This window comes from Streptomyces shenzhenensis (assembly GCF_003688995.1).
In the GTDB taxonomy this organism is placed as follows: domain Bacteria; phylum Actinomycetota; class Actinomycetes; order Streptomycetales; family Streptomycetaceae; genus Streptomyces; species Streptomyces shenzhenensis_A.
Window position 1 is genome coordinate 113,765 of the sequence record NZ_PENI01000006.1, and the last position, 226,516, is coordinate 340,280.

Annotated in this window: 224 protein-coding genes, 5 tRNA genes and 1 pseudogene (2 of these 230 cut by a window edge); 133 read left to right on the forward strand and 97 right to left on the reverse strand. The window is 70.9% G+C overall.

What is annotated here, in order from left to right; translation table 11 throughout:
- Positions 1-220 carry the beginning of a pyruvate dehydrogenase (acetyl-transferring) E1 component subunit alpha gene (pdhA, locus tag CTZ28_RS12175; protein ID WP_121889350.1) on the reverse strand. The gene continues 995 nt to the left of window position 1, outside the view, so 220 of the gene's 1,215 nt are visible here — the first part of the coding sequence; its start codon is at positions 218-220; the stop codon falls past the left edge of the window.
- Positions 221-543: 323 nt separating this feature from the next.
- On the opposite strand from pdhA (CTZ28_RS12175), the gene CTZ28_RS12180 reads away from it, so the two are divergent.
- Both CTZ28_RS12180 and CTZ28_RS12185 read left to right on the forward strand, forming a co-directional pair.
- Positions 544-1,203, forward strand: coding sequence for a response regulator (locus CTZ28_RS12180; protein WP_121889351.1), 660 nt, complete (start codon positions 544-546; stop codon positions 1,201-1,203).
- A gap of 321 nt (positions 1,204-1,524) precedes the next feature.
- Positions 1,525-2,022 (forward strand): hypothetical protein, encoded by a 498-nt coding sequence (locus tag CTZ28_RS12185; protein WP_121889352.1) that lies wholly within the window; start codon positions 1,525-1,527, stop codon positions 2,020-2,022.
- Positions 2,023-2,147: 125 nt separating this feature from the next.
- Here the strand turns inward: CTZ28_RS12185 and CTZ28_RS12190 are convergent, their stop codons facing one another.
- Positions 2,148-3,719, reverse strand: a complete 1,572-nt coding sequence (locus tag CTZ28_RS12190; protein ID WP_121889353.1) for a protein kinase domain-containing protein — start codon at positions 3,717-3,719, stop codon at positions 2,148-2,150.
- Between the two features lie 328 nt (positions 3,720-4,047).
- Between CTZ28_RS12190 and CTZ28_RS12195 the strand changes: the two genes are divergently transcribed.
- On the forward strand, positions 4,048-5,691 hold the full coding sequence (locus tag CTZ28_RS12195) for a Stk1 family PASTA domain-containing Ser/Thr kinase (protein ID WP_121889354.1): 1,644 nt from the start codon (positions 4,048-4,050) through the stop codon (positions 5,689-5,691).
- Positions 5,692-5,753: 62 nt separating this feature from the next.
- Here the strand turns inward: CTZ28_RS12195 and CTZ28_RS12200 are convergent, their stop codons facing one another.
- Positions 5,754-6,293 (reverse strand): bacterial proteasome activator family protein, encoded by a 540-nt coding sequence (locus tag CTZ28_RS12200; RefSeq protein ID WP_121889355.1) that lies wholly within the window; start codon positions 6,291-6,293, stop codon positions 5,754-5,756.
- Positions 6,294-6,457: 164 nt separating this feature from the next.
- Between CTZ28_RS12200 and CTZ28_RS12205 the strand changes: the two genes are divergently transcribed.
- The gene (locus tag CTZ28_RS12205) at positions 6,458-6,991 is read left to right on the forward strand and encodes a hypothetical protein (RefSeq protein WP_147481140.1); all 534 of its coding nucleotides are present in this window, start codon (positions 6,458-6,460) and stop codon (positions 6,989-6,991) included.
- A gap of 95 nt (positions 6,992-7,086) precedes the next feature.
- Here the strand turns inward: CTZ28_RS12205 and CTZ28_RS12210 are convergent, their stop codons facing one another.
- Positions 7,087-8,070 carry an NAD(P)H-quinone oxidoreductase gene (locus CTZ28_RS12210; protein WP_121889357.1) on the reverse strand — a complete coding sequence of 328 codons (984 nt, stop codon included), beginning with the start codon at positions 8,068-8,070 and terminating at the stop codon, positions 7,087-7,089.
- Positions 8,071-8,223: 153 nt separating this feature from the next.
- Here CTZ28_RS12210 and CTZ28_RS12215 point away from each other — a divergent pair, with 153 nt between their 5' ends.
- Together CTZ28_RS12215 and CTZ28_RS12220 are read left to right on the forward strand one after the other, a co-directional pair.
- Complete coding sequence (locus CTZ28_RS12215) at positions 8,224-9,240, forward strand: ATP-binding cassette domain-containing protein (RefSeq protein WP_121889358.1); 1,017 nt, start codon at positions 8,224-8,226, stop codon at positions 9,238-9,240.
- Positions 9,237-10,085 (forward strand): ABC transporter permease, encoded by an 849-nt coding sequence (locus CTZ28_RS12220; protein WP_121889359.1) that lies wholly within the window; start codon positions 9,237-9,239, stop codon positions 10,083-10,085. The genes CTZ28_RS12215 and CTZ28_RS12220 overlap by 4 nt, the downstream gene beginning before the upstream one ends.
- A 21-nt stretch (positions 10,086-10,106) precedes the next feature.
- Here CTZ28_RS12220 and CTZ28_RS12225 read toward each other — a convergent pair whose 3' ends face one another.
- The 6 genes from CTZ28_RS12225 to pdhA (CTZ28_RS12250) all read right to left on the reverse strand — a co-directional run bounded on the left by CTZ28_RS12225 (position 10,107) and on the right by pdhA (CTZ28_RS12250) (position 17,194).
- The gene (locus CTZ28_RS12225; RefSeq protein WP_121889360.1) at positions 10,107-11,213 is read right to left on the reverse strand and encodes a potassium channel family protein; all 1,107 of its coding nucleotides are present in this window, start codon (positions 11,211-11,213) and stop codon (positions 10,107-10,109) included.
- Positions 11,201-12,598, reverse strand: a complete 1,398-nt coding sequence (locus CTZ28_RS12230; protein ID WP_121889361.1) for a molybdopterin molybdotransferase MoeA — start codon at positions 12,596-12,598, stop codon at positions 11,201-11,203. Before CTZ28_RS12230 ends, CTZ28_RS12225 begins: the two co-directional genes overlap by 13 nt.
- Positions 12,595-13,515, reverse strand: coding sequence for an NTP transferase domain-containing protein (locus CTZ28_RS12235; protein WP_121889362.1), 921 nt, complete (start codon positions 13,513-13,515; stop codon positions 12,595-12,597). The genes CTZ28_RS12230 and CTZ28_RS12235 overlap by 4 nt, the downstream gene beginning before the upstream one ends.
- Before the next feature lie 129 nt (positions 13,516-13,644).
- Positions 13,645-15,057: a dihydrolipoamide acetyltransferase family protein gene (locus CTZ28_RS12240; protein ID WP_121889363.1), complete on the reverse strand. Its 1,413-nt coding sequence runs from the start codon at positions 15,055-15,057 to the stop codon at positions 13,645-13,647.
- Complete coding sequence (locus tag CTZ28_RS12245) at positions 15,057-16,061, reverse strand: alpha-ketoacid dehydrogenase subunit beta (RefSeq protein ID WP_121889364.1); 1,005 nt, start codon at positions 16,059-16,061, stop codon at positions 15,057-15,059. Before CTZ28_RS12245 ends, CTZ28_RS12240 begins: the two co-directional genes overlap by 1 nt.
- Positions 16,058-17,194, reverse strand: coding sequence for a pyruvate dehydrogenase (acetyl-transferring) E1 component subunit alpha (gene pdhA / locus CTZ28_RS12250; RefSeq protein ID WP_121889365.1), 1,137 nt, complete (start codon positions 17,192-17,194; stop codon positions 16,058-16,060). The genes CTZ28_RS12245 and pdhA (CTZ28_RS12250) overlap by 4 nt, the downstream gene beginning before the upstream one ends.
- Before the next feature lie 175 nt (positions 17,195-17,369).
- Between pdhA (CTZ28_RS12250) and CTZ28_RS12255 the strand changes: the two genes are divergently transcribed.
- Positions 17,370-17,870: an Lrp/AsnC family transcriptional regulator gene (locus tag CTZ28_RS12255; RefSeq protein WP_398655792.1), complete on the forward strand. Its 501-nt coding sequence runs from the start codon at positions 17,370-17,372 to the stop codon at positions 17,868-17,870.
- 2 nt (positions 17,871-17,872) lie between these two features.
- On the opposite strand, the gene CTZ28_RS12260 is transcribed toward CTZ28_RS12255, so the two are convergent.
- Together CTZ28_RS12260 and CTZ28_RS12265 are read right to left on the reverse strand one after the other, a co-directional pair.
- Positions 17,873-18,460, reverse strand: a complete 588-nt coding sequence (locus CTZ28_RS12260) for a TetR/AcrR family transcriptional regulator (protein WP_121889367.1) — start codon at positions 18,458-18,460, stop codon at positions 17,873-17,875.
- On the reverse strand, positions 18,457-19,974 hold the full coding sequence (locus CTZ28_RS12265) for a 3-hydroxyacyl-CoA dehydrogenase (RefSeq protein WP_121889368.1): 1,518 nt from the start codon (positions 19,972-19,974) through the stop codon (positions 18,457-18,459). Before CTZ28_RS12265 ends, CTZ28_RS12260 begins: the two co-directional genes overlap by 4 nt.
- 160 nt (positions 19,975-20,134) lie before the next feature.
- Here CTZ28_RS12265 and paaN point away from each other — a divergent pair, with 160 nt between their 5' ends.
- Positions 20,135-21,826 carry a phenylacetic acid degradation protein PaaN gene (paaN, locus tag CTZ28_RS12270; RefSeq protein ID WP_121889369.1) on the forward strand — a complete coding sequence of 564 codons (1,692 nt, stop codon included), beginning with the start codon at positions 20,135-20,137 and terminating at the stop codon, positions 21,824-21,826.
- Between the two features lie 6 nt (positions 21,827-21,832).
- Here paaN and CTZ28_RS12275 read toward each other — a convergent pair whose 3' ends face one another.
- The 3 genes from CTZ28_RS12275 to CTZ28_RS12285 form a co-directional block, all read right to left on the reverse strand.
- A complete protein-coding gene (locus CTZ28_RS12275) occupies positions 21,833-22,588 on the reverse strand; it encodes a TrmH family RNA methyltransferase (RefSeq protein ID WP_121889370.1) in 756 nt (251 codons plus the stop codon).
- 69 nt (positions 22,589-22,657) lie between these two features.
- Positions 22,658-23,875, reverse strand: coding sequence for an HTTM domain-containing protein (locus CTZ28_RS12280; RefSeq protein WP_121889371.1), 1,218 nt, complete (start codon positions 23,873-23,875; stop codon positions 22,658-22,660).
- Positions 23,872-24,891, reverse strand: coding sequence for a DUF5819 family protein (locus tag CTZ28_RS12285; RefSeq protein WP_121889372.1), 1,020 nt, complete (start codon positions 24,889-24,891; stop codon positions 23,872-23,874). Before CTZ28_RS12285 ends, CTZ28_RS12280 begins: the two co-directional genes overlap by 4 nt.
- 342 nt (positions 24,892-25,233) lie before the next feature.
- On the opposite strand from CTZ28_RS12285, the gene paaA reads away from it, so the two are divergent.
- From paaA to CTZ28_RS12315, 6 genes are all read left to right on the forward strand, one after another.
- Positions 25,234-26,241, forward strand: coding sequence for a 1,2-phenylacetyl-CoA epoxidase subunit PaaA (gene paaA, locus CTZ28_RS12290; RefSeq protein ID WP_121889373.1), 1,008 nt, complete (start codon positions 25,234-25,236; stop codon positions 26,239-26,241).
- Positions 26,238-26,525 (forward strand): 1,2-phenylacetyl-CoA epoxidase subunit PaaB, encoded by a 288-nt coding sequence (gene paaB / locus CTZ28_RS12295; protein WP_121889374.1) that lies wholly within the window; start codon positions 26,238-26,240, stop codon positions 26,523-26,525. Before paaA ends, paaB begins: the two co-directional genes overlap by 4 nt.
- Positions 26,522-27,241 carry a 1,2-phenylacetyl-CoA epoxidase subunit PaaC gene (gene paaC, locus CTZ28_RS12300; protein ID WP_121889375.1) on the forward strand — a complete coding sequence of 240 codons (720 nt, stop codon included), beginning with the start codon at positions 26,522-26,524 and terminating at the stop codon, positions 27,239-27,241. Before paaB ends, paaC begins: the two co-directional genes overlap by 4 nt.
- Positions 27,235-27,804: a 1,2-phenylacetyl-CoA epoxidase subunit PaaD gene (gene paaD, locus CTZ28_RS12305; protein ID WP_121889376.1), complete on the forward strand. Its 570-nt coding sequence runs from the start codon at positions 27,235-27,237 to the stop codon at positions 27,802-27,804. Before paaC ends, paaD begins: the two co-directional genes overlap by 7 nt.
- Positions 27,804-28,868, forward strand: a complete 1,065-nt coding sequence (locus CTZ28_RS12310) for a 2Fe-2S iron-sulfur cluster-binding protein (protein ID WP_121889377.1) — start codon at positions 27,804-27,806, stop codon at positions 28,866-28,868. The genes paaD and CTZ28_RS12310 overlap by 1 nt, the downstream gene beginning before the upstream one ends.
- Positions 28,869-28,957: 89 nt before the next feature.
- Positions 28,958-30,091, forward strand: coding sequence for an acyl-CoA dehydrogenase family protein (locus CTZ28_RS12315; RefSeq protein WP_121889378.1), 1,134 nt, complete (start codon positions 28,958-28,960; stop codon positions 30,089-30,091).
- Between the two features lie 32 nt (positions 30,092-30,123).
- Here the strand turns inward: CTZ28_RS12315 and CTZ28_RS12320 are convergent, their stop codons facing one another.
- From CTZ28_RS12320 to CTZ28_RS12335, 4 genes are all read right to left on the reverse strand, one after another.
- On the reverse strand, positions 30,124-30,453 hold the full coding sequence (locus tag CTZ28_RS12320; protein WP_121889379.1) for a rhodanese-like domain-containing protein: 330 nt from the start codon (positions 30,451-30,453) through the stop codon (positions 30,124-30,126).
- 118 nt (positions 30,454-30,571) lie between these two features.
- On the reverse strand, positions 30,572-31,384 hold the full coding sequence (locus tag CTZ28_RS12325; RefSeq protein ID WP_121889380.1) for a hypothetical protein: 813 nt from the start codon (positions 31,382-31,384) through the stop codon (positions 30,572-30,574).
- A 360-nt stretch (positions 31,385-31,744) separates the two neighbouring features.
- The gene (locus CTZ28_RS12330) at positions 31,745-33,175 is read right to left on the reverse strand and encodes a DUF2252 domain-containing protein (RefSeq protein ID WP_259471568.1); all 1,431 of its coding nucleotides are present in this window, start codon (positions 33,173-33,175) and stop codon (positions 31,745-31,747) included.
- A 250-nt stretch (positions 33,176-33,425) separates the two neighbouring features.
- A tRNA-Leu gene (locus CTZ28_RS12335) sits at positions 33,426-33,509 on the reverse strand.
- 395 nt (positions 33,510-33,904) lie between these two features.
- Between CTZ28_RS12335 and CTZ28_RS12340 the strand changes: the two genes are divergently transcribed.
- The 6 genes from CTZ28_RS12340 to pknB all read left to right on the forward strand — a co-directional run bounded on the left by CTZ28_RS12340 (position 33,905) and on the right by pknB (position 42,116).
- Positions 33,905-34,768: an FhaA domain-containing protein gene (locus CTZ28_RS12340; protein ID WP_121889382.1), complete on the forward strand. Its 864-nt coding sequence runs from the start codon at positions 33,905-33,907 to the stop codon at positions 34,766-34,768.
- A 10-nt stretch (positions 34,769-34,778) separates the two neighbouring features.
- Positions 34,779-35,294 carry an FHA domain-containing protein FhaB/FipA gene (locus CTZ28_RS12345; protein WP_121889383.1) on the forward strand — a complete coding sequence of 172 codons (516 nt, stop codon included), beginning with the start codon at positions 34,779-34,781 and terminating at the stop codon, positions 35,292-35,294.
- A 143-nt stretch (positions 35,295-35,437) separates the two neighbouring features.
- Positions 35,438-36,988, forward strand: a complete 1,551-nt coding sequence (locus CTZ28_RS12350) for a Stp1/IreP family PP2C-type Ser/Thr phosphatase (RefSeq protein ID WP_183154379.1) — start codon at positions 35,438-35,440, stop codon at positions 36,986-36,988.
- Positions 36,989-37,015: 27 nt separating this feature from the next.
- Positions 37,016-38,455, forward strand: coding sequence for an FtsW/RodA/SpoVE family cell cycle protein (locus tag CTZ28_RS12355; protein WP_121889384.1), 1,440 nt, complete (start codon positions 37,016-37,018; stop codon positions 38,453-38,455).
- Entirely contained in the window at positions 38,452-39,942 is a 1,491-nt protein-coding gene (locus tag CTZ28_RS12360; protein ID WP_121889385.1) for a peptidoglycan D,D-transpeptidase FtsI family protein, read from the forward strand. The genes CTZ28_RS12355 and CTZ28_RS12360 overlap by 4 nt, the downstream gene beginning before the upstream one ends.
- A gap of 170 nt (positions 39,943-40,112) precedes the next feature.
- Complete coding sequence (pknB, locus tag CTZ28_RS12365) at positions 40,113-42,116, forward strand: Stk1 family PASTA domain-containing Ser/Thr kinase (RefSeq protein WP_121889386.1); 2,004 nt, start codon at positions 40,113-40,115, stop codon at positions 42,114-42,116.
- Positions 42,117-42,203: 87 nt separating this feature from the next.
- On the opposite strand, the gene CTZ28_RS12370 is transcribed toward pknB, so the two are convergent.
- From CTZ28_RS12370 to CTZ28_RS12395, 6 genes are read right to left on the reverse strand one after another with little or no spacing between them, the layout of a single operon-like run.
- Entirely contained in the window at positions 42,204-42,944 is a 741-nt protein-coding gene (locus CTZ28_RS12370; protein ID WP_121889387.1) for a class E sortase, read from the reverse strand.
- A gap of 13 nt (positions 42,945-42,957) precedes the next feature.
- A complete protein-coding gene (locus tag CTZ28_RS12375; protein WP_121889388.1) occupies positions 42,958-44,028 on the reverse strand; it encodes a class E sortase in 1,071 nt (356 codons plus the stop codon).
- Complete coding sequence (locus tag CTZ28_RS12380) at positions 44,025-44,663, reverse strand: aminodeoxychorismate/anthranilate synthase component II (RefSeq protein ID WP_121889389.1); 639 nt, start codon at positions 44,661-44,663, stop codon at positions 44,025-44,027. Before CTZ28_RS12380 ends, CTZ28_RS12375 begins: the two co-directional genes overlap by 4 nt.
- Positions 44,660-44,857, reverse strand: coding sequence for a hypothetical protein (locus tag CTZ28_RS12385; protein ID WP_183154384.1), 198 nt, complete (start codon positions 44,855-44,857; stop codon positions 44,660-44,662). The genes CTZ28_RS12380 and CTZ28_RS12385 overlap by 4 nt, the downstream gene beginning before the upstream one ends.
- Positions 44,858-44,873: 16 nt before the next feature.
- Positions 44,874-45,560 (reverse strand): class E sortase, encoded by a 687-nt coding sequence (locus CTZ28_RS12390; RefSeq protein ID WP_121889391.1) that lies wholly within the window; start codon positions 45,558-45,560, stop codon positions 44,874-44,876.
- A gap of 30 nt (positions 45,561-45,590) precedes the next feature.
- On the reverse strand, positions 45,591-46,376 hold the full coding sequence (locus CTZ28_RS12395; RefSeq protein WP_121889392.1) for a DUF881 domain-containing protein: 786 nt from the start codon (positions 46,374-46,376) through the stop codon (positions 45,591-45,593).
- 141 nt (positions 46,377-46,517) lie between these two features.
- On the opposite strand from CTZ28_RS12395, the gene crgA reads away from it, so the two are divergent.
- Positions 46,518-46,772, forward strand: coding sequence for a cell division protein CrgA (gene crgA, locus CTZ28_RS12400; RefSeq protein WP_121889393.1), 255 nt, complete (start codon positions 46,518-46,520; stop codon positions 46,770-46,772).
- Positions 46,773-47,087: 315 nt separating this feature from the next.
- Here the strand turns inward: crgA and CTZ28_RS12405 are convergent, their stop codons facing one another.
- Both CTZ28_RS12405 and CTZ28_RS12410 read right to left on the reverse strand, forming a co-directional pair.
- The gene (locus tag CTZ28_RS12405; RefSeq protein WP_121889394.1) at positions 47,088-47,978 is read right to left on the reverse strand and encodes a rhomboid family intramembrane serine protease; all 891 of its coding nucleotides are present in this window, start codon (positions 47,976-47,978) and stop codon (positions 47,088-47,090) included.
- 112 nt (positions 47,979-48,090) lie between these two features.
- Positions 48,091-48,624 carry a peptidylprolyl isomerase gene (locus CTZ28_RS12410; RefSeq protein WP_121889395.1) on the reverse strand — a complete coding sequence of 178 codons (534 nt, stop codon included), beginning with the start codon at positions 48,622-48,624 and terminating at the stop codon, positions 48,091-48,093.
- Positions 48,625-48,966: 342 nt separating this feature from the next.
- Here CTZ28_RS12410 and CTZ28_RS12415 point away from each other — a divergent pair, with 342 nt between their 5' ends.
- The gene (locus CTZ28_RS12415; RefSeq protein ID WP_121889396.1) at positions 48,967-49,671 is read left to right on the forward strand and encodes a DUF5324 family protein; all 705 of its coding nucleotides are present in this window, start codon (positions 48,967-48,969) and stop codon (positions 49,669-49,671) included.
- A gap of 97 nt (positions 49,672-49,768) precedes the next feature.
- Here CTZ28_RS12415 and CTZ28_RS12420 read toward each other — a convergent pair whose 3' ends face one another.
- Together CTZ28_RS12420 and CTZ28_RS12425 are read right to left on the reverse strand one after the other, a co-directional pair.
- Positions 49,769-50,428, reverse strand: coding sequence for a response regulator transcription factor (locus tag CTZ28_RS12420; protein ID WP_121889397.1), 660 nt, complete (start codon positions 50,426-50,428; stop codon positions 49,769-49,771).
- Positions 50,429-50,508: 80 nt separating this feature from the next.
- Positions 50,509-51,816, reverse strand: a complete 1,308-nt coding sequence (locus tag CTZ28_RS12425) for a sensor histidine kinase (RefSeq protein ID WP_121889398.1) — start codon at positions 51,814-51,816, stop codon at positions 50,509-50,511.
- A 186-nt stretch (positions 51,817-52,002) separates the two neighbouring features.
- Between CTZ28_RS12425 and CTZ28_RS12430 the strand changes: the two genes are divergently transcribed.
- The 3 genes from CTZ28_RS12430 to CTZ28_RS12440 are packed head-to-tail and all read left to right on the forward strand — an operon-like array spanning position 52,003 to position 55,516.
- Positions 52,003-52,239, forward strand: coding sequence for a hypothetical protein (locus CTZ28_RS12430; protein ID WP_121889399.1), 237 nt, complete (start codon positions 52,003-52,005; stop codon positions 52,237-52,239).
- Positions 52,236-52,994, forward strand: a complete 759-nt coding sequence (locus CTZ28_RS12435) for an ABC transporter ATP-binding protein (protein ID WP_121889400.1) — start codon at positions 52,236-52,238, stop codon at positions 52,992-52,994. The genes CTZ28_RS12430 and CTZ28_RS12435 overlap by 4 nt, the downstream gene beginning before the upstream one ends.
- Before the next feature lie 2 nt (positions 52,995-52,996).
- Positions 52,997-55,516 (forward strand): FtsX-like permease family protein, encoded by a 2,520-nt coding sequence (locus CTZ28_RS12440; protein ID WP_121889401.1) that lies wholly within the window; start codon positions 52,997-52,999, stop codon positions 55,514-55,516.
- Positions 55,517-55,574: 58 nt separating this feature from the next.
- Here the strand turns inward: CTZ28_RS12440 and CTZ28_RS12445 are convergent, their stop codons facing one another.
- Complete coding sequence (locus CTZ28_RS12445; protein ID WP_183154364.1) at positions 55,575-56,138, reverse strand: hypothetical protein; 564 nt, start codon at positions 56,136-56,138, stop codon at positions 55,575-55,577.
- A gap of 67 nt (positions 56,139-56,205) precedes the next feature.
- Here CTZ28_RS12445 and CTZ28_RS12450 point away from each other — a divergent pair, with 67 nt between their 5' ends.
- Positions 56,206-56,616, forward strand: coding sequence for an ArsR/SmtB family transcription factor (locus CTZ28_RS12450; RefSeq protein WP_121889402.1), 411 nt, complete (start codon positions 56,206-56,208; stop codon positions 56,614-56,616).
- 338 nt (positions 56,617-56,954) lie between these two features.
- On the opposite strand, the gene CTZ28_RS12455 is transcribed toward CTZ28_RS12450, so the two are convergent.
- Positions 56,955-57,965 (reverse strand): PP2C family protein-serine/threonine phosphatase, encoded by a 1,011-nt coding sequence (locus CTZ28_RS12455; RefSeq protein ID WP_121889592.1) that lies wholly within the window; start codon positions 57,963-57,965, stop codon positions 56,955-56,957.
- 133 nt (positions 57,966-58,098) lie between these two features.
- On the reverse strand, positions 58,099-59,421 hold the full coding sequence (locus CTZ28_RS49505) for a hypothetical protein (RefSeq protein ID WP_398655806.1): 1,323 nt from the start codon (positions 59,419-59,421) through the stop codon (positions 58,099-58,101).
- Between the two features lie 299 nt (positions 59,422-59,720).
- On the opposite strand from CTZ28_RS49505, the gene CTZ28_RS12465 reads away from it, so the two are divergent.
- The gene (locus CTZ28_RS12465; RefSeq protein WP_121889403.1) at positions 59,721-61,229 is read left to right on the forward strand and encodes a serine/threonine-protein kinase; all 1,509 of its coding nucleotides are present in this window, start codon (positions 59,721-59,723) and stop codon (positions 61,227-61,229) included.
- A 506-nt stretch (positions 61,230-61,735) separates the two neighbouring features.
- Here the strand turns inward: CTZ28_RS12465 and CTZ28_RS46955 are convergent.
- From CTZ28_RS46955 to CTZ28_RS12490, 5 genes are all read right to left on the reverse strand, one after another.
- Positions 61,736-61,825, reverse strand: a tRNA-OTHER gene (locus CTZ28_RS46955).
- Between the two features lie 109 nt (positions 61,826-61,934).
- The gene (locus tag CTZ28_RS12475) at positions 61,935-63,230 is read right to left on the reverse strand and encodes a tyrosine-type recombinase/integrase (protein ID WP_259471570.1); all 1,296 of its coding nucleotides are present in this window, start codon (positions 63,228-63,230) and stop codon (positions 61,935-61,937) included.
- A complete protein-coding gene (locus CTZ28_RS12480; RefSeq protein ID WP_121889406.1) occupies positions 63,220-63,447 on the reverse strand; it encodes a hypothetical protein in 228 nt (75 codons plus the stop codon). The genes CTZ28_RS12475 and CTZ28_RS12480 overlap by 11 nt, the downstream gene beginning before the upstream one ends.
- Complete coding sequence (locus tag CTZ28_RS12485) at positions 63,437-63,691, reverse strand: hypothetical protein (protein WP_121889407.1); 255 nt, start codon at positions 63,689-63,691, stop codon at positions 63,437-63,439. Before CTZ28_RS12485 ends, CTZ28_RS12480 begins: the two co-directional genes overlap by 11 nt.
- A 224-nt stretch (positions 63,692-63,915) precedes the next feature.
- Positions 63,916-64,296, reverse strand: a complete 381-nt coding sequence (locus tag CTZ28_RS12490; protein ID WP_121889408.1) for an XRE family transcriptional regulator — start codon at positions 64,294-64,296, stop codon at positions 63,916-63,918.
- A 274-nt stretch (positions 64,297-64,570) separates the two neighbouring features.
- On the opposite strand from CTZ28_RS12490, the gene CTZ28_RS12495 reads away from it, so the two are divergent.
- The 24 genes from CTZ28_RS12495 (at position 64,571) to CTZ28_RS46965 (ending at position 75,970) form a co-directional block, all read left to right on the forward strand.
- A complete protein-coding gene (locus CTZ28_RS12495; RefSeq protein WP_121889409.1) occupies positions 64,571-64,885 on the forward strand; it encodes an XRE family transcriptional regulator in 315 nt (104 codons plus the stop codon).
- The gene (locus tag CTZ28_RS12500) at positions 64,869-65,111 is read left to right on the forward strand and encodes a MerR family transcriptional regulator (protein WP_121889410.1); all 243 of its coding nucleotides are present in this window, start codon (positions 64,869-64,871) and stop codon (positions 65,109-65,111) included. The genes CTZ28_RS12495 and CTZ28_RS12500 overlap by 17 nt, the downstream gene beginning before the upstream one ends.
- A 93-nt stretch (positions 65,112-65,204) precedes the next feature.
- A complete protein-coding gene (locus CTZ28_RS12505) occupies positions 65,205-65,543 on the forward strand; it encodes a hypothetical protein (protein ID WP_121889411.1) in 339 nt (112 codons plus the stop codon).
- Positions 65,540-66,157: a hypothetical protein gene (locus CTZ28_RS12510; RefSeq protein WP_121889412.1), complete on the forward strand. Its 618-nt coding sequence runs from the start codon at positions 65,540-65,542 to the stop codon at positions 66,155-66,157. The genes CTZ28_RS12505 and CTZ28_RS12510 overlap by 4 nt, the downstream gene beginning before the upstream one ends.
- A gap of 106 nt (positions 66,158-66,263) precedes the next feature.
- Entirely contained in the window at positions 66,264-66,713 is a 450-nt protein-coding gene (locus CTZ28_RS12515) for a hypothetical protein (protein ID WP_121889413.1), read from the forward strand.
- On the forward strand, positions 66,710-67,177 hold the full coding sequence (locus CTZ28_RS46960; protein WP_183154365.1) for a hypothetical protein: 468 nt from the start codon (positions 66,710-66,712) through the stop codon (positions 67,175-67,177). Before CTZ28_RS12515 ends, CTZ28_RS46960 begins: the two co-directional genes overlap by 4 nt.
- Positions 67,174-67,422 (forward strand): hypothetical protein, encoded by a 249-nt coding sequence (locus CTZ28_RS12525; RefSeq protein ID WP_121889414.1) that lies wholly within the window; start codon positions 67,174-67,176, stop codon positions 67,420-67,422. The genes CTZ28_RS46960 and CTZ28_RS12525 overlap by 4 nt, the downstream gene beginning before the upstream one ends.
- The gene (locus CTZ28_RS12530) at positions 67,422-68,312 is read left to right on the forward strand and encodes a PD-(D/E)XK nuclease-like domain-containing protein (protein WP_121889415.1); all 891 of its coding nucleotides are present in this window, start codon (positions 67,422-67,424) and stop codon (positions 68,310-68,312) included. The genes CTZ28_RS12525 and CTZ28_RS12530 overlap by 1 nt, the downstream gene beginning before the upstream one ends.
- The gene (locus CTZ28_RS12535) at positions 68,309-69,238 is read left to right on the forward strand and encodes a hypothetical protein (protein WP_121889416.1); all 930 of its coding nucleotides are present in this window, start codon (positions 68,309-68,311) and stop codon (positions 69,236-69,238) included. The genes CTZ28_RS12530 and CTZ28_RS12535 overlap by 4 nt, the downstream gene beginning before the upstream one ends.
- The gene (locus tag CTZ28_RS12540) at positions 69,235-69,603 is read left to right on the forward strand and encodes a hypothetical protein (protein ID WP_147481141.1); all 369 of its coding nucleotides are present in this window, start codon (positions 69,235-69,237) and stop codon (positions 69,601-69,603) included. Before CTZ28_RS12535 ends, CTZ28_RS12540 begins: the two co-directional genes overlap by 4 nt.
- Positions 69,600-69,875, forward strand: a complete 276-nt coding sequence (locus tag CTZ28_RS12545) for a hypothetical protein (RefSeq protein WP_121889418.1) — start codon at positions 69,600-69,602, stop codon at positions 69,873-69,875. The genes CTZ28_RS12540 and CTZ28_RS12545 overlap by 4 nt, the downstream gene beginning before the upstream one ends.
- Positions 69,872-70,420, forward strand: coding sequence for a RusA family crossover junction endodeoxyribonuclease (locus CTZ28_RS12550; protein WP_121889419.1), 549 nt, complete (start codon positions 69,872-69,874; stop codon positions 70,418-70,420). The genes CTZ28_RS12545 and CTZ28_RS12550 overlap by 4 nt, the downstream gene beginning before the upstream one ends.
- Positions 70,417-70,818, forward strand: coding sequence for a helix-turn-helix domain-containing protein (locus CTZ28_RS12555; protein ID WP_121889420.1), 402 nt, complete (start codon positions 70,417-70,419; stop codon positions 70,816-70,818). The genes CTZ28_RS12550 and CTZ28_RS12555 overlap by 4 nt, the downstream gene beginning before the upstream one ends.
- A gap of 176 nt (positions 70,819-70,994) precedes the next feature.
- Positions 70,995-71,231 carry a hypothetical protein gene (locus CTZ28_RS46595; protein WP_147481142.1) on the forward strand — a complete coding sequence of 79 codons (237 nt, stop codon included), beginning with the start codon at positions 70,995-70,997 and terminating at the stop codon, positions 71,229-71,231.
- Positions 71,231-71,680 carry a hypothetical protein gene (locus tag CTZ28_RS12565; RefSeq protein WP_121889422.1) on the forward strand — a complete coding sequence of 150 codons (450 nt, stop codon included), beginning with the start codon at positions 71,231-71,233 and terminating at the stop codon, positions 71,678-71,680. The genes CTZ28_RS46595 and CTZ28_RS12565 overlap by 1 nt, the downstream gene beginning before the upstream one ends.
- Positions 71,677-71,931 carry a hypothetical protein gene (locus CTZ28_RS12570; RefSeq protein ID WP_121889423.1) on the forward strand — a complete coding sequence of 85 codons (255 nt, stop codon included), beginning with the start codon at positions 71,677-71,679 and terminating at the stop codon, positions 71,929-71,931. Before CTZ28_RS12565 ends, CTZ28_RS12570 begins: the two co-directional genes overlap by 4 nt.
- Positions 71,932-72,051: 120 nt before the next feature.
- Positions 72,052-72,489: a hypothetical protein gene (locus tag CTZ28_RS12575; RefSeq protein ID WP_121889424.1), complete on the forward strand. Its 438-nt coding sequence runs from the start codon at positions 72,052-72,054 to the stop codon at positions 72,487-72,489.
- A gap of 93 nt (positions 72,490-72,582) precedes the next feature.
- Entirely contained in the window at positions 72,583-73,419 is an 837-nt protein-coding gene (locus tag CTZ28_RS12580; RefSeq protein ID WP_121889425.1) for a hypothetical protein, read from the forward strand.
- The gene (locus CTZ28_RS12585) at positions 73,416-73,622 is read left to right on the forward strand and encodes a hypothetical protein (RefSeq protein ID WP_121889426.1); all 207 of its coding nucleotides are present in this window, start codon (positions 73,416-73,418) and stop codon (positions 73,620-73,622) included. The genes CTZ28_RS12580 and CTZ28_RS12585 overlap by 4 nt, the downstream gene beginning before the upstream one ends.
- A gap of 47 nt (positions 73,623-73,669) precedes the next feature.
- Entirely contained in the window at positions 73,670-74,281 is a 612-nt protein-coding gene (locus CTZ28_RS12590) for a WhiB family transcriptional regulator (RefSeq protein ID WP_121889427.1), read from the forward strand.
- Between the two features lie 97 nt (positions 74,282-74,378).
- Entirely contained in the window at positions 74,379-74,726 is a 348-nt protein-coding gene (locus CTZ28_RS12595) for a hypothetical protein (protein WP_121889428.1), read from the forward strand.
- Complete coding sequence (locus tag CTZ28_RS12600) at positions 74,723-74,941, forward strand: hypothetical protein (RefSeq protein WP_121889429.1); 219 nt, start codon at positions 74,723-74,725, stop codon at positions 74,939-74,941. Before CTZ28_RS12595 ends, CTZ28_RS12600 begins: the two co-directional genes overlap by 4 nt.
- The gene (locus tag CTZ28_RS12605) at positions 74,938-75,507 is read left to right on the forward strand and encodes a hypothetical protein (RefSeq protein WP_121889430.1); all 570 of its coding nucleotides are present in this window, start codon (positions 74,938-74,940) and stop codon (positions 75,505-75,507) included. Before CTZ28_RS12600 ends, CTZ28_RS12605 begins: the two co-directional genes overlap by 4 nt.
- Before the next feature lie 289 nt (positions 75,508-75,796).
- Positions 75,797-75,970, forward strand: a complete 174-nt coding sequence (locus tag CTZ28_RS46965; RefSeq protein ID WP_183154366.1) for a hypothetical protein — start codon at positions 75,797-75,799, stop codon at positions 75,968-75,970.
- Positions 75,971-76,038: 68 nt separating this feature from the next.
- Here CTZ28_RS46965 and CTZ28_RS12610 read toward each other — a convergent pair whose 3' ends face one another.
- Positions 76,039-76,320: a hypothetical protein gene (locus CTZ28_RS12610; RefSeq protein WP_121889431.1), complete on the reverse strand. Its 282-nt coding sequence runs from the start codon at positions 76,318-76,320 to the stop codon at positions 76,039-76,041.
- Between the two features lie 159 nt (positions 76,321-76,479).
- On the opposite strand from CTZ28_RS12610, the gene CTZ28_RS12615 reads away from it, so the two are divergent.
- The 33 genes from CTZ28_RS12615 (at position 76,480) to CTZ28_RS12780 (ending at position 101,746) form a co-directional block, all read left to right on the forward strand.
- Complete coding sequence (locus CTZ28_RS12615) at positions 76,480-76,968, forward strand: hypothetical protein (RefSeq protein WP_121889432.1); 489 nt, start codon at positions 76,480-76,482, stop codon at positions 76,966-76,968.
- Positions 76,968-77,123 (forward strand): hypothetical protein, encoded by a 156-nt coding sequence (locus CTZ28_RS46970; protein ID WP_183154367.1) that lies wholly within the window; start codon positions 76,968-76,970, stop codon positions 77,121-77,123. The genes CTZ28_RS12615 and CTZ28_RS46970 overlap by 1 nt, the downstream gene beginning before the upstream one ends.
- A 9-nt stretch (positions 77,124-77,132) precedes the next feature.
- A complete protein-coding gene (locus tag CTZ28_RS12620) occupies positions 77,133-77,657 on the forward strand; it encodes a hypothetical protein (protein WP_121889433.1) in 525 nt (174 codons plus the stop codon).
- Positions 77,658-78,286: 629 nt separating this feature from the next.
- Positions 78,287-78,727 carry a hypothetical protein gene (locus CTZ28_RS12630; RefSeq protein WP_121889435.1) on the forward strand — a complete coding sequence of 147 codons (441 nt, stop codon included), beginning with the start codon at positions 78,287-78,289 and terminating at the stop codon, positions 78,725-78,727.
- 97 nt (positions 78,728-78,824) lie between these two features.
- Complete coding sequence (locus tag CTZ28_RS12635; RefSeq protein WP_121889436.1) at positions 78,825-79,010, forward strand: hypothetical protein; 186 nt, start codon at positions 78,825-78,827, stop codon at positions 79,008-79,010.
- A gap of 140 nt (positions 79,011-79,150) precedes the next feature.
- On the forward strand, positions 79,151-79,576 hold the full coding sequence (locus CTZ28_RS12640; RefSeq protein WP_121889437.1) for a hypothetical protein: 426 nt from the start codon (positions 79,151-79,153) through the stop codon (positions 79,574-79,576).
- On the forward strand, positions 79,573-79,746 hold the full coding sequence (locus CTZ28_RS46975; protein ID WP_183154368.1) for a hypothetical protein: 174 nt from the start codon (positions 79,573-79,575) through the stop codon (positions 79,744-79,746). The genes CTZ28_RS12640 and CTZ28_RS46975 overlap by 4 nt, the downstream gene beginning before the upstream one ends.
- Positions 79,747-79,753: 7 nt before the next feature.
- A complete protein-coding gene (locus CTZ28_RS12645; protein WP_259471571.1) occupies positions 79,754-81,100 on the forward strand; it encodes a phage terminase large subunit family protein in 1,347 nt (448 codons plus the stop codon).
- An 86-nt stretch (positions 81,101-81,186) separates the two neighbouring features.
- Complete coding sequence (locus tag CTZ28_RS12650; protein ID WP_121889438.1) at positions 81,187-83,436, forward strand: phage portal protein; 2,250 nt, start codon at positions 81,187-81,189, stop codon at positions 83,434-83,436.
- 2 nt (positions 83,437-83,438) lie between these two features.
- Positions 83,439-83,780 (forward strand): hypothetical protein, encoded by a 342-nt coding sequence (locus tag CTZ28_RS12655; RefSeq protein ID WP_121889439.1) that lies wholly within the window; start codon positions 83,439-83,441, stop codon positions 83,778-83,780.
- Positions 83,781-83,964: 184 nt separating this feature from the next.
- Complete coding sequence (locus CTZ28_RS12665; RefSeq protein WP_121889441.1) at positions 83,965-84,624, forward strand: HK97 family phage prohead protease; 660 nt, start codon at positions 83,965-83,967, stop codon at positions 84,622-84,624.
- A 313-nt stretch (positions 84,625-84,937) separates the two neighbouring features.
- On the forward strand, positions 84,938-86,236 hold the full coding sequence (locus tag CTZ28_RS12670) for a phage major capsid protein (RefSeq protein ID WP_220795325.1): 1,299 nt from the start codon (positions 84,938-84,940) through the stop codon (positions 86,234-86,236).
- A gap of 77 nt (positions 86,237-86,313) precedes the next feature.
- Entirely contained in the window at positions 86,314-86,595 is a 282-nt protein-coding gene (locus CTZ28_RS12675) for a hypothetical protein (RefSeq protein ID WP_121889442.1), read from the forward strand.
- Positions 86,596-86,598: 3 nt separating this feature from the next.
- Positions 86,599-87,285, forward strand: coding sequence for a hypothetical protein (locus CTZ28_RS12680; RefSeq protein ID WP_121889443.1), 687 nt, complete (start codon positions 86,599-86,601; stop codon positions 87,283-87,285).
- A gap of 5 nt (positions 87,286-87,290) precedes the next feature.
- Positions 87,291-87,755 carry an HK97 gp10 family phage protein gene (locus CTZ28_RS12685; RefSeq protein ID WP_183154369.1) on the forward strand — a complete coding sequence of 155 codons (465 nt, stop codon included), beginning with the start codon at positions 87,291-87,293 and terminating at the stop codon, positions 87,753-87,755.
- Positions 87,755-88,207, forward strand: a complete 453-nt coding sequence (locus CTZ28_RS12690; protein ID WP_121889444.1) for a hypothetical protein — start codon at positions 87,755-87,757, stop codon at positions 88,205-88,207. The genes CTZ28_RS12685 and CTZ28_RS12690 overlap by 1 nt, the downstream gene beginning before the upstream one ends.
- The gene (locus CTZ28_RS12695) at positions 88,204-88,485 is read left to right on the forward strand and encodes a hypothetical protein (protein ID WP_121889445.1); all 282 of its coding nucleotides are present in this window, start codon (positions 88,204-88,206) and stop codon (positions 88,483-88,485) included. The genes CTZ28_RS12690 and CTZ28_RS12695 overlap by 4 nt, the downstream gene beginning before the upstream one ends.
- Positions 88,486-88,517: 32 nt before the next feature.
- Positions 88,518-89,096 carry a phage tail protein gene (locus tag CTZ28_RS12700; protein ID WP_121889446.1) on the forward strand — a complete coding sequence of 193 codons (579 nt, stop codon included), beginning with the start codon at positions 88,518-88,520 and terminating at the stop codon, positions 89,094-89,096.
- Positions 89,097-89,188: 92 nt separating this feature from the next.
- Positions 89,189-89,713: a hypothetical protein gene (locus CTZ28_RS12705; protein ID WP_183154370.1), complete on the forward strand. Its 525-nt coding sequence runs from the start codon at positions 89,189-89,191 to the stop codon at positions 89,711-89,713.
- Positions 89,686-89,838, forward strand: a complete 153-nt coding sequence (locus tag CTZ28_RS49510; RefSeq protein ID WP_398655867.1) for a hypothetical protein — start codon at positions 89,686-89,688, stop codon at positions 89,836-89,838. Before CTZ28_RS12705 ends, CTZ28_RS49510 begins: the two co-directional genes overlap by 28 nt.
- A 14-nt stretch (positions 89,839-89,852) precedes the next feature.
- On the forward strand, positions 89,853-93,398 hold the full coding sequence (locus CTZ28_RS12715; protein ID WP_121889447.1) for a hypothetical protein: 3,546 nt from the start codon (positions 89,853-89,855) through the stop codon (positions 93,396-93,398).
- A 2-nt stretch (positions 93,399-93,400) separates the two neighbouring features.
- Positions 93,401-94,720 carry a phage tail domain-containing protein gene (locus CTZ28_RS12720; protein WP_121889448.1) on the forward strand — a complete coding sequence of 440 codons (1,320 nt, stop codon included), beginning with the start codon at positions 93,401-93,403 and terminating at the stop codon, positions 94,718-94,720.
- A gap of 15 nt (positions 94,721-94,735) precedes the next feature.
- Entirely contained in the window at positions 94,736-95,821 is a 1,086-nt protein-coding gene (locus CTZ28_RS12725; RefSeq protein WP_121889449.1) for a hypothetical protein, read from the forward strand.
- The gene (locus CTZ28_RS12730; protein ID WP_220795326.1) at positions 95,818-97,026 is read left to right on the forward strand and encodes a hypothetical protein; all 1,209 of its coding nucleotides are present in this window, start codon (positions 95,818-95,820) and stop codon (positions 97,024-97,026) included. Before CTZ28_RS12725 ends, CTZ28_RS12730 begins: the two co-directional genes overlap by 4 nt.
- Before the next feature lies 1 nt (position 97,027).
- The gene (locus CTZ28_RS12735; RefSeq protein WP_121889450.1) at positions 97,028-97,510 is read left to right on the forward strand and encodes a hypothetical protein; all 483 of its coding nucleotides are present in this window, start codon (positions 97,028-97,030) and stop codon (positions 97,508-97,510) included.
- A 14-nt stretch (positions 97,511-97,524) separates the two neighbouring features.
- On the forward strand, positions 97,525-98,433 hold the full coding sequence (locus tag CTZ28_RS12740; protein WP_121889451.1) for a peptidoglycan-binding protein: 909 nt from the start codon (positions 97,525-97,527) through the stop codon (positions 98,431-98,433).
- An 11-nt stretch (positions 98,434-98,444) separates the two neighbouring features.
- Complete coding sequence (locus CTZ28_RS12745; RefSeq protein ID WP_121889452.1) at positions 98,445-98,669, forward strand: hypothetical protein; 225 nt, start codon at positions 98,445-98,447, stop codon at positions 98,667-98,669.
- Between the two features lie 53 nt (positions 98,670-98,722).
- Positions 98,723-98,920 carry a hypothetical protein gene (locus tag CTZ28_RS12750; RefSeq protein ID WP_259471582.1) on the forward strand — a complete coding sequence of 66 codons (198 nt, stop codon included), beginning with the start codon at positions 98,723-98,725 and terminating at the stop codon, positions 98,918-98,920.
- Positions 98,921-99,100: 180 nt separating this feature from the next.
- Positions 99,101-99,325 (forward strand): hypothetical protein, encoded by a 225-nt coding sequence (locus tag CTZ28_RS12755; RefSeq protein ID WP_121889454.1) that lies wholly within the window; start codon positions 99,101-99,103, stop codon positions 99,323-99,325.
- Entirely contained in the window at positions 99,303-99,827 is a 525-nt protein-coding gene (locus CTZ28_RS12760; protein ID WP_121889455.1) for a DUF6879 family protein, read from the forward strand. The genes CTZ28_RS12755 and CTZ28_RS12760 overlap by 23 nt, the downstream gene beginning before the upstream one ends.
- 16 nt (positions 99,828-99,843) lie before the next feature.
- The gene (locus tag CTZ28_RS12765; RefSeq protein ID WP_121889456.1) at positions 99,844-100,692 is read left to right on the forward strand and encodes a helix-turn-helix domain-containing protein; all 849 of its coding nucleotides are present in this window, start codon (positions 99,844-99,846) and stop codon (positions 100,690-100,692) included.
- Positions 100,693-101,315: 623 nt separating this feature from the next.
- Positions 101,316-101,555 carry a hypothetical protein gene (locus tag CTZ28_RS12775; RefSeq protein WP_121889458.1) on the forward strand — a complete coding sequence of 80 codons (240 nt, stop codon included), beginning with the start codon at positions 101,316-101,318 and terminating at the stop codon, positions 101,553-101,555.
- Positions 101,552-101,746 carry a hypothetical protein gene (locus CTZ28_RS12780; protein WP_121889459.1) on the forward strand — a complete coding sequence of 65 codons (195 nt, stop codon included), beginning with the start codon at positions 101,552-101,554 and terminating at the stop codon, positions 101,744-101,746. The genes CTZ28_RS12775 and CTZ28_RS12780 overlap by 4 nt, the downstream gene beginning before the upstream one ends.
- A gap of 499 nt (positions 101,747-102,245) precedes the next feature.
- On the opposite strand, the gene CTZ28_RS12785 is transcribed toward CTZ28_RS12780, so the two are convergent.
- A tRNA-Ala gene (locus CTZ28_RS12785) sits at positions 102,246-102,318 on the reverse strand.
- Between the two features lie 182 nt (positions 102,319-102,500).
- Between CTZ28_RS12785 and CTZ28_RS12790 the strand changes: the two genes are divergently transcribed.
- The gene (locus tag CTZ28_RS12790) at positions 102,501-103,049 is read left to right on the forward strand and encodes a helix-turn-helix domain-containing protein (protein ID WP_121889460.1); all 549 of its coding nucleotides are present in this window, start codon (positions 102,501-102,503) and stop codon (positions 103,047-103,049) included.
- 156 nt (positions 103,050-103,205) lie between these two features.
- Positions 103,206-104,828 carry a serine/threonine-protein kinase gene (locus CTZ28_RS12795; RefSeq protein WP_121889461.1) on the forward strand — a complete coding sequence of 541 codons (1,623 nt, stop codon included), beginning with the start codon at positions 103,206-103,208 and terminating at the stop codon, positions 104,826-104,828.
- Here the strand turns inward: CTZ28_RS12795 and CTZ28_RS12800 are convergent.
- Together CTZ28_RS12800 and CTZ28_RS47680 are read right to left on the reverse strand one after the other, a co-directional pair.
- A complete protein-coding gene (locus CTZ28_RS12800; RefSeq protein ID WP_259471573.1) occupies positions 104,792-106,231 on the reverse strand; it encodes a hypothetical protein in 1,440 nt (479 codons plus the stop codon). The two genes, CTZ28_RS12795 and CTZ28_RS12800, sit on opposite strands and share 37 nt — an antisense overlap.
- Positions 106,232-106,619: 388 nt before the next feature.
- The gene (locus CTZ28_RS47680) at positions 106,620-106,748 is read right to left on the reverse strand and encodes a DLW-39 family protein (protein ID WP_003999697.1); all 129 of its coding nucleotides are present in this window, start codon (positions 106,746-106,748) and stop codon (positions 106,620-106,622) included.
- 348 nt (positions 106,749-107,096) lie between these two features.
- Between CTZ28_RS47680 and CTZ28_RS12810 the strand changes: the two genes are divergently transcribed.
- The 3 genes from CTZ28_RS12810 to CTZ28_RS12820 all read left to right on the forward strand — a co-directional run bounded on the left by CTZ28_RS12810 (position 107,097) and on the right by CTZ28_RS12820 (position 109,299).
- Positions 107,097-107,435: a DUF6344 domain-containing protein gene (locus tag CTZ28_RS12810; RefSeq protein WP_121889463.1), complete on the forward strand. Its 339-nt coding sequence runs from the start codon at positions 107,097-107,099 to the stop codon at positions 107,433-107,435.
- A 305-nt stretch (positions 107,436-107,740) separates the two neighbouring features.
- Entirely contained in the window at positions 107,741-108,529 is a 789-nt protein-coding gene (locus CTZ28_RS12815; RefSeq protein WP_121889464.1) for a GntR family transcriptional regulator, read from the forward strand.
- 8 nt (positions 108,530-108,537) lie between these two features.
- Entirely contained in the window at positions 108,538-109,299 is a 762-nt protein-coding gene (locus CTZ28_RS12820; RefSeq protein ID WP_121889598.1) for a glycosyltransferase family 2 protein, read from the forward strand.
- Between the two features lie 19 nt (positions 109,300-109,318).
- Here the strand turns inward: CTZ28_RS12820 and CTZ28_RS12825 are convergent, their stop codons facing one another.
- From CTZ28_RS12825 to CTZ28_RS12835, 3 genes are all read right to left on the reverse strand, one after another.
- Positions 109,319-110,251, reverse strand: a complete 933-nt coding sequence (locus CTZ28_RS12825; RefSeq protein WP_183154371.1) for an FkbM family methyltransferase — start codon at positions 110,249-110,251, stop codon at positions 109,319-109,321.
- The gene (locus CTZ28_RS12830; RefSeq protein WP_121889465.1) at positions 110,248-110,436 is read right to left on the reverse strand and encodes a ferredoxin; all 189 of its coding nucleotides are present in this window, start codon (positions 110,434-110,436) and stop codon (positions 110,248-110,250) included. The genes CTZ28_RS12825 and CTZ28_RS12830 overlap by 4 nt, the downstream gene beginning before the upstream one ends.
- Positions 110,437-110,632: 196 nt before the next feature.
- Positions 110,633-111,124 carry a hypothetical protein gene (locus tag CTZ28_RS12835; RefSeq protein WP_259471574.1) on the reverse strand — a complete coding sequence of 164 codons (492 nt, stop codon included), beginning with the start codon at positions 111,122-111,124 and terminating at the stop codon, positions 110,633-110,635.
- 623 nt (positions 111,125-111,747) lie between these two features.
- Between CTZ28_RS12835 and CTZ28_RS12840 the strand changes: the two genes are divergently transcribed.
- Positions 111,748-115,983: an nSTAND1 domain-containing NTPase gene (locus CTZ28_RS12840; RefSeq protein WP_259471575.1), complete on the forward strand. Its 4,236-nt coding sequence runs from the start codon at positions 111,748-111,750 to the stop codon at positions 115,981-115,983.
- Positions 115,984-116,195: 212 nt separating this feature from the next.
- Here the strand turns inward: CTZ28_RS12840 and CTZ28_RS12845 are convergent.
- The 9 genes from CTZ28_RS12845 to dnaA all read right to left on the reverse strand — a co-directional run bounded on the left by CTZ28_RS12845 (position 116,196) and on the right by dnaA (position 129,165).
- Positions 116,196-116,272 (reverse strand) — tRNA-Ile (locus tag CTZ28_RS12845).
- Between the two features lie 133 nt (positions 116,273-116,405).
- Positions 116,406-117,215 carry a DUF3566 domain-containing protein gene (locus CTZ28_RS12850; protein WP_121889467.1) on the reverse strand — a complete coding sequence of 270 codons (810 nt, stop codon included), beginning with the start codon at positions 117,213-117,215 and terminating at the stop codon, positions 116,406-116,408.
- Positions 117,216-117,233: 18 nt separating this feature from the next.
- Positions 117,234-119,828, reverse strand: coding sequence for a DNA gyrase subunit A (gyrA, locus tag CTZ28_RS12855; RefSeq protein WP_121889468.1), 2,595 nt, complete (start codon positions 119,826-119,828; stop codon positions 117,234-117,236).
- Positions 119,829-119,870: 42 nt separating this feature from the next.
- Positions 119,871-121,934, reverse strand: coding sequence for a DNA topoisomerase (ATP-hydrolyzing) subunit B (gene gyrB / locus CTZ28_RS12860; protein WP_121889469.1), 2,064 nt, complete (start codon positions 121,932-121,934; stop codon positions 119,871-119,873).
- Positions 121,935-122,394: 460 nt separating this feature from the next.
- Entirely contained in the window at positions 122,395-122,937 is a 543-nt protein-coding gene (locus CTZ28_RS12865; RefSeq protein WP_121889470.1) for a DciA family protein, read from the reverse strand.
- Positions 122,934-124,055 (reverse strand): DNA replication/repair protein RecF, encoded by a 1,122-nt coding sequence (gene recF / locus CTZ28_RS12870; RefSeq protein WP_121889471.1) that lies wholly within the window; start codon positions 124,053-124,055, stop codon positions 122,934-122,936. Before recF ends, CTZ28_RS12865 begins: the two co-directional genes overlap by 4 nt.
- A 52-nt stretch (positions 124,056-124,107) precedes the next feature.
- On the reverse strand, positions 124,108-124,983 hold the full coding sequence (gene gnd / locus CTZ28_RS12875) for a phosphogluconate dehydrogenase (NAD(+)-dependent, decarboxylating) (protein WP_121889472.1): 876 nt from the start codon (positions 124,981-124,983) through the stop codon (positions 124,108-124,110).
- A 143-nt stretch (positions 124,984-125,126) separates the two neighbouring features.
- Positions 125,127-126,257 carry a DNA polymerase III subunit beta gene (gene dnaN / locus CTZ28_RS12880; RefSeq protein WP_121889473.1) on the reverse strand — a complete coding sequence of 377 codons (1,131 nt, stop codon included), beginning with the start codon at positions 126,255-126,257 and terminating at the stop codon, positions 125,127-125,129.
- A 961-nt stretch (positions 126,258-127,218) separates the two neighbouring features.
- Positions 127,219-129,165 (reverse strand): chromosomal replication initiator protein DnaA, encoded by a 1,947-nt coding sequence (gene dnaA, locus CTZ28_RS12890; RefSeq protein ID WP_121889474.1) that lies wholly within the window; start codon positions 129,163-129,165, stop codon positions 127,219-127,221.
- Positions 129,166-129,539: 374 nt separating this feature from the next.
- Between dnaA and rpmH the strand changes: the two genes are divergently transcribed.
- The 9 genes from rpmH to CTZ28_RS12935 all read left to right on the forward strand — a co-directional run bounded on the left by rpmH (position 129,540) and on the right by CTZ28_RS12935 (position 136,515).
- The gene (gene rpmH / locus CTZ28_RS12895) at positions 129,540-129,677 is read left to right on the forward strand and encodes a 50S ribosomal protein L34 (RefSeq protein WP_003956500.1); all 138 of its coding nucleotides are present in this window, start codon (positions 129,540-129,542) and stop codon (positions 129,675-129,677) included.
- A 21-nt stretch (positions 129,678-129,698) separates the two neighbouring features.
- Positions 129,699-130,070 carry a ribonuclease P protein component gene (gene rnpA / locus CTZ28_RS12900; RefSeq protein WP_121889475.1) on the forward strand — a complete coding sequence of 124 codons (372 nt, stop codon included), beginning with the start codon at positions 129,699-129,701 and terminating at the stop codon, positions 130,068-130,070.
- Positions 130,067-130,432 (forward strand): membrane protein insertion efficiency factor YidD, encoded by a 366-nt coding sequence (gene yidD / locus CTZ28_RS12905; RefSeq protein ID WP_121889476.1) that lies wholly within the window; start codon positions 130,067-130,069, stop codon positions 130,430-130,432. The genes rnpA and yidD overlap by 4 nt, the downstream gene beginning before the upstream one ends.
- Positions 130,433-130,435: 3 nt before the next feature.
- Positions 130,436-131,698: a membrane protein insertase YidC gene (gene yidC, locus CTZ28_RS12910; protein WP_121889477.1), complete on the forward strand. Its 1,263-nt coding sequence runs from the start codon at positions 130,436-130,438 to the stop codon at positions 131,696-131,698.
- A 15-nt stretch (positions 131,699-131,713) separates the two neighbouring features.
- On the forward strand, positions 131,714-132,226 hold the full coding sequence (locus tag CTZ28_RS12915; RefSeq protein WP_121889478.1) for a Jag family protein: 513 nt from the start codon (positions 131,714-131,716) through the stop codon (positions 132,224-132,226).
- A gap of 112 nt (positions 132,227-132,338) precedes the next feature.
- Positions 132,339-133,055, forward strand: coding sequence for a 16S rRNA (guanine(527)-N(7))-methyltransferase RsmG (rsmG, locus tag CTZ28_RS12920; RefSeq protein WP_121889479.1), 717 nt, complete (start codon positions 132,339-132,341; stop codon positions 133,053-133,055).
- A gap of 330 nt (positions 133,056-133,385) precedes the next feature.
- Entirely contained in the window at positions 133,386-134,459 is a 1,074-nt protein-coding gene (locus tag CTZ28_RS12925) for a ParA family protein (RefSeq protein WP_121889480.1), read from the forward strand.
- On the forward strand, positions 134,456-135,556 hold the full coding sequence (locus CTZ28_RS12930; protein WP_121889481.1) for a ParB/RepB/Spo0J family partition protein: 1,101 nt from the start codon (positions 134,456-134,458) through the stop codon (positions 135,554-135,556). Before CTZ28_RS12925 ends, CTZ28_RS12930 begins: the two co-directional genes overlap by 4 nt.
- Before the next feature lie 341 nt (positions 135,557-135,897).
- Positions 135,898-136,515, forward strand: a complete 618-nt coding sequence (locus tag CTZ28_RS12935) for a GNAT family N-acetyltransferase (RefSeq protein WP_121889482.1) — start codon at positions 135,898-135,900, stop codon at positions 136,513-136,515.
- A 122-nt stretch (positions 136,516-136,637) separates the two neighbouring features.
- Here the strand turns inward: CTZ28_RS12935 and trxA are convergent, their stop codons facing one another.
- From trxA to CTZ28_RS12970, 7 genes are all read right to left on the reverse strand, one after another.
- Complete coding sequence (gene trxA, locus CTZ28_RS12940) at positions 136,638-136,970, reverse strand: thioredoxin (protein WP_121889483.1); 333 nt, start codon at positions 136,968-136,970, stop codon at positions 136,638-136,640.
- A 42-nt stretch (positions 136,971-137,012) separates the two neighbouring features.
- The gene (gene trxB, locus CTZ28_RS12945) at positions 137,013-137,984 is read right to left on the reverse strand and encodes a thioredoxin-disulfide reductase (protein WP_121889484.1); all 972 of its coding nucleotides are present in this window, start codon (positions 137,982-137,984) and stop codon (positions 137,013-137,015) included.
- Between the two features lie 191 nt (positions 137,985-138,175).
- A complete protein-coding gene (locus CTZ28_RS12950) occupies positions 138,176-139,114 on the reverse strand; it encodes an anti-sigma factor (protein ID WP_121889485.1) in 939 nt (312 codons plus the stop codon).
- Positions 139,111-139,836, reverse strand: coding sequence for an RNA polymerase sigma factor SigM (gene sigM, locus CTZ28_RS12955; protein ID WP_121889486.1), 726 nt, complete (start codon positions 139,834-139,836; stop codon positions 139,111-139,113). Before sigM ends, CTZ28_RS12950 begins: the two co-directional genes overlap by 4 nt.
- A 26-nt stretch (positions 139,837-139,862) precedes the next feature.
- The gene (locus tag CTZ28_RS12960; protein ID WP_121889487.1) at positions 139,863-141,584 is read right to left on the reverse strand and encodes a protein kinase family protein; all 1,722 of its coding nucleotides are present in this window, start codon (positions 141,582-141,584) and stop codon (positions 139,863-139,865) included.
- Between the two features lie 119 nt (positions 141,585-141,703).
- A complete protein-coding gene (gene murJ / locus CTZ28_RS12965; RefSeq protein ID WP_121889488.1) occupies positions 141,704-144,061 on the reverse strand; it encodes a murein biosynthesis integral membrane protein MurJ in 2,358 nt (785 codons plus the stop codon).
- Between the two features lie 45 nt (positions 144,062-144,106).
- On the reverse strand, positions 144,107-146,470 hold the full coding sequence (locus tag CTZ28_RS12970) for a DUF6049 family protein (RefSeq protein WP_121889489.1): 2,364 nt from the start codon (positions 146,468-146,470) through the stop codon (positions 144,107-144,109).
- A 256-nt stretch (positions 146,471-146,726) separates the two neighbouring features.
- On the opposite strand from CTZ28_RS12970, the gene CTZ28_RS12975 reads away from it, so the two are divergent.
- Complete coding sequence (locus tag CTZ28_RS12975) at positions 146,727-148,169, forward strand: CCA tRNA nucleotidyltransferase (protein ID WP_121889490.1); 1,443 nt, start codon at positions 146,727-146,729, stop codon at positions 148,167-148,169.
- A gap of 111 nt (positions 148,170-148,280) precedes the next feature.
- On the opposite strand, the gene CTZ28_RS12980 is transcribed toward CTZ28_RS12975, so the two are convergent.
- The 4 genes from CTZ28_RS12980 to CTZ28_RS12995 form a co-directional block, all read right to left on the reverse strand.
- Entirely contained in the window at positions 148,281-148,769 is a 489-nt protein-coding gene (locus CTZ28_RS12980) for an LppU/SCO3897 family protein (protein WP_183154373.1), read from the reverse strand.
- 99 nt (positions 148,770-148,868) lie between these two features.
- Positions 148,869-150,146, reverse strand: a complete 1,278-nt coding sequence (locus CTZ28_RS12985; RefSeq protein ID WP_121889492.1) for an MFS transporter — start codon at positions 150,144-150,146, stop codon at positions 148,869-148,871.
- Positions 150,147-150,233: 87 nt separating this feature from the next.
- Positions 150,234-151,316, reverse strand: coding sequence for an inositol-3-phosphate synthase (locus tag CTZ28_RS12990; RefSeq protein WP_121889493.1), 1,083 nt, complete (start codon positions 151,314-151,316; stop codon positions 150,234-150,236).
- 43 nt (positions 151,317-151,359) lie between these two features.
- The gene (locus CTZ28_RS12995) at positions 151,360-152,043 is read right to left on the reverse strand and encodes a PadR family transcriptional regulator (RefSeq protein ID WP_121889494.1); all 684 of its coding nucleotides are present in this window, start codon (positions 152,041-152,043) and stop codon (positions 151,360-151,362) included.
- Positions 152,044-152,797: 754 nt separating this feature from the next.
- On the opposite strand from CTZ28_RS12995, the gene CTZ28_RS13000 reads away from it, so the two are divergent.
- Together CTZ28_RS13000 and CTZ28_RS13005 are read left to right on the forward strand one after the other, a co-directional pair.
- Positions 152,798-155,074 carry a transglycosylase domain-containing protein gene (locus CTZ28_RS13000; RefSeq protein WP_121889495.1) on the forward strand — a complete coding sequence of 759 codons (2,277 nt, stop codon included), beginning with the start codon at positions 152,798-152,800 and terminating at the stop codon, positions 155,072-155,074.
- A 129-nt stretch (positions 155,075-155,203) separates the two neighbouring features.
- On the forward strand, positions 155,204-156,712 hold the full coding sequence (locus CTZ28_RS13005; protein ID WP_183154374.1) for a glycosyltransferase family 87 protein: 1,509 nt from the start codon (positions 155,204-155,206) through the stop codon (positions 156,710-156,712).
- Positions 156,713-156,825: 113 nt separating this feature from the next.
- On the opposite strand, the gene CTZ28_RS13010 is transcribed toward CTZ28_RS13005, so the two are convergent.
- The 3 genes from CTZ28_RS13010 to CTZ28_RS13020 form a co-directional block, all read right to left on the reverse strand.
- The gene (locus CTZ28_RS13010) at positions 156,826-157,857 is read right to left on the reverse strand and encodes an alanine racemase (RefSeq protein WP_121889496.1); all 1,032 of its coding nucleotides are present in this window, start codon (positions 157,855-157,857) and stop codon (positions 156,826-156,828) included.
- Positions 157,858-157,940: 83 nt separating this feature from the next.
- Positions 157,941-159,062: a peptidoglycan bridge formation glycyltransferase FemX gene (gene femX, locus CTZ28_RS13015; protein WP_121889497.1), complete on the reverse strand. Its 1,122-nt coding sequence runs from the start codon at positions 159,060-159,062 to the stop codon at positions 157,941-157,943.
- A gap of 179 nt (positions 159,063-159,241) precedes the next feature.
- Positions 159,242-159,553 (reverse strand): hypothetical protein, encoded by a 312-nt coding sequence (locus tag CTZ28_RS13020; protein WP_121889498.1) that lies wholly within the window; start codon positions 159,551-159,553, stop codon positions 159,242-159,244.
- Positions 159,554-159,818: 265 nt separating this feature from the next.
- On the opposite strand from CTZ28_RS13020, the gene rpsF reads away from it, so the two are divergent.
- The 4 genes from rpsF (at position 159,819) to rplI (ending at position 161,540) form a co-directional block, all read left to right on the forward strand.
- Entirely contained in the window at positions 159,819-160,109 is a 291-nt protein-coding gene (rpsF, locus tag CTZ28_RS13025) for a 30S ribosomal protein S6 (protein WP_004985983.1), read from the forward strand.
- Positions 160,110-160,181: 72 nt separating this feature from the next.
- Positions 160,182-160,781 (forward strand): single-stranded DNA-binding protein, encoded by a 600-nt coding sequence (locus tag CTZ28_RS13030; RefSeq protein WP_121889499.1) that lies wholly within the window; start codon positions 160,182-160,184, stop codon positions 160,779-160,781.
- A 57-nt stretch (positions 160,782-160,838) separates the two neighbouring features.
- Positions 160,839-161,075: a 30S ribosomal protein S18 gene (rpsR, locus tag CTZ28_RS13035; RefSeq protein WP_003949403.1), complete on the forward strand. Its 237-nt coding sequence runs from the start codon at positions 160,839-160,841 to the stop codon at positions 161,073-161,075.
- Positions 161,076-161,093: 18 nt separating this feature from the next.
- A complete protein-coding gene (rplI, locus tag CTZ28_RS13040; RefSeq protein WP_121889500.1) occupies positions 161,094-161,540 on the forward strand; it encodes a 50S ribosomal protein L9 in 447 nt (148 codons plus the stop codon).
- Between the two features lie 147 nt (positions 161,541-161,687).
- Here rplI and CTZ28_RS13045 read toward each other — a convergent pair whose 3' ends face one another.
- A complete protein-coding gene (locus CTZ28_RS13045; RefSeq protein ID WP_121889501.1) occupies positions 161,688-163,025 on the reverse strand; it encodes an MATE family efflux transporter in 1,338 nt (445 codons plus the stop codon).
- A gap of 462 nt (positions 163,026-163,487) precedes the next feature.
- Here CTZ28_RS13045 and dnaB point away from each other — a divergent pair, with 462 nt between their 5' ends.
- Entirely contained in the window at positions 163,488-165,899 is a 2,412-nt protein-coding gene (gene dnaB / locus CTZ28_RS13050) for a replicative DNA helicase (RefSeq protein WP_310887605.1), read from the forward strand.
- Positions 165,900-165,923: 24 nt separating this feature from the next.
- On the opposite strand, the gene CTZ28_RS13055 is transcribed toward dnaB, so the two are convergent.
- Positions 165,924-166,469: a MarR family winged helix-turn-helix transcriptional regulator gene (locus CTZ28_RS13055; protein ID WP_220795327.1), complete on the reverse strand. Its 546-nt coding sequence runs from the start codon at positions 166,467-166,469 to the stop codon at positions 165,924-165,926.
- 148 nt (positions 166,470-166,617) lie between these two features.
- On the opposite strand from CTZ28_RS13055, the gene CTZ28_RS13060 reads away from it, so the two are divergent.
- Positions 166,618-167,814: an FAD-dependent monooxygenase gene (locus CTZ28_RS13060; RefSeq protein WP_121889503.1), complete on the forward strand. Its 1,197-nt coding sequence runs from the start codon at positions 166,618-166,620 to the stop codon at positions 167,812-167,814.
- A gap of 138 nt (positions 167,815-167,952) precedes the next feature.
- Positions 167,953-169,338, forward strand: a complete 1,386-nt coding sequence (locus CTZ28_RS13065; RefSeq protein ID WP_121889504.1) for a serine hydrolase domain-containing protein — start codon at positions 167,953-167,955, stop codon at positions 169,336-169,338.
- A gap of 52 nt (positions 169,339-169,390) precedes the next feature.
- Here CTZ28_RS13065 and CTZ28_RS13070 read toward each other — a convergent pair whose 3' ends face one another.
- Together CTZ28_RS13070 and CTZ28_RS13075 are read right to left on the reverse strand one after the other, a co-directional pair.
- Positions 169,391-169,843: a GNAT family N-acetyltransferase gene (locus CTZ28_RS13070; protein ID WP_121889505.1), complete on the reverse strand. Its 453-nt coding sequence runs from the start codon at positions 169,841-169,843 to the stop codon at positions 169,391-169,393.
- A 9-nt stretch (positions 169,844-169,852) separates the two neighbouring features.
- A complete protein-coding gene (locus CTZ28_RS13075) occupies positions 169,853-170,311 on the reverse strand; it encodes a MarR family winged helix-turn-helix transcriptional regulator (RefSeq protein ID WP_121889506.1) in 459 nt (152 codons plus the stop codon).
- 141 nt (positions 170,312-170,452) lie between these two features.
- Between CTZ28_RS13075 and CTZ28_RS13080 the strand changes: the two genes are divergently transcribed.
- Together CTZ28_RS13080 and CTZ28_RS13085 are read left to right on the forward strand one after the other, a co-directional pair.
- Positions 170,453-171,670, forward strand: coding sequence for an MFS transporter (locus CTZ28_RS13080; RefSeq protein ID WP_121889507.1), 1,218 nt, complete (start codon positions 170,453-170,455; stop codon positions 171,668-171,670).
- Positions 171,671-171,728: 58 nt separating this feature from the next.
- Positions 171,729-172,151: a GlcG/HbpS family heme-binding protein gene (locus CTZ28_RS13085; RefSeq protein ID WP_121889508.1), complete on the forward strand. Its 423-nt coding sequence runs from the start codon at positions 171,729-171,731 to the stop codon at positions 172,149-172,151.
- Positions 172,152-172,226: 75 nt separating this feature from the next.
- Here CTZ28_RS13085 and CTZ28_RS13090 read toward each other — a convergent pair whose 3' ends face one another.
- Positions 172,227-173,093: a GNAT family N-acetyltransferase gene (locus CTZ28_RS13090; RefSeq protein WP_121889509.1), complete on the reverse strand. Its 867-nt coding sequence runs from the start codon at positions 173,091-173,093 to the stop codon at positions 172,227-172,229.
- 444 nt (positions 173,094-173,537) lie between these two features.
- Here CTZ28_RS13090 and CTZ28_RS13095 point away from each other — a divergent pair, with 444 nt between their 5' ends.
- On the forward strand, positions 173,538-175,097 hold the full coding sequence (locus tag CTZ28_RS13095) for a globin domain-containing protein (protein ID WP_121889510.1): 1,560 nt from the start codon (positions 173,538-173,540) through the stop codon (positions 175,095-175,097).
- A 4-nt stretch (positions 175,098-175,101) separates the two neighbouring features.
- On the opposite strand, the gene CTZ28_RS13100 is transcribed toward CTZ28_RS13095, so the two are convergent.
- From CTZ28_RS13100 to CTZ28_RS13120, 5 genes are all read right to left on the reverse strand, one after another.
- On the reverse strand, positions 175,102-175,584 hold the full coding sequence (locus tag CTZ28_RS13100) for an NUDIX domain-containing protein (protein WP_121889511.1): 483 nt from the start codon (positions 175,582-175,584) through the stop codon (positions 175,102-175,104).
- An 86-nt stretch (positions 175,585-175,670) separates the two neighbouring features.
- The gene (locus CTZ28_RS13105) at positions 175,671-176,576 is read right to left on the reverse strand and encodes a LysR family transcriptional regulator (RefSeq protein ID WP_121889512.1); all 906 of its coding nucleotides are present in this window, start codon (positions 176,574-176,576) and stop codon (positions 175,671-175,673) included.
- 200 nt (positions 176,577-176,776) lie between these two features.
- Positions 176,777-177,925 carry a cystathionine gamma-lyase gene (locus tag CTZ28_RS13110; protein WP_121889513.1) on the reverse strand — a complete coding sequence of 383 codons (1,149 nt, stop codon included), beginning with the start codon at positions 177,923-177,925 and terminating at the stop codon, positions 176,777-176,779.
- Complete coding sequence (locus CTZ28_RS13115; protein ID WP_121889514.1) at positions 177,922-178,413, reverse strand: low molecular weight protein-tyrosine-phosphatase; 492 nt, start codon at positions 178,411-178,413, stop codon at positions 177,922-177,924. The genes CTZ28_RS13110 and CTZ28_RS13115 overlap by 4 nt, the downstream gene beginning before the upstream one ends.
- A gap of 7 nt (positions 178,414-178,420) precedes the next feature.
- Complete coding sequence (locus CTZ28_RS13120) at positions 178,421-178,801, reverse strand: phage holin family protein (RefSeq protein WP_121889515.1); 381 nt, start codon at positions 178,799-178,801, stop codon at positions 178,421-178,423.
- A gap of 59 nt (positions 178,802-178,860) precedes the next feature.
- Between CTZ28_RS13120 and CTZ28_RS13125 the strand changes: the two genes are divergently transcribed.
- The 4 genes from CTZ28_RS13125 (at position 178,861) to CTZ28_RS13140 (ending at position 181,181) form a co-directional block, all read left to right on the forward strand.
- Positions 178,861-179,178 carry a cupin domain-containing protein gene (locus tag CTZ28_RS13125; protein ID WP_121889516.1) on the forward strand — a complete coding sequence of 106 codons (318 nt, stop codon included), beginning with the start codon at positions 178,861-178,863 and terminating at the stop codon, positions 179,176-179,178.
- 195 nt (positions 179,179-179,373) lie between these two features.
- Entirely contained in the window at positions 179,374-179,586 is a 213-nt protein-coding gene (locus CTZ28_RS13130) for a DUF5326 family protein (protein WP_121889517.1), read from the forward strand.
- Between the two features lie 197 nt (positions 179,587-179,783).
- Positions 179,784-180,644 (forward strand): IclR family transcriptional regulator, encoded by an 861-nt coding sequence (locus CTZ28_RS13135; protein WP_398655842.1) that lies wholly within the window; start codon positions 179,784-179,786, stop codon positions 180,642-180,644.
- Positions 180,645-180,743: 99 nt separating this feature from the next.
- Positions 180,744-181,181, forward strand: a complete 438-nt coding sequence (locus tag CTZ28_RS13140) for an SsgA family sporulation/cell division regulator (protein WP_121889518.1) — start codon at positions 180,744-180,746, stop codon at positions 181,179-181,181.
- Between the two features lie 113 nt (positions 181,182-181,294).
- On the opposite strand, the gene CTZ28_RS13145 is transcribed toward CTZ28_RS13140, so the two are convergent.
- Positions 181,295-182,866, reverse strand: a complete 1,572-nt coding sequence (locus CTZ28_RS13145; protein WP_121889519.1) for a YibE/F family protein — start codon at positions 182,864-182,866, stop codon at positions 181,295-181,297.
- Positions 182,867-183,107: 241 nt separating this feature from the next.
- Here CTZ28_RS13145 and thiC point away from each other — a divergent pair, with 241 nt between their 5' ends.
- Positions 183,108-184,943 carry a phosphomethylpyrimidine synthase ThiC gene (thiC, locus tag CTZ28_RS13150; protein WP_121889520.1) on the forward strand — a complete coding sequence of 612 codons (1,836 nt, stop codon included), beginning with the start codon at positions 183,108-183,110 and terminating at the stop codon, positions 184,941-184,943.
- 265 nt (positions 184,944-185,208) lie between these two features.
- Here thiC and CTZ28_RS13155 read toward each other — a convergent pair whose 3' ends face one another.
- The 3 genes from CTZ28_RS13155 to CTZ28_RS13165 form a co-directional block, all read right to left on the reverse strand.
- Positions 185,209-186,078 carry a hypothetical protein gene (locus tag CTZ28_RS13155; protein ID WP_121889521.1) on the reverse strand — a complete coding sequence of 290 codons (870 nt, stop codon included), beginning with the start codon at positions 186,076-186,078 and terminating at the stop codon, positions 185,209-185,211.
- Positions 186,079-186,259: 181 nt separating this feature from the next.
- Positions 186,260-187,336 (reverse strand): metallophosphoesterase, encoded by a 1,077-nt coding sequence (locus CTZ28_RS13160; RefSeq protein ID WP_121889522.1) that lies wholly within the window; start codon positions 187,334-187,336, stop codon positions 186,260-186,262.
- Between the two features lie 220 nt (positions 187,337-187,556).
- The gene (locus CTZ28_RS13165; RefSeq protein ID WP_121889523.1) at positions 187,557-188,669 is read right to left on the reverse strand and encodes a LacI family DNA-binding transcriptional regulator; all 1,113 of its coding nucleotides are present in this window, start codon (positions 188,667-188,669) and stop codon (positions 187,557-187,559) included.
- Positions 188,670-189,108: 439 nt separating this feature from the next.
- Here CTZ28_RS13165 and hisC point away from each other — a divergent pair, with 439 nt between their 5' ends.
- The 6 genes from hisC to CTZ28_RS13195 all read left to right on the forward strand — a co-directional run bounded on the left by hisC (position 189,109) and on the right by CTZ28_RS13195 (position 199,714).
- Positions 189,109-190,188, forward strand: a complete 1,080-nt coding sequence (gene hisC / locus CTZ28_RS13170; protein ID WP_121889524.1) for a histidinol-phosphate transaminase — start codon at positions 189,109-189,111, stop codon at positions 190,186-190,188.
- Between the two features lie 326 nt (positions 190,189-190,514).
- Positions 190,515-192,023, forward strand: coding sequence for a cytochrome ubiquinol oxidase subunit I (locus CTZ28_RS13175; RefSeq protein WP_121889525.1), 1,509 nt, complete (start codon positions 190,515-190,517; stop codon positions 192,021-192,023).
- 18 nt (positions 192,024-192,041) lie between these two features.
- Complete coding sequence (gene cydB, locus CTZ28_RS13180; protein ID WP_121889526.1) at positions 192,042-193,049, forward strand: cytochrome d ubiquinol oxidase subunit II; 1,008 nt, start codon at positions 192,042-192,044, stop codon at positions 193,047-193,049.
- Between the two features lie 61 nt (positions 193,050-193,110).
- Positions 193,111-196,725: a thiol reductant ABC exporter subunit CydD gene (gene cydD / locus CTZ28_RS13185; protein WP_259471578.1), complete on the forward strand. Its 3,615-nt coding sequence runs from the start codon at positions 193,111-193,113 to the stop codon at positions 196,723-196,725.
- Between the two features lie 116 nt (positions 196,726-196,841).
- Complete coding sequence (locus tag CTZ28_RS13190) at positions 196,842-198,461, forward strand: sensor histidine kinase (RefSeq protein WP_259471584.1); 1,620 nt, start codon at positions 196,842-196,844, stop codon at positions 198,459-198,461.
- A gap of 173 nt (positions 198,462-198,634) precedes the next feature.
- Positions 198,635-199,714: a M23 family metallopeptidase gene (locus tag CTZ28_RS13195; RefSeq protein ID WP_121889528.1), complete on the forward strand. Its 1,080-nt coding sequence runs from the start codon at positions 198,635-198,637 to the stop codon at positions 199,712-199,714.
- On the opposite strand, the gene CTZ28_RS13200 is transcribed toward CTZ28_RS13195, so the two are convergent.
- The gene (locus CTZ28_RS13200; protein WP_183154375.1) at positions 199,715-200,602 is read right to left on the reverse strand and encodes an HAD hydrolase family protein; all 888 of its coding nucleotides are present in this window, start codon (positions 200,600-200,602) and stop codon (positions 199,715-199,717) included.
- Between the two features lie 217 nt (positions 200,603-200,819).
- On the opposite strand from CTZ28_RS13200, the gene CTZ28_RS13205 reads away from it, so the two are divergent.
- Complete coding sequence (locus CTZ28_RS13205) at positions 200,820-201,722, forward strand: LLM class flavin-dependent oxidoreductase (RefSeq protein WP_121889530.1); 903 nt, start codon at positions 200,820-200,822, stop codon at positions 201,720-201,722.
- Between the two features lie 47 nt (positions 201,723-201,769).
- Here CTZ28_RS13205 and CTZ28_RS13210 read toward each other — a convergent pair whose 3' ends face one another.
- The 4 genes and pseudogenes from CTZ28_RS13210 to CTZ28_RS13225 form a co-directional block, all read right to left on the reverse strand.
- Positions 201,770-202,342: an RNA 2'-phosphotransferase gene (locus CTZ28_RS13210; protein WP_121889531.1), complete on the reverse strand. Its 573-nt coding sequence runs from the start codon at positions 202,340-202,342 to the stop codon at positions 201,770-201,772.
- Between the two features lie 122 nt (positions 202,343-202,464).
- A pseudogene (locus tag CTZ28_RS48195) lies at positions 202,465-202,982 on the reverse strand (MerR family transcriptional regulator); the annotation flags it as partial.
- A gap of 89 nt (positions 202,983-203,071) precedes the next feature.
- Positions 203,072-204,832, reverse strand: a complete 1,761-nt coding sequence (locus CTZ28_RS13220; RefSeq protein WP_121889532.1) for an SDR family oxidoreductase — start codon at positions 204,830-204,832, stop codon at positions 203,072-203,074.
- Positions 204,829-205,707: a M24 family metallopeptidase gene (locus CTZ28_RS13225; RefSeq protein ID WP_259471579.1), complete on the reverse strand. Its 879-nt coding sequence runs from the start codon at positions 205,705-205,707 to the stop codon at positions 204,829-204,831. Before CTZ28_RS13225 ends, CTZ28_RS13220 begins: the two co-directional genes overlap by 4 nt.
- A 274-nt stretch (positions 205,708-205,981) precedes the next feature.
- Here CTZ28_RS13225 and CTZ28_RS13230 point away from each other — a divergent pair, with 274 nt between their 5' ends.
- From CTZ28_RS13230 to CTZ28_RS13255, 6 genes are all read left to right on the forward strand, one after another.
- The gene (locus CTZ28_RS13230; protein ID WP_121889605.1) at positions 205,982-206,947 is read left to right on the forward strand and encodes an ABC transporter ATP-binding protein; all 966 of its coding nucleotides are present in this window, start codon (positions 205,982-205,984) and stop codon (positions 206,945-206,947) included.
- Positions 206,937-207,845, forward strand: coding sequence for an ABC transporter permease (locus CTZ28_RS13235; protein WP_121889533.1), 909 nt, complete (start codon positions 206,937-206,939; stop codon positions 207,843-207,845). The genes CTZ28_RS13230 and CTZ28_RS13235 overlap by 11 nt, the downstream gene beginning before the upstream one ends.
- The gene (locus tag CTZ28_RS13240) at positions 207,842-208,753 is read left to right on the forward strand and encodes an ABC transporter ATP-binding protein (RefSeq protein ID WP_121889534.1); all 912 of its coding nucleotides are present in this window, start codon (positions 207,842-207,844) and stop codon (positions 208,751-208,753) included. Before CTZ28_RS13235 ends, CTZ28_RS13240 begins: the two co-directional genes overlap by 4 nt.
- 10 nt (positions 208,754-208,763) lie before the next feature.
- Positions 208,764-209,483, forward strand: coding sequence for an ABC transporter permease subunit (locus tag CTZ28_RS13245; RefSeq protein WP_121889535.1), 720 nt, complete (start codon positions 208,764-208,766; stop codon positions 209,481-209,483).
- Between the two features lie 79 nt (positions 209,484-209,562).
- Positions 209,563-209,805, forward strand: a complete 243-nt coding sequence (locus CTZ28_RS13250) for an SGM_3592 family protein (RefSeq protein ID WP_121889536.1) — start codon at positions 209,563-209,565, stop codon at positions 209,803-209,805.
- Between the two features lie 318 nt (positions 209,806-210,123).
- A tRNA-Ser gene (locus CTZ28_RS13255) sits at positions 210,124-210,211 on the forward strand.
- Between the two features lie 298 nt (positions 210,212-210,509).
- On the opposite strand, the gene CTZ28_RS13260 is transcribed toward CTZ28_RS13255, so the two are convergent.
- The 9 genes from CTZ28_RS13260 to CTZ28_RS13300 all read right to left on the reverse strand — a co-directional run bounded on the left by CTZ28_RS13260 (position 210,510) and on the right by CTZ28_RS13300 (position 220,422).
- Complete coding sequence (locus tag CTZ28_RS13260) at positions 210,510-211,313, reverse strand: HAD family hydrolase (RefSeq protein WP_121889537.1); 804 nt, start codon at positions 211,311-211,313, stop codon at positions 210,510-210,512.
- A complete protein-coding gene (serS, locus tag CTZ28_RS13265; protein WP_121889538.1) occupies positions 211,310-212,587 on the reverse strand; it encodes a serine--tRNA ligase in 1,278 nt (425 codons plus the stop codon). The genes CTZ28_RS13260 and serS overlap by 4 nt, the downstream gene beginning before the upstream one ends.
- A gap of 531 nt (positions 212,588-213,118) precedes the next feature.
- Entirely contained in the window at positions 213,119-214,051 is a 933-nt protein-coding gene (gene pheA / locus CTZ28_RS13270; protein WP_121889539.1) for a prephenate dehydratase, read from the reverse strand.
- 86 nt (positions 214,052-214,137) lie between these two features.
- The gene (gene efeB / locus CTZ28_RS13275; protein WP_121889540.1) at positions 214,138-215,421 is read right to left on the reverse strand and encodes an iron uptake transporter deferrochelatase/peroxidase subunit; all 1,284 of its coding nucleotides are present in this window, start codon (positions 215,419-215,421) and stop codon (positions 214,138-214,140) included.
- A gap of 8 nt (positions 215,422-215,429) precedes the next feature.
- Complete coding sequence (locus tag CTZ28_RS13280) at positions 215,430-217,415, reverse strand: copper resistance CopC/CopD family protein (protein WP_121889541.1); 1,986 nt, start codon at positions 217,413-217,415, stop codon at positions 215,430-215,432.
- Between the two features lie 12 nt (positions 217,416-217,427).
- Complete coding sequence (locus CTZ28_RS13285; protein ID WP_121889542.1) at positions 217,428-217,904, reverse strand: copper chaperone PCu(A)C; 477 nt, start codon at positions 217,902-217,904, stop codon at positions 217,428-217,430.
- Positions 217,901-218,554: an SCO family protein gene (locus tag CTZ28_RS13290; RefSeq protein ID WP_121889543.1), complete on the reverse strand. Its 654-nt coding sequence runs from the start codon at positions 218,552-218,554 to the stop codon at positions 217,901-217,903. Before CTZ28_RS13290 ends, CTZ28_RS13285 begins: the two co-directional genes overlap by 4 nt.
- A 92-nt stretch (positions 218,555-218,646) precedes the next feature.
- Positions 218,647-219,399, reverse strand: a complete 753-nt coding sequence (locus tag CTZ28_RS13295; RefSeq protein ID WP_121889544.1) for a YcnI family copper-binding membrane protein — start codon at positions 219,397-219,399, stop codon at positions 218,647-218,649.
- A gap of 138 nt (positions 219,400-219,537) precedes the next feature.
- Entirely contained in the window at positions 219,538-220,422 is an 885-nt protein-coding gene (locus CTZ28_RS13300) for a hypothetical protein (protein WP_121889545.1), read from the reverse strand.
- Between the two features lie 182 nt (positions 220,423-220,604).
- Here CTZ28_RS13300 and CTZ28_RS13305 point away from each other — a divergent pair, with 182 nt between their 5' ends.
- Entirely contained in the window at positions 220,605-221,048 is a 444-nt protein-coding gene (locus CTZ28_RS13305; protein ID WP_121889546.1) for an ATP-binding protein, read from the forward strand.
- 99 nt (positions 221,049-221,147) lie between these two features.
- A complete protein-coding gene (locus CTZ28_RS13310) occupies positions 221,148-221,987 on the forward strand; it encodes a triphosphoribosyl-dephospho-CoA synthase (protein ID WP_121889547.1) in 840 nt (279 codons plus the stop codon).
- 131 nt (positions 221,988-222,118) lie between these two features.
- Here CTZ28_RS13310 and CTZ28_RS13315 read toward each other — a convergent pair whose 3' ends face one another.
- Together CTZ28_RS13315 and CTZ28_RS13320 are read right to left on the reverse strand one after the other, a co-directional pair.
- On the reverse strand, positions 222,119-223,585 hold the full coding sequence (locus CTZ28_RS13315; RefSeq protein ID WP_121889548.1) for an aminopeptidase P family protein: 1,467 nt from the start codon (positions 223,583-223,585) through the stop codon (positions 222,119-222,121).
- Between the two features lie 294 nt (positions 223,586-223,879).
- The gene (locus CTZ28_RS13320) at positions 223,880-225,298 is read right to left on the reverse strand and encodes a PP2C family protein-serine/threonine phosphatase (RefSeq protein ID WP_121889549.1); all 1,419 of its coding nucleotides are present in this window, start codon (positions 225,296-225,298) and stop codon (positions 223,880-223,882) included.
- 612 nt (positions 225,299-225,910) lie between these two features.
- Between CTZ28_RS13320 and CTZ28_RS13325 the strand changes: the two genes are divergently transcribed.
- Positions 225,911-226,516: the 5' portion of a bifunctional DNA primase/polymerase gene (locus CTZ28_RS13325; RefSeq protein ID WP_121889550.1), read on the forward strand. The gene runs 60 nt beyond the window's last position; 606 of the gene's 666 nt are visible here — the first part of the coding sequence; its start codon is at positions 225,911-225,913; the stop codon falls past the right edge of the window.

The following is a 226,516-nucleotide window of genomic DNA, read 5'->3' on the forward strand; positions in this document are numbered from 1 at the left end:
GGGTGATGTCGGCTACGTACCGGGCATACTCTGCGTTCTTCGCGTTCCTCGCGTTCTTCGCGATCCTGACGCGCTTGCCCTCCGGGGTGAGCAGCTGAACCAGCTCGGGTTCGGTGCTCTTCTTCGCGGCGGTACGGGTGGTGCTGGGGGTGCCGGTGGTGCCGGCCTTGCCTGCGGCGCTGCGTCGCGGCTTGCGCGCGGCACTGCTGTCCACGGTCACGTGTGCTCCTCCGTCGGTCCGGCCCCCGGGGTTGCCGGGTAACCAGTGCGGCTCACCGATTCCAGACCACCGGGCACGGGGTGGGTGCCGCTCGGCCGGGAACTGGCGGGACAGGTGCCCCGGCGAGCGCCCTGCAACAGTCACGTTACCCAGTGCGCCACATTTCTGTGAAACCCCCCCTGACCTGCGTTTTTGCTTGGATTTCCAAGTAAATCGACGCGGACCGGAAGGTTGCTGGTCACAGCCTTGCAGGAGGCCGGAGCAACGGCACGGTATCCCGGCCGACCAGCCCACGGGAAGACTCCGTATGTGACACTGACTCCGTGCGCGAAGACGGAAAAATCAGGGTATTTCTCCTGGACGACCATGAAGTCGTCCGCCGCGGGGTGCACGAGCTGCTCTCGGTCGAGGACGACATCGAGGTGGTCGGGGAGGCCGGCACGGCGGCCGATGCGCTGGCGCGGATTCCGGCCACCCGGCCCGACGTCGCGGTGCTCGACGTGCGGCTCCCGGACGGCAGCGGCGTGGAGGTGTGCCGCGAGATCCGGTCCCGGGACGAGTCCGTCAGCTGTCTGATGCTGACCTCGTACGCCGACGACGAGGCCCTGTTCGACGCGATCATGGCGGGCGCCTCCGGGTACGTCCTGAAGGCGATCCGCGGCAACGAGCTGCTGACCGCCGTACGGGACGTCGCCGCGGGAAGGTCCCTGCTCGACCCCGTGGCCACCTCCCGGGTCCTGGAGCGGCTGCGCGACGGCGGCACCGCCCGCGCCGACGACAGGCTGACCCGCCTCACCGACCAGGAGCGCCGGATCCTCGACCTGATCGGTGAGGGGCTCACCAACCGTCAGATCGGCGAGCGGCTGCACCTCGCCGAGAAGACGATCAAGAACTATGTGTCGAGCCTGCTCTCCAAACTCGGCATGCGCCGGCGCTCCCAGGCGGCCGCGTACGTGGCCCGGATGCAGGCCGAGAACCGCTGAGCGCCGCTTAGCGCACATACTGTGACAAGCCGCAGCTCATCGACCCTTTCCGTGCCCTAGGTCCTGTCGTCAAACTCCCGTCGTTCACCCGGAGGGCGGGCCCTGCGGCGTCGTGGGGGTCCCCCCTGGTCGAGCGGAGCCGAGAGCTTGGGGGAGCGTGCTCTCGTACTGGACGTACTCGGGCCTGTGTCCGGTGCGGCGAGTGGGGGTGCCCCCTGCTCGGAGAGCTCGGGGGAGCCTGCATGGCGTCGCGGGGCTGGGGGCACCTCCCGGCCGGAGGCTGGGGGAGGGAGTTTGACGACAGGGCCTAGCATCTGGCGCGTGCCGCGCTCTTGTGTACCGCCACCCGTACCCCACGCGCCCCCGCTGGGCGCCCTGCTGCGCGGCCGCCACTTCCTCAAGCACCACTTCGGCGGCGGCCACGCCTACGCCCTGCGCCCCTGGATCGACGGCCGGCACCGGCACGGCGGCCGGCTGACCCGGTGTCGGTGCGGCCGGCTCGGGGCGCTGCTCGGGGCCGTGCACGCCTGCCTGGAGCGGCGCGCGCTCCTCGAACAGCACGCCGACCGGCGTCCTCCGCCCTACTTCCACCCGTTCGACGTGCTCCACAAGGGGGACGCGCCCGCCGCGATCGTCGGGCCGAAGGTGCGGGCCCACGCGCGCGCGTACCGGCGCGCTGCCGGGGCCACGCCCACACAGCTCGCCGCGGCCGTGCGCCGCGTGTGGTGGGAGCGGCTCGACGAGCGCGGCGACACCCGCGCGGACCCCCGGTTCCCGGCCGCCTCGGCGCTCGCGGTGTGCGACGCCTTCGTGGCATGAACCGCACGCGACGTCACCCGGGCGTGGCCGACACCGCGGCCCCCGCGCGCCCAGAGAGCGTCACGCGCGCGTGGCGTGTCATTCCGCTCTCACGCGCGCGGGGCAGCCGTTTCGGACGGCGTCCTTCAAAGGCCCTCGCCCGTGTCACCGGTGGTGCCCTGGTCCGTGCCGCCCGTGTCGGGCGGCGAGTCCGACGGCTCCGGCTGCGACGAGGTCCCCGGGTTCGACGGCTGCTGGCTGGGCTGCGGGTTCGAGGGCGACTGGACCGGATCGCTGCTCTCGCTCACGGACGGGCTGAACGAGGGCGTGGGCGGCGGGACGTAGTTCGAGCGGCCGCCCGAGCCGGAGGAGCTGTCCTGGGGCGTCTCGGTCGCCTGGTCGGTGGCCTCGTCGGTCGGGCTCTCGCTGGCCGTCTCGTCCTTGGTGCTCTGCGAGGTGGTCGGCGACGGGGAGGTGTCCGAACCGCCGTCGCCGTTGCCGGTGTTGTTCAGCGCCAGCGCCACACCCGCCGCGATCGCGATCACCGCGAGCACGGCCAGGATCCACAGCTTGCCCCGGCCGCTGCCCCGGTTGCCGTGCCCCTCGAAACCGCCGTCGTCGCCGCCTCCGTACCCGGAGGGCAGGATCGGCTGCGGGATCTGCGCGGTGCCGGCGCCGTACTCGCCGGGGTGCTGCATCGCGGTCGTGCCCGCGAAGCCGCCCGCCGGGGTGTGCCGGCCCTCGTGCAGCTCCACCGGGCCGGTGTTCCAGGTGCCCGTGTGGCCGCCCTGCTCGTACAGCATCTGCAGGCCGTACTGCACCAGACCGCGCATCTCCTCGGCCGTCTGGAAGCGGTCGTCCGGGTCCTTGGCCAGCGAACGCATCACGAGGCCGTCCAGTTCCGGCGGCGAGCCGTCGGACGCCTCGGACGGCGGCGTCGGGATGTCCTGGACGTGCTGGTAGACCACGGAGAGCGGGGTCTCGCCGACGAACGGGGGCCGCAGCGCGAGGAGTTCGTACAGCAGGCAGCCGGTGGCGTACAGGTCGGAGCGGTGGTCGACCGCCTTGCCGAGCGCCTGTTCCGGCGACAGGTACTGCGGGGTGCCCATGACCATGCCGGTCTGCGTCATCGTCGTCGACGCGCCGTGCAGGGCGCGGGCGATGCCGAAGTCCATCACCTTGACGGCGCCGTTGTGGGTGATGATGACGTTGGCCGGCTTGATGTCGCGGTGCACGATGCCGTGCTGGTGCGAGTAGGCCAGCGCCTCCAGGACCCCGGAGACGATGATCAGTGCCTGCTCGGGGCCCGGTGCCTCGGCGTTGATCAGCAGATCGCGGATGGTGCGGCCCTCGACCAGCTCCATGACGATGTACGGCACGGACTGGCCGCCCACGACGTCCTCGCCGGAGTCGTACACGGCGACGATGGCGTGGTGGTTGAGGCCGGCCACCGACTGGGCCTCGCGGGTGAAGCGGGCCTTGGACACCGGGTCCTCGGCCAGGTCGGAGCGGAGCAGCTTGACCGCGACGGTGCGCCCGAGGCGCACGTCCTCGGCGGCGAAGACCTCCGCCATGCCGCCCCGGCCGAGTCTGTGGGTCAGCCGGTACCGGCCATCGCCGACGAGCCCTCCGTTGCCCCACATCTCCGGCGTGTCTGACATGCCGCCGCCAGTCGCCTCGGGGTCGGACGGGCCCTGGGCGCTGTGCGTCTGTGCCATCGGTCCTCGCCGTCGTTTCTGCCCGCGGTGCGCGCGGTGTTGTCACGGTCTCCGTCGGCCACGCTACAGCCTCCGCGCAAGCCCTCGGCCCGGTACCGGTGCCGTGACCGGCCCGAGACGGACCGGTCATCAAACCCGCTACCGGCGCTGTCGTGCAAATTCTGTGCACCGGTCGTACAACGGCTGTAACGCTTCCGCGACGCTTCTTTCGCGTACGGTCACGGAACGGGCACCGAGCTTGACGTGTCAGTGGCCTCGGGCAGACTTGGCCGGGAATGACACATTCGATCAACGGGGCGCCTGACGGCCTACTGGGGGACGCGGAAAGATGAGCCAGGACGGCGCACAGGGCCGGTACGGGGGACGGGCTCTCGCGGGCGGCCGCTACCAGCTGCGCGACTTGCTCGGCGAGGGCGGCATGGCCTCGGTGCACCTGGCGTACGACGCCGTACTGGACCGCCAGGTCGCGGTGAAGACACTGCACACCGAGCTGGGCCGGGAGCAGGCCTTCCGCGAGCGTTTCCGCCGCGAGGCGCAGGCCGTGGCGAAGCTCACGCACACCAACATCGTCTCGGTCTTCGACACCGGCGAGGACGACCTGGACGGCATGACCATGCCGTACATCGTCATGGAGTACATCGAGGGCCGCCCGCTGGGCTCGGTGCTGGAGGAGGACATCCGCCACCAGGGCGCGATGCCCGCCGACAAGGCCCTGAAGGTCACCGCCGATGTGCTGGCGGCGCTGGAGATCAGCCACGAGATGGGCCTGGTGCACCGCGACATCAAGCCGGGCAACGTGATGGTGACCAAGCGCGGCGTCGTCAAGGTGATGGACTTCGGCATCGCCCGCGCCATGCAGTCGGGTGTCACGTCCATGACACAGACCGGCATGGTGGTCGGCACCCCGCAGTACCTCTCGCCCGAGCAGGCGCTGGGCCGGGGCGTGGACGCCCGCTCGGACCTGTACTCGGTCGGCATCATGCTGTTCCAACTGGTCACCGGGCGACTGCCGTTCGACGCGGACTCGCCGCTGGCGATCGCGTACGCGCATGTGCAGGAGGAGCCGCCGGTCCCCTCCGCGATCAACCGCGCGCTGCCGCCCGCGGTGGACGCGCTCGTCTCCCGCGCGCTGAAGAAGAACCCGAACGAGCGTTTCCCGACCGCCGAGTCGATGCGCGACGAGTGCCTGCGGGTCGCCGCGTCCTTCCAGGCGGCCGCGCCGAGCATCGTCCCGGGCGCCCCGGTGCAGAGCGGCGCGGGCGTCGGCTCCGCGGTCTTCCCGCCGGTCGACCGGACGACCCCGGCACCCACCGGCCCGGTGCACACGCCGTACCAGCCGGCCCCGGGCCCGAACCCGTACGGCACACCGACGCCCTCCCCGGCGTACGGCTACCCGCACCAGGGCGGCTACCAGACGCCGGCCCCGGCCGGGTACGCCCAGCAGGCCCCGTCGACCCCGCCGCCGTACAACCTGACGCCGCCGACCCCGGCCCAGTCGTCGGGAGCGGGCGGCGGCAAGGGGAACAGACCGGTGATCATCGGCTCGATCGCGGTGTCCCTCGTCGCGGTCGTCGCCCTGGTCGTCGCGCTGACCCTGAACAACGGCGGCGGAAACGACGACGACATCAAGCAAGGCGCCGCCGACGCCTCGGCCGCCGCGTCCCGCGCGGCGGGCTACCGCGGCCCGGACCCGTCGAAGACGATCGAGACGACCGAGTGCACGGAGCCGCGCGAGTCGTACGACGATCCGGACAAGATCCGGGTGCCCAGCTTCAAGTTCAAGTACATCAAGTCGGTCAAGGCCTGCTTCCAGGCCGCGGGCTGGGAGATAGAGCAGGTCAAGGTCGACGAGAACACCTACGGCGACGGCACGATCATGGACCAGTTCCCCAAAGCCGGCACGGACGTCGACCCGAAGGACATGCCCACCATCCAGCTCAAGGTCTCCACGGGCACCCCGGCGACCGGCTGACCCGCACCACGCACAGCTCAAGGGCCCGGCGACACCCGCCGGGCCCTTCGTGGTGAGGTGGTCTACAGGTACGGCCCGCCCGAGCGGGCGCCCGGGTGCTGTTCGTCGGAGCCTTCATGACCCACGCCCGGCGGCAGCGCACGGCGCATCTGCTCCAGCTGGGCGCGGGCGGCCATCTGCTGGGCGAACAGCGTCGTCTGGATCCCGTGGAAGAGACCCTCGAGCCAGCCCACCAGCTGGGCCTGCGCGATGCGCAGCTCCGCGTCACTGGGCGTCGCTCCGTCGGTGAAGGGCAGGGAGAGCCGCTCCAGCTCCTCCACGAGCTCCGGAGCGAGACCGTCCTCCAGCTCCTTCACCGAGCTGCGGTGGATCTCCTTGAGCCGGGCGCGGCTCGCCTCGTCCAGGGGAGCGGCGCGCACCTCCTCCAGCAGCTGCTTGATCATGCTTCCGATCCGCATGACCTTGGCGGGCTGCTCCACCTGCTCCGTCACCGGGATCTCGCGGGAGTCGTCGTCTCCTCCGCCGCCGAGCGCCATCCCGTCCTGGCCCACGACCAGGATCTGGGGGTTCTCGGGCGACCTTTCGTTCCTCGGCATCTCCATGCCGCCATTCTCTCGCACGCCTGCACCTCACCACGGTGGCGCCCCCCGGTGTGCCTGATCCACCGTTTCCATCTGTCGGCGCAGTCCGGAATGCCGGGAATGTAAGTACATGTGAGGCTGGATTGCGTCGATCTTCGGCGCCTGTGCCCCGGGAGGTCACCGACGTGACTTCATGGCTGCGTTCCACACTCCGTCTCATACGGCTGCTGCTCGTGCTGGCGGCGGTCCTCATACCCTGCGGCACGGCCAGCGCGTACTGTCCCGAGGCCGCACCCCCGGGCCTCACGGGCCCCTCGGCCTCCGCCGAGCCGTCCCGGGCCGGCAGCCGCCCGGCCGAGGGCCGGCCACGGCCGGGGCGGCCGGACGGGCCCGCGGCACACACCGAGGGCGTGGACGACCCTGCCGACCCTGACGACCCTGACGACGCAGAGAGCGAGGACGGCGTCGCCGATGCCTCGCCGAGCACCACCGCCCCGTGGGGACACCACGGGGACGACTACGACGCCGCGACCCCCACCGCCTCCGAGTCCACCCAGCAGGCCGGCCTCGCCCCCTCCGCGCTCCCGCCGACCGAGGCCGCCGCCCAGGGCCGGGCGAGCGGCTCCGATCCCTCGCTGCGGCTCCTGCCGCTGGGCAGCGGCATGGTACTCATCGGCCTGGGCCTCGCCCTCGTCGGACTGCGGGTACGCCACGACTGACTCCCACGGACCCACGAACACGCCCCAGCCGACCGTGCCATCGGCCGCGAGCCGCAACCACTCGACCGCCCGCGCCGACCGCAACGCACCGCAGGTCACGGAGCGACCAGGAGGACCTTTCCGATGTGGCCGCTCGCCTCCACCACCCGGTGTGCCTCGGCCGCCTCCGGCATCGGCAGCTCGCGGTCGACCACCGGACGGACCTGGCCCGAGGCGAACAGCGGCCACACGTGCTCGCGTACGGCCGCCACGATGGCCGCCTTCTCGGCGAGCGGCCGGGCGCGCAGCGAGGTCGCGCTCACCGCGGCCCGCTTGCCCAGCAGCGCGCCGAGGTTCAGCTCGCCCTTGGCGCCGCCCTGCAGCCCGATCACCGCGAGCCGCCCGTTGACGGCGAGCGCCCGGACGTTGCGGTCCAGGTACTTGGCGCCCATGTTGTCGAGGATGACGTCCGCGCCCGCGCCGCCCGTGGCCCGGTCGAGCTCGGCGACGAAGTCCTGCTCCCGGTAGTTGATCAGGATGTCGGCGCCCAGTTCGGCGCAGCGCTCCAGCTTCTCCTTGCTGCCCGCGGTGACGGCGACCTTCGCGCCGACCGCCTTGGCCAGCTGGATCGCCATCGTGCCGATGCCGCTGGACCCGCCGTGCACGAGCAGCGTCTCGCCCGGACGCAGGTGAGAGATCATGAAGACGTTGGACCAGACCGTGCACACCACCTCGGGCAGCGCGGCGGCCTGCTTGAGGTCGACGCCCTCGGGAACCGGCAGCAGCTGCCCCGCAGGGACGACGACCCGCTCCGCGTAGCCGCCGCCGACCAGCAGCGCGCACACCTCGTCGCCGACGGCCCAGCCGGAGACGCCGGGCCCGACGGCGGCGATCCGGCCGGAGCACTCGAGGCCGGGGTAGGGGGAGGCGCCCGGCGGCGGGTTGTAGAAGCCCTGCCGCTGCAGGATGTCGGCGCGGTTGACGGCACCGGCCACCACCTCGACCAGCACTTCACCCGCGCCGGGCGGCGCCGGATCCGGCACCTCGTGCCACACCAGCGCCTCGGGCCCACCAGGTTCGGTAATCGTGATCGCATGCATGTCCCGGACGCTACTCCTCGGCCCGGGGCGCGGTCCCGGACGCGGGGTGCACGGGATCCACGAAAAATTCGCCGGGTCCGGCGATGAGTTCTCGCCGAGGTAAAGGTCTTCCCATGCGTACCCCAAGACCGCAGCAGCGGAAGGACCCGACGGATGAGAACGCAGACGTCCGGCCTCGCGATCGAGACGGCCGGCCTGGTGAAGAGGTTCGGCGAGACGCGCGCCGTCGACGGAGTCGACCTCGCCGTGCCGGCCGGCACGGTCTACGGCGTCCTCGGCCCGAACGGCGCGGGCAAGACGACCACCGTGAAGATGCTCGCCACGCTGCTGCGCCCCGACGGCGGCGAGGCGCACGTCTTCGGCCGTGACGTGGTGCGCGAGGCCGACGAGGTGCGGGCCAGGGTAAGCCTCACCGGGCAGTACGCCTCCGTGGACGAGGACCTCACCGGCACCGAGAACCTGATCCTGCTCGGCCGTCTCCTCGGCCACGGCAAGAAGTCCGCGCGCGAGCGCGCCGAGCGGCTGCTGGCCGCCTTCGGCCTGACGGACGCGGCCGGGAAGCAGGTCAAGCACTACTCGGGCGGCATGCGGCGCCGTATCGACATCGCCGCCTCCATCCTCAACACCCCCGACCTGCTCTTCCTCGACGAGCCCACGACCGGTCTCGACCCGCGCAGCCGCAACCAGGTGTGGGAGATCGTGCGAGCCGTGGTCGCGCAGGGCACGACCGTGCTGCTGACCACGCAGTACCTGGACGAGGCCGACCAGTTGGCGTCCCGGATCGCCGTCATCGACCGCGGCCGGGTGATCGCCGAGGGCACGAAGGGCGAGCTGAAGGCGTCCGTCGGGTCCGGCTCCGTCCATCTGCGGCTGCGCGATCCGGGACAGCGGCCGGAGGCCGCGGAGGTGCTGCGGCACACCCTCGACGCCCGGGTGCAGCCGGAGCCCGACCCGGTGGCGCTGACCGCCCGGCTGAACACCGCGACGAGCGGCACGGCGGCCGAGCAGGCCGCGCGGGCCCTGGGCGAACTCGCCCGCACCGGCATCACCGTCGACACCTTCGCGCTGGGACAGCCCAGCCTGGACGAGGTGTTCCTCGCCCTGACCGGACACGACACGCACGAGCCGGCCGAGGACCACGGGCCGAGGAAGGACGAGGTGACGGCATGAGCACCGCGACGACCACGGAGAGCACGGAACTCGCCCCGGTCAGCGCCGAGTCGCTGGCCGCACTGCTGGTCACCGAGCGCCGCCCGCCGCGGCCCAGCGCCCTGTCGGCATCGCTGACCTTCGGCTGGCGCGCGGTACTCAAGATCAAACATGTACCGGAGCAGCTCTTCGACGTGACCGCCTTCCCGATCATGAACCTGCTGATGTTCACCTACCTCTTCGGTGGTGCGCTGGCCGGTTCGACCCGGGAGTACGTGCAGTTCCTGCTGCCGGGCATCATGGTGATGTCGGTCGTGATGATCACGATGTACACCGGTGTCTCGGTGAACACGGACATCGAGAAGGGCGTGTTCGACCGGTTCCGCACCCTGCCGGTGTGGCGGCCCGCGACGATGGTCGGCTATCTGCTCGGCGACGCCCTGCGCTACACGATCGCCTCACTGGTGATGCTCAGCGTCGGCCTGATCCTCGGCTACCGCCCGGACGGCGGCGCGCCGGGCGTCATCGCCGGGATCGCGCTGCTGCTGGTCTTCTCGTTCGCGTTCTCGTGGATCTGGACGATGTTCGGGCTGATGCTGCGCACCGAGAAGTCGGTGATGGGCGTCAGCATGATGGTGATCTTCCCGCTCACCTTCCTGTCCAACGTCTTCGTCGACCCGAAGACCATGCCGGGCTGGCTCCAGGCCTTCGTCAACAACAGCCCGGTCACCCATCTGTCGTCCGGGGTGCGGAAGTTGATGGCCGGTGACTGGCCGGCCGCCGAGATCGCCTGGACGCTGGGCTGGTCGGGCCTGTTCCTGCTGGTCTTCGGCCCGATCACGATGCGGCTGTACAACCGGCGGTGATCCGCCCGACCGGCCCCGGGCTCAGGCCCGGGGCATCGGACGGATGTCGGGGGCGACGTGCGCTCCCGGCGTCGCCCGTACGATCGTGATCAGGCGATCGGTCAGCTGGAGGGTTCCGATGGACGGATCGTCGTAGCCGAGCACCCGGTGCCCGCGGACGACGCTCACCACCAGATCGTCCGTCTGCCGTGGACGCTTGCCGACCTCGGCCTTGACCACCGGGCGTTCGACGAGGTCGAGCCCGCTGCCCTGCTGGATCAGATCCTCCATGACCATGCCCGCGGCGGGGCTGAGCACGGACAGACCGAGCAGCCGGCCGGCCGCGCTGGCGCTGGTGATGACGGCGTCGGCGCCGGACTGCTTGAGCAGCGGCGCGTTCTCCTCCTCACGCACCGCGGCCACGATCTTCGCGCCGCGGTTGAGCTGCCGGGCGGTCAGCGTGACGAGCACGGACGTGTCGTCGCGCTGCGGGGCGATGATGATCTGCCGCGCCTTGTGCACCTCGGCCCGCTTGAGCACATCGCTGCGCGTGGCGTCGCCGACGATCCCCGCGTAGCCCTCGGCGGTCGCCGCCTCGACCGCCTTGGTACTGGGGTCGACCACGACGACCTGCTCCTTCTTCAGACCGGTCGCACAGACGGTCTGGATCGCCGACCGCCCCTTCGTGCCGAAGCCGATGACGACGGTGTGGTCACGCAAGGTGTCCCTCCAGCGGTTCAGACGCCATTCCTCCCTGGTGCGTTCGGTGAGGACCTCGAGCGTGGTGCCGACCAGGATGATCAGGAACAGGACGCGCAGCGGCGTGATGGCGAAGATATTGGTCAGCCGGGCGCCGTCGCTCACCGGGGTGATGTCACCGTAACCGGTGGTGGAGAGGGTGACCGTGGCGTAGTAGAAGGCGTCGAGGAGGTCGACGGGACCGTCCGAGTTGTCGATGTAGCCGTCACGGTCGACGTAGACGATCAGCGCGGTCACGACCAGCACCAGCAGGGCCATCACCAGCCGCTTGACGACCTGGCGGGTCGGGCGCTCGACCACCTTCCTCGGGAGTTTCACCCGATGGGTGACCAGGTGCTCGTCCGCCTGGCGGGCTATGGCGTCGTGGCCGGGAAGTTTCACGTGAAACACACCCCGATCCCGGCGGACGCCCAGGGCAGATCGAGCAGCTCCGTCTCCTGGCCCTGCCGCGCCCCGCCCGGTGGCACGACCGCCAGCGCGTCGGCGGCGGCGATCCCCCGGAGCATCGCCGGACCGTTGAAGTGCAGCGGCACGGCACGGTCGCCGCGTACGGCGACGGGGACCAGCCGGGTGTCGTGCGGATGCCCCTGCACCGTCTCCCACAGGGGCAGCGCATACGGCTCGGGAGCGGGGTGGACGGCCAGCGTGCGCAACAGGGGCTCGGCGAGCGTGAGCAGGCCGGAGACCGCCGCGAGGGGGTTTCCGGGCAGCCCGACGAGGTGCTGGTTCTCCTTGGTGCGGGCCAGCAGCATGGGGTGGCCCGGGCGCACCGTGACCCCGTCGACGAGAAGCTCGGCGCCGATGCCGTCCAGGATGGGGTGGACATGGTCGACCGGGCCGGCCGCGGTGCCGCCGGTGGTGACGACGAGGTCCGCGTCGGACAGGGTGATGGCCTTGCGGAGGGCCTCGGCGTCGTCCCCGAGCCGCCGCAGGGCGATGACCTCGCCGCCGAGCGCGCGCAGCCAGGGCGGCAGCATCGGGCCGAGCGCGTCCCGGATCAGGCCGTCGTACGGCAGCCCCTGGGTGAGCAACTCGTCGCCGAGGACGAACACTTCGACGCGGGGGCGGGGGACGACGGTGACCGTGTCGTATCCGGCGGCGGCCGCCAGACCCAGGACCGCGGGGGTGACCAGGGTGCCGACGGGCAGCAGCTGGTCGCCGGTGCGGCACTCCTGGCCGCGCGGGCGGATGTCCTGGCCGTGGCCGACCTCGTGCCCGGCGTGCAGCCGCCCCTTGGGGTCCGTACGGCCGTGCTCGGAGCGCAGGACCGCGGTCGTGTCGGCCGGGATGCGGGCGCCGGTCGCGATGCGCACGGCCTCGCCGTCCGTCAGCGGCTCGGACGGTGCCTGGCCGGCCAGCATGCCCTCGTCCCGGACGGACCAGGGGCCGGGCCCGGCGACCGCCCAGCCGTCCATCGCGGAGGTGTCGAAGGAGGGGAGGTCGGTGAGCGCGTCGAGGGGGGCGGCGAGGACCAGGCCGAGGGCGTCGGCGAGCGGCACGGCGACCGGGACGCGGCGGGCACCGGAACGGGCAGCGCGGGCGGCGATCTCCCGGGCCCGCGGCCAGGGGGTGGCCCGGTGCTCGTCCGTCGAAGCGGGCGCGGGCACCTGGCCCGCGGGAGTGGAGCCGCGGCCGTCGCCTGGCTCTCTGAGTGGCCTGTGCTCCCTCACGAGCGCGAGCGCCTCCTCGACGTCGAGGTCGTCCCTATCCCCGGTGGACCCGGCGGACCCGGCGGACCCGGCAGACCCGGCGGCCCGGGTGCCGCGGGCGGTCATTGGGCGTCCGGACCCGGATCGGTCCGGTCGGCGGGGCCCGGGGCACCACTCCCGGTGGCCTCATTCTCTTCCTCCCAGCGCAGCGCCAGCGCGGCGGCCTTGCGGGCGGCCTCGGCGACCGCCTCGGGCCCGCCCTTGCCCTGTGCTGCGGCATAGCCGACGAGGAAGGTGGTCAGCGGGGCGGCGGGGCGAGCCACCCCGTGCGCGGCGTCACGGGCGAGATCGAGCAGGACGCCGGTGTCGACGTCCAGGTCGATGCCCAGCTCGTCCTTGACTGCGGAGATCCATTCATCCAACACGTGCCCATGCTCCCTGATCCGTGCTCTGGCCGTCGCGATGTCGTCCCAGGTGTCGCAGTCGAAGGACGCGAGCGGATCCGGGACGCGGGTGAGGTCGAGTGCGCCGGTGAGCCGGCGCAGCGGCAGCCCGGCGAGACCGCCGTGGGTGTCGCCGAGCGCCGTCAGTTCGCGGCGCAGCGCGGCCGTGCGGTACGCGGCCACGAGCGGCTGGTCGCGGCCGTCCGCGTCGGTGAGCAGCGCGCCCTCGGTGCCGGTGCCGCGGAGCGCCGTCAACAGCCCGCGCACCGTGGCCGCTTCCAGGAACGGCAGGTCGGCGGAGAGGACGACCGCGTACTCCGCGTCGGTGTGCCGCAGCCCGGCGTCGAGCGCGGCGACCGGTCCGGCGCCGGGGGGCTCCTCGCGCGCCCAGCGCACGGGGCGCGCGGTGGGCCGGGGGTCGGCCACGACGACGGTGGTACGGGCCGTGGCGCAGGCGGTGAGCACCCGGTCGAGCAGCGGGCGCCCGCCGACCCGCAGGCCGGGTTTGTCGGCCCCGCCGAGCCGCCGGGCGGCGCCGCCGGCCAGGACGACGGCGTCGTACGGCTCGGTCGTCACGGCGGCGAGAGCGTTCTCGGTCACCCCCCGAGTATGCGTGCCGTGCTGATCACGGGGAACCGAGGGGGGACCTGAGCCACGGGGAGCGCCCGCGCGGAGCGCTCTCGGTGGCCGTCCGCCCACGCGGAGCGCCCGCGGTGGCCGTCCGCCCGTTCACAGCGTCCGCAGCAGCACCGCCGGCTGTTCGACGCAGTCCGCCACATGGCGCAGGAAGCCGCCCGCGATGCCGCCGTCGCAGACCCGGTGGTCGAAGGTGAGCGAGAGCTGGACGACCTGCCGGACGGCCAGCTCGCCCTGGTGCACCCAGGGTCTGGCGGCGATGCGGCCGACGCCGAGCATGGCGGCCTCGGGGTGGTTGATGATCGGGGTGGAGCCGTCGACGCCGAACACTCCGTAGTTGTTCAACGTGAAGGTGCCGCCGGTGAGTTCCGCGGGGGTCAGCGTGCCGGCCCTGGCGGCCTCGGTCAGCCGGGCGAACTCCGCGGTCAGTCCCTCGGCGTCCCGCTCGTGCGCGTCGCGTACGACGGGCACGACCAGTCCGCGCTCGGTCTGTGCGGCGAACCCGAGGTGGACGCGGTCGAGCCGGACGATCTCCCGGGCCTCGGTGTCGACGGTGGAGTTCAGCTCGGGGTATCGGGCCAGGGCGGCGGTGCAGATCCGGGCGAGGAGTGCGAGGAGGGAGATCTTCGGCCCGCCCGCCGTGTTCATCGCCGTCCGCGCGGCCAGGAGTCCGGTCGCGTCGGCGTCCACCCAGCAGGTCGCGTCCGGGATCTCCCGGCGGCTGCGGGAGAGCTTGTCGGCGACGGCGCCGCGGACGCCCTTGAGGGGGATTCGCGTGGTCGTGGTGGTGGCCTGTGCGGGGGCCGGCCGGGCCGCCGAGGCGGGCGGGGCGGCGGCCGGTGCGGCGGCCCGGAGCGCCTGCTCGACGTCCGCGCGCAGGATCAGCCCGTCGGGGCCGGAGCCGGTCAGCTGCCGCAGATCCACGCCGTTGTCCCGGGCGAGCCGGCGGACCAGGGGTGAGATCACGGGCACGGGACCCTCGGCGGGCCGCGCGGTCCCGCGCGCGGGCGCACCGGCCGGGCCGTCGGCCCCTTGAGGCGCGCCGGGCGCCACCGGGGCAGGTGCCGCGGCGCCGTTCGCCACGGCGAGACCTGGCTGGGTGCCCGCCGGTCCGCTCGCCGCGTCCTCGTGCGTCGCCACGCCGTGCGCCGCGGTCCCGCCGGGCGTCGGCCGTACCCGGCGGCGGCGCGCCGACGGTGCCCCCGTGCCGTAGCCGACCAGCACATTGCCCGAGCCCTCGGGCTCGCCGTCGGAGGGGTCCGGTCCCACCGCGACCGTCAGCAGCGGTGCCCCCACGGGCAGTTCGGTGCCCTCCTCGCCGAAGCGGGCGGTGACCACACCGCCGTAGGGGCACGGCACCTCGACCATCGCCTTGGCCGTCTCGACCTCGACGACCGGCTGGTCGACGGCGACCACGTCGCCGACCTCGACCAGCCAGTGGACGATCTCCGCCTCGGTCAGCCCCTCCCCGAGGTCGGGCAGCCTGAACTCCAGCACCTGTGCCATCAGCCCTCGGCCTCCCACTGCAGCCGCGCCACCGCGTCCAGGATCCGGTCGACGCCGGGCAGGTGGTGCCGCTCCAGCATCGGCGGCGGGTAGGGGATGTCGAACCCGGCCACGCGCAGCACCGGCGCCTCCAGATGGTGGAAGCACCGCTCGGTGACACGCGCCGCGATCTCCCCGCCCGGTCCGCCGTACCCGCCCGACTCGTGCACGACGACCGCGCGCCCGGTCCGGCGGACCGACGCGCAGACCGTCTCGTCGTCGAACGGCACCAGGGAGCGCAGGTCGACGACTTCGAGGTCCCAGCCTTCCGCCTGTGCCGCCTCGGCAGCCTCCAGGCAGACCGGCACGGACGGCCCGTAGGTGATGAGGGAGGCACTCCGGCCCGAGCGCCGCACCACCGCGCGGCCGATCGGTTCGACGGCCGTCGGGTGCTCGGCGTTCCAGGTGTCCTTCGCCCAGTACAGCCGCTTGGGTTCGAGGAAGACGACCGGGTCGTCGGAGGCGATGGCGGCGCGCAGCAGACCGTAGGCGTCGGCGACGGTCGCCGGCGTGACGACATGGAGCCCCGGAGTCGCCATGTAGTACGCCTCGGAGGAGTCGCTGTGGTGCTCGACGCCCCCGATGCCGCCGCCGTAGGGGATGCGCACGGTGAGCGGCAGGGGCATCGCGCCCCGGGTGCGGTTGCGCATCCGGGCCACGTGGCTGACGAGCTGCTCGAACGCCGGGTAGGCGAAGGCGTCGAACTGCATCTCCACGACCGGGCGCAGCCCGTACATGGCCATGCCGACGGCCGTGCCGAGGATGCCTGCCTCGGCCAGCGGAGTGTCCGTGCAGCGGTCCTCGCCGAACTCCCGGGCGAGCCCGTCGGTGACCCGGAAGACGCCGCCGAGCGTGCCGACGTCCTCGCCCATGACGTGCACCGACGGGTCGGCGGCCAGCGCGTCGCGCAACGCGCGCGTGAGGGCCTGCGCCATGGTGGCGGGCTTGACCGCGACGGTGGTCATCGGTCACCGCCTTCCCGCTCGGCGGCCAGCTCGGCGCGCAACAGGGCACGCTGCTCGCGCAGTTGCGGGGTGGGTTCGGCGTAGACGTGGGCGAACAGGTCCATCGGGTCGGTTTCGGCGTCCCGGTTCATGCGGTCGCGCAGCTCCGCCGCCATCGTCTCGGCGTCCTCGCGGGCGGCCGTGACCGCGTCCTCGTCGAGCAGTCCGCGGCCGGTCAGCTCCCGCTCCAGCAGCAGCACGGGGTCGTGGTCGCGCCAGGCCGCCACGTCGGCGTCGGTGCGGTAGCGGGTCGCGTCATCGGCGTTGGTGTGGGCGTCCATGCGGTAGGTGACCGCCTCGACGAGCGTCGGACCGCCGCCCTCGCGCGCGTGCCGTACGACGTCGGCGAGAACCTCGTGCAGGGCGGCGGCGTCGTTGCCGTCGACCAGCCGGCCCGGCATGCCGTAGCCGACGGCCTTGTGGGCGAGGGAGGGGGCGGCGGTCTGCTTGGCGAGCGGGACGGAGATCGCGAAGCCGTTGTTCTGGACCAGGAAGACGACCGGTGCCCGCCAGACGGCGGCGAAGTTCAGGGCCTCGTGGAAGTCGCCCTCGCTGGTGCCGCCGTCGCCGACCATGGCGAGCGCGACCACGTCGTCGCCCTTGAGGCGGGCGGCGTGGGCGAGCCCGACGGCGTGCGGGAGCTGGGTGGCGAGCGGGGTGCTCAGCGGGGCCACGCGGTGCGCGTACGGGTCGTAGCCGGTGTGCCAGTCGCCGCGCAGCAGGGTGAGTGCCTCGACGGGGTCGACGCCGCGGGCGACGACGGCGAGGGTGTCGCGGTAGCTGGGGAAGAGCCAGTCACGGTCCTGGAGGACCAGCGCGGCGGCGATCTCGCAGGCCTCCTGGCCGGTGCTGGAGGGGTAGACGGCGAGCCGGCCCTGCTTGGTGAGGGCGGTGGCCTGCGTGTTGTAGCGGCGGCCGCGCACCAACTGGGCGTACAGCCGCAGGAGCAGTTCGGGGTCGGCCTTCGTGGCCGCCTCGGTTCCGAGGACGCGATAGGGCTCGGCGTCGGGCAGCAGCGGTGCGGGGTCCGTACGGGGCTGCCAGGCGGGCGGCGGCGCCGGCCGGTACGCGCCCCGCTGCTCCATGACCGTCATGACGGCACCTCCTGGTGGAAGCGGCTACGGGAGGCGCGTCGCCTGTGACCCGCCTCACCTACCGATTGTTCGGTCGTCGGCACATTTTGGCTACAGGCACCTCCAGGCTGTGGACAAACGGTTCTCCACAACTTGAAATGAACGCAGTACGTCCATGGCAGGAAGGCAGGAGGACATGACACCTGAACAAATGGCCGAAGGCCCGGAGGCCGGTGCCGTGCCGCCGCCCCCGCGCCCGCTGGACGCCATTGATCAGGACATCCTGCAGATCCTCCAGGCGGACGGCCGTGCGTCCATACGATCCGTCGCCGAGCGGGTCCATGTCTCCCGCGCCAACGCCTACGCCCGCATCAACCGTCTCGTCGAGGACGGCGTCATCCGCGGCTTCGGGGCCCGCGTCGACCACGAACGCGCGGGTCACAGCACTTCCGCGTACGTCACTCTGAAGATCGTGCAGAACTCCTGGCGCACCGTGCGCGAGCAGCTGCGGGAGCTGCCCGGCGCCTCGCACATCGCACTGGTGGGCGGCGACTTCGACGTGCTGCTCCTGGTGCACACGCCGGACAACAGGGCGCTGCGCGAGCTGGTGCTCACCCGGCTCCAGGCGATCCCGGAGGTGCTCAGCACGCGCACGCTGCTGGTGTTCGAGGAGGAGGACCTGGAGCCGAACGGCTGACGTCAGTCGCGGCGCAGCCCGGAGAACACCAGGCGCACCACCGCGTCGGTCACCTCGCGCTCGGTGGCGCCGCGCCCGTCGGGCCGGTACCACTCCACGATCGAGTTGATCATCCCGAAGACCAGCCGGGTCGCGAGCCGCACCTCCACGTCCTCGCGCACGTCACCGTCGGCGGCGGCGTCCTTCAGCAGCCCGGCCACCCGGTGGTCGAAGTCGCGGCGCCGCTCCAGGGCCCAGCGCTCGGTGGCGGTGTTGCCGCGCACGCGCAGCAGCAGCGTCACATAGGGCAGCTCGGCTATGAGGACCTCGACCATGCGCCGCACCACGTACTCCAGGCGGTCAGCGGCCCGCCCCCCGCGCGCGTGCTCCTCGTCGAGGATGCCGAAGAGCCCGTCCAGCGCCCGGCTGACCGCGCGGCGCAGCAGCTCCTCCTTGCCAGCGACATGGTGGTAGATCGACGACTTGGAGATGCCGGCCGCCTTGGACAGGTGCTCCATCGACGTGCCGTCGTAGCCGCGCTCGTTGAACACCTGGACGGCCACCGAGAGCAGCGTCTCGGGGGTGTACGTGTCGCGCCTGGCGATGGTCATGAGGTGCTGCCCTCCCGCTTGTCGGTGGCGTACGCGTGGCGGTAGAGCGCGAGGGACGGCGCGTAACGGCCGGAGGGGTCGCGCAGGTGCAGGTCGTCCAGGAGGTCGTAGGCCCAGCTGCGGCCGAGCCTGCGGCTCCATTCGAAGGGGCCGAGGGGGTAGTTGACGCCCAGGCACATCGCGGTGTCGATGTCCTCCTCGGTGGCGACGCCCTTGGCCACGGCGTCGTGGGCCAGGTCGATGATCCGCGCCACCGCGCGGGCGACGATCATGCCCGGCACGTCACCGATGACGCTCACGTCCTTGCCGAGCGCCTGGAAGAGGCCGATGGCCTCGGCGAGGGTCTGCTGGGAGGTGTCCTGGGAGGCGGACAGGGCGATGCGGGTGGCCCTGCGGTAGTCGAGCGCGAGGTCGAAGTAGACGACGTCCCGGAACTCCACCGAGGTCTGCCCGTCGGTGAGGGCCAGCTGGCCGCCGCCGGGCAGCACCAGGCGGCTGCCGTGGTCCTCTTCCTCCTGACGGACCTGGATGCCCGCCTCGCGGATCAGCGTGAGCAGATCGGCCGCCGGCCCCAGGTCGCCCTCGGCGACGACGTACGCGGGCGCCTGCCGCAGTTCGGCGGTGTGCGGCTCGGCACGCTCGGCGTCCTCGGCGTAGTCGTACCAGCCGTGCCCCGACTTGCGGCCGAGCCGGCCGGACTCGACGAGCCGGCGCTGGGCCAGCGAGGGCGTGAAGCGCACGTCCTGGAAGAACGACTGCCACACGGAGTGCGTGACCGACTCGTTGACGTCCTGGCCGATGAGGTCGGTCAGTTCGAAGGCGCCCATCCGGAAGCCGCCGCACTCGCGCAGGACGGCGTCGATGGTGGCGGGATCGGCGGCCTGCGCCTCGTAGACCGCGAAGGCCTCGGCGTAGAAGGGCCGGGCTATCCGGTTCACGATGAAACCCGGGGTGTCCGCGCAGGCCACGGGCGTCTTGCCCCAGGCGCGGGCGATCTCGTACACGCGCGTGGCGGAGGTGAAGTCGGTGGCGAACCCGGAGACGACCTCGACCAGCGGCAGCAGCGGGGCCGGGTTGAAGAAGTGCAGGCCCACCAGGCGTCCCGGGCTGCGCAGGGCACCGGCGACGGCCGTCACCGACAGGGACGAGGTGTTGGTGGCGAGCAGGCAGTCGTCGCAGACGATGTCCTCCAGCTCGCGGAACAGGTCCTGCTTGACGTCCAGCCGCTCCTGCACGGCCTCCACGACCAGCTCGCAGTCGGCGAGTTCGGCGAGGTCCTCGGCGGGCAGGAGGCGGGCGCGGGCCGCGTCCCGGTCGGCCCCGGTGAGCCGGTCCTTCGCGACCAGCCGGTCGAGCCGGACGCCGATCGCCTCGGCCGCTTCCCGGGCCCGCCCGGGGACGGCGTCGTACAGCCGCACGGGGTGGCCCGCGACCAGCGCGACCTGGGCGATGCCCTGGCCCATGGTGCCGGTACCGACGACGGCCACGGGGCTGCTGAGGGCGAGTGCTGTCATGTGCGTGATCCTCCCGCACGACGTTTTCCACAGATGCGGCGGTCCCCCTTGTACCGACCGATCGTTCGGTTACTCTAACTCTGACCGAGCGTCGCTGCCCACGTTTCTGCACAGGTCACGAGCTCGCCGACGAGCTCTTGAGACGAGGAGTTGGTCCCGCATGGCCGCCCAACCGACCGAGCACGCACTGATCGCCAAGCACCGGCCCACCCTCGACCAGGCGCTGGAGGCGATCCGCACGCGCGCGTACTGGTCCCCGCACCCCGAGCACCCCAAGGCGTACGGCGAACACGGCAGCCTGGACGCCGCCGCGGGCAAGGCCGCCTTCGACGCCGTCCGCGGCACCCGCCTCGACCTCGGCCAGCCCGGCACCGACGACTGGGTCGGCGGCGAAGTCTCGCCGTACGGCATCGAGTTGGGCGTGACCTACCCGCACCCCGACCTCGACACGCTGCTGCCCGCGATGCGGGCCGGCCGGCGCGCCTGGCGGGACGCGGGCCCGGAGACCAGGGCCGTGGTCTGTCTGGAGATCCTCAAGCGCATCAGCGATCGGACGCACGAGTTCGCGCACGCGGTGATGCACACCAGCGGCCAGGCGTTCATGATGGCGTTCCAGGCGGGCGGCCCGCACGCCCAGGACCGCGGCCTGGAGGCGGTGGCGTACGCGTACGCGGAGCAGGTCCGCACGCCCGGCACGGCGGAGTGGACCAAGCCCCAGGGCAAGCGCGACCCGCTGGCGCTGACCAAGCAGTTCACGCCGGTCCCGCGCGGAATCGCGCTGGTCATCGGCTGCAACACCTTCCCCACCTGGAACGGCTACCCGGGCCTGTTCGCCTCCCTCGCCACCGGCAACGCGGTCCTGGTGAAGCCGCACCCGCGCGCGGTGCTGCCGCTCGCGCTCACCGTGCGGATCGCCCGCGAGGCGCTGGCCGAGGCGGGCTTCGACCCGAACCTGGTGGCGCTGGCCGCCGAGCGGCCCGGCGAGGGCATCGCGAAGACCCTGGCCACCCGCCCCGAGATCAGGATCATCGACTACACGGGCTCGACCTCCTTCGGTGACTGGCTGGAGGCCAACGCCCGCCAGGCGCAGGTCTACACGGAGAAGGCGGGCGTCAACACGGTCATCGTGGAGTCGACCGACGCCTACAAGGGGATGCTGTCCAACCTGGCCTTCTCGCTGTCCCTGTACAGCGGCCAGATGTGCACCACCCCGCAGAACCTGCTCATCCCCCGGGACGGCATCCGCACCGACGAGGGACCCAAGACCTTCGACGAGGTGGTCGCCGGCCTCGCCCGCGCGGTCGACGGCCTGCTCGGCGACGACGCCCGCGCGAACGCCCTGCTCGGCGCCATCGTCAACCCGGACGTCAAGGCCCGTCTGGAGGCCGCCGCCGGGCTCGGCGAGGTCGCCCTCGCCTCGCGCGAGATCGCCCACCCGGACTTCCCGGACGCGGTCGTCCGCACGCCCGTGATCGTCAAGCTGGACGGCGCCAAGCCGGACGCCGAGGCCGCCTACATGAGCGAGTGCTTCGGACCCGTCTCCTTCGCCGTCGCGGTCGACTCGGCGGCCGACGCGGCCGAGCTGCTGCGCCGCACGATCCGCGAGAAGGGCGCGATGACCGTCGGCGCGTACACGACCGACTCGCAGGTCGAGGAGGCCGTCCAGGAGGTCTGTCTGGAGGAGGCCGCCCAGCTGTCCCTCAACCTCACCGGCGGGGTGTACGTCAACCAGACCGCCGCCTTCTCCGACTTCCACGGCTCGGGCGGCAACCCGGCGGCCAACGCGGCGCTGTGCGACGGCGCGTTCGTCGCGAACCGCTTCCGGGTGGTGGAGGTGCGCCGGGAGGCCTGAGACCGGCTAGACGGAGCGGGGTGCGCCCGCGGTGGCACTCCAGTGGTACAGCGTCATCGCCACGCTGGTGGCGAGGTTGTAGCTGGAGACCTGGGGGCGCATCGGCAGGGCCAGCAGATGGTCGGCACGCGCGCGCAGCTCGGCGGACAGCCCGCTGCGCTCCGACCCGAAAGCCAGCACGGCGTCGTCCGGCAGCTTCGTGCCGCGGATGTCCTCGCCCTCGGGATCGAGGGCGAACAGCGGTCCGGGCGGCAGCTCCTCGACCGTCAGCCGCTCCACCACGGTCGCGAAGTGCAGGCCCGCACCGCCGCGCACGACCGTGGGATGCCAGGGGTCGAGCGTGCCGGTGGTGACGACCCCGGTGGCCCCGAAACCGGCGGCGAGCCGGATCACGGCCCCCGCGTTGCCCAGGTTGCGCGGGTTGTCGAGCACCACGACGGGCGCGTGCCGGGGCACGCGGGCGAGCACCCGCAGCCCGGCCTCCCGGGACGGCCGTACGGCCAGGGCGGCGACGGCGGTCGGATGCGGCCGCGCCACCAGGGACGCGTACGTGCGCTCCGGCACCTCGGCCAGCAGGCCGTCCAGGGCGTCCCGCAGGTCCGGGGCCAGCTCCTCGGCCAGCGCCAGCGCCGCCCGCCGGTCCGCGGTGACGGCCACCGGGACCTCGGCCCCGAAGCGCAGGGCGTGCTTGAGGGCGTGGAAGCCGTCGAGCAGCACGGCGTCATCCGCGTGCGCGCGCCACAGGGTCACGGGGTCGGTCATGCCGGGAAGCCTACGCGGGACGGCCGGGCGCACCGCGGGACGCGGAATCCAGCGCCCCGGCGCCGAGGCTCACGGCTGCCGGACCCCCACGGCCGGCTCCGGCTCCCGTTCCGGCTCCGGCCCGATCGCCCGCGCGGTGCCGCCGCCGCTGCCCCGCGGGCGGACCAGCGGCGCGCGTGCCACCCGGCCGCCGAGCCGGCGCAGGAACGACGTCGGCAGGAAGACCGCGTCCGCCGCGATCATCGCCAGCGAGAAGAACGGCAGCCCCAGAACCACCGCGATCGCCGCGTGCTCCGTCATCATCGCGGCCAGCAGGACGTTCTTGACCCGCCGGTTGAACAGCGTGAACGGGAACGCGACCTGCATGATGACCGTCCCGTACGTCACCAGCATCACCACGGTGCCGTTGGCGGACAGCAGGTCGGCGAGCGCGGGCCAGGGCGAGAAGGAGTCGAGGTGCAGCGGGTAGTAGACGGCGGTGCCGTCCTGCCAGCGCGAGCCCTGGATCTTGTACCAGCCGGCCGTGGCGTAGATCAGACACGCCTCCGCCATGATCACGAACAGGGCGCCGTTGTGCACGATGTTGGCGATCACGTCCAGCAGGATCCGGAACTCGCCGGCCGCCGCGAACCGCCCGGCCAGCCACCACAGTCCCAGCGCCGCCCACACCGTCCACAGGAGCGCGGGCACCAGCCAGCCGCCGCCGAACCGGCCGGCCAGGGTCACCGCGCCGAGCACCAGGCCGAACCCCGTCCACAGGACCGGTCCCACCCGGTCGTGGACCCACTCCCCACGCGCGCGTGCCGTCTCGCCGCGTGCCGCCCGCCGCGCGTCGAGCGACCACACCCGGCCGCAGCGCGTGAACACCAAGTAGATGGACATCAGGTGCAGCACGTTGTCGCCGCCGTCGCCCATGAAGACGCTGCGGTTCTGCATCGAGAGCACGCCGACCATGAACAGCAGCGACGACGTGCGCGAGCGCCAGCCCAGCAGCAGCAGGACGCCGGAGACGACGGCGAGCAGATAGCAGACCTCGAACCAGAACTGCCCGTCCGACCACAGCAGCGCCGTGAACGCCTCGTTCTCCGAGGTCAGTTGCCGGGCGAGAGCCCAGCTCCAGGGGCCGTCGGGCCCGTACAGCTCCTGGCGGTGCGGGAACTCGCGCAGCAGGAACAGCACCCAGGTCGCGGAGAAGCCGATGCGGATGACGGCGGACTGATAGGGGCCGAGCGGGGATTCGGTGACCCGGGCGATGCCGCGCGAGACCGACAGAGCGAGACGATTCACCGCACTCCTCCCGCGGCCTCGTCCGCCGTGACCGTCCACCACGGCAGTACGCGGTGGACCGGCTTGTCGGAGACCTGCTCACGGCTCCATTCGGGCGGCGGCACATTGGTGGTCCGCGAGCGGACCTGGACCCGCTGGACGGCGCCCGCCGGCCCGGTCGCGTCCTCCCGGTACAGCCGCATCACCGCGATCCGCCGCACGTACTGCTCGGAGAGCGCGCCGCGCAGGCCCACGGGACGGTTGTCGCCGTCGTGCGTGGCGACGAAGAAGTCCCAGGCCCGGCGCAGTTCGTTCTGCTCGGTGTGGCTGGGCAGCAGGCTGCCGTCGATGGCCTCGCCGTCCCGCGCGGACAGGTCGTACCAGCCGGTCGTGTCGATGTCGCCGTCGGCCGTGCGGATCTGCGCGCGGACCTGGACGGCGATGTTCTGCTGCAACGGGTTCGGCGCGAACAGCTTCCAGTTCTGCTCGAACTCCGGGTAGATCCACTCCTCGATCGCCTTGCCGTGCTGCTTCGTCACCGTGTTGGCGGGCGCGACGCTCAGGAACACCATCCCGAGGTGCACACAGGTGACGACCGCGACGACCGCGAGCGCCAGGGCGGCGCCGATCTGGTACCGCGGGGACAGCGCGGCGACACCGGCACGGCGCGCGGCCGGCGGCGCCGTGCTGTCTCCGGCGGGGCCAGGGCCGGCCGGCTCGCCGCCCGGCGGACCGTCCTGGTCCGGCCGCGGCCGGACCACCGCCGCCCGTCGGTCACGCTCAGTCCCGTCCCCGAACCCGGCCTCGGATCCGTCCCCGGCCGTCACGGCCGACGGGTGCCGCTCCGGCTCGGCGGAAAGAGGCGCGGGTGAGGGCTGCACGGACGCAGGCACCGCTGGCAGCGAGGCTGAGGGCGGCGCCGCTCCCGGACCGCGTGGCGCGGGCACGCCAGAATCGCGCGGCCGCTCCGGCGGAGGCGCCTCGCCCGACCCGACCGGCCCCTGCGGGGCGTGCGAGTCTCCGTCGTACGCGTCCATTCCGCCCCGTCCCGTCCCGCTCCGTCGTCCGGCCGCCCGCCGCGGGCCGCGCATGGCCCGCGAACCCTAGTACTCGGCGCTCGCACGGAACGGTACTCAGCCCTGCCCACCGGGCGCAGCCCCGAGGCCCGGTTCACGGGCGTGGCCGTCGCCACTCCCACGCCCGCAAGGGACCCGAACGACCCCGCGCCCGCCCGGGCTCCCCGGGTTGTCCACAGGCCGCCGCCGGGGTTGTCCACAGCGGTTGACACCCCACGGCGGCTCACCCACCATGGAATCGCACGAACCGAACGATCGGTCGGTAGCAGATTTTCCGGAAGATCCCGAGGTCAGGGGGACCGCATGGCCACAGCAGCCGCGCACCGCACGGCCGCCGCGGCGGCGCACGACGCCCAGGACACCGCCGCCACGACGGCGTACGAGCGCGCCTTCGACGCCGCCGTGGCCGCGGACGACCGCATCGAGCCCCGCGACTGGATGCCCGACGCCTACCGCGCGACGCTGGTCCGGCAGATCGCCCAGCACGCCCACTCCGAGATCATCGGCATGCAGCCCGAGGCCAACTGGATCACCCGCGCCCCCTCGCTGCGCCGCAAGGCGATCCTGATGGCCAAGGTCCAGGACGAGGCGGGCCACGGCCTGTACCTGTACAGCGCGGCGGAAACGCTCGGCACCGGCCGCGACGAGCTGCTCGACAAGCTGCACAGCGGCCGCCAGAAGTACTCGTCGATCTTCAACTACCCCACGCTGACCTGGGCCGACGTCGGCGCGATCGGCTGGCTGGTGGACGGCGCGGCGATCACCAACCAGGTCCCCCTGTGCCGCTGCTCCTACGGTCCCTACGCGCGCGCGATGGTCCGCATCTGCAAGGAGGAGTCCTTCCACCAGCGCCAGGGGTACGAACTGCTGCTCGCCCTCAGCAACGGCACCCCGGAGCAGCATGCGATGGCCCAGGACGCGGTGGACCGCTGGTGGTGGCCGTCCCTGATGATGTTCGGCCCGCCCGACGACGCGTCCCAGCACTCGGCCCAGTCGATGGCCTGGAAGATCAAGCGCCACTCGAACGACGAGCTGCGCCGGCGCTTCGTCGACATCTGCGTCCCCCAGGCCGAGTCCCTCGGCCTCGCCCTCCCCGACCCGGACCTGCGGTGGAACGAGGAGCGGGGGCACCACGACTTCGGCGCGATCGACTGGACGGAGTTCTGGGAGGTCCTCAAGGGCAACGGCCCGTGCAACGAGCAGCGGATCACCCAGCGCCGACGGGCACACGACGAGGGCGCGTGGGTACGGGAAGCGGCCGCGGCCCACGCGGCCAAGCACAACGGCGGAACACAAGGAGCGCGGGCATGACCGACACCGACTGGCCCCTGTGGGAGGTCTTCGTGCGCTCCCGCCGCGGCCTCTCCCACACCCACGCCGGCAGCCTGCACGCCCCGGACGCGGAACTGGCCCTGCGCAACGCACGCGACCTGTACACCCGGCGCGGCGAGGGCGTCTCGATCTGGGTCGTCCCGGCGGCCGCGATCACCGCGTCCTCACCCGACGAGAAGGACCCCTTCTTCGCACCCGCCGCGGACAAGCCCTACCGGCACCCGACCTTCTACGAGATCCCGGAAGGGGTGAAGCACCTGTGACCGCCACCGTGCCCACGACCGCCGCGCTCGCGCTGGGCGACGACGCCCTGGTGCTCTCGCACCGCCTGGGGGAGTGGGCGGGCCACGCGCCCGTCCTGGAGGAGGAGGTCGCGCTCGCCAACATCGCGCTGGACCTGCTCGGCCAGGCCCGCGCGCTGCTGTCGATGGCCGGCGACGAGGACGAACTGGCGTACCTGCGCGAGGAGCGCGCCTTCCGCAACCTCCAGCTGGTCGAGCAGCCGAACGGCGACTTCGCCCACACCATCGTCCGCCAGCTGTACTTCTCCGTCCATCAGCACCTGCTGTACACCGAACTGGCCGCCGGCGACGGCCCGTTCGCGCCGCTCGCCGCCAAGGCCGTCAAGGAGGTCGCCTACCACCGGGACCACGCCGAGCAGTGGACACTGCGGCTCGGCGACGGCACGGAGGTCAGCCATGACCGGATGACGCGCGCCTGTGACGCCCTGTGGCGGTTCACCGGGGAGATGTTCCAGCCGGTGGCGGGCCTGGACACCGACGGGGCGGCCATGGAGGCGGCCTGGCTGGAGTCCGTCGGCGACGTGCTGCGCCGGGCCACCCTGACGGTCCCCGAGGGGCCACGCGGCGGAGCCTGGTCGGCGGGCGCCGGCCGGCAGGGCCTGCACACCGAGCCGTTCGGGCGGATGCTCGCCGAGATGCAGCATCTGCACCGCAGCCATCCGGGGGCGTCATGGTGACGACGACGGCCACACCGCTGGAGGCGGAACTCCTCTCTCTCGCGGGCTCGGTGCCCGACCCCGAACTGCCCGTGCTCACCCTCCGGGAGCTGGGTGTGGTGCGCGCGGTGCACCTGCGGGGCACGGACGCCGTCGAGGTGGACCTGACCCCCACCTACACCGGCTGCCCGGCGATCGAGGCGATGTCCGTCGACATCGAGCGGGTGCTGCGCGGCCACGGCATGCGCCGGGTCACGGTGCGCACGGTGCTCGCGCCCGCCTGGTCGACCGACGACATCACGGACGAAGGGCGCCGCAAGCTGCGGGAGTTCGGCATCGCTCCCCCGCGCGTGCGGCGCGACCCGGGTCCGGTTCCGCTCGCCCTCGGCCCGAGCCGGACCCGCGCCACCGCGTCCGAGGCGTCAGAGATGTCCGAGATATCCGGCGCGCCCGAACCCGTCCGCTGCCCGCACTGCGGATCGGCCGACACCGAGCTGCTGAGCCGGTTCTCCTCGACCGCGTGCAAGGCGCTGCGGCGCTGCCTGGTCTGCCGTGAACCGTTCGACCACTTCAAGGAGTTGTGATGGCCCGCTTCCATCCGCTCCCGGTGGTCGCGGTCGACCGCCCCACCGACGACTCCGTGGCCCTCACCCTCGCCGTCCCGCCCGGGCTGCGCGAGGAGTACCGGCACGCGCCCGGCCAGCACCTCGCCCTGCGCCGCCGGGCCGACGGGCTGGACATCCGGCGGACCTACTCGATCTGCTCCCCCGCGCCCGCACCCGGCGATGAGGGTCCGGCCACCGTGCGGATCGGGGTACGGCTCGTGGAGGGCGGCGCCTTCTCAACGTACGCGCTGAAGGAGATCGGCGTCGGCGACGAGCTGGAGGTGATGACCCCGGCCGGGCGCTTCACGCTGGAGCCGGCCCCGGGGATGTACGCGGCGATCGTCGGCGGCAGCGGCATCACCCCGGTGCTGTCGATCGTCTCGACGCTCCTGGCGCGCGTGCCGGAAGCCCGGTTCTGTCTGATCCGCAGCGACCGCACGGCCGCCTCGACGATGTTCCTGGAGGAAGTCGCCGACCTGAAGGACCGCTATCCGCAGCGGCTGCATCTGGTGACGGTGCTCTCCCGGGAGGAGCAGCAGGCGGGCCTGCCCTCGGGGCGGCTGGACCGGGAGCGGCTGACGGGGCTGCTGCCCGCGCTGCTGCCGGTGGACGCGGTGGCCGGATGGTTCCTGTGCGGGCCGTTCGGGCTGGTGCAGGGCGCCGAGCGGGCGCTGCGGGATCTCGGGGTGGACCGGGCGCGGATTCACGAGGAGATCTTCCATGTGGACGCGGGTGCGGCGCCCGCGGTGCCCGTCACCGCCCCCGCGCACAGCACGGTCACGGCCCGGCTCGACGGCCGCGGCGGGACCTGGCCCGTCCGGGACGGGGAGTCACTGCTGGAGACGGTGCTGCGCAACCGGCCCGACGCGCCCTACGCCTGCAAGGGCGGGGTGTGCGGGACGTGCCGGGCCTTCCTGGTCTCGGGCAAGGTCCGCATGGACCGCAACTTCGCCCTGGAGTCGGACGAGACGGCGGCCGGCTATGTACTGGCCTGCCAGTCGCATCCGGTGACGGAGGAGGTGGAACTGGACTTCGACCGCTGACCGCGGGCCACCGCACCGTTCCCTTCTTCTAGAACCTGTTCTATCTTGACGGTCCGTCAGACGAGCGGAGCCGCCGGGAGGACAGGACCGTGGACTTCACCTTCACCGAGGAGCAGCTGGCGGCGGCCGAGGCGGCCCAGGGGGTGTTCGCCGGGGTGGTACCGGACGCGGTGCCGAGCCCCGCGCTCACCCCCGGCGCCGTCGCCGAGGACTTCGACCGGCCGCTGTGGACCAGGCTGGCCGAGGCGGACCTGCTGAGCCTGCTGCTCGACACCGAGTACGGCGGGGCGGGCCTGGACGCCATCGCCCTGTGCCTGGTGCTGCGGGAGTCCGCCAAGGTGCTCGCACGAGTGCCCCTGCTGGAGCACAGCGCCGCCGCCGCGGCCGTACAGACCTATGGCGGAAAGGAGTTGGCGGCCGAGCTGCTGCCGCGCGCGGGACGGGGCACCCTCGTGCTCACCGTCGCCGCGAGCGGGCGCAGCGGCCACGACCCGGCCGAACTGGCCGTCACCGCACGGCCGGACGGCGACGCCTGGGTGCTGGACGGGGTGCAGACGGCGGTGCCCTGGGCGTACGGCGCCGACCTCGTGGCGGTGCCCGCGCGCACCGAGACCGACCGGACCGTCCTCGCCCTGGTCCCCCGCGGCCACGAGGGCGTCGCCCTCGCCGAGCAGATCTCCACCAGCGGCGAGCGGCTGGGCGAGCTGCGCCTGGAGTCCGCGCGGATCCCGGCGCGCCGGGTCATCGACGCCGACGGGGCGTGGGAGTGGCTGCGCGGGCTGCTGACCACGGGGACGTGCGCGCTCGCGCTCGGGCTGGGCGAGCGGGTCCTCGGGATGACGAGCGCCTACGCCGGCAAGCGGGAGCAGTTCGGGCACCCGATCGCGAGCTTCCAGGCCGTCGCCGTCCAGGCCGCCGACCGCTATATCGATCTGCGCGCCATGGAGGCCACGCTGTGGCAGGCCGCCTGGCGGATCAGCTCGGGGGCACCGGGGCCGCTGCCGGTCTCCGGGGACATCGCCGTGGCGAAGATCTGGGCCTCGGAGGGCGTCCGCCGGGTGGTGCAGACTGCGCAGCACCTGCACGGCGGCTTCGGTGCCGACACCGACTACGCCCTGCACCGCTACCACGCCTGGGCCAAGCACCTGGAACTCTCGCTCGGCCCGGCCGCGGCCCACGAGGAGGCGCTGGGCGACCTGCTCGCCGCGCACCCCCTGGGCTGAGCCGCACCGGCCGCCGGCCGGCGCGGCGCCGGCTACAGGACGTGACCGGGGTTGCCCTCGTCGGTGACGACCGGGCGGCCGGCGGCCTGCCAGACCTGCATACCGCCGTCGACGTTCACGGCGTCGACGCCCTGCTGGACCAGATACATCGTGACCTGGGCCGAGCGGCCGCCGGAGCGGCAGATCACATGGACCCGGCCGTCCTGCGGGGCGGCCTCGGTCAGTTCCCCGTACCGGGCCACGAACTCGCTGATGGGGATGTGCAGCGCCCCCTCCGCGTGGCCCGCCTGCCACTCGTCGTCCTCGCGGACGTCCAGCAGGAAGACGCCGTCCCCGACGTCCGCGACCCCGACCGTGGGCACACCAGCTCCAAAACTCATGGCCACGACGCTACCCGAAGGACGCCGGAGCCCGGACGTGGACGCCGAGGCGGACCGGGCCACCCCGGTGCCAGGAGACTGTCTCCCGGTGCCAGGGGTGCTATCCCTGCGCCAGGAGTTCCGCCAGCTCCGCCTCCCGCCGGGCCACATCGCCCCGGAGCTGCTCGGCGATCTCGTCCAGCAGGCTGTCGGGGTCGTCGGGGGCCAGGCGGAGCATGGACGCGATCGCGCTGTCCTCCAGCTCGCGGGCGACCAGCGTGAGCAGCTCCTTGCGCTGGGCCAGCCACTCCAGGCGGACGTAGAGCTCCTCGCTGCGGCTCGGGGGCCGTTCGGCGGGAGCCGGGCCCGCGGCCCACTCCTCGGCCAGCTCGCGCAGCAGCGCCTCGTCGCCACGGGCGTAGGCGGCGTTGACGCGGGTGATGAACTCCTCGCGCCGCGCCCGCTCGTCCTCCTCCTGCGCCAGATCGGGGTGGGCCTTGCGGGCCAGCTCGCGGTAGAGCTTGCGGGCCTCCTCGCTGGGGCGCACCCGCTGCGGGGGCCGGACCGCCTGGTCGCTGAGCATCGCGGCAGCCTCCGGGAACAGCCCCTGCCCGTCCATCCAGCCGTGCAGCAGCTCCTCCACGCCGGGGATGGGCGTGACCCGGGCGCGCGCCTCCTGCGCCGCGCGGAGGTCCTCGGGGTCGCCGGTGCGGGCGGCCCTGGCCTCGGCGATCTGGGCCTCCAGCTCCTCCAGCCGGGCATACACCGGGCCCAGCTTCTGCTCGTGCAGCCGGGAGAAATTCTCGACCTCGACGCGGAAGGTCTCCACCGCGATCTCGAACTCGATCAGCGCTTGTTCGGCGGCCCGCACGGCCCGCTCCAGCCGTTCCTCGGGCCGGGGCGCCTGGGACTGCTCAGCTTCCGGGGTCGTCACCGGACCAGCCTAGGCCCTGTCGTCACATTCCCTCCCCCAGCCTCCGGCCGGGAGGTGCCCCCAGCCCCGCGACGCCATGCACGCTCCCCCGAGCTCTCCGAGCAGGGGGCACCCCCACTCGCCGCACCGGACACAGGCCCAAGTACGTCCAGTACGAGGACCCGCGCCCGGCACACCGAGAGCACGCTCCCCCAAGCTCTCGACTCCGCTCGACCAGGGGGGACCCCCACGACGCCGCAGGACCCGCCCTCCGGGCGAACGACGGGAATGTGACGACAGGACCTTGGCCACGCCCGAAACCCCCACCGGCCCCGACCGCCGCCCGGTCGTACCCCGCTCTGCGTCACACCCCGCTCTCCGTCACACCCCGCTCTCCGCCGCGATCCGGCCCGACCGCACCGCCGCCACCAGGTCCGCGTGGTCCGCCTCGGTGCGGTCGGCGTAGGCGACCGCGAACTCGGCCATCGCCTCGTCCAGTTCCTCGCTCTTGCCGCAATAGCCGGCGATCAGGCGCGGGTCCGCGCTGTGCGCGTGGGCACGGGCCAGCAGCGCGCCGGTCATCCGGCCGTAGTCGTCGACCTGGTCGGCGGCGAGCGCGGCCGGGTCGACGCTGCCCTTGCGGTTGCGGAACTGACGGACCTGGAAGGGACGGCCGTCCACCGTCGTCCAGCCCAGCAGGATGTCGCTGACCACCTGCATGCGCTTCTGGCCGAGCACCACCCGGCGGCCCTCGTGCTCGACGGGCGGCGTCTCGAAGCCGACCGTGGCCAGATGCGGGACCAGCGCCGAGGGGCGGGCCTCCTTCACCTGGAGGACCAACGGCTCACCGCGGTGGTCCAGGAGCAGGACGACATAGGAGCGGGTGCCCACACTGCCCGTGCCGACCACCCGGAACGCCACGTCGTGCACCGCGTGCCGGGCCAGCAGCGGCAGCCGGTCCTCCGAGACCGTGGTCACATACGTCTCCAGGGACGCCGCCACCGCCGCCGCCTCGGCGTCCGGTATCCGCCGCAGCACCGGCGGCGCGTCGACGAACCGGCGACCGCCCTCGTCGACGGCCTCGGTCGACCGCGCAGCGAACCGGCCGCTGGTGTTGGCGCGGGCCTTCTCCGAGACCCGCTCCAGCGTGCCCAGCAGATCGTGGGCGTCAGTGTGCGAGACGAGTTCCTCGTCCGCGATGGCGTTCCACGCGTCCAGGACCGGCAGCTTGGCCAGCAGCCGCATGGTGCGCCGGTAGGCGCCCACCGTGTCGCGCGCCGCCGCGCGGCAGGTGTCCTCGTCGGCGCCCGCCTCCCGGCCGGCCAGCACCAGCGAGGTCGCGAGCCGCTTGAGGTCCCACTCCCAGGGGCCGTGCACGGTCTCGTCGAAGTCGTTCAGGTCGATGACGAGGCCGCCGCGGGCGTCGCCGTACAGACCGAAATTGGCCGCGTGCGCGTCACCGCACAGCTGGGCGGCGATCCCGGTCATCGGCGTGCGTGCCAGGTCGTAGGCCATGAGGCCCGCCGAACCGCGCAGGAAGGCGAAGGGCGTGGCCACCATCCTGCCCACCCGCAGTGGTATGAGGCCGGGGATGCGGCCCCGGTTGGACTCCTCGACCGCGCCCACCGCGTCCGGGCGGCCGCCGTCCAGGTCGAGGGCGCTGTGCGTGCGGCGCGGCACGCTCGCCCGCAGCGCCTTGCCCTCGGCCCTCGGCGACCCCTGCGACGGCCACCCGGCGAAGCCGCGCACCCGCGGAAGCCTGTGTCCGGCACCGGCCGCCGTACCCGTCACGTCCAGCCCTGCCTCGGTCACCGCGACCGCCCTCCCCCACAGCACGCACGAACATCAACTCGTGCGACCGTACCGCCGGTGACCGCGACGCGTCAGACCCTGTGGACAACCCCACGGTTGTGGACAACGCACCCCCGCGGCCCGCTGAGAGACTCGTCACACCGCGAAGCCCCCGACGGGGCACGACAGAAGCCCCCGGCAGGGCACGACAGGAGACGCATCGGCATATGACAAAGGGCCCATCGTGATCACGATGGGCCCTTCGCCGCTGTGCGCGAGGGGGGAGTTGAACCCCCACGCCCTTGCGGGCACTGGAACCTGAATCCAGCGCGTCTGCCTATTCCGCCACCCGCGCATTGGGTGTGTCTTCCGGCTGGTCCCCTCGGGGCCCGGCGCCTTCCGACATGCAGAAGATTAGCACGCCGGACAGGGGCGGTTCACATCGCTTGTTCCCGCCCTCCCATGGCCCGACCCGCGTATCGAGGTGCTTCTTGAGGTGCGCCGGTTCGCGTATCAACCTCGTACCGGTCCAGGCCATCTCCCCAGGAGGTGGGCCGGGTCCACAGCCGGGTGCGGGACACTTGTCTTCGCCCGCCTCTACGATCCTTGACAGAAGGAGTTCGAAGGGCGGCCGCTCAGGGAACCGGCTCATTGCCGGGGGCGTGGATACGATCAGTAAGCAGTACCAGGCAGAGCAGTGCGCGCAAGCAGTACGGCAGGGCAGTACGGCAACGAAGGAGGAGGTGCCCCATGGGAGTCCTGAAGAAGTTCGAGCAGCGTCTCGAAGGTCTGGTCAACGGCACCTTCGCCAAGGTGTTCAAGTCCGAGGTCCAGCCCGTGGAGATCGCCGGAGCGCTCCAGCGGGAGTGCGACAACAACGCCACCATCTGGAACCGCGACCGGACCGTCGTCCCCAACGACTTCATCGTGGAGCTGAGCGCCCCGGACTACGAGCGCCTCAGCCCCTACTCGGGCCAGCTCGGGGACGAGCTGGCCGGCATGGTGCGCGACTACGCCAAGCAGCAGCGTTACACGTTCATGGGACCGATCAAGGTCAACCTGGAGAAGGCGGACGACCTGGACACCGGTCTGTACCGGGTCCGCAGCCGTACGCTCGCCTCCTCCAGCAGCCAGCAGGCCGCCGCGCCCGCCGCCCCGCCCGGGCGGCCCGGCCCCGGCTCCGCCCCCGGCGGCTACGGGTACCCGCAGTCCGCCCCGCCCGCCGGCGCGCCCCCCATGCCGCCCGCGCCGCCGCCCGGCGCCAGGCCCGGCGGCTACGGCTACCCCCAGCCCGCCGCCCAGCGGCCTTCGGCCGCGCCGGCGAGCGGCGGACGCACCCGCTACTGGATCGAGATCAACGGCACCCGCCATCAGATCTCCCGCCCGACGCTGGTGCTGGGCCGCAGCACCGAAGCCGACGTGCGGATCGACGACCCCGGCGTCTCCCGCCGGCACTGTGAGATCCGGACCGGAACGCCCTCGACGATCCAGGATCTCGGCTCCACCAACGGCATCGTGGTGGACGGGCAGCACACCACCCGCGCTACGCTCCGCGACGGCTCGCGGATCGTCGTGGGCAGCACCACCATCATTTACCGGCAAGCCGAAGGGTGAAGCGGGGGCAATGTCAGAGCTGACCCTCACGGTCATGCGGCTGGGTTTCCTGGCCGTACTGTGGCTGTTCGTGATCGTGGCCGTGCAGGTCATCCGCAGCGACCTGTTCGGTACGCGCGTCACCCAGCGTGGATCGCGTAGGGACGCCGGGCGCCCGCAGCAGACCGCCCGGCAGCAGGCCGCGCCCCCGCAGCAGCGCGGCCAGCAGAGCGGCGGCCGACAGCGTCGCAACGCCCCGACCAAGCTGGTCGTGACCGAGGGCACGCTGACCGGGACCACCGTCGCGCTGCAGGGCCAGACGATCACCCTGGGCCGCGCGCACGACTCCACGATCGTGCTGGACGACGACTACGCCTCCAGCCGCCATGCCAGGATCTACCCCGACCGCGACGGCCAGTGGATCGTCGAGGATCTCGGATCCACCAATGGCACCTACCTGGACCGGTCCCGGCTGACGACCCCCACACCGATCCCGCTGGGCGGGCCGATCCGCATCGGCAAGACCGTCATCGAGCTGCGGAAGTAGTGCTACATCATGAGTGAGCGCGAGCGGAGCGAGCACGTAACGGCGGACCGCAGGGCGGTCCGCGGCGCGCTCCCGACCGGAGGGTGGGCAGTGTGGCTCGACACGACCGGCTGTACCCGGAGCAGCCGACGGGCGAGGTGCGCATGAGTCTGTCACTGCGCTTCGCCGCCGGATCGCACAAAGGCATGATCCGGGAGGGCAACGAGGACTCCGGTTACGCCGGTCCCCGGCTGCTCGCCATCGCCGACGGCATGGGCGGCCAGGCGGCCGGCGAAGTCGCCTCCTCCGAGGTGATCTCCACGCTGGTCACGCTCGACGACGACGTGCCCGGCTCCGACATCCTCACCTCCCTCGGCGTCGCCGTGCAGCGCGCCAACGACCAGCTCCGCGCCCTGGTCGAGGAGGACCCGCAGCTGGAGGGCATGGGCACGACGCTCACCGCCCTGCTGTGGACCGGCCAGCGCCTCGGCCTCGTGCACGTCGGCGACTCCCGCGCCTATCTGCTGCGCGACGGCGTCCTCACCCAGATCACACAGGACCACACCTGGGTGCAGCGGCTCGTCGACGAGGGCCGGATCACCGAGGAGGAGGCGACCACCCACCCGCAGCGCTCGCTGCTCATGCGGGCGCTCGGCAGCGGCGACCACGTCGAACCCGACCTGTCCATCCGCGAGGTCCGGGCCGGCGACCGCTATCTGATCTGCTCCGACGGCCTGTCCGGCGTCGTCTCCCACCAGACGATGGAGGAGACCCTCGCCAGCTACCAGGGCCCGCAGGAGACCGTGCAGGAGCTGATCCAGCTCGCGCTGCGCGGCGGCGGCCCCGACAACATCACCGTCATCGTCGCCGACGTCCTCGACCTGGACACCGGCGACACCCTGGCCGGCCGGCTGTCCGACACCCCCGTGGTGGTCGGCGCGGTCGCCGAGAACCAGCACCACCTGCACGACAACGGCATCATGCAGACCCCGGCCGGCCGCGCCTCGCACCTCGGCCGCCAGGTGCCAGGACAGGGCGGCGGCGAGTTCGGCCCGCCCGGCAGCGGCGACACCACCGGCTACATCCCGGCCGACGGCTTCGGCGACTACGGCGACGACGACTTCATCAAGCCGCGCAAGGGCCGCAGATGGCTCAAGCGCTCCCTGTACGGCGGTCTCGCCCTGGCCGTCATCGGCGGCGGCCTGTACGGCGGTTACCGCTGGACGCAGACCCAGTACTACGTCGGCGTCAAGGGCGAGCACGTCGCGCTGTACCAGGGCATCAGCCAGGACCTGGCCTGGGTGTCGCTGTCCAAGGTGGAGCAGGACCACCCCGAGATCGAACTCAAGTACCTGCCGCCCTACCAGCAGAAGCAGGTCAAGGCCACGATCGCCGAAGGCGGCCTGAAGGACGCCCAGTCGAAGGTCCAGGAGCTGGCCGTGCAGGCCTCCGCCTGCGAGAAGGAGGCGCAGCGGCAGGCCGCCGACAGCGCGGCCGACGCCCAGACGGGCCAGGGCGAGGCCGGGGGCACCACGGGAACCACCCCCGCCTCCCTCACGTCCAAGGCCTCGCAGACACCCGACCCGTCGGCTTCCCCGGGGGCGTCGGAGTCTCCCCCGAAGTCCCCGTCCACGACCCCGTCCGCGACCCCCAGCCCCGGCCCCACCCTCTCGGAGGATGAGCAGAAGGTCGTCTCGCTGTGCGGTAAGCAGTAGGCAAGCCGTGAGAGGCCCCGTCACACGATGAGCAGTACTTCCAACACGTCGACGCACCACACGTCCACGATCGGCTCCATCGGCGCGCCGAGCCGCCGCAACACCGAGCTCGCGCTGCTGGTGTTCGCCGTCGCCATCCCGGTGTTCGCCTACGCCAACGTGGGCCTGGCCATCAACGACCAGGTGCCGCCGGGCCTGCTCAGTTACGGCTGCGGGCTCGGCCTGCTCGCGGGCGTCGGCCACCTGGCGGTGCGGAAGTTCGCCCCGTACGCCGACCCGCTGCTGCTGCCCCTGGCCACGCTCCTCAACGGCCTCGGGCTCGTCGCCATCTGGCGGCTCGACCAGTCGAAGCTGCTCCAGTCGCTGCCCAACTACGTGACGGCCGCGCCGCGCCAGCTGCTGTACACCGCGATGGGCATCGGCCTGTTCATCGTCGTGCTGATCTTCCTCAAGGACCACCGCGTCCTGCAGCGCTACACGTATATCTCCATGTTCTGCGCGCTGATCCTGCTCCTGCTGCCGCTGGTGCCCGGACTCGGGGCCAACATCTACGGCGCCAAGATCTGGATCAGGGTGCCCGGCCTCGGCTCCCTCCAGCCGGGTGAGTTCGCGAAGATCATCCTCGCAGTCTTCTTCGCCGGCTATCTGATGGTGAAGCGTGACGCCCTGGCCCTCGCCAGCCGGCGCTTCATGGGGCTGTACCTGCCGCGCGGCCGCGACCTCGGACCCATCCTGGTCGTCTGGGGGATCTCCATCCTCATCCTGGTCTTCGAGACCGACCTCGGCACCTCGCTGCTGTTCTTCGGAATGTTCGTCATCATGCTGTACGTCGCCACCGAGCGGACCAGCTGGATCGTCTTCGGTCTGCTGATGTCCGCGGCCGGCGCCGTCGGCGTGGCGAGCTTCGAACCGCACGTCCAGCAGCGTGTCCAGGCCTGGCTCGACCCGATGCGGGAGTACACGCTCAGCCAGCAGGGCGTGTTCGGCCACTCCGAGCAGTCGATGCAGGCGCTGTGGGCCTTCGGTTCCGGCGGCACCCTCGGCAGCGGCCTCGGCCAGGGCCACTCGGAGCTCATCCGGTTCGCCGCCAACTCCGACTTCATCCTCGCCACCTTCGGCGAGGAGCTGGGCCTGGCCGGCATCATGGCGATCCTGCTGCTCTACGGGCTGATCGTGGAGCGCGGTGTGCGCACCGCCCTCGCCGCCCGCGACCCGTTCGGCAAGCTGCTCGCCGTCGGCCTGTCCGGCGCCTTCGCCCTCCAGGTCTTCGTCGTCGCGGGCGGCGTCATGGGCCTGATCCCGCTGACCGGTATGACGATGCCGTTCCTGGCGTACGGCGGCTCCTCCGTCATCGCCAACTGGGCCCTCATCGGCATCCTGATCCGCATCAGCGACACCGCGCGCCGCCCGGCCCCGTCCCCCGCGAGCAACCCCGACGCCGAGATGACCCAGGTGGTCCGCCCGTGAACAAGCCCCTGCGCCGGATCGCGATCTTCTGCGGCCTGCTGGTCCTCACGCTGCTCATCCGGGACAACTGGCTCCAGTACGTCCAGGCCGACACCCTCAAGGACGACCCGAAGAACCGCCGCGTCACCATCGCCCGCTACTCCACCCCGCGCGGCGACATCATCGTCGACGGCAATCCCATCACCGGGTCCACCGAGACCAGCACGAGCGGCCTGAACGACCTGAAGTACAAGCGCACCTACAAGGACGGCCCGATGTGGTCGCCGGTCACCGGGTACGCCTCCCAGGCCTTCGGCGCCAACCAGCTGGAGTCCATCGAGGACGGCATCCTCACCGGCAACGACGACCGGCTCTTCTTCCGCAACACCCTCGACATGATCACGGGGAAGCCGAAGCAGGGCGGCAACGTCGTCACCACGCTCAGCGGGGCCGCGCAGAAGGCCGCCTACAGCGGGCTCAAGTCCCAGGGCGGCAAGGGCGCGGTGGTCGCCCTGGAGCCGACCACCGGCAAGATCCTGGCGCTGGCGTCCTACCCGTCGTACGACCCCTCGTCGTTCGCCGGGAACTCCACGAGCACCGACTCCGAGGCGTGGAAGAAGCTGCAGAAGAAGTACAACCCCGCCGACCCGATGCTGAACCGGGCGCTGCGCGAGACCTACCCGCCGGGCTCCACCTTCAAGGTGGTCACCGCGGCGGCGGCGCTGGAGAACGGGCTGTACACCTCGGCCGAAGACAAGACCAGGTCGCCCCTGCCGTGGACGATGCCCGGCACCACCCAGCAGCTGAAGAACGAGGGCAACCTCCCCTGCAAGGACGCCACCATGCGCGAGGCGCTGCGGGTGTCCTGCAACACCGTCTTCGGCAAGATCGGCGCCGATCTCGGCAACGACAAGATGCTGGCGGAGGCGAAGAAGTTCGGCTTCGACGCCGAGCAGTTCACTCCGGTCCGCTCCAGCGCCTCCGTGTTCTCCGAGAACATGGACCAGTCGCAGACCGCGCTGTCCTCGATCGGCCAGTTCAACACGGCGGCCACCCCGCTCCAGATGGCCATGGTCGCCTCGGCGGTCGCCAACGACGGCAAGCTGATGAAGCCGTACATGGTCGACAAGCTCCAGTCCTCGAACCTGGACACCATCGCGCAGACCGACCCGGAGCAGCTGAGCCAGCCGCTGTCCTCCGACAACGCGCAGATCCTGCAGTCGATGATGGAGACGGTCGTCAAGGACGGCACCGGCCAGAACGCGCAGATCGGCGGCGGGGTCACCGTGGGCGGCAAGACCGGTACCGCCCAGCACGGTGTGGCGAACAGCAAGAACCCCTATGCCTGGTTCATCTCGTATGCCAAGCTCAGCGACGGCAGCTCGCCGGTCGCGGTCGCCGTGGTCATCGAGGACGAGAACGCCAATCGCGACGACATCTCCGGCGGCGGCCTCGCGGCGCCGATCGCGAAGAGCGTGATGGAGGCGGTCATCAACGCCAAGCAGTGACTCCGCTCACGTCCCCTTCACATCGGTGCACGTTGCGATACCGGTCCTGTATCGGGTCACGGGCTTGGCCAGGTCACACCATGCGAGCCGGGTACGGTAGGCCCGGACGGCAGCCTCCGGCCGCACATACCGTGCCGGCCGGGACCGACGGAGAGGGCTGGTAGGTAGCTATGGAAGAGCCGCGTCGCCTCGGCGGCCGGTACGAGCTGGGCCAGGTGCTCGGCCGTGGTGGCATGGCGGAGGTCTACCTCGCCCATGACACCCGCCTCGGCCGCACCGTAGCAGTGAAGACGCTGCGCGCGGACCTCGCGCGCGATCCGTCCTTCCAGGCCCGGTTCCGCCGGGAGGCCCAGTCGGCCGCCTCGCTCAACCATCCCGCGATCGTCGCGGTCTACGACACGGGCGAGGACTACATCGACGGGGTCTCGATCCCGTACATCGTCATGGAGTACGTCGACGGTTCCACGCTCCGTGAGCTGCTGCACAGCGGTCGCAAGCTGCTGCCGGAGCGGACGCTGGAGATGACCATCGGCATCCTCCAGGCACTCGAGTACTCGCACCGGGCCGGCATCGTCCACCGCGACATCAAGCCGGCCAACGTGATGCTGACCCGCAACGGTCAGGTCAAGGTCATGGACTTCGGCATCGCCCGTGCGATGGGCGACTCCGGTATGACGATGACACAGACCGCGGCGGTCATCGGCACCGCGCAGTACCTCTCGCCCGAGCAGGCCAAGGGCGAGCAGGTGGACGCCCGGTCCGACCTGTACTCGACGGGCTGTCTGCTGTACGAACTGCTGACGGTACGGCCGCCCTTCGTCGGGGACTCCCCGGTGGCCGTGGCCTACCAGCACGTCCGGGAGGAACCGCAGGCGCCGAGCGTCTTCGACCCCGAGATCACGCCCGAGATGGACGCGATCGTGCTGAAGGCGCTGGTCAAGGACCCGAACTACCGCTATCAGTCCGCGGACGAGATGCGCGCCGACATCGAGGCCTGCCTCGACGGCCAGCCCGTCGGGGCGACGGCGGCGATGGGTGTGGCCGGCTACGGCGGCTACCCGGACGACCAGCCGACGACGGCGCTGCGCGCGGACGCCCCGGCGGGCGCCACGACGATGCTGCCGCCGATGAACCCGGACGACGGCGGCTACGGCTACGACGAGCGTCCCGACCGGCGCCGCCAGCAGCAGAAGAAGAACAACACCTCGACCATCCTGCTCGTGGTCGCGGGCGTCCTGGTCCTGATCGGCGCGATCCTGATCGGGAAATGGGCGGTCAGCGGGAGCAACACGGGCGACGGCAAGGTGACCGCGCCGAACTTCGTCGGACAGACCCAGCAGACCGCGGAGAAGATGGCGGAGAACGTCGGTCTGACGGTGACCACGTCGAAGAAGGAATGCGAGAACCAGCCCAAGGGCAAGATCTGCTCCCAGGATCCGGAGCCCGATACGCGCGTCGACAAGGGCACCTCGGTCAGCCTGGTCGTCTCCACGGGCGCCCCGAAGGTCGCGGTGCCCGATGTGCAGGGTCTGACCTTCGACAAGGCGGAGGCCCAGCTCACGGCCAAGGGCTTCGAGGTCGACAAGAAGACCAAGGAGTCCGACCAGACTCCGGACGTCGTCATCGGCCAGGATCCCGCGGGCGACACCGAGCTGGAGAAGGGCTCGACGATCACCCTGACCGTTGCCAAGGCGCCGGAGAAGTCGACGGTCCCGGACGTCATCGGCAGGACCTGCGACGAGGCCAAGGCCCAGATGACGGGCAGCAACCTGGTCGGCAACTGCGTGGAGACGCCCACGACGGACGCCTCCCAGGACGGCAAGGTCATCTCGACCAACCCGCAGGCCGGCCAGCAGATGGACAAGAACTCGCAGGTGACGATCACCGTCGGCAAACTGCAGCAGCAGAAGACGACGGTCCCGGACGTCCGCGGGCGGACCGTGGCCGAGGCCCGGCAGTTGCTGAACGCCTCCGGGTTCACCAACATCCAGTTCACGGGCGGCAGCGACCAGAGCGACAACGCGAGGGTCGTCGCACAGAGCCCGGCCCAGAACGATCAGGTCGACGACCCGGCCGGCACGCAGATCACGCTGACCACCCTGGGCGGGGGCGGCAACAACGGCGGCGGCAACAACGGCGGCGGTGGCGGATTCTTCGGCGGTGACAACGGCTGATCCGCCCGGGCCGCACGGCGCAGGCACAAGAGACAGGGCCCCTGCCGGGATCTTCCCGGCAGGGGCCCTGTCGGGTCCGGCTCGGCCTCAGCGGAGTTCCTTCGGTGGGGTCCGCTCGCTGTCGACCTTGTCCACGCGGACCAGTTCGCCCCAGACCACATAGCGGTAGCGGCTCGTGTAGACCGGGGTGCAGGTCGTCAGCGTGATGTAGTGGCCCGGCTTCTTCCTGCCGGATTCCTTGGGGAGCTGGTCGAGGACCTCGACGTTGTACTTCGAGGTCTCCGGGAGGACGGCGTAGGCCTTGTAGACGTACCACTTGTCCTTCGTCTCGAAGACGATCGGGTCGCCCTGCTTGACCTTGTGGATGTTGTGGAACTTGGCACCGTGGCCGTCGCGGTGGGCGGCGAGGCTGAAGTTGCCCTCCTTGCCCGACGTGGGGAGCGTGGCCTTGACGGGATCGGTGTAGTAACCGGCCACACCGTCGTTCAGGACCGCCTCCGAGGTGCCCTTCTCGACCAGCACCTCGCCGTTCCCCATCGCGGGCACATGCAGGAAGCCGATGCCTTCCCTGGTGTCCAGCGCGCCGGGCCCGGTGTCCTGGGCCCAGTTGTCACGGACCTTGTCGGACTGCTCGTGGGCCGCCCGGTCGGCGACGACGTTCGTCCACCACAGCGAGTAGACGACGAACAGGCCGAGCACCAGGCCCGCCGTGATGAGGAGTTCACCGAGGACGCTGATCGCGGTGGCGAACGGGCTCGACCTCTGATGCTCCGGCGCCGGGCTGGGCACGGACGTCTGCTCTTCGATGTCGTCTGCGGTCGCTGACACAGTTCATCTGTCCTTACTGGACGAGTGCATCCGGCTTGCCCTTGCTGCGCTGCCGTTCCTCGACCATTTTGCCCCAGACGATCAAGCGATACTTGCTGGTGAACTCCGGTGTACAGGTGGTCAGCGTGATGTAGCGGCCCGGCGCGGTGAAACCCGCGTCCTTCGGGACGGCGTCCAGCACGCTCGTGTTCGACGGTGGTGTCACCGGCAGCATCGATGCCACCTTGTACACGAAGTACTCCTCCTGGGTCTCGACCACGACCGCGTCGCCGGACTTGAGCTTGTTGATGTACCTGAATGGCTCCCCGTGCGTGTTGCGGTGGCCGGCCAGTCCGAAGTTGCCCGATTTGTCGGACGGCATCGCGGTCTTCAACGGCTCCTCGGCGTAGTGCCCGATCATGCCCTTGTCGAGGACCTTCTTGTTGCTGATGCCCTCGGCGATCGGCACGACCACGTCCAGCTTGGGGATGTGCAGCAGGGCGAAGCCCTGGCCCGGCTCGAACTGGCCCGGGGCACGCTTGCCCTTCGCCCAGTCCTGTTGCAGGTCGCTGGCCTCCTTGCCGGCCTGCGCATGCGCCCGGACGTTCGTCCACCACAGCTGGTAGGTGACGAACAGCAGCATCAGCACGCCGGTGGTGATGAACACCTCACCTATCGCCCGGCTCGCGACGACGGCCGGGCCGGGCCTGCGCAGCCGCGCCTGCCGCCGGGCCTCGACCCGGGACAGCGGCGCACCGGACGCACTCTCGTCGACCGTCGGCTCACTCGCCCTGCCGCCGCCACCGCCATGACGCCCGCCACGCCGCCTGGCGGCCTTTCTGCGGGCCGCACGGCCGCCCGGGGCGGGTCCGGTGACGGACGAGGCGGAAGAGGCGTGAGAGGCCGATCCAGCGGCGGTCGTGGATCCGTCGGCGGCCGGCGGCGGATCCGGGATCCGCAGGGCGACCGTCTCCTCGTCGATGGGAGGCAGGTACCGCGTCTCGGACGCCCCCTGATCGTGCCGGTCCCCGAGCGCACCGGCAGCCCCGTACGGCTGATCCTCGTACGAGGCACCGCTCTCGCGCTCCGGGCGCAGCGCGGTCACGCCGTGGCCCTGCCCACCACCGGGGCGAGCCCCGTCGACCTCGCCACCGCACCCTGGTCCCCGCACTCCACCAGCCAGTTGGCCAGCATCCGGTGGCCGTGCTCGGTCAGCACCGACTCGGGGTGGAACTGCACGCCCTCGACGGGAAGTTCCCGGTGGCGCAGGCCCATGATGATGCCGTCGTGCGTGCGGGCCGTGACCTCCAGCTCCGGCGGGACGGTGGCCGGCTCGGCGGCCAGCGAGTGGTAGCGGGTCGCCGTGAAGGGCGAGGGCAGCCCGGCGAAGACGCCCTTGCCCTCGTGCTCGACCGGCGAGGTCTTGCCGTGCAGCAGCTCAGGGGCCCGGTCCACGACGCCGCCGTACGCCACCTGCATCGACTGCATGCCGAGGCAGACGCCGAAGACCGGGACGCCGGTGGCGGCGCAGTGGCGCACCATCTCGACGCAGACCCCGGCCTGTTCGGGGGTGCCGGGGCCCGGTGACAGCAGCACGCCGTCGAAACCGTCCTGGGCATGAGCCGTCGACACCTCGTCGTTGCGCAGCACCTCGCACTCGGCGCCCAGCTGGTACAGGTACTGGACGAGGTTGAAGACAAAGCTGTCGTAGTTGTCGACGACGAGAATCCGCGCACTCACTGGTTGTCCACCGTCACATCGTTGAAGGGCAGCAGCGGTTCGGCCCACGGAAAGACGTACTGGAACAGGACGTAGACCAGGGCCAGGACCAGCACGAGTGCGATCAGCGCCCTCACCCACGCGTTGCCCGGCAGATGCCGCCAGATCCAGCCGTACATGCCGTTCCTTCCGTAGCGCCACGGCACCTGACTCACGCCGTACGGCACCAGACTAACGGCGCAGTGCCTCCGGTTTGCCTGCCTCCACAGGCTCGGTGGAATCAAGGTGCGCCCAGACGATCAGCCGATGGCTGTGCCCCCATTCCGGTTCGCACGTGGTCAGCGTCAGATAGCGACCCGGACGGGTGTACCCGGACATACGTGGCACAGGGTCGATCACCTCAACGTCCGTCGGAACGGTTCTGTAGGGCCCTTTGTCGATCCGATAGGTGAACCAGGTGGTCCCGTCCGTCAGCACCACCGCGTCACCCGGTCGCAGTTCGGGGAAGTCCTTGAACGGATCGCCGTAGGTGCGCCGATGGCCCGCGACCGAGAAGTTGCCCCGCCCGCCCAGCTGGGCGGTGCGCGCGTAGTGGCCGAGCCCCTTCTTGAGGACGTCCGTGCCGGTGCCCTCCAGCACCGGCTTGTTCCACGTGAAACCGAACCGCGGGATGTACATGATCGCGAAGGCCTTGCCGGAGCGGTACGGCGCGGGCGCGGCGGGGCCGGCGGCGGCTCCGGGGCCGGCCGGCTCGTGCACGCCGCCCTGCGACCACTGCTGCTGGAGCCGGTCGATCTGGTCGCTCATGAGGCCGTCGGCCTTCACCCCGGTCCAGAACAGCACATAGGCGACGAAGAGCACGATCAGGGCGCCGACGGTGATGCACAGCTCACTGACGGTCCTCACGATCGCGCGCACCGGCAGCTCCTGTACGGGCGCCCACAGGTATCAGTCGACGGGTTTCGCGTAGTGCAGGTCCACTGTGCCCGAGTAACCCGGAAGAGTCACCGCGCCGTCGTCGGTGACTTTCCAGCCGAGTCCGTAGACGTTCACGTACACCATGTAGTTCTGGATGGCCGGCGAGTCCGCGAGCGCCTTCTGGAGCTTCTTCGGGTCGCCGACCGCGGTGATCGTGTACGGCGGCGAGTAGACGCGGCCCTGGAGGATCAGCGTGTTGCCCACGCAGCGCACGGCGCTGGTGGAGATCAGCCGCTGGTCCATGACCTTGATGCCCTCGGCCCCGCCCTGCCACAGGGCGTTCACCACGGCCTGGAGGTCCTGCTGGTGGATGACCAGATAGTCGGGCTGCGGCTCGGGATAGCCGGGAAGCTTGGCGGTGGCGTTGGGCGGGGCGTCGTTGAGCGTCACCGTGACCGCCTTGCCGGTGAGCTTCTCGGTGCCCGTGCTCTTCTCAAGGCCGGACAGCTTCCCGTCCCGTGCCGTACTGCTGCCGTCGCGCTGGGCCAGCGCCTCGATCTCGTCGCGCACGCCCGCGTTGGTCTCGTCCAGCTCCTTGTTCTTGCGGCTGCGCTCCTGGATGAGGTCCGACAGCCGCAGCAAGGAGGCGTCCGTACGGATGTCGGTGCCCTTGGCCGTGTTGAAGCTGGTGAAGAAGATGAGCCCGGCGAGCGCGAAGACGCCCACCGTCAGGATCCGCACCGGCCGGAAGCGCGGCGTGCGGAGTTGCGGGGACCCCGTTGATCCCGTACCGGGGGAGTCGGCAGAATTGCTCAACGTACCCTTATCTCCTTCGGCGCCGCGGAAGCACTACGCTAACGGACGCCCGGGGGAGCGCTCAGTGTCCCCTTGTACGCTGCCCGGAGCCCGATCCAGATACCTGCGCGGCCACGCAGCGCATCGACAGGAGAGACCCTCGTGCCGAAGTCACGTATCCGCAAGAAGGCCGACTACACGCCGCCGCCGGCGAAGCAGGCGACCGCCATCAAGCTGAACAGCCGCGGGTGGGTCGCCCCCGTGATGCTGGCCATGTTCCTGATCGGTCTGGCCTGGATCGTCGTCTTCTACGTGACCGACGGCTCACTGCCCGTCGACTCACTGGACAACTGGAACATCGTGGTCGGTTTCGGCTTCATCGCGGCCGGGTTCGGCGTCTCCACCCAGTGGAAGTAACCGCCGCTCTCCGGTGAACACAGCTCTGCCCAGGGCTATCCGCTGAGTTATCCACAGGCCTGGGGTCGTTTCCACATCCCCCTGGGGAAAAGACGACGATCTGTGGATAACTCATCGAGTGTTGACGCCGGTGTGACTGACCTACCGGTCACCGCAAGTCTGTTCGCCCCCTGTCCGACCTGGGAAAACACACCTGGGTGACAGGGGGCACAGCTGTTCCCCCACGCTGTGCACAAGATCCGGCACACGCTGTGGACAACGGTTTGGTATCGGCTGGGCGGAGGGGTCCAGGTCAGCTCGGCCGGGACGTTCCGATCACGCCAGCTGAGTCGTTCTGATCACGGTCATGGCCACGACCACCACCAGCACCAGGGCGCAGGTGCCGTACTGGATCAGCGCCCGGTTCTTCCGGGGGGCGTGCACCATGGCGTAACCGGTGACGACGCCGGCCACCAGGCCGCCGATGTGTGCCTGCCAGGCGATGTTGAAGCCCGGGTTGAAGGTGATGATCAGGTTGATCACCAGCAGGGCGAGGACCGGGCGCATGTCGTAGTTGAGCCGGCGCAGCAGGACGGCCGTGGCGCCGAACAGTCCGAAGATCGCTCCGGAGGCGCCCAGCGAGGGCTGGTTGGGCGCGGCGAGGAGATAGCTGAGCGCGCTGCCGGCCAGCCCGGAGACGAAGTAGAGCGCCAGATAGCGGGCCCGGCCGAGGGCCGCCTCCAGCGGACCGCCGATCCACCACAGGCTGAGCATGTTGAACAGGATGTGGATGAAGCTGCCGTGCAGGAACATCGCGGTCAGCAGGCGGTAGTACTGGCCCTCCGCGACGCCCTCGATCGGGCCGAGAAGGTGGTAGGAGGCCTGGCCGACCAGCTCGAACTGGTTGGTGAACCGCTCGCCGACGGCCTGCTGGACCAGGAAGAAGGCCAGGTTGAGACCGATCAGGACCTTGGTGACCAGCCGGGGATCGGCCGTCATGGTGCCGCCCGCGAGGGTACGGGGCTGGGCGGCGGCCGGGGAGTGTCCGGTGCCGGAGCCGCCCCGGACGCAGTCGGGGCACTGGAAGCCCACAGACGCACTGACCATGCACTCCGGGCAGATCGGGCGCTCACAGCGGGTGCAGCGGATGCCGGTCTCACGTTCCGGGTGCCGGTAGCACACGGGCAGGCTCTGGGCGTCCTGCGCGCGGCCTGTGGCCTGGTCCATGGGGTCCCCTCGATCGGTCCTGGGCAATACACCGCCCCGCTCATCCTTACGGACGAGCGGGGCGTTTGGTTCCCTGCGGGGGAACCGGAGCGCTGCCGGGAAGCGGGGCGGCTCAGCCCTCGCGCTTCTCGATGACGACCGACTCGAGGACGACGTCGTTGACCGGCCGGTCGTTCGGCCGGCTGGTCGGGACACCGGCGATGGCGTCCACGACCTTCTGGCTGGCCGGGTCGGTGACCTCGCCGAAGATGGTGTGCTTGCGGTTCAGCCAGGTGGTCGGGCCGACCGTGATGAAGAACTGCGAGCCGTTGGTGTTCGGACCGGCGTTGGCCATGGCGAGCAGGTACGGCTTGTTGAAGGACAGGTCCGGGTGGAACTCGTCCTCGAACTCGTATCCGGGGCCGCCGATGCCGGTGCCCAGCGGGTCCCCGCCCTGGATCATGAAGCCGCTGATGATCCGGTGGAAGATCGTTCCGTCATAGAGCCTGTCCTGGCTCGTCGCGCCGGTCTCCGGGTGCTTCCACGCCCGCTCGCCCTGTGCGAGTTCGACGAAGTTCTTGACCGTCTTCGGCGTGTGGTTCGGAAACAGCCGGACCTCGATGTCGCCGTGGTTGGTCTTCAGGGTGGCGTAAAGCTGCTCGGCCACGATCTGCCTTCCGTTGTCTGCGTGTGACTCCTCCGATCCTCGCACGGCACGGCCCCTGCGTCGCCCGACGCTCATGGACGCGCCTGCATCTGCACGAATCGCTCGCGAAAAACCTTCCGGTCCCCTCGGGTCCTCTCGGGCCGGAAGCGCAGGGCGGCGATCCGTGGCATTGTCGACGACAAGCTCCCGTTGACCAGAATTCGTGATTCGCCCGTTCTTGCTCTTGATCGGGTGGATCGGCACCCGTATGCGCGTCCCGCATGCCCCGCGGCGCGCGGGCAGGCATGATCGTGAAAAGGGTGGAAAGTCGAAATACCGTACGCCACCGAGGAGGAGGATCCCGTGACCCGCATCGACAGCGTGCGCGCCGCGACCGGCTCGGCGAAAGACAGCGTGCTGCACGCCGCGGAAGTGGTGGCGCCCTACGCCGACACGGCCAAGGAGCGTGCCGCGTACTACGCGCAGGAGGCACGCGTACGGCTCGCGCCCGTGATGTCGCAGGCAGCCGAACAGGCCCGCGTCCACTACGACGCCCGGCTTGCTCCGCGTCTGGAACAGGCGCGCTCCCACGTGCCACCGAAGATGGACCAGGCGGCGCACGACGCGGCCGTCCGTACCCGTAGGGCGGCCCGGCAGGCCGCCGAGTACTCGCGGCCGAGGATCGAGCAGGCCGTCGCCGCGGCGGGACCGGTCCGCGACGAGGCCGCCGCCCGCAGTGCCGCCGCGCTGGCCGCGCTGCGCGGCCAGGTCTCACCCAAGGAGATCCAGAAGCTGGTCCGCAAGCATGAGCGGCGGGCGAAGGCCGGCCGTGTGGCGAAGGTGGTGGCTCTGGTCGGCGTGCTGGCCGGTGGCGCCTTCGCCGCCTGGAAGTGGTGGGACAAGCAGGCCAACCCCGACTGGCTGGTCGAGCCGCCCGCCGCGACCGATGCCCCCGAGTCGAACCGGCTGAGTTCGGTGGACGGCAGCCCCGACGCCTCGGTCCTCGACCCCGAGGTCCAGGCCAAGGAGGCCGAGGACCGGTTCACCAGGGACGACGACGAGGGCTGACGTCCGGCATCCGTGGGGCGGGAGACATCCGGGTCTTCCGCCCCACGCCCGCGTTTCACGTGAAACATCTGCATGGGGCGGTCAGGACGGGGGCGGGTCAGGCCCGTCGGCGGCTGTCCTCCAGATAGTGCAGAACGGCGGCCACCCGCCGGTCGACCCGGTCGGTGGGGGCGAGGTCGAGCTTCGCGAAGATGCTGCGGATGTGCTTGTGGACCGCGCCCTCGGTGACGACGAGCCGCTCGGCGATGGCCCCGTTGCCCAGCCCCTCGGCCATCAGCGCCAGCACCTCGTGCTCACGGGGACTGAGCCGCTCCAGCCGGGTGTCCTGCCGGGAGCGGGTGAAGAGCTGGGCGACCACCTCGGGGTCGATGGCGGTGCCGCCGTCGGCCACTCGGCCGAGCGCGGCCAGGAACTCCTCGACCCGTCCCACCCGCTCCTTCAGGAGATAGCCGAGGCCGCCCACCCCGCCGGTGAGCAGTTCGGTGGCGAAGGACTGCTCGACGTAGGCGGACAGCACGAGGACGGCCAGGTCGGGCCGTCTGCGGCGGGCCTCGACGGCCGCGCGGATGCCCTCGTCGGTGTGCGTGGGCGGCATCCGTACGTCGAGGATGGCCACGTCGGGCTTGTGCTGGTCGATGGCGTCCAGGACGCCGTCGGGGGTACCCGTGGTGGCCACCACGTCGAGGGACTCCGCGCGCAGCAGCAGGGCTAGGCCCTCGCGCAGCAACGGGTCATCCTCGGCTATCACGATCCGCATGTCACGATCCGCCTGTCACGATCCACAGGTCACTGTCAGGCCGGCCCGGCCAACGGCTCACTGTCCACGGCTGAAGGTGGTCAGGATCCGGCGGGCAGGTCCACTTCGAGGACGGTGGGTCCGCCCGGCGGGCTGGCCACGGTGAGCGTACCGTCGTGCGCGGCGACGCGGCGCCGGATGCCGGTGAGTCCGGAGCCCTCGTCCTCGTCCGCGCCGCCCCGGCCGTCGTCCTCGATCCGCAGGAACAGCCGTCCGCCCCGGGCGCGTACCGTCACGGCCGCCGACGCGGCTCCGCTGTGCTTGGCGATATTGGTCAGTGCCTCGGCCACGACGAAGTAGGCGGTGGCCTCCACGGACGCGGCGCAGCGCTGTGGCGCCTCGACGTCGGTGCGGCACGGCACGGCGCAGTTCGCGGCGAGGCCGGACAGGGCGCCGGCGAGCCCCCGGTCGGCGAGCACCGGCGGCAGGATGCTCCGGGAGACGGTGCGCAGCTCCGCCAGCGCCTGCTCGGCGGCGGACTGCGCGCGTTCCAGGAGTTCCTCGGCGCCGGACGGGTCCCGGGCGACCATGCGGCGGGCGGCCCCGAGCAGCACGGTCACGGTGACGATCCGGTTCTGGGTGCCGTCGTGCAACGAACGCTCGATGCGGCGCAGTTCGGTGGCGTGGGCGTCGAGCGCGGCGGCGCGGGTCGCGGTCAGCTCGGCGACGCGCAGGGAGAGGTCGGTGTCCGGGCCGACGGCGAGCAGGCTCCGGCCGGGCCGGGCCTGCAGCCCGGCCATGCCGGGTGTCAGGCCCAGGATGACGGCGGCCCAGGCCACGCCGAGGAGGGACACGGAGGCTGCCGCCGTCCAGGAGTGCGCGACCCCGAACCCCAGGGACGTACTCGTCGCGTCGCTCGGGAGGAGCCGCCACCACAGCGGGAAGGTCACGTCCCGCACGGCGGAGATGGGCAGCAGGAGCCCGGCCAGGCCCAGCAGCAGACCGAGGGTGCCGTGCCGGGCGAGCCAGCGCAGCTCGCGGCGCGTGGTGGGGTCGGAGAGCGCGGCGCGCAGCCCGGCCGGGGGCGGGTCGGGGGCCACGACCTCAGGTCCCCAGCGGCCCAGCCGCTCGCGTTCCCGGCGGGCCAGGCGGTGCAGCGCGCGCAGTGCGCCGATGGCGAGGAGCAGTCCCACGCCGATCGGCACGGTGACCGCGCTGAGCACGAGCCACAGCAGCACACCCAGCGCGAGCACCGCCGTGCCGAGGCCCCCGACGAGCTGTTCGAGCGCGACGAACGCGGCCAGGGCGGTCCGTACGGCGATGTCTTTGGGCCCGGTCCCGGTGGTGTTCCCGGGGACCGTGTCGCCGCCCGCCGCGGCGTCCGGTGTGGTGGTGCTGTCTGTTCTCATCCCTGCCTCCCCGCTCGCCGCCGACCCTACGACGGCGACGGGACGGACGGCGGGTCCGCGGGCGGAAAGTACAGCCTGCTGTACCTCCGACCGGGCGGCTCACGGGATCGGCCCGGAGGGGCTCCGCTCCGTAGCGTCCTGGAGTGACGGAAGCCGACGAGCGAGTCCCCCCCGGAGGAGCCCAGAATGCCGGACAACGACCCCTATCGCCTCACCCGAGGCCCCGCCCATGAGGGCGGCCCGCGGCCCGAGTCGCCCCGGGTCGGCCGCGCCCTGCTGTGGCTGCTCCTGGTGCTGAGCGCCACCGCCAACACGGTGACCTCACTGGCCGGTGCCGCCACCGCCGTGAGCCTGGCCTGCGGCCTGGTCACCGCGGCCTGCGTGACCGGCCTCGTCATGCTGCGGCTGCGGGGCCGGCGATGACCACCACCACCGATCCGGCCGCCCGCGCCGCGCTGGGCACCCCCGCCATCGCACTGGAGCAGGTGACCAAGACGTACGACGGTGGCGTCCGCGCCCTCGACAACGTCTCGCTCACCGTCGGCCACGGCACCTTCCTCGCCGTGATGGGGCCGTCCGGCTCCGGCAAGAGCACCCTGATGCACTGTGCCGCCGGGCTGGACACCCCGACCACGGGCAGCGTCCGCATCGACGGCCGTGAGATTGCCGGGCTGAACGAGACCCGCCGCACCGAACTGCGCCGGGAACGCGTCGGCTTCGTCTTCCAGGCCTACAACCTGATCCCCTCGCTGAGCGTCGAGGACAACATCACGCTGCCGCTGCGGCTGGCCGGCCGGCGCCCCGACCGGGACTGGCTGCGGATCCTGGTGGAGCGGGTCGGGCTGGCCGACCGGCTCGGCCACCGCCCGGCCGAGCTGTCCGGCGGCCAGCAGCAGCGGGCCGCCGTGGTGCGGGCGCTCGCGGCCCGGCCCGCCGTCGTCTTCGCCGACGAGCCGACCGGCGCACTGGACCTGCGCAGCGCCCACCAGGTGCTGGACCTGCTGCGCGACCTGGTCGACGAGCTGGGCCAGACCGTCGTGATGGTCACCCACGACCCGGCCGCCGCGGCCCGCGCCCACCGGGCGCTGGTGATGGCCGACGGCAGCGTCGTCGACTCCCTGGACGCCCCCACCGCACCCGAACTGGCCGACCGCCTCGTCACGTTGGGAGAGCGCTAGCCATGCTGCACCTCGCTGTCCGTATGGCCGCCCATCGCATCGCCGCCCTGCTGGCCGTGGCGTGCGCCGTGCTGGGCGGCGGGGCACTGGTCACCGCCACGGGTGTGCTGGCCGAGACCGGTCTGCGCTCGCATCTGTCCCCGGGCCGGCTCGCCGGCGCGGACCTGGTGGTCGGCGCCGACCAGGAGTTCCACCCGCCGGGGGACCTGCCGGTCGCCCTGCCCGAGCGGGCCAGGATCCCGGCTGAGCTGGTGGACCGGCTCGCCGGGCTGCCGGGGGTCACCAAGGCGGTCGGGGACGTCGGTTTCCCCGTCTCGCTCGTCGACGCCCACGGCAGGGTCGTACCGGCCGCGGACCCCGGACCCGCCGGACACGGCTGGTCCTCGACCCGGCTGCTCGCGCATGCGCGGGTCGAGGGCCGGGCACCGACCGGCTCCGCCGAGGCCGCCGTCTCCGCCGAACTGGCCGCCGCGGCCGGGGTCGGCGTCGGTGACCGGGTGCGGATCCTCGCGGGCGACCGGCTCGCCACCGCCTACCGCGTCTCGGCGGTGGTGACCGCGCCGGGCGCCGGGGTGTATGTCGCCGACGCCACGGCCACAGCCCTGTCGGGCCGTACGGGGAGCGTGGACCTGGTCGGGCTGACCACCGAACCGGACGCGCGCGACCGGGTCGCCGACGCGGTGCGCGAGCAGGTCGCGGACAGCGGGCTGAAGGTCCGTACCGGAGCGGACGTGGGCGTGGCCGTGTCGCCGGGCGCGGACGCCTCGCGCTCGCTGCTGATCCTGCTCGCCGGCTCGCTCTCCGGGATCGTGCTGCTGGTCACCGGGTTCGTCACGGCGGGCGCGCTGGGTGTGTGCATCGCCGGGCAGCGCCGTGACCTGGCGCTGATGCGGGCGGTGGGGGCCACCCCGAAGCAGATCCGCCGGCTGGCCGGCGCCCAGTCGACGGTGGTCGCGGCCGCGGCCCTGGTGCCCGGAGTGGGCCTCGGCCACCTGCTGGCCGGGCAGTTCCGGCAGCTGCTGGCGGACCGTGGCGTGCTGTCCCCGGACCTCCCGCTCAGCGTCAGTCCGTTGCCCGCTCTCGCCGCGGTGCTGCTGATGCTCGCGGTGGTCCAGCTCTCCGCCCGGACCGCGGCCTGGCGGACCTCGCGGATGGCGGCCACGGAGGCGGTCGCCGAGTCGCGCAGCGAGCCGCGCCGCCCCTCGCGGGCGCGGACCCGCGCCGGTCTGCTGCTGATCGCCGCCGCGTGCGTGCTGTCGGTGGGGCCGCTGCTGTCGCGGACCGTGCTCGGAGCCACCACCACCTCCCTCGCCGGCATCATCTCGGCGATCGGCCTGGCGCTGGCCGGGCCGGCCCTGGTCGCCCGTGCCGGATCGGCGGCGGTGCGGCGGCTGCGGCCCGATACCGCCGCGCCGACCTGGCTGGCGCTGGCCAACATCCGCGCCTACGCCCTGCGGATCGCCGGCGTGGTCAGCCCGCTCGCCATGGCGGTCGTGTTCGTGCTGACCTACACCCTGACGCAGACCACCGTGCTCGCCGCCACCGACGCCGACACCCGCGCCGGGACCCTCGGCCAGTACCGGCTGAGCGTGCCGGGCCAGGGCACCGTGGCGGACGGGACGCTCGACGCCGTACGAGGGCTGCCGGGCGTGCGGGCGGCGGCACCGCTCGGCACGACCACGGTGGTGTGGCAGTACGAGGAGTTCGGCGAGCCGGCGGCCGAAGCCGCCTCGGCGCTGGTGCTGGCCCCGGACGCGGCCGGCGTGCTGGACCTGGACGTGACCGAGGGCGATCTGTCCGCGCTCACCGGCCGTACCGTCGCCGTCAGCTCCGACGCGGCCCGCTTCCGCGGCGTAGCGCGGGGCGACCGGGTGCGGCTGGTTCTCGGCGACGGCACACCGGTCGACGCCCGGGTGGCCGCCGTGTACGAGCGCGGGCTCGGCTTCGGCTCGGTGGTCCTCTCCCGTGATCTGGCCGCCGGGCACACCACGACGGGGCCGCAGCAGAGCATCCTGGTCCGTACGGACGGCTCGGCGGCGGCCGATCGCACGCTCGCGGCGTTCACCGCGTCCCGGCCCGGTCTCGTCCTCGGCGGGTCCGGCTCGGCGGACGGCGGCGACGACGCCCCGCCGGAGGTGTGGATCAACCTGGCGACCATCGTGGTCCTGCTCGGCTATCTGCTGCTCAGCATCGCCAACAAGCTCGTCGCCGCCACCGCCCAGCGGCGCACCGAGATCGCCGCGCTGCGCCTGGTCGGTACGACGCCCCGGCAGATCCGGTCGATGATGCGCCGCGAGGCCGCGGTGATCGCCGCGGCGGCGCTCGCCTCCGGTGTGCTGCTGTCCGCCCTTCCGCTCGCCCTGCTGGGCCAGGGCTTCCTCGGCCGTCCCTGGCCGGCGGGTCCGCTGTGGCTGCTGCCCGCCGCCGCGATCACGGTCGTGGTGACGGCCTTCGCCACGGTGGAACTCCCCACCCGGCGCACCCTGCGCCACGCGCCCGCCGAGACGCTCCGCGCCGCCTGACGGACGGCGGGCGGAGGCGGGAACGGCGAGGCGGACGGGGAGAACGGGAGGGGACCGCTCAGGTACGTCGTCCGGTGCCGAGGTGCGGGCCCGCACCGTCCTCCCGGCCCGCCTCGCCCGCCCCGTCCGCCTCGCCGACGGGGACCGCCTCACCGCCCGCCTCACCGTCCTCGGACGGCGGGGCGGGGCTGCTGGTGGCCGAGGGCAGTTCCTCCGGGAGGTCGACCGACTGCTCCACCGTCGTCCCCGGATCACCCGCCGGGCCGCCCGTGGTGCCGGGACGGACCGCCACCAGGATCAGGGCGGTCACCGCGACCGCGCCGAGCACCCGGCCCAGGCGGCGGGCCTTGGCCCGTCCGTCCAGTTCCTGCCAGGCCGGGCCGGTGCGCGGCTCCTCCCGCTGCCAGAGTTCACCGACCGCCGGCCCCGGTGCCCGTGCCGGTGCTCGTGCCGGTGTCTGCGGGGTCATCCGTTCCCTGGCGGACGGCTCCCTGGGGGCGCCCGAGACATGGATCGCGCCCTCGCTGTCCCGGAGGAACTTCTCCCACACGTCGTCCGGAACGGACGGCGGGCCGGCGGGATCCTCGGACGCTCCGTCGCCGCCCTGCTGCTCACTGGTCACGTATCGGCTCCGATGTGCGGGGACCTCTCCAACGCCGCCGATGCGCGGCAGCGGTTAGCATACTTGCATGAGAGCGCAAGTAGCGTCGTGGGACGAGGAACGGGCCGAGCGGTCGGTGTCCGTTCTCAAAGCGGTCGCCGACCCGTCGCGCTACCGGCTGCTGTGGGCGCTGAGCGAGCGGGAACTGCCGGTCAGCCGGCTCGCCGAGCTGATCGGGGCCCATGTCGCGGCCACCTCCCAGCACCTGGCGAAGCTGCGCGCGCTGGGCCTGGTGCTCTCCCGGCGCGAGGGCACCCGCATCTACTACCGGGCCGCGGGGCCACGGGTGCGGGCGCTCCTGGAGAGCGCGGTCCTGGCCGCCGACGAGGCCGCCCTGGCGGACACCGCCGCGTCCCCGGAGCCCGTCCGCCGACCGGAGCCCGCCCTCCAGGAAGCCCGCACCCCGGCCCGCACCCCGCGCCCCGCCCCAGGACACTGACCCGAGGTCCCGGCGCCCCGACGTCCCGGCGCCCCGACGTCCCGGCGTCCCGGCGTCCCGGCGTCCCGGCGCCCGCCGCGGCGCAGCACCGTCTCCGCGAGGCCCGACAGACCGTCCGCACTCGCGGGCTGCAACGGGGTGTTGACCGGGGTGCGCTTCTCCGGTCGGACCGGCTGGTGCCGGCCGGGGACACCCGGCCCGGATCGCCGTCCGCGACCGCGCCCGGCGCAAGGGGCCGCGCCCCGGGACCCCCCGTGGACGTCAGCTCGTACGCAGGAGGCAGTGCGGGCGGGGAGGGGCTGCCGCTCGGCGCCCGCCGCGTCCGGCCGGCGGCCACGTCACCGGTAGCGCAGCAGCAGCATGGCGGCGTCGTCCTGGAGGGGGCCGCAGACATGCTGCAGCAGGTCCTGGCGCAGGGTCTCCAGAGCGGCCTCCGCATCCCGCTCCTTGAGCAGGTGGGCACGGTCCGGCAGCGGATAGAAGCGCCCGTCGGCGTCCCGCGCCTCGGTCACCCCGTCCGTGTACAGCAGCAGTTGGTCCCCCACGAGGAAGTCGGCCTGGAAGGGCTCCGGCGGCTCCGTTCCGTGCGCGCCCAGCCCCAGCGGCAGCGCGTACGCCGGCGGCTCGGGAAGGTCCACCGTGCCCTCGGCGCGGATCAGCATGGGAGCGGGGTGCCCGAAGTTGAGGAACGTGACCCGCTCGTCGCTCACCTCGGCCAGGATCGCGGTGACGAACTTCTCACCGTCCAACTGCCGGTCGACGGCCCGCTCCAGCCGCCGCCCCACCTGCACCAGGTCCGCCTCGTCGGGCGCGGCCTCACGGAACGCGCCGAGGACCACGGCCGCGGTCTCCACCGCCTCAAGTCCCTTGCCCTGCACGTCCCCCACGATCACCCGCACCCCGCCGGGGAAGGCGACCACCTCGTACAGATCGCCCCCGATCCGGGCCTCGGCGACCGCGGACATGTAGGAGACCGCCACCCGCAGATCCCCGGCCAGCCGCGGCACCGGCTTGAGCAGCACCCGCTGGGCCGCCTCCGCGATCGACCGGAAGCTGTCCAGCTCCGCCTCCCGCCGCTGCCGCATCGACACGGCGACCAGCCCGGCCACCGTGACCCCGATGACGGAGGCGATGGCCATATAGCCGCGCCGGGCGTCGACCAGGTCGTTGCACCAGCCCAGCCCGGCGGAGAGGAGCAGGGCTATCACGCCGATGCAGGCGGTGCGCCGCCAGCCGCCCACGAGCGGCGCGAACGCGGGCCCGACCGAGATCAGCGGCAGAAAACCCAGTGACGGACTGGTGACGAGATCGGCGACGGCGACCGCGGCCATCGTCACGAACGGCAGCATGGCGAGCACCGTCGGACGGCGGCGCCGCGCAGTCTCGTCCTTCTCCGGCACCGGACCCTCCCTCCCCCTCCACGCTCGACGCCGAGCAGGATCATCGTGACAGACCTGTGCATCGGCCTCCAGGGTGCAGAACTCAATTCAGGATCGGACCACACCGCCCGTCGCTCACGGAGTCGGGAGATCCGGGTGGTTCCGCTGACGCGGCCGGGGCTCCTGGGGACGCGGGGGACGACGGTGAGTGTGTGGGGGACACCGCAGGGGGAGCATCGGGGTGCGACAAGGGCGCGGAACAAGCGGGTGGATTCGAGTCGGGAGCCGCCGGAGGCATGGCGGAGGCATCGACGGTGCGCGGGCGCGCACCGCGGCTACCGGCGGACATAGGCGCATCCGCGGGGGCGGTCTCGCCCTTGGCGCACACGTCCCCGGCGCACAGGTCCCCGTCCGCCACGAAGGCCCCTGCCCCCGTACGCGGGCCCGCCAGGCCGGCCCCGGCCTCACCGGAGGCGCCCGCCTTGAGGGCCGCGAGCCCGGCCGGCTCGGCCGCGGCCCCGGCAGGATCGCCCCCGGCTCCCACGGGCCCAGCCCCAGACCCGGCAGGCTCGCCCCCGGCCCCCACGGACCCAGCCCCAGACCCGGCAGGCTCGCCCCCGGCCCCCACGGACCCAGCCCCAGACCCGGCGGGCCCGTCCGGTTCCGTCGCGGGCGTCCCGGCCCGGGCAGATGCGCGCCGGAGGCGGAAGCGGAAGCGGGTGCCGGGCCACTGCGGCCGGTGTCCGTGCAGGAGGCCGAGGACGATCGCGGCGGCGACCGCGATCAGGTGCTCGCGGCCCGCCAGGTTGGGTACGGCGATCGACTCCCACACCATCGACCCGCCGGTCAGGACGAACACCACCGGGGCCCGCCGGACGACGGAGATATAGGTGAACAGGCCCACCACCGCGGCGGACGGCCCGGTGTCGAGCACCTGCCCGGCCTCGGGCGGCAGCCCCAGCCCCCACCGCCCCGGCCCGAGCGCGATCATCACCCGTACCGTCAGGGTGCCGGCCAGCGTCGTCGCGTACGCCACCGCCAGCGTGCGGGCCCGGCCCAGCGCGAGTTCGGCCAGCGCGAACGCGAGGAACAGCTGGGTGATGCCCGCCCACACCGGCAGGTCGAGGGCGGGTACGTACAGGGACACCGGCGTACGCAGCAGGGCCAGCCACAGCGGCAGGTCGGCCGTGACACCACCCAGCCGCCACACCACCAGCGCACCCGTCGGCCGCTGCGCGAGGTCGTGGAAGAAGATGACACCGAACGCGGCCAGGAACGCCAGCGAGAGCGCGAACGGCCCGCGCCGCCGAAGCTGCCGCAGCGGATCGACGACGATGCCCTGCCACTCGCCGCGCAGCGTACGGCCCACGAACGCCGCCGCGCGCAGCGGCAGGACCCGCGGTCGCCCGTGTCCGCCCGCGCTCACGAAGGCCCGTGGTCCGTCATGCTCGGCTCGCCCTCACCCGTAATGACCCCCCCGTCACCCATTCCCGACGCCATCGTATAGATCGTCCGAGCCCGGCGGCCGGGTCGGCTCCGGAGCGGTCCCCATGAACGGTCCCGGGGCGGCCCGCCGGGGGCCGTCCGCGGCGGAGCCGGGACCGGACCGCCGGCACCGGCAAGTAGGCTGAGGAGGCTGCGGCTCCCCCACCAACACCGCCCCACGCACAGGGTGTTGGCCTGCGGCGACCAGGAGTTGGCCAACGGCGTGAGGATGAAGCACAGGTGCTGATAGCGGGTCGGTATCGGCCGCACACCGCCCTGGGGCGGGGAGCGATGGGCGAGGTCTGGCGAGCGCGGGACGAGGTGCTCGGCACGGACGTGGCGATCAAGTTCCTGCTGTCCCAGAGCTCCGACGCCACCGCCACCGCCCGTTTCCGGCTGGAGGCGCAGACCGCGGGCCGGCTCGACCACCCCCATGTGGTGGGGGTGCTGGACTTCGGCGCGCACGAGGACCGGCTGTTCCTGGTGATGGAACTGGTCGAGGGCGACAGCCTCGCCCGTGTGCTGTCCACCGCGGGGTCGCTGCCCCCCGAGCGGGTGGCCCGCATCGCCGCCGAGGCCGCGGCCGGCCTTGCCGCCGCCCATGAACAGGGCATCGTGCACCGGGACATCAAGCCCGGCAACCTTCTGCTCGCCGCCGACGGCAGCCTGAAGATCGGCGACTTCGGCATCGCCCGTTTCATGGACGACCCGGCGGCCGGGCTCACCGCGACCGGACAGATCGTCGGCACCAGCCTGTATCTGGCCCCGGAACGCGCCCTCGGCCGGCCCGCCGGACCGCCGTCGGACGTGTACTCCCTGGGCTGTGTGCTCTACCAACTCCTCATCGGAAGGCCGCCGTTCGAGGCCGACACGGCGGTCGCGATCCTCCACCACCACCTCGACACCGCGCCCACTCCGCCCCGGCAGTTCGGCGTCGACATGCCGCCCGCGCTGGAGAACTATCTGCTCGGCATGCTCGCCAAGCAGCCCGAGGCACGGCCGACCGCGCCCCAGGTCGCCGAGTGGTTCGCCGTGGACTCCTGGCGCGGGCACCGCGAACCGCTGCCGCCCGCCACCCCCCGGGAGACCGGTGGCCACGCGTCCCGCCGGGGCAGGGCGGCACCCGGGTCCGGTTCCGGTCCCACCGCGACGGCCGGGCCGCGATCGCGGCCCGCGGCGGCGGCCGGACGGACAGCGCCCGGCCCGGCCGGCCGGAAGAGCAGCGGAGCGGCCGGCCGGAAGGGCGCCGGTGCGGTGGGGCGGGCGGGCGCCGGGGGTGCGGCCCAGGCGCGGCACCTGTCCGGCGAGCCGGGCCCCGCGACCACCTACGCGCTGCCCTCCGGCACCCACGCCTCCTCGCCCCACCGGGGACGTGGCCGCCGCCGGCCCGCACTGCGCCATCTCGCCGCGCGCAGCCCGAAACTGGTGGGCACCATCGCAGCGGCGGTGCTCTTCGTGGCCGCCCTGCTGATCGGCATGGCCCTGTTCTCGCCGGACTCCGGCGCGGCGGAGACCTCCGGCCCCGACACACCGCGCAGTTCGGCCCCCGCCCCGTTGTCCGGCACCGATACCGCACCCGCCGACCCGGGCTTCTCCGCCGATTCCGTCTCCGCCGGCTCCGCGGACGGCGACGGCACTCCTGACGGACAGCCGGAGAAGAAGCCGGAACACAAGGACGGGAAGAAGAAGCACGACGACCACGACGACAAGGACGATAAGAGCGACAAGGACGACAAGGACGAGGACTGACCCGGAGGCCCACCCCGCCATATCGTCACGCTTGACCCCATCGGCACACGAGATGCACATCTCCACCATTCCGCGGGCACGCGGCGGCTAGGATCCCCCACGGGGTGAGCCCGGACGTCCGGTCGGCACGCTGCCGCCATGCCTTCGGAGTGCCCGTATGAACACCACGATCGGCTGCGCCCTGCTCGGGGTCTGCACCGTGCTCGTATGGCCGCCCGCGCTGGCGACGCTGCTGGGCTGGGAGCCGCCCCTGCCGCACCGCGGTGACGGCTCGGTCCGCCTGCTGGCCCTGGCCGCCGCGACCGGGCACGCCGCCCTGCTGGCCGCTGTCGCACCCCGCCTGACCGCGGCACCCGGCGCCCTGGCCACGGCCTGCTCATACGCCGCGGCCCTCCTGGCGCTCACCGCGGCGGCCCTGTGCGTCGCCTACGACCGACCCCCCGCGCAGAAACCCGAAAAGCGCCCCCCAACCCTGCGTTTCCGCAGGTCGGAGGGCGCTTGCGAGGTGGAGCCTAGGGGAGTCGAACCCCTGACATCTGCCATGCAAAGTCACGTAGAGTGACTAGCAGGCTGGCCGAGTCGTTCCAAGTGGCCCCGAGTGCAGGTCGGCGGGGGTGAGACCCATCCAACACGGTGACTCCGGGTGATTCAGAGTCGTTCCGAGTGGGTGATGTGGATCCGATGTGGATTCATCCCCGAGCGGAGTCACGAGACGGCGCGCAGGTGACGGCCCTCGCTCAGTGCCGCACGTGCGTTGTCGAGAGCCTGATCCCCGCGGTGGGTATACATCCATGTGACCTTCCCCCCGCGCTCGTGCCCGAGGATGTACTGCACGTCGACTTCCGACATGCCGGCCTCGTGCAGGCGGGAGGCGAACCGGTCGCGGTAGTCGGAGACGCGCGGCCACCACTCCTTTCGCCCGGTCTCCGGGTTGGTCACCTTTCGTGCGATCCCTGCCGCCTCGATGGCGGGGATCCAGTATCGGCGGAAGTTGTTCCTGCTCAGGGCGCCTTCCACAGTCACCAGCTTCCCGCCCACGCGCCGCCGCTCTCCGCCGAGCGGGGACCGGAACAGCAGTTCCTCAGCGTGCATGCCGTCCTCGACGGCGGTCACCGTGGCCGCCGGGTCCAGACGGGCAATCATCGTGTCCACCGCGGTACGGGCCCTCGCGGTCAAGGGCACGGTGCGGAAGCCGGCCGCCGTCTTCGGGATGCCCTGCCGCCGCAGGGTGCCGCGGTCGTCGATGACCACTTCCCTCACCTTGACCGTGTCGGCCTCCAGGTCGAGGAAGACCCGGCGGGTGCCGGCCATCTCCCCCCAACGCAGCCCGGTGTCTTCGAGGAAGTCGGCGACAGGGCGCCACCACGCGGGCAGGTGCGCACGCACGAGGGCGTAGTGCTCGGTGGTGGGCGGAGTGAGGTCGTCGGGGTGCTTCACCGGGGGCGACGCCGTCTTGGTCACGTCGGCCGCGGGGTTGAAGGGTATGCGCTGGTCGCGGACGGCGTCCCGGAGCAGCATCTTCAGCAGTTCCAGCACCTTCGTCTGCGTGGCGTGCCCCTTCAGCTCCTGCGCCACCCAGGTCTGAAGCTCTAGGTAGGTGAGGGAGTTGAGCTTGCGCTTTCCCCACTTGGGCCGGATGTGCACCGTCCAAGCGGACAGCTTCCGGTTCCGGGTCGTCGGCCGCTTGGGCTCGTTGGCCGGCCACCACTCCTCCCACCACTTCTCCAGGGCGATGTTGCCGCGCTTGGGGTCCAGGTAGGTGCCCTGCCGGACGGCACCGCGGACCGCGTCCAGGAAGGCGTCAGCCTCCTTCTTCTTCGGAAAGTTCTTCGCTTTCTGGTCGCCGTTGGCGTCGCGGTAGCGTGCCTGCCAGCTGCCGGTGCAGTCGCGCCGCTTCCTGCGGTCGCCGTGCTGCTCGGGCGGGTATGCCTCCATGCACAGCTGGCAGCCGCAGGACTTCGAGCGGAGTTGGCGGGGGTTGTTGGTCGCTCTACGCGGCACTGCGCCTCCTCACGTCCGCGAGGAAGCCGCGTGCGTCAGCGAGCGTGGGAAGGTTCTTCAGCCGCTGCCTCCTGTCGGCGTCACGCCAGCGGACCTGCCACATGCCGTGGCATACGCCCTGGGGCGGCCGGTCGCCGTAGAGGTGCGGCGGGTAGTCGATGATGCAGTCCGGGCAGCCGCACGTGCGGCTGGGAATCTGCTCGGGTTCAAGCGCCAAGGTGGATCACCTCGTCACTCCTTCGCTGCTGTGGGATCGCGGGGAACAGCTCGATCTCATCCCCGCACCAGCAGCGTGCACCGAACGGCTCCTGATCGATGCCGAGTTGACGAAGTACGGCGCGGACGGCGCGCAGCGTGTAGAGGGTTGTGGCGCTCAGCTCGTCAGGAATGGCGATGATCTGCTGTTCGGCGTCCCAGGGCTCAAGCTGGTCGCGCGGAGCGAAGCGGACGCGGATGCACATGGATATCTCCCCCGGGATGCACGAGGTACACGGGTGGTCAGTGCTCGCCAACGGGGGAGAACGTCAGCAGCGTGCTCGACCGTACCCCCTGTTGGGTGAATACGCGACCACTCTGTGCGAGTTCTGTGCGTGTTAGCTAACAGGGAGTGATTGGATCCGTTTAACGGAGACTTGCGGACCCTACGTAAGGTTGCATACGAGCTTCTGACGATGCGCCAGCGACGCTACTCGTTGCTGTCCGCCACAGCCCTGGCCTGGATCAACAGCATCCGCTGTTGCTCCTCGGTCATCCGGTCCATGACCCTGAGGGTCTCTTCCCGCACGTCAGCCGAAAGCGGGGCGGGCGCCCTTCTTCCGGCCGCCTCCAGGAGCCGCTTTGCCGTGAACTTCGGGAAGAGTTCGGCGAGCGCCCGGATGGTGGCGGCCCGAGGGATGCGCTTGCCGTGCACCCAGGTGTTAACCGCGGCGACGGACACCTGCACTCCGTGCGCTGACAGACGACGCGCGACCTCGCTGTCGCTGACGCCGTACTCGCCCTTGAGGGCGGTCAGCGCCTGCGCGAAGGTCTCGGTCGCCTCACCGGCGGGGTGTTCAGGGTTCTCCACAGGGCAAGACTGCCCGCCACCTTCTACTTTCCGCAAGTAAAAGTAGAAGGTGCGGCGTGAACTTGGCGGCGCGCAGTCTCCCCACTACACGCCGTTGCAGAGGTCATATGCCACCAGGATAGAACGCATGTTCGAAGATCGCATCCGACCTCCGAATCTCGGCGAGTCTCGGAACGACTCGGCATGACCCTTGACTCCACTTCTACTTCAACTGTAGAAATGTCGTAACGCCCCACCTGAGGCAAACCAGCCACAACGGCACGAGGTCCCACGCATGCCCAAGCTGCACCGCAAGCTCGACGGAAAACCGCTCAGAGACGCCATGGCCCGCGCCGGCCTCTCCATCCCCCAACTCGCCGAGGCGACGCGGCAAGTGGATCCGGTCGGGAAGGGCGTGAGCGCGGCGACCGTGGGCCGAGTCGCGGGGCGCGGCAAGACGGCACGCACCCCGTGCGAGCTGCGCACGGCCTGGCTCATCACCGAAGCGCTGCACCAGGAGGTCGTGACACCCCTCCAGGACCTCTTCGCCATGCCCTCAGCTTCAACTTCGACAGTAGAAAGGTCAAGGTCCGATGCCGAAGAAGAGTGACCGGCGCGTCGAGGCCCTCCCCGCCGGCCTTCGCCCGCTCCTGACCCAACGCCAGCTGGAGACGTACTACGGCGTCTCTGACTGGACCGTCCTCCAGTGGATCAAGGGCGGCATGCCGGTCAAGCGCCTGAAGACGACCGGCCAGCAGCAGAAGGAAGTCCGCCGCTTCGACCTGTCTGCGGTCGAGGCGTGGATGGCTGAGCACGACCAGCTCGTCACCGCCTGATCCACCCCTTAAACGCGCCGAAGGGCCGCCCGACTGCCAGGCCCGGCGACCCCACGACTCGGCGCCTCCACCACAGAGAAAGCAGAGGTCACCGTGACCACCGAGACTATCGAACCGATCATCAGCCCCAAGGGAACGAAGTTCGGCGGCCAGCTCGTCGCGTTCCGTGCGGTCACCCAGCTCGCCCAGCACTTCCCGCAGTTCGAGGGCGCGTACGTCACCTTCAGTCGGCACTACCCGAACGAGGTCAGCATCCAGGCGTGCTCGTTCGCCGAGCTGGAGGCGTGGCGTGAGGCCCTGGGCGCGGGCTCGTCGCTCGTCCACTCCCGCAGCATCGGCGCGGACGTCGAGCTGTACTTCGAAGCGCCGGCCTTCGGCGCGTCGATCCGTGTGTACGCCATGGACCTGCTCGCTTCGGCGGTGGCGGCATGACGATCTCGTCCCTCGCTCTCGCGGCGAAGAAGGTCATCGATGCGGCGTGGCTGCACGGGGATGCGTACGACCTCGCCTCGCAGGCCGCGTTCGCGTTGGAGTCGGCGCAGTTGCTGATGTCGCCGGAGACGGCGCAGGAGTTGGAGCGCCTACGGTCGAAGCTCGCCGAGCTGGCGAAGCAGGTTGAGGCCGCGCGTGCCGTGCACGCGAAGTTCCCGGACTCGGAGCACTGCCAGCACGACGCCGAGCCGTGGCCGTGCCCGACAGTGGCTGCGCTGGTTCCGGTGGATGGGATCACGCGGCGGATCGCGCCGACGCAAGCCCATGTCACGGACGACGCCGAGGCGCCCACGCTCACGGTGTTCCGGGCGCAGCACGACTTGATCGTGATGGGCCACTACACCACGGACGCCGAGGCCCGGAAGCACTGCGAGGCCGAGGAGCGGCGCTCGTGGCTGACGGGGACCAACCTCGCCTTCGACTGGATCGAGGACGAAGAGGACGGCGTCGCTGAGCTGACGATCGTCGCCGGTCAGAACGAGGAGTCCACCACCGGCTACGTGGTGACGTCGCTGGAGATCGCCTCCGAGTACGACGAGGGGGCCGACGAATGAGCTTCCTGGAAGGGCTTCTCTGGGCCGCGGTCGTCTGGGCTGTCTTCCTGGTGTACTGCGCGGCCGACGCCCCGTCGCTGCTGGCTCGCTGGAAGCGGGGCCGCCGATGAGCGCCCGCGCCGACGCCTTCCGTGAGGCTGCCGACTTGATCGAGCAGGCGCAGGCGAGCGAAGAGGCCGAGGAGAAGGAACGCCACGGCTTCCTTGACCACGAGACCGGGCTGCAAGGCGCGGCGGTCCGGGACAAGGCCGCCTATCTGCGTCGCCTCGCGGACGAGGTCGAGGGGAAGAGCAGCCGAACCGCGGCCGACGCCACCCCCGACAAGCTCACCGCCCGCGAACACCGCCTCGCGCAGCTGCTCGACACCATCCGCACCCACGGCGGCAAGTGGTCCTCGTCCAGCGTCCAGCAGATCCGGCGCGCGACCGGCGGCCCCGTCCAGCGGGGCACCGCTGACCGCGACCTGATCGAGCTGACCCGGCGGGGGCACCTTGCGCAGCACGGCGCCGCCGACGGCCGCTACTACACGCTCAAGCGGAAGGGCGGACCCCGATGACGCAGGCGACCACCCGCCGCACGTACCTGCTCGCCGTTCTCCGGAACTTCGGCGGACCGGTCACCACCAAACGAGCCCTGAACATCTACGCCAAGTCAGGCGAGTGGTCCACGACCGGTAGGAACACCGCGCGCCGCGACCTGCGGGATCTGGCCCGGCGCGCATACCTCGTACCGGACGAGCACTGCGGGCGCCGCTTCTACCGGCTCGGCAGCGACCCCAGCCCTGCCCACCCACGGCGCGGCACCCGGAAGTCCCTGCTGGAGGCGATCCAGACGGAGGGCGGCGAGTGGACGACCAGCCGCATCAGGTGCACGTGGCGCCGACTCCTCGGCACGCATGTCCTCCGCATGGCCGCCCGCCGCTACCTGGCCGATCTGCACCGTGACGGCTACCTCGACATCCACGGCGACGGCACCCCGCGCCGTTTCTACACGCTCCACAGGAAGGACGGCCGCGTATGACCGGCCCCGAGCACTACACCCGCGCAGAGCAGCTGCTCCGCGAGGTCCGCGACGGCCACCAGGAAGGCACGGACGTGGCCGCCATCCTCGCCGCGGCGCAGGCCCACTCCACCCTCGCCCTCGCCGCAGCCACCGCGCTCAACGACCACTCCGCCGACGAGGGCGGCATGCCGCTCCTGGACCACCGCGCGTGGGCCGAGGCTGCCGGCGTGTGGAAGCCGAAGTCGAAGGGAGCGACCGCCTGATGACGACCGTCGTGCAGGCCGGGGCACTCGCCCCGGCCGCCGGCCCGGCCCCCATCACCGAGCCCGGCATCTACGACATGGACAACGAGACGTACCACTCCCACCGGTACGCCCTCTCCTCCAGCGGCGCCCGTAAGCTCCTCGCCCCGTCCAGCCCGGCGCACTTCCGGTACGAGCAGGACCACCCGCAGCCGCCGAAGAAGGTCTTCGACCTCGGCAACGCCGCGCACAAGCTCGTGCTCGGCCAGGGCCCGGCCCTCGTGCGGGTGGACGCTGAGGAGTGGCGGACCAACGCGGTCAAGGCTGAGGTCGCAGGGATCCGTGCGGGCGGGAACATCCCGCTCAAGCCGTCCGAGTGGGACCAGGTGCACGCGATGGCCGACGCCCTGCGCCGCCACCCCGTCGCCTCTCTCCTCTTCGACCCCGAGCACGGCACCCCCGAGCAGTCCCTGTTCTGGCGCGACGACAAGACGAGCGTCACGCGGCGAGCCCGCCTCGACTGGCTGCCCAACCCTCGCTCGGGGCGGCTGATCATCCCGGACTACAAGACGTGCCGCTCGGCGAACCCCGAAAAGCTCCAGAAGGACATCGACGAGTACGGCTACCACCAGCAAGACGACTGGTACCGGTCCGCCTGCCACGCGCTTGGGATCGCCGACGCCGACGCCGCGTTCGTGTTCGTCTGCCAGGAGAAGACCGCACCGTACGTGATCACGGTCGTCGAGGTGAACGCGGCCTCCCGCCGCATCGGGGCCGCCCGCAACCGCCGTGCGCTCGAAGTCTTCGCCGAGTGCTCCCGCACGGGCTACTGGCCCGGCTACAGCGACGACATCGAGCACCTCTCCCTGCCTCCGTGGGCTGAGATCCGCGACACCCAGGAGTACCTGTGAACTACCCCGTTGCAGAGCAGCAGTTCGCCGCCCCGGCTGCGCCCGCTCCGACGTTCGTCGGGCAGGGCACCGCGGTTGAGCAGTCTCGCGCGGTCGCCGAGGTCCAGGCCGCCGTCATCGTCGCCCGCCAGTTCCCCCGCGTCGAGGCCCTCGCCATCATGAAGATGCAGACGGCATTCGCACAGCACAACCTCGCCGTCCGCTCGTTCTTCCGTTTCAACCGCGGTACGTCGCGGGTGTCAGGCGAGACGATCCAGTTCGCCAAGGAACTCGCCCGCTGCTGGACGAACATCCACTACGGCGTGCACGAGCTGCGCCGCGATGACGCCGCGGGTGAATCCGAGATGCAGGCGTGGGCGTGGGACCTGGAGACCAACGAGCGCGCCTCGACGACATTCATCGTGCCGCACTCCCGGTGGACCAAGACCGACGGGAGCACGCGGCTGGAGGACCCGCGGGACGTCTACGAGAACAACTCGAACAACGGCGCCCGCCGCCTGCGGGAGATGATCTTCTCGGTGCTCCCCGACTGGTTCCGGGAGCAGGCGAAGTCGATCGCGCAGCACACCGTTGACAACGGGCAGGGAGACACACCGGTCGCGCAGCGCGCGGCCGAGGCCATCGCCGCCTTCGAGGGCATCGGCGTCACCGTCGAACAGCTCGAAGAGAACCGGGCCGGGCGTCCGTCGGGGAAGTGGACGAACCTCGACCTCGGCCAGCTCCACATCATCTTCGAGTCGATCCGCCGCGGTGAGGCCACGATCGAAGAGGAGTTCCCGCAGCAGCGCGTGACCTTCGGCGAGATCCGGCAGCAGCACGAGGAGCAGGCCGGCCAGCAGCAGGCCCCGCGCGAGGAGCAGGCGCCCGCCGAGGGCGCCCGGCCGTGGTCGTCGACCCGGCATCCCGGATCGGGGGCGAGCGCATGATCCCCATGACCCGCGAGGAACTCGCCGGACTCCGCTCCGTACTCGGCGCCGCCACCCCGGCCGCCCCGGAACTGGTCGCCGACACCGTGAAGGCGGCGCGCATCGCGAACCGCGTCGCCGACCGGAACGCGCGGCACGTGCTACTGGCCGTCCCACCGATCGTCGCGCGGCTCCTGAACGCGGAGACCGACCGCGTCGCGCTGCGCTCCACCGTCGGCCGGCTGGTTGTCGCCAACCAGCGCGGCGACGACTACTCCCTCTCCGATCTCGCCTTCGAGTTGGAGCGCGCCGGGATCGACCTCAAGGAGGACTACGCCGAGGCAGACGACCTTGCCCGCGCGGAAGAACAGGAGGCGCTCCTGTGAACCCGCTCACCCGCCTCCGTCAGGTCGTACAACCCGGCACCGGCCACCGCCGCGCCACCCGCCGCCCGCGTCGTGCCGAGGAGACCGTGCCTCTGGTCGTCCTCATGCGGCCCACCGAGGCGATGGTCAACGACCTCGCGTACTGCCCGGCCGAGGAGCGGACCACGCTGCACGCCTTCCTGCGTACCGGGGGCCGCGTCTGCTGGACGTGCCGCACGCGCACCCTGCACGACCCGCTCACCAGCACCCCAACCACGGGCGGCGCCGAGTGACCGCGCCGACTCTGTTCGCCCCGGAGGTTCCGGCCGCCACCACGGCGGCCGGGCCCCGGCCCGCCCCCGCACCCGGGATCTCCTTCACCGTCTACGGCCTGCCCGCCCCACAGGGCTCGAAGCGGCACGTCGGCAACGGCGTCATGATCGAGTCCTCGAAGAAGGTCAAGCCCTGGCGGCAGGACGTCAAACAGGCCGCCCTCGACGCCGTGGCCGGCCTCGCCGACTGGACGCCGCTCGACGGCCCGTTGGTCGCCTCGATGGTGTTCACGTTCGCCCGCCCGAAGGGCCACTACCGGACCGGCCGGAACGCTCACCTGCTGCGCGACTCGGCACCTGCCCGGCCGCACGGAATGCCGGACCTGTCGAAGATCCTCCGGTCCACCGAGGACGCCCTGAAGGGGATCGTGTGGGCGGACGACGCCCGCGTGGTCGGCTACGCCCGGCTCGGCAAGTTCTACGCGGGCACAGACGTGCCGGACGTGCTGTCCATGCCGGGCTGTGCGATCCGCGTGTGGCCGTTCGATGAGGCGGTGAGCGGATGATCGAGATCACTGTCTCCCTCGCCAGCATCGACACGGCGCGCCGCTTCGCCAGGATGCTGCACACCGCAGCGGATGCCGAGCCCCATCGCGGCCAGGCCCGCAGCTGGCGACGCGCCGCGGCCCGCCTGGAACGTTTCGCCAACCCGGCCCGCTCGTACCGGCCGCGCGTTCGCCGTCCCCGCCACAGCGAGATCGACGAGGAAGCCGTGCAGCGCGTCGTTCACGGCCTCCGTCCCTACCCCGTGCTGAGCCGCGCGGAAGCCCGGCTCGCCTGCTACCGCATGACGGTCGCCGGCCACAGCACACGGGAGATCGCAGGCAGGGTCGGGATCGCGCGGCGCACCGTCAGCCGGTGGCGCGCCGAAGACCCGCTCATCTACGAGGCGGTGGACCGGTGACACCCGAACAGGCCACCTGGGTTCGCGAGCACGTGTGGCCGCCGTCATGGCTGCGCCACTACCAATTTCTCCCCGGCCCCTTCACTGACTGCGCCTGCCAGAGGCCGCCGTCCGTGGAGTGCCAGAGGAGCCAGCACGGAGCGTGCCAGCACGACGGGCACCCGGTCCGAGAAACCGTGATCCAGACCTACACCGGTCGTGCCGCGCTGTTCCGTGAGCCGTACGAGCACCGCGCCCCGGCGGGACGCAACGGGCGGCGGGACATGTACGGGACGAACAACCTCGCCTGGGTGTGGCTCGCCGGGGCGCCTTGCCGCGAGATCTGCACGTGCTTCTGCCACCGGCCGGGCACCGTGTCGGTTCCAACCGTGACCGCCCCCGTGCAGCTGGGTCTCTTCGCGGGGGTGGCCTGATGAATGTACGCGCCGACGTCGCCGAGCTGCTCCGAGCCGGGCTCTCCGACCGGGCCATTGCCCGCCAGCTCAACGTCGACCCGAAGAAGACCGTCGCACCGGCCCGTGCTCAACTCGGCCTGCCCAAGGCCAAGCCCGGCCGGAAACCCGCGGCAAGCGCCGAAGACCTGTTCTGGAAGCGCGTCAAGCCCACCGCCGACGGCCACATGGAGTGGACCGGCTACCGGACGGAGGAGGGCACTCCTGGCCTGAAGCACGGAGGGCGCTTCCACACCGCGTACCGGATCGCGTTCCGTATCGCGCACGGTCAGGACCCGTGGGGATATGCCCTGCCGTCCTGTGGGCGCGACCACTGCGTGAAGCCGGGGCACCACGCGGACCGGGATGACCGAGCGCGCGAGAAGCAGCTGGACTCCCTGTACTTCGCCATCTTCGGGCAGTCGGCGTGACCGGCCGCCGACGGCGGCGTGCCCCGCCGGAGAAGGACGAGACCGAGTACGTCCCGGGGACCCTCCTCGACTGGAGTGACCGAGACCTGCACTGGTCCAGCCGCGAACTCCCGTGCCGCTACTGCGGGTTCCCGACCCACCTGCGCGACTCGAAGCGGAAGCCAGCGCACAAGGTCTGCGCCGAAGACGCGCTCGCGATCCAGGCCGCCGAAGCAGCCGCGGCCTATCGAGCCCGCGGGCACCTCCACTGACCACCACCCCGACGGCCGCGCTCCGGGTGCCCCGACGCCCGCGGCCGTCCCCCGGTCCCGCCGGCCCCCACGGCGGGACCGGACCCCAGCCCAGCACCACACACGAGAGAGGCGCAGCACATGCCCAAGCTCAGCCCCGCCGACGTCCCTGAGGTCAAGTTGGACTCGGCTGCCGCCGCCATCGAAGCCACGATGACCCGCGAGCAGCGCCGCGGGCTCTTCGAGAAGCCCGGCAGCGTCCTGTACGCCATCGTCGAACTCACCTCGAAGAGCTACACCGGCCACGCCGAAGGCGAGGACAAGGACCCGCAGGTGAAGGTCCGGGTCACCGGCTGCGAGGTCGCACGCACCGACGAGGACGCCAAGTCCCTCATCGAGGCCCGCCACGCCATGTACCGCGGCCGGCAGATCGACGGCACGTTCGACGAGGTCGGCAAGGACCCGATCCACCCGGATGGCCAGCTTGCCGGGCTGGTCGCGAGCAAGCCGACCGAGGACGAGCTGAAGGAGCACAAGCGGCGCCGTGAGCAGGCCCGCCGGGACGAGTTCGTTCGCTAGCCGCTCGCCGTCCGGGGCGGCTGTACAGCGGGCGCCCCGGGCCGACCGGATCTTGCCGGATCGGTTCCGCAACATCACGAGAGAAGCAGTGAGTTGAGCACAGACGAGCAGGACGCCCGCACCCCGGGCAGCGTGCCGAACGCCTTCGGCAACGCGCTCGCGTGGCGATGGGCCCGCAGCATGCCGCGGGCTCTGAAACCCGGCCTGCTCACGCTGCTCTACGCCCTGCGTGCCATGTCCAACGCCGCCGGTGAACTCCGCTTCAGCGACGGCAAGCCCATCCGGATCCAGGACATTGCGAAGGCGGCCGGCGCCGACGAGAAAGACGCTCGCGACCGGCTGGAAGCCGCTGTACGGGCCGGTGTTGTCGTCGTCCGGGGTGAACGCCGCCGGGGCCGTACCGCGCTGTACGCCATCGTCCTCGCCCCCGTCCCGAACTGGCCCGCCGCAGTGGCCTACCTCGAAGGCGTCAAGGCGTCCCGTGAGGAGGCTCGGCAGAAGCGGGAGGCCGAGCGGAAGGCGGCTCCGTGGGCCGAGGAGAACGGGGGGCGGTCCCCCGAACTCGAAGGATCAGAGAACGGGGGACCGACCCCCGAACTTACCGACGGTACGGCCGAGGAAGAACGGGGGACCGCCCCCCGAATGAGTTCGGGGGACCGCCCCCTGAACGGTTCGGGGGACCGCCCCCCGAACACCCCAGGGGGTTACCCATGGGGTTCCCAAGACGGGGCTGAGGTCTCTTTCAAACCTCAGGTGGTTGGGCGCTCCGGTGATCAGGACGAGTCCCACGAACCCAACCCCGACGACCACACCACGTGGCGCATCTGCCCCGGCTGCAACCGCCGGATCATGCCCGACCCTCAGCGACCCGACCGCACCATGCACGCCCGCTGTGAGCCAGCCACCCACCACGAAAGGCACAGCGCATGACCACGCCCGACCCCACGAACCGCGACGCCCGAGCCCGAGCCATCACCCTCCTCCTCGCCGCCGCCGAGACCGGCAGCGAGATCAACGCCCTCATCCGAGTCGCCCTCCGCGCCGGGTTCATGTGGCGCTGCCCCACCTGCCGCGAGAACCACTACGCCGACCGCGAGACCTGCTGCGGCAAGCCGCGACCCGACGACGCCTGACCAGCACCGCAGACCAACCGCCCCACGACCAACCCCCGGGGGTACCCATGACCAGCACCCTGCACGACCTGATGATCCGCACCCCCGGCCTGCCCTGCCGCCTCGACCACGAGCCGTTCTTCAGCGACCAGGCCCGCGAACGCGCCGCCGCCGTACGCCAGTGCCAGACCTGCCCCCTGCGGACCCCCTGCGCCGCGTACGCCATCGAGACCCGGCAGGCGCACGGCGTGTGGGGCGGCACCACGGCCGCGGACCGGCGCAGCTTCCGTGACGGTCGGCCGTGGCGGTTCGACGAGCACGGCCAGCTGCGGCTCGTGTGCGGCTCGGAGGCCGCGTATCGGGCGCACTTCGGGTACCGGGAGCAGCCGTGTGACGAGTGCACCGCGGCGCACGACGCGCACGTTGAAGCCGAGCGTCGGGCGCGGTTGGCCGTCGAGCACGAGGCCGGCGGTTCCTCGCGTGGCTACCACCTGCACCGCGTGCTGGGGGAGCCCGCCTGCGACGAGTGCAAGGGGGCGCAGGCGAAGCGGTCGGCGGCGGACCGTGCGCGCGGCCGGAAGAGCCCACAGCGGGCGCGTGGCGGCCGAGGCGTCCGGAAGTCCACCGATACGGCGCCGGGCGCTCCAGCGGACGCACAGACGTTCCAACGGGCCGCGTGAGCCCCGCCGTGATCGCCATCGTCGCCTACGTGCTGCTCGTCGTCACCACCGCCGGCCTGCCCCTCGCCCACTGGTCCCACATGCCCTGGAGGAAGCCTTGAAGCACTTCACCGCAGCCCTCTGCGTCCTGTACACCGTGGCTTCCATCGCGCTCCTGCGCTGCGCCGTCGCCAGCCAGCAGCACGGCCAGGCTGGATACACCGCCCTGTTCACCACGTGCACGGTGCTGTTCGCGCTCGGCGTCGTCCACCACGCCTACCACCGCGACGAGCTGCGCGCCGCGCTGCTGCGCCTCGAACGCGCCGCACGCCCACCCGACACCCGGCCGGCCATCGATGACGCCGTGGCCATCGCCCTCGCTACCGCCTGCTGCGAGACCTGGTGGGCAACCACCGGCGCGCAGCACGACCCCGAGCACTGCACCAGGAAGGACACCACCGCATGACCACCCCCAACCCGGCCGAGCTGGACAAGCGCCGGCACGAGCTGACGAACGGACTCCTCGCCATGCGCGAGCAGTTGGCTCCCGTCTTCGACACCGCCGACGGCATGCGCGCCGACATGGAGAAGCGCGGATGGTCGCCGACCGCGGCCGAGCAAGTGGCGCTCGCGTGGCTGCTCGGCGCGATGAACATCGCGATGGGCGGTGTGAAGCGGTGAGCCAGCCCAGCACCGACGCGCGGGCCGTCGTCCGCGCCGCCGAGCAGTTGACGACGCAGGTCCGACGCATCGCCGACGCCCTGTCCCCGGCCGCCGTCACCCCGTCGCCGGGCGTCGCCGTCGTCCATGGACGCCCCGTCGTCGCCACCGACGACGCGACGACGCCCGCGACGACGTGCAGCGCGGCCTACCGCGGGCCCAACTACCCACCGGGCGAATGCATCCGCGCCGCCGGGCACCTCACCGTCACCGACCACACCGACGACCTCGGCCACAGCTGGCCCGACGCCGTGGCGGTGTACCCGAGGTTCGACGAACCGCTGCGCGCGGCCCCGGCCGCCGACGAGGACGCGCAGCGCACCGCCCGCCGAGACAGTCTGCGCGTGCTCTTCTCCCGCGTGCAGCGCGGCCTCGCGCTCGCCCCGGACGAGTCGCGGCTGCTCGTGGACCAGGCTGAGACCGAGATGCGGGATGCCGACACCGCGCGGGTGCGGACGGGGAAGGCCAAGCACGCCGCCGACGATGGACGCCAATTGGGCCGAACGGGTCTACGTCCAACGGCGTAGGAGGACCTGCGGCGTCGTTGAAACATTCGAGATGAAAGACCTTGTGGCGGCAGAAGCACCTGAGACATGACACGAACGGGTCAATGGTGAGCAACACCACAAACGCTCGGTTCCATTGGGATTTTGTCGGTGTGGCTCGCCAGAATTCAGCTACTCGACAGAGGCCCACCGGGCTTCCTACGGCAACCGGCGAACCCCTGTCGAGTCGTGTGAGTCCAATACGCAGAGACAGGACCCTTTGGTGCAAGGTACACAGCCGCCAGGCGGCTCGGGGCAGCTTTCACGAGCGATGCACGTCACCCTGCTGACCCTCATTGCCGCGCTTGTCGGTTTTGCGGTGGGCGTTTACGCCAGTCATGTGGGCGACCTCACGTTCTATGAGGCGTCCGGCGTGGGAACCGTCGGCGCCGTAACGGTGTTCACGGCAGGGATGATGATCCTCGACTACATCCGCGAGCAATAGCACGCCGACTTGGCGGGCGAGCCGCCCAGACACCCCGTCGTCGACCCGGACGACGGGGTGTCGCTGCGTCAGCTCATACCCTTCCAGATCCGCCACGCCCGCGACCGATCCGTACCGATCGCCTCACCGATCTCCGGGAAGTCCATCCCGCCCTCGTGCAGGGTGTCGACCGCCTGCTGACGGATCTCCTTCGGCAGCGTCTTCTCGCCCGCCCACTCCCGCAGCACCAGACCGGCCGCCCGCGCCCGCACCACAGCATCCGGGATCGCCTCCAGCCCGCGAAGCGCAGCACGAACCGCCGCGAGCACCCGATCCGCCTCGGCGCGCGCCTCGTCTCTCTCCTCGGCCATACCCGGTCACCTCCCCGCCGGAGCGTAGGTCTGCACACCCGACCACGTGTCGGCTACCCTCAACGCCATCAGGTGTCGGCTACCCGACACGATGATGCCTCACAAACGAAGACGCCCCCGGCGGCAACCGGGGGCTGACCACAGGAGACGTGACCTCCCATGGCTGACGCGCAGCCTACCCCGCACACCGACCTTGAACAGCGGCGCGCCACCGTGCGCCAACTGCACGACGCCGGCCACTCCAACCGCGCCATCGGACGCCAGTTGGGCATCAGCAAGGACGCCGTGGCGCGCGACCTCCGAGCCACCGAGCCGCCCACCGTCGAGCCGGACGCGCTGTCCACCGGGCCGGACGCGCCGCGCACCGAGACACCGGCGCGCGCCGCCACCGAGCCGGACCGCCCTGAGCGCGCGCCACTCACCCTGAGCAGCGGAAACAAGGTGCGGCCGTGGCTCGTCCACGAACTGGACTCTCAACTGATCCAGGACCTGAACGTCCTCATCGACCGGCGCACCGGCCGCCTGCCCGCGCCACTGGAGCGCGCCATCCGCATCGCCGCCGCCGCGCGCCGCGCCGCATGGATCAGCCGCATGCCGACCGACGCGCGCCACGACCGCGCCACCACGGCGAGCCACGGAGACGCGTGATGACCGCCGTCGCTGCCCTCGCGTTCTTCGCTCTGGCCATGGCCGGCGGACTCGTCCTGCTCGCCCTGGTCGACCTCCGCACCGTCCCCCCGATCACCGGGACGGCCGCCTTCGTGCTCACCTGCGCCGCGCTCGCCGTGGCGGTACTCCGCTGAGGACCCGTAATGCCACCGCTGCACATCCCCGTCTACGGCATCGTCACCCTCGGCGGCGTCGTGGTCGGGCTCGGCCTGTTCCTGTGGGACGCATCCCGCTGGTGGGCCGACCACCCCAAGAAGCGATTCCACCTCAAGGCCCTCAAGAAGCTCGCTCCCATCCTGGCGTGCGACGCCTACGGAGCCCTGCTCATCCTCTGCGCCGGAGGCATCATCGGTGCCGCCGCCGACTGGTCCCTGTGGGGCTCCAACACAGTGGGCGAAGTCGTCCTCGTGTACGGCGTCGGCGGCACCTCCCCAGACGTCACCCGCGCATCCCAGCTCGCCCTCACCCCTGGCGGCCACGCGGTCGTCATCCTCGCCACGATCGTGCTCATCGCCGTGGCGTCCCGCCGGGGCTTCCGGTGGGACTTCGTCCGCCAGACCCTGGCCGGGATCAGCCTCGGGCTCGCAAAGAGCGTGGCCGGCCTCGTGGGTCTCGTCGTCGCCCCCACGGTCTCGATGGCCGGCGACTGGTTCATGGGGCTGTGGTGAGGGCGCGCGCGGCCGTTGTGGGCCGCCGACTGTGCCTCGGGACGTGGCGGCAACTGGAGGCGTGGGCGCGCTGGTTGTCCGGGAAGACGCACGCCGACCGTCCCGGGATCGTCCGACTCGGCGTGATCCTGCGCCGCTTCGTCGCATCCGTGCTTGCCGCCGTCTTCTACAGCCTGCTGCTCCAGCGGGTACCCGGCGGGATCTACCTGCTGCCGGTGGTGTGGGCGATCGGCGCATGGCAGATGTCCGATACATCCGCCACTCCCCCACCGAGAGAGGTTGCCCCCGAATCTGCTGAAGCCGCTGGTCGTAGGCGTGCGAAGGCGAGAGGGGTCACCGACCCGAACGGGGTTATGTGCATCGTGCACCCAGTGCGGGAGGAGGTGACCGACCGGTGATCCTCCAACTCCTCACCCGCCTGTACGAGTACTGTGCCGAGTGCGGCTGGTGGACCAAGCCCCACTGCGGGCACTGACCACCGTCAGCCCCACCCCCTACAGTCGTCCACATCTATCCGCGTCTCTGGCTGTGACGCTGAACGGGCCCCGTCGAAATTCCCAGCGGCGGGGCCCGCTCCATGCCCGCTGTGTCACGATGCCCCCACCGACCGCACTGTCCAGGGGGGACACATGCGCACTCGCGCCACCATCACGCTTGCCACCGCCGCCGCGCTCCTCGCGCTCACCGCCTGCTCGTCGAGCGACGACAAGGCCAGTAGCCCGACCGATCCCGCGCCAGCCAAGACCACCACGCCCACCCCGGCCGAGACAGGGGCACTGGAACTGACCGTGCGGGACTACACCGAGGCTTACTTCAAGGGCGACGCCAAGACGGCGTACGGCGTGCTGTCGAAGCGCTGCGCGGGGAAGGTGACCGAGGAACTGTTCGCCGCCACCGTGAGGCAGGCGCACACCGACTACGGCGCCGGACACCCTGCGACGGATGTGCAGGCGGACGTGTCCGGCGATCTCGCCCGCGTCACGTACAAGGTGGAGGGGCTGCCCAAGTTCGACCAGGAGTCGCAGCCGTGGGCGCGGGAGGGCGGCACCTGGAAGTACGACGCCTGCTGAACCGGGCTCCCACGACAGCAACCAGCGACTCCTCGCCTCTAGGACAACCCGCTTGAATCACTTCCACTGGCAGAAGGCCGCGAGTGATGATGTCGGCATGACTGACCTCATCAGCACCCTGATCTCGGCCTTCGGTGTCCTGGCCAGCACCATGGTGCTCACCATGTTCATCAGCTCCGGAGCGTCGGTTGCCGTGATCGGAATTTGCAGTGCGGCCTTCCTCATCGCCCTCTACGCACTCGTGCGTGACGTAAGGCGCCTTCGCGCACGACGGACCATCTGACAGAAGATCCTGCACCAGAGGCGCGCGGCCAAGCCCCCACCGACTGAAGCGGTGGGGGCCTCGTCATGCCTGGCGAATTGCAGCCCCCAAGATCCGGCCGCGCCCGAAATCCGTACCGTCCCCGTCAGGGAGGTGACGGAGTGGCGACCAAGAAGAACGCGGACATCGCGCGGCAGCGCGAGGACGAGGTGATGCTGCTCCGCACCCGCGAGCGGCTGGAGTTCCGCGAGATCGCCGAGCGGATCGGCGCCGACGTCAAGAACACGTACGAGGCGTGGAAACGCGGCCGGACCCGACTCCACCAGGAAGCCGCCGACAGCTTCGGCGCGTACGTCGGCGAGCAGCTGGCGACATGCAAGCAGGTGATCGACGGTCTGATGCCGCAGGTGTTCGCCGGGGGCATGAACGCCTCCAAGGCCGCCGAGGCGATCGTCAAGGCCATGGACCACGAGGCGAAGCTGCTCGGGCTCTATGCCCCCGTGAAGGCCAACGTCACCGTCACCGACGAGATGACCACCCGTATCAAAGCCCTCGCTGACGAGATCGCGCAGCTGGAGGAGACATGACCGAGCCCATCCCCGAAGAGTCGGCGCCCGCCGATCCGATCGATACGTGCCCGTCTGCGTTTCCCCGGAACCCGTCCATCACGTGCCAGCTGGTCAAGGACCACAACGCCCGCATGATCCACCGCCGAGAGACCGGCGGCCCCGACAGCCCGTACTTCGAATGGGAGTAGCCCCGCAGTGCACGCCGCCGCCCTCGACGCAGCGATGGTCGGGATGTCCCCGGCCGAACTTGAGCTGCTCGAACAGGAGCTGGCGGCGCGCCTGTGGGCGAAGCGGTGGGGCCGCTGGAAGCCGTACCCGTGGCAGGTTCCGCCCCCGGCGATCGAGACGCTCGGCTGGTGGCTCCAGCTTGGTGGCCGTGGCACGGGCAAGACGGACGGCTGCGCCCGCTACATGGTCGCGCACGTCAACGGGCCACCCTGTGACCCGCGGTTGAAGGGCGGGCACCGCATGGCAATCATCGCGCCGACGCAGGGAGACGCCGTCGAGGCGTGCGTGAACGGGCCGTCCGGGCTGAAGGCGCACGACCCGCGCGTGGTGCTCAGGACGACGGCTGGCGGCACCTTCGCGAGGTGGCCGAGCGGGGCCGAGGCGAAACTGTTCGGCGCGCACACCCCGGACGACGTGGAACGGCTCCGGGCCGGCGGTAACCGGTGCCTCGTGTGGATGGAAGAGGTCGCCGCGCAGCGCCGGTTGAAGGACGCCATCACGCACAGCGAGATGGGCCTGCGCATCGGATCCAACCCGCACTACATCGGCAGCACCACGCCGAAGCCGCGAACCGAGATCATCGAACTCACCGAGCGGTCCGACGTCATCGTGACCAAGGGCCGCACCCGGGACGCGATCCACCTGCCACAGGAGCAGCGCGACAAACTGATCCGCCGCCACGCTGGCACTGCTACCGAGGCTCAGGAGCTGGACGGCGAGCTGCTGAAGGACATCGAGGGCGCCCTGTGGAAGCGCCTGGTCCTGGACCGGACGCGTGTCGGCGCGGCCCCGCCACTCGTGCGCATCGTCGTCGCCATCGACCCGGCCGCGACCGACGGCGACGAGTCCGACGAGATGGGCATCATCGTGGCCGGCCTCGGCCAGGCATACATCCCCGACCGCAACGGGTTCGTCCGGCAGCACGCCTACGTGCTCGACGACCTGTCCGGGCGCATGTCGCCCGAGGAGTGCATGCGGAAGGCAGCCGAGGCGTACCACGCCTGGAAGGCCGATGTGGTGATCGCCGAGACGAACAACGGCGGCGACTGGATCGGCACGACGCTGCGGCAGATCGACCGCACGGTGAACTACGACACCGTGACCGCCACCCGCGGCAAGGCCACCCGCGCCGAACCGGTGGCGGCCGTGTTCTCGCAGAACGCCGCGCACATCGTCACCAGCCTGCCCGAACTGGAGACCCAGTTGGTCACGTGGGTCCCGGGGCAGGACAGCCCGGACCGGCTTGACGCCATGGTGTGGGCCCTCACTGCTCTCATGCTCGCGCCCGCGGGCAACTCGGCCGCGGTCGCATAGGAGGACCCTTGAGCCAGTACCGGAACCGAGCGCTACGCCGAGCCGCCGAGACACGCGCCCTCAGCCTTGACAGCCTCCGCGACCGCATGCCGATCACCGTGGCCTCGATCGGCGGGCAGCAGTCCCTCACCATGGCGCTGGACGCCGAGGCGAGGGGGTTCGCCAACTCGGCCGTGGCGTACCGGTGCGTGGACGCAATCGCCTCCAACGGCTCGTCGGTCCCGCTGGCCGTGGCCCGGCCGGACGGCTCGTTCATCGACGGGCACGAGGTCGCCCACCTGTTCAACAAGAAGCCCAACACGTTCTTGTCGGCCCGCGCCTTCAAGTACCTGCTTCTCATGCAGGCCGAGTTGGCCGGCCAGTCCTTCGTGCACCTGGACCGGGGCGAAACAGGACTCGGGCCGATTGCCGAGGCGAACCTAGTGTTCGATCCGGTGGACATCGTGGTCGACAAGCCGTTGTCACAGCGCCCCACGATCGTGAACATCGTCGGGTTCGTCATCCGGCGCGGCGACGGTGTGCAGGTGCCGGTGCTGCCGGAAGAGATGCTGTGGCTGCGCTACCCGCACCCGTTCGATCCGCTGGGCTGCATCGCCCCGTGGAAGGCTGCGCGGCACGCCGTCGACATGGACGCGTTCGCCCGCGAGTGGCAGCGCTCCAGCTACGCGAACGGCGCTCGTCCCACCGGCGTCGTCTACCTCGGCGACATGGAAGAGCGCGAGTTCACGGCAGTCAAGGCCGCGTGGCGCGCGTCGATGCAGGGCCCGGAGAACGCCGGCAAGACGCTGCTCGTACGGTCCGCGCCGGGCGGCGGGCAGAACGGCGCCAAGGGCATCGGCTTCGAGAGGCTGACGTTCACCCCAGAGGAGATGGAGTACCTCGAAAGCCGCATGGCCAACTCGGCTGAGGTCATGTTGGCGTTCGGGGTGCCGCACGACTACTTGGCCGCGGGCACGACGTACGAGAACCGGGCGGCGGCAAAGGCGACGCTGTGGTCCGACACCATCAAGCCGAAGCTCGAAATGATCGCCTCGGAGATCGACCTCCGCCTGCTGCCGTCCGACGCCGAAGACGCGGTGTTCGACCTCTCGGGCGTCGAGGCCCTCCAGGAGACACAGGACTCGAAGGCGAACCGCACCCGGGCCAGCGTCTACAGCGACACCCTGATGATCGATGAGGCCCGCGCCGAACTCGGCAAAGATCCGCTACCGGGCGGCATCGGCCAGCACACCCTGACCCCGTACCGGGCACAGTTCGCCCCCGTACAGGGCGTGCCGGCCGGAGATGAGGCGCGGTCGTGGAATGCGGACTTCTCTCGTCTGCTGCCGTCGTCGCCGGACGTCGGAGCCGTTGTCGAGCGGGCCGTAGAGGCTGCCCTTGCCCGGCTGCTTGGGCAGGCCCCGCCGCAGGTCGACGCTCCTCCGACGCCCCGTCGGCCGGAGCTGACCCGCGCGGACGACGGGCCGTCGTCGCCGTCCGTCAGCGAGATCAACGCCGCCTATGACGAGCTGGAGCCCGCCGGCCGCCGCGCCGTGCAGGCCCTCGCCCGCGAACAGCGCGACCGGGTGCTGAGGGACTTCGACCGGCTCATGGCCAAGCCGCAGCGGTCCACGGCGTGGCTGGAGGAGACCCGCGCGCACGCCTGCGCTCTCGCCCGCGACGACCAGGTACGCCTCGCCCCGCCCGACCCCGATCAGTTGCCCGCGGCCCGCATGACCGACATGGACGTCGCCACCGGCCCGGAGGGGTGGGACGAGCGCATCCAGGTGCGGGAGATCTTCGACGCGCGGTACTGGCGGCGGAAGACGGCCGAGACGCTGCGGCCGTTCATCGAGCGAGTGTGGCGCCGCGGCGGGGCCACGATCACGGGTTCGTTCGACCTGGACGAGCCGGACGTGTCCGCCGCCCTGGGCGACCGGATCGAGGAGTTGGCCGGGCAGGTCACGGCGACCACGGAGCAGGTGCTCCGATCGCAACTCCTCGCGCACGGCGTTGCCGAGGGCGAGAGCGTGCCCGAGCTGCGGGCGCGGATCCAGCGGGTGTTCGCCAACCTGAGCGACTACCGGGCGACGATGATCGCCCGCACAGAGACCGTCGGCGGCTACAGCCAGGCGTCGTTCCTCGCCGCGCTCGACGCCGGCGCCACAACGAAGACGTGGCTCGCCACGAAAGACCAGCGCACGCGCGAGACGCACCGGCAGGAGAACGGGAACACGGCCGCGATGAACAAGCGGTTCACCCTCACCAAGTCCCGGTGGCCGGCGGATCCGACCGCCCCGGCCGCGCAGTCCATCCAGTGCCGTTGCGCACTCACGTACTCGTTCGAGGAGTCCTGATCATGGCGACGCTGCTGCGCGGCGAGATCCCCGTCATCCTCCAGCCCGCTGGGCATGCGCAGTACCGGGGCGCGTACTGCCCGCCCGGCGTGCCCTTCAAGGAAGTCCGCCGTGGACCGTTCGACGGAAAGCAGGATCTCGCCGTCCGCCCGGACATCAACGGCGAGGTGCCCAAGCTCGTCACGTTCGCCAACGGGCAGGTCGTGTACGAGTACGACGGCCGCGACAAGAAGAACCGCGCCGTATACCGGTACGCCCCAAAGCTGTCCTCGTCGCACCGCGACGTCATGAACGGCGTGGCCGAGGTCTACGCCGAGCACGCGCTGAAGAAGGGAACCCAGTGAGCTTCAACGTCCTCATGATCGAGTGCCCGTACTGCCACGTTCAGCAGCCGGCCCGCGTTACGGCGGTCGCTGACGTAGACCTCGCCCGCGACGACTTGCCCGACGTCGTACCGGTGACCCACACGGCGGACCTGACGGCCGCGAAGACGCACGCACAGACGTGCAGGAGCAGGAGGACCCGGTAATGGAGATCGAGTTCCGCGTCTTCGAGACGCACGAGTTCCGCGTAGGCGAGGACCAGGACGGCACCTTCGAAGGCGTGGCCTGCCAGTACGGCAAGAAGGACTCGTACGGCACCACCTTCCACCCCGGCGTCTTCAAGCGCGGCATCGACAAGGGCTCGTACGCCTACCTGTTCATGCACAGCCCGTACGACCCGATCGGCACCTTCCGAGCCGACGAGCAGCCCAACCACCTGCACATCGCGGGCGCGTACGACGACACGCAGTCCGGCCGCGACAAACGCGCGATGGCCCGGTCCGGCAGCGCGCGGGAACTGTCCGTCGGGTTCGTGCGGACGGACCTGCCGGAATGGAAGAAGCTCGCCGAGATGGGCGACGAGGACCGCGCCGACGTGCTGGAAAACATCCGGTCCGCGCGGCTCATCGAGGTCTCGCAGATCACCGCGCGCATGGCGGCCGTGCCCGGCTCCAAGCTGAAGACCGTCCGCAGCGCGCTCGGCGCCCTGTACACGGACACCGTGGGCGAGCCGACCCTCGCCGAGCGGCTGGCCGAGTACGACCGCGAGCACGGCCGGGACTCGGCGATCGCCCACCAGCAGGAGATGATCCGGCGACAACGGCGGGCGGCGCTGCTGCGGCTGACGGCCGTGGGCGGCGCGTGATGACCGACGACGAACTGAGCCTCGCAGGACAGGCGATGGGCGTCACCGCGCCTTCCTCGCCCTGTTCCTGACGCTGTGGTGGGACAAACGACGTAAGCGACGACGCCGGTAGATGCCCGTCGTCAGGGGCGAATTGCGGCCCCCACCCGCACGCACCCCCGCAGTCGATCTACCCTCCCCCCATCCGGGCCGCTCGCACCGGACGTGAAAGCCGCGAGCATGCCGGGCGCGATCCACCGGCCGTGACAGACGGACCGCAGACACCCAGACATCTGGGCGGCTGCGTGCCGTCCACGGACCGAGAGGACTCGCGGTGAGCAACTTCGCGAAGATCCGCCCCATCGGTCGCCGCCGTGACGGTCGACTGATCTACCCCATCAAGGGCGGTGCCCCGACCCTGACCGAGCAGCGCGACGAGGTCGTGCGCCTGCTCCAGGACCCGAACTTCGACGGCGACGTTGACGAGCTGCTCCAGCGCGCCGACGACATCGCCGCGAAGATCGACCAGGCCGCTCGGCGCGACGCCCGCCTCCGCGCGCTCAAGGCAGCTTCGCTGCCCGCTGGCGACCCGGACCCGGACACCCGCCGCGAGGAGCCGGGCATGCAGCCCGACGACCGAGGCAACCCGCACCCGCTCACCGTCGCCGAGGCCTTCGTCCGCAGCAAGGCCCTGGAGAACTTCCGAGCGAACGGCAAGCGCGGCCAGTTCAGCGTGGAGGGAGCCGACTTCCGCGCGGCCCCGGCCGGCACGGTCACCACGACGACCCAGCCGCAGCAGAACACCCGGGTGCCGGGGATCATCCCGCAGAACCCGGACTTCCCCCTGCTGGTCGCAAGCCTGTTGGACCGGCAGACGTCGGACGGCACCACGCTGGAGTACATGCGGGACGTGTCCGGCCCGCAGGCGACCTGGAACAAGGCCGCAGTCGTCGCCGAGGGCGCCGACAAGCCTAAGTCCGGCCCGTTCCTGTTCGACCTGATCAGTACGAACCTGAAGACCGTCGCGCACTGGGTGCCCATCACCCGGCAGGCCGCGGACGACAACGGCCAGCTCATGGGCTACATCAACGGCCGACTGACGTACGGCCTTGAGTACAAGATGGATCGCGAGATCCTCACCGGCAACGGCACCACCGAGATGCAGGGCATCCTCACGACGGCCGGCATCGGCGCGTACCAGCCGGGCGTGGGGTCGACGGACGTCAAGCTCATCACGGTCCGGAAGGCGAAGACGCAGGGCGAGTTGGCGTTGTACCCGCCGACTGCCGTCGTGCTCAACCCGATGGACTGGCAGGACATCGAGCTGGACGAGGACGACAACGGTCAGTTCCGCGTCATCGCGAACGTCACCGACCCGGGCGCGCCGATGCGGCTGTGGGGCCTGACGGTCGTCACCACCGTGGCGATGGCTGCGGGGACGGCGCTCCTCGGCGGGTTCCGCACCGGGGCGACGCTGTGGGAGCGGCAGGGGATCACCATCCTCATGACCGACTCGCACGCGGAGTACTTCACCGCGAACACGCTGGTCATCCTCGCCGAGCGCCGCGCGAACGTCGCGGTCCACACTCCGCAGGCGTTCGTGAAGATCACGTTCGCTGCGGCGACTTCCTGACTTCCCCGTGGGCGCGGTCCGCCCCGGCTCGACCGCGCCCGCCCCGAACCTCTCCGCATCTTCTGAGGAGCCACCGCATGGCCACCACACGCAAGAGCACCCCCGACGAGAGCACCGAGCAGCCGAACGCCGCCGTCGTCCGCACGCAGGAGTATGCGGCGGGCGAGGGCTGGGCGGTAGGGCAACATGCCCCCGAGGATGCGTTCCGCGCCCTCGACGCCGCCGGCACCGGTGAGCCCACCGGCCCGGTCGTTCCCACACACCCGGGTGGCTATGCCCGGCAGATCGTCGCCAAGGGCGGGCTAATCACGGAGGGCGTCAAGCGCGAGCTGGACGCCGCTGAGGGCGAGCAGGGCTGACCCATGGCGTACTGCTCCGAAGAGGCCGCGCGGACCGCGGGTGTCACCGGCTCGGATGCCGAGGTCGCCGCGTGGATCGCTGTTGCCCGGGAGCGGATCGACGCCTACACCCAGCAGTGTTTCGAACCAACTGACCTGGTGGTGGTGGCGGATGTCGGCGCGGGGGGACTGGTCATCCTCCCGCGCCGCGTCCGGATCATCACCAGCGTCATGCCCGTGCTGGCCGCCGACGACGGCCCGTCGATCCCGTCGTCTGCCTACCGGGTCACCTCGTCGAAGGTGTTCGGACAGGTCGACGCCGTACACCTCGCATGGGGTGGCTACGACGATCTCGTGGTGGGGGCCGAGTCGTATAACGGGGGCTGGCTCGGTCTGTGGGAGCGGTGGGGGGCCGAGCAGGTCAAGGTGGCCGGCTCGTTCGGCTACGACGAGCCGTCGTTGCTCGTGGGGCAGGCGTGCGCCCTGCTTGCCGCGCACCTCCAGGCCGAGGCTGCCCCGTCGGATGCGGACGCCGAGCAGGATCCGTCGCTTCAGGTGGACGACGAGGGCAACAACGTGGCCATCGAGGACAGCGACGATGAGCCGTCGGAAGGCGTCGTCACGGCGTCGGCGTCGACCGGATCATCACAGGTCGACGCCCTATTGGCGGGCTACCTGAACCGCGGTCACTCGCTGATCGGGGGTGTGTGATGCGCATGCGTAGTTCGTCACCGTTGCGCCTCGGCGCGTCCGAGTCCGTGCGGATCAACACCCGCCAGTACGAGCGTGGTCTACGCCGTGCATTCGGCGGCATGTCGGACGACGTGAAGCGGGCCGTCGACCGGACCCGGGTGGACGTGCAGAACGAGGCACGCCGCCGGGCCGCAGTGGACACCGGCCGCCTGCGCTCCTCGATCGTCTCGCGCGCCGAGAACAGGGGCCGCAGCGTGGGCTACGTCGTCGGCACGAACGTCTCCTACGCCGCGGATGTTGAGGGCGGGACGGAGCCGCATGACATCTTTCCGAAGAACAAGCAGGCGCTGTACTGGCCGGGCGCTGCTCACCCCGTCGCAAAGGTGCATCACCCTGGCACGCCCGCACAGCCGTTCATGCGGCCCGCGATCGAGCTGACGGAGATCTTCTTCCGGGCGAACCTCTCGCAGATCCGGGGAGGCCGGTGATGGCCGCAAGCACCTCGGGCGCCATCAAGGCCCGCCTGGAAGCCCTTCAGTTCGGCGTGCCCGTCTTCCGTGACGGCCCCCGCGAGGGGCAGGCCGAGCCGTTCATCGTCGTGCAGGAGGGCATGCCGGCCGGGCTCGACACCACGGCCAACGGGGACTTCGGTGATCCGGCGGCTGAGATCAACATCATCGAGACCGTCACCGTGGATCTCGTGCAGCGGGCCCGTGTGAAGACCGGCGCGCGTACGACGAAGGTCACCGAGCGGTACGGGCTGGCCGAGGCCATCGCGCACGCCCTGCACGGCTGCCAACTGCCGGCGCACCCGGCGAAGGTCACCGCAGTCCGGGTCGACGACATCGACCGCATCCCCATCGCCGACAACCGGGTCCGGCACTCGATCACGGTGCACGTGCACCGGGAGCTGCTGCGTGAAGAGGTGACTCCGCAGTGAAGATCACGCACACGCCGATGGCCCGTGCCGAGGTGATCGCCGTCCTCGGCCCGCACTGGCCTCCTCTGCCCGGCGCCACCGTGGCGCGGATCAGCGCGCTCGTTGCCGTCGATCACGGGGCGGTCGCCGTCCATGACGCCGACGGCCGGCCCGGCACCACGTGGTGGGTCATCGACGGGCTGATCGTCCCGCAGGACGCCGGGCCACCTCCGCAGCTTCCCGGCATCGCCCCGGAGACCATCCCCGTCCCCGAGCCCGCTGCACCACCCCTCACGTAAGGGCCGGACCCCGGCACCAGGAAGGAACCGAGATGCCCATCTCCCGAGTGACCAAGCTCTACGCGGTCGAAGACGCGAAGATCTTCCCCCTGCTCTCCGACCCGGAAGGCGGCACGCCGTCCTACGGGGCCGGTATCGACGTACCCGGCATCAAGAGCATGGAGATCTCCGGGGACGTCGAGGTAAAGGAGCTGCGGGGCGATAACGGCCTGCTCGACTCCGATGCGTCGATCTCCAACATCACCGTGAGCTACCCGCACGCGAAGCTCAGCCTCGACGTGCTCGCGGCACTGCTCGCCTCCACCGTGACGGACTCGGGCACCACGCCGGCGCAGAAGACCAAGTGGTCCCTGAAGAAGGGCGCCAAGCCGCTGCCGTACAAGCTGGTCGGGAAGACCCCGACGTCCGGCGGTGACCTCGTCGGCGGGGACGTCCACTTCTCCCTGATGAAGTGCGTGATGAGCAGCTTCCCCGGCCTCGGTCTGGCCGAGGAGGACTACCGCACGATCGACAACCAGGCGCGCTGTGTGCCGCTGATCTCGACCGGCGAGTGGATCGACATCGACATCAACGAGACCGCCGTAGCGATCCCGACCGCCGCCACCTCCTGATCTCCGGCTGGGCGCGTCCTCGCTCAGCGCGCCCGGCCGGCCCCTCTTCCCCGTCCGCAGGCCGGAACTCGGCACTCACCCAGGGACCCACCATGACCACAGGACTTGACCTGCTCGCCGAGGGCGGCGCTGTCACCCTCACCGACGGCACCGAAGTGCCGCTCCGCTACAGCTTCCGCGCGCTCGCGCTGTTGGAGGCCCGTTTCGGCTCCGTGGGGGCCGTTCAGAAGGCGATCGACTCCACGGGCGCCGGCGCCGCGTTCGGGCCGCTCGCGCAGATCATCGGCGCGGGGACCGTCGGCCCCGGCGGGTTCGAGCCGCACATCCGTGAGTACCAGGATGCCAAGGGCACCCGCCACATCCAGGACATCGTCTATCGGCGGCGCACGGACGGCGCGATGCTCGATGACCTGCTGGACCCGGGCCGCCTCGACGAGTACACCCGCGCGTTCACGGCCGCGCTCGGCCGCGCGCTGGAGAGCCGGAGCCAGGGAAACGGCGCCGCCCCGGTGCAGACGGTCACGCCGGGGCTGGAGACGGCAGCTTCCCCTGGGGCGAGTACCTCTATCTCGCCGTCGGTGCCCTCCACATTTCTCCCGGCGAGTTCTGGGGCCTGACCCCGCATCTGCTGCTCACGCTCGCCGAGCAGCACCAGGCCGCCCACCAGACCGGCGGCCGACGAGAACCCGAACCCGCTGACGGCACGAGCCTTCTGGGCCTCGCCGCGATGCGCCGTAGCTGACGAGGAGGTGACCTGTGGCCGACGACATCAACCTGCCGAACCTGGTGTCGCACCTCGCGGTCAACCTCGACGGGGTGTCCGGGGCCATCACCGACGCCTCGCGGCAGGGCTCGGCGATGGGATCCGCGCTCGGCCACGGCATCCACCGCGAGCTCGACAGCCTGCTGTCTCACCTGCCTCAGGTGGTGATCGACGGCGACTCGGATCCGCTGGACCGCGACCTTGCCCGGATCCACCGCGAGTTGGCGCAGCTCGACGCGCAGCGCATCGGCGTGGACATCTCCGTGCCGGACGCCCTGCGCGAGCTGGACCGGCTGGAGACGCACCTGCAGCGGATCGGGGACGAGCACCCGAACGTCAACGTGGGCGCGACCACGAGGCAGGCCGCGGCACAGCTGAACGCGATTCTCGCCGCGGCCCGGCACGTGGACGATACGGACGTCGATATTGACGTGCACGTGGACGAGGACCACGTGAACCGGCTCCGGGGGGTCCTCGGTCGGCTCGCCGGGATGGCGGGATCGATCGGCGGGGTAGCCGCTCCGTTCGGCAAGGTGGCCGCCGCGATCGGGACCGTCATACCGGTGGCGGCCGGTGCGACGGCAACGATCGCGGACATCCTCCCGGCGTCCGGCGTGGCGGTCACGGGCCTGATGTCCATCGTGCTGGCCGGCGGCGCGGTGAAGCTGGCCATGGCCGGGGTGGGGGACGCGATCGGCGCGGCCCTGGACCCGGAGAAGGCCGACGACTTCGCCAAGGCGCTGGAGAAGCTGTCGCCCGAGGCGCGGGCGTTCGCCCTCGCCGTGCACGATGCCGCGCCCGCGTTGCGGCAGCTGCAACAGGACGTGCAGAACAAGTTCTTCCGGGGGCTCGCCAACGAGCTGGAGCGCACCGGCCGCAGCGTGCTCCCGGTGCTGCGAACGAACCTGCTCAGCACGGCGACCGCGCTGCACGACATGGCGGCCGGTGTGCTTGGCGCAGCGCGGGAACTGGCGGACTCGGGCACGCTGGGGAAGGCGCTCGGGTCGGCGAGCAAGGGCCTGCGGAACCTGTCCGGGGTCCCGGGTGTGGTCGTCACGGCGCTGGGGCAGATCGGCGCGGCGGCCGGCCCGTCGTTCGAGCGGCTGACGGCCGCGGCCGGGCGTAGCACGGACCGGATCGGCGAGCGGCTGACCGATGCGTTCGAGTCGGGCCGGATGCAGGACGCCATCAAGCACGCGATTGACCTGCTCGGCGACCTGTTCGATGTGGCCGGGAACGTCGTTGAGATCATCGGGAACATCTTCAGCGCGGTCCCGTCCGGCGGCGGCGGGATGCTCAGTGTTCTCCAGAGCGTCACGGCGGAACTCGCGAAGATCACAGCAGGCGACGACGTGCAGGCGGCGCTGCGGGCCCTGTTCGAGACGATGGCCGTCATCGGCCGCGTGGCCGCGCCCCTGCTCGGGCTCGCCTTGCAGGCGCTCGCCCCCGCAATCACCGTGCTCGGGCCGCCCGTGCAGAGGCTCGTGGGCGCGCTCGGGGACGCACTTCGGCCCGTGATCAAGGGGCTCAGGCCCGTGCTGGAGTCGGCGGCCGGCGCGTTCGGTGGGCTGCTCGATGCCGTCGGACCGCTCCTGCCCGTGCTCGGGACACTGGTTGCCGCACTGCTGCCCGTCCTCATACCGCTGTTCGATGCCCTTCAGCGGATCTTCGCCGCGGCGGCGCCCTCCGTGCGGATCCTCGCGGACATCCTGAGCCAGACCCTTGCCCCCATCTTCGACGCCCTACCAGCGCTGATCACGCCGCTCCTCGACGCGTTCGCCGAGATGGCCGAGCAGCAAGGTCCGCTGCTCGCACAGCTCTTGGTGCAGCTTCAGCCCAGCCTCGTGCAGCTCGGAGTCGCCTTTGGACAAGTCCTGGAGCAGGTCGGCCCGCTGCTGCCGCAGCTGCTCATGCTCGGTGCCACGCTCTTTCAGCAGATCGCCCCGTACCTGCCGCCGCTGATCGCCGCGTTCACGCAGCTCGCGGCCGTCTTCACTGAGCAACTCGTGTGGGTTCTCGAACACCTGGTAGTGCCCGCGCTCAGACTCGTCAACAGCCTGCTGACCGGCGACACCCCGAAGGCCGCGGCGACGGCCGGCAAGGCGATGAGCGGCCTTCAGCAGGTCATCTCTACGGTGTGGGCCGGGATCGTCAGCTACGTACAGCAGAAGGTCGCCGAGGTCGTGGTCTGGATCGCTGGCCTCCCGGGGCGCGCGGGCACCGCGCTGGGTGGTCTCGCCGGGAGCCTCAGCACTCAGGCCAACAGGGCGGGCACGCAGCTCGTTGCCGCGGTCCGCGCCAAGCTCGACGAGGCGGTGGGCTGGATTCGGGGGCTGCCCGGCCGTGCCGCCTCGGTCCTCGGCGGCGGGCTCGGCGGTGTTCTGTTCGGCGCGGGTGCGTCGCTGATCAGTGGGTTCATCGCGGGCATCGTCAGCAAGATCCCGTCGGTGCAGTCCGTGTTGAACGGGATCACGTCGAGGCTGCCGGACTGGAAGGGCCCGAAGCAGAAGGACGCGAAGATCCTCACCCCGGCCGGCCGGGCGCTGATCGAGGGGTTCATCAAGGGCATCGACGGCACGACCTCGCAGCTCAAGTCGAAGCTGGCGCAAATCACGAAGGCACTGCCCGACAACGTGAAGAGCGGCTACGGGAAGGCACTCGCGAAGGCGACTGCCGAACTGGAAAAGCAGATCGCGAAGCGGGACGCGGTGCTGAAGAAGCTCACCGCGGCACAGAAGAAGCTCGATGACCTGGTCAAGGCCCGGAACAAGGCAGCCTCGGACATCCGGTCGGGGATCCTCGACGAGGCCAACATCACGACCGGGCACGCCGACGTCAACTCGGTGGCCGCGATCACGGTCGGGCTTCAGCAGTCCCTCAAGGCGGCGAAGGAGTTCCAGGCCAACATCGCCAAGCTGGAGAAGGCCGGGCTCCGGTCGGACCTGTTGCAGCAGATCGGGGACGCCGGTGTGGAGGCGGGCGGGGCGACGGCCGCAGCGCTGGCCAATGCGACCCCGGAAGAGCTGAAGAAGATCAACGACCTTCAGGCGCAGCTCGCCAAGTCCGCGACGGCGACCGGTAACACCGTGGGCGACGCCCTGTACGGGGCGGGCATCCGAGCGGCACAGGGCCTGGTGGACGGGCTCAAGTCGCAGGAGAAGGCGATCGAGAAGCAGATGAAGAAGATCGCCGAGGGCATGCTGTCCACGGTCAAGAAGGCCCACCAGACCCACAGCCCGAGCCGTAAGTTCCGGTGGCTCGGCGAGATGGACGGCGAGGGCCTGCGCGAGGGGCTCCTTGCTTCGACGAAGCGTGTGCGGGAAGCGGCCCGGTCCATGGCCGGCGCGGCGCTCGACGTCGCGTCGGGCGTGGGTCAGGTGCTGGTCGGCACACCGTCCGCGGGGCAGCTGGCCGCCGTGTACGGGGGCACGGGCGGCGACGGGGGCCAGCACAACACCTTCCACTTGTACGGCTCCGAGGCGAGCCCGGACGGCATCCTGCGCGCCCTGTCGTGGCGCGGCATGGTCGGGAGGCGGTGAGCATGGCTCAGCAGCGGTTCGGCCGTATCCAGTGGGGTGACCTCGTGTTCGGCCCCGGCAGCCCGTACAGCGTGACCGCGCTCGAGGGCCTCGACGACATGCCCGAGGTGCGCGCCGAGGACGTCGACCGGCCGGGCCAGCACGGTGACTACACCGGCCCGGACTACACCGGCCCCCGCGTCATCCCGATCAAGCTGGGGTTGCGGGCGGACAGCCCCGACGGGCTGCGGGACCTGAGCCTTGCCCTGCGCAATGCGACACAGCCGCAGCGTCAGCCGCTGCCGCTCCGGTTCCTGGATCAGAACATTCTCGTGTGGGCCAAGGTCCGCAAGCGGTCCATCCCGTACGACGCCGAGTACCTGTGGCGGATCGGGGACGCCGCGCTGGAGTTCTACTGCGCCGACCCGTACCTGTACGGCCTCGCCGAGAAGAGCGCTTCGACGACCGCGTACAGCCCGTCGGCCGGCCGCACGTACCCGCTCGTCTACGGGCTGACCGCCAGCATCCTCAACTCCAACCCGGACTTCGAGACGACGCTGGCCCCGTGGACCGCCATCGGGGGCGCGACCTTGACCCGCGTCGACACGATCGCCCAGACCGGGAATTGGTCCGCGCAGATCACACCCGATGGCGTTGGGCCCAACCCTCGGATGGAGTCGGAGCGGATCCCCGTCACCCCCGGGGTGACCTACCGGGCGCTGGGGTACATGCGCTGCGCCATCGCACGGCAGATCGCCCTCAACATCAACTGGTATTCGGCGGCGGGAACCTACCTGTCCACCAGCAGCAACACCATGTCGGTGGCAGCGAACACGTGGACGCTGCTGAGCAGCGGGTTCACCGCACCCGGCGACGCCGCGTTCGCCCAGCTCGCCCCGACGGTCCCGAACACGCCGCCGGCCACGGCTGTGACGAACGTGGACGAGGCTCGGTTGGAGCGGGACATCTCCTCGGGGTTCCGTAGCTATGGCAGCGCGGGCACCTCGGGACGGCTGACTGCCGTGAACGCCGGCGCCAGCCCGGCCTACCCGGTGCTGCGCCTCGACGGCCCGGTGGCGAACCCGGCCATCGAGCAGATCGGCGGCGGGATCCTGAGCCTCGACGCCACCTTGCAGGCAGGCGAGTACCTGATCATCGACACCCGGTCGCGGGCCGTGCTCCTCATGGGCTCCAGCCCGCGCCGTACCTGGGTCCGCGGCGGCTCGGCGTGGCCGCTGCTCCAGCCCGGCTCCACCGAACTCGCCTACCGCGGCAGCGCCCTGCCCGGCGCGGCCGGCCAACAGTCCCTGCTGACCGTCACCTGGCGCGACACCAGCCTGTGAGAGAGGAGGCCAGCGATGGCCGTCATCAACCCGCCCACCTGGATGCAGGCAGGCAGCTACCCGGCCGGGAATGACCGGCTCGCGCTCACTGCTCTGCTCGCCTACCCGGGGTTCCAGGTCGACGAGTCCACGCCGATGCGGATCCGGCAGGGCGTCAAGCCGTCGTACACCAACCAGCAGCTGAAGGTGCGCGCGGCACCGACCCCGAACATGACCGTGATCGTGTCGGCGGGGTTCGCGTTCGTCGACCAGCACGACGCCGGCGGCGTGGGTGCGTACGTGTGCGTCAACGACGGCGACGTGACGTTGAACGTGCAGCCCGCGGGCGGCGCCGGCCAGTACCGCCGGGACACGGTGGTCGCGAGCGTCTACGACGCCGAGTACGCGGGTTCGGCCTCGGAGTGGCGGCTGGAGATCATCCAGGGCCCGTATGCGACGTCGGCCGGCGCCACGGTGCGGGGCACGCTGCCGTCGAACGCGCAGATCCTCGCGGACATCACTGTGGGCCCCTCGCAGACGAGCGTGGCGGCGGCGAACATCACCGACATCCGGCAGTTCTCCGTGGCCCTGGGCGGCGTCATGCCGGTGTTCTCGAACATGTCGCCACCGCGCCCGCACCCCGGCCAGCTGCTGTACCTGATGGACACGGACGTGTTCGAAGTGGGGCAGCAGGCGGGCACGAAGCGGCAGGTCCGCGAGTACATTCGGCCCTCGCCGTCACTTCAGCAGTCCGCGCCGCCGTTCAACCAGACCGCGACCTATGTGGACTTCACGGCAGCGGCGTGGGCACCGGTCACCGTGACCGTGCCGCCGTCGGGCATGGTCCGCGTCAGCATCGGCGCGAACATCGAGAACACCAACACGGCCTCGTCCACCTGCCACGCCACGTGGCGGGCATCCGGTGCCCTCACGGTCACCGCGTCCACGTACAACTCGCTGACGGTCGCGGGCGGCCGTCTCGCGGGGGCGCGGTCCCGGCTCCTCACGGGCGCCACACCGGGGCAGGCGCTCACCATCACCCCGCAGTGGAACATCTCGTCCGGCTCTTCCAGCACGGCGACGATCTCCGGCGGCACGCTGGAGGTGACCCCGATCCCATGACCGTTGACCTGATGGCCATGTCGGCGGAACTGCTCGCCGCGGGCATGTCCGAGCCAGAGCACACGTACACATACCTGTTCTGCGACCTGCGCACGGACACGCTGCTCGCGGAACTGCCACTCGCGTCGGTCTCCTACTCGTTCGAGCTGAACGGCATCGGCCGCCTGTCCGGGACGATCCCGTACAACGATGAGACGCTGCCGCTCGACCCGGAGACGGCGAGCGAGCCCGGCCGCACGGCGGTCTACGTGGACCGAGACGGCATCCTGGTGTGGGGCGGCATCGTCTGGACCCGGACGACCGCCAAGGGTGGGAAGACGATCCAGGCGGCCGAGTTCCTCAGCTACTACCAGCGCCGATACGTCAAGAAGACCCTGTCCACGGACACGTCCCTGCTGCTCAACCCGGCGTATGTGGATGCCGGCGGGCAGCGGCTGTACGCCGATCAGAAGTACATCGTCTGGTCGCTGCTCAGGTACGCCAACGATCAGCCGGGCGGGGACATCCACGTCGACATCAACCCGCTGACGGCGCCGGCGCACGGCATCACCCGGGTGGCGACGTACTTCGGGTACGAGCGGCCGGAGATCTACAAGGCGATCAGTGAACTCGCCGCGGCTGACGATGGGTTCGACTTCACGATCGAGGTCGCGTGGACGCCGTCCGCGAACAACGAGGCGCCGCAGCGTGTCCGGCGCGCCCGGGCGTGGTTCCCGCGCCGTGGCCGCAGCGCGGCTGACTCCGGGCTGGTGTTCTCCAAGGGGGGCGGGTACGGGTCGATCCTGTCGTACGACTGGCCGGAGGACGGCACATCGCTGGTTACCGAGATGTCCGGGCTCGGCGCGGGCACGGGCGAAGCGAAGATCGTGAAGACGGCATCGGCCCAGGATCTGATCGACTCGGGATGGCCGCTGCTGGAGGGCGTGGCGACTTATGACGGGGTGGTCGACGAGGCGCAGGTGCAGGGCCTGACGAACGCCGACCTGGAGGCCCGGTCGCAGTCCACGGTGCAGCCCACGTTCGAGGTGTCCGCGGACACCGATCCCGCATTCGGGAGCTACAGCGTGGGCGACGAGGCCCTGTTCGTGATCGATCCCGAGCCGCAGTCACCGAACGGCCGCGAAGGTGTGCTCCGCATCGTGTCCATCGAGAACACCGCGGTGAACGGCCCGGAACGTGTCCGCCTGACCTGCGCGGCGGTGTGACGTGCCCAAGGTGCAGAAGCCGTCCGACTTCCTTCAGCGACTCGCCGTCGTCGAGGAGCAGCTGGCGGCGCTCCAGCGCTCCGGGTGGGAGCGGGACGAACTGCCCTTCTACCCAACGTCCCTGAACGGGATGGTCTACGAGGACGACACCACTTTCATCACGCTGTGGGAGACGGTCCTCACCCCCCGCTCGGCGTCCCTCGCGCTCGGCCTGGTGCTCCTCGGGGACCAGGTGGACAACACCACGAACACGGGCGGGGAATGGCAGGTGCTGTTCGACTCCACCGTGGTGGCGAGTGGAAGCGTCCCGGCGACGTTCAGCTACGTCTTCCCCGCGCTCACCCTCGACCTCACCCCGTACCGCGCCGCCACCCAGCTCAAGGTCGCGGTTCAGGTCCGCCGTACGTCGGGTGCGACGGCCGGCGGCAAGTACGGCGGTGGCGGCTGCATCGGCGGCTCTCCCCGCTACGCCCGACTCCTCTGAAAGGACACCCCCCTATGGCCACACCCATGAGCCCCGCGCAGTTCGCTGCCGCACTGCGCGCCGAGGGCGTCACCGTCGTCGAAGTCGACGACTGGAAGACGCACAACCGCAACCACAAGGGCGCGTGGGGCCCAGTGCACGGCGTGATGATCCACCACACCGTGACCTCCGGCACCGCCCGCACAGTGGCGATATGCCGCGACGGGTACAGCAGCCTGCCCGGCCCTCTGTGCCACGGCGTGATCGCCAAGGACGGGCGGGTGCACCTGGTCGGCTACGGCCGCGCCAACCACGCCGGCCTCGGCGACAGCGACGTGCTGCGGGCCGTCGTCAACGAGACGAAGCTGCCGCCCGACAACGAGGCCGACACCGACGGCAACCGCCACTTCTACGGGTTCGAGTGCGAGAACCTCGGCGACGGCAAAGACCCCTGGCCCGAGGCGCAGCTGCTCGCGCTCGAGCGCGTGGCCGCGGCGATCTGCCGCGTGCACGGCTGGAACGAGCGCAGCGTCATCGGGCACCTGGAGTGGCAGCCCGGCAAGGTCGACCCCCGCGGCTTCACCATGGACGCGATGCGCGCCCGGATCGCGAAGCGGCTCAAGGCCGGCGCCCCGGCCCCCGCCAAGCCCTCGACGCCGTCCGCTCCGGCCAAGCCGAAGCTGGAGCCGTTCCCCGGCACCGCCTTCTTCATGACGAACGGGAAGCCCGCGCTCGGGAAGAACTCGAAGATCTTCACCGCGATGGGGAAGCGGCTCGTCGCGGTCGGCTGCGGCCGGTACAAGGTCGGCCCTGGCCCGACCCTCGGGCAGGCCGACGTCGACTCCTACGAGGCGTGGCAGCGCAAGTGCGGCTACACCGGCACGGCCGCGAAGTGGCCGCCCGGCCCGACCACCTGGAACAAGCTCCAGGTCCCCAACGTCTGAAGGGAACCACGATGAAGGACACGTCCAAGCGCACGGCGCGCACGATCGTGCAGACCACGGTGGGTGTCGCCGTGGCGTTGCCGGGGATCGTCGACGCCTCCGGTATCCCGGCCTCGCTGCCGTGGGTGGCCGGGGCGCTCGCGATCGCCGGCGGTCTCGCCCGTGTGATGGCGCTGCCCACCGTGCAGCTGCTGCTGCCGTCCTGGCTGCGCACCGACGACGGGGGACGCGAGTGACCCCGCCGGAGTCCACCACGGTCGCTCTGGAGCTGGCCGAGCTGCGGCGCACGATGGAGGTCGGGTTCACCGAGCAGCGGGGCCAGTTGGCGCTCCTGGTGCAGCGCGGGGACCAGACGGACAAGACGCTGGGCGACCACGAGAAGCGGCTGGCCGCGTTGGAGCGGAGTCGTTGGCCGCTGCCGGCCGTTGCCGCGGTGACGAGCGTGGGCGCGCTCGCGGTGACGGTGTGGCAGGCCATCGGCCGGTGACGGAACGAATGCACTTCCCTCCCGCCTTCGGGTGGAAGGGGAGTGCATTTTGCGTTTGGGTGCTCCTCTGAATGGCGACAACTGCACTACGGTGCGTGCAAGTTCGTGCACACTGCTGGAGGCAGCAACGCCTCACGCGCAAGTCTGGGCAGACACGTCCACCTCGGTGAAGGAGCCACCATGGCACTGCACATGCTGGGCAAGGACCCCAACAGTCCGGACGGTAAGTCCCCCACCGTGTACTACGACGACGCGACCGACAACTACGTCCTCCAGGGCTGGAAGGTCAAAGACCCCGAGCGACTCGCCCAGATGGACATCCCCGAGCATGAGACTGTGATCGAATTCCCGCGCCGCATGATGCAGTTCTTCCCGGAGGTCAATGGTGGCCGAACCGACGCTTGAGGACCGGCTGCGCGCCTGCCGACATTCCGCACTGCACCTGGAGATGCGCGACGGCTACATGCGTTCCGACGCCCGGTTCATCGCCTGGCAGGCCGGGCAGCGCGACGATCCAGCGGACAACGATCCAACTCTGCGACCGTGGCTCGCCCTCATGTCGGAGACCGCCGGCCGGGGCGTCGAAGTCCGCCGGGCCCGTATCGTCTCCGAACCGGTCAGCGACTACATCCGGTTCGAGCACCACGTCACCGCGCCCAACGTGGCCGCCGGCGAACAGGTCCGCTGGCTGCCCCGCCGCAGGGCATCGGACCTCGCGCTGCCCGGTAACGACTTCTGGCTCATCGACGACCAGCTGGTGGTGTTCCTCCACTTCGCCGGCGACGGCGAGCTTGCACCGGACGACGAGGAAGTCACCACCGATCCGGCTGTGGTGAAGCTGTGCGTGGACGCCTTCGACGCCGTGTGGAAGCGTGCCGTGCCGCACGCGGAGTACCGGCCGTCCTGAGGGATTCCGAGCCGCATTGTCCTCGCCGTCCTCCAGCGTTCAACAGGCCAGGCACGCCCTTGGCCAGCGTCTGCGTGAGATCCGCCTGGACGCTGGCCTTACGGCGCGAGAGCTGGCCAGGCGGGCTGGCTGGCACGAGTCGAAATGTTCGCGCCTGGAGCACGGCAGAACACCTCCGTCGGACGCCGACATCCGCGAGTGGACGCTGCACTGCCGCGCGCAGGACCAGACAGAGGACCTGATCGCGACCGCTCGCGGCATCGACGGCATGTACGTCGAGTGGCGTCGCATGGAGCGGGCCGGCCTGAAGCGGGCGCAGGAGTCCGTACGACCGCTGTTCGAGCGGACCCGCCGCTTCCGGATCTACCAGTCGTGGGTCATCCCCGGCCTGTTGCAGACCCCCGCCTACACCGCTGCCGTCCTTCGTACCGTCGCCACGCTGCGCGACGCCCCGGACGACGTTGCCGACGCGGTCGCGGAGCGCATGCAGCGGCAGCACATCTTGCACACTGGCATCCACCGCTTCGCCGTGCTGGTCGAAGAGTGGGTGCTGCGGACGGTGATCGGCGACACTGAGGTGATGGCCGGCCAGTTGGGCCACCTGATTGCTGTGGGCACGCTGCCCTCCGTCAGTCTCGGCATCATCCCCATGGGCGTGCCGCGGGGCGTTGGCTGGCCGGTCGAATCGTTCACGGTGTACGACGACGCGCAGGTCAACGTCGAGCTCGTCTCGGCGCATCTGACGGTGACCCAGCCGAGGGAGATCGACGAGTACGCGCAGTCGTTCGCCTACCTGTCACAGCTCGCGGTGTACGGGGCCGAGGCGCGGGCATTGATCACGGCCGCCATCAACGCTCTCGGGTGAGTCCGTGCAAGTTCGTGCACACTCCTGGAGCCACACATCACCCCGTCCGTACGGTCCGTAACAAGGCCCCGGCGAGGCTGTGAACCTCCCGGGGTATGGCCGACTGGATGGAATCGACATGCCGCACGCTGCAACGTCGGCGCCCGTGGGGGCAGTCCACCTCTTACCGCTCCCCCCGATCCGCGACCTGACCGAAGACCAGGTCTGCGGACGCACATGCGTCTGGTGCAGGACGCGCCTGACCGCTGGCACCGTGATGAGCCTCGGTCCGCGGCGGCGGCCCGGCACTGAGAGCGGTGCCTGCTGGTACCCGCGGGGCTGCACGACGTGCGTGCGCGCCGAGGCACGCCGGGTCGCCGCCCTCCACGCCCGCACCTGCTCCACCTGCCGCAGCCGCGACTGCTCGACCCGCAGAGAGCTGCTCCACCTCGCCAACGGGGGCCGGCGATGACCGCGCAGGCGACTACCGGCAGGCGTGGCCTGTGCTCGTGGTGCGGGCGGTTCGCCACAGGCATCGAGCTGATCCAGGCAGAGGACGCAGGATCGGGCCCGGCCATGCGTGGCCTGTACGCCTGCGGCCCGTGCCGTGAAGTCCACCGCCTGGTCCCGCTCGCCGACCGGCCATGAGCCCGCCTCCCGAGCCGCCGCCCGCCGCATCGCTGACCTATGCCCAGTACTCGGGGTGGGCGTGCTGCTGGTGCGCCAAGAGCCTGCTCGACGTGGCCGGTGCCGTGTCGGCCGGCATCGCCCGCGGCCGGGAGGGCGTGCACGTCCTCGACATCGAGGTCTACGCCTGCCCCGACTGCGCGGGCCGTAGCTCGCGGCGACCCCCGGTACGCAACCGCCGAGGAGGAAAACCGTGAAGACCGACACGGCCGGGCGGATGACCCGCGCGCAGCAGTCGGCCGGCCGGGCTGCGGGCTACTGCTGGCTGGAACACCCCAAGGGCCGCCGGTTCTGCACCCGGCGCCCGCATGCCGACCAGCAGCACATCGACCACTACCGCGGCCGGAGAGCGAGCACAGACGCTCAGGGCACCGCATGGGTGGAGTAGAGCCTCCGGCGTCGGCGAGGGCGAACCGCCGGCGCTGGAGATGAGCGGGCCGCCCCTGTCCCCCGCGGGGGCGGCTCCGCTGTGCTGAGCGCCGTGAGCTGTGCTCGGCCCGTGTGCGGATGACGGCTGGCGTACCTGTGTCCGTCGGCGGTCATCCTCCGCTCTGACTCGGTCAGAGCGAGCCGCCCCACCCCCTGTCCGGGGTGGGGCGGTCTACGTTTGTCCGGACGACCCCCGTCGACGCATGCGGCGGGGGTCGCCACCTGCGGGTCGGGTCTCCCCACCCGAGGTCCGCAGGAAGTGACGATCCTGTGTCTGGCGTGCGAGGGGAGTCACACCGCTCTCGTCTCGCTTGCGCCCTAGGACGATGAGCGCATGGATCACGTCCCCCGGACAGGTGACGACCAAACCATGATCGTCCGGGGTTGTGGACTCTATGCGGACTTTGATCATGGAAATGCCCTCCGAGGACTGACCTCGGAGGGCATTTGACCTGCGGTGGAGCCTAGGGGAGTCGAACCCCTGACATCTGCCATGCAAAGACAGCGCTCTACCAACTGAGCTAAGGCCCCTTGCGAGCGGCGGCCGCCGTGAGCATCGCACTCGGGTGGGCGCCGCAGACCAGAGTACCGGGTCACCCCGGGGATCTCGCAAAAAAGATGGGGGTCCCTCGAAACGACCACGCTCCGTAAGATGCTCGGCGTGGTTCGCGACAGCGAACCACCTTCTTGGGGAAGCGATGGGGAGACGCAAAATGGACGCCGCACAGCAGGAAGCCACCGCCAGAGCGCGGGAGCTGCAGCGGAACTGGTACGGGGAGCCGTTGGGGGCGCTCTTCCGTAAGCTCATAGATGATCTCGGACTCAACCAGGCCCGTCTCGCCGCGGTACTGGGCCTGTCCGCGCCCATGTTGTCGCAGCTGATGAGCGGCCAGCGCGCGAAGATCGGCAATCCCGCGGTGGTCCAGCGGGTGCAGTTGCTGCAGGATCTGGCGGCGCAGGTCGCGGACGGCAGCGTCAGCGCGGCCGAGGCGACCGACCGCATGGACGAGATCAAGAAGTCGCAGGGGGGTTCCGTGCTCAGCAACACCACGCAGACGACGACCAGTTCGGGCGCGCCGACGGTCAAGCGGGTGGTCCGCGAGATCCAGTCGCTGCTGCGCTCGGTGGCCGCCGCGGGGGACATCATCGAGGCCGCCGACACCCTCGCCCCGACCCACCCGGAACTGGCGGAGTTCCTCCGGGTGTACGGCGCGGGCCGCACCTCCGACGCCGTCGCGCACTACCAGTCCCACCAGAGCTGACTCCCGGGCCCGTCCGACGGAGGGGGTCCGGCGGACGGGTCGACGCTGAGGGGAGTGCCCGGGGACACGACAAGGGGTCGTCTCACTCATCTCGGGGGAAACAAGGGGGAGAAGCGGGACAAGGGGCAGGCGTAGGGGGAGGAGCGACGGACAGTCATGGGTGAGGTCTTCGCCGGCCGGTACGAACTGGCCGACCCGATCGGACGCGGCGGCGTCGGCGCCGTCTGGCGCGCCTGGGACCACCGCCGCCGCCGTTATGTCGCCGCCAAGGTGCTGCAACAGCGCGACGCCCACTCACTCCTGCGGTTCGTACGGGAACAGGCCCTGCGGATCGATCACCCTCATGTGCTCGCGCCGGCCAGTTGGGCCGCGGACGACGACAAGGTCCTGTTCACCATGGACCTCGTCGCCGGCGGCTCGCTGGTCCATCTGGTCGGCGACTACGGCCCCTTGCCGCCCTTGTTCGTCTGCACTCTGCTCGACCAGCTCCTGTCCGGGCTCGCCGCGGTGCACGAGGAAGGAGTCGTGCACCGTGACATCAAGCCCGCCAACATCCTGCTGGAGGCCACCGGCACCGGCCGCCCACGGCTGCGGCTGTCCGACTTCGGCATCGCGATGCGGCTCGGCGAACCGCGTCTGACCGAGACCAACCTCGTGGTGGGAACGCCCGGTTATCTCGCGCCCGAGCAGATGCTGGGCGCCGAACCCGGCTTCTCCGCCGACCTGTTCGCCGTGGGGCTGGTCGCCCTGTATCTGCTGGAGGGCGCCAAGCCCGACGCGAAGGCCCTCGTCCAGTACTTCGCCGAGCACGGCACGCCGGGCGCGCCCAAGGGCGTCCCCGAGCCGCTCTGGCAGGTCGTGTCCACGCTGCTGCAACCGGATCCGGAGGCCCGTTTCCGCACGGCCACGGGGGCCCGCAAGGCACTCGCCTCGGCGACGCAGCTCCTGCCGGAACCCGGCCTCGACGACGAGTTGATCGAGATCTTCGACCAACTCGGCCCTCTCCCCCCGGGATTCGGCCCCGACGGCCCCTTCAAGCCGGCCTCGGGCGTGGCCGCCCAGGTGGATACGGGAGCGCAACCCGGCCCACCGGGGCCTGACGGCGGTTCCGGCGCGCAGCACGTCTCTTCGCCGGCGACCGGCTTCCCCGCGCAGAGTCCATCCCCTGCCCCCGCTCGGCCCGCACCCGGCGGCACGGGTTCCGTCCCCGGCACACCGGCCGCCTCAGCCAACCCCCTTCCCGCAGGGGCGACAGGACCGGAGCCGCCTCCGGAAGGCGCCGCACCCGTAGCTCCCCACGAGGGCACCGGTCCGCAGCCGTCCACGATGTCGGACACCGGGAGCTTCCATCTGCCGCCTCCGCAGCCGTACGGCACGGAGACGTCCCGGACGCCGAACTCCCAGGCCGAGCAGCCCCGGCCCACCCCGCAGCAGCCACCGCACGCCCCCCAGCCCCACCACCCCGGACACCCCCCCACCGCGACCGAGCCCACCCATACCCTGTCCTCCCCACAGGCCCCCTGGAACCCTGCCGGCGCGCCGCCCCCGATGCAGCCGCAGCGCGTTGACGCTCCCACCGCTTCGTACACCGCTCGGAACCCGCAGGTTCCCCCTCCCGCACAGCAAACTCCGCCGTCGGTCCCGCGTTCACCACGCCGTGCCGCGCGTCGCGCCCACCGCAGCCGCCGCCCCGGCCCCCCGGCGAAGGCCGCGATACCGATCCTGATCCTCGCGCTGGCCTGCTACGCCGTGGGTTTCTGGGCGCTGACCCGCGGCTGAGCGGCGGCCCGCCGCCGGGCGGCCACCGTCCACACCCCGAGCGCCAGCAGCAGCGCGCTCCCCGTGCCGATGCCGCCCACCGCCAGCGCCCTCATCGCGGTGTCGCCGTCCCCGCCGTCCCCGCCGCCGCTCCGCCCGGTCACGGACGCCGCCCGGTCCTGGGCCGTGACCTCGAACAGGTCCCGCGGCTCGGACGGCCCGGCGTATCCGGGGGCGGCGTGCGGGGTGCCGGTGACGCGCACCCGCAGCGTCACCCCGAAGGGCCCCTGGCCGAACGTGCCGGCCATCCCCTCGCTGAGGTGCACGACGAGGTAGTACGAGCCGGCGAAGCGCATGGTGCGCACCCCGTCGGGCACGGCGTACCGGTTGCGGTACTCGACGGGCGGCAGGGGGGCGAGGGCGGCCGCCTTCTGACTGCCGTTGTAGCTGAGGGCCGCGTCGGCGACGTAGCCGCGGACGGGATTGTGCAGCGCCAGGTCGAGGGCGCCGCTGACATAGCCGCCGGCCCCGCTCGAACTGCCCAGCTCGGCGGTGGCGTGGACCTGCTGCCCCCAGTCGACCGGCACCTTGTAGAAGAGGGTCTGCCCGGGCTTCATGTCCGTCTGCCAGACCCCCGGCCCCAGCGCCCGTGCCGCGGCGAAGCCCGCTCCGCCCACGCGGCGCCGCGGATCACCGGTGACGGCCTCGGGCGAGGCGGAGTCCCAGACCTCGGGCGCGCTCGTGGCCCCGGCCCGCTCCAGGCGCGGCTCGGCGGCCGGTGCCAGCTCCAGGTCCCAGGCACCCGACGCGGACGCACCGTCCGCGCCGTCCGCGCCGTCCGCGCCGGACGTTTCGAGGCGCTCGACCAGCACGTAGAACGTGCCCGTTCCCTGGCACAGCGAATTGCCCACCTCGCGCAGCCCCAGTGCCGTGACCGGCCGCGGGCTCAGTCCGGCTCCGAACCGCGCGGACGCGTAGGAGCAGGAGCCGCCGTTGGCGTCCTGCACCGACACCCTGATGCCGTCGCTGGCGGAGACGGTGGCACCGGCGGGGGGTACGGCGGTCACGGGGACGTACGCGGTCGTCGGCGCCCGGAGTTCCAGGCGGTAGTAGAGCTGGCCGTTCCGCGGGAGTGAACTCCGGTACGTCGCGCCCGGCCTGAGTCCCGCGGCGTCCGCGGTGCCCGCCGCTCCGACGACGGTCCGCGCGCCCTCCGCGAAGGCGTACCCGTACCCACCGGAAGCGCCGGCCACCGAGCCCACGGCCCCGGTCGCCGAGCCCACGGCCACCGCCGCCGGGGCCGACAGCGCCACCGTGCCGCACAGCACCGCCGCCGTCCCCGCCCGCGCGACCACGTGCACGACGGGCAGCCGACGGTCCCGCCGGGCCGCCCCGGACCACCACCACGCCGTAGGCCACCGCATACGCCACCCCGTGCGCCGCCCCATCACGTGCCACCCCTCCTCGTCCCACGGCGGTGCGGCGGACACGCCCACGGAGAGGGCCGGCCGCCGAAGGCCGACCACCGCCCCGTACAGCCTGAGGCCGCGTTCCGCTCGTCGACGCCTGCCGGCTGCCGCCCGCATCACAGAGGGTGGCCGCGACCACCCGTGGCCGTACACCGCCTGTCGTCGCGCGGTAACCGGACCGTGGCCCATCCTGCCCCGCGCGTGCCCAGGTCATCCCGGCAATCCGTGCGGCCGTCCGAAACGCCTCGCCCGGACGCGCCCCTGTCCCGTCCTCGGCGCCCGGGCAACACAAAACCCCGACCGCTGGAGCGGCCGGGGTCTGATCGGTTTCCGTTGTCTGTACTCACGAACCCGTGGGCACGGAGTCAGTCGCCTCCGTCCACAGATCCTGCTCGGCGCGATCCGCCTGGATCTGGCGGTACACGAGGAGACCGCCGATGGCGGCCAGTGCGACCAGGAGCAGCTTCTTCACCGCGCGACCTCGTCTTTCCTTGACGTAGGGGACCTCTGGCGCCCGACTATACACACCGACCGATATCGGTCGGTGACCTGCGCCGGGCCCCAACTCCCGCCCTCAAAAGCCCATTAGAGGCGGGATACGGCGCCCCGGCCGAAGGGTGATCGCACCTCCACACACGGTGACTTTGCTCCCCCTTCACCACCCGAGGTCCATATATGGGCGAATTACTTCTACTTTGCGCCCATCCGAGTGGCGTTCATCTGAACATCGACGCGCCACGTGCGAAGGTCCACCACTTCGCGACGTCCATACACATCATGAGGAAAGTACGCAAATCGCCCAACCCGAAAGTGAGGGGTCATGGCCCGGAACAACAAGGTCATGAATCTGTGGACCGTTATCGTCACCGCCTTCCTGGCGCTGTTCGCGGCGCTCGGACTCGCCTCGTCGACGACCGCTGCGGCCGCCCCGCAGACCGAGGCCCCGCAGCGGAGCACCGCACCCGCTCCGCTGCCGGCGACGCCCCACTGGTCCTGGTCGTGGTCCTGGTCCGAAGCCAGGGCCCTGCCCCCCACGATGAAACAGCGGATCGGGGCCGAGGCCCACGGCAAGACCCCCAGTTGCCGCCACAGCCCCCTCGACGACACCGCGGCGACCATCCTGTCGGGCCTCACCGCCCCGGCACCGCTCACCTGCTGAGTCCGGCCCCTCCACCGCTGACGACGGACCTGACGGAACGCTGCCGGACCCGACCGGAACCCGGCACCCAGCGGTACAGCGGCAGCACGGACGGCGCGCGGCACCGAAGACGCGCACACGAGACGTGCGGCCCCGAAGACGCAGTGATGCAGCAGCACCTGATGGCGAACTTGCGTACAGCTCTCACATCAGCCGAATCCCCCGGCCTCCCCCGGCCGGGGGCCTTCGTGTGCCCGCTCTCCCCGCCCGGCCCCCAGTCGTAAGGACCTCTTGAGGAGTCGTAGCCTGGTGCGGAGGTGACCCCTGTGCCCAAGGCGTACGAAGTGATCGCGGACGACATCCGCAGATCCATCCGCGACGGCGGACGCGAGCCGGGCGAACGCCTGCCGTCGGAGACGGATCTGGCGCGGCACTACCGGCGCAGTGTGCCGACGGTCCAGAACGCGCTCCGGGTGCTGAACGAGGAAGGCCTGATCGACAAGCGGCACGGCAGCGGCACCTTCGTCCGCTGTCCACGCACGCGTGCGGTCCGCGACAACGGCCGCCACCGGTGGGAGAAGCGCCGGGCCCGCGAGCCCGAGGCCGAGCGCGCACAGACCGGGGCGACCGAGCACGACACCGGTCTTGAACTGCGGGATCTCGTCTTCTACGCCGCGTACCGGGAGATCGAGGCACCCCAGGACCTCGCGGACGCGTTCGGCGTCCCCGCGGGGACCGCCCTGCTCGAACGCACCTACCGGACGCGCCACACCGCCGAGACCGCCCCGTTCAGCCTGGTCACCTCCTATCTCGTCCGCGACTTGATCGCCGCGAACCCCGCGCTCCTGGACGACGGCAACGAGCCGTGGCCGGGCGGCACGCAGAACCAGCTGTACACCGTGGGCATCGAGGTGGACCGGGTGGAGGAGCGCTTCACCGCCCGCCCGCCGACGCCGGAGGAGGCCGAGGAGCTGGAACTGCCGCCGGGCACCTCGGTGATCCTGCTGCGGAAGACGTCGTACGACACAGCAGGCCGCGTCGTGGACATCACCCACGTCACGCTCCCCGGCGACCGCACGGAACTGCTCTTCACCACGTCTCTGGAAAGGTGGTGAGGGCCGCCGTGCGCCGGCGCGTCATCATCGTCGTCACTGCCGTTCACACGCCGTCGGCCCCGTTCCTGGAAGAGGCCTACACGTCGCTGCGCGCCCAGGAACTGCCCGACGGCTGGGCCTGGCACTGGGTGATCCAGGAGGACGGGGAGACGGACGACGTCCGTCCGTACGTCCCCGACGACGCGCGGGTGACCTTCCGGCAGGGGCGGCCGGGCGGCCCCGGCGTGGCCCGCACGATGGCACTCGCGCACGCCGACGGCGCGTACGTCAAGGTCCTGGACGCCGACGACCGGCTCACCCCGGGCGTTCTCGCCCGCGACCTGGCCGTCCTCGAAGGGGACCCCGGCATCGGCTGGGTGACCTCACGGGTGCTGGACCTCATGCCGGACGGCTCCACGGTCGGCTTCCCCGGAGACCCCGACGACGGGCCGATCGAGCGCGGCGTCGTGACGGAGTACTGGGAGCGGAACGGCTTCCGCGCCCCGGTCCACCCGGCGACGCTCTGCGTACGGCAGGACCTCCTGGTCGCGCTCGGCGGCTGGATGGCGCTGCCCGCCTCCGAGGACACCGGGCTGCTCCTGGCCCTGAACTCCGTGAGCCGCGGCTGGTTCTCCCGGGAGGTGGGGCTCCTCTACCGCAAGTGGGAGGGCCAGGTGACAGGCCAGGCCCCGCACCTCGACCCGGCCGAGCGGGACGCGCGGATGGCGGTCGTCGCGGCCAGGGCGCGGGCGCTGGAGCGGTTCGGATGGCACGCTCCGGTGACCGGCTGACCGGCTGGCCGCCTGGGGGTCAGGGCAGGGTCTCCGCGTCCACCCGGGAGAAGATCAGATCGCTCTCGGCCTCGACGGGCCCGCGCCAGCGAACGGGCACGCCCGAAGGACCGCTCAGTGCCGCCGGATAGCTCCCGGGCGCGTAGTCGTTGGCCAGCCGATAGACGTGAAAGCCCGCGTCGGTCATCGTCCTGAGCAGGTCGTCGGCCGAGTCCCCGAGCCGGGCCATGCGCTCGGGGGTCACCTCGACGCTGATCTCCGCGTCGGGCCGCAGCCTGTCCAGCAGGGGCGCGAGCCCCCGGACGACGCCCCCTTCCGCGCCCTCCACATCGATCTTGATCACCCGGGCGCTCGCGATCTCCGCCGGTTCGAGCAGGTCGGGCAGCGGGCGGGCCTCGATCTCGAAGGTGGACTCCGCGGGGCCGTCGTACGGAACGATGCTGTTCGCCCCCATGTTGCGGGAACTGGCGAGTACGAAGGTCAGGGTCCTGTGGCCGTCGGAGACCGCCGCGTTGACGGCCCGGATGTTCCGGCAGTCGTTGAGCGCGCGCTGCTGCAGCAGGCGGCGGTGGAACACGGGCGAGGCCTCGATCGCCACGACCCTCCCCCGGTCACCGACGAGCCCCGACGCCAGGACGCTGAAGACCCCCACGTTCGCGCCGACGTCGACGAAGCCGTCCCCCGGCTTCAGCCGGCGCCGCAGCCAGCTCGTCATGTGCGGTTCCCACACCCCGAACAGGTACACGTACCGCTGGATGAGGTCCTGCGTGTCCACCGCGAACCGCGCGCCGGAACGGGTCGTGACGACGCGTCGGCGGGGGTGGTCCCGCAGATACGGGTTCAGCCAGCGGGTGACGAGGGGCGCCTTGCCGAACGAGCCCGGGGCGGCGCGCACATACCGGCGGCCGAGCGTGGCCAGAACCGCTGCCAGGGCACTGTCGCCGCCGCTCATTCGGTGACGGTGATCGCCTGGGAGGGGCACAGCTCGGCCGCCTCCCGCACGAGGCCCTCGTCCCCGCGGCTCTCGCGAACGGGCCGCACGACGCCGTATCCGTCCTCGAAGGCGAAGACGGACGGAACCCGGTGGGCGCACTCGCCGGAGCCGTAACAGAGGTCGGGGTCGATGGAGACCGTCACATGCACTCCAGTCGCAGGGGGACACCGACCTCGAACGCGTTCGAGGGGCCGGTGCGGAGCAGGTGGCTCACACGACGTCACTGCCCTGCGAACGGCCCGGCGAACCGGCCCCCGCGAGGACCCGGCGGATCGCCCCGGGCGGACCCCGGCGAATCGGCTCCCGGGCAGACGGCCCCGGAGGAACCCGACGGCGCCGCTACTCCTCGGCACCCCCGGTCGCGAGCCAGTGGGCGACCCTGCGCAGGGTGGTCTCGTCGAGTCGCTCGACGAGGGTCTGTACGGCGGTCAGGTCGTCCGGCGTGAGGTCGTAGCGGCCCGCCCTGCCCAGCCCCGCCATGAGTACCTGGTGCCGCCGGTCGTCCATGCGCTCGGCCAGCATGCTCGGCTCCGCGGCCCCGGCCGGCCGTTCCCCGGCGGCGTCGGCGGGCGGCACCTCCCCGGTGCCGGAGGCCGGGGGCGTGGAGCGTTCGAAGCGGTGCCATGCGCCGTCCCGCGGCCCCCACAGGGCGACGGCCGGCTCGCCCCCGCGCGCCCGCACGGTCTGGGTCATCTCGCCCACCGCGTGCAGCACGGGGGAGCGGTGCGGCGACTCGGCGCCGATCCGCCATGAGGCCGAGTCCGGCTCGTAGAACATCGCGACCCAGCGTGGAGCGCCCGGCGGCTCCGGGCTCTGCAGACGTGTTTCCACCGCGCTCACCCCTTCGGAAGCAACCCGAGGGCGACCATAACTGACGTACCATCAGATTGACAGGCTCGTATCGCGGTCGCACGGAGGCATTCCCGCCGCCCGGCACAGGACCCGCTGCTCCGCACAGCACCCGCTGCTCCGCGCGGGAACCGCCGTCCCGCACGGGACCCGTCGTCCGGCACTGGTCCCTCCCCACGTGGGGACCAGTGCCGGACGCCGCGGGCGGTGTCGATCCGCACCGCATCGGCGTATCGGTGCGGATCGAGGGAATGGCGGCCCCGAGGCCACCGCGAGGGTGCCGGAAGGGGTGCGCGATGTGCGGCTGGCGGGCTGTCGGGTCCGGGCGTCCGGCTCACGCGTCCGGACGTTCGTCGCTGTTTTCTGATTCCGGCGGAAGCTGACCGAGAACATGCGGCGCCATGAGCCGACTCTCCGCGGCTCTGGGGTGCTGACCTGTCCGGACGGCGTGCGAACGCCGGGTAACCGGTCCGCTACTGCATCGCGATCCTGCCATCTGCGGCGCACAGCCACGAGGTTCCGGGGCCCGTCCGACGGAATCGCCGCAGGTCAGCCATATAGGGTGAGTTTTCCGGTCCGGACGTCCAGCGGCGGGGAGTTAAGGGGTGGAGACCTTGAGTTCCGACTCAGGGGCGCGCACAGCCTTCGCGGAACGTCTCGCGCTGTTGTACAAGGAAGCGGGCAACCCTCCCCTCAAGCGCGTGGCCGAGGCGGTCGTCCGGTTGCAGCGGGTCGACGAGCGCGGGCGGCCCGTCCGGGTGTCCGCCCAGCGCATCAGCGACTGGCGGCGGGCCAAGAACGTACCCGCCCAGTTCGGTGCCCTCGCCGCGGTGCTGCACGTGCTGGTCCCCGAGGCCCGGCGGGCACGGCCGGCTCCGGTCTACCCGGGCCTGTACGACCTGGCCGAATGGCAGCGGCTGTGGGAGCGCGCGCTGGCCGACCCGGTCGGCGACCGCCCGGCGGCGTCCCCGGACGAGGAGGAGGGCGCGTCGGGCGAGGCCCCGGCCGTGCCCGGAGTGTGCCCGTACCGCGGGCTCGCCGCCTATCGCCGGGAGGACGCCCGCTGGTTCTTCGGCCGGGAGCGGAGCACGGAGGCCCTTGTCGATCTGCTCCGCGCGGCGGAGCGCACCGGCGGCCTGGTCATGCTCGTGGGCGCCTCGGGGGCGGGGAAGTCCTCCCTCCTCAACGCGGGCCTGGTGCCGGCACTGCGCGACGGCACCGAGTCCGGCGGCGGCACCGCGGGCGACGGTGACGCGCGGCCACGCGGGGAGGGCCGGCCGCGCGGGGACGCACCGCCCCCGCGCGTGGTGCTCCAGCTCGTCCCGGGAAACGATCCCCTCGCGGAACTGACCGGCCGGATCCCGGAGCTGGCCCCGCTCGTCCCGGCCGCCGCGGAGCCGACGACCACCGGGCGGGGGGCGCCGGGCGACCCCCGGTCCACCCGGCCGACGGCCGAGGAACCCGGCGCCCGCCGCCCTGCACAGACACCGGGCGCGGATCCGGGTGACCCGCGGTTCCCCCGGGCGGCGGGCGCGGAACCCGGCGACCCCCGGTTCGCCCAGGCGGCAGGCACGGGGCCAGGCGATCCCCGGTTCCCCCGGGCGGTCGGCGCGGCCGTCGCCGCCTGGGCGGAGCGCGAGGCGCCCGGCGCCGCCCGCCCCGTGGTCGTCGTGGACCAGTTCGAGGAGGCGTTCACCCTCTGCGCCGACGAGGCGGACCGGCGCGCGTTCATCCGGATCCTGCACGCCGCCTGCACGCCCGCCGGACCGGACGCCCCGGCCCCCGTACAGGTCGTCCTGGGCATCCGGGCCGACTTCTACGAGCAGTGCCTCAGCCATCCCGAACTGGCCGACGCGCTCCAGCACCGGCACATGGTGCTCGGCCCGCTCACCGCCGCCGAGCTGCGCGAGGCCGTGACCGGACCGGCCAAGGCGGTGGGCCTGGAACTCGAACCGGGCCTGGCCGAGCTGATCCTCCGCGAGGTCAGCGCGGACGGCCCCCGCGGCGCGCACGACGCGGGCGTGCTCCCGCTGTTCTCCCACGCGCTGCTCGCCACCTGGCTGCGGCGCAAGGGGGGCAGGCTCACGCTGGCCGGCTACCGCGCGGCGGGCGGCATCCAGGGAGCGGTCGCGGCGACCGCCGAGCGCGCCTGGTCCGGCCTCGACCCGGAGGCGCGCACGGCGGCGCGGCTGCTGCTGCTCAGGCTGGTCCGGCTGGGCGAGGACACCCAGGCCACCCGCAGACGGGGCACCCGGCGGCAGCTGGCGGCGGAGTCGACGGACCCGGACGGTACGGAGGAGTCGCTCGAAGCCCTCGTCCGCGCCCGGCTGGTGACGCTCGACGCGGACACCGTCGAGATCACCCATGAGGCGCTGCTCCACGCCTGGCCCCGGCTGCGCGACTGGATCGACGAGGACCGGCAGGGCAACCTGCTGCGGCAGCGCCTGGAGGAGGACGGCCGGGCCTGGGAGGGCTCGAACCGCGACGCGTCACTGCTCTACCGGGGGTCCCGGCTGGAGCAGGCCCGCGCCTGGGCGACGTCCGCCGGTGACACCTCCCTGACCCGGAGCGCCGCGGAGTTCCTGGCCGCCTCGGTCAGGCTGCGCAAGCGCACGGTCCGGATCAGCCGGGGCGCGGTGGCGGCGCTCGTGGTCCTCGCGATCCTGGCCGCCGGCTCGGCGGTGATCGCCTGGAAGCAGCGCAACGACGCGGTGTTCGAGCAGGTGGTCGCCGAGGCCGATCGGGTCCAGTACACGGATCCGTCGCTGTCCGCGCAGCTCGACCTCGTGGCGCACCGCCTGCGGCCGGACGACGAGGGCGCCAACAACCGGCTGATCTCGATCGTGAACGCCCCGCTGGCCACACCGCTCCTCGGCCACACCGGCGCCGTCTACCTCACCTCGTTCAGCCCGGACGGCAAGGTCCTGGCCACTGCCGGCTACGACCGGACCGTACGGCTGTGGGACGTGACGGACCGGACGCGCCCCAGGCCACTCGGCAAGCCCCTCACCGGCCACTCCAGCTGGGTGAGCAGCGCCGTCTTCAGCCCCGACGGCCGCACCCTCGCCAGCGCCTCGGACGACGGCACCGTCCGCCTGTGGAACGTCACCTCCCCGGGCCGTCCCCAGGCGCTCGGCACGCCGTTGAACGGCCACGACGGCACCATCTACCTGCTCGCCTTCAGCCCGGACGGGCACACGCTGGCCGCGGCCACGGACCAGCACGTGGTACGGCTGTGGGACGTACGCGATCCGGGCCGGCCGAAACCGCTCGGCGCCCTGACCGGACACACCGACGCCGTCCGTTCCCTGGCCTTCGGCCCCGGCGGACGGACGCTGGCGGCGGGCGCTGACGACGGCTCGATCAGGCTGTGGGACATGACCGATCCGCGCCGGCCGGCCGAACTCGGCACGCCGCTGACCGGGCACACCACGACGGTGCACTCCGTGGCGTTCAGCCCGGACGGGCGCACCCTCGCCAGCGGCAGCACGGACAACACCGTACGGCTCTGGAACGTGGCCGACCCGGGCCGCGCGGCACCGCTCGGCACCCCGCTGACCGGCCACACCGGTCCCGTCTGGTCGGTGGCCTTCAGCCCGGACGGCAATCTGCTCGCCGCGGCCAGCGCGGACAGCACCGCGTCCCTGTGGAACGTCAGCGACCCGGCCTATCCGTCCCAGGTCGGCGAGCCCCTGTCCGGCGGCAGCGGCGAGATGTACGCGCTGGGTTTCAGCCCCGACGGCCGGACCCTCGCCACCGGCAGCGGCGACAGCAAGGTCCGGCTGTGGACGATCCCGGTCACGGACATGATCGGCCGCATCGGCGCGTTCCGGCCGGACGGGCACGTGCTCGCCGCCGCCGCACGCGACGGAAAGGTCCGGCTGTGGAACATCGCCGACCCCGACCGGCCCACCCTGCTGTCCGAGCCCTTCATGCCGGGCGACGGCGACGTGCGGACGCTGGCGTTCTCCTCCGACGGCCGTGTCCTCGCGGTGCGGATGGGCAGCCGTTCACTGCAGCTGTGGAACGTCTCCGCCCCGTACCGGCCCGTTCCCTACGGCGCGCCGCTCACCCTGCGGACGCGGTTCGCGGGCCCCAACGCCCTGGCCTTCGCGCCGGACGGGCGCACCCTGGCCACCGCCTACGACGACCGCACCGTCCGGCTGTGGGACGTCAGCGACCCGGCCGACCCGGTGCCGCTCGGCCGGCCCCTCACCGGCCACAAGGGATACGTCAACGCCCTCGTGTTCGGTCCCGACGGGCGCACCCTGGCCAGCGGCAGCGCGGACGGCACCGTCCGGCTGTGGAACGTGGCCGACCCGCGCCGCGCCACCCCCGTCGGCAGCCCCCTCGCGGGACACCTCGGCCCCGTCAACACCCTCGCCTACAGCCCGGACGGCCGGACGCTGGCCAGCGGCAGCGACGACGACACGGTACGGCTGTGGGACATCGGCGACCCGGCCTCGGCCGGCGAGCTGGACGCGCCCCTCACCGGCCACACCGAGGCGGTCGTCTCGCTGACGTTCAGCCGGGACGGCCGCACCCTGGCCAGCGGCGGCAACGACAACACCGTACGGCTGTGGGACGTCACCCACCCGTCCAAGGCGTCCCCGATCGGCCAGTCGCTGAGCCCCAACGCCAAGACCGGCAACTTCCTGGCGTTCAGCCCCCACAGCCACCTGCTCGGGGTGTCGAGCGGCGCGGACACCGTACGGCTGTGGAACCTGGACGTCGACCAGGCCGTCCGCCACATCTGCGCGACCACCCGGGGCGTGCTGACACCGCAGAAGTGGGACGAGTACCTGCCCCGGCTCTCGTACGACCCCCCGTGCGAACGCTAGCGACCGAGCACCCGTGATCCGGCTCACAACTCCCGCCCGACGTCGGACAGTTGCCGCCCCCGCTTGACCACCCTTGTACCCTTGGCCATAGCTCGACCGTTGGTGCATCCCCCGTCTCCAGCGGTCGAGCCTTTTCACACCCTCCACGCGCCCCCGCCGATCGACGCCGACGCCAAGAGACCCCCGGACCGATGATCCGGAGGTCTTCTCACTGGTGGGGCTAACAGGATTTGAACCTGTGGCCTCATCCTTATCAGGGATGCGCTCTAACCAACTGAGCTATAGCCCCGCCGCGCTCTGCGGTGCGTGGCCCGCGCGCTGACTCCTGAAGATTAGCGCACGACCGGGGCAGTCCCAAAATCGGTTGTCGCAGGCCGCACGGCAGAGGTTCGGCACCGCCGCGACGCGGTACGCCGCACGTCCTACTCGTCCTCCGCCAGCGTCAGCTCCACGCCCCCGACGAAGCCCGCGGAGAGGTTGTAGATGAACGCGCCGAGCGTGGCCAGCGCCGTCGCGAGGACGACGTCGATGACCGCGATGATCGCCGTGAACATCAGCACATGCGGAAGCGACAGGAAGGCTTGCAGGTCAAAGCCGTTCGCCTCGTTCGATCCTGTCGCCTCCGAGATGGTGCCGCCGACGGTCGAGAAGACGCCCATCGCGTCCAGGACCATCCACAGCACCGCGGACGCGACGATCGTGCAGATGCCGAGCGCGATGGAGAGCAGGAAGCTGACCTTCATCACCGACCACGGGTCGGCCTTGGCCACACGCAGCCGCGCCTTGCGGGTGCGGGGCGTGGTGCGCGCGCCGGTGCGCGGCCGGCGCACCGTGCCGGGCCCGGCCGCGGCCGCGGCCTGTGCCGGGTAGGCCTGCGGCGGGTGGTAGGGCCCGGCGGGCTGCTGCTGCCGCCGCTCACCCGGCAGCGGGGAGGCGCCGTGCGCCTCCCCGGCCGGGGGCTGGGCCGGCTGCTGGGCGCCGGAAGCGGCCGGGCCCGCCCCAGCGCCGTAATGCTGGGTCTGCGGGCCTCGGGTGTCCGTCACAGTTCCCCCCTGGGATCCATGAGTGTCGGGCGAGTGCGGGTCGGTCGCGGACGACTTGACCGGCTTCAGATTGGTCGTGTGCGGATCCGTCGCATGCGCGGCGGAGCCACGGCCGCCGCTGCCCGTTCCCCTACCGGAATCGTTGCCGGCCGGGGAACCGACCGAACCGGCGCCCGTGGCTCCGCTCACGATGACACACTCCTCGTGCTACTCGGCCGAGGGCGCCTCACCCTCGTCCGTACCGGCGGACGCGGCACCCTCGGCGACCTCGTCCACGGCCACGTCACCGTCGACTTCCTCCGCCTCGCGCCCCGCCTCGGCGTTACGTGCGATACCGACGACGGCATCGCGCTTGCCCAGGTTGATCAGTTGGACGCCCATGGTGTCACGGCCCGTCTCCCTGACCTCGCTGACTCGCGTACGAATCACACCGCCGGACAGCGTGATGGCGAGGATCTCGTCGCTCTCCTCGACGATCAGCGCGCCGACGAGCGAGCCGCGGTCCTCCACGATCTTGGCGGCCTTGATGCCGAGGCCGCCGCGCCCCTGGACGCGGTACTCGTCGACGGCGGTCCGCTTCGCGTACCCGCCGTCCGTGGCAGTGAACACGAACGTACCGGTTCGAACAACATTCATCGAGAGAAGCTCGTCGCCCTCGCGGAAGCTCATGCCCTTGACGCCCGAGGTCGCCCGGCCCATCGGCCGCAGCGTGTCGTCCGAGGCGGTGAACCTGATCGACTGTGCCTTCTTGCTGATCAGAAGCAGATCGTCGTCCGACGACACCAGTTCGGCCCCGATCAGTTCATCGTCGGACCCGTCCTCCCGCTCCCGCAGGTTGATCGCGATGACACCGCCGGAACGGGGCGAATCGTAATCCTTCAGAGGCGTCTTCTTGACCAGACCCGCCTTGGTGGCGAGGACCAGGTACGGCGCCGCCTCGTAGTCGCGGATCGCGAGGATCTCGGCGATCGACTCGTCCGGCTGGAAGGCCAGCAGGTTCGCCACGTGCTGCCCGCGCGCGTCCCGTCCGGCGTCCGGCAGCTCGTACGCCTTCGCCCGGTAGACCCGGCCCTTGTTGGTGAAGAACAGCAGCCAGTGGTGCGTGGTGGAGACGAAGAAGTGGTCGACGATGTCGTCCTCCTTCAGCTTCGTGCCCCGCACCCCCTTGCCGCCGCGCTTCTGCGCCCGGTAGTCGTCCGTCTTCGTCCGCTTCACATAGCCGCCGCGGGAGACGGTGACGACGATGTCCTCCTCGGCGATCAGGTCCTCGATGGACATGTCGCCGTCGTAGGGCACCAGCATGGTCTTGCGGTCGTCGCCGTACTTCTCGACGATCGCGGCCAGTTCCTCGCTGACGATGCCGCGCTGGCGGACCGGCGAGGCGAGGATCTGGTTGTACTCGGTGATCTTCGCCTGGAGTTCGTCGTGCTCCTGGACGATCTTCTGGCGCTCCAGGGCGGCCAGTCGGCGCAGCTGCATCTCGAGGATGGCGTTCGCCTGGATCTCGTCGATCTCCAGGAGCCCCATCAGGCCGGTGCGCGCCACGTCGACGGTCGCGCTGCGCCGGATCAGCGCGATGACCTCGTCGATGGCGTCCAGGGCCTTCAGCAGGCCGCGCAGGATATGCGCCCGCTCCTCGGCCTTGCGCAGCCGGAAGCGCGTACGACGGACGACGACCTCGATCTGGTGCGTCACCCAGTGCCGGATGAACGCGTCCAGGGAGAGGGTCCGCGGCACCCCGTCGACCAGCGCCAGCATGTTGGCGCCGAAGTTCGTCTGCAGGTCGGTGTGCTTGTAGAGGTTGTTCAGGACGACCTTGGCAACCGCGTCCCGCTTGAGGACGATCACCAGCCGCTGGCCCGTGCGCGAGGACGTCTCGTCGCGGACGTCCGCGATGCCGCCGATCCTGCCGTCCTTCACCAGATCGGCGATCTTCTGCGCCAGGTTGTCCGGGTTGACCTGGTACGGCAGCTCCGTGACCACCAGGCACTGGCGGTTCTGGATCTCCTCGACCTCGACGACCGCGCGCATGGTGATCGAGCCGCGCCCGGTGCGGTAGGCCTCCTCGATGCCCTTGCGGCCCACCACCAGGGCGCCGGTCGGGAAGTCCGGGCCCTTGATGCGCTCGATGAGGGCGTCGAGCAGCTCCTCGTGCGAGGCGTCCGGGTGCTCCAGGCACCACTGGGCGCCGGCCGCGACCTCGCGCAGATTGTGCGACGGGATGTTGGTCGCCATGCCGACCGCGATGCCGGCCGAGCCGTTGATCAGCAGGTTCGGGAAGCGGGAGGGCAGGACGGTCGGCTCCTGGGAGCGGCCGTCGTAGTTGTCCGTGAAGTCGACGGTCTCCTCGTCGATGTCGCGGACCATCTCCATCGACAGCGGCGCCATCTTGCACTCGGTGTAGCGCATGGCGGCCGCAGGGTCGTTGCCCGGGGAGCCGAAGTTGCCGTTGGAGTCGACGAGCGGCATGCGCATCGCCCACGGCTGGGCCAGGCGGACCAGCGCGTCGTAGATCGAACTGTCGCCGTGCGGGTGGTAGTTGCCCATGACGTCGCCGACCACGCGGGCGCACTTGTAGAAGCCGCGCTCGGGCCGGTAGCCGCCGTCGTACATGGCGTACAGGACACGGCGGTGGACGGGCTTGAGACCGTCACGGACGTCGGGCAGCGCACGGGACACGATGACGGACATCGCGTAGTCCAGGTACGAGCGCTGCATCTCCGTCTCGAGCCCGACGGGCTCGATGCGCATGGTGTCGCCGCCCTCGGCCTCGGGCGTGACTGGGGTGTTCTCGTCGGCCATTGCTGGTGAAGATCCTTCCCGGTACGGTCAGCTGAGACCGACTCAGATGTCGAGGAAGCGAACGTCCTTGGCGTTGCGCTGGATGAACTGGCGGCGGGCCTCGACGTCCTCGCCCATCAGGACCGAGAACAGGTCGTCGGCCTGGGCGGCGTCGTCGAGGGTGACCTTGCCGAGGACCCGGTGGTCGATGTCCATCGTCGTCACGCGCAGCTCCTCGGCGTTCATCTCGCCGAGGCCCTTGAAGCGCTGGATCGAGTCCTCCCTGATGCGCTTGCCGCGCTGGCGGCCCAGCTCGATGAGGGCGTCGCGCTCGCGGTCCGAGTAGGCGTACTCGACGTCCTCCCGGCCCCACTTGATCTTGTAGAGCGGGGGACGGGAGAGGTACACATGGCCCCGCTCCACCAGGTCCCGCATGAAGCGGAAGAGGAAGGTCAGCAGCAGGGTGTTGATGTGCTGGCCGTCGACGTCGGCGTCCGCCATCAGGATGATCTTGTGATAGCGGAGCTTCTCGATGTCGAAGTCCTCGTGCACACCCGTGCCGAAGGCGGAGATCAGCGCCTGGATCTCCTGGTTCTGCAGGATCTTGTCGATCCTGGCCTTCTCGACGTTGAGGATCTTGCCGCGGATCGGGAGGATCGCCTGGTACTGCGGGTTGCGGCCGGACTTGGCCGAACCGCCGGCGGAGTCACCCTCGACGATGAAGATCTCGCACTTGGCCGGGTCGTTGGACTGGCAGTCCGCCAGCTTGCCCGGCAGGGACGCGGTCTCCAGGAGGCCCTTGCGACGGGTCAGATCGCGGGCCTTGCGGGCCGCCACGCGCGCGGTGGCCGCCTGGATGCCCTTGCGGATGATGTCCGAGGCCTCGTTCGGGTTGCGGTCCAGCCAGTCGTTGAGGTGCTCGTAGACGGCCTTCTGGACGAAGGTCTTGGCCTCCGTGTTGCCCAGCTTGGTCTTCGTCTGGCCCTCGAACTGCGGCTCGCTCAGCTTGACCGAGATGATCGCGGTCAGGCCCTCGCGGATGTCGTCGCCCGTGAGGTTGTCGTCCTTCTCGCGCAGCAGCTTCTTGTCGCGCGCGTACTTGTTGATCAGCGAGGTCAGGGCCGCCCGGAAGCCCTCCTCGTGCGTGCCGCCCTCGTGGGTGTGGATGATGTTGGCGAAGGAGTACACGCCCTCGCTGTAGCCGCTGTTCCACTGCATCGCGACCTCGAGGGACAGGCTCTTGTCCCTGTCCTCGGCCTCCAGGTCGATGACGGTGGGGTGCACCACGTCTCCCTTGCGGGAGTTGAGGTACTTCACGAAGTCGACGATGCCGCCCTCGTAGTGGTACGTGACCGCCTTGACCTCGTCCTTCTCGTCGGCGCCCGCCTCGTCCGCCCCCGCGGTGGCCTTCGCCGACTCGCGCTCGTCGGTGAGCCGGAGGGTCAGGCCCTTGTTGAGGAACGCCATCTCCTGGAAGCGCCGCGAGAGCGTCTCGAAGGAGTAGTCGGTGGTCTCGAAGATGTCCGGGTCGGCCCAGAAGGTGACCGTGGTGCCGGTCTCGTCGGTCTCCTCGTGCTCGGCGAGCGGGGCCGTCGGCACGCCCATCTTGTAGTCCTGCGTCCAGCGCCGGCCGTCGGTCCTGACCTCGACCGACACCTTGCTCGACAGGGCGTTGACGACGGAGACGCCGACGCCGTGCAGACCGCCGGAGACCGCGTAGCCGCCGCCGCCGAACTTTCCGCCCGCGTGCAGCACGGTCAGCACGACCTCGACGGCCGGCTTGCCCTCGGAGGGGACGATGCCGACCGGGATGCCACGGCCGTTGTCGATGACACGGATGCCGCCGTCGGCCAGGATCGTCACGTCGATCGTGTCCGCGTGGCCGGCCAGCGCCTCGTCGACCGAGTTGTCGACGACCTCGTACACGAGGTGGTGCAGACCGCGCTCGCCGGTCGAGCCGATGTACATGCCGGGTCGCTTGCGAACCGCGTCCAGGCCCTCGAGCACGGTGATCGCGCTGGCGTCGTACGAGGCGGTGACCTCGCCGTTCACGTCGGCGTCAATGGACGGGATGTTCTCGTTGGGGTTGCCGGAATCGGCCACGAAGCGCCCTTTCTGGCACAGCACGAGCCAGGCTCCTGGGGATGCCCCCTCTGGAGGAGGGTTGCCGGAGCGGCTGCGGCATGTTGCGTTGGTAAGCCCTGATCAGCGTTGCTCAGCTTTTCCCGGACGGTCCCCACGGTCGGGGCGGGATCGGCTCCAGTCTACCGGTAGCGCCGACAGTGATGGGGGTTTGCCGGTACCTGAGTCCCCATGTGCCGCCCTCAACCGGTCTCGGCCGGGTCCCGATATACGGAAGGGGGCTCCAAGAGGCTCACAGCGCCACTCAGCGCTTCTGGCTGTCAACCCTTGGCTACTCCAGGGTCAGGTCGCGCCGTGCGACCGCGCGCGCTGTCCCGGCGCACCGGCCCGCGGCAACCCGCACGGGCCGTCCGACCAGCGACGATGTGAGGTCGGTCACCTGATCGACCGGTCACTCTGAACACCCCTCGACAACCCCGTGCGTGCCCCTTCGGTGACGCGCCGGTCACCCATAGGTGTCACCGGGGCCCGTGCTGCCCGGGGCGCGCAGGGGGCCGTAGCGACGGGTGGGGCCACCGGGACCGTGCACCTTGATCAGCTTCACCGTGCCATGCCCGAGGTCCTCGTTGAGGCGGGCGACCAGCGCCGGGGCGAGCAGCCGCAGCTGGGTCGCCCACGCCGTGGAGTCGCACTGCACGGACAGGACGCGCTCGTCCTCGTCGTACCGCTGCGGCACACAGTGCTTGGCGAGGTCGTCGCCGACGATCTGCGGCCAGCGGCCCATCACCCCGCCCACCGCGGCCGGCGCCTCCCAGCCGCGCTCGGTGATCAGCCGGTTGATGGCGGCGCCCAGCGCCATCGGATCGCGGCCGTCGGCACGCGCACCGGAGCGCAGCCCCCCGCGCCGCGCCTGCTTCTTCTGCCGCGCCGCGTCCCCACGCGCGCGTGCCGCCTCCTTCGCCGCGCGCAACGCCACGCGCGCGAGGTCGACGCCCGAGGGCTCGGGGGACCGCGAGGGCTGCGCCGGGGTGGGCTCGTCGGTGCTCATGCGCGCTCCACCGTCCCGTCGGACACCGCGTACCGGGCCCCGGCCAGGATGTCCGGTACGTCGTCGTCGACGGCGGCGGTCACCAGGACCTGCTCGCCCGGCGCGACCAGTTCGGCGAGCCGCTCCCGCCGCCGGGCGTCCAGCTCGGCGAACACGTCGTCCAGGACGAGCACCGGTTCATTGCCCTCCGAGCGGAGCAGCTCGTACGAGGCCAGGCGCAGCGCCAGCGCACAGGACCAGGACTCGCCGTGGGAGGCGTACCCCTTAGCGGGCAGCCGGCCGAGTCTGAGGATCACGTCGTCCCGGTGCGGGCCGACCAGGGTGACGCCCCGCTCGATCTCCTGCTTGCGCGCCTCGGCGAGCGCGGCCGTCAGCTGGCCGTACAGCTCCTCGCGCGTGTGGGCCTCGCCGGGCGCTGACGGCTTGTACTCCAGGGCGACGGGACCGCCCCCGGGGGCCAGCTGCTCGTACGCCTTGTCGGCGAGCGGCTCGACGGCGGCGAGCAGGTCCAGGCGCTGGGCGAGCAGGTCGGCGCCCGCGCGCGCGAGGTGCTGGTCCCAGACGTCGAGCGTGGACAGATCCATGGTCCGGCCGCCGTGCCTGCGGGCCAGCGCGGCCGACTTCAGGAGGGTGTTGCGCTGCTTGAGGACCCGCTCGTAGTCGGAGCGCACGCCCGCCATCCGCGGCGCGCGGGCGGTGATCAGCTCGTCGAGGAAGCGGCGCCGCTCGCCGGGATCGCCCTTGACCAGCGCCAGGTCCTCGGGCGCGAACAGCACGGTCCGTACGATGCCCAGCACGTCCCGGGGCCGGACCTGGGCAGACCGGTTGATCCGGGCGCGGTTGGCCTTGCCCGGGTTCAGCTCCAGCTCGACCAGTTGCTGCCGCTCGCCCTGTCTGACCTGCGCCCGGATGATCGCGCGCTCGGCCCCCATGCGGACCAGGGGCGCGTCCGAGGCGACGCGGTGGCTGCCGAGGGTGGCGAGATAGCCGACCGCCTCGACGAGGTTCGTCTTGCCCTGCCCGTTGGGGCCGACGAAGGCGGTGACGCCCGGGTCGAGCGGGACCTCGACCCGGGCGTACGAGCGGAAGTCGGCCAGCGAGAGATGCGTGACGTGCATGGTCGTTCGCCGACCTCCCCCAGACATGTGGACCGACGGGCGGTCCTGTGGATTACTTCTGCGCGACCGCGTGGCCGCCGAACTGGTTCCGCAGCGCCGCGATCATCTTCATCTGCGGCGAGTCGTCCTGCCGCGAGGCGAACCGCGCGAACAGCGACGCGGTGATCGCGGGCAGCGGCACCGCGTTGTCTATGGCGGCCTCCACCGTCCACCGGCCCTCGCCGGAGTCCTGTGCATAGCCCTTGAGCCCGGCCAGGTGCTCGTCCTCGTCGAGGGCGTTCACCGCGAGGTCCAGGAGCCAGGAACGGATGACCGTCCCCTCCTGCCAGGAGCGGAAGACCTCGCGCACGTCCGTGACGGAGTCGACCTTCTCGAGCAGCTCCCAGCCCTCGGCGTAGGCCTGCATCATCGCGTACTCGATGCCGTTGTGGACCATCTTCGCGAAGTGGCCCGCGCCGACCTTGCCGGCGTGCACCGCACCGAAGTCGCCCGCCGGCTTGAGCGCGTCGAAGAACGGCTGCACCGCGGCGACGTGCTCCGCGTCGCCGCCGTACATCAGCGCGTAGCCGTTCTCCAGGCCCCAGACCCCGCCGGAGACACCGCAGTCGACGAAGCCTATGCCCTTGGCGGCCAGCTCCTCGGCGTGCTTCTCGTCGTCCGTCCAGCGGGAGTTGCCGCCGTCCACGACGACATCGCCGGGCTCCAGCAGCCGGGCCAGCTCGTCGATCGTGGACTGGGTGGGCTCGCCGGCCGGGACCATCACCCAGACCACGCGCGGGCCGGAGAGCTTGCCCACAAGCTCCTCCAGGCTGTGCGCATCGGCGAGGTCCGCGTTGCGGTCGTATCCGATGACGGTGTGGCCCGCGCGGCGGATCCGCTCGCGCATGTTGCCGCCCATCTTGCCGAGGCCGACGAGACCGAGCTCCATCAGTTGGTGTCCTTCGGTTGCTGTGTGACGTGTGGGGCACGTTCGTACCCGCGTCCGAGCCTAAACCCGGACTGCCACGCACAGCTGTGGGCATACGCGCTCAAACGTACGCCCTCACCTGGGGCTTTGCCGGACCGGACGGGTCAGCCGCTGAGGCGGACCGGCATGATCAGGTACTTGTAGGCCTCGTCCGCCTCGGCGTCCACCGCGGGCCTGCCGCTGAGCAGCGCGGGCTTCGTCGACGTCGTGAACGACAGCTGCGCCACCGGCGAGTCGATGGCGCTCAGCCCGTCGAGCAGGAACGTCGGGTTGAAGGCGATGGAGATGTCGTCGCCCTCGAGCTGCGCGTCGACCCTTTCCACAGCCTGTGCGTCGTCGCTGGAGCCGGCCTCCAGGATGAGCACGCCCTGCTCGAAGCTGAGCCGCACCGGGGTGTTGCGCTCGGCGACCAGGGCGACACGCTTGACGGCCTCCACGAAGGGGGCGGTCTCGATCACGGCGACCGAGTTGAACTCGGTCGGGAACAGCGTGCGGTACTTCGGGAGATCGCCTTCCAGCAGACGCGTGGTCGTCCGCCGGCCCGCGCCCTCGAAACCGATCAGGCCCTCACCGGCACCGGAGCCGGACAGGGCGAGGGTCACGCTGTCGCCGCTGGTCAGCGCCTTGGCGGTGTCCAGGAGCGTCTTGGCGGGCACCAGGGCCACCGCGGAGGCTTCCGGGTTCTCCGGCTTCCACAGGAACTCGCGGACCGCGAAGCGGTAGCGGTCGGTGGAGGCCAGCGTGACGGTGTCGCCCTCGATCTCGATGCGCACACCGGTGAGGACGGGCAGCGTGTCGTCGCGGCCGGCCGCGATGGCGACCTGCGCGGCGGCGGAGGCGAAGACCTCGCCGGGGACCGTGCCCGTCGCGTTCGGCATCTGCGGCAGGGCCGGGTACTCCTCCACAGGCAGGGTGTGGAGGGTGAACCGCGAGGAGCCGCAGACGACCGTCGCCCGTACACCGTCGGTGGAAATCTCCACCGGGCGGTTGGGGAGGGCGCGGCAGATGTCGGCGAGGAGGCGGCCGGAGACGAGGACGGTGCCCTCCTCCTCGACCTCTGTCTCGACGCTCACGCGCGCGGAGACCTCGTAGTCGAAGCTGGACAGGCTCAGCTGGCCGTCCTCGGCCTTCAGGAGGAGGCCGGCGAGGACAGGCGCCGGCGGACGGGCCGGAAGGCTGCGTGCCGCCCAGGCCACTGCCTCCGCGAGTACGTCGCGTTCCACCCGGATCTTCACCGTAAGCCGCCTCCTGCTGTTGCTACTGAGTCCTTCGACCCGGTGTCACTGTCCCCAGGGTGGGGAAGAACACCGGGGACCAGTCTGACGCACCGCACTGACAGTAGGTGCCCGTCGGGGTCAAGTCGTGCCGGGGGGCGGTCGGGCACGAGAGGGCGAGTTGTGCACAGGCCCCGCTTCGAAACGGATTCCGCTCTCTCTCTAGCTGGGAGTAGTAGTAGGGCCTGTGGATACCGTGGATAACCACGTTTGCCCTGCTCAGCGCGGAAATTTTGTCCACGGGCCCTGTGGGCGACGGCGGTGGACAACCAGGGGTCTCTGTGGAGAACAAGAAGTTCTGCACACCCCACCCACAGCCTGAGGCCACTTCTCCCCAGCTGCGTCCCCAGGTTTACCCACGTTTCCCACACCCCAATCCGGCACCTTGGTGTGACGCCTTTCACTCGACGCGGTGATCGGGTGCGTCGTGTTGCCGAACAGTGGACAGGGATGTGGAGAAGCCGGTGATCGCTGGGGACAACCGGCCCCAGCCTGTGGGTTGCCGGTGGACAACTTCATGCACAGCCTGTGGATCTCTGCTTTGTCCACAGGCTGTGGAGATCTTTCGTCCACCAATCCACAACCGGATGACCTGCCTTGATGTTCTTTCACCAGACTGGGCTGTGGACACGTTCTGGACAACTCCACGGTCCCCAGGATGTGGACGGAAAAAACTCACTGAATCTGTGGAGGGCGGCCGTAACCCGGCGGGTAATCGAACAGGGGGTGACCGGCGGACATCGGGCGACCGCCTCCGCGCGGTGCCCGGCCGGGGCTGTGCAGGGACGCGATCGGCGTCCGACGGCACCCCGGCCGCGCCACGGCCGGGGTGCCGGAAGCACAGAAACCGGGGTGCCGGAAGCACAGAAAGGCGCCCCTGGGATCTCTCCCGGGAGCGCCTCGTGCCGCGCGGCGGCCGGCGTCAGCCGTTCTTGATGCGGTTGGTCAGCTCGGTGACCTGGTTGTAGATGGAGCGGCGCTCCGCCATCAGCGCGCGGATCTTGCGGTCGGCGTGCATCACCGTCGTGTGGTCGCGCCCGCCGAACTGCGCGCCGATCTTCGGCAGCGACAGATCGGTCAGCTCCCGGCACAGATACATGGCGATCTGGCGGGCGGTGACCAGGGCACGGCCGCGCGAGGTGCCGCACAGGTCCTCGACCGTGAGACCGAAGTAGTCGGCGGTCGCCGCCATGATGGCCGGCGCGGTGATCTCCGGCGCGGTGTCCTCGCCGCCGGGGATCAGATCCTTGAGGACGATCTCCGTCAGGCCCAGGTCCACCGGCTGCCGGTTGAGCGAGGCGAACGCCGTCACCCGGATCAGCGCGCCCTCCAGCTCACGGATGTTGCGTGAGATCCGGGAGGCGATGAACTCCAGCACCTCGGGCGGGGCGTTCAGCTGCTCCTGCACCGCCTTCTTGCGCAGGATCGCGATGCGGGTCTCCAGCTCGGGCGGCTGGACGTCGGTGATCAGCCCCCACTCGAAGCGGTTGCGCAGCCGGTCCTCCAGGGTGACCAGCTGCTTGGGCGGCCGGTCGCTGGAGAGCACGATCTGCTTGTTCGCGTTGTGGAGCGTGTTGAAGGTGTGGAAGAACTCCTCCTGCGTCGACTCCTTGTCCGCGAGGAACTGGATGTCGTCGACAAGAAGGATGTCCATCTCGCGGTAGCGCTTGCGGAAGCTGTCGCCCTTGCCGTCGCGGATGGAGTTGATGAACTCGTTGGTGAACTCCTCCGAGCTCACGTACCGCACGCGCGTGCCCGGGTAGAGGCTGCGCGCGTAGTGCCCGATCGCGTGCAGCAGATGCGTCTTGCCGAGCCCCGACTCCCCGTAGATGAAGAGGGGGTTGTAGGCCTTCGCCGGTGCCTCGGCGACGGCGACCGCGGCGGCGTGCGCGAAGCGGTTGGACGCGCCGATGACGAACGTGTCGAAGAGGTACTTCGGATTCAGCCGTGCCGTCGGCTCGCCCGGACCGGTCGCCGGCGCGGGCTGCGCGGCCAGCGGGCCGGGGGCACCCGTGGCCGGCCGGTTCGGCCCCATCGGACCGCCGCGGTGCCCATGGCCGGAGCCGGCCGGCGGCTCGGGCAGCTCGCGCCGGGTCGGGTCCCGCTGGTCGTAGTCGGGACGTCCGCCTTCGTACGCGGAGCGCTGCTGCTCGTACGACGAGCGCTCCCTGCCCTGCGGGCGGTAGTCCTGCGCGGCGCCGTACGTGTCCTGCCGGGAGGCGTAGGGGTCCGGTGACGCATAGGCGTCGCGCGCCGGCGAACCGTAGGAGTCCTGCGACGGCGACGCGTAGGGGTCGCGCTCCGGGAAGCCGAGCCGCGGCTGCTGCCAGCCGTACTCGTCCTGGCCGGGCCGCGGCCAGGCGCCGGGCTCGGGCCGCTGGTACTCGGACGGATAGGCGGGGCGGGGGGCGGGCACCTGGCTCGCCTGGGGGGAGGTCTCGGTGCCCGGCAACTGCTCGGCGCGGTGCCGGCCGTACCCCTCGTACGGGGCCGGCGACAGCTCGGGCTCCTCGTAGCGGGACTTCGGCACCGTCGGCACGGTCTCGTCGGCCGGGGCCGCGTGCCGGGGCGCGGGCGGCGCCGGAGGCTCGCCCGCGGACTCGTCGACGGTGATCGCGATGCGGATCGGCCGGCCGCACTCCCGGCTCAGGGTCTCGCTGACGATCGGCGCCAGCCGGCCCTCCAGTACGCCCTTCGCGAATTCGTTCGGCACGGCGAGCAGCGCGGTGTCCGCGACCAGGGCGAGCGGCTGGCACCGCCTGATCCAGTGCTCGTCCTTCGCCTCCACACCCTGACCACGGCCTTCTCCGAGGAGCTGCTCCAGTACGCGTGGCCACACTGCGGCAAGATCGGCAGGTACATCAGCCACAGGGCACGCTCTCTCACAGGTCCCACGAACGTGTGGTTTGCGGGACGGGTCGGGATCTAAATCGGGTGGTGCGGGGGACAAGGGAACGAATCGGAGTCCAGTCACGGTAGTCAGCGCGGCGGGTACGGTTCAAGTTGTTGTCCCCAGGCTGTGGATAGTGTCTCTCCGTGACCCTTGGTTTGACCGGATGGCCTAGCCGCGCGTACCGTAACCAGGTCGAGTTGTCGATGGCTGCTGCCGCCTGCCTCCGATGGGCACAGGTCACGTCAGGTGATCGGTAAGCGGTGCACTCGGGCGTCACTGCGAGCTACTCGTGGGCGCACGGTGACAGCCAGGACGGCACCCCGCCACTACTGATTTTCTGGAGCCCCCGAGTGAGCAAGCGCACCTTCCAGCCGAACAACCGTCGTCGCGCGAAGACCCACGGCTTCCGGCTGCGTATGCGCACCCGTGCCGGCCGCGCGATTCTCGCGTCCCGCCGTAGCAAGGGTCGCGCCCGTCTGTCCGCCTGATCCCGATCAGGTCATGACGTCGTGCTGCCTACCGAGAACCGGCTGAGGCGGCGCGAGGACTTCGCGACCGCGGTACGACGGGGTCGTCGGGCCGGACGCCCGCTCCTCGTCGTCCACTTTCGTAGCGGTGCCACGGACCCGCACGCGCCTGGGGACAGCGCTCCCCCGACGCGTGCGGGTTTCGTCGTCAGCAAAGCCGTGGGCGGCGCCGTCGTACGCAACAAAGTGAAGCGCAGACTTCGTCATCTGATGCGTGATCGAGTCGCCCTGTTCCCCCCCGGTAGCCTGGTAGTCGTACGAGCGCTGCCCGGATCGGGTGACGCAGACCATGCACAGCTGGCCCGAGACCTGGATGCCGCCGTGGGGCGGCTGCTGGGAGGGGGCGCGCGATGAAGTACCCGCTACTGGCTCTGATCAAGCTGTACCAGTGGACGATCAGTCCGCTGCTCGGGCCGGTGTGCAAGTACTACCCGTCGTGTTCTCACTACGGCTACACGGCCATCGACCGGCACGGTGCGATCAAGGGCACGGCACTGACCGCCTGGCGCATCCTCCGGTGCAATCCGTGGTCGCTCGGCGGTGTGGACCATGTTCCGCCGCGCAAGCGCCCGCGGTGGCACGAAATGCTGCGCAGCGCCTGGCGCGCACGCAAGGGCGGGCCCTCCGCCGCCGAACCGGCCACCGAGCCGAAGCTCCCTTCCGAGCTTCCCTCGAGCCCGGCCGCAGAGACCTCGTCCCATGCCCAAGGAGCATGATTAGTGGACACGATTGCCAGTCTTTTCAGCTTCATCACGACACCCGTCTCCTGGGTCATTGTCCAGTTCCACACGGTGTACGGAGCCATCTTCGGCCCTGACACCGGATGGGCCTGGGGCCTGTCCATCGTGTCTCTGGTGATCCTGATCCGCATCTGCCTGATCCCGCTCTTCGTGAAGCAGATCAAGGCCACCCGGGCCATGCAGACGCTCCAGCCCGAGATGAAGAAGATCCAGGAGCGCTACAAGAACGACAAGCAGCGCCAGTCCGAAGAGATGATGAAGCTGTACAAGGAGTCGGGCACCAACCCGCTCTCCTCGTGTCTTCCCATCCTGGCGCAGTCCCCGTTCTTCTTCGCCCTGTACCACGTGCTCAACGGCATCGCGTCGGGCAAGACCATCGGCGTCATCAACGACCAGCTGCTCGCCAGCGCCCAGAAGGCGCACATCGTCGGCGCCCCGCTGGCGGCGAAGTTCACCGACGGCTCGGACAAGGTCGCCGCGCTCGGCGCCTCGCTGACCGATGTCCGCGTCGTCACCGCGATCATGATCGTCCTGATGTCGGCGTCGCAGTTCTACACGCAGCGCCAGCTGATGACGAAGAACGTCGACACCACGGTGAAGACGCCGTTCATGCAGCAGCAGAAGATGCTGATGTACATCTTCCCGGTCATGTTCGCCGTCTTCGGCATCAACTTCCCGGTCGGTGTCCTCGTCTACTGGCTGACCACCAACGTGTGGACCATGGGCCAGCAGATGTACGTCATCCGCAACAACCCGACCCCGGGTTCCAAGGCCCAGGCCGCCTACCTGGAGCGTCTGACCAAGCACGTCACGCACCACGGCAAGGTCCGCCGGCGCAGCGAGAAGGCCATCGTCAAGGCGATCGTCGCCAAGGGCCGCGACCGCAACGAGCACGAGCGCAAGTTCATCAACGGCCTGAGCAAGGCGGGCCTCGCCGCCCAGACCGACGGTTCCGTCAGCCAGGGCGAGAGCCAGGCCGCGACCGAGGCCGAGGGCGGCGTGATCACCACCGCTCCCAAGCGCCAGCAGCCCAAGCGCCAGAGCAAGGCCCAGCGCCAGTCCGGCGGACCCAAGCAGGCCGATGACGCCGGGCCGACCACGTCGCTGGACAAGCCGGAAGAGCCGCAGGACGCCACGCCCGCAGCCAGGCAGGCCCCGAAGCAGGGCGGCGGTACCCGCAGCAAGGCCCAGTCCGGTCAGCGCAAAGGTCCACAGCGGCCCAAGTCCCCGTCCAAGAAGTAAGAAGGAGTCCATCCCGTGACGGAAGGCACCACCTCCGCCGCTGCCGAGGGTGCAGACACCCTGACCCGCCTGGAGCAGGAGGGTGAGATCGCGGCGGACTATCTTGAGGGTCTGCTCGACATCGCCGACCTCGACGGCGACATCGACATGGACGTCGAGGCGGACCGCGCCTCCGTGTCGATCATCAGCGACACGGCCGGCCGCGATCTGCAGAAGCTGGTCGGCCGTGACGGCGAGGTGCTGGAAGCCCTGCAGGAGCTGACCCGCCTGGCCGTGCACCGGGAGACCGGGGACCGCAGCCGGCTGATGCTGGACATCGCCGGCTACCGCGCCAAGAAGCGCGCCGAGCTCTCCGAGCTGGGCGCCAAGGCCGCCGCCGACGTCAAGAACACCGGCGAGCCCGTCAAGCTCAAGCCGATGACCCCGTTCGAGCGCAAGGTCGTGCACGACGCGGTCAAGTCCGCGGGGCTGCGCAGCGAGTCCGAGGGCGAGGAACCACAGCGGTTCGTCGTCGTGCTGCCCGCCTGATCGGCCCCCACGTTCCACCGGCCCCGTCTGTCGCCCAGGCGGGGCCGAACTTTGTCAGCCTGGTTTCTGTGGTCGGCGTACAGCGCCGGCGCTGTACGGAAGGACGGTCCCCGTGACGGAGGCAGCGGATCTCCCCCCTGTGCCCGAACAGGCGCGGGAAGTGTTTGGCGATCGCTTCGCCGATGCGGTCCGCTACGCGGAGCTGCTGGCCGAGGCCGGCGTGCAGCGTGGTCTGATCGGTCCGCGGGAAGTGCCCCGGCTGTGGGAGCGACATCTGCTCAACTGTGCGGTGCTCTCCGAGGTCGTTCCCGAAGGGGTCACGGTGTGCGACGTGGGCTCGGGTGCCGGCCTGCCGGGCATTCCCCTCGCGCTCGTCCGGGAGGATCTGAAGATCACCCTGCTGGAGCCGTTGCTCCGGCGTACGAACTTCCTCTCCGAGGTCGTCGAGCTGCTGGGGCTGGACCATGTCACCGTCGTCCGTGGCCGCGCCGAGGAGGTCATGGGAAAGCTGCCGCCGGTCCATGTGGTGACGGCCCGGGCCGTGGCCCCGCTGGACCGGCTCGCCGCATGGGGGATCCCCCTGCTGCGTCCGTACGGCGAGATGCTCGCGCTGAAGGGTGACACGGCCGAGGAGGAGCTGAAGGCCGCGGGTGCCGCGCTGAGCAAGCTGGGGGCGGTGTCGACCTCCATCCTGCGGGTGGGTGAGGGCGTCGTGGACCCGCTGTCGACCGTTGTACGGGTCGAGGTCGGGGAGAGTCCCGGCGGTGTGCGCTTCGCGGCCAAGCGAGCGAAGGCGGCCCGTACCGGACGGACACGCAGACGTCGTTGAGGATATGGGAACGGATGAGCGGCGCTCATCCGTCCTGACGACGACACGTACTCCACACAAGCCTCCAAACCTACGTAACCCGGAGTGTCGCGAAGATAACGGTCGCAGCCGCTGTGCATCGTGTTTCACGTGAAACGTCGCTCACTTCTGCACGGCATCATCAGCCGCGGCCGGGCCGCGGCCGAACCTCGCGACCGGAAGCCTCTCGGGTCTCTCGGAGGAAGGCCCCCTTCAGATGACGTTCCGTCCCCTTCTGGGGGCACGGAGTTGTCCACAGAGGTGGATTTCTCCACAGAACACCAGGCCTCACTGGTTCACGACCCCGAAGGCATGGGAGGCTCTGTTCATCGCGAGCCTGAAGTCGAGGAGAGTGAATCCTTGCGGTCCGACGCCAACATCGCGGGACCGATGACCGATCCGGTCCCCGGTCCCCGTACCGAGTCGATGGGGGTGGATGTTTCACGTGAAACACCGCCTCCGATGGACGACACTCCCATCGGTCGTGCTGCCCAACTGGCGGTGGAGGCTCTGGGTCGTGCCGGCGAAGGGCTGCCACGGCCCGAGCAGACCCGAGTCATCGTGGTCGCCAACCAGAAGGGCGGCGTCGGCAAGACGACGACGACGGTGAACCTTGCCGCTTCACTCGCTCTGCACGGCGCCCGTGTCCTGGTGGTCGACCTCGACCCACAGGGCAATGCCTCCACCGCACTGGGCATCGACCATCACGCCGAAGTTCCTTCCATCTACGATGTGTTGGTCGAGAGCAAGCCGCTGGCGGAGGTGGTCCAGCCGGTCCCCGATGTCGAGGGCCTCTTCTGCGCCCCCGCCACGATCGACCTCGCCGGTGCGGAGATCGAGCTGGTGTCGCTGGTGGCACGGGAGAGCCGGCTCGAGCGGGCCATCCAGGCGTACGAGCAGCCGCTGGACTACATCCTCATCGACTGCCCGCCGTCCCTCGGCCTGTTGACCGTCAATGCCTTGGTGGCCGGGGCCGAGGTCCTCATCCCCATCCAGTGCGAGTACTACGCGCTGGAGGGTCTGGGGCAACTGCTGCGCAACGTCGACCTGGTGCGGGGTCACCTCAACCCCACGCTGCATGTGTCGACCATCCTGCTCACCATGTACGACGGCCGGACGCGTCTTGCCTCCCAGGTCGCGGAAGAGGTGCGCAGCCACTTCGGTGACGAGGTGCTGCGGACGAGCATTCCCCGCTCGGTCCGTATCTCCGAGGCGCCGAGCTATGGGCAGACGGTGCTGACCTACGATCCCGGATCGAGCGGTGCCCTCTCCTATCTTGAGGCGGCACGAGAGATCGCGCTGAAGGGCGTCGGTGTCACCTACGATCCGACGCAGGCCCACCTCGGGCCGCAGAACAACTCGAACATGGTGGAGGGGATCCAGTGAGCGAGCGACGGAGGGGGCTGGGCCGCGGGCTGGGCGCATTGATCCCTGCCGCCCCGACCGAGAAGAACCCGGCCTCGGCCGCGGTGGGGGGAGCGGCAGCCTCGTCTCCCGCTGCGATCCCGGTGCTGCCGCCGGACCGGGGGGTGGCCGCGGCGAAGGTGACCACGCTGCCGCCTGTTTCACATGAGACCGAGGAGCCGTCGGTCTTCGGCGTCATGGAGACGCCGGCACCGCCGATGGGTGCGCACTTCGCCGAGATCCCTCTCGACTCCATCACCCCGAACCCGCGCCAGCCGCGTGAGGTCTTCGACGAGGACGCGCTGCAGGAGCTCGTCACCTCCATCCAGGAGGTCGGCCTTCTCCAGCCCGTCGTCGTACGGCAGCTGGGCCCCGCCCGCTACGAACTCATCATGGGTGAGCGGCGTTGGCGCGCCTGCCGTGAGGCCGGCCTTGAGGCGATCCCCGCGATCGTGCGGGCGACGGACGACGAGAAGCTCCTCCTGGACGCCCTGCTGGAGAACCTGCACCGCGCCCAGCTGAATCCGCTGGAAGAGGCCGCCGCCTACGACCAGTTGCTCAAGGACTTCAACTGCACGCACGACCAACTGGCGGACCGCATCGGGCGTTCCCGACCCCAGGTCTCCAACACCCTGCGTCTGCTGAAGCTGTCCCCGGCCGTCCAGCGACGGGTCGCCGCCGGTGTGCTCTCCGCCGGACACGCCCGGGCGCTGCTGTCGGTGGAGGACTCCGAGGAGCAGGACCGGCTGGCCCATCGGATCGTGGCCGAGGGGCTCTCGGTGCGCGCCGTCGAGGAGATCGTGACCCTGATGGGCTCGCGTCCCCAGACCGCCCAGCGGTCCAAGGGACCCCGGGCCGGAGCCAGGGTCTCCCCGGCGCTGAACGAGCTTGCCACCCGTCTCTCGGACCGTTTCGAGACACGAGTGAAGGTCGACCTCGGTCAGAAGAAGGGCAAGATCACCGTCGAGTTCGCCTCCATGGACGACCTTGAGCGGATCCTGGGCACGCTCGCTCCGGGTGAGGGGCCGGTCTTCCAGCAGGGTCTCCAGGACGGGGACTCCGAGGTCTCGGAGGACTGACGGCACGGGCGGCCTTGCCCCGTCGGGCGACGCCTTGCCCTGTCGGACGACGGAGCGGATCGTGTCCGGTGTGTACCGGAACACGGTCCGCTCTTTGCTTTCTGCCGGTATCGATGCAATCGCATCGTGGATACGATGCGTTCGGGTATGGCGCAGCCACCTGGCAGCAGCACCTCTCGATGGGAGGCGGAGGCCATGAGAACGGTGAGCCGTACCGGACTGGTGAGCGCGGGCCTGGGACTGGGTGTACTCGGCGGCTTCGTCGGCGGTCTGCTCAGGGAACGGAGCGCTTTGACAGCCGCTCGCGATGCCGCGGGCGAAGGAAGCGAGGAACAGCCTTCATGGGGCGTCGGCTCGTACCGCTCACGCTGGACAACCTTCAGGATCTTCCCAAGCGCTGCCGCTCGTGTGTCTTCTGGGAACTCGACCCGGTCAGTGGTGAGGCCGCGGTAAAGGCGGGCACGGCCATGGCGGAGAAGGAGGGCTGGATCTCCGCGGTCCTCCTGGACTGGGGATCGTGCGGCCGGGTGGTCTATGTCGACGAGGTTCCGGTCGGCTTTGTGGTCTACGCGCCCCCGGCCTATGTCCCCCGCTCCACGGCGTTTCCGACGAGCCCCGTCTCCCCCGACGCGGTGCAGTTGATGACCGCGTTCATCATGCCCGGCTATCAGGGGCAGGGACTGGGCCGGGTGATGGTGCAGACGGTCGCCAAGGATCTGCTGCGCCGAGGGTTCAAGGCGATCGAGGCCTTCGGGGACGCCCGCTGGAAGGAACCCGCCTGCGTCCTGCCCGCTGATCATCTGCTGGCGGTGGGCTTCAAGACGGTACGGCCTCACCCGACGTACCCGCGGATGCGTCTGGAGCTCCGTACGACGCTGTCGTGGAAGGAAGACGTGGAGATGGCCATCGACCGGCTCCTGGGGGCCGTACAGAAGGAACCAGCGCTTCGGCCGCTCTAGGAAATGCCGTCGCTGATCCTGTCGCTGATCCCGTCGCTCTCAAGCGAATGGGCCAGCCCTTCCGGGCTGGCCCATTCGTGTTTCACGTGAAACATGCCGCGTCGGTTCGACGGCGCAGCCGACTACTCGGCGATGAAGTCCTCGAGGTCGCGGACGATCGCGGCCTTCGGCTTGGCGCCGACGATGGTCTTGGCGACCTCGCCGCCCTGGTAGACGTTCAGGGTCGGGATCGACATGACGCCGTACTTGGCGGCCGTAGCCGGGTTCTCGTCGATGTTGAGCTTGACGACCTCGATCTTGTCGCCGTACTCGGCGGCAATGGCCTCAAGGGACGGGGCGATCTGGCGGCACGGACCGCACCAGGCGGCCCAGAAGTCCACCAGGACGGGCTTGTCGCTCTTGAGGACATCCTCGTCGAAGGAGGAGTCGGTCACATTCTTCAGGGTGCCGGCCACGGCGGGCTCCTTAACTTGATCGTGCGGTGGGGCGGAAGGGGGTCAGACGGAGGTCTTCTCGGGCTCGGCGGCCTTCTCCTCGTCCGCGAGGGCGGCGAGGAAACGCTCGGCGTCGAGAGCGGCGGAGCAGCCGGTGCCGGCCGCGGTGATCGCCTGCCGGTACGTGTGGTCGACCACGTCGCCGGCGCCGAAGACACCGGTCAGGTTGGTCCGGGTGGAGGGGGCGTCGACCTTCAGATAGCCCTCCCCGTCCAGGTCGAGCTGGCCCTTGAACAGCTCGGTGCGCGGGTCGTGCCCGATCGCGATGAACAGACCCGTCACCGGGAGGTCGGAGAGCTCACCCGTCTTGAGGTTGCGCAGCTTCAGACCGGAGAGCTTCGGGTCGCCCTGGATCTCGGCGACCTCGCTGTCCCAGACGAACTTGATCTTCGGGTCGGCGAAGGCACGCTCCTGCATCGCCTTGGAGGCGCGCAGGGTGTCCCGGCGGTGGACGATCGTCACCGACTTGGCGAACCGGGAGAGGAAGGTGGCTTCCTCCATCGCGGTGTCGCCGCCGCCGATCACGGCGATGTCCTGGTCCTTGAAGAAGAACCCGTCACAGGTGGCGCACCAGGAGACACCACGGCCGGAGAGGGTGTCCTCGTTCGGCAGGCCCAGCTTGCGGTGCTGGGAGCCGGTGGTGACGATGACGGCCTTGGCCCGGTGCACGGTGCCCGCGGTGTCCGTGACGGTCTTGATCTCACCCGTGAGGTCGACGGAGACGACATCGTCCGGCACCAGCTCGGCGCCGAAGCGCTCCGCCTGGGCCCGCATGTTGTCCATCAGCTCGGGGCCCATGATCCCGTCGCGGAAACCCGGGAAGTTCTCCACGTCGGTGGTGTTCATCAGCGCACCACCGGCGGTGACGGCGCCCTCGAACACCAGGGGCTTCAGCGACGCGCGTGCGGTGTAAAGCGCCGCCGTGTAACCGGCGGGCCCGGAGCCGATGATGATCACGTTACGGACGTCGCTCACGGCTTCATTCCTCGTCTCTGGTCTACGTCAATTCGACCGGTGGGAGCCCCTGTCAGAACTCTCACCCCACCCAACGGATCCTACGGGGCCCGCATTCCCGTTGTGTCCGGGCACACGGGGATGCGGGCAGGAGCGTTGCCGCTGTGGACCGAGGGGAACCGCAGCCGATCAGGAAGACGAACCGCGGGCGCTCACGAACGGGTGAAGGACTGCTTCCACAGGACGGTGCCCGGCGACACCGGCTCCCGGCCGACACAGGCCGCGTCGACGACATACGCGGTGACCCGTGTGGTGTCGCCGGCATCGGGCAGCACGACGAGATAGGCAGCCTTCCCGTCGTACGTCCCCTGCTTGGCGCCGAGGATGTCGGCATTGCTGTTGATGCCGTCCCGGATGCAGGCCGGGACCGGGGCCGAGGTCTGGAGCAGGGTGTCCGCACTCTCACCGGCACCCGGGGTGCCGGACTCCACTCCGACGCCCAGCCGTGGCCTCCGGGTGTCGGAGCCGTACGGAGAGCCCTGCTGCGTGGTGAGGAGGTCGGTCACCTGGCTCTGAAGGCTCTTCTCGGAGAAGGTACCGGCTGCGGCGGTCTGCCCCTGGCCGGTCGTAGCGGTCTTGTCGGCGCCGAGGTTCTGGAGCAGCAACGATCCGGCGCCCAGGACGGCAGCCGTGAGGACGGCGCCCATGACGACGGTCCTGCGGCGTCCGCGCCGGCGATCCTTGCGTCCCGGACCGGTCGCGCCCTGGGGACGCCCGGCGGGCCGGTCCGGCGGAGCCGATGTTTCACGTGAAACATGCGTCCCGGCGTTCCCGTCGGAGCTCTCGGGGGAGCCGCTGACCGAGTCCGGGGCGGCCAGGGGATCGTGGGTCGCCCTGGCGTCGAGCAGTGCCTCCGCGGCGAGGGCGGCGTCGATCCGGCCGGCCACATCGGCGGGCATCCGTGGCGGGCCCGGCACAGTGCCCAGCAGCCCGCGGATCTCCTCCAGCGAGCGATGGACGTCCGCGCACAGGTCGCAGGAGTCGAGGTGCCGCCGTACATCCGTGGTGCGGGACGGCGGGAGCAGACCTTCGGTGAAGTCGGAGATCTCGGCGACGTCCGGGTGCCCGGTCGTATCCGTCAAGGAAGTCACGCTCGCCCACCTCCACCCTTCACTGCGGCTGAATCACTGGACCCCGATTGCTGTGGGCCGCTGTCCCCAGGACCCGCTGCCGGTGGGACGGATGTCCCCTCCGACCGGTTCCGTGCCGGATCCGGCTCTCTGTTGTCCCCGGCCTCTTCCGCCCGTAGATGGGCGACCAGGGGAAGGAGTCTGGCTCTGCCACGAGCGCAGCGGCTCTTCACGGTCCCGGTGGGCACATCGAGGATGCGAGCGGCCTCGGCGACCGGGTAGCCCTGCATGTCCACCAGGACGAGGGCGGCACGCTGGTCGTGCGGCAGCGTTGCCAGGGCCTCCAGGAGCTGCCGGTGCAGATCGTTGCGCTCGGCGGGCGCCGAGGCCGATTCATGCGGCTCCAGCAGCTGCTCCAGCCGCTCGGTGTCGTCGACCGGTGCGGTCCTCCTGGAGGCCACCTTGCGGGCGCGGTCCAGGCAGGCGTTCACGGTGATCCGGTGCAGCCAGGTCGTGACGGCCGAGTGGCCGCGGAAGGTGTGGGCGGCCCGATAGGCGGAGACCAGGGCGTCCTGGACGGCGTCAGCGGCCTCCTCGCGGTCCCCCAGCGTCCGCAGGGCGACCGCCCAGAGCCGGTCCCGATGGCGGCGGACCAGCTCACCGAAGGCATCGGGATGACCTTTGACGTGCCGGGCGAGCAGATCCTGATCGCTCACCCCGTCGAATCCGGTGCCGTCCGCCATCTGACCCCCTCCGCCTCCGGTGAACGTCAGTCCGTGAACTTCACCTCGGTGATGGCCTGCTTGTATCCGGCGCCGCTGTACTCGGTCGGGTCCTCGCCCGAGTAGGGCACCGCGGTGAGCCACACGAGGACGTACTGGGTCTTCACCGGCTTGCTGAGCTTCACCGTGGCGTTGGTGCCATCCGTCCTGACGCTGCCGATCTTGTCCATGGCGCCGAGCGACGACGGCGTCAGTGAGTCGGACGCGTACAGCTCGACGGTGGTGTGATCGCCAGAGTAGCGAAGCCCGAGGGATGCCGTGGAGAGTTCCTTCACCGAGCCGAGGTCGTAGACGATGCCCACGCCCGGCTTGTACGGGGCGATGGGCGGGCCCTTGGTGAAGGTCTTGGTCCGCCAGGTCGTCGAGGTGTCGCCGTCGTACGTCTTGTCGACGTCTCCAGAGTGCTGGGCATCCCCCTTGGCGACGAACTCCTGGGCGCCCTTGATCTTGAGCGGCGTGGCGGGCTTGGCGTTCTCCTTGCTCTTGTCGCCCTCGTCCGTCGGCTGGTTGTTGCTGGTGTCGGACTGGTTGCCCTGGTCCATCAGGGCGTCCGCGAGCTGCCAGCTGCCCAGCCCCAGGGCGGCGATCAGAAGCGCGGAGACAGCCCACTTCAGGGCCTTGCCCGTACGGCTCTGCAGCGGGGGCGGCGGGGCCTGGAGGGGCTGGGCGACGCCGGGATGCGGCGCGGGGCGGCCGTAGGTGCCCTGCTGGTACGTCGTGCGCTGGTAGGCGGGCGGCGCGGTGAAGGCCGGCTCCGGCGGGCGGATGCGGGGCATCTCGCCGATCGCCTTCACCAGCTCCTCCGGCGTGGTGCACGGCGCCTCGTGCCGGGACGCGGTGGCGCCGTTGTTGACGAGCGCGCGCATGGCCAGCTCGGACAGGCCGCGGTGGACGCCCGCTCGTACCTGGTCCGGGGCGATCGGACCGATGTGCTTGGGCAGCCCGGACAGACCGTAGGCGTCGTTCTCGTACGGCCAGCGCTGGGTGAGCGCGGCGTACAGCAGGGCGCCGATCGACTCGGTGTCCGTGCGCTGCGGGGTGTCGGAGCTGATGCCGCGCAGCGCGGCGTTCACGGCGAGGCCCCGGATGCGCCACTGGCCGGTGGAGGCGCGCAGCACGGCGTTCGGATTGAGGCGCAGATGGGCGAGGCCCTCGCGGTGGGCTGCCGCCATGGCGGAGGAGATCTGGCTGGCCATCTGGTAGACGTCGTGCGGCTCCAGCGGCCCGGCGGACAGCAGCGTGGTCAGTTCGGTGGCGTCCGGCAGCCACTCGTGCACGACATAGACGAGGTCGTTCTCCTCGACGGCGTCCAGGACCTGGACGAAGCGGGGATCGCCGAGCAGCGCGGAGGAACGCGCGGCGGCCAGCACATTGCGGGCCCGTGCGTGGTCCGCCGGCAGGACATGCACGCCGACGGCCCGGCGGAGCTTCTCATCCACCGCACGCCAACTGCTGAAGCCGTCCAGACGGGTGACGCACTCTTCGAGGCGATAGCGTCTGGCCAGCTTGTGACCGCTGTGCAACTCGGGAGGCGAGGCATTCTTCTCGGGGCCCGCGGCCCCGTCGCTCCCCTGTGCCTCGTCGTTGTCCGTGTCCCGCTCCGGGTTCTGGGCCACCCCGTCGGCCGTGGACTGGTCCGCCTTGGCGGTCAGCGGCTCGTCACCGCTGTTCTCTGCCACGTCGACGGCAGCCGTGCTCCGTTCCGCCACCGTCGTTCCCTGCCTCCCCATCCGTTGCACGCTGTCCGACGCCGAAACCAATTGTGCCCACAGTCTGCCGCTATGCACGACACACAGGGGCGGACGATGGTTGTGCGCGTACCCCCGCCTCAGCGTCCCAGACGCCCGCGCACCATGCCCACCAGGGAGTTGATTTCCTCGATCCGCATGCGGCGGGCCGCGACGAAGAAGACCCCGAGCAGCAGGGCACCGCCGGCCACGAGCGCGAGGAACGAGCCGATGACGCCCTGGCCGAGGGAGTGGCCGATGCCGTAGCAGGCCGCACCGCTGAGCGCCGCGGCCGGTACGGAGGCGATGCACAGCCGCGCGTACGTCCGCAGCACCCGGGCCCCGTCCAGGTCGCCGCCGAGCCGCTTGCGCAGCCGCTTCCAGGCGACCCCCACGCCGATCGCGTACGCGAGGCCGTACGCGGCGGCCATGCCGGCCACGGCCCAGCGGGCGGGCAGCAGGAAGTAACAGGCGGCCGAGGCGCCCGCGTTGACCGCGGCCACGATGACCGTGTTGTAGAAGGGGGTGCGGGTGTCCTCGTAGGCGTAGAAGGCGCGCAGGACGACGTACTGCACCGAGTAGGGGATCAGGCCGAGACCGAAGGCCATCAGCATGTAGCCCATGTTGGTGGCCTCGCTGGTGCCCGAGGAACCGAAGATCAGCGTGCACATCGGGATACCGAGGGCCAGGAAGCCGAACGCGACGGGCACGATCGCCACGGCCGTCGTCCGCAGCCCCTGGGAGATGTCGTCGCGGACGGCACCCGCGTCGCTCTCGGCGGCCGAGCGCGAGAGCCGCGGCAGCAGGGCCGCCATCAGCGAGACGGTGATGATGGCCTGCGGCAGGCCCCAGATCAGCTGGGCGTTGGCGTAGGCCGCGAAGCCGGTGCCGTCGACGGGCGAGTTCGTGCCGGCCGCGGTGGACAGCTGGGAGACGACGAGCGCGCCCGCCTGGTTGGCGAGGACGAACAGGATGGTCCACTTGGCGAGCGTGGCGGCCTTGCCGAGGCCGTGGCCCCGCCAGTCGAAGCGCAGCCGCAGCCGGAATCCGGTCTCGCGCAGATACGGGATCATCGCCAGGGCCTGGACGACCAGACCGAGCAGCACACCGATGCCGAGCAGCCGCTCGCCCTCCGGCGGGATGGTGGTGACCTTCATCCCCGAGTTCGCCGCGGTGCCGTACACCCAGATGAACATGCCGAGCGTCACGATGATGACGATGTTGTTCAGGACCGGGGTCCACATCATCGCGCCGAACTTTCCACGGGCGTTGAGGATCTGACCCATCACCACGTGGATGCCCATGAAGAAGATCGAGGGCAGGAAGTAGCGGACGAAGGTGACGCCGACCTCGTTGGCGGCCGGATCGCTCGCCACCGAGTCCGACAGCAGACGGATCAGGAACGGAGCGGCGACGACGGCGAGCGCCGTGAGCACGCCGAGCGCCACCATCACCAGGGTCAGCAGCCGGTTGGCATAGGCCTCGCCGCCGTCCTCGTCCTCCTTCATGGCACGCACGAGCTGGGGCACGAAGACGGAGTTGAGGCCACCGCCGACGGTCAGGATGTAGATCATCGTCGGTAGCTGATAGGCGACCTGGAAGGTGTCACCGAGCAGACCGACACCCAGCGCCGACACGATCAGCGCGGAGCGGATGAATCCGGTGAGGCGGGAGACCATGGTGCCCGCCGCCATCAGGGCACTCGACTTCAGCAGACCGGAAGCTCGCCCACCCTTCTTCGCGGTGGGGGCGGCGTCGGACGCGGCCGCCGGGGCGGGGTCGGGAGCGGGGGCGGCGGGAGCGGCACCCGCCGGTGCGGGCGCTCCGGCCGCGGACGGCGCCTGCTGGTACTGCGTCTGCGGGTACGGCCCCGCCTGGTAGGGGTCCGCGGAGGACTGGGCGCCCTGGTACGGGGCCGCCGGATACTGCCCCACCGGGCCCTGCCCGCCGGCGCCCGGGCCGGGTCCGGTCGGGGACCCCAGGGGCGGCTGTCCGCCCCCCTGCTGCTGGTCCCGGAAGAGATGGGCGAAGGCGTCCGGCTCGTGGTGCTCCTCGCCGGAGTGGGTGACGAGGTCGTCCACGCCCACGAACTGGGTCGTACGCGGATCGTCGCCGTAAGGCAGGTGCTGGGTCGGCCCGGCCGGCTCGGGCGCCGGGGTCTGCGCCCACACACGTGGGTCGGGGGCGTAGGGGGACTGGGCCGGCCGGCCGTACAGCGGCTGCTGCGGATGGGTCACCGGGGGCGGCGGGGGGTGCGCGGCCCGGTCGTAGAGCGCCTCGCCGACCGGGTCCTGGGCGGCGAGGTCCTGCGCGCGGTAGGGGTCCTGGTCGTACGCGTCCTGGAGGTACATGTCCGCCGCGTGCTGCGGTGGTACCTGGCCGGGCTCGGGCGGCGGCCCGGGATGGCCCGAGCCGCCGCCCGAGCCCTGGCCGCGGTCACCGTCGTACGGCGCGTTCATGGTTACCCCACCTCATCGTCCCCGGCCACGCGGCCACGACATCGCTCAACGGTCCACTCTCTCACCCGCCGCGGACGGGTCGACGCTTTCCGGTGCGGTGTCCGGCGTCGGGTCACTCGGCTGCTCGGGCTCGGATGCCCCGGCACGGGCCCCGGACTCCTCCTGGAGACGCTCCGAAGGGTCCTCGGGGTTCTCCGGCTCCTCGGCGCCCTCCCCCGCGGTGTCGGGCCCGTCCTCCCCGGCCTGCCGGGCGGCCGCGCGCTTGCGCTGCGTGTACATACGGAAGCCGGCCAGGACGAGGAGCAGCACACCGCCGCCGATGACGAGCATCACCGTGGGGGTGACCTCGGTGACCTTCACGTCGAAGCTGACGGGCGCGCCGTACTCCTGGCCGTCCTCCGTGTACAGCTGGGCGATCACGGTCACCCGGCCGTTGGCATTGGCCGAGGTGGTGAACTTCACGGACTGGCTGTGCCCGCCGGAGATGTCCACGGGCTGTTCCGCGTAGGCCTTGCCGCCGACGTTGAGGCGGGTCGGCATGGTCGAGGTGAGCCGCAGGACCAGATGGTCGACGCCCTGCACCAGGTTGTTCTGGACCGTGACCGGGATGGTGGCACTGCGGCCGGAGAGCTTCATCTCCGACTTGTCGATCAGTTTGACCTGGTCGGTCAGGTGGTTGAGCCAGCCCTCCACGCCCTGCCGGAAGGTGCCCGCCGCGTTGCCCCGGCCCCGCCAGGACGTGGACATCTCCCGGTTTATGGCCCGCCCGAAGGGGGTCACCACCCGGGACCTGTCGCTGAGGACCACCTGGAAGTTGTCGAGCTTGTCCTGTGTCCGCGCGATCTGCTCGAAGACCGTCCGCGGCAGCTCCTGCTTGCGCAGCGAGGAGGGGTACGCGGACCTGGAGGGGATCTTCGTGGTGGCGCCGGGGTCGGGCTTGGCCTTGGCGGCGGCGGTGAGTACCTGGGACTGGGACCAGTTCCCGCCCTCCAGCGCCGTGATCGCCTGGGCCATCGCCCGGACCTGGCTCGCGGTCGGCATGCGCTGCGGGGCGACGACGATGCTGCGCTGCTGGTTGGTCTGGGTGTTGAGCGCGAGGCTCTGTGCGAGGAACTTCTGCACGGCGAGGGTGGTCGGGCCCGCCTTCGTCAGGTCGCCCTCGAACGCCGTGGACAGCCGGCTGTCGGCGACGACCGCCGTCGTGCCGCCGCCGATCGGACGGGCCGCCGAGGGCGTGTAGGGCAGGCTGCCGGTCTCCTGGAGGCTGTCGCTTCGGGCGATCACCTTGTCGGCGCCCGCGGAGGTGGCCACTTTGATGATCGACGGGTCCACGGCGCCTTCCACCGGCCAGACGAACTCGGTGCTCGGTGTGATGTGGAGCACTGTCTGGACCGTGGTGGCGGCGACGTCCGTGGCGTCCTTGAGGTGGCTGAGCGAGCCCGTGACCCTGGTGCCGTTGTGGGCGAGGGAGGCCAGGTCGGGGTCGGCGAAGGGCAGGGCGACGACCTGCTTGCCGGCCACCGCCTTCTGCAGGTCCGCGAGGAACTGTTTGGCCACCGTCTGGTGGGTGCCGGCCGTCGTGGTGTCGCCGTCGCCCTGGATCTGGTAGTTGCGGGTCATCGCGTCCGTCATGGCCAGCAGGTCCGGATCGATCACCCAGGTGACGTCGAGTCCCGTGCCGAGCGCCAGCATCTGGGCCAGCCGGCCGCCGGGGGAGATCTCCTTGGCGAGGTCGTCGTTGCGGAAGACCGGCGTCTGATGCTCACCGGGACCGGTCTGGGCCGTCATGCGGACGGTGGAGATCAGCGGCCACAGGAAGGTCGTCTTCGTGCGGGTGCCGGCCTCCGTCGGCTGCCAGGGCAGGAAGGTCCGCCGGACGCCCAGCATGTGCTCCCAGGGCTGAGCCGAGGTCTGGCCGGACAGGGAGACGTCGAATTCGTAGACGCCGTCCTGACCGAGGTCGAGCTCGTCGACCGGGACGGAGATGCTGAAGTGCTCGGCGACCCCCGGCGAGAGCTTGGCGAAGGTCTCCACGTACTTGCCGCCCACCTCGGCGGAGAAGATCCCCTGGGGCTCGTCGGACTGCCGGGCGGTGCTGTCGATGGCCGAGCGGGTGGTCAGCAGCGGTCCCACTCGGAGCCCCACATGGGCGTCGGTGACCGCTTGCTTGCCCTTGTTGGTCACTGTGCCCGACACGGTCAGCGTGTCCCCCTCGGCGGGGGCGCTGGGGGTGAGGGTGTCCACGGAGACGGACACGGTGCCCGAGGAGGCGGCCTGTGCGGGCGCCACGGCGGGCAGCAGGAACACACCCGCCAGCAGAGGCGCACCGGTGAGCAGTGCCCCGGTGCGCCGCAGCCACCGGCGGGCAGGTGAGGGAGTCGTCCCCTGGAAGTCTGCCGCCTCGGCCACGCGCTCGCCCGTCCCTCGTCGTCGTCAGTGGTCGCCGCAATGTGCGTCCACGCATGGTAACGATGCCCGCTGAGGGGAAGTGCCGCGGTCCGCCTCACAAGATCGAGGACGGCGACGGTCCGTCCCGCATGCTCAGTATCGAGCGGAAAGTGCGAGTCCGCCGCTATGGCAGTGCTTGCACAGCTACGGACGGAGATGTTCGCCCGTGCTTAATGGGGGCGCTTCCGGTGGTCAGGGCCACGTACCCTCTTCTGTTGTGCCGAACGCCAATGAAGACTCTCCCACTGCCCTGAGCCAGGTGCAGCAGCGCGCGGTGAGCGAACTGCTGCGGGTGGCCCCCGTCGCCGACGACCTCGCCCGCCGTTTCCAGGAGGCCGGGTTCTCACTCGCCCTGGTCGGCGGCTCGGTGCGGGACGCGCTGCTCGGCCGGCTCGGCAACGATCTGGACTTCACCACCGACGCCCGCCCCGAGGACGTACTCAAGATCGTCCGTCCCTGGGCGGATGCCGTGTGGGAGGTCGGGATCGCCTTCGGCACGGTCGGTGTGCAGAAGGACGGCTACCAGATCGAGGTGACCACCTACCGGTCGGAGGCGTACGACCGTACCTCGCGCAAGCCGGAGGTGTCCTACGGCGACTCCATCGAGGAGGATCTCGTCCGGCGCGACTTCACGGTCAACGCGATGGCCGTGGCCCTGCCGGAGAAGGAGTTCATCGACCCGCACGGCGGACTTGATGATCTTGCGGCCCGTATGCTGCGTACGCCGGGTACCCCCGAGGAGTCCTTCTCCGACGATCCGCTGCGGATGATGCGGGCTGCCCGCTTCGCCGCTCAGCTCGACTTCGAGGTGGCCCCCGAGGTCGTCACGGCGATGAAGGAGATGGCCGCCCGGATCGAGATCGTCTCGGCCGAGCGGGTCCGGGACGAGCTGAACAAGCTGGTCCTGTCCGCGTACCCGCGCAAGGGCCTGACGCTGCTCGTCGACACCCGGCTGGCCGACCATGTGCTGCCCGAGCTGCCGGCTCTTCGTCTGGAGCGCGACGAGCACCACCGGCACAAGGACGTCTACGACCACTCGCTGATCGTCCTGGAGCAGGCGATCGCTCTGGAGGAGGACGGACCGGATCTGACGCTTCGGCTGGCCGCGCTGCTCCATGACATCGGCAAGCCGCGGACCCGTCGGTTCGAGAAGGACGGCCGGGTCTCGTTCCATCACCACGAGGTGGTCGGGGCGAAGATGACCAAGAAGCGGATGGCGGCGCTGAAGTACTCGAACGACCTGGTGAAGGACGTCTCACGGCTGGTCGAACTGCATCTGCGCTTCCATGGCTATGGCACCGGGGAGTGGACGGACTCGGCGGTCCGCCGCTATGTCCGTGACGCGGGGCCCCTTCTCGATCGTCTGCACAAGCTGACCCGTTCCGACTGCACCACCCGGAACAAGCGGAAGGCGGTGGCGCTGTCCCGGGCGTACGACGGTCTGGAGGAGCGGATCGCTCAGCTTCGGGAGCAGGAGCAGCTCGACGCGATCCGGCCGGACCTCGACGGCAATCAGATCATGGAGATCCTCGGGGTCCCACCCGGCCCGGTCGTCGGCAAGGCCTACAAGCATCTGCTGGAACTTCGGCTGGAGCATGGGCCGATGGAGTACGACGCGGCCGTGGCGGTGCTCAAGGAGTGGTGGGCCGAGCAGGGCTGAGGCCGTGAAACGGGGTCATGTTTCACGTGAAACACGACCCCGGACCGGAACCACCGAGGGGCGATGTTTCACGTGAAACACCGCCCCTCGGTCGTCAGATCACCTGCGGTGCTACTTGGTCTCCTTCAGGCACAGCACGACGTCGTGGCCGCCGCCCGACTGCACGTAGTAGATGGTGGACTCCTTGATGGCCTCGCACTTGTTCCCGTCGCTGGAGCCGTCGAACTTCTCGACGACCTCGTACTGGGACTCGCTGGAGGAGCAGTCGACCTCATTGAGCTTGGGGTCGGTGTACGACCCCGCGTTGTGCATGCAGGCGCCCACCGAGGTGGTCTCCGCGTCCTCGCGGTTCAGGAACCAGCCGATGCCGAACTTCAGACCGATCACGACGACGGCGACGACGATGGCGCCGATGATGCGTATCGCCTTCTTGCCGACCCGGTTGGGCGGAGCGGGCTGCGGCGGGGGGACGGGAGCGCCCTGCGTGGGGAACGGGGCGTAAGGCTGACCCTGCTGGGGCTGGCCGCCCTGGGGCGGGTAAGGGGCCTGGCCCTGCGGCGGGTTGGGAGCCTGGCCCTGGGGCGGCGGTGGAGTTGACACGAGGGGTCCCCCTGGAACGGTGGTGCGCATGGCGCGAAATAAGACTCACGTAAGTTAGCCGCTGCCACTGACATCGCCCTCATCCAGCGGGGCTCTGTGTCATTGATGTGACACTCGTCGGCGCTCAAAGTGACCCATAGTCACCGCAACCGCCGCGTAGACAACGGCCACCACGACCACCAGCACGGTCGACCGGCCGTCCGGCGGGAGCATCAGGGCAGCCACCCCCGCGGCACCCACGAAAGCGATGTTGAACAGGACGTCGTACACGGAAAAGATCCGGCCGCGGAAGCCGTCGTCCACGGACGACTGGACGATCGTGTCCGTGGCGATCTTCGCGCCCTGGGTGGTCAGCCCCAGCGTGAACGCCGCCACCAGCATGGGTGCCGTGGCGAACGGCAGGCCGAGCGCGGGCTCCAGGATCGCGGCGGCCCCGGCGCACACGACGATCCAGCGGCCCGGTCCGATGCGTCCCACCACCGCGGGGGTCAGCACGGCCGCGGCGAAGAAGCCGGCGCCGGACACCCCCACCGCGAGCCCCAGCAGCCGGAGCCCGTCGTCGGGGGTCGCGGCGAGGGAGTAACGGCACAGCATCAGCACCAGGACCAGCAGCGCGCCGTAGCAGAAGCGCATCAGCGTCATCGCGGACAGCGCCCACGCCGCCTCCCGGCGCCGGGGCTCGGCGAGATGCCGTACGGCCGCCAGCAGATCGCGTGCGGTGTCCGCGAGGGCCGTGCCGAGATGCGGTTGCAACGATCCCCGGTCGGGGCCGAGCAGGTCGGGTGCCATGGTGAGCGACACGAGGGCCGAGCACAGATAGAGCGCGGCGCCCAGCAGCACCACCGCGGCATCGGAGTCCGACACCACCAGTCGTACGACGAAGGCGAGACCGCCGCCCGCGGTGGCGGCGAGCGTCCCGGCGGTCGGCGAGAGGGAGTTGGCCATCACCAGCCGCTCGGTGTCCACCACACGCGGCAGCGACGCGGACAGGCCGGCGAGGACGAAGCGGTTGACGGCGGTGACGCACAGCGCGGAGACGTAGAACAGCCAGTCCGGCACGTCGCTGACCATCAGGACGGCGGTGACCACCGCGAGGAGGGCCCGCAGCAGATTGCCGTGGACGAGGACCTGGCGGCGCCGCCAGCGGTCCAGCAGGACGCCCGCGAACGGGCCGACCAGGGAGTAAGGGAGCAGCAGTACCGCCATCGCCGAGGCGATCGCGGTGGCCGAGGTCTGCTTCTCCGGGGAGAAGACGACGTACGTGGCGAGTGCGACCTGGTAGACGCCGTCGGCGCCCTGGGAGAGCAGGCGTACGGAGAGCAGACGACGGAAGTTCCGCAAGCGCAGCAGGACGCGCAGGTCACGGACGACGGGCATGGGGCACAGCCTCACACACGGGCAGGGTCCCCGGGTCATGCGACCCGGGGACCCTCACAGCCCTGGCAGGAGCGATTTCGGCGTGGTCTAGCGCTCGACGTCGCCGCGGATGAACTTCTCCACGTTCTCGCGGGCCTCGTCGTCGAAGTACTGGACCGGCGGGGACTTCATGAAGTAGGAGGACGCCGAGAGGATCGGGCCGCCGATGCCGCGGTCCTTGGCGATCTTCGCGGCGCGGAGGGCGTCGATGATGACACCCGCGGAGTTCGGGGAGTCCCAGACCTCCAGCTTGTACTCCAGGTTCAGCGGGACGTCACCGAAGGCGCGGCCCTCCAGCCGGACGTAGGCCCACTTGCGGTCGTCGAGCCAGGCGACATAGTCGGACGGGCCGATGTGCACGTTCTTCTCGCCGAGGTCCCGGTCGGGGATCTGCGAGGTGACGGCCTGCGTCTTGGAGATCTTCTTGGACTCCAGACGCTCGCGCTCCAGCATGTTCTTGAAGTCCATGTTGCCGCCGACGTTCAGCTGCATCGTGCGGTCCAGGACGACGCCTCGGTCCTCGAACAGCTTCGCCATGACACGGTGCGTGATGGTCGCGCCGACCTGGGACTTGATGTCGTCGCCGACGATCGGGACGCCCGCCTCGGTGAACTTGTCCGCCCACTCCTTGGTGCCGGCGATGAAGACCGGGAGGGCGTTGACGAAGGCGACCTTGGCGTCGATGGCGCACTGGGCGTAGAACTTCGCCGCGTCGTCGGAGCCGACGGGCAGGTAGCAGACGAGGACGTCGACCTGCTTGTCCTTGAGGACCTGGACGACGTCGACCGGGTCGGCGTCGGACTCCTCGATGGTGGCCCGGTAGTACTTGCCGAGGCCGTCGAGGGTGTGGCCGCGCTGCACGGTGACACCGGTGGTGGGCACGTCGCAGATCTTGATGGTGTTGTTCTCGGAGGCGCCGATCGCGTCCGCGAGGTCGAGGCCGACCTTCTTGGCGTCGACATCGAACGCGGCGACGAACTCGATGTCGCGCACGTGGTAGTCACCGAACTGCACATGCATCAGTCCGGGGACCTTGGACGCCGGGTCGGCGTCCTTGTAGTACTCGACTCCCTGCACCAGCGAGGCGGAGCAGTTGCCCACGCCGACGATGGCTACGCGAACCGAACCCATTCCGGTTGCTCCCTGTGTGTACGAGTGAGGCCCTGGATGGGCTTCACGTGGCGGTGTCGTCGGGCGTATCCGTTCCGGGGGTGTCCCCGGGACGGGGCAGGCCGCCCGTCGCTCCAGATGTGGTGTTCCGCCGAGCGGACTCCCCGGAGGCGGAATCCTTCAGGTCCCGTCCGGCCCGCTCGCTCTCGATGAGCTCGTTCAGCCAGCGCACTTCGCGCTCCACGGACTCCATCCCGTGGCGCTGGAGCTCGAGCGTGTAGTCGTCGAGGCGCTCCCGGGTGCGGGCCAGCGAGGCGCGCATCTTGTCCAGGCGCTCCTCCAGCCGGCTGCGGCGCCCCTCCAGTACGCGCATGCGTACGTCGCGTGACGTCTGTCCGAAGAAGGCGAAGCGCGCAGCGAAGTGCTCGTCCTCGTACGCGTCCGGACCCGTCTGCGAGAGCAGTTCCTCGAAGCGTTCCTTGCCCTCCGCCGTCAGCCGGTAGACGATCTTGGCGCGCCGGCCCGCGAGGGGCGCGGCGAGGGCGTCCTCGTGGGTGTTGCCCGGCTCCTCGATCAACCAGCCGTTGGCGACCAACGTCTTCAGGCAGGGATAGAGCGTCCCGTAGCTGAACGCGCGGAACACACCCAGTGACGTATTGAGTCGTTTGCGCAGCTCATAGCCGTGCATGGGAGATTCGCGGAGCAGGCCGAGGACGGCGAACTCGAGGATGCCGGAACGCCGGCTCATCATCGCCTCCTCTCGCCCTGCTCATGACCTTATCTCGCTCTGATGTATCGACTCGATACATCTCGACGATAGAACGGTGCCTCGGATGCGACAAGAGGGATGACGGTGAACGGGATCACATCACCGATTCGTAGGAAGCAACTTGCGTGTTTTGGGGTGAACTTCGGCGCTAGGTGGGTTTTGACGGTGCGTAGTCTGTGCGGCATGTACGCCACCGGGAACCAAGAGACGCCTGGGGGCGTCCTCGTCCCCGGTGCAGTACGGGTGAGTGCAGGAACGACCACATCCGTACTTCGGGGGGACCGGAAACCAGCCGCCGTTTCCAGGCGCGCAAGGGTGCGCCTGCCCGAGGAGTAATCGTTCGATGAGCGAGCACCGTCGCAAACCGCCGCCGCCGCAGGGAGGCGGACGTGCCGCGGCCCGACGCGGCCAGTCCGGCTCGTCATCCGGCCGCCGCGCGGCACCGCGAGGCGCCACCGGGTCTCCTTCCGACTCCTATGGGTCCAGTTCCTATGGGTCGGATCCTCAGGACTCCGGAGGTCAGGAGCGCCCCTACAGCGGCCGGGCCGAGGCCCGCCGTGCGGCGCAGAGAAACGCAGGCGGCCGACGCAGAGCGGCCGACAACACGGGTCCCGGCGGCCGGCGCGGCGGCCCGGACGGCCCGCCCGGGCGCGGCAGGGGCCGGGCGACCACACCCGCCAAGAAGCGGTTCATCGACTACCCCAGGGCGGGGAAGTACGGATGGCAGCGCTGGGTGCCCTCCTGGAAGCTCGTCTCCGGGCTGTGCATCGGCGTCCTCGGCAGCTTGGTGGCCATGGTCGGCGTCGGCTACGCCATGGTCTCCATCCCCAACGAGAACGACGCCGCCAAGTCGCAGAACAACGTCTACTACTGGGCCGACGGCAGCCAGATGGTCGCCACGGGCTCGGGTGCCAACCGGCAGAACGTCACCATCGCCCAGATCCCCGAGGCCATGCAGTGGGCCGTGATCTCGGCCGAGAACAAGAGCTTCTACAAGGACTCGGGCCTGGACTACATGGGCATCGCGCGCGCCCTGGTCAACATGGCCCAGGGCGGCCAGACGCAGGGTGGTTCGACGATCACCCAGCAGTTCGTGAAGAACACCTACCTGAGCCAGGAACAGACGGTCACCCGTAAGTTCAAGGAGATGTTCATCTCCATCAAGGTGGGCACGAAGCTCTCCAAAGAGCAGATCCTGCAGGGCTACCTGAACACGTCGTACTACGGCCGCGGCGCCTACGGCATCCAGGCCGCAGCGCAGACCTACTACGGCAAGGACGCGGTCGATCTCGAACCGAGCGAGTGCGCCTTCCTCGCCGCCCTGCTCAAGGGCCCGACGTACTACGACCCGGCGGGCAACGAGAGCATCGACAAGACGGCGACGGCCGCAGCCAACCTCAAGCGTTCCCAGGACCGCTGGGGCTGGATCCTCGGCGAGATGCACAAGGACCAGCGCCTCACCGACGCCGAGTACCAGAAGGCGACCAAGAAGTACCCGATGCCCCAGGACCGCAAGGCGACCAAGGGCATGACGGGCCAGATCAGCTACCTGGCCGACACGGCGAAGAAGTACGTCCTGAACCACTCCGACATCGCGGAGGCACAGTTCGACCAGGGCGGCTACCAGATCTACACGACCTTCCAGAAGGACAAGGTCGACGCCCTCACCAAGGCCGTCAAGAAGATCGAGAAGGAGAAGATCGACCCGAAGAACCGTGAGCTGGACAAGCACGTCCAGTTCGGCGCGGCGTCGGTGGTGCCCAACGACGGAGCGATCGTCGCGATCTACGGTGGCGCGGGTTACGAGAACGGCCACTTCACCAACAACGCCGACACCTCGGGTGTCCCCGTCGGTTCGACGTGGAAGCCGTTCGTGCTGGCCGCGGCCATGGAGTACGGCACCTATGACACCGACGGCGTGGGCCTGTCACCGCTGAGCAAGTACAACGGCAACGACAAGCTCAAGGTCAAGAAGCCGGACGGCAGCTACTTCCTGGACAAGGACAACCAGGTCTTCCTCCAGAAGAACGAGAGCGAGAAGGCCTGGGGCTACATCACCCTGCGCAAGGCGATGGAGCAGTCCGTCAACACCCCGTTCGTGCAGCTGGGCGTCGACGTCGGGATGACGAAGGTGCGGGATGTCGCCAAGTCGTCCGGTCTTCTGCTGGACAGCATGGCGCCGGACCTCAACCCGTCCTTCGCCATCGGTACCTCGACCCCCAGCGCGATCCGCATGGCCGACGCCTACGCGACGTTCGCCGCCTCCGGAAAGCAGGCCGACCCGTACTCGGTGACCCAGGTCAAGAAGGACGGCCAAGAACTGGACGGCTTCACCAAGCCGAAGCCCTCGCAGGCGATGCCGGCGAAGGTGGCGGACAACGTCACGGACGTCCTGGAGAACGTCATCGAGAACGGTACGGGCTACAACGCCCAGGCCCTCGGCCGTGCGGCGGCGGGCAAGACGGGTACCACCGACAAGAACAAGTCGGCCTGGTTCGTCGGCTACACACAGCAGCTGTCGACCGCAGTCGCGATGTTCCGTGAGAACCCGAAGGACCACAAGCTGCTCTCCATGAACGGCACGGCGGGTGTGGACTCCATCCACGGTGGTGACATCCCGACGCTGGTGTGGACCGAGTACATGAAGTCCGCGCTGAAGGGGAAGAACGACCCCGGCTTCCCGGACGCCGAGAAGATCGGTGAGATCCAGGACGCGGACGGCGCTCCCTCCCCGACCCCGTCGCCCACCATCACGCCGAGCGAGACCCCGAGCGTATCGCCCAGCCCGACGCCGAGCGAGACGCCCGCCCCCCCCTCGCCGTCGGCCACCGAGTCCTGCCGGGTCAGCTGGAACTGCCCGACGGACGGAGGCACCGACACGGGCGGCACCGACGGAGGCGAGAGCGCCTCGCCATCGGCCACGGAATCGTCCGGAAACGGGAACGGGAACGGTAATGGCAACGGAAACGGCAATGGCAGCGGAAGTCTCTTCGCCGGGCCGACGGGCTAGAACCGGGTTCTGACCGGTTGGGGGTCATATCGACCGCCAAGGGTGTTTCACGTGAAACATGGGCCGCCGCACCCACGAGGTGCGGCGGCCCTCGGCGTGTTCCCAGGCGCGTACGGCAGGATGTGCCCCATGCCCAGTGCAGAAACGACGCCCACAAGCGTGCACGAGCCGGAGCCGGTGCGGCCGACCAGGGAAGACAGGGTCGCCGCGGCCGGCAGTGAGCTGATCGGCGGCCCCATCGGATGGCGTGCCCTGCTCGGCACGTCCTGGTGGACGCCCGTACGGGTGGTCGCGCTGGTGGCGATCGGGATGTTCGCCCTCGGCCTGGTCCAGAAGGCGCCCTGCTACAACGGCGCCTGGTTCTTCGGCGCCAGTTCGCAGTACACGCACGCGTGCTACTCGGACATTCCGCACCTCTACCAGGGGCGCGGCTTCGCCGACGGGCTCGTGCCCTACTTCGACAAGCTCCCGGGCGACATGGACTACCTCGAGTACCCGGTGCTCACCGGTGTGTTCATGGAGGTGGCCTCCTGGCTCACGCCCGGCAGCGGCAGCATCCAGCACCAGGAGCAGTGGTACTGGTTCGTCAACGCCGGAATGCTGATGGTGTGCGCGGCCGTCATCGCCGTCTGTGTGAGCCGCACACATGCCCGGCGCCCGTGGGACGGTCTGCTGGTCGCCCTAGCGCCCGCCTTCGCGCTGACCGCCACCATCAACTGGGACCTGCTGGCGGTGGCTCTGACGGCCGCGGCGATGCTGATGTGGTCCCGGGGCCGTTCCCTCGCCTTCGGTGTCCTCCTGGGACTCGCCACGGCCGCGAAGCTCTATCCCGTGCTGCTGCTCGGCCCGCTGTTCGTCCTGTGCTGGCGCGCGGGCAAGTGGCGGGACTTCGGCAAGGCCCTGGGGGGCGCGGCGGTCGCCTGGTGCGTCGTGAACCTGCCGGTGATGCTCTTCGCCTTCGAGGGCTGGTCGAAGTTCTACACGTTCAGCCAGGAGCGGGGGGTGGACTTCGGCTCGTTCTGGCTGATCTGGGCCCAGAACTCGGGCCACCCGCCCACCACCGAGACGGTCAACACGCTCGCCATGGTGCTGATGCTGCTGTGCTGCGGCGGCATCGCGGCGCTCACCTTCGTCGCCCCGCGCCGGCCCCGTTTCGCGCAGCTCGCCTTCCTGATCGTGGCCGCGTTCATCCTCACCAACAAGGTCTACTCGCCGCAGTACGTCCTGTGGCTGGTGCCGCTCGCCGTACTGGCCCGGCCCAAGTGGCGGGACTTCCTGGTCTGGCAGGCGTGCGAGGTGGCGTACTTCCTGGGGATCTGGATGTACCTCGCCTACACGACCAGCGGAGACGCCCACAAGGGCCTGCCCACCCAGGGGTACCACTGGGCGATCGCGGTGCATCTGCTGGGCACGCTGTTCCTGTGCGTCATGGTCGTGCGGGACATCCTCATGCCGGAGCGGGACGTGGTGCGCCGGGCCGGTGACGACGACCCCTCGGGCGGGGTGCTCGACGGGGCGGAGGACGTCTTCGTCCTCGGCGGCGCGGCCCATCCGGCGCGGCACGCCGTCCACTTCGACGTGCCACAGGTGGAGTGGGGAAGCCAGGGACCGTCGGTCTCCACGGACCGTTCGCTCTGAGCGAACCCCACCCGTGGGGTGGGCGGGCCACACGGTGGTACCAGGGCACGGAAAGGGCCGTACACGGAAGTCCGTGTACGGCCCTTCGGCTGTCCGGGGCGGCGGAGACCGGCTCAGCGGTCCATCAGCCGGTCGAACTGCGTGGTGGTGTGCCGCAGATGGGCCACCAACTCCTCACCGACCTGCGGCTCGGGCGCGTCCGACGGCACGAACAGGATCGACACCTGCATGTGCGGCGGCTCGGCGAACCAGCGCTGCTTGCCGGCCCAGACGAACGGCGAAAGGTTCCGGTTGACGGTGGCGAGACCGGCCCGTGCGACGCCCTTGGCGCGCGGCATGACGCCGTGCAGCGCCTTGGGGGCCTCAAGACCCACCCCGTGCGACGTACCGCCCGCCACGACCACCAGGAAGCCGTCGGAGGCCGCCTTCTGCTGGCGGTAGCCGAAGCGGTCGCCCTTGGCCACGCGCGTGACGTCGAGGACCGCGCCACGGTACTCGGTGGCGTCGTGGTCCCCCAGCCACAGCCGGGTGCCGACGCGGGCGCGGAAGCGGGTCTGCGGGAACTGCTGCTGCAGCCGGGCGAGTTCCTCGGCCTTCAGATGGCTGACGAACATCGTGTGCAGCGGCAGCCGCGCCGCGCGCAGCCGGTCCATCCAGCCGATGACCTCCTCGACGGCGTCCGAGCCGTCGGTGCGGTCCAGCGGCAGATGGATGGCGAAGCCCTCCAGCCGGATGTTCTCTATGGCGGCGTGCAGCTGCGGCAGCTCCTGCTCGCTGATCCCGTGCCGCTTCATCGAGGACATCACCTCGATCACCACGCGGGCGCCCACGAGGCCGTACACGCCGTCCACGGACGACACCGAGCGGATCACCCGGTCGGGCAGCGGTACGGGCTCCTCGCCGCGCCGGTAGGGCGTCAGCACCAGCAGGTCACCACCGAACCAGTCCTTGATCCGTGCGGCCTCGTACGTCGTGCCGACGGCGAGGACGTCGGAGCCCAGCCGGGTGGCCTCCTCCGCCAGACGCTCGTGCCCGAAGCCGTAGCCGTTGCCCTTGCAGACCGGGACGAGTCCCGGGAACTGCTCCTGCACGTGCTTGTGATGCGCCCGCCAGCGCGCGGTGTCGACGTAGAGCGTGAGCGCCATGGCCGGACCTGGAACCTTTCTCGTGGCTGCGGTGTATCAGAGGGACGAGAGCTGTCGACGGTATCGAAGCCCCCGGCGCGCGGTCAGCGGCGCGACATGTAGATGTCGAGCGCCTTGTGGAGCAGCTTGTTCAGCGGGAAGTCCCACTCGCCGAGATACTCGGCCGCCTGGCCGCCGGTGCCCACCTTGAACTGGATCAGGCCGAAGAGGTGGTCGGTCTCGTCCAGCGAGTCGGAAATCCCGCGCAGGTCGTAGACGGTCGCGCCGAGCGCGTAGGCGTCGCGCAGCATCCGCCACTGCATCGCGTTCGAGGGCCGGACCTCACGGCCGATGTTGTCGGAGGCGCCGTAGGAGTACCAGACGTGTCCGCCGACGATCAGCATCGTCGCCGCCGACAGGTTCACTCCGTCGTGCCGGGCGAAGTACAGCCGCATGCGGTTGGGGTCCTCGGTGTTGAGGGCGGTCCACATGCGCTGGAAGTACGACAGCGGGCGGGGCCGGAAGTGGTCGCGCACAGCGGTGATCTCGTACAGCCGCTGCCACTCCTCCAGGTCGTGGTAGCCGCCCTGGACGACCTCGACACCGGCCTTCTCGGCCTTCTTGATGTTGCGGCGCCACAGCTGGTTGAAGTTCTTGTGGACCTCTTCGAGGGAGCGGTTGGCCAGCGGCACCTGGTAGACATAGCGGGGCTGGACGTCGCCGAAGCCGGCGCCGCCGTCCTCGCCCTGCTGCCAGCCCATGCGGCGCAGCTTGTCGGCCACCTCGAAGGCGCGCGGCTCGATGAAGTCGGCCTCGATGTCACGCAGTCGCTTCACGTCCGGGTTCTGGATGCCCTGCTTGATGGAGTTGGCCTCCCAGCGCCGGATGATCACCGGCGGGCCCATCTTCACGGAGAACGCGCCCTGCTGCTTGAGGTGGGCGAGCATCGGCTGGATCCAGTCGTCCAGATTCGGCGCGAACCAGTTGATGACCGGACCCTCGGGGAGATAAGCGAGATAGCGCTTGATCTTCGGCAGCTGACGGTAGAGGACCAGTCCCGCGCCGACCAGTTCGCCCGTGCGGTCGTCGAACCAGCCGAGGCTCTCGGAGCGCCACTCCGCCTTGACGTCGGCCCAGGCCGGGACCTGCATGTGACTCGCCGCCGGCAGGCTCTGGATGTAGGCCAGATGCTGCTCGCGGCTGATGGTCCTCAGGGTCAGGCTCATTCGGGGCGCTCCTCGGGCTGGTGTGTCCCCCTGGGTACAGGGGCTCCGGCTCTCGCGCCGAAGCCTACTGCGCCTTCCTGGCGCCCCGTCTGGCCGCACGGAACCTTCGCCCCGGCCTGTGGGCCGCCGGTGCGTTCCGAGTTGCTTCACGTGCAGTTCGGCCGATGGTGCCGGCAGGGTCAGAGGACGCCGCCGAACAGGCCGCCGTGCGCCATGCCGATGAAGAAGCCGACGCCCGCGGCACCGAGACCCAGGATCAGACCGAAGCGCTCACGCGTGGTCTCCGAGACCCACTGCCCGTAGGCGCCGACGACGATGCCCGCCAGGCCGGTCCAGGAGCTGAGCAGGTGCAGGCTGTGGAAGAACGACGTGATGAAGGCCGTCAGCCCGAGCACCAGCGTCACCGCGAGCAGGGCGTCCTGGAGCGGATGGCGCTTGTCGTCGGTGGCGAAGAGGGATCCGGCGGTGTTGGGTCGCAATGCCTGTGCCATGGGGGCACCTCCTGCGGAAGGCGGCGCATCGTAGCGCCATACACACCCGATGTGTACAGATTGACGGCCCCCGCGACCGGATTTCAACCGGAAGCCGGTGTGCGGGTAATGTGTACCGTCTGCACGGTGTCTGCCCGGACCGCGGCGGGGGAATCCCGGCGGGACCCCCCGACTGTCAGTGGTGGCCGATACCGTTGCGCACGCATCACAACCCTCCTGCCACGGAACGACCGTGGCCGCTGAGTCCAGAGGAGGTGGGTTCCACATGCGTCACTACGAGGTGATGGTCATCCTCGACCCCGATCTTGAGGAGCGCGCTGTCTCCCCGCTGATCGAGAACTTCCTGTCCGTCGTCCGTGACGGCGGCGGCAAGGTCGAGAAGGTCGACACCTGGGGTCGTCGTCGTCTCTCGTACGAGATCAAGAAGAAGCCCGAGGGCATCTACTCGGTCATCGACCTGCAGGCCGAGCCTGCGGTCGTCAAGGAGCTCGACCGCCAGATGAACCTGAACGAGTCGGTCCTCCGGACCAAGGTCCTCCGCCCCGAGACCCACTGAGCTCCCGCTCGGTCGACTTCGGGATTCGAGTAGCAACCAAGCAGCCAGAGAAAACCCGCCGAGAGGTTCCCCATGGCAGGCGAGACCGTCATCACGGTCGTCGGCAATCTTGTCGACGACCCCGAGCTGCGCTTCACCCCGTCCGGTGCGGCGGTCGCGAAGTTCCGTGTCGCGTCCACTCCCCGCACCTTCGACCGTCAGACCAACGAGTGGAAGGACGGCGAGAGCCTCTTCCTGACCTGCTCGGTCTGGCGTCAGGCGGCGGAGAACGTCGCCGAGTCGCTCCAGCGAGGCATGCGCGTCATCGTGCAGGGCCGGCTGAAGCAGCGGTCCTACGAGGACCGTGAGGGCGTCAAGCGCACGGTCTACGAGCTGGACGTCGAGGAAGTCGGCGCCAGCCTCCGCAACGCCACGGCCAAGGTCACCAAGACCTCCGGTGGCGGCCGCGGCGGCCAGGGTGGTTACGGCGGCGGTGGCGGCCAGGGTGGTGGCGGCGGCTGGGGCGGCGGCCCCGGTGGCGGCCAGCAGGGCGGCGGCGCTCCCGCCGACGACCCGTGGGCGACCAGCGCTCCCGCCGGCGGCAACCAGGGCGGCGGTGGCGGCGGCTGGGGCGGAGGCTCCGGCGGTGGCCAGCAGGGCGGTGGCGGCTACTCGGACGAGCCCCCCTTCTAGGTCTTCGGACCAGGGGTGGGCCGCACCCACACTTCTTGATCACACAGGAGAAACACCATGGCGAAGCCGCCTGTGCGCAAGCCTAAGAAGAAGGTCTGCGCTTTCTGCAAGGACAAGGTCACGTACGTGGACTACAAGGACACGAACATGCTGCGGAAGTTCATTTCCGACCGCGGCAAGATCCGTGCCCGCCGCGTGACCGGCAACTGCACGCAGCACCAGCGTGACGTCGCCACGGCCGTCAAGAACAGCCGTGAGATGGCGCTGCTGCCCTACACCTCCACCGCGCGCTAAGGGAAGGGTGACCGACTCATGAAGATCATCCTCACCCACGAGGTCTCCGGCCTGGGCGCCGCGGGCGACGTCGTCGACGTCAAGGACGGCTACGCTCGCAACTACCTGATCCCGCGGAAGTTCGCGATCCGCTGGACCAAGGGCGGCGAGAAGGACGTCGAGCAGATCCGCCGTGCGCGCAAGATCCACGAGATCCAGACCATCGAGCAGGCCAACCAGATCAAGGCCCAGCTCGAGGGCGTGAAGGTCCGCCTGGCCGTCCGCTCCGGCGACGCCGGCCGTCTCTTCGGTTCCGTCACCCCGGCCGACATCGCCTCCGCGATCAAGGCTTCCGGTGGCCCCGAGGTCGACAAGCGCCGTATCGAGCTGTCTACCCCGATCAAGACCCTGGGCGCCCACGAGACGTCCGTGCGTCTGCACCCCGAGGTTGCCGCCAAGGTCAACATCGAGGTCATCGCGGCCTGACCGCGCTCGGCCTGAGCAGTCACGAAGGGGGCCGCACCCGGCAAGGGTGCGGCCCCCTTCCGCGTGGTCGCATATGGGTCGATCGACGGTGAGGCGGACGTGTTTCACGTGAAACAGGGCCACCCCGCGGTGTTTCACGTGAAACGGTCAGCGGGTGGCGCCCGTGATGATCCACCGGCCCGATCGGGAACGCAGCCAGAGCGTCAGCATCCGCACCGTCATCATCAGCGTCATGGCGGCCCAGATCGCGGTGAGCCCACCGCCGAGCGCAGGGACGAGCAGGGCGACAGGGGTGAAGACCGCGAGCGTGAGCACCATGGCCCCGGCGAGATACGGCCCGTCCCCCGCGCCCATCAGAACGCCGTCCAGAACGAAGACGACGCCGCAGACCGGCTGGGACAGCGCCACGACGAGCAGCGCGGGCAGCGCAGCGTCCCGGACGACGGAGTCGCCGGTGAACAAGGGCAGAAAGACCGGCCGCGCCACGATCACCAGCAGCCCCAGGGCCACCCCGACCGCTGTGCCCCACTGCACCATGCGGCGGCAGGCCTCGCGGGCTCCCTGTGGATCGTCCGCCCCCAGATAGCGGCCGATGATGGCCTGGCCGGCGATCGCTATGGCGTCGAGGGCGAAGGCCAGCAGGCTCCAGAGCGACAGGACGATCTGGTGGGCGGCGATGTCGGCATCCCCCAGGCGTGCCGCGACGGCAGTGGCAATCATGAGAATCGCCCGCAGCGAGAGCGTACGGACGAGCAACGGGACCCCGGCTTGTGCGGAGGCTCTGATGCCGGCGGCATCGGGCCGCAGCGGTGCGCCGTGCTCACGCGCGCCCCGGACGACCACGACGAGATAGATCGCTGCCATGCCGCACTGGGCGATGACCGTGCCCCAGGCGGATCCGGCGATGCCGAGCCCGGCGCCGTAGACGAGTCCGGCGTTGAGGGCCGCGTTGGCGACGAAGCCCGCCACGGCTACATAGAGCGGGGTCCTTGTGTCCTGGAGCCCGCGCAGGACACCGGTGGCGGCGAGCACGACCAGCATGGCCGGGATGCCGAGGGAGGAGATGCGGAGGTAGGTCGTCGCATACGGTGCCGCGGTGGCCGAGGCGCCGAAGAGGTCCACGATGGCGGGGGCCAGCGGCAGGACGACGGCGATGACGGCGAGTCCGAGCAGCAGCGCCAGCCAGATGCCGTCCATGCCCTGACGGATGGCGGCCTGGAGATCGCCCGCGCCGACCCTTCGAGCCACCGCGGCCGTGGTGCCATAGGCGAGGAAGACGAAGATGCTCACGGCGGTCGTCAGAAGTGCCGAGGCGACGCCGAGACCGGCGAGCTGGGCCGTGCCCAGATGGCCGACGATCGCGCTGTCCGCCATCACGAACAGGGGCTCGGCGACCAGCGCGCCGAAGGCAGGGACGGCCAGTGCGACGATCTCTCGGTCGTGCTGCCGACGGGTGGCCCTGGGTATCGCGGGAGCCTGTGACATGGGCGCTAATCTAATCGTCCACAGGTAAGAGATGCAAACCGTTTGTGGTCCTTACTTTGAATCTCACGGAGTGTGCTCTCGTACACAGTTCGAGCCGATCTTGGTCCGACTGGGGAAGTTTTTCTTCTGCACAGCCGGTGGATGGGAAAACCGCAGGTCAGATTCCCTTTTATAGGAAGGGTGGGGGCTTGTTCACAGGGCTGTCCACCGCGTCGTGCACAGGTTTTGCCAGGTTCTCCACAGCATCGGGGCCGTCGTCCACATGGCCTGTGGATAACCAGATTGGCTGACGGTGCTGAGAGGCCTAACGTGGTCCGGCGCCCGCTCGCCTCACCGACCTCGGAACCCTCACAAAACCGACCCGGGAGAACCGGAGTTGGGCCGTCCTATTTGTCAGTGCCGTGCCGTAGAAATGAGGGGCACGGTGAGGTCCGCGCGCGGCGGACGGGAGGAGGTGGCTCGGTGAGCGTTTCCGAGCCCTTGGACGACCCGTGGGCCGACAGCGGGCCCAGTGATCGTCTGCCCGCTTCGCGTCGTCGCGGTGACACCGGACCGGGCCGGGGAGAGCAGCACGAACGGGGCCGGGAGAGCGGTGGCTGGGACGGCGGCGGTTCGTCGTTCGAACGCGTTCCGCCGCAGGACCTCGATGCCGAGCAGTCCGTCCTCGGCGGCATGCTGCTGTCCAAGGACGCCATCGCCGATGTCGTCGAGGTCCTCAAGGGCCATGACTTCTACAAGCCCGCGCACGAGAAGATCTACCAGGCGATCCTCGACATCTACGCGAAGGGCGAGCCGGCCGACCCCATCACGATCGCCGCGGAGCTGACCAAGCGCGGCGAGATCAACAAGGTCGGCGGCGCGTCGTATCTGCACACCCTCGTCCAGACCGTGCCGACGGCGGCGAACGCCGAGTACTACGCGGAGATCGTCCATGAACGGGCGGTCCTGCGCCGGCTGGTCGAGGCCGGCACCCGCATCACCCAGATGGGATACGCGGCCGACGGCGACGTCGACGAGATCGTCAACCAGGCCCAGGCCGAGATCTACGCGGTCACCGAGCAGCGCACCAGCGAGGACTATCTGCCGCTCGGCGACATCATGGAGGGCGCCCTCGACGAGATCGAGGCGATCGGCTCGCGCAGCGGCGAGATGACGGGCGTGCCCACCGGGTTCACCGACTTCGACTCCCTGACGAACGGTCTGCACCCGGGACAGATGATCGTCATCGCGGCGCGGCCCGCCATGGGCAAGGCGTTGGCTCTCGACACCCCGTTGCCGACGCCGGACGGCTGGACCCGGATGGGCGAGGTCGCGGAGGGCGATCTCCTGCTGGGCGCGGACGGCAGACCGACCCGGGTCGTCGCGGTGACCGACGTGATGATCGACAGGCCCTGCTTCGAGGTCGTCTTCGACGACGGCAGCCGGATCGTCGCCGATGCCGATCATCAGTGGCTCACGGACACCCGTGCCTCGCGTCGCTCTCCGCGCGTTCCGGCGGCCGTCAGGACGACGAAGGAGATCGCGGAGACGGTTCGCTGCGTCACCGACGACGGACGGCTCAACCACAGCGTCCGGAACGCCGCCCCGATGGAACTGCCGGCCAGGGAGCTTCCGGTTCCGCCTTACGCCCTGGGCGACCGGCTCGGTGACGGCAGCGGCGCCGCAGCGCCGATCACGTCCGCCGGTCCGGAAGCGCCCGGGCGCATCGCCGCCGAGGGGCTCGGGGACGTCCTGGGCGACAAGCGCATCCCTCGGGCGTATCTGAGGTCCTCCGTCGCGCAGCGCCGAGCTCTGCTCGCCGGGCTGCTGGACACCGGCGGTACGGTGACCGACGCGGGCTCGGTGCAGGTGACGCTCACGCAGCGGAATCTGGCCCAGGACGTCCAGGAACTCGTCCTCAGCCTCGGCTATCGGTGCGGCATCGCCGAGCGCTCGGTCGGAGGGCGCACGGAGGAGGCTTCGTCGACGGCGTACGACGTCGGCTTCACGGCCACGGACGACGTGTTCGGTCTTGCCGGCAAGCGGCAGACGCACGCGGAACGACGGCCTCCGCTGGCGCCCGAGGCCGAGCAGCGATTCATCACCGAAGTGAATCCGGTGGACTCCGTACCGGTGCGCTGTGTCCAGGTCGACAACGCGGATCATCTCTACCTGGCCGGCCGTTCCATGGTTCCCACGCACAATTCCACGCTGGCCCTGGACTTCGCACGGGCCGCCTCGATCAAGAACAACCTGCCGAGCGTGATCTTCTCGCTCGAAATGGGCCGCAACGAGATCGCGATGCGTCTGCTGTCCGCCGAGGCACGGGTCGCCCTGCACCACATGCGGTCCGGGACGATGACCGACGAGGACTGGACCCGGCTGGCCCGCCGGATGCCGGACGTCTCGGCCGCCCCCCTCTACATCGACGACTCCCCGAACCTGTCGATGATGGAGATCCGCGCCAAGTGCCGCCGGCTGAAGCAGCGCAACGAGCTCAAGCTGGTCGTCATCGACTACCTCCAGCTGATGCAGTCCGGTGGTTCCAAGCGGGCCGAGAGCCGTCAGCAGGAGGTCTCGGACATGTCCCGTAACCTCAAGCTGCTCGCCAAGGAGCTGGAGCTTCCCGTCATCGCGCTCTCCCAGCTCAACCGTGGCCCCGAGCAGCGCACCGACAAGAAGCCGATGGTCTCCGACCTGCGTGAGTCCGGCTCCATCGAGCAGGACGCCGACATGGTCATCCTGCTGCACCGCGAGGACGCGTACGAGAAGGAGTCGCCCCGTGCGGGGGAGGCGGACCTGATCGTCGCCAAGCACCGAAACGGCCCCACGGCGACCATCACGGTCGCCTTCCAGGGCCACTACTCCCGCTTCGTGGACATGGCCCAGACCTGACCCGGTCGGTGTGGGCCCTCGGGTTCAGTCGCGTTGCGGGGCGCGGTCCTGGGCGTCGAGGTGGGCGAGGTGGGCGGCGACGTCGTCGGCGAAGCGGCCGAGCAGCCTGCTGAAGGCCCGGCGGTCCTCTGCCGACCAGTCGGCGAGGGCCTCGTCGAAGACCCCGAAGACTGTGTTCAGATAGCGCTCGACGGTGGCGGTCCCCTCCGGGGTGGACTCGACCAGGCGGGCCCGCTGGTCGTCGGGGTCGACGACGCGGCGCGCCAGCCGACGCCGCTCCAGTTCGTTCACCTGCCGGGTGACATGCGGGCCGACCACCTGCATGCGATGCGCGATCTCGCCGACGCGCAACGGCTTGCCGGCCATGCGCAGCTGCAGCAGGACGTTCATGGAGGGCTGGTCGAGCCCGGGGGCCGCCTGCTGCATGGCGCGTTCGACCAGGCTGCCGCGGCTCATTGCGGTTCCCACCTGAGACAGGCGCGGGACCAGGGCCATCAGATTGAACTCGCCGTCGTCGCCGGCACCCTCGGTGCGGGACGGAGAGGCGTGGTCGTTCGGGGTGCTGTCCATCTCACCTTCAATAGATACCAACGTTAGGTATATGATTCCCCTGGGCGTCGTTCCGCACAGCAGTCCACTGCGCCCACAAATAAGATACCAAAGTTAGGCATCTGGCTGCCCCGGCGCATCGGCGCAGTGCGGCCAGGAAGGATCGGCCATGACCGAGACACATCACCACCTCCCCAACCGCTCCGTCCTCGTCTCCGGCGCGAGCATCGCCGGCCCCGCGATCGCGTACTGGCTGCACCGCTACGGTTTCGACGTCACCGTCGTCGAGAAGGCGAGCGCCGTGCGCGGTGGCGGCTACCCCATCGACATCCGCGGCACCGCCCTGGAAGTGGTGCGGCGCATGGGTCTCCTGCCCCGGCTGCAACAGGCCCACGTCGCCACCCGCCGTCTCACCTTCCTGGACGCCGACGGCGGAACCGTCGCCGCACTGCGCCCCGAGGTCCTCGCCATGGGCGCCGACGGCGACCTCGAGGTCCGGCGCGGTGACCTGACCGAGGTCCTCTACGACGCCGTCCGCGACTCCGTGGCGTTCATGTTCGACGACTCCATCACCGCCCTCGACGACCGTTCCGACGGCATCGAGGTGACCTTCCGCAGCGGCGCCCGCCGCACCTTCGACCTCGTCATCGGGGCCGACGGACTCCACTCCAACACCCGCCGGCTGCTCCTCGGCCCCGAGGAGCGCTTCCACCACTACCTCGGCCGCTGCTTCGCGGGCTTCACCATGCCCAACCACCTCGGGCTCGCCCACGAGGCGGTGCTGTGGAACACCCCGGGGCGGGCCGCCGTCCTCTACGGCGTCGGCTCCGGCGAGCACGTGCACGGATTCCTCGCCTTCACGCGCTCCGACCCGCCCTTCGACGCCTTCCGCGACCCCGACGCGCAGCGCGAACTGGTCGCGGCCACCTTCCCGGACGATCGCTGGGAGATTCCACGGCTGGTCGGTGCGATGCGCGCCGCCGAGGACCTGTTCTTCGACGTCGTCAGCCAGATACGGATGACGAGCTGGTCCCTGGGCCGGGTCGCGCTGGTCGGCGACGCCGCCTATGCGCCGTCCTTCCTGACGGGGCAGGGCACCAGCCTCGCCCTGGTCGGCGCGTATGTGCTGGCCGGCGAGTTGGCCGCGCACGCCGACCACATCCAGGGGTTCGCCGGTTACGAAAGGGTGCTGAGGCCGTTCGTGACCGTCAATCAGAACCTCGTCCACGAGCACGAAACGGGGGTCCTCCCCGCCACCGAGCAGGCGATCCGGGAGCGCAACGCCACCCTGCGCACCCTCTCCGCTCTCCCCGCCGACCGGCCACACGCCGCGTACACCGCCCTCACCCTCCCCGACTACGACTGACATACGGCTCCCGGTTCACCTCCTCCGCCTTCTGGGCCGGGCGAGGCTCTCGGTGATCAGCTGCCACCCCGGCCATCGCCCCCGCCCGCCGGAGAAATGAACTCGACGCGTGTGCCTCCAGCGGATGGACTGGGGGGCATGACGACATCTCCAGATGAACTGCTCCCCGCCACGCGGCGGGCGTTGCTGCACCGGATCGCCGTGGCGCAAGCCGAGGGGCGGGCGCCCTCGCTGGTGGCGGCGGTCGTGCGGGACGGGCGAACCGTGTGGCACGGGTCCCGGAGCTCGGTGGACGGGCACGCGCCGGACGAGAACGTGCAGTACCGCATCGGGTCCATCACCAAGACGTTCACGGCCGTTCTCGTGCTGCGGCTGCGCGACGAGGGAGCACTGGACCTCGGCGACCCGCTGGAGAAGCATCTGCCCGGCACCGGCGCGGGGGAGGCCACCATCGCCGAACTGCTCGCGCACACAGGAGGATTGGCGGCCGAATCACCGGCTCCCTGGTGGGAGCGGACCCCCGGCTCGCTGCGCCCCGAGCTGAGCGATGTCCTCGGTGAGAGGCCCCTCGTGCATCCGGTCGGCCGGCGCCACCACTACTCGAACCCCGGCTATACGCTGCTCGGCGCCCTGGTGGAGGAGGTGCGGGGCGCCCCCTGGGAAGAGGTGCTCCGCCGGGAGGTGCTCGAACCGCTGGGCCTCGACCGGACCGGTGCCCAGCCCCGGGCCCCGCACGCGGGCGGCTGGGCCGTCCACCCCTGGGCCGATGCCCTCCTGCCCGAACCGGTCGAGGATCTCGGCCGGATGGCACCGGCCGGTCAACTGTGGTCCACCACAGGTGACCTGGCGCGGTTCGCGGCCTTCCTCGCCGAGGGGGACGACCGGGTGCTGAGCGCGGACACCGTGCGTGAGATGCGGACGCCCGCCGCCCCGGCCGAGGCGGCCGCTGTCATGGACGGCGCCACCTACGGTCTCGGCATGCAGATCCAGCACCGCCATCAGCGGCTCCTGGTGGGGCACTCCGGGTCGCTTCCGGGCTTCCTGGCCAACCTCACGATCAGCGTCGCGGACGACGTGGCCGCCGTGGTGCTGGCCAACTGCACCTCCGGACCGCTGCTCGGCACGGTCGGCGCCGATCTCGTACGGATCGTGGCCGAGGCCGAGCCGAGGATCCCCGAGCCGTGGCGGCCGCTGCGCGAAGTCGATCCGTCGGTACTGGAGTTGGCGGGGCAGTGGTACTGGGGCACGCATGCCTACGGCCTGCGGGTGACGGCCGATGGGCGCGTCTCGCTGGGGCCGCTGTCCGGCAACGGCCGCAGTTCGCGCTTCCGGGCCAACGGTGACGGCACCTGGACCGGACTGGAGGGCTACTACCACGGCGAGCTTCTACGGGCCGTACGACGCCCGGACGGGTCGGTGAGCCATCTCGACCTCGGATCGTTCGTGTTCACGCGGCAGCCGTACGAGGACGGCGCCGCTGTGCCCGGCGGGGTGGATCCCGAGGGGTGGCGGGGGATCGGTTAGCCGGCCTTGTGTGGGGTGTCCTGTTTCACGTGAAACAGGACACCCCGGTGGCTCAGAGCTGACGTTTGAAACCCGTGTGCGAGGCGGTGAACCCGAGCCGCTCGTAGAAGCGGTGCGCATCGGTGCGGCTGTTGTCGGAAGTCAGCTGCACCAGCTGACAGTTCTGGCGCCGGGATTCCTCGATCGCCCACTCGATGAGCTGTGTGCCCAGACCGCTGCCGCGTGCGTCGGCGTGGATGCGTACGGCCTCGATGATCGACCGGACGGCTCCGCGCCGGGACAGCCCCGGAACGATCGAGAGCTGGAGCGTGCCGACGACGTGGCCCTCCCGCACGGCGACGACCAGATGCTGGTTCGGGTCGGCGTCGAGCCGTTCCAGCGCGGCCAGATACGGGGTGGGATCGTCCGGGGACTCCCGCTGAGCCCCCAGCGGGTCGTCGGCGAGCATGCCGACGATGGCGGGGATGTCGTCGGCGACGGCGGCACGTATCTCGAGATCTGCCATGCCCGCACCCTATGCGGGCACGTTCAGTGACTCCACGACGCGTACGAGCGGGGCCAGCTCGGGGTGGGTGGCCGCCTCGTCGAGGGCCTCGCGCAGGGCGGCGTCATTGGTCGGCCGTGCCTCCGTGAGCAGGGCGAGCCCCGCCTCGGTGACGTTCGTGTAGATGCCGCGGCGGTCCGTCGGGCACAGATAGCGCTCCAGCAGACCCCGGTCCTCGAGCCGGGTGACCAGCCGGGTGGTGGCGCTCTGGCTCAGGACCACCGCATCGGCGACCTGCTTCATCTGCAGATGGCCCCCGTCGCCGTCGTGCTGCCGGCTGAGCACGTCGAGCAGCGAGTACTCGCGCACGCTCAGTCCGTGTCCGGCCTGCAGGGCGCGTTCGATGTGCGTCTCGATCCTCCCGTGCAGCAGGGAGAGGGCGCACCAGCCCTGGGCGAGGGCGGTGAGCGAGGGGTCGGTCGCTGTCATGGGCGTTTCCTCCGTCCCGGAGCGGCTGAGACCAGGATAGAGCAGCCCCGCAATTGCCTGCGGTTGCACATAGCCCGCGTCTGCAACTATTGTGAACGCACGTAAAGCGCACCTGCAATCGTTTGGGAAGGGTTGTCCCCCATGCCTCTCGCGCTCCTGGCCCTCGCGATCGGGGCCTTCGGGATCGGCACGACCGAATTCGTGATCATGGGCCTGCTGCCCGAGGTGGCGGGCGACTTCGGCGTCTCCATCCCCACCGCGGGCCTGCTCGTGACCGGCTACGCCCTCGGCGTGGTGATCGGCGCCCCGCTGATGACCGTGCTCGGCACCAAGATTCCGCGCAAGCGGATGCTGATGCTGCTCATGGGCCTGTTCATCGCGGGGAACCTGCTGTCCGCCCTCGCCCCGGCCTTCGCGGTCATGCTGATCGGCCGAGTGGTCGCCTCCCTCGCCCACGGGGCGTTCTTCGGCATCGGGTCGGTCGTCGCCGCGGAGCTGGTCGCCCCCAACAAGAAGGCCGGGGCCATCGCGATGATGTTCACCGGGCTGACCGTCGCCAATGTGATCGGTGTCCCGCTGGGCACGCTCATCGGGCAGCACGTCGGCTGGCGGGTGACCTTCGGGATCGTCGCGGCCCTCGGCGTCGTCGGCCTGGCCGGCATCGCCCGGCTGGTCCCCGAGATGCCCAGGCCCGAAGGGGTGCACCTGCGCCACGAACTGGCCGCCTTCAAGAACGCCCAGGTCCTGCTCGCCATGGCGATGACCGTCCTCGGCTTCGGCGGAGTCTTCGCGGCCATCACCTACATCGCGCCGATGATGACGCGCATCGCCGGCTTCGCCGACGGCTCCGTCACCTGGCTGCTGGTGCTCTTCGGCCTCGGCATGGTCGCCGGCAACCTCATCGGCGGCAGGTTCGCCGATCGCGCCCTGATGCCCATGCTGTACATCTCCCTGGGCGCCCTGGCCGTCGTGCTCGCCCTCTTCACGGCCACCGCGCACCACAAGATCGCGGCGGCCGTGACCATCGCGCTGATCGGCGCCCTGGGCTTCGCCACCGTGCCGCCGCTGCAGAAGCGCGTCCTCGACCAGGCGCACGGCGCTCCCACGCTGGCCTCGGCCGTGAACATCGGGGCCTTCAACCTGGGCAACGCCCTCTCCGCCTGGCTCGGCGGCATCGTGATCTCCGCGGGCTTCGGCTACACCGCCCCCAACTGGGTCGGCGCCGCGCTCGCCGCGGCCGCGCTGCTGCTCGCCTTCCTCTCGGCCGCGCTGGAGCGCCGGGAACGCCGGGCCACCACCCTCGGCACCGCGGTGGCGGACGGCACGCCCGCTGCCCGGCAGTCGGCCGTCCACCACTGAGCCGACCCCGTCCCGGGGACCGCACGCCCTCTCAGGAACACCTCAAGGAGCCCCCCGAATGAGCACCACCGCCGCCGTCGCCCCGCTCACCACCCAGGACGCCGAGACCCTCGTCACCGCGGCCCGCACGGCCGCCGAGGCCGCCGGAGTCACCGTCAGCGTGACCGTCCTGGACGCGGGCGGTCATCTGCTCGCCTTCCGCCGGGACGACCGGGCGGTGCTGATCTCCGGAGAGACCAGCACCCGCAAGGCCTACACCGCGCTTCAGCTGAACGCGCCCACCGCCGACCTCGTCGACGCCGTACAGCCCGGCGGGCTCTTCCACACCCTGCCGACCGCTCTCGACCGGCCCCTGTTGTTCATCGCGGGTGGCATCCCGGTGCACCGCGACGGCCGGCTGATCGGTGCGATCGGCGTGGGCGGCGGCGCGCCCGAGCAGGACCACGGGTTCGCTCTGACCGCCGTGCAGGCGCTTGTCTGAGCGCGCCTCCCGTCATGGCGAACGCCGGCTCCCGCGACACAGCGGAAGCCGGCGTTCGCCGTCGGGCACCGTTCCTCAGCCCGCCGCCACCGTCAGCGGCGCGAACCGGCGGGTCCAGTCGCCGGGCAACTGCGTGCTGCCGTACGTCATCACCGCGTTGAAGGCCACGGACGCCAGCCCGCGTTCCTTCGCCCAGGCCAGCAGCTCCTCGTGCCGTACGTCGATGTCGGTGCGCAGCGGGCGGTCGGTGTGGGCGGCGAGCGCGGAGATCAGGGCCTTCGCGGTCTCCGTGTCACGGGCGATCAGCGGACCGACGACATGGGTGTCCATATTGGGCCAGGCGGCCGCGTACCCGATGATCCGGCCGTTGTCCTCGGCGACGCAGAGCCGGTCGGCGAAGGCGGGCAGCCGGGTGATGACGGGGGTGCGGTCGGCACCGAACACCTCCTCGTCGAGCCGGACGATCGAGGTGAGGTCCTCGGCGGTGGCCGCACGGGTCGCCACCCGGGATGCCGGCCCCGCAGGGCTGAAGCGCCCGCGCACCATCTCCACGCGACCGGTGACCTTGAAGCCCAGCTCCTCGTACAGCGGGCGGCCGTACGGCGTGGCATACAGCGTCAGGGGTGTGGGCCCCATCGTCGATACGACGTGACGCATCAGCCGGCGCCCCACACCTCGGCGGGCGTGCCGCTCGGCGACCAGGACCATGCCGACGGCAGCCAGGTCGGGGCGCTCCCTGGGACCGTACTCGGTGACGACACAGGCGGCGACGAGACCACCGTCGGGGTCGTCGATGCCGTGCCCCCTTCCTGCCGTGAGGAGGAAGCCCCACTTGTGTTCCTCACGAGGCCACCCCCGATCCTCCGACAAGTCGGCGCAGGCGCTGAGATCGCGAGGCGTCAGGCGACGGATGGGCAAAGAGGCGAGGGAAGGTGTTGGCACGCAGGTCAGGCTGTCCGAACAGCACCCCTGACGTCTACCTGTTTCGGATAGACGCACGTTCTTTTGGCCACGGCCTGGTGATCGGCACAGTGCGCCGATAAGGGTGTTTCACGTGAAACCGGGAGCGGGCCCGGACGGCCTCCTGCATGCTGTACAGCGGCGGGCGGGATATGCCGGATGCCTATGAAATGGTGTCGCGCGCCCGGTAATTGAAGGTATCGATGGTTCGCCCCTTGTTCGAATCGTGAGGGAGGAAGGAAGGACTTGTGTGCACGGCGGCTGCCGGTAGGGTCGACTCCGGTTCATGTCCGGGGTGGGGTTCGCACCGCTCGGAACGGGACGCTGCGGTGGCCTCACCGGTCGCCGGGGCGAAGGGGAGAAGGCAGGCCGTCCGCGGGGCAAGCAGGCACCTCCGATCGAGGAAGTGCGCGGACCGACCGAAAGATGTTCGAGGCGAGGCACACCATGGACGCTCCGACCACCACGTCGGCCGACAACGGCTCTTCCAGCGGGAGCGGTTGGTTCACGCCCCGCAGATTGCCGCCGATCGCGCCGTCGGACGGCGATCAGCAGCCGTCGGAGGTCCGCCGCCCGGCGGTGCTGCGACCGGTGGGCCGGCGCAAGCCGGCGAACCGTGAGCACCCGCCGGTGAACGTCCCCGCCGCTCCTGCCACCGGCCGTGCGCCCTCCGACCCGTCGGCCGTCGGCTCGGCGCCGGCAGGCTCGGCGCCCCCCGGCCCGCCGACCGCCGCGGCCGAAGCCCCGGAGTCTGCGGGGCGAATACCGGGGCCCGGTCCCTCACCCTTCGCGGCGCCGACCGCCCCGCCCGAACCGTCGCCGCGTGAACCGCGGGTGCCCGAGCAGCGTTCCGTGCCCGTCTCCCCGCAGGCCTCCCCGGACGCCCTTCTCATCCGTCGCACCATGGCCGAGGTCGACCCCGTCGCCGACAAGGTCACCTCGTACTTCTATGCGCTCCTCTTCGTGCGCCATCCCGATCTGCGGTCGCTGTTCCCGCCCGCGATGGACACCCAGCGGGACCGGCTCCTGAAGGCGCTGCTGACCGCGGCCGAGCACATCGACAACACCCCTGTCCTCGTCGACTATCTGCAGAACCTCGGCCGTGGCCACCGCAAGTACGGCACCCGGGCCGAGCACTACCCGGCCGTCGGCGAGTGCCTCATCGGCGCGCTGAGCAAGTACGCCTCCGCCGTCTGGGACGGGGAGGCGGAGGCGGCGTGGGTGCGGGCGTACACGATGATCTCGCAGGTGATGATCGATGCCGCGGCCGTGGACGAGCTGCGGGCTCCGGCCTGGTGGCAGGCGGAGATCGTCAGCCATGAACTCAGGACGCCCGACGTGGCGGTCGTCACCGTCCGGCCCGACCAGCCCTACCCCTTCCTCGCCGGGCAGTACACGAGCCTGGAGACCCCCTGGTGGCCCAGGATCTGGCGGCACTACTCCTTCGCGTCCGCGCCCCGCTCGGACGGGATGCTGACGTTCCATGTGAAGGCCGTCCCCGCGGGCTGGGTCTCGAACGCCCTGGTGCACCGTGCCCGCCCCGGTGACACCATCCGGCTCGGCCCGTCGGCCGGCTCGATGACCGTCGACCACACCACCGACAGCGGTCTGCTCTGCCTCGGCGGCGGCACCGGCATAGCGCCCATCAAGGCGCTCGTCGAGGACGTCGCCGAACACGGCGACCGCCGCCCGGTCGAGGTGTTCTACGGCGCCCGCACCGACCAGGACCTGTACGACATCGACACGATGCTCCGGCTCCAGCAGGTCCACCCCTGGCTCTCGGTCCGGGCGATCATCGACCAGCAGGCACATCTCCAGCTCCCCGACGCCATCCGGGAGTACGGCCCCTGGAACGAGTACGACGCCTATCTCTCGGGACCGCCCGGGATGATCCGCAACGGCGTCGCCATGCTGCGGAACATCGGCATCCCGGCGGAGCGCATACGGCACGACTCGGTCGAGGAACTCGTCGCCGTGGAGGACTGAACCGTCAGCCGAGATCGGGGGCGTGCATGGCGCGTACCCCCTCGATATTGCCGTCCAGATAGTGCCGCAGCGACAGCGGCACGAGATGGACGGAGGCGATGCCGACACGGGTGAACGGCACACGCACGATCTCGTACTCGCCCAGGGGCTCGTCCACTTCGGGGCCATGGCGCAGGGCCGGGTCCATGGACTCCAGGCGGCAGACGAAGAAGTGCTGCACCTTCACACCCGTCGCGCCGCCGTCCTCGCCGATGTGCTCCACGGTGTCCACGAAGCAGGGCACCACATCGGTGATCTTGGCGCCGAGTTCCTCGTCCACCTCACGGTGCAGGGCGTCGACGACGGTCGTGTCCTTCGGCTCGACCCCGCCACCGGGGGTGACCCAGTAGGGATCGACTCCGGGCTTGGTGCGCTTGATCAGGATCAGGTCGTCGCCGTCCAGCAGGACGGCGCGGGCGGTGCGCTTGACCACGGGTCGGACGGTCATGGAGGAAATGTGGCCCGGCTGGTTCCACGTGAAACATTGCAAAGTGCCACGGGCCGACCGCACGGTGTGACCCGGCCACCGGCCGTTCAGTCCCAGTCCGTGGCCGCCCGCTGAAGCCACTCGTGCGCCCGTGCGATGTGCGGCATGGCGAGGGTGCCGGTGCGCACCGCCAGGAAGTACGTCCGCAGCGGCGGCACCGCGGGCTCGTGCAGCGCGACCACCTCGCCCCGGTCGAGGGCGGAGGCGCTCAGATAGCGGGGCAGGACAGCCAGGCCCGCGCCCGCCGTCGCACACGCGAGGACCGCCCGAAGATCGGGCACGATCACGGTGCCCGAGGCGGCCGGGCGGCAGTCGAAGACGGAGGCCCAGTACCGGGAGACGAACGGCAGCGACTCATGGACCTCGACGACGGGCAGGTCCTCCAGGGCGGGCGCCCCCTTGCTGCGCAGCTGCCCCGAATCGATCTCCTCGGCCCAGCGCGGGGCGGCGACCAGCACATGCTCCTCGTCGCACAGCGGCGTCGCCGTGAGCAGGGCGCCGCGGGGGCGGGCCGTGCCGATGGCCAGATCATGGTGTCCGGCGGCCAGCCCCTCCAGGGTCTCCTCCGCGTTGCCGAAGGACGCGCGGAGAGCGAATCCCTGCCCGTCGTCGCCGGTGAGTTCGGTGAGCGCCGGGAGCGCCCGTTCGGCGGTGAACTCGGGCGGGCCGGCCAGATGCAGGGTGCGCAGGGAGGACTCGTCGTCCAGGCCGGTCTCGGTGATCTCCACCAGGGCGTCGAGATGCGGGGCGGCCTTGTGGGCGAGCTCGTCCCCGATGGTCGTCGGGGTCACCCCGCGCGCCTGCCGCAGGAACAGCGGGCGGCCCAGCTGCCGCTCCAGGGTCCGGATCTGGGAGGTGACCGCCGGCTGGGACAGGCCCAGCAGTGCGGCGGCGCGGGTGAAGGAGCCGGCCCGGTGCACGGTCACGAAGGTGCGCAGCAAGGCCAGGTCCATGGCACGCCCTCCCTTTTCCTGCCCCTCTCGCCGTCCCCCCGGGCAGGGCCCAACTATAAATAAGTCGATAGGTCGCTGTCGCTACTGTGATTGGACACTGACACAGAGTCAACTAGCCTTGTTGGCGCGGTTCTTCGCGCGCGGAACCGCGGCGGTCCGAGCCACGAGGGGGGAGGCTCGGACCGCCTTTCGTCATCCGCTCACGCGGCGGACTCGTCCAGTGCGCGGAGCAGATCGGCCACCAGATCCTGCGGGTCCTCGGCGCCGACCGACAGCCGGATGAAGCCCTCCGGGACCGGGTCTCCGCCCCAGCGGCCACGTCGTTCGGCCGTGGACCGGACCCCGCCGAAGCTCGTCGCGTCCTCGACGAGCCGCAGCGCCGCCAGGAAACGTTCGGCACGCGCGCGCGTGGCCAGCGTGAAGGAGACCACGGACCCGTAGCGCCGCATCTGCTGCGCGGCGACCGGGTGCGCGGGGTCGTCGGGCAGCCCCGGATAGCGCAGCCCGGTCACCTCGGGCCGCTCCCGCAGCGCCCGGGCCACGGTGAGCGCGGAGGCGTCCTGCCGGTCCACGCGCAGCTGGAGCGTGGCGATGGAACGGTGCGCGAGCCACGCCTCCATGGGCCCCGAGATCGCTCCGACGATCTTGCGCCAGCGGCGCACGGCGGACATCGCCTCGGGATCGCGCCCGACGACATAACCCAGGAGCACGTCCCCGTGGCCGGTGAGCTGCTTGGTGCCGCTGGCCACCGAGAAGTCCGCGCCCAGCTCCAGCGGGCGCTGTCCCAGCGGAGTGGCCAGGGTGTTGTCGACGGCGACCAGGGCGCCACGCGCGTGTGCCGCCTCGGCCAGGCGGCGGATGTCGCACACGTCGAGCCCGGGGTTCGACGGCGTCTCGAGCCACAGCAGCTTCGCCCCGTCCAGCGCGTCGAGCTGGGCGTCACCGGCGGTCGGCGCGGTGCGCACCTCGATGCCGTACGCCTCCAGCTGGGCGCGCACCAGCGGCAGCGCCTGGTAGCCGTCGGAGGGCAGCACGACCGTGTCCCCGGCGCGCAGCTGCGAGAAGAGCACCGACGAGACGGCCGCCATGCCGGAGGCGAACACGAGCGTCTCGGCATCGTCCTGCCCGGGCGCCTCCAGCTCGCTGACGGCGCGCTCCAGCAGCGTCCAGGTGGGGTTGTCGTCACGGCCGTAGGAGTAGGGGCCCGTCACCTCGCCCGGCAGATGGAAATGGGCGGCGAAGACCGGTCCGGGCAGCGTCGGCTCGTGCTTGACCGGCTCGGGCAGTCCGGCGCGGACCGCGCGTGTGCCGTCGCCGGGCCGGCCGTCGTCCGTGCTGGTGTCGCTCATGCGGCCCGTCCCTCCAGGTGTTCGCGTACGGCGGCGAGCAGCCCGGTGCTCGCCGCCTCCACTCTCTCAAGGCACTCCGCGAAGCCGTCCAGCCCCCCGTAGTACGGGTCGGGCACGTCGAGGTCGTCCCCGGCACCGGGGTCGTACGAGCGCAGCAGCCGCACCTTGCGCGCGTCCTCCTCCGTGGGTGCCATGCGGCGCAGGGCCTTGAGGTGTCCGGAGTCGAGGGCGATCACGAGGTCGAGCCGGGAGAACCACGACGGATCGAACCGCCGGGCCGTGTGGTCGATGTCATAGCCGTGCTCCTCCAGGACGGCGACGGCGCGTGGATCGGCGCCTTCGCCCTCGTGCCAGCTGCCGGTCCCGGCGCTGTCGACCTCGACCAGGTCCGTGAGTTCCGCCTCCGCCGCGCGGGCGCGGAAGACGGACTCGGCCATCGGGGAGCGGCAGATGTTGCCGGTGCAGACGAAGCAGACGCGGTAGGTCATCGCGGGATCAGTCCTTGCCGTCGGGCAGCACGAGGTTCAGCGCCCAGGAGACGATCGAGATGATCAGGCCGCCGAGGACCGCCGTCCAGAACCCGTCCACATGGAAGCTCAGATCGAGCTTGTCGCACAGCCAGGAGGTCAGCAGCAGCATCAGCGCGTTGACCACCAGGGTTATCAGGCCGAGCGTCAGGATGAACAGTGGGAAGGTCAGCACCTGCACGATCGGCTTGACCAGGAAGTTCACCAGGCCGAAGATCAGGGCGACGACGATCAGCGTGCCGGCCTTCTTGGCGGTGTTGTCGCCAGTCAGGGTGATCTTGTCGAGCAGCCATACGGCGACGGCCAGGGCGCCGGCATTGGCGATCGTCTTGACTACGAAATTCTTCATGTGTCTGATCGTGGCAGACGAGTGCGGTGACGAGCAGTGGGGCGAGGGCGGCAAGGGCGATGAAGGCATTCCGGCTGGACGAACTGGAGGCGGAGCGCGCCGTCAACGAGGGCGCCTACCTGCAGTTTCTGCGCGAACGGAATATGTCGGTCGGTCTGTACGCGCTCAATGCGGGCGAGCACGACCCCCAGCAGCCGCACCGCCAGGACGAGGTGTACTTCGTCGTGAGCGGCCGCGCCTCGATCACGGTCGGCACGGAGACGACACAGGTCGCGCGCGGCAGCGTGGTGTACGTGCCGGCCGGGGTACCCCACAAGTTCCACCACATCACCGAGGACCTGCGGGTCCTGGTGGTCTTCTCTCCGCCCGAGGCGTGACCTCGGCCCCGCGGATCCCTAGGGGACCGGTCAGGGGCGGACAAGGGGTGCGAGGCCCCCGCGGGGGCGCTCCGCGGCCCTAGCATCGAGGGCAGGACATCGACGACCATCGAGACCGTCGACGGGCGTCGAGAACCACCGGGCACGTTCGAGCGTGTCCGGGAACGCTGGAGAACGCAGAGAAGGACGAGGGCAATGCGAGAGATCTTCGCGGGACTGCCGTGGTGGGTGAAGTGGATCGCGGTGCCGGTCATCGCCCTGGTCGTGTTCGGCGGCCTGATCGCGACCGTGGTCGGCTTCGTGATCGGTCTGCTCTTCAAGGCGCTGATCTTCGTGGCGCTGGTCGGCGGACTCATCTACGTGGTGCGTAAGTTCACATCGAGCTCTTCGTCGCGCGGCGACTGGTGAGCACCGAGGGTGACCGGTGGCGGTAACAGGAATCACCGGTTCCCTCGGGCGGGGGAAGTTTCCGGGCAGGACCGTCCCAAAGTCGTGGCCGACGGTTAGAGTCCGGAACTCAACGCGGGGTCCAGCCCAACCGGGCGGTGCAGACCCCCACCCGTGTCTCCCCGCACGGGCTGCCCCTCGCGCTTCGGGAGTGCCCCTTGGCCACGGTTGACACCGCACCCGCGGAAACGCACACGTCTCCCCTCCCGGCACCCCCGGCCGCATCTCCCGTGCAGCGGCCGCCCGCCGCGGCGGCCCCCGAACAGCCGCGCCCCGTGACCCTCATCGGATCCGTGCAGCGCGCGATGCGCCTGCTGGAGTGCGTCGCCGGGCACGAGCACGGAGCGCCCGCCAAGCAACTGGCCCGCGAGACCGGGCTGGCGCTCCCCACGGCGTACCACCTGCTGCGCACCCTGGTGCACGAGGGCTATCTGCGGCGCGAGAAGGGACTGCTCTTCCTCGGTGAGGCGGCCGTGCGGCTGAGCGGCAGCGGTGCGAAGCAGAAACGTCGCAGCACAGTGGCCTCCATGCTGGCGCACTGGCGCGACTCCATCGGCGCCCCCGTGTACTACGCCGTGTACCGCGAGGGGGAGATCGACGTCATGTGCGTCTCCGACACCCCGGGCAATCCGGCGGTCGTGGAGTGGGCCGACTTCCGCGAGACCGGGCACGCGCACGCGGTCGGGCAGTGCCTGCTGTCCCAGCTGGACGAGGATGCCCGCCGCGACCACCTCGACCGCTACCCGGTGCAGTCCCTCACCCCGTACACCGTGCGCGACGACCACAGCCTGCTGCGGCGGCTGGAGCGGCTGCGGCGGATGGAACCGGTGGCGGAGCGGCAGGAGTACGCGCTGGGCGCGGTCTGCGCCGCCGTCCCGATCACGATGGGCGCGACCGCGGCGACCATGGCCATCTCCATGCCCGCCCATCAGGACGACCGGCTGCTGCCTGCGGTGGAGCAGTTGCAGGCCGAGATCGGACGGCATCTCGGCGCGCTCGCGCTCTCTATCAGTATCTGAAAACTCACTCCTTGTGATCTGCTGTGTACGTTCAGCAAGATGCCATCAGTGCCAATGGGGTCACTCCAGGCCAGGCGGCGTTACACGACGGGGTAGGCGATGCGCGAGTCCGTACAGGCAGAGGTCATGATGAGCTTTCTCGTGTCCGAGGAGCTCTCCTTCCGCATCCCGGTGGAACTGCGGTACGAGACCTGTGATCCCTATGCCGTACGGCTGACCTTCCATCTGCCCGGGGACGCCCCCGTGACCTGGGCCTTCGGGCGGGAGCTGCTGATCGACGGCGTGGGCAGGCCGTGCGGGGACGGGGACGTGCACATCGCGCCCGCCGACGCCGAGGCCCTGGGCGAGGTGCTGATCCGGCTTCAGGTCGGCGGTGACCAGGCCGTGTTCCGCTCCTCGGCGCCACCACTGGTGGCGTTCCTGGACCGCACGGACAAGCTGGTGCCGCTGGGCCAGGAGGGGGCGCTCGCCGACTTCGACGCCCATCTCGAAGAGGCGCTGGACCGTATCCTGGCCGAGGAGCAGAGCGCCGGCTGAGGCGTCCCGTCCGGGTATACGACGGGCCGCGCTGCACCGGATTGCGCAGGAACGCTTCTTCTTGTCCGTTTCCGACCGTTCGCGACGCTCACCATGTCCGTCGCGCGGAACCGTCAGCGCTTGCGGCGCCTGCCCCGGCCGCCTCGCGCCGCGGCAGGCTGCGTGGACCCCCCGGCCGGTTGCGCCGCCCCCACGGGCGCCGCCGCCTCCTGCCCCGGCCGGTCGGCCGACACCACCAGCGCCGCCAGCGCCGTGGTGACGGGCACCGAGGCCACCAGGCCGATCGAGCCCACCAGGGTGCGGACGATCTCCTCCGCCACCAGTTCGCTGTTGGCGACCGTGCCGACGCTGCTCTGTGCGATCGAGAAGAGCAGCAGCAGCGGCAGCGCGGCACCCGCATAGGCGAGGACGAGCGTGTTGACGACGGACGCGATGTGGTCGCGGCCGATGCGGATGCCCGCGCGGTACAGCCCGCGCCAGCCCATCGTGGGATTGGCCTCGTGCAGCTCCCAGACGGCCGACGTCTGCGTCACCGTCACATCGTCCAGGACGCCCAGCGAGCCGATGATGACGCCGGCCAGGAGCAGCCCGCTCATGTCGATCTCCGGATACAGGCCGTGGATGAGACCGGTGTTGTCGTCCGTGTTGCCCGTCAGCGCCGCCCAGCCGATGAACCCCGAGCCGAGGACGCCGATCAGCAGGAGCGAGACCAGCGTGCCGAGCACCGCCACCGAGGTCCGGGCCGACAGGCCGTGACAGAGGTACAGGGCGATCAACATGATGGCGCTCGCCCCGACCACCGCCACGACCAGCGGGTTCGAGCCCTGGAGTATGGCCGGCAGGATGAAGAGGGTCAGCACCATGAAGCTGATGGCCAGGGCGACCAGCGCCATCACGCCACGCAGCCGGCCCACCACCACGACGGCGAGCGCGAAGATGCCGGCGAGCAGCACCAGGGGGAACTTCCGGTTCACGTCGGTGACCGAGTACTGCAGGTCCTTCGGCGCCGACGGCTCGTACGCGACGACGACCTTCTCGCCCTGGTGCAACTGCCGTGACTGGTCCGGCTGCACGATCTCCGTGAACGTACGGCCCTTGTCGTCGCCGGTGTCGACCCGGATGGTGGCCTTCTTGCAGCTGCCGGTCGCCTGCTGCTGCGCGGAGCTCCCCTCGGCGGTGGAGGTGTCGCCGGTCGGGGTGTCCCCCGAGGCGTTCACCGCCTTGCAGCTCACCGCGACGACCTGGGTGACCGTGGCCTGCTGCGTCTGCCGGTCGAAGCCGACCCCGGTGCGCTCGTGCGACGGGGCGCCACCGGGCCAGAGCACCACGAGCCCCACGACGACCGCCGTGGCGAACGGGATGAGGACGGCCGCGATGACCTTGCGCAGATGCTGGGAGACGGGCGCTGCGGGCCCATGACCGTGACTGTGCGAGTGGCCCTGCCCGTGGCCGTCACCGGATCCCTGACCGGGTCCGTGACCGTGCCCCTGGTCGTGTCCGTGGCCGGGGCCGTGGGGTCCCTGGCTGGGGCCCTGAACCTGCCCATGACCCTGTCCGTGGCCCGGACCGGGCCCGTGGCCGTCGCCGGAACCGTGGCCCTCGTGGCCATGTCCGCCGCCCTGCGCGGAGCCGTGTCTGCGCTGCGGCTCGGGTGGAGGGTAGGGGGACTGCTGCATCGTGGTCACCGACCGATCATCGCAAGAACGACAGGGGCCCTCTGTTCACCGCGCCCGAATTGACGCTAGCGTGGAGGCACCTTTGCACACGCGGGAGCTCGGAGCACCGGGCTGAGAGGGCGCTGACCTCCGTCTTCGCGATGTTTCACGTGGAACGAGTGATGTTTCACATGAAACGCCGATGGACGGAAACCGCTGCGTCGACCGCCGAACCTGTTACCGGGTAATGCCGGCGTAGGGAGTAGGTCTCATGACCGACAAGGACGTACGCACGCCTGCCTCCACACAGAACGCGGTGAACGGAACCGTCATCGGTTCCGAAGGCGCCGATGGCGTGGAGGCCGGACAGTCCATCGGCTGGCACAAGGGGTATGTCGAGGGCTCACGCCCCGATCTGCGGGTGCCGGTCCGTCAGGTGCACCTCACCAACGGGGAGTCGGTGACGCTCTACGACACCTCGGGTCCGTACACCGATCCGTTCGTCGAGACCGATGTCCGCAGGGGCCTGCCGCCGCTGCGGGAGAACTGGATCATCGGCCGTGGTGACACGGAGGAGTACGCGGGCCGTCCCGTCCGTCCCGAGGACGACGGGATCAAACACACCTCGCCGCGCGGCGGGCTGCGCAATCTGGACGCGGTCTTCCCGGGCCGCCCACGGCAGCCGCGCCGGAGCCGCGACGGCGGTGCGGTCACACAACTCGCCTACGCGCGGCGGGGCGAGATCACTCCGGAGATGGAGTTCGTGGCGGTACGGGAGAACGTTTCTCCCGAGGTGGTCCGCGAGGAGCTCGCCGCGGGGCGGGCCGTGCTGCCCGCCAACGTCAACCATCCGGAGATCGAGCCGATGATCATCGGCAAGCGGTTCCTGGTGAAGGTCAACGCCAACATCGGTAACTCGGCGGTGACGTCCTCCATCGAGGAGGAGGTCGAGAAGATGACCTGGGCGACCCGCTGGGGTGCCGACACGGTCATGGACCTGTCCACCGGCCGCAACATCCACACCACCCGCGAGTGGGTGCTGCGCAACTCCCCCGTGCCCATCGGCACGGTTCCGCTGTACCAGGCCCTGGAGAAGGTCGACGGCAGGGCCGAGGAGCTGACCTGGGAGATCTACAAGGACACGGTCATCGAGCAGGCCGAGCAGGGCGTGGACTACATGACGGTCCACGCGGGCGTTCGGCTGCCGCACGTGCCGCTGACCGCGAACCGCAAGACAGGCATCGTCTCGCGCGGCGGATCCATCATGGCGGCCTGGTGCCTCGCGCACCACAAGGACTCGTTCCTGTACGAGAACTTCGAGGAGCTGTGCGAGATCCTCGCCGCCTACGACGTCACGTACTCGCTCGGCGACGGCCTGCGCCCCGGTTCGATCGCGGACGCCAACGACGCGGCACAGTTCGCGGAGTTGCGCACGCTCGGGGAACTCAACCGGATCGCGAGGCGTTTCCATGTACAGACGATGATCGAGGGCCCGGGACACGTCCCGATGCACAAGATCAAGGAGAACATCGACCTTCAGCAGGAGATCTGCGATGAAGCTCCGTTCTATACGCTCGGCCCGCTGACCACGGACGTCGCTCCGGCCTACGACCACATCACCTCCGGCATCGGCGCCGCGATGATCGCCTGGTGGGGCACGGCCATGCTCTGCTACGTCACGCCCAAGGAACACCTGGGCCTGCCCAACCGCGACGACGTCAAGACCGGCGTCATCACCTACAAGATCGCCGCCCACGCGGCCGACGTCGCCAAGGGCCACCCGGGCGCGCAGGAATGGGACGACGCGCTGTCCGACGCCCGGTTCGAGTTCCGGTGGGAGGACCAGTTCAACCTCGCCCTGGACCCGGACACGGCCCGGGAGTTCCATGACGAGACGCTCCCGGCCGAACCCGCCAAGACGGCCCACTTCTGCTCCATGTGCGGGCCGAAGTTCTGCTCGATGAAGATCAGCCACAGCATCACGGAACGGTTCGGCGGCGATATGGCCGACGGGGCCTCCCACGAGGAGATCGCCGAAGGAATGCTCCAGAAGTCGAAGGAGTTCGCGGCCGGCGGCAACCGGGTGTACCTGCCGATCGCTGACTGACACGCCCCGGGCGGAGCGCCCGGCCGCATGCGAAGGTTCCTCGCACGCCTGGGAACCCCCGGGTGCGCGGGGAGTCCGAGCGCGCGGGACTCCGGGCGCGAAACGGGAGATCGGCGTGAGCCGCCTCCTGCCGGGCACCGTCCCGAGCGCCGGGAATGTGGCCGGAAAGCGACGCTCTCGGAGTCCGGGTGTCTCGGGTGTCTCGGGAATCGACGGGTTTGCACCGGGTGCCCGGCTTGCGCCCCCGTGGGGGCGCAAGCCGGGATCACTCCGGCTGGTGGTCGGGGCCGCCGAAGTCCGGGCTCGTGTAGTCCGGACTGCTGAAGCTCGGACGTGAGCCCGGTGCGGAGCCCTCCTCGGGGCTGCTGAAGCCCGGGCGGCCGTAGCCGAGGCGCGGCATGCGGCTGGTCGGCGCCGGCGGGGCGGTACGGCGGGACGCCGTCGTGCCGGGGTCCGCCAGCGCCTCCCGCAGGAACGGCAGGACGCCCCGTTCCAGCAGGGCCTCCTGCCAGGCTTCCCTGGCCCGGACCAGCTCCGTGTTCGCCGCCCGGTACCGTCCGGCCTCCAGCGAGGGACGGTTGCGCAGGGCGGTGAGCAGCAGGCCGACGGCCGCGACGAGGATCGCTGCCGCGGTCACCGCGCCGAACACCCATCCCGCGGTGAGCATGGTCCGGGCGAACGCCGGCTCGGGGTCGAGCATCTTCAGGACGTAGCCGACGAGCAGGAATATCGCCGCGGCGGTTCCGGCGAGGACGGGGGCCAGGACCGCGACGACGGCGATGGCGCCCGCGCCGGAGGTCTCGGCGGCCTCGCCGAGGGTGGTGGCGAGCCCCACCGCGCCCGGGCCTGAATCCGCGGAACCGGATTCCCGGGTGGACGACGACGGGGTGGACGGCGCCGGCTGGCGCAGTTCCTCGCGAACCTTCACATAGTGCTGGTACTCGGTCGCCGCGGCCGCCGTGATGAGTGCGGTGGCGTTCAGTGCCATGGTGCGCAGTTGTTCGGGGTTCAGCCGCTGTCCGACAGCGGCCAGGTCAGGGCGGTGTGCTGCGGAGCGCAGCGCCTCATCGAGGATCCGCTCGTAGTCCTGGCGGTCCTCGTTCAGCAGGTGCTGCGGAACGCTGTTCATGTGCATCCCCCGATGCTCCGTAGGGCTTGGGGCTCGCACGCCGGCGAGCCGTCGGGCAGAAACGGAGGGGAGCCTGCTACGGATAAGCCGATGGTAGAGCCGTGACGGTACGCGGTGACAGGGGGTTGCCGGAAATTGGCCGTCGGCCCGCGCGGACGTCGTGGCGGGGCGCCTGCCCAGGGAACGCTCAGATATCCAGGGGAAGTTGCTGGACCAACAGCTTTCCGGCCATGGTCACTCCGCCGTCCATCGCGATGGCGAGCCCGTCGGCGTAGACGTGCGGGCCCTCGACCACGGGCCCGGCGCCGTCCTCGCCGTCCTCGGAGCCGACTTGCCCGAGCAGATAGGGAATCGGGCTGTGGCCGTGAACGATCCGGGTGCCGCCGTACGTATCGAGCAGTGAACGGACGGCGTCGGCGCCGCCCTCGTCGCGGAAGGAGAAGCGTTTGGTGAACTTGCGGAACAGATCCCAGCACTCGTCCGCGTCATTGCGGGTCAGGGTCTCGCGGACCGTGTCGTTGACGGCCTCGATCGAGTCGCCGTAGTCGAGATAGGCGGTGGTGTCGGAGTGCACGAGCAGATAGCCGTCGACCTCCTCGACGGCGTCGAGACGGGCCATCCACTGCAGATGGTGGTCCTGGAGCCGGTCCATGTCGGTCTTCTGGCCGCCGTTGAGGAGCCAGGCGGCCTGGAAGGTGGCGGTGCCCGCACCGGAGTTGACGGGGGTGTCGCCGAACCGCTTGGCGCCCAGCAGGAGCAGCTCGTGGTTGCCCATGAGAGCCTTGCAGTAGCCGCCGGCCGCGGCGGCCTCGGCGGACAGCCGCATCACCAGGTCGATGACGCCGATGCCGTCGGGGCCGCGGTCGGTGAAGTCGCCGAGGAACCAGAGGCGTGCGGTGCCCGCGCACCACTGGCCCGCGGCGTCGATCAGGCCCTTCTGCTGGAGGGCGGCGACCAGTTCGTCGAGATACCCGTGCACGTCGCCGACCACGAACAGCGCGCCGGGGCCGGCCTCGGACTGTGCGGCCGGGTCTGACGCCGGTTCGACGGGCACCTGGAGCGTGTCCCCGCGGTGGATGACGGGCAGGTCGCGTTCGGTGGGGGTGTAGCCCTCCGGGTAGCTCTCCTCGACGGGCGTGGCGGTGCCGTCGGGGTGGGCGCTGTGGGCGTACGGACCGGTTTCGTTGACGTACGCGGGCACCCGGAAGTCGCGCAACGTCGCCGTCCGTTCCGCTTCGGGTCCCTGACCGGCCCCCTGAGTCATCCGACCCCTCCACCATCGCGCCGCCTCTGCACCGCATCGGACTGCCTGGTCGCAGCGGTCCGCGGTGTCGTGGGCCCATCATAGGAATGCGGATCGCGCCATGTGATGACCCAGGGGTGGTGAATCGGGGCAGGACCGCGGATCGCCGCGGCTTTCGCCCCGATTGGTCGTTGCTGTCACCACCGGGGGCCGGGGCGCATCCCGCCGCCGGCCCCGATCACTAGTTCTCGTCGGGCACCCGGGGCGGGCTGACCGTCGTGCGCGGCGGCCGCCGCTGGGACGACGTGCGCACGATCAGTTCGGTCGGTATCACCTGCTCGACCGGCTGGTCCGTCGCGACGCCCTCGATGGCGTCGATGAGGAGCTGGACCACCGCCGTGCCGATGCGGCGCGGCTTCAGCGAGAGCGTGGTGACGGGCGGCTCGGTGTTCGCGTACACGGTCGATTCGCTGCAGCACACCAGGAGCAGGTCGTCCGGGACCCGCAGGCCGTAGCGGCGGGCGGCGGCGAGCAGATCGGTGCCGTTGGGGTCGAACAGACCGTAGACGGCGTCGGGGCGGTCCGGGCGGGCCAGCAGCCGGTCCGCGGCGACGGCGCCCGCGCAGGGGTCGTGCGCCGGGTAGGCCTCGTACACCGGGTCCTGGCCGACGCGCTCGCACCAGTGCAGATAGGCGGTGGTCGACAGATGGGTGTACGTGTCCGTCGTGGTTCCGGTGAGCAGGCCGATGCGGCGGGCGCCCGCGGCGGCGAGGTGGTCGAGGATGCCGAGGACGGCGGCCTCGTGGTCGTTGTCGACCCAGGCGGTGACCGGGATCGGGCCCGCCGGGCGGCCGTCGGAGACGACCGGTAAGCCCTGCCGGACCAGTTCGCTGACCACCGGGTCCTGGTCGGAGGGGTCGATGACGACGGTGCCGTCCAGGGCGACATTGGACCACACGTCGTGCCGCGAGGTCGCGGGCAGGATCACCAGCGCGTAGCCGCGGGCGAGCGCGGCGGAGGTGGCGGCCCGGGCCATCTCCGCGAAGTACGCGAACTCGGTGAAGGTGAAAGGTTCATCCCCGTACGTCGTCACAGTGAGGCCGATGAGGCCCGATTTTCCGGTGCGGAGCGTGCGCGCCGCGGCTGACGGGCGATAGCCCAACCGGTCGGCGACCTCTCTGACATGGCGGCGGGTGGCGTCCGGGAGCCTGCCCTTGCCGTTCAGGGCATCGGAGACGGTTGTGATGGAGACTCCGGCGGCGGCGGCCACGTCCCTGATGCCCGCCCGTCCCGGCCGGCCGCCTCGGCGTGAGGTTTCCGCGCGGCTCACCTGGTGCTTCCCTACTGCTGTCATGGCGAGCCGATAGTAGGGCTCCTGCGGTGGAGTAGTGCGGACGCATATGCACTCATTGACAGGCACGTTTCTGCATGGTCAAGAGGGGTCAACTACCTTAGAAAGAAAGTCAGTTGAACGATCCAATGGCAAGACGTGACTTGTCAACGCGCATGGGCCTGCCAAGTCTCCGATGTTTCGAAGAGGTCTCAACTCACCTGCATGAGCGATGCGCGCCACGGCGTGAGCCACCCGCGCGTAGATATATGTGAGACGCGCCCCCCTGTTTGTACCCATTCATACCGTGATGCCCTTGATGTGGGTGGGGTTCGTGAGGTTTGCCCCTCAGCGCTTCTCGCGCCTCCCGACCTGTACGCAGGGGCGCCGAATCCTCATAAGGTGAGGAGTATTGGATGCCGGTGGCGATGACGGTCCACCGGTGGTCGCGAGGAGGACTGTGGTGAGCGAGACGAGCCCCAAGCTGCGCGCGGAGCTGGAGGGTATCCCCACCTACAAGCCGGGCAAGCCCGCGGCGGCCGGCGGCCCGGTCGCCTACAAGCTCTCCTCGAACGAGAACCCGTACCCGCCGCTGCCCGGCATCATGGAGTCCGTGACGGCCGCCGCCTCGTCCTTCAACCGTTACCCGGACATGGCGTGCACCGGGCTGATGAACGAGCTGTCGGAGCGGTTCGCCGTCCCGCTCGCCCATCTGGCCACCGGCACCGGCTCCGTCGGTGTGGCCCAGCAGCTGATTCAGGCCACCAGCGGTCCGGGCGACGAGGTCATCTACGCCTGGCGGTCCTTCGAGGCGTACCCGATCATCACGCAGATCAGCGGGGCCCGGTCGGTACAGGTGCCGCTCACCCCGGGCGAGGTGCACGACCTGGACGCGATGGCCGACGCGATCACCGACCGGACGCGCCTGATCTTCGTGTGCAATCCCAACAACCCGACGGGTACGGTGGTGCGGCGGGCCGAGCTGGAGCGGTTCCTCGACCGGGTGCCCGGTGACGTCCTGGTGGTGCTCGACGAGGCCTACCGGGAGTTCATCCGCGACCCCGAGGTGCCGGACGGAGTGGAGCTGTACCGGGACCGGCCGAACGTCTGCGTCCTGCGGACCTTCTCGAAGGCGTACGGCCTCGCCGGGCTGCGGGTCGGCTTCGCCATCGCCCATGACCGGGTGGCCGGGGCGCTGCGCAAGACGGCGGTGCCGTTCGGGGTGAGCCAGCTCGCCCAGGAGGCGGCCATCGCCTCGCTGCGTGCCGAGGACGAGCTGCTCGGCCGGGTCGGCTCGCTGGTGTGCGAGCGGACGCGAGTGGTCGACACCCTGCGCGGCCAGGGCTGGACCGTCGCCGAGACGCAGGCCAACTTCGTCTGGCTGCGGCTGGGGGAGCGCACGAGCGCCTTCGCTGAGACCTGTGAGCGCCATGGGGTCGTGGTCCGGCCGTTCTCCGGCGAGGGGGTGCGGGTGACGATCGGGGAGAACGAGGCGAACGACATCTTCCTGAAGGTGACCGAGGCGTTCCGCAAGGAGCCGTAGCGCTCCACCCCTCGTGGAATGACGTTCCTGGGTGTGGCCCGTTTCACGTGAAACGGGCCACATTCATGTCGCGAGCGATGCGTCCGGCACCGGTCTCTCCGGCGCGTTTCCGCAGGCAGGAACGGTCATGGACCCATCGGTCCACATCCGTCGGACCCGGTCGGTCCGGATGAGGGACCCCCGCCTCTCCGGTGTCGAACGGCCATGCGTCATAATTGCTTGTGAATGTGAACGCGTTCACAAGCGTGTCCCGGTTGCTCCGCTGATGTGTGTGATAAAAGGGGCAAACTGTCGCAGCACCACGGCGACGTAAGGAGACTGACGACGTGGAATTGGCACTGGCGCCGGAGACTCTGGCGCGTTGGCAGTTCGGTATCACCACCGTCTACCACTTCCTCTTCGTCCCCCTGACGATCTCCCTGGCCGCTCTCACGGCCGGACTGCAGACCGCCTGGGTCCGTACGGAGAAAGAGAAGTATCTGAGAGCGACGAAGTTCTGGGGGAAGCTCTTCCTGATCAACATCGCGATGGGTGTCGTCACCGGCATCGTCCAGGAGTTCCAGTTCGGCATGAACTGGTCGGACTACTCCCGCTTCGTCGGTGACATCTTCGGCGCCCCGCTCGCCTTCGAGGCGCTGATCGCCTTCTTCTTCGAGTCCACCTTCATCGGTCTGTGGATCTTCGGCTGGGACAAGCTGCCCAAGAAGATCCACCTGGCCTGCATCTGGATGGTCTCGATCGGCACGATCCTGTCGGCGTACTTCATCCTCGCCGCCAACTCGTGGATGCAGCACCCCGTCGGCTACAAGATCGACAAGGCGAGGGGGCGTGCCGAGCTGACCGACTTCTGGTTGGTGCTCACCCAGAACACCACGCTCACTCAGGTCTTCCACACCCTCACGGCGGCGTTCCTGACCGGCGGCGCCTTCATGGTCGGCATCGCGGCCTTCCATCTGGCCCGCAAGAAGCACGTGCGCGAGATGAAGACCTCGCTGCGACTGGGTCTCGTCACCGTCGTCATCGCCGGCCTGCTCACCGCGGTGAGCGGCGACACCCTCGGCAAGGTCATGTTCAAGCAGCAGCCGATGAAGATGGCCGCTGCCGAGGCCCTGTGGGACGGCCAGGACGGCGCACCGTTCTCGGTGTTCGCCTACGGCGACGTCAGCAAGGGCCACAACACCGTCGAGCTGTCCGTCCCGGGAGTCCTGTCGTTCCTCGCCAACGACGACTTCAACTCGTACGTCCCCGGTATCAACGACACCAACAAGGCCGAGCAGGCGAAGTACGGACCGGGCGACTACCGGCCCATCATCCCCGTCACCTTCTGGGCGTTCCGCTGGATGATCGGCTTCGGCATGGCGTCCTTCGCCATCGGCATCGCCGGTCTGTGGCTGACCCGCAAGAAGTTCATGCTGCCGCAGCATCTGCGGGTGGGCGAGGACGAGGTGCCCCATCTGGTCCTGTTCAAGAACAAGGCGCTCAGCCCGAAGCTCACCCCCTGGTTCTGGCGCATCGCGATCTGGACCCTGGGCTTCCCGCTGATCGCCAACTCATGGGGCTGGATCTTCACCGAGATGGGCCGTCAGCCGTGGGTCGTCTACGGCGTCCTGCAGACGCGGCACGCGGTCTCCCCCGGGGTCTCGCAGGCCGAGGTCCTCACCTCGATGATCGTCTTCACCGCGCTCTACGCCGTCCTCGCCGTCATCGAGGTCAAGCTGCTGGTGAAGTACATCAAGGCCGGTCCGCCCGAGCTGACCGAGGCCGACCTCAACCCGCCCACGAAGATCGGCGGCGACTCCCGTGACGCCGACAAGCCGATGGCCTTCTCGTACTAGGCCGAGGGAGCTGCAGTCATGGAACTTCACGACGTCTGGTTCGTCCTGATCGCCGTCCTGTGGATCGGCTACTTCTTCCTGGAGGGCTTCGACTTCGGGGTCGGCATTCTCACCAAGCTGCTCGCCCGGGACCGGCCCGAGCGCCGGGTGCTGATCAACACCATCGGCCCGGTCTGGGACGGCAACGAGGTGTGGCTGCTCACCGCGGGCGGCGCGACCTTCGCCGCCTTCCCCGAGTGGTACGCCACGCTGTTCTCCGGCTTCTATCTGCCCCTGCTGGTGATCCTGCTCTGCCTGATCGTCCGGGGCGTCGCCTTCGAGTACCGGGCGAAGCGCCCCGAGGAGCACTGGCAGCGGAACTGGGAGACGGCGATCTTCTGGACCTCGCTGATCCCGGCGTTCCTCTGGGGTGTCGCCTTCGCCAACATCGTCCGGGGCGTGAAGATCGACCAGCACTTCGAGTACGTCGGCACTGTCGGCGATCTGCTCAACCCGTACGCACTGCTCGGCGGCCTCGTGACGCTGACCCTGTTCACCTTCCACGGTGCGGTGTTCACCGCGCTCAAGACCGTCGGGGACATCCGTGCCCGGGCCCGGAAGCTCGCGCTGCGGGTCGGTCTCGTCACGGCCGTGGTGGCGCTGGTCTTCCTGCTGTGGACGCAGATCGACCACGGTGACGGCAAGAGTCTGGTGGCCATGGTCGTGGCGGTGGCCGCCCTGGTGGCCGCCCTCGCGGCGAACCAGACGGGCCGGGAGGGATGGTCCTTCGCGCTCTCGGGCGTCACCATCGTGGCGGCCGTGGCGATGCTCTTCCTGTCGCTCTTCCCCGACGTCATGCCGTCCTCGCTCAACGCGGACTGGAGCCTCACGGTCACCAACGCCTCGTCGAGCCCGTACACCCTGAAGATCATGACCTGGTGCGCGGTGATCGCCACGCCGATCGTGCTGCTCTACCAGAGCTGGACGTACTGGGTGTTCAGCAAGCGGATCGGGACACAGCACATCGCTCCCGAAGCCGGTCACTGAGTCTGAGGGGAGGGGTCTTCACCATGTTTCACGTGAAACACCCCTCCCTGGACCGAAGGGCATGTTTCACGTGAAACCGATCGATCCGCGTCTTCTCCGGTACGCCCGGGCCACCCGCCTCTTCCTGGCGGCGGTCGTCGGCCTGGGGGCACTGGGGGCCGGTCTGCTCATCGCCCAGGCCATGCTCATCGCCGAGGTGGTCGTCGGTGCCTTCCAGCACCATCTGTCGGTCGCCGAACTGCGCACTCCCCTGCTGCTGTTGGTGGCCGTGGCGGCCGGACGTGCGGTTGTCTCCTGGCTCACCGAACTCGCCGCGCACCGGGCGAGCGCTTCGGTGAAGTCGGAGCTGCGCGGACGGCTCCTGGAGCGGGCGGTGGCGCTCGGCCCCGGCTGGCTCGGCGGGCAGCGGACCGGATCGCTGGTCACCCTCGCCACCCGCGGGGTCGATGCCCTCGACGACTACTTCTCCCGCTATCTGCCGCAGTTGGGGCTCGCGGTGGTCGTGCCGGCCGCCGTGCTCGCGCGGATCGTCACCGAGGACTGGGTGTCCGCGGCGATCATCGTCGGCACCCTGCCGCTCATCCCCGTCTTCATGGTGCTGATCGGCTGGGCCACGCAGTCCCGGACGGACCGCCAGTGGCGCCTGCTGTCCCGGCTGTCCGGTCACTTCCTGGACGTGGTCGCCGGGCTGCCGACGCTGAAGGTCTTCGGGCGGGCCAAGGCGCAGGCGGAGTCCATCCGGCGCATCACCGGCGAGTACCGGCAGGCGACCATGCGGACCCTGCGGATCGCGTTCCTCTCCTCCTTCGCCCTGGAACTGCTCGCCACCCTGTCCGTCGCCCTGGTCGCCGTGACGATCGGCATGCGGCTCGTCCACGGCGACATGGACCTGTACATCGGGCTGGTCATCCTCGTGCTGGCGCCGGAGGCCTATCTGCCGCTGCGTCAGGTGGGCGCCCAGTTCCATGCGGCGGCGGAGGGGCTGGCGGCGGCCGAGGAGATCTTCGCCGTCCTGGAGACCCCCCTTCCCGAGGCCGGGAAGGGCGCGGTGCCGTCGGGCGCGCTGGCCTTCGAAGGGGTCACCGTCCGCTATCCCGGACGGTCCGCGGACGCCGTCACGGAGGCGTCCTTCACGGTCGAGCCCGGCGAGACCGTCGCCCTCGTCGGGCCGAGCGGCGCGGGCAAGACGACGCTGCTGAACGTGCTGCTGGGCTTCGTACGCCCGACCGAGGGCAGGGTGCGGATCGGGGGAGCCGACCTCGGGGACATCGACCCGGAGCAGTGGCGGTCACGGATCGCCTGGGTGCCGCAGCGACCGCACCTGTACGCCGGGACGATCGCGGAGAACGTACGGCTGGCGCGGCCCGACGCGGACGACGTTGCCGTGCGCCGTGCCCTGCGCGACGCGGGCGCGCTGGAGTTCGTGGACGCGCTGCCCGACGGTGCCGCGACCGTGCTCGGCGAGGACGGGGCCGGGCTGTCCGCCGGCCAGCGGCAGCGGCTGGCCCTGGCCCGGGCGTTCCTGGCGGACCGGCCCGTGCTGCTGCTGGACGAGCCGACGGCCGCGCTGGACGGGGCGACCGAGGCCGAGGTCGTGGCGGCGGTGCGACGGCTGGCCGTGGGACGCACGGTCCTGCTGGTCGTGCACCGTCCCGCACTGCTGAGCGTGGCGGACCGGGTGGTGCGGCTGACGGAGGCCACGCCCGCCCGCTCGCCCCTGGCGGTGGAACCACTCGGCTCCCTCGGGCCGACCGCGAACGAGCGGGCGGGCGAGAGCGTGGCGCCCGCCGACGGCGGTCCGGGCACGGACGTCCCGGGCACAGCCGTCCTCGGCACGGATGCTCCGGACGCTGCCGGCCCGGCCTCGCACGGACCGGGCACCGGCTCCGCCTTCGTCACCGGCGGCGACCGCTCCGGCCGCCCGGCATCCCGTGTCCTCGCCCGGGTACGGGCCATGTCCGGCCCCCGCCGTGGCCGTCTCGTGCTCGCGCTGCTGCTGGGGAGCCTGGCGCTCGGCAGCGCCGTCGGGCTCATGGCCACCTCCGGCTGGCTGATCTCCCGCGCCTCGCAGCAGCCGCCGGTGCTGTATCTGATGGTGGCCGTGACGGCGACACGGGCGTTCGGCATCGGGCGGGCCGTGTTCCGGTACGCGGAGCGGCTGGTCTCGCACGACGCCGTGCTGCGGATGCTGGCCGACACGAGGGTCGCGGTGTACCGGCGGCTGGAACGGCTGGCCCCCGCCGGGCTGCGTACCGCCCGCCGGGGCGACCTGCTGTCCCGGCTGGTCTCCGACGTGGACGCGCTGCAGGACTACTGGCTGCGCTGGCTGCTGCCCGCCGGGGTCGCGCTCGCCGTCTCCGCCGGGTCCGTGGCGTTCACGGCGTGGCTCCTGCCCGAGGCGGCGGCCGCGCTCGCGGCGGGCCTGCTCGCGGCCGGCGTCGGCGTACCGCTGCTGACCGGCGCCGTGGCACGGCATGCCGAGCGGCGGCTGGCGCCCGCGCGGGGGCTGCTCGCCACGCGCGTGACCGACCTGCTCACCGGCACCGCGGAACTGACCGTCGCCGGTGCGCTGCCCGCCCGTGGCGACGAGGCGCGCCGGGCCGACGGCACGCTCACCCGGATCGCCTCGCGCGCCGCCACCGCCACCGCGCTCGGCGACGGCCTCACCGCCCTGATCTCGGGCCTGACCGTGGCGGCGACCGCACTGCTGGGCGCCCAGGCGGTCGCCGCGGGACGGCTGAGCGGCGTGGCCATGGCGGTGGTCGTCCTGACCCCGCTGGCCGCCTTCGGGGCGGTCCTGGGACTGCCGATCGCCGTGCGCTACCGGCAGCGGGTGCGGCGCAGCGCGGAGCGCGTGTACGAGGTCCTGGACGCGGCCGAGCCGGTACGGGAGCCGAGGCGGCCCCGGCAGGCGCCCGTCTCCCCGTTCCCGCTCGTCGTGAAGGGGCTCGCCGCCCGTCATCCCGGGCAGCACCGGGAGGCGCTCGCCGGGCTGGATCTGTCGCTGGAGCGGGGGCGCCGGGTCGCCGTGGTGGGGCCGTCCGGGTCCGGCAAGACGACCCTCGGCCAGGTGCTGCTGAGGTTCCTCGACCCGGACGCGGGCTCGTACACACTGGCCGGCGTGGACGCCCGCGCACTGGCCGGCGACGACGTACGGCGCCTCGTCGGGCTGTGCGCCCAGGACGCGCACCTGTTCGACAGCAGTGTCCGGGAGAACCTGCTGCTCGCGCGGAAGAACGCCACCGAGGCCGAACTGCGGGACGCACTCGCGCGGGCCCGGCTGCTCGACTGGGCGGACGGGCTGCCCGACGGGCTGGACACGCTGGTCGGCGAGCACGGGGCGCGGCTGTCCGGCGGGCAGCGGCAGCGGCTGGCGCTCGCCCGCGCGCTGCTCGCCGACTTCCCGGTGCTCGTGCTCGACGAGCCCGCCGAGCACCTGGACCTGCCCACGGCCGACGCGCTCACGGCCGATCTGCTGGCCGCCACCGAGGGCCGTACGACACTGTTGATCACGCACCGGCTGGCCGGGCTCGACGCCGTGGACGAGGTGGTCGTGCTGGACGGGGGCAGGGTGGCCCAGCGGGGGACGTACGTCGAGCTGGCCGCCGTGGACGGGCCGCTGCGGTCGATGGCCGAGCGGGAGGCGGCGGCGGAGCTGCCGGTCGGGGCGCCGTGACCCGGCTCGACTTTCCCTGGCAAACAGGACTATTTAGGCTCGGGTGCATGTCGGCCGTACCGCCCTCCGGTCCCGGGGCACACGCTCCGGAGCCCTCGTCCGTGTCGGCGCTGAGCATGTCGCAGCTGCTGGCGGCCATGCGGAGCGTGGGCAGCGGTGGCCTCGAACTGCACTCGACGCTCGACCGGATCTGCCGGACGGCGGCGGGTCTGGCCGATGCCCGGTACGCGGCGATCGGTGTCGTCGCCGAGGACGGCAACGGGCTCGCGGACTTCGTCCACCACGGCGTCGACGAGGCCGCCGCCCGGTGCATCGGCCGGCTCCCGGACGGGCACAACGGGCTGCTCGGCGCGCTCATCCACGACCCGGTCCCGGTGTGTCTCGGGAACCTGGCCGCGGACCTGCGGTCCTGTGGCTTCCCGGAGCACCATCCGGCGATGCGCAGCTTCCTCGGCGTCCCGATCCGGGTGCAGGGGGAGATCTTCGGCAATCTGTACGTGACCGAGAAGCGGGGCGGTGAGCCGTTCGACGAAGCCGATCTGCACATGGTCCGGGTGCTGGCCGGGGAAGCCGGCATCGCCATCGGCAACGCCCGGCTGTACGAGGCCGCCAAGCAGCGGGAGCGCTGGATCGACGGGTCCGTGGCCGTCACCACCGCCCTGCTGTCCGGCGGGGACGCCGACGACGCCCTCCAGGTCGTCGCGGAGCAGGCGCGCAGGCTGTCCGGCTCGGCGGCCGGGGTCGTGCTGCTGCCCTCCGACGAAGGGGGCCTGGAGATCGTCGCCGTCGCCTCGGACCGGCCCTCGGACCTGCTGGGCGCGATGCTGCCGGCCGAGAGCGCGATCGTCGCCGAACTCCTCGCCGGGCAGTCGCTGTTCATGGACGACGTGGCCTCCGACGGACGGCTGCTCACCGAGTACGCGAAGGGCTTCGGGCCGATCATGATGGTGCCCCTGCAGAGCGACGGCCGTGTCCTCGGCACCCTGGTCACGCCGCGGGTGCGGGGCGCGCGGCCGTTCACGCGGGCCGAGCGCACCCTTGCGGTGCAGTTCGCCTCGCAGGCCGCGCTCGCGCTGATGATGGCCGACGCGCAGCGGGACCGGGAACGGCTCGCGGTGTTCGAGGACCGCGACCGGATCGCCCGTGACCTGCACGACCTGGTCATCCAGCGGCTGTTCGCGACCGGGATGATGCTGGAGAGCGCACAGCGCAGGTCGGTCGTGCCCGAGGTGCGGGAGGGCGTCGGGAAGGCGGTCGACGAACTCGACGTCACCATCCAGGAGATCCGCGCGGCGATCTTCGCGCTGCAGCAGGACCCCGCGGAGGTGTCGTCCGGGCTGCGCAGCCGGGTGCTGCGCGAGATCACCATGGCGGCCGTGCCCCTGGGGTTCAAGCCGACGTACCGCTTCGTGGGTGCCGTCGACGCGCTGGTCGGCGATCTCACCGGCAAGAACCTGATCGCCGCCCTGCGCGAGACGCTGTCCAACGCCTTCCGGCATTCGAGGGCGTCCCGGCTCGACGTCGTCGTCGACGCGACCGCGACCCTGCCGGACGGCCGGCCCGGGGTCCGGCTGACCGTCGCCGACGACGGCGTCGGTGTTCCGCGGGCCGGGCGGCGCAGCGGGCTGCGGAACCTCCGGCGGCGCGCCGAGTCCCTGGGCGGCGACAGCCGGCTCGCGCCGGGCATCGGGGCGGACGGCGCGGGCACCACGGTGGTGTGGCAGGCACCGTACTGAGTGCGCACCGCCGGCCCGCGCCGTGCCGTGTCGTCCGCGAGCGCGGTGGTGCGCCGTCGGCCACGTCGTACGGAGTACCGGTCCGCGTCACGCTGCGCCATTGGCGGCAACCGGACCCCCGGGCGTACGCGTCGAGGTGACCGCGGCCGTCCGGGCGCGCCACCATCGCCCGCATGCGCTCATACCGCTGTCATCCACTGCTCGCTTCGGCGCTGCTGTGCACGCTCACCGTCCTCGCGGCGCCCGCGGTTGCCGCGGACCGATCCGACGCCGTGCCCCGCTCCGGCGATGGGCCGGGGCTCAGCCTCCGGGTGGCGCATCTGTACCGGGACGCGGCCGAGACGGCACGGCAGTACGAGGCGGGGCGGCGCGAGGCGGAGCGGCAGCGTGCCGGGGCCCTGCGCGCCGATCGGCTGCTCGGCCGCGAGCGGCGGCAGATGTCCGTGCTGCACGCGGACCTCGGCCGGATCGCCCGCGCCCAGTACCGGACGGGTGGGGGACTGCCGCTGACCGCGCGGATCATGCTCGCGGCCGGTCCGGAGCAGCTGATGCGCGGTCAGCACGCCTTGGCGCAGACGAGTCTCGCGGTGGGCAACGCCGTCGGCAGGAGCCGCCGGGCCCAGGAACGGCTCGCCGCGGACGAGGCCAGGGCCAGGTCGGCCTGGCGGGCGGTACAGCGGCGGACCGGCGAACTCGCGGAGCTGCGGCGGGACATCGAACGGAAACTGGAGGCGGCCCGCGGGCAGTTGCAGGACCGGGCGGACGTCTCGGCCGGGGCGGGCCGGTGCCGTACCGCCGCACGGCCGGACCGGCCCCGCCCGCGCGTCGCGGGCGAGTGGGTCGCCCCGGTGCGGACGTACGAGCTGTCCGCGGGATTCGGCCGCGGGGGCGAGCGGTGGGCGCACCGGCACACCGGGCAGGACTTCGCGGTGCCCATCGGGACGCCGGTACGGGCGGCCGGCGCGGGCCGCGTGGTGGCGGTGTCGTGCGGGGGCCCCTTCGGCATCCAGATCGTGATCCGGCACCCCGACGGCTACTGCACCCAGTACGCGCACCTGGCCGCCGTCGCCGTCGCGGAGGGGGACCTGGTGGACACCGGGCAGGGGATCGGCCAGTCGGGCAGCACCGGCAACTCGACCGGCCCGCATCTGCACTTCGAGGTGCGTGTCACACCGGACGTGGGATCGGCGGTGGACCCGGTGCCGTGGCTGGCCCGGCACGGTGTGCGGCTGCGCGACACGGGACCGCGGTGACTACACCCGTTCGGCCAGCAGCCGCTCGATGACGACCGCCACGCCGTCCTCGTTGTTGGCGTCCGTACGCCCCGACGCGGCCGCGACCACGGCCGGGTGGGCGTTGCCCATGGCGTACGACCGGCCCGCCCAGGTCAGCATCTCGACGTCGTTGGGCATGTCCCCGAAGGCGACGACCTCGGCGGGCGAGATGCCGCGCTCGGCGCAGCACAGGGCGAGCGTGCTGGCCTTGGAGACGCCGGGGCCGCTCAGCTCCAGCAGGGCGCTGGGGCTGGAGCGGGTGACGGTGGCGTGCTCGCCCACCGCGAGCCGGGCCAGCGTGAGGAAGGCGTCGGGGTCGAGATCGGGGTGGTAGGCGAGGATCTTGAGCACCGGCTCGTCGTCCCCGGGTCCGCCGGTCGCAAGGAGCTGCTCGGCGGGCAGGAGGTTGTCGGGCAGCTCCAGGTGCAGCTTGGGGTAGGCCGGTTCCTGGTGGAAGCCGTAGGTCTGCTCGACCGCGTACACCGTGCCGGGCGCCGCGTCGCGCAGCAGCCGTACCGCGTCCAGCGCGTTCTTCCGGGTCAGTTCGCGCACCTTCACGAACCGGTGGGCGCCCGGGCCGCCGTGCAGGTCGACCACGGCGGCGCCGTTGCCGCAGATCGCCAGGCCGTGGCCGTGCACATGGTCGCTGACGACGTCCATCCAGCGGGCCGGGCGGCCGGTCACGAAGAAGACCTCGATGCCCGCGTCCTCGGCGGCGGCCAGCGCGGCGACCGTGCGCGGGGAGACCGACTTGTCGTCACGCAGCAGCGTGCCGTCCAGATCGGTGGCGATCAGCCGGGGCGGGACGGCGGCAGTCGGGATCTCGGGCTGTCGGGTCGCTGAGGTCACCGGGCCATTCTCGCGCATATGCCAGCACGGTCGTGCGCAGGGACGCACAGATGAGACGCACACGACGTCGGCCCGGCGACGGCGGGACGCATCGAGGCCGGCCCGGCTGTGCCACGGCCTCCAGGGCGATCTGCTCGAAGACCTTCTCGTCCGCGGCGAAGTCCGAGCCGGCGATGGGCCAGTGGATCGATTCCGAAGGCCGGCGCATGTCTGAGCCCGACGTAGGCTCGGCGGTATGAGCCTGCGCCTGAGCACCGTGATCCTTCCCGTCGACCGTTGGCACGAGGGAGGGCGTGCCAAGTGGCAGCGCGCCGAGGAGCTCGGCTTCCACGCGGCGTACACCTACGACCACCTGTCCTGGCGCAGTTTCCGCGACGGCCCCTGGTCCGGCGCCCTGCCCACCCTCACCGCGGCTGCCACGGCCACGGACCGGCTGCGCCTGGGAACCCTCGTCACGTCGCCCAATTTCCGGCATCCGGTGACGCTGGCCAAGGAGCTGATCTCGCTCGACGACATCTCCGGCGGGCGGATCACCCTCGGCATCGGTGCGGGCGGCAACGGCTTCGACGCCACCGTGCTCGGGCAGGAGGCATGGACTCCGAGGGAGCGGGCGGACCGGTTCGGTGAGTTCGTGCCGCTGCTCGCCCGGCTGCTGACCGAGGGCGCGGTGACCCAGCGGGGCACGTTCTACTCGGCGGAGGAGGCCCGGAACATCCCCGGCTGTGTGCAGCGGCCCCGGCTGCCGTTCGCGGTGGCGGCGACCGGGCCGCGCGGTCTCGGGCTGGCGGCCCGCTACGGGCAGGCGTGGGTGACGACCGGCGACCCGAAGCTGTACGCGGAGGGGACACCGGAGCAGTCGGTGACGGCGCTGGCCGGGCAGATCGACCGGCTCGGCAAGGCGTGCACGGAGATCGGCCGGGACGTCGACGAGCTGGACAAGATCCTGCTGCACGGCTTCACCCCGGAACGGAACACCCCCCTGGACTCGGTCGAGGCGTTCGTCGACTACGCCGGCCGCCACCGCGAACTGGGCTTCACCGAGATCGTGATCCACTGGCCCGTCCCGGACTCCGACTTCGCCGTCGACCCGGCCGTCTTCGAGGCCATCGCCACCGAGGCCGTCGCCCGCCTGGGCTGAGGGATCGGGCCCTCTGCCGGACGGCCGCTGCCAGGGAACGGGGTCCGTCAGTGCTTCTCGGCGAAGCGCAGGTACCGGGGCGGTACGGCATCGGTGAGCCACACGCCGTTCGCGCTGAGGCGGAAGACATGGCCGTCGCGGTGCATGGCCGCGGCGTCGACCGACAGCACGACGGGACGTCCGCGGCGGGCGCCCACGCGGGTCGCGGTCTCGCGGTCGGCCGACAGGTGCACATCGTGCCGGTTCATGGGCTTGAGGCCGGTGGCGCGGATCGCGTCCAGATTCCGGGCGACGGTGCCGTGGTAGAGACAGTCCGGCGGGGTCGCCGGGGGCAGTCCGAGGTCGACCTCGACGCTGTGGCCCTGGCTGGCGCGGATCCGGGTGCCCTCGATCGCGAACCGCCGCTTGTCGTTGGTGGCCACGACATGGTCGAGTTCCGCACGGCTGAACCGGAACCCGTGTGCGGCCGCCGCGGCGAGCAGCGTGTCGATCTCGACCCAGCCGCCCTCGTCGAGCGTGATGCCGATCCTCTCGGGCTGGTGGCGCAGGTGTTTCGAGAGGTACTTCGACACCTTCACGGTGCGCCTCTCGTCTCCCGCTCTGCTGTTTCTCGTGTTCACTCCACCAGGGTGCCGGGGGAGACGTGGATCACGCACGCAATTTTCGCCCGTAGGTTTGATCCACAGCCAAGTGCGGTTATCCACAGGCAAATTGACGAAGTTGTGGACAACTCATGGGCGGTTCAGGGTGATTCGCCAAGATCATGATCAGTGCGGTGACTTGCCGTCAGGTCGTCCAAAGCCCTTGCCCGCACCTGGCGTTCGGCGGTGAGATCGATGAACGTCGCGGCCCGTACGGTGCCAACCAGCCGCTCCACGGCCCGGATCGTCTCGGCCGGAATCGGCATGCAACGCGTCTCCCGCACGGCTTCCGGCGGCTCCCCCGCACCCAGGTGCGGCGCAGCTGCCGGGTGGCGAACAACCGCATCGCGCGGGCCAGTTCGGCATCCACGGTCTGCTGGGCGAGCGGCCGCGGCCGACGTACCAGCGAGGCCGTTTCGGCCGCTTTCGCGTCCGTGCGGTGCCGGGGATCCTCCAGGCAGCGGACGCATGCGTGCTCGGTCGTGAACTCCGGGAAACGGGCGGCGATGTGCTCCACCTGGACCCGCAACTCCCGTAGACGGCCCGCGATCGCACCGAGCGGAACCCCGGCTGCGTGCAACTCCACGGCAACCGCCGGCTCTTGAGGGCTCGGCCCCAGGATGCCGGCCGGCCCTCGGCTGGAGTCCCAACCGGCCGACCAGACTGCCCAGTTCGGCCCGGTGGCCCGTGGCCGCCCGTCCGCCGCCCTCACAACTTCGGCTCCACCCGGGCGATCCGGCGCAACGCCCCTGGCAGGAAACGGGACATGAGGTGCGCGCCGCGGGCCTCCGGGGTGACCGGGACCACCGCCTCGTTGCGCACCACGGACCGCAGGATCGCCTCGGCCACCTTCTCCGGCGGGTAGTTGCGCAGTCCGTAGAGGCGTGCCGTGCGCTGCTGCCGGCGGCGCTGCTCCTCGTCGTCCACGCCGGTGAAGCGCGCCGTGGTGGTGATGCCGGTGTTGACGAACCCGGGGCATATCGCGGTCACCCCGATGTCCTGGTCCGCGAGTTCGGCGCGCAGGCACTCGCTGAGCATGAGCACCGCCGCCTTGGAGGTGCTGTAGGCGGGCAGTGCCCGGGAGGGCTGATAGGCCGCCGCCGAGGCGACGTTGACGATGTGGCCGCCCTGGCCGCGCGCGGCCATCCGCCCGCCGAACAGGCGGCAGCCGTGGATGACGCCCCACAGATTGACGTCCAGGACCGTGCGCCAGTCGTCCGGCGTGGTGTCGAAGAACGACCCCGACAGGCCGATGCCCGCGTTGTTGACCAGCACGTCCACCACGCCGTACTCGGTGGTGACCTTCTCGGCGAGCTTCTCCATGGCGTGTTCGTCGGAGACGTCGGTGGTCTCCGCCCAGGCGGCCGGGGCGCCGAGCAGCCGGGCCAGTTCGGCGGTGCGGGCGGCGGACTCCGCGTCCCGGTCGACGGCCACCACGCGCGCGCCGGACTCCGCGAACGCGAACGCCGTCGCCCGCCCGATGCCGCTGCCCGCGCCGGTGACCAGCACCAGCTGTCCGCCGAAGCGGTCCGCGTAGCGGCCCGTGGGCCGCGTCGGCTCCGGCCGGCCGCCCTCGACGCGGGTGACGAACTCGGTGATCCAGGCGGCCAGTTGGTCCGGTCGTGTGCGCGGGATCCAGTGCTTGGCCGGGAGCGTGCGCCGGGTCGGCCGCGGAGCCCACCGCTCCAGTTCGTCGTACAGCCGCTCGGACAGGAACGCGTCCCCCAGGGGCGTGATGAGCTGCACGGGCGCGTGCGCGTACGCGTCCGGGCGCGGACGGCGCAGCCGGGACCGCACGTTGTCCCGGTACAGCCAGGCGCCGTGCGCGGCGTCCGTGGGCAGGGACGTGGTCGGGTAGTCACCGCCGGGGACCCGCTCGACCCGCTCCAGGATCTTCGGCCAGCGCGTGCCGAGCGGGCCGCGCCAGGCCAGCTCGGGCAGGACGGGCGTGTGCAGCAGGTACACGTACCAGGACCTGGCTCCCTGACCGAGGAGCTGGCCCACCCTCCGGGGCGTGGGCCGCTTCACGCGCGCGTTGATCCAGTGCCCGAAGTGGTCGAGGGACGGACCGGACATCGAGGTGAAGGAGGCGATGCGGCCCTCGGTGCGCCGGACCGTGACGAACTCCCAGGACTGCACCGAGCCCCAGTCGTGCCCCACCAGGTGCACCGGCCGGCCGGGGCTGACCGCGTCCACGACGGCCAGGAAGTCGTCCGTGAGCTTGGCCAGCGTGAAGCCGCCACGCAGCGGCCGCGGGGCCGTCGAGCGGCCGTGGCCGCGCACGTCGTACAGCACCACGTGGAAGCGGCCGGCGAGCCGGGCGGCGACCTCCGACCAGACCTCCTTGCTGTCCGGATAGCCGTGCACCAGCACCACCGTCGGCTGGTCCGGGTCGCCCAGCTCCGCCACGCACAGCTCGACCCCGCCCGTGCGCACCCAGCGCTCCCGCGCGTCCTTCAGCGTCGTCATCTGTCCTCCGCCCAGCGCCGCGTTCCCCCACGCTCGAACTCGCTCGCGCGGCGGGACCCCCATGGCGGATCGTCGTCCAGCCAGAAGGCGCTCTGCTCGGGATCCCGGGAGTCGGTGACCACCAGGATCTCCTCGAACTTCGCGCCCGTACCCCGCAGACCGAGATGCGGTTCGACCGCCCACAGGCCCGGCTGCGGCGGGTGGTCGGAGAACCGGTACGGGGACCACAGGGGCGACCAGCCCTCGCGGTGGCCGTGCAGCGCGTCGCTCGCCAGCCCCTTCAGGGACTGGGTGCCGAACCCGAACACATGCGGCGACCAGCGGCGTTGCCGCACCCGGTGCACCTTGTGGGCGATCACACCGAAGGGGTACGCGCGGTGCCGGTTGGCGTAGCCCTGGCGGACCATGAGACGGTCCACGGCGGCGTAGATCTCCCGCAGCGGGCGCCGCTCGCGCACCTCGCGCAGGATCAGCTCGCGGTGCGCCTCCAGGTCGGCCAGCAGTCGGTCCTGCACGGGGTTGACGCCGAGCGAGCCCGAATAGCCGATGTCGGCCGTGTACCCCTCGTACACCGGCGCCAGGTCCAGGATGAACGGCATCCCGGGCGCCAGCCGGCGGCCGGTCGGGAAGAACTGCATCGGCACGCGGAAGTTCACGAACGCCGTGCGGTCCCCGAACCAGGCGAACGGCAGATGGAACCAGTCCCGCACCCCGCGCTCGCGCAGCCACTCCCGCTGCATGCGGGCCGCCTCGCGCTCGGTCGTGCCCGGCTCCAGCCGCGCCGCGACCGTCTCCGCGCACGCGTAGGCGAGCCGCTGGACCCGCCTGAATCCCCGCAGCTCCACGGCGAGTTCGTCCGCCACTGCCCTCGTCATGCCGATACCGCCCCGCCTTCCCCGTGCTCCCGACCGCACAGGGGCATCGGGTACCCCGATCGCCGGTTGCGATACTCGCCCGTAACGTGACACTGGTGAATGTGACAGTTGTTAGAGTCCGCGTCAATAGAGGGAATGGCGGGCTGTGGACAACCCTGCGTAGCTCTCAAGCAGGGGATCCCCTACGGGCCCGTACTACTCGAGACTGACGTCAAGACGGCTCTCCGGTCTGACGACCGCCGTGGCCCGCGTCACTACCGTCGAAGGCGTGACTGTGATCGCGACCGAAAGCCTGAGCAAGCGGTTCCCCCGGGTGACCGCTCTTGACCGGCTCTCCGTGGACGTGGGACCCGGTGTGACGGGACTCGTGGGCGCCAACGGGGCCGGCAAGTCCACTCTGATCAAGATCCTGTTGGGTCTCTCCCCCGCCACCGAGGGCCGCGCCGAGGTGCTCGGCCTCGACGTCGCCACCAAGGGCGCGGCCATCCGTGAGCGGGTCGGGTACATGCCGGAGCACGACTGTCTGCCGCCCGACGTGTCGGCCACCGAGTTCGTCGTGCACATGGCCCGCATGTCCGGGCTCCCGCCGGCCGCCGCCCGCGAGCGCACCGCGGACACCCTGCGCCACGTCGGCCTGTACGAGGAGCGCTACCGTCCCATCGGCGGCTACTCGACCGGCATGAAGCAGCGGGTGAAGCTCGCCCAGGCCCTGGTCCACGATCCGCAGCTGGTCTTCCTCGACGAGCCGACCAACGGCCTCGACCCGGTCGGCCGCGACGAGATGCTCGGCCTGATCCGCCGCGTCCACACCGACTTCGGCATCTCGGTCCTGGTCACCTCCCACCTGCTGGGCGAACTGGAGCGCACCTGCGACCACGTCGTCGTGGTCGACGGCGGCAAGCTCCTGCGCTCCAGCTCCACCCGGGACTTCACCCAGAGCACGACCACCCTCGCGATCGAGGTCACCGACAGCGACACCCACCCCGACGGCACCCGCGCGGTGCGCGACGCGCTCCACGCGCGCGGGGTGGACATCCACGACGAGGGCGGCGGCCTGCCAGGCGCCGGACACATCCTGCTGCTCACCGCGTCGGGCGAGGAGACCTACGACCTGGTCCGCGACGTCGTCGCCGACCTCGGCCTCGGCCTGGTCCGCATGGAGCAGCGCAGGCACCACATCTCGGAGGTGTTCCGGGACGGCGACGAGCAGCGGAAGGAGGCGGTCGGCCATGGCGGTTGAGCACCGTGCAGCCGCGCCCTCGGGTGACCAGACCCGCATCCACAACATCGGCTACCGCACCTACGACGGCCCCCGCCTGGGCCGCGCCTACGCCCGCCGCTCCCTCTACTCGCAGTCCCTGCGCGGCGCCTACGGCCTCGGCCGCTCGGTGAAGTCCAAGGTGCTGCCGATGCTGCTGTTCGTGGTGATGTGCGTGCCCGCCGCCATCATGGTCGCGGTCGCCGTCGCCACCAAGGCGAAGGACCTGCCGCTGGACTACACGCGCTACGCGATCGTCATGCAGGCGGTCATCAGTCTGTACGTCGCCTCGCAGGCGCCCCAGTCCGTCTCCCGGGACCTGCGCTTCAAGACCGTGCCGCTGTACTTCTCGCGGCCGATCGAGACCGCCGACTACGTCCGCGCGAAGTACGCGGCGCTGGCCTCGGCGCTGTTCATCCTGACCGCGGCCCCCCTGGCCGTGCTCTACGTGGGCGCGCTGCTGGCCAAGCTCGGGTTCGCGCACCAGACGAAGGAATTCGCACAGGGACTGGTCTCCGTGGCACTGCTCTCGCTGCTGTTCGCCGGCATCGGACTGGTCATCGCGGCCGTCACCCCGCGCCGCGGCTTCGGCATCGCCGCCGTGATCGCCGTGCTGACCATCTCCTACGGCGCGGTCTCCACCCTCCAGGCCATCGCCGACGCGCAGGGCAGCACCGGCGCGATCCCCTGGATCGGACTGTTCTCGCCGATCACGCTCATCGACGGCGTGCAGTCCGCCTTCCTGGGGGCCACCTCCGCCTACCCGGGCGGGGTCGGGCCGTCCAGCGGGGAGGGCGTGGTCCATGTGCTCGTCACGCTGGGCGTGATCGCCGCCGGCTACGGCCTCCTCATGCGCCGCTACCAGAAGGTGGGACTGTGACCACGCTCTCCATCGACCACGTCTCCCGCTGGTTCGGCAACGTGGTCGCCGTCAACGACATCACCATGACGATCGGCCCCGGCGTCACCGGCCTGCTCGGCCCCAACGGCGCCGGAAAGTCCACCCTCATCAACATGATGGGCGGCTTCCTCGCCCCCTCCACCGGCTCGGTCACCCTCGACGGACAGCCGGTGTGGCGCAACGAGGAGATCTACAAGCACATCGGCATCGTCCCCGAGCGCGAGGCGATGTACGACTTCCTCACCGGACGCGAATTCGTCGTCGCCAACGCCGAGTTGCACGGCCTGGGCGACAAGGCCGCCGGGCGTGCCCTGGCCACGGTCGAGATGGAGTACGCGCAGGACCGGAAGATCTCCACCTACTCCAAGGGCATGCGCCAGCGGGTGAAGATGGCCTCCGCGCTGGTCCACGACCCGTCGCTGCTGCTGCTCGACGAGCCGTTCAACGGCATGGACCCGCGCCAGCGCATGCAACTCATGGAGCTGCTGCGCCGCATGGGCGACGAGGGCCGCACCGTGCTGTTCTCCTCGCACATCCTCGAAGAGGTCGAGCAGCTCGCCCGGCACATCGAGGTCGTCGTGGCCGGACGGCACGCGGCCAGCGGCGACTTCCGCCGGATCCGCCGTCTGATGACCGACCGCCCGCACCGCTACCTGGTGCGCTCGAGCGACGACCGGGCCCTCGCGGCGGCGCTGATCGCCGACCCGTCGACGTCCGGCATCGAAGTCGATGTCACCGAGGGTGCGCTGCGCATCCAGGCCGTCGACTTCGGCCGCTTCACCAGCCTGCTGCCGAAGGTCGCCCGCGACCACGGCATCCGGCTGCTCACGGTCTCGCCGTCCGACGAGTCCCTGGAGTCCGTCTTCTCGTATCTGGTCGCGGCGTAGGAGGCCGAAGATGTACGACCCCACAGTCGCCCGACTCACCTACCGGGCCCTGCTCGGCCGCCGCCGGGCCCTCATCCTCGGCGCACTGCCGCTGCTGCTGCTCGTGATCTCGCTGGCCGTGCGGGCCCTCGCCGGAGCCGACGACCAGACGGCCGCGGACGTCCTGGGCGGCTTCGCGCTCGCCACCATGGTGCCGATCATCGGCGTCATCGCGGGCACCGGAGCGATCGGTCCGGAGATCGACGACGGCTCCGTGGTGTACCTGCTGTCCAAGCCGCTCAAGCGGTCGTCGATCATCTTCACCAAGCTGATCGTGGCGATCGCGGTGACCATGGTGTTCTCCGCGGTGCCGACGCTGATCGCGGGCCTGATCCTGAACGGCAACGGACAGCAGATCGCCGTCGCCTACACGGTGGCCGCGCTGGTCGCCTCCATCGCGTACGCGGCGCTCTTCCTCCTCCTCGGCACGGTCTCCCGGCACGCCGTGGTCTTCGGGCTCGTCTACGCGCTCGTCTGGGAGGCGCTGTTCGGCTCCCTGGTGCCCGGCGCGCGCACGCTGAGCGTCCAGCAGTGGGCGCTGGCCGTGGCCCACAAGGTGGCGGGCGGAGACCTGGTCACCTCGGACGTGGGACTGACCACGGCGACGGTGCTGCTGGTGGCGGTCACCGTGCTGGCCACCTGGTACGCGGGACAGAAGCTGCGCTCGCTGACGCTGGCCGGCGAGGAGTAGGCGCTGTCGACTTGACGGGGGCTTCACCTCCGCCCCGGCACACTGGGGCAAAGGGGATGCACTGCTAGGAGGCACGGGGATGGCTGACGAGGCGCCGCAGTACGACGGTGGCGGGCGGTCCGGGGACGAGACGTGGGACGGCGTCGTCCTGGACGACGAGTTCATACGGGCCGCCGACCGGTCCGAGCCGTCCGCGCGGGCCCGTATGCTCGCCGCCCGCTGGCGTTCGCAGGAGCCCGAACCGCAGCCGTGGCGGTCGGACGAGCCGCCGGCGGGATGGTTCTTCAGCAAGGCCCGGCGCCGCAGGTGGCGCCGCCGGTAGCCGCCCGGCGGAGCGGGAGCGCGGGCCGGCGTCGGCCGGCTGACGAAGCCGCGGCGGCGGCCGGTTAATTCGGTGGCGTCCGCGGGGGCGGCCCGGCACAGTAGTGGTGTTCGCACCGCCGGGCGGGGACCCGGCGTCACGGTCTGGGAGAGGAGCCGGGCGTTGTCCATGCACGACAGTTCGTCCGGTTCCCGACAGGGCAGCTCGCGGCGGGCTCCGGAGTGACTACCCGCTCCGCATGAGCCCGCCCCGCACGGGGAGCTGCCCGGGGCGGCCGCTTCGAGCACGCGATGTCGCTCTCGCGTGGGCCGCCCACCCGGAGGATTGGCCGAGTGGTAAGGCACCGGCTTGCTAAGCCGTGGTCGGGCCTGGAAAGCCCGCGCACGTTCGATCCGTGCATCCTCCGCGAGACGTTGTCACTGTGACTTGACCGGGCTTCCCCGACCCGGGCGGACCGAGAAACCTCCTACGCCCGGCCCGAGCGCCCAACTGCCCACCTCGGCACCGGACACCGATACCGGAGGCCGGCTCTCCACGGTCGGTCGGCCGCGGTGCGACGGTAGCCGACCGCCCGCGCCCGACGGCAGAGGTCAGGCATCCGTGGGACCAGCCGGAAACGGACTGTCCGCGGGCCCACCGAACCCGGACGCTGCGAAGGGACGGAGGCCGAGTCGACGCTGCGCCGGCGCGGTCGGCCGGGTGGTTCAGGGCAGGAGTCGTTCCAGTACCCGGGCGATGCCGTCCTCCTCGTTCGAGGTCGTCATCTCGTTCGCCACCGCCTTGAGTTCCTCGTGGGCGTTGGCCATCGCCACCCCGTGGGCCGCCCAGCCGAACATCGGGATGTCATTGGGCATGTCGCCGAAGGCGATCGTGTCGGCCGCCTTCAGACCGAGCCGGCGGGCCGCCAGGGAGAGCCCCGTGGCCTTGGACAGGCCGAGCGGCAGCAGTTCGACGATGCCCTCGCCGGCCATCGCCACCGTGACGAAGCCGCCCGCGGCGCCGCGCGCCGCCTCGGCCAGCTCGTCGTCCGACAGCTTCGGGTGCTGGAGGTAGATCTTGTTCAGTGGGGCGGCCCACAGATCGGCCACCTCGGTGAACGGCGTCGCCGGCAGTGCCCCGGTGAGCGCGTACCCGGGGCCGACGATCACCTCGCCGTCAAGCCCGGCCCGGCTCGCCGCCAGGAACAGCGGGCCGACCTCGGCCTCGATCTTGGCCAGGGCCACCCCCGCCAGCTGACGGTCCAGGGTGACGGACGTCAGCAGGCGGTGCTCCCCGGCGTCGTACACCTGCGCACCCTGGCCGCAGACCGCGAGGCCCTGGTAGCCGAGGTCGTCGAGGACGTGCCGGGTCCAGGGGACGGCCCGGCCCGTGACGACGATGTGCGCGGCGCCCGCAGCGGTGGCCGCGGTGAGCGCGTCACGGGTGCGCTGCGAGATGGACCCGTCGTCGCGCAGCAGCGTGCCGTCGAGGTCGGTGGCGACGAGTGCGTAAGGGAAACCGGAGGTCACTTGGCCACCGGCTCCAGGACCTCTCGGCCGCCCAGGTACGGACGCAGCACCTCGGGCACCCGCACGGAGCCGTCGGCCTGCTGGTGGTTCTCCAGGATCGCCACGATGGTGCGCGGCACGGCGCACAGCGTGCCGTTGAGCGTGGCCAGCGGGCGGACCTGCTTGCCGTCACGGAACCTGATCTGCAGCCGGCGGGACTGGAACTCGGTGCAGTCCGAGGTCGAGGTCAGCTCGCGGTACTTGCCCTGGGTCGGGATCCAGGCCTCGCAGTCGAACTTGCGGGAGGCCGAGGCGCCCAGGTCGCCCGAGGCGACGTCGATGACGCGGAACGGCAGCTCCAGCGAGGTCAGCCACTGCTTCTCCCACTCCAGCAGCCGCCGGTGCTCCTCCGGCGAGTCCTCGGGGGTGACGTAGGAGAACATCTCGACCTTGTCGAACTGGTGCACCCGGAAGATGCCCCGGGTGTCCTTGCCGTGCGAGCCGGCCTCGCGGCGGAAGCAGGGGGAGAAGCCCGCGTAGCGCAGCGGCAGCCGGTCGGCGTCCAGGATCTCGTCCATGTGGTACGCCGCCAGCGCGACCTCGGAGGTGCCGACCAGGTACAGGTCGTCCTTGTCGAGGTGGTAGACGTCCTGCGCCGCCTGGCCGAGGAAGCCGGTGCCGGCCATGGACTGCGGCCGGACCAGCGCCGGGGTCAGCATCGGCGTGAAACCGGCCGCGGTGGCCTGGGCCATCGCCGCGTTCACCAGGGCCAGTTCCAGCAGGGCGCCGACGCCGGTGAGGAAGTAGAAGCGCGAACCGGAGACCTTGGCGCCGCGCTCGACGTCGATCGCGCCGAGGCGCTGTCCCAGCTCCAGGTGGTCCTTCGGCTCGAAGCCCTCGGCGCCGAAGTCGCGGATCGTGCCGTGCGTCTCCAGGGTGGTGAAGTCCTCCTCGCCGCCGACGGGAACGTCGGGGTGGACGAGGTTGCCGAGCCGGAGAAGCAGTTCCTGGGTCTCGGTGTCGGCCGCGTCGCGCTCCGCGTCGGCCGCCTTGACGTCGGCCTTGAGCTGCTCGGCACGCTTGAGCAGCTCGCCCTTCTCGTCGCCGGAGGCCTTGGGGATGAGCTTGCCGAGCTGCTTCTGCTCGGCGCGCAGCTCGTCGAAGCGGACGCCGGACGACCTGCGCCGCTCGTCGGCGGACAGGAGGGAGTCGACGAGCGCGACGTCCTCTCCACGGGCGCGCTGGGACGCGCGCACACGGTCGGGGTCCTCACGGAGCAGGCGAAGGTCAATCACGGGCTCAAGGCTACCGGTGCGGGGTTGCCGCCCACGAATCACTATTCCGGCACGTTCCGAATCGCGGGCCTACGTTCCGTTATGAGCAGATTGCGGTGTGTGTCAATTAAGACCGTCTCACTCCCCGGGACGGGGCAGGCGCGAGGCGCCGGGTTGACTCGAATCCCTTGTGGAGAACGGGACTTGAGCCCTCGGTTGTCCACAGGGATCCACACCTCCGGGAGAGTTATCCACAGGCTGTGTGGAAGAACTGTGGATTTCGGAATTGATCACTCCGGAAGTCCCGGCCGAGCGGAAGAATTCCCGGTTCAAACCGGGGCGACACCCACTTTCGGGTGGAAAGGGGTCGCCCCAAAAGATGAACCATCGGAAACAGGTGGACGAAGGGCGGCCGGCGTGGCAGTGGCCTCATCCGGGCCACCCAGGGCGATTTGTCGACCGGATGGCGAGCCCTTGTCGACTTGTCCCCAGGTCGAGAAGGGCACCTGTGGATAACTTCTGTGGATAACGAAGATATGCAGGTAGGACTGGTCAGAAACGGCCGTCCTGGCAGCGCGCCACCCAGTCGGCCGCCGCGACGAACTCCGCGTCCGAGGTACCGGGCGGTGTGGGCCGCACCCCGTCCGTACCGACATCCGCCCGCGGGTACGAGCCGAGGAACCGCACCTGCAGACAGATCCGCTTCAGCCCCATCAGGGTCTCGGCCATCCGGCGGTCGGAGATATGCCCCTCGGCGTCCACGCAGAAGCAGTAGTTGCCGATGCCGGCACCGGTGGGCCGGGACTGGAGCAGCATGAGGTTGATGCCCCGGGTGGCGAACTCGCCGAGAAGGTCGCGCAGCGCGCCCGGATGGTCGTCGCGCTGCCACAGCACGACGGAGGTCTTGTCCGCCCCGGTCGGAGCGGCGGGCCGGGCGGGCCGGCCGACCAGCACGAACCGCGTCTGCGCGTTCTCCGCGTCGTGGATCCCGGTCTCCAGGGGGACGAGGCCGTACCGGGCGGCGGCGAACTCGCCCGCGAAGGCGGCGTCGTACCGGCCCTCCTGGACCAGGCGGGCGCCGTCCGCGTTCGACGCGGCCGACTCCCAGGTGGCGTCCGGCAGGTTGGCCTTGAGCCAGTTGCGCACCTGCGGCTGGGCGGCCGGGTGGGCGGTGACCGTCTTGATGTCGGACAGCTGGGTGCCGGGCCGCACCAGCAGCGCGAAGGTGATCGACAGCAGCACCTCGCGGTAGATCATCAGCGGCGCGCCCGCGACCAGCTCGTCCAGGGTGGTGGTGATGCCGCCCTCGACCGAGTTCTCGATGGGCACGAACGCGGCCTCGGCCTCACCGGTGCGCACCGCGTCCAGCGCGGACTGCACGGACACGTACGGGATCAGCTCCCGGGTGGCCGACTCCGGAAGCGTGCGCAGGGCGACCTCGGTGAAGGTGCCCTCGGGACCCAGATACGCATAGCTCGCTGGCATGACCTCACCCTAATGGCCGCAGGTGGACATGGCGCACGCGTCTCGCCACAGCCCCTCCCGGGAGTGAACCGACCCCACCCGACGGCTCAGCCCTCCAGCAGCCGCTGCCCCACGTACTCCCCCCGCGCCGCCCCGCCCGGGACCGCGAACAGGCCGCTCGCCTCGTGCCGGACGAACTGCGACAGCGCGTCGCCCCGGTCCAGCTTGCGCTGCACCGGCACGAAGCCGCGCAGCGGATCCGCCTGCCAGCAGACGAACAGCAGCCCCGCGTCCGGGGTCCCGTCCGGGTCGAGGCCGTCGTGGTACGAGAAGGGGCGCCGGAGCATGGCCGCGCCCCCGTTCTGGTCGGGCCGGCTGATCCGGGCGTGCGCGTTGATCGGGACGACGTAGTTGCCCCGGTCGTCGGCCTTCTCCAGATCCATCTCGGTGGTCTCGGCGCCCCCGGACAGCGGGGCCCCGTCGGACTTGCGGCGTCCTATGACGTCCTCCTGGGCCGCCCCCGTGAGCTTCTCCCAGTCGTCCAGGAGCATGCGGATGCGGCGTACGACGGCGTACGAGCCGTTCGCCATCCAGGCGGGCTCGCCCGACGCGGGCACGAAGATCCGTTCGTCGAAGTCCGCGTCCGTCGGCTTCGGATTGCGGGTGCCGTCGATCTGGCCCATCAGATTGCGGGCCGTCATCGGGTGGGCCGTGGCGCCCGGGCTGCGGTTGAAGCCGGTCATCTGCCAGCGCACGCGGGCCGCGGCGCCCGCGTCCTTCTGGATCGCGCGCAGGGCGTGGAAGGCCACCAGGGCGTCGTCGGCGCCGATCTGCACCCACAGGTCGCCGTTGCTGCGCGCCTTGTCGAGCCGGTCGGAGGAGAAGTCGGGCAGCGGATCGAGGGCGGCCGGCCGCTGCTTCTCCAGGCCGGTACGGGTGAAGAAGCCGTGCCCGAAGCCGAAGGTGATCGTCAGCGAGGACGGGCCGGCGTCCCGGGCGACGGCGGTGTCGTCGTGCGCGGCCGGCTCGCCCGCCATCAGCCGTTCGGCCGTCGCCGACCAGCGGCGCAGCAGGGCCGCGGCCTCCTTGCGGCCCGCGCCCACCGCCAGGTCGAAGGCGATGAGGTGGCCGCGGGCCTGGAGGCCCTCGGTGATGCCGGGCTGATGTTTCCCGTGAAACATCGCCCGGCCGGCGCCCAGCGAGGTCAGCGGTGTGGCCTGGGCGGGCGCGGTCGTGTAGCCGACGGCCGCGCCCGCCGCGCCGAGCACCACACCGGCGGCGCCGGCGGTGCCGAGCAGCTTCCGCCGCGACAGCACCGCCGCGGTGCCGTTCCGTTCGGCGGCGGGTTCCTCGGGGGTGATCACTTCGGAGGGCGTGGTCTGGTCAGCCATGGTGCGGTTCAGCCGATCTGCGCGTTCTTGGAGATGGTCGTCTGGTCGATGTCGGAGGTCCGCACGGTCACGGCGATCTTCCAGTCGCCGGCCATGGGGATCTGCACCCCGCTCGCGGACCAGTGCCCGGTGGTGATGTGATCGGGCGTCACCGGAAGCGGCCCGATCTTCTTCGCTTCGAGGGTGAAGGCGATCTTCACCTCGGGGATGTCGAAGGCCCGGCCGTTGGGCCGCTGCACATAGACATGCAGCTCGTTGCCGCCCACGCGCGCGGGGTCGAGGTCGATCCGTACCAGGCCCTTGCCGTCCTTGCCGCCCGTGTCGAACGGCATGTCCAGGGTCAGGGCCCCGGACGAGTCCGCCGCCGAGGAGGAGGCGGACGACGACTGGGCGGCCTGCGCCTCCAGTTCGGTGCGGCCCGGCTCGGTCTGCGTCAGCGCGGTGGTGACGGCGAGCAGGACGACGGCGACGCTCGCCTCAGCGAACACCGAGCGGCGCAGGCCGAAACGGCTCGGGTCGCCGTCCCGCAGCCGCTTCTGCCGGGCGGCGTCCACGGCGGCCCGCTGCCGGGCCAACTGGGCGGCGCGCTTGGTGCCGGCACCGGACTCGCCGGACCCGCGGGCCTTGGCCGCCGCCGCGACGCGCTCCTTCTCGGACTGCTCCTTCTGCGAGCGCGTCGTCCTGGACCGTGCCGCCCCGGACGTCGAACCGGCCGCATCCGTGAGCCGGGCCGTCCACCGCCGGGAGATCCACGCGATACCGACCAGCAGCGCCACAAGGCCGATCTTGACCAGCAGCAACTGCCCGTAACGGGTGTCGGTGAACGCCGACCAGGCGCCGAGCTGCCGCCAGGACTGGTAGACGCCGGTGACGACCAGTGTGACCACGGATCCGAAGGCGACGGCCGAGAACCGGCGTACGGCGGCGGCGTCGACCGGTGTCTCCGCGGGCGCCCGGTACAGCGAGACGAGGAGGGCGACCAGACCGCCCAGCCAGGTGGCGACCGCCACCAGGTGCAGCACGTCGACCGGCATGGCGATGCCCGGCTGCAGACCGGTCGAGGCGTGCTCGGCCATGGCCCAGCTCGCCGCGAGCCCGGCGGCGACCACGGTCCCGCCGATCGCGAGCCCGAAGGTCAGATCGCGCTTCTCCTCGGGGTCCCCCGGATCAGGTACTCGGCGCGCGGCGCCGTCGTTCGGGGCGGCGGGTGACTGGCGGGCGTAGGCGCCGAAGAGCACGGCGATGAACAGCGCGGCGGCGGCGAGCAGCAGCAGCCGGGAGACCAGCGCGGCCCCGGTCTTGGTCTGCAGCACCTGCCCGAGCAGATTCAGGTCGAAGATATCGCCGAACGCCCCGGAACCGGTGTAGGAGCCGCGCAGGAGCAGCAGCCAGAGCGTGGCCGCGGTCAGCGCGACCCAGCCGCCGACGACCAGCCGCTGCACGGCCCGCACCCCGGAGCCGCGCTGCCAGCACGCCAGGACGAAGGCGGCCCCGCCCACCAGCACGATGAAGCCCGCGTACGAGACATAGCGGCCGAACCCGTAGAGCCAGCCGACGACACCGCCGCCCACCGTCTCACCGGAGACCGAGACCGTGGTCTCGGAGGGGGCACCGACGGAGAATGTGTAGGCACCGGCGACGGGATGGCTGTCGGCCGAGACGACCTGGTAGGCGACGGTGTACGTGCCGTCGCCCAGGCCGCTGACGAGCCGCACCGCATACGTCGTGCCGCTCACGTTGGACGGCTCACCGGAGTCGACCCGCTTGCCCTTCGGATCCAGGACCCGCAGCGAGCCGCTGCTCATCGACACCTGCTCGGAGAAGGTGAGCGACACCTGGTCCGGCGCCTTGTCGACCACCACCCCCTGCGCGGGGTCGCTGCCGGTCAGCGCCGCGTGCGCGGAGGCCGGACCGGTGCCGACGAGCAGCGCGCCGGCGACGGCGAGGAACAGCAGCGCCAGGGTCCGCAGGCGGGGGGTGATGGTCCGCGTCAAGGTGGTCCCTCCTCAGTGTCCGGTCGACGGGTTGTACGTGGCCGACTTCACCGGCATCTCGACGGTGAGGGGGCCGGATTCGGCGAAGCTCAGCCGGAGCGTGATCGTGTCGCCCTGCTTCGGCTCGCGCTTCAGCTTCTCGAACATCAGATGGTTGCCGCCGCTGTTGAACACGAGCTGACCGTGGGCCGGGACGGCGAAGGAGGTGACCTCCTGCATGGACCCGCCGGTGGTGGAGTGCAGGGTGACCCGGTCGGCCACATCGCTGCTGACCGAGGTCAACTCGTCCTTCGTACCGCCCTTGTTCACCACTGTCAGAAACCCGGCCGCCATGTCCGCCGAGACCGGCTGCGGCATGTACGAGGAGCTGACGGAGAGGTCCGCCTTCGAGTCGTCCTTCGAGCCGCCTGCCGAGTCGTCGGAGCCGCCGCAGCCCGCGAGGGCCAGCGCGGCCGCCAACGCGGCGGCGGGCACGGCGAGACGCCTCACGGGTTCTTCCCCTTGACGATCTCGGGGAGGTCCTTGGTGTAGTCGTCGACCGTGGCGTCCTCGCCGTAGAGGAGATAGCCCCCGTCCGTCTTCGGTGAGAACGCGACGACCTGGGTGCCGTGCATGGAGACCAGCTTGCCGTTCTTGTCCTTGGACGTCGGCTCGATGGAGATGCCGAGGGAGCGGGCGCCGGCCTGGATGGTGGGGAAGTCGCCGGTCAGGCCGATGAACTGGGAGTCGATGCCCTTGAGCCACTTGCCCAGCTCGGCGGAGGTGTCACGGTCCGGGTCGGTGGTGACGAACACCACCCGCAGCTCGTCCTGCTCCGCCTTCGGCAGCGCCTTCTTGGCGACCGCGATGTTGTTCATCGTCAGCGGGCAGACGTCGGGGCAGTGCGTGTAGCCGAAGTAGACCAGCGTGGGCCGGCCCTTGGTCTCCGCGCGCAGGTCGTATTTCTTGCCGTGCGTGTCGGTCAGGACCAGGTCGGGCTTCTCGAACGGCTTGTCGAGGAGGGTCGCGGCCTCGGCCGAGCCGGACTCCTCGGAGACCACGGCGATCGGCGATGTGCCGTCGTCCCCGCTGCCGCAGGCGGAGAGGGTCAGGGTGGCGGCGGCGAGCAGTCCGGCCGCGGCGAACGTCTTCTTGCGCATAGAAAAATGTCCCAGATGTGAGAGCTCCGGCACGCACCGGGGGCGTGTGCGAGGGGCACCCGCCCCCCGGTCCGTGCCGCTGGTGAGCGGGCTCAGGCGGTGGTCCGCCGACGCCCGGCGGCCACGCCGTACCCGACGCCCGCCACGCCGACGACGATGCCGACGATGCCGAGCACGCGTGCGGTGGTGTCGCTGCCGCCGGAGGAGTCCGAGGTCTCCGTACCGGCGGCAGTGTTCTCGGTCTTGCCCGTCGTGTCCGTCTTGTCGGAGGCGTTGTCGGTGCCCGAGGAGGACTGGTGCCCGTCCCCCTCGGCGGCCGACAGGGCGAGGACCGGGGCCGGGTTGTCCGGCTCGGCCTGACCCTCCTGCGGCACCTCGATCCAGCGCACGACCTCCTTGTTGGAGTACGTCTGGATCGCCTTGAACACGAGTTGGTCGGTGTCCTCGGGCAGGGCGCCGACGGACAGCGGGAACTTCTGGAAGAAGCCGGGCTCGATGCCCTTGCCGCTGGCGGTCCAGGTGACCTTGGTGACGGCCTCGCTGATCTTCTCGCCGTGCGATTCGAGGGGCTTGTCCAGCGTGGACCTGGTGACCTTCACATTCCAGCCGTCGACCGGCTGCGGCATCACCGAGGCCAGCGGGTGGTCGGCGGGGAGGCTGATCTCCAGCTTGGTGGTCGAGGCGTCGTCGCGCTCGTTGGGGACCTTGAAATCGACGACCGCATAGCCGCCCTTGGCCGCCGTGCCCTCCGGCTGCACGGACACGTGCGCGAAGGCGGGGGCGGACAGGGCGAGGACGGCCGAGCCGGCGACGGCGGTGGCGGCGGCGATACGAGAAGCCTTCATGGCAGAGAGGACTCCACTCCGAGTGAGTTCCGGTGGTTCCGGTCAGGTGAGAGGGGCGCGCGTTGCGCACGCGCGCGTGCCGCACGACGGCGGCCGGCCCTCTCCCTCCGGATTCCGGTGGAGCGGCGGTCCGTCGCGTCAGGCGGCGAGGACGAGTGCGGTGACGGCCGGCGGACCGCGCCGGACCACCGAGTGCTGGAGTGCGGTGCCGTGCGGGGCGGGCGCTTCGTTCCGCGCCGTACGCCGGTGACGCGGGCCCGGGTCCGGTTCGGACCGGAGCCCGCCGCGCAGCGCGCGGGTCAGCGCGAGCGCCCCGCGCAGGGACCGTACGAGCGCCGCCTCGGCGACTCCGTGCGCCGACAGGTGCATCAGACGCAGCAGGGCCAGGTCGCCGCGGCGCAGCAGCCAGCCGACGGCGAGCGCCGCGAGGACGTGGCCGAGCAGCATCGGCAGCGACGGCAGCAGCGCATCGGAGGAAGCGCCGGAAGCGCCGGAGGAACCGATGGCGGCGGCCGGGTGGTGCGTCGCGCCCGAGCCGTCGATCAGCCGGGCGTCGGCCAGGATCCGGTAGGCGTGGGCCGGGCTGATCGCCGCCGCGCCGGCGCCGCAGACGAGCCGCGCGGCCTGTTCGACCAGCGTGGCGTCGCTCATCCCGCCCGTCGAGTCCACGGAGCCCATTGCCCCCATCGAACCCGTGGACCCCGTCGAACCCGTCGCCGCCGCGCCGGACGCCATGGCGGCCGTACCGTGTTGAGCCAGTCCGAACAGCACGTGCAGCGCGGTCTGGCCGAACGCCAGCAGCGCGACGATGCCCGGCAGCGAGCGCTGCCGGCCGGCGAGCGGCGCCACGAGCACCGTGGCGCCCAGGAACCCGGCGCCCAGCGTCCACAGCGGAACGGGGGCGCAGGAGGCCAGCGTGTGCCCGGCCGCGGCCAGCACGACACAGGCCGCGGCGAACACCGCGGCCCGCAGGATCCGGAGCCGGTCTCCGGAGCGCGCCGTGCGCGGGTGGGGGGCAGACATGGCGGGCTCATCATCCCACTGGGGCCCCGCGCGTCCTACGGCAGGTCCGAAAGTCCCCCATACACCGATTCCTGCCCGAACGCATCCGCCATATGGGCGGCGTCACGCCACAGGTGTGCTTACACCGCCGCGCGCGCGGCAATAGGTAACGGTATGTCGAGCCGCGGCCAGGAGGCTGGAGCATGAGCATCTGGTGGTCACTCCATCTGCGCCGCGAAGCCGCGAGCGTTCCCCTCGCGAGACGGTTGCTGCTGGGCACCATGGAGACGGCGGGAGTGGACCCCGACATCTCCTACGACCTGTCCGTCGCCCTCAGCGAGGCCTGTGCGAACGCCGTCGAGCACGGCGGGGACGTCGCGCGCGGCGCTTCGGGGGCGTACCGCGTGACCGCCTACCTGGACGGCGAGAAGTGCCGCATCGAGGTGACCGACTCCGGGCCGGGCTTCGCGCGCCCCCCGGCCCTGCGTGCCGCGCGCATGGACGCGGAGCACGGCCGCGGGCTGTGCCTGATCCGGGAACTCGCCGATCACGTCCACATCGGCAACAAGCCGGGCCGCGCCGGCACGGTGGTGAGCTTCGACAAGATGCTCAAGTGGACCAAGGACCCCACCCTGCTCACGGCGTGACGACCCGCACCCGGTGACGTCCGGTGCCCCCCGTCTTCACAGCCGCCTCTCAGCCGGTGCTGATGCCCCTGACAAGCGTGGTGCCTACCTTCCTCTCGCATGAGGAGCACTGAGGACGAGGCCCTGGCGTGGGCCGCCGTCGACGCGCTCACCGGGCAGTTGGCGCTGACCCCCAAGCCCGGTCTGCCCGACCCGCGCGATCTGGGCGCCCCGGCCGACCGCCGGGACCACCGCTCCCTGCGCTGGACGGCCAAGGCGCTGGCACCCGGCCTCGCGGCGATGGCCGCCGCCGCCCGCCGCACCGGCGATGCGACGCCCGGGCTGCGCGCGGAACTCGGCGCGATCGGGCGGTGCACCGAGCACTCGGTGCGGCTGGCCGGCGGCGGTCATCGGGGCGCCCTGTGGGTACTGGGCCTGCTGGTCGCGGCGACCGCGCTGGCACCGGTGGCCGACGCGGGCGAGGCCACCGCGACCGCCCGGCGGATCGCCGCGCACACCGACCGGGCCGCCCCGCGGCGCCCGTCACGCGGCTCCGCGGTCTCCGTCCGGTACGGCGCCGCCGGGGCCCGGGGCGAGGCCGGGGCCGGATTCCCGCACGTACGGCGGGCGCTGGCCGCGCTCGCCGCCGCGCGCGCGGCCGGTGCCACCGAGGCACAGGCCCGACTGGACGCCCTGCTCACCGTGATGTCCACCTTGCAGGACACCGAACTCCTGCACGGCGCGGGCCCGCTCGGCCTGCGCCAGGTGCAGGCGGGCGCCCGCCGGGTGCTGGCAGCGGGCGGCACGGCGACGCAGGCAGGCGCCGCGGCACTGGCCGCGCTCGACGCCGATCTGCACGCGCGCGCGTGGAGTCCCCGCGGCAGCGCGGGCCTGCTCGCGGGCGCGCTGTACCTCGACGCGCTGCCGATCAGCGACACGGCACGGGCCCGGACCGCCTGACGCCGCTTCCCACAGATCCGGGCAGCCCGCAGCCACAGTGGGGGCGCGGCAGCAGAAATGGCCGAGTACCCACCGGTACCCGGCCATTCGGACACAGTGTCATGCCGTCATGCCGTCATGCCGTCATGCCGTCACGCCGTCAGCCCGGCCATCCACGCCTCGATCTCGGCCGACCGGCGCGGCAGTCCGGCACTGAGGTTCCGGTTGCCGTCCTCGGTCACCAGGATGTCGTCCTCGATGCGGACGCCGATGCCGCGGTACTCCTCGGGCACGGTCAGGTCATCGGACTGGAAGTACAGGCCCGGCTCGACCGTCAGCACCATGCCGGGCTCCAGCACGCCCTCCACATACGTCTCGGTCCGCGCGGCCGCGCAGTCGTGGACGTCCAGGCCGAGCATGTGACCGGTGCCGTGCAGGGTCCAGCGGCGCTGCAGGCCCAGCTCCAGGACGCGCTCGACCGGGCCCTCGACCAGGCCCCACGCGACGAGCCGCTCGGTGAGGACGCGCTGGGCGGCGTCGTGGAAGTCGCGGTACTTGGCGCCCGGCTTGACGGCCGCGATCCCGGCCTCCTGGGCGTCGTACACGGCGTCGTAGATCTTCTTCTGGATGTCGCTGTACGTGCCGTCGACCGGCAGCGTGCGCGTGACGTCCGCGGTGTAGAGCGTGTGCGTCTCGACGCCCGCGTCGAGCAGCAGCAGGTCGCCGGAGCGTACCGGGCCGTCGTTGCGGACCCAGTGCAGCGTGCAGGCGTGCGGCCCGGCCGCGCAGATGGAGCCGTAGCCGACGTCGTTGCCCTCCACGCGCGCGCGGAGGAAGAACGTGCCCTCGATGTAGCGCTCGCTGGTGGCCTCGGCCTTGTCGAGGACCTTCACGACGTCCTCGAAGCCGCGCACGGTGGAGTCGACGGCCTTCTGCAGCTCGCCGATCTCGAACTCGTCCTTGACCAGTCGCGCCTCGGAGAGGAAGACGCGCAGCTCCTCGTCGCGCTCGGCGGTGACCTTGTCGGTCAGAGCGGCCTCGATCCCGGCGTCGTACCCGCGCACGACGCGGACCGGGCCGGTGGCCTCGCGCAGCGCGTCGGCCAGCTCACGCACGTCGGCGGCCGGGATGCCGTGGAGCGCCTCGGACTCGGCGAGCGAGTGGCGGCGGCCGACCCACAGCTCGCCCTGGCCGGAGAGCCAGAACTCGCCGTTCTCACGGTCGGAGCGGGGCAGGAGGTAGATCGTCTCCCGGTGGCCGTCGGCGCTGGGCTCCAGGACGAGGACGCCGTCCTCGGTCTGGTTGCCGGTGAGGTACGCGTACTCGACCGACGCCCGGAAGGGGTAGTCCGTGTCGTTCGAGCGCACCTTCAGGTTGCCCGCCGGGATCACCAGGCGCTCGCCCGGGAAGCGGGCGGACAGTGCGGCACGGCGGCGCGCGGTGTGCTCGGCCTGCTCGATGGGCTTCAGGCCGTGCAGGTCCGTATCGGCCCAGCCGGACTTCATGTTCTCGGCGAGCTCGTCGGAAACACCCGGGTACAGGCCGTTCTTGCGCTGCTTGATCGGCTCCTCCGACTCAGTCTCCGGGGTCTCCGGGGTGAGTTCGTCGGCCACGGTCATCCTCCTCGATACGGCGCGGATCCTCCCCCGAGCACTCGGCGCTCTGGGCTTCGCCCGAGCAGGGGGACCCCCATCATCGTACGGTCGTACCGCGTCGGACCCGGGGCCGGACGACCTGTTATGCCCGGTCATGCGACCTTCGCGGGTGCCCGCCCGCTGCCGTTCGGGCGGGACGGCGTGCGGCCGAGGCAGCCGGCCGGCGGGGTGACATCCGGCTGTCTCACCCGGCCGAGGCGGCGGAGCGACATCCGGTCTGCGGCCGGCCGCGGCGGCCGGGTGACCTTCGGCCGGCCGTCAGTCGAAGCGCACCGCCAGCAGCACGATGTCCTCCTCGCTGTCCGCGCTGCCCTGCCCGTCCGGCAGCATGGCCCGCAGCACATGGTCGGCGAGGGCGCCGGGGTCGTGGCGCAGCGCGCGCGGCGCGCAGGCACCCGCCGTGTGCAGCCGGGCGAAGGCGCGGTCCATGGTGTCGCCGGTGCGGCGCAGCAGCCCGTCGGTATAGAGCAGAACCGTCTCTCCGGCCGCTGCCTGGATCTCCACGCTCGGTGCCTCCCAGCAGGCGAGCATCCCCAGGGGCGCGGACACGGAGGTCTCCGCGAACTCGGTGCGCCGTTCGCCGATCAGCAGCGGCGGGCTGTGCCCGGCGCCGGCCAGGGTGACCTTGCGCAGCGCGGGTTCGCAGTAGGCGAACAGGGCGGTGGCGGTGCGGGCCGGCTCGGTCAGGCGCAGCAGCAGTTCGAGGTCGGACAGGACGGCGACCGGGTCCTCGCCCTCCATCACGGCGTACGCCCGAAGGGACGCGCGCAGCCTGCCCATCGCGGCGACCGCGCTCGGACCGGAACCGGTGACCGAGCCGACGGCGAGGCCGAGTGCGGCGTCCGGCAGCGGCAGCGCGTCGTACCAGTCGCCGCCGCCGCGCGGGCCGCTGCTGTGCCGGGCGGCGAGCTGGACGCCGGCCACCCTGGGCAGCCGGGAGGGGAGCAACTCCTCGGCGACGGTGGCCATGCACGCGCGCGTGCGTTCCAGTTCCAGCAGCCGGGCGAGGTGTTCGGTGGCGTAGCGGACGTACAGACCGGCGAGATGGCGCTGTCGCTCGTGCGGTTCGGCGGGTTCGTCGTAGAACCAGACGACCGCGCCCAGCCGGCCGGCGGACGCGGTGGACAGCGGCAGGGCGTAGCTGGCGGCGTAGCCGAGGCGGACGGCCACTTCGCGGTGGCGGGGGTGGAGGCCGTCCTCGGCGAACAGGTCGGGGTGGACGATCTCACCGGCGCCGCCCGGCAGTCCGGCCGCCGTGTCGAGGAGCCGACCGTGGGGCAGGGCGCCCCGGGGCACGGTCTCGATATGGCCGAGATCGGACCGGGCGAGGCCCAGGCCGACCGTCCGGCCGGGGCCGCGGCCGTCGCCCGGTTCCAGTACGACGAGACCGCGCCGGGCGCCCACGAGGGCGGCTCCGGCGCGCAGCAGTTCCTGGAGCGCGCGGTCGAGCGAATCGGTGCGGGCCAGGCGTTCGGTGAGTTCGTGAAGGGTCGTGAGGTCGGAGACCCAGCCGGCCAGCCGGTCCTGGAGGACGGCGCCCGGCGGCGGAGCGTGCGGGACAGTGGTCTTCGTCACGGGAGGTGTGCCCGACGTGGCGGTGGCGGGCGCGACAGTGTGTGCGGGCGTGGGGACCATCGAATCGATTCCGGCCACTTTCGGAGGGTGCGGGGCGTTCATGGCGCCCGGCCTTCAGACCGGTGCTTAATGCTCCATAGCATCGCAAACCCCCATGTCATTCTGCGCCGCTGGCAATGTCTCCACATGTACACGCACTCGTGCGGAGATGTCCAGCATTGTCCTGCTGGGATTCCTGGTGTCCGTGGGCTTCTCGTGGGTTTCCGTCGGACCCCTTGCGCAACGGCAAAGTTGGCTTAAAACTGCCTCGGGTATCGGTTCATTGCGGTCGACTGGCCTTGCTCCACGGAGCGTCACAGCGGTCGTGATGGGTACGTACTCGGAGAAGGCCAGGGGTGGTTGGGGGTCACCCGGAACCTGGCGACGGACCCGGGCGTCTTAACCACCGACGACCGTGCCCCATCCTCCCGTGGCGGAGGCGGAGAGAAATACGCGTGACGGCAAAACGCCAGACTTCGCCACCCCCACGCCGCGGCCGTGCTTTTGATAGAAGCAGCAGGGACGCGGATACGACCAACGCTCGGCCCCCTGGGGTTCCCCTTGCCCGGAGCAGGGGTGTGATGCGCCAACAGGTACGCACAGTGAAGTGATCGACACATGGTGTGATGTGGTCCACGGTGTTGCCAGCGGTGCAACGGAAAGGAACGAGCGCTGATGCGCGAGATCCCCGGAAGGCGACGCAGGCTCCTGTCCAGGCGGAACGGCGGGGGGTCTGACCTGATCGGCGCGGCCCTGACCTTCGCGACGGAATGGCAGTGGCCGGTGCTCCCGGGCGTGGCACCGGACCCGCAGGGCCGGGCCCGCTGCACATGCCCCGACCCGGAGTGCACGGTGCCCGGTGCGCACCCCTTCGACCCCGGCCTCCTCGCGGCCACCACCGACGCGCGCATGGTGCACTGGTGGTGGGCCAACCGGCCCGGCGCGCCCATCGTCCTCGCCACCGGCGGCAACGCGCCCTGCGCGGTCAGCCTGCCGGCCCTCGCGGCGGCCCGCGCCCTCGACGCCCTCGACCGCTGCGGCATGCGGCTCGGCCCGGTGATCGCAGCGCCCACCCGGTGGGCGCTGCTCGTGAAGCCGTACTCCATGGAGCAGCTGGGCGAACTGCTCTACGCCAAGGACTTTGTTCCCGGCTCGCTCCGCTTCCACGGCGACGGCGGCTATCTCGCCCTGCCCCCGTCCGAGACCGGCCAGGGCGCCATCCGCTGGGAGCGCGCCCCGCTGCCCGGCTCGGCCGCGCCCTGGGTGCCCGACGTGGAGGCC

Bases quoted from the DNA above. Each gene is read 5' to 3' on its own strand.
- CTZ28_RS12190 (WP_121889353.1), bottom strand. From the start codon at position 3,719: ATGGCACAGACGCACAGCGCCCAGGGCCCGTCCGACCCCGAGGCGACT.
- CTZ28_RS12195 (WP_121889354.1), top strand. From the start codon at position 4,048: ATGAGCCAGGACGGCGCACAGGGCCGGTACGGGGGACGGGCTCTCGCG.
- CTZ28_RS12200 (WP_121889355.1), bottom strand. From the start codon at position 6,293: ATGGAGATGCCGAGGAACGAAAGGTCGCCCGAGAACCCCCAGATCCTG.
- CTZ28_RS12210 (WP_121889357.1), bottom strand. From the start codon at position 8,070: ATGCATGCGATCACGATTACCGAACCTGGTGGGCCCGAGGCGCTGGTG.
- CTZ28_RS12215 (WP_121889358.1), top strand. From the start codon at position 8,224: ATGAGAACGCAGACGTCCGGCCTCGCGATCGAGACGGCCGGCCTGGTG.
- CTZ28_RS12220 (WP_121889359.1), top strand. From the start codon at position 9,237: ATGAGCACCGCGACGACCACGGAGAGCACGGAACTCGCCCCGGTCAGC.
- CTZ28_RS12230 (WP_121889361.1), bottom strand. From the start codon at position 12,598: ATGACCGCCCGCGGCACCCGGGCCGCCGGGTCTGCCGGGTCCGCCGGG.
- CTZ28_RS12240 (WP_121889363.1), bottom strand. From the start codon at position 15,057: ATGGCACAGGTGCTGGAGTTCAGGCTGCCCGACCTCGGGGAGGGGCTG.
- CTZ28_RS12245 (WP_121889364.1), bottom strand. From the start codon at position 16,061: ATGACCACCGTCGCGGTCAAGCCCGCCACCATGGCGCAGGCCCTCACG.
- pdhA (WP_121889365.1), bottom strand. From the start codon at position 17,194: ATGACGGTCATGGAGCAGCGGGGCGCGTACCGGCCGGCGCCGCCGCCC.
- CTZ28_RS12255 (WP_398655792.1), top strand. From the start codon at position 17,370: ATGACACCTGAACAAATGGCCGAAGGCCCGGAGGCCGGTGCCGTGCCG.
- CTZ28_RS12260 (WP_121889367.1), bottom strand. From the start codon at position 18,460: ATGACCATCGCCAGGCGCGACACGTACACCCCCGAGACGCTGCTCTCG.
- CTZ28_RS12265 (WP_121889368.1), bottom strand. From the start codon at position 19,974: ATGACAGCACTCGCCCTCAGCAGCCCCGTGGCCGTCGTCGGTACCGGC.
- paaN (WP_121889369.1), top strand. From the start codon at position 20,135: ATGGCCGCCCAACCGACCGAGCACGCACTGATCGCCAAGCACCGGCCC.
- CTZ28_RS12275 (WP_121889370.1), bottom strand. From the start codon at position 22,588: ATGACCGACCCCGTGACCCTGTGGCGCGCGCACGCGGATGACGCCGTG.
- CTZ28_RS12285 (WP_121889372.1), bottom strand. From the start codon at position 24,891: ATGGACGCGTACGACGGAGACTCGCACGCCCCGCAGGGGCCGGTCGGG.
- paaA (WP_121889373.1), top strand. From the start codon at position 25,234: ATGGCCACAGCAGCCGCGCACCGCACGGCCGCCGCGGCGGCGCACGAC.
- paaB (WP_121889374.1), top strand. From the start codon at position 26,238: ATGACCGACACCGACTGGCCCCTGTGGGAGGTCTTCGTGCGCTCCCGC.
- paaD (WP_121889376.1), top strand. From the start codon at position 27,235: ATGGTGACGACGACGGCCACACCGCTGGAGGCGGAACTCCTCTCTCTC.
- CTZ28_RS12310 (WP_121889377.1), top strand. From the start codon at position 27,804: ATGGCCCGCTTCCATCCGCTCCCGGTGGTCGCGGTCGACCGCCCCACC.
- CTZ28_RS12340 (WP_121889382.1), top strand. From the start codon at position 33,905: ATGGGAGTCCTGAAGAAGTTCGAGCAGCGTCTCGAAGGTCTGGTCAAC.
- CTZ28_RS12345 (WP_121889383.1), top strand. From the start codon at position 34,779: ATGTCAGAGCTGACCCTCACGGTCATGCGGCTGGGTTTCCTGGCCGTA.
- CTZ28_RS12350 (WP_183154379.1), top strand. From the start codon at position 35,438: ATGAGTCTGTCACTGCGCTTCGCCGCCGGATCGCACAAAGGCATGATC.
- CTZ28_RS12355 (WP_121889384.1), top strand. From the start codon at position 37,016: ATGAGCAGTACTTCCAACACGTCGACGCACCACACGTCCACGATCGGC.
- pknB (WP_121889386.1), top strand. From the start codon at position 40,113: ATGGAAGAGCCGCGTCGCCTCGGCGGCCGGTACGAGCTGGGCCAGGTG.
- CTZ28_RS12405 (WP_121889394.1), bottom strand. From the start codon at position 47,978: ATGGACCAGGCCACAGGCCGCGCGCAGGACGCCCAGAGCCTGCCCGTG.
- CTZ28_RS12420 (WP_121889397.1), bottom strand. From the start codon at position 50,428: ATGCGGATCGTGATAGCCGAGGATGACCCGTTGCTGCGCGAGGGCCTA.
- CTZ28_RS12425 (WP_121889398.1), bottom strand. From the start codon at position 51,816: ATGAGAACAGACAGCACCACCACACCGGACGCCGCGGCGGGCGGCGAC.
- CTZ28_RS12430 (WP_121889399.1), top strand. From the start codon at position 52,003: ATGCCGGACAACGACCCCTATCGCCTCACCCGAGGCCCCGCCCATGAG.
- CTZ28_RS12435 (WP_121889400.1), top strand. From the start codon at position 52,236: ATGACCACCACCACCGATCCGGCCGCCCGCGCCGCGCTGGGCACCCCC.
- CTZ28_RS12440 (WP_121889401.1), top strand. From the start codon at position 52,997: ATGCTGCACCTCGCTGTCCGTATGGCCGCCCATCGCATCGCCGCCCTG.
- CTZ28_RS12450 (WP_121889402.1), top strand. From the start codon at position 56,206: ATGAGAGCGCAAGTAGCGTCGTGGGACGAGGAACGGGCCGAGCGGTCG.
- CTZ28_RS12455 (WP_121889592.1), bottom strand. From the start codon at position 57,965: ATGCTGCCGTTCGTGACGATGGCCGCGGTCGCCGTCGCCGATCTCGTC.
- CTZ28_RS12485 (WP_121889407.1), bottom strand. From the start codon at position 63,691: ATGTGCATCCGCGTCCGCTTCGCTCCGCGCGACCAGCTTGAGCCCTGG.
- CTZ28_RS12495 (WP_121889409.1), top strand. From the start codon at position 64,571: ATGCCCAAGCTGCACCGCAAGCTCGACGGAAAACCGCTCAGAGACGCC.
- CTZ28_RS12500 (WP_121889410.1), top strand. From the start codon at position 64,869: ATGCCGAAGAAGAGTGACCGGCGCGTCGAGGCCCTCCCCGCCGGCCTT.
- CTZ28_RS12510 (WP_121889412.1), top strand. From the start codon at position 65,540: ATGACGATCTCGTCCCTCGCTCTCGCGGCGAAGAAGGTCATCGATGCG.
- CTZ28_RS12515 (WP_121889413.1), top strand. From the start codon at position 66,264: ATGAGCGCCCGCGCCGACGCCTTCCGTGAGGCTGCCGACTTGATCGAG.
- CTZ28_RS46960 (WP_183154365.1), top strand. From the start codon at position 66,710: ATGACGCAGGCGACCACCCGCCGCACGTACCTGCTCGCCGTTCTCCGG.
- CTZ28_RS12525 (WP_121889414.1), top strand. From the start codon at position 67,174: ATGACCGGCCCCGAGCACTACACCCGCGCAGAGCAGCTGCTCCGCGAG.
- CTZ28_RS12530 (WP_121889415.1), top strand. From the start codon at position 67,422: ATGACGACCGTCGTGCAGGCCGGGGCACTCGCCCCGGCCGCCGGCCCG.
- CTZ28_RS12540 (WP_147481141.1), top strand. From the start codon at position 69,235: ATGATCCCCATGACCCGCGAGGAACTCGCCGGACTCCGCTCCGTACTC.
- CTZ28_RS12555 (WP_121889420.1), top strand. From the start codon at position 70,417: ATGATCGAGATCACTGTCTCCCTCGCCAGCATCGACACGGCGCGCCGC.
- CTZ28_RS12565 (WP_121889422.1), top strand. From the start codon at position 71,231: ATGAATGTACGCGCCGACGTCGCCGAGCTGCTCCGAGCCGGGCTCTCC.
- CTZ28_RS12575 (WP_121889424.1), top strand. From the start codon at position 72,052: ATGCCCAAGCTCAGCCCCGCCGACGTCCCTGAGGTCAAGTTGGACTCG.
- CTZ28_RS12585 (WP_121889426.1), top strand. From the start codon at position 73,416: ATGACCACGCCCGACCCCACGAACCGCGACGCCCGAGCCCGAGCCATC.
- CTZ28_RS12590 (WP_121889427.1), top strand. From the start codon at position 73,670: ATGACCAGCACCCTGCACGACCTGATGATCCGCACCCCCGGCCTGCCC.
- CTZ28_RS12600 (WP_121889429.1), top strand. From the start codon at position 74,723: ATGACCACCCCCAACCCGGCCGAGCTGGACAAGCGCCGGCACGAGCTG.
- CTZ28_RS46965 (WP_183154366.1), top strand. From the start codon at position 75,797: ATGCACGTCACCCTGCTGACCCTCATTGCCGCGCTTGTCGGTTTTGCG.
- CTZ28_RS12610 (WP_121889431.1), bottom strand. From the start codon at position 76,320: ATGGCCGAGGAGAGAGACGAGGCGCGCGCCGAGGCGGATCGGGTGCTC.
- CTZ28_RS12615 (WP_121889432.1), top strand. From the start codon at position 76,480: ATGGCTGACGCGCAGCCTACCCCGCACACCGACCTTGAACAGCGGCGC.
- CTZ28_RS46970 (WP_183154367.1), top strand. From the start codon at position 76,968: ATGACCGCCGTCGCTGCCCTCGCGTTCTTCGCTCTGGCCATGGCCGGC.
- CTZ28_RS12620 (WP_121889433.1), top strand. From the start codon at position 77,133: ATGCCACCGCTGCACATCCCCGTCTACGGCATCGTCACCCTCGGCGGC.
- CTZ28_RS12630 (WP_121889435.1), top strand. From the start codon at position 78,287: ATGCGCACTCGCGCCACCATCACGCTTGCCACCGCCGCCGCGCTCCTC.
- CTZ28_RS12635 (WP_121889436.1), top strand. From the start codon at position 78,825: ATGACTGACCTCATCAGCACCCTGATCTCGGCCTTCGGTGTCCTGGCC.
- CTZ28_RS46975 (WP_183154368.1), top strand. From the start codon at position 79,573: ATGACCGAGCCCATCCCCGAAGAGTCGGCGCCCGCCGATCCGATCGAT.
- CTZ28_RS12650 (WP_121889438.1), top strand. From the start codon at position 81,187: ATGCCGATCACCGTGGCCTCGATCGGCGGGCAGCAGTCCCTCACCATG.
- CTZ28_RS12655 (WP_121889439.1), top strand. From the start codon at position 83,439: ATGGCGACGCTGCTGCGCGGCGAGATCCCCGTCATCCTCCAGCCCGCT.
- CTZ28_RS12665 (WP_121889441.1), top strand. From the start codon at position 83,965: ATGGAGATCGAGTTCCGCGTCTTCGAGACGCACGAGTTCCGCGTAGGC.
- CTZ28_RS12675 (WP_121889442.1), top strand. From the start codon at position 86,314: ATGGCCACCACACGCAAGAGCACCCCCGACGAGAGCACCGAGCAGCCG.
- CTZ28_RS12680 (WP_121889443.1), top strand. From the start codon at position 86,599: ATGGCGTACTGCTCCGAAGAGGCCGCGCGGACCGCGGGTGTCACCGGC.
- CTZ28_RS12685 (WP_183154369.1), top strand. From the start codon at position 87,291: ATGCGTAGTTCGTCACCGTTGCGCCTCGGCGCGTCCGAGTCCGTGCGG.
- CTZ28_RS12690 (WP_121889444.1), top strand. From the start codon at position 87,755: ATGGCCGCAAGCACCTCGGGCGCCATCAAGGCCCGCCTGGAAGCCCTT.
- CTZ28_RS12700 (WP_121889446.1), top strand. From the start codon at position 88,518: ATGCCCATCTCCCGAGTGACCAAGCTCTACGCGGTCGAAGACGCGAAG.
- CTZ28_RS12705 (WP_183154370.1), top strand. From the start codon at position 89,189: ATGACCACAGGACTTGACCTGCTCGCCGAGGGCGGCGCTGTCACCCTC.
- CTZ28_RS12720 (WP_121889448.1), top strand. From the start codon at position 93,401: ATGGCTCAGCAGCGGTTCGGCCGTATCCAGTGGGGTGACCTCGTGTTC.
- CTZ28_RS12725 (WP_121889449.1), top strand. From the start codon at position 94,736: ATGGCCGTCATCAACCCGCCCACCTGGATGCAGGCAGGCAGCTACCCG.
- CTZ28_RS12730 (WP_220795326.1), top strand. From the start codon at position 95,818: ATGACCGTTGACCTGATGGCCATGTCGGCGGAACTGCTCGCCGCGGGC.
- CTZ28_RS12740 (WP_121889451.1), top strand. From the start codon at position 97,525: ATGGCCACACCCATGAGCCCCGCGCAGTTCGCTGCCGCACTGCGCGCC.
- CTZ28_RS12745 (WP_121889452.1), top strand. From the start codon at position 98,445: ATGAAGGACACGTCCAAGCGCACGGCGCGCACGATCGTGCAGACCACG.
- CTZ28_RS12750 (WP_259471582.1), top strand. From the start codon at position 98,723: ATGGAGGTCGGGTTCACCGAGCAGCGGGGCCAGTTGGCGCTCCTGGTG.
- CTZ28_RS12755 (WP_121889454.1), top strand. From the start codon at position 99,101: ATGGCACTGCACATGCTGGGCAAGGACCCCAACAGTCCGGACGGTAAG.
- CTZ28_RS12760 (WP_121889455.1), top strand. From the start codon at position 99,303: ATGGTGGCCGAACCGACGCTTGAGGACCGGCTGCGCGCCTGCCGACAT.
- CTZ28_RS12775 (WP_121889458.1), top strand. From the start codon at position 101,316: ATGAGCCCGCCTCCCGAGCCGCCGCCCGCCGCATCGCTGACCTATGCC.
- CTZ28_RS12790 (WP_121889460.1), top strand. From the start codon at position 102,501: ATGGACGCCGCACAGCAGGAAGCCACCGCCAGAGCGCGGGAGCTGCAG.
- CTZ28_RS12795 (WP_121889461.1), top strand. From the start codon at position 103,206: ATGGGTGAGGTCTTCGCCGGCCGGTACGAACTGGCCGACCCGATCGGA.
- CTZ28_RS12800 (WP_259471573.1), bottom strand. From the start codon at position 106,231: ATGCGGTGGCCTACGGCGTGGTGGTGGTCCGGGGCGGCCCGGCGGGAC.
- CTZ28_RS12810 (WP_121889463.1), top strand. From the start codon at position 107,097: ATGGCCCGGAACAACAAGGTCATGAATCTGTGGACCGTTATCGTCACC.
- CTZ28_RS12825 (WP_183154371.1), bottom strand. From the start codon at position 110,251: ATGAGCGGCGGCGACAGTGCCCTGGCAGCGGTTCTGGCCACGCTCGGC.
- gyrA (WP_121889468.1), bottom strand. From the start codon at position 119,828: ATGGCCGACGAGAACACCCCAGTCACGCCCGAGGCCGAGGGCGGCGAC.
- CTZ28_RS12865 (WP_121889470.1), bottom strand. From the start codon at position 122,937: ATGAGCACCGACGAGCCCACCCCGGCGCAGCCCTCGCGGTCCCCCGAG.
- recF (WP_121889471.1), bottom strand. From the start codon at position 124,055: ATGCACGTCACGCATCTCTCGCTGGCCGACTTCCGCTCGTACGCCCGG.
- gnd (WP_121889472.1), bottom strand. From the start codon at position 124,983: ATGGAGCTCGGTCTCGTCGGCCTCGGCAAGATGGGCGGCAACATGCGC.
- yidD (WP_121889476.1), top strand. From the start codon at position 130,067: ATGAAGTACCCGCTACTGGCTCTGATCAAGCTGTACCAGTGGACGATC.
- CTZ28_RS12925 (WP_121889480.1), top strand. From the start codon at position 133,386: ATGGGAGGCTCTGTTCATCGCGAGCCTGAAGTCGAGGAGAGTGAATCC.
- CTZ28_RS12935 (WP_121889482.1), top strand. From the start codon at position 135,898: ATGGGGCGTCGGCTCGTACCGCTCACGCTGGACAACCTTCAGGATCTT.
- sigM (WP_121889486.1), bottom strand. From the start codon at position 139,836: ATGGCGGACGGCACCGGATTCGACGGGGTGAGCGATCAGGATCTGCTC.
- murJ (WP_121889488.1), bottom strand. From the start codon at position 144,061: ATGAACGCGCCGTACGACGGTGACCGCGGCCAGGGCTCGGGCGGCGGC.
- CTZ28_RS12985 (WP_121889492.1), bottom strand. From the start codon at position 150,146: ATGCCCGTCGTCCGTGACCTGCGCGTCCTGCTGCGCTTGCGGAACTTC.
- CTZ28_RS12990 (WP_121889493.1), bottom strand. From the start codon at position 151,316: ATGGGTTCGGTTCGCGTAGCCATCGTCGGCGTGGGCAACTGCTCCGCC.
- CTZ28_RS12995 (WP_121889494.1), bottom strand. From the start codon at position 152,043: ATGAGCCGGCGTTCCGGCATCCTCGAGTTCGCCGTCCTCGGCCTGCTC.
- CTZ28_RS13005 (WP_183154374.1), top strand. From the start codon at position 155,204: ATGCCCAGTGCAGAAACGACGCCCACAAGCGTGCACGAGCCGGAGCCG.
- CTZ28_RS13010 (WP_121889496.1), bottom strand. From the start codon at position 157,857: ATGGCGCTCACGCTCTACGTCGACACCGCGCGCTGGCGGGCGCATCAC.
- femX (WP_121889497.1), bottom strand. From the start codon at position 159,062: ATGAGCCTGACCCTGAGGACCATCAGCCGCGAGCAGCATCTGGCCTAC.
- CTZ28_RS13020 (WP_121889498.1), bottom strand. From the start codon at position 159,553: ATGGCACAGGCATTGCGACCCAACACCGCCGGATCCCTCTTCGCCACC.
- rpsF (WP_004985983.1), top strand. From the start codon at position 159,819: ATGCGTCACTACGAGGTGATGGTCATCCTCGACCCCGATCTTGAGGAG.
- CTZ28_RS13030 (WP_121889499.1), top strand. From the start codon at position 160,182: ATGGCAGGCGAGACCGTCATCACGGTCGTCGGCAATCTTGTCGACGAC.
- rpsR (WP_003949403.1), top strand. From the start codon at position 160,839: ATGGCGAAGCCGCCTGTGCGCAAGCCTAAGAAGAAGGTCTGCGCTTTC.
- rplI (WP_121889500.1), top strand. From the start codon at position 161,094: ATGAAGATCATCCTCACCCACGAGGTCTCCGGCCTGGGCGCCGCGGGC.
- CTZ28_RS13045 (WP_121889501.1), bottom strand. From the start codon at position 163,025: ATGTCACAGGCTCCCGCGATACCCAGGGCCACCCGTCGGCAGCACGAC.
- CTZ28_RS13055 (WP_220795327.1), bottom strand. From the start codon at position 166,469: ATGGACAGCACCCCGAACGACCACGCCTCTCCGTCCCGCACCGAGGGT.
- CTZ28_RS13060 (WP_121889503.1), top strand. From the start codon at position 166,618: ATGACCGAGACACATCACCACCTCCCCAACCGCTCCGTCCTCGTCTCC.
- CTZ28_RS13065 (WP_121889504.1), top strand. From the start codon at position 167,953: ATGACGACATCTCCAGATGAACTGCTCCCCGCCACGCGGCGGGCGTTG.
- CTZ28_RS13070 (WP_121889505.1), bottom strand. From the start codon at position 169,843: ATGGCAGATCTCGAGATACGTGCCGCCGTCGCCGACGACATCCCCGCC.
- CTZ28_RS13075 (WP_121889506.1), bottom strand. From the start codon at position 170,311: ATGACAGCGACCGACCCCTCGCTCACCGCCCTCGCCCAGGGCTGGTGC.
- CTZ28_RS13080 (WP_121889507.1), top strand. From the start codon at position 170,453: ATGCCTCTCGCGCTCCTGGCCCTCGCGATCGGGGCCTTCGGGATCGGC.
- CTZ28_RS13085 (WP_121889508.1), top strand. From the start codon at position 171,729: ATGAGCACCACCGCCGCCGTCGCCCCGCTCACCACCCAGGACGCCGAG.
- CTZ28_RS13095 (WP_121889510.1), top strand. From the start codon at position 173,538: ATGTTCGAGGCGAGGCACACCATGGACGCTCCGACCACCACGTCGGCC.
- CTZ28_RS13100 (WP_121889511.1), bottom strand. From the start codon at position 175,584: ATGACCGTCCGACCCGTGGTCAAGCGCACCGCCCGCGCCGTCCTGCTG.
- CTZ28_RS13105 (WP_121889512.1), bottom strand. From the start codon at position 176,576: ATGGACCTGGCCTTGCTGCGCACCTTCGTGACCGTGCACCGGGCCGGC.
- CTZ28_RS13110 (WP_121889513.1), bottom strand. From the start codon at position 177,925: ATGAGCGACACCAGCACGGACGACGGCCGGCCCGGCGACGGCACACGC.
- CTZ28_RS13115 (WP_121889514.1), bottom strand. From the start codon at position 178,413: ATGACCTACCGCGTCTGCTTCGTCTGCACCGGCAACATCTGCCGCTCC.
- CTZ28_RS13120 (WP_121889515.1), bottom strand. From the start codon at position 178,801: ATGAAGAATTTCGTAGTCAAGACGATCGCCAATGCCGGCGCCCTGGCC.
- CTZ28_RS13125 (WP_121889516.1), top strand. From the start codon at position 178,861: ATGAAGGCATTCCGGCTGGACGAACTGGAGGCGGAGCGCGCCGTCAAC.
- CTZ28_RS13130 (WP_121889517.1), top strand. From the start codon at position 179,374: ATGCGAGAGATCTTCGCGGGACTGCCGTGGTGGGTGAAGTGGATCGCG.
- CTZ28_RS13140 (WP_121889518.1), top strand. From the start codon at position 180,744: ATGCGCGAGTCCGTACAGGCAGAGGTCATGATGAGCTTTCTCGTGTCC.
- thiC (WP_121889520.1), top strand. From the start codon at position 183,108: ATGACCGACAAGGACGTACGCACGCCTGCCTCCACACAGAACGCGGTG.
- CTZ28_RS13155 (WP_121889521.1), bottom strand. From the start codon at position 186,078: ATGCACATGAACAGCGTTCCGCAGCACCTGCTGAACGAGGACCGCCAG.
- CTZ28_RS13160 (WP_121889522.1), bottom strand. From the start codon at position 187,336: ATGACTCAGGGGGCCGGTCAGGGACCCGAAGCGGAACGGACGGCGACG.
- CTZ28_RS13165 (WP_121889523.1), bottom strand. From the start codon at position 188,669: ATGACAGCAGTAGGGAAGCACCAGGTGAGCCGCGCGGAAACCTCACGC.
- cydB (WP_121889526.1), top strand. From the start codon at position 192,042: ATGGAACTTCACGACGTCTGGTTCGTCCTGATCGCCGTCCTGTGGATC.
- cydD (WP_259471578.1), top strand. From the start codon at position 193,111: ATGTTTCACGTGAAACCGATCGATCCGCGTCTTCTCCGGTACGCCCGG.
- CTZ28_RS13190 (WP_259471584.1), top strand. From the start codon at position 196,842: ATGTCGCAGCTGCTGGCGGCCATGCGGAGCGTGGGCAGCGGTGGCCTC.
- CTZ28_RS13195 (WP_121889528.1), top strand. From the start codon at position 198,635: ATGCGCTCATACCGCTGTCATCCACTGCTCGCTTCGGCGCTGCTGTGC.
- CTZ28_RS13200 (WP_183154375.1), bottom strand. From the start codon at position 200,602: ATGCGCGAGAATGGCCCGGTGACCTCAGCGACCCGACAGCCCGAGATC.
- CTZ28_RS13205 (WP_121889530.1), top strand. From the start codon at position 200,820: ATGAGCCTGCGCCTGAGCACCGTGATCCTTCCCGTCGACCGTTGGCAC.
- CTZ28_RS13220 (WP_121889532.1), bottom strand. From the start codon at position 204,832: ATGACGACGCTGAAGGACGCGCGGGAGCGCTGGGTGCGCACGGGCGGG.
- CTZ28_RS13225 (WP_259471579.1), bottom strand. From the start codon at position 205,707: ATGACGAGGGCAGTGGCGGACGAACTCGCCGTGGAGCTGCGGGGATTC.
- CTZ28_RS13235 (WP_121889533.1), top strand. From the start codon at position 206,937: ATGGCGGTTGAGCACCGTGCAGCCGCGCCCTCGGGTGACCAGACCCGC.
- CTZ28_RS13245 (WP_121889535.1), top strand. From the start codon at position 208,764: ATGTACGACCCCACAGTCGCCCGACTCACCTACCGGGCCCTGCTCGGC.
- CTZ28_RS13250 (WP_121889536.1), top strand. From the start codon at position 209,563: ATGGCTGACGAGGCGCCGCAGTACGACGGTGGCGGGCGGTCCGGGGAC.
- pheA (WP_121889539.1), bottom strand. From the start codon at position 214,051: ATGCCAGCGAGCTATGCGTATCTGGGTCCCGAGGGCACCTTCACCGAG.
- efeB (WP_121889540.1), bottom strand. From the start codon at position 215,421: ATGGCTGACCAGACCACGCCCTCCGAAGTGATCACCCCCGAGGAACCC.
- CTZ28_RS13290 (WP_121889543.1), bottom strand. From the start codon at position 218,554: ATGCGCAAGAAGACGTTCGCCGCGGCCGGACTGCTCGCCGCCGCCACC.
- CTZ28_RS13295 (WP_121889544.1), bottom strand. From the start codon at position 219,399: ATGAAGGCTTCTCGTATCGCCGCCGCCACCGCCGTCGCCGGCTCGGCC.
- CTZ28_RS13300 (WP_121889545.1), bottom strand. From the start codon at position 220,422: ATGTCTGCCCCCCACCCGCGCACGGCGCGCTCCGGAGACCGGCTCCGG.
- CTZ28_RS13305 (WP_121889546.1), top strand. From the start codon at position 220,605: ATGAGCATCTGGTGGTCACTCCATCTGCGCCGCGAAGCCGCGAGCGTT.
- CTZ28_RS13310 (WP_121889547.1), top strand. From the start codon at position 221,148: ATGAGGAGCACTGAGGACGAGGCCCTGGCGTGGGCCGCCGTCGACGCG.
- CTZ28_RS13315 (WP_121889548.1), bottom strand. From the start codon at position 223,585: ATGACCGTGGCCGACGAACTCACCCCGGAGACCCCGGAGACTGAGTCG.
- CTZ28_RS13320 (WP_121889549.1), bottom strand. From the start codon at position 225,298: ATGAACGCCCCGCACCCTCCGAAAGTGGCCGGAATCGATTCGATGGTC.